The sequence below is a fragment of the Paracoccus jeotgali genome, assembly GCF_002865605.1.
Classification (GTDB): Bacteria; Pseudomonadota; Alphaproteobacteria; order Rhodobacterales; family Rhodobacteraceae; genus Paracoccus; species Paracoccus jeotgali.
Map to the genome: position 1 here is coordinate 1,164,354 of NZ_CP025583.1, position 229,090 is coordinate 1,393,443.

Sequence of the window (229,090 nt, forward strand, 5' to 3'; positions counted from 1 at the left end):
CGCTGCTCGCGGCCAAGGCGGCCGGGCGGAATATCGTGATGCTGGCGCGAGAGCGACGCGCGGCGTGATATCAGGGGCACCGGCCCTAGGCCAGCCGCTCGCGCCGATGCGGGAAATCGGCATTGGAAACGCGGGCGGGGGTCACTATCTTTGGACCAAATGCGCGAGTTCGGGAATCATGACATGCAAGAAGCGGTTAGCGACAACCGGCCCACCGGGTCTGCGGTGCGGCGCGGTCTGATGAGGAAATGCCCCGCCTGTGGCGCGGGGCCGATGTTCGACGGCTATCTGAAGGTGCGCGACGAGTGCGGACATTGTCATGAGGCGCTGCATCATCAGCGCGCCGATGACGGGCCGGCCTATCTGACGATCTTGCTGGTCTCGCACCTCGGAGCGCCGTTGCTGCTGTTCGTGTTCCTGAAATGGCAGCCCACGGCGCTGTCGATGCTGATCGGGTTTTCTCTGGGCGCGATCGTGCTTTGCCTCGCCTTGCTGCCGCTGATCAAGGGCGGGATGATCGGGATGCAATGGGCGCGGCGGATGCACGGCTTCGGGATCGAGCCTGCAGGCCCGAACGCGGCATGACCGAGGCCGCAGATCGTCATATCGGCGCGGATCGGCTGCAGGTAACGCCCGGTGAGCCGGATCGCAGCGCGTTGCGCGATGCCTCGACGGTCGTGCTGGTGCGGCGGGATGCGGATCAGCCTGCGGTGCTGATGGGGATGCGTGGCGCCAAGGCGGCGTTCATGCCTTCCAAATATGTCTTTCCGGGCGGTGCCGTCGATCCCGAGGACCGCGAGGTCTCGCTGGCCGGAGGGATCTCGGATCTGACGCAGGCGCGGTTGACGCTTGAGCCGCGCACCGATTCCGCGTCCAGCCCGGCCCAGCTTGTCGCGGCCGGGCTGCGTGAGCTGGCGGAGGAGACCGGCTTGCTGATCGGCCGGCCGGGCCGCAGCGAGGTCGTTGGCTATGCCGAGGCTGGGCTGATGCCGGATGCCTCGGCGCTGCATTATGTCTTTCGCGCGATCACCCCGCCGGGTCGGCCGCGCCGCTTCGATGCACGCTTCTTCATGGCCGATGCCGCGACCGTGGCCTGCGATCTCGACGACTTTTCGCGCGCCTGCGATGAGCTGTCGCATCTGCATTGGGTGCCGATGTCGAGGGCTCGGGCGCTGCAGCTGCCCTTCATCACCGAGGTCGTGCTGGCCGAATGTGCGGCGATGGTCGCGGCGGCGCAGGGCGGTCCGCTGATGCCGCCGCCCTCGGTGCCGTTCTTCGACAATCGCGACGCGCGCTCTCGCTTCATCCAGTTGGGTGCCGGGGCTTGAGGCCCGTGGGGCTGCAGCGTCGCCAGCTTCTGGCCGGGCTTCTGGCCTCGGCCGCGCTTGGTCCCAGGGCGGTTTCGGCGCTGTCGCCGGGCGGGCTCGACCTTGCGCCGCCGCCGAAACCGGCGCCGCGTTCGGGGCAGGTGATCGAGGCGGCGGGTCTGCGGGCCGAGATCGATTATGCGGTGTTTTCCGCCGATGGCACGCTACTCGAGGCGCGCGGCGCGGATCGCCCGGTCGCGCCCGCGAGCACGCTGAAGGCGCTGACCGCGCTTTATGCGCTCGACCGTCTGGGCGGGTCGCACCGCTTCAAGACGCGCGTGCTGCGGCATGGCGACCTGCTGATCCTCTCCGGGGGTGGCGATCCGGTGCTGGACACGGACCATCTTGCGGAACTGGCCGATCTGCTGGTGGCGAGCGGCGTCTCCACGCCTTCTCGCTTTGCTGTCTGGGGCGGGGCGCTGCCCTCGGTGCAAGAGATAGCACCCGAGCAGGCGCCGCATCTGGCTTATAATCCGGCGATTTCAGGGATCTGTCTGAACTTCAACCGCGTGCATCTGGGCTGGCGCGCGGGCGGCGACGGCATCGCATTGCAGGCGAGGGCGCGGCGGCACAGCCCCACCGCCTATACCGTTCGCGCCGAGAAGGTGGGGCAGGGCCCGATGTTCGCCTGGCGTGCGGATGAGCGGAGCGAAATCTGGTCGGTGAACGGCGCGGGGATGCGCCGTGCAGGCAGTCGCTGGCTGCCGGTGCGCCGGCCCGGGCTTTATGCCGGTGACGTCTTCCAGACCCTGTGCCGGGCGCGAGGGCTGGTGCTGCCCACACCCGAAATTGTCGATGCGCTGCCCGCCGACTCCGTCGAACTGGCGCTTATCGACAGCCCGCCGCTGGCCGCGATCCTGCGCGACATGATGGAATATTCGACCAACCTGACGGCCGAGGTGGTGGGCCTGCATGCCAGCGGCGCGGGCGATCTGCGCGCCTCGGCGCAGGCGATGCAGGACTGGGCGCATGCGCGGGGGATCGACGGGCTGACGCTTCACGATCATTCCGGGATCTCGCCGCTGACCCGGGTGACGGCGCGGTCCATGGCACATATCATCGCCGATCTGGGGCAGTCCTCGGGCCTGCGGGGCATGATGCGTGTGGTGCCGGTGCGGGCCGCGACGGATGGTGAGCCCGCCGCCGATCTGGAGTTGCTGGCCAAGACGGGCACGCTGAACTTCGTGTCGAACCTTGCCGGTTATGGCCGCCTGCCGGGGCATGAGGAGGTGATTTTCGCCATCTTCATCAGCGACATGGACCGCCGCGCCCAGACCGAGGGGCAGGAACTGCCGGCGGGTGTCTCGACCTGGACGCAGCGCGCCAAGGCGCTGCAGCAAAATCTGATCGCCGGCTGGATCGGCCGCTACGCCTGATTCTATTCCTGCAGCGTGCGGTGGCGCAGTCGGGCGGACAGCTCGATCGCGGCGGCGTTCAGGCGCGGGATGTCCAGTTCGTGCCGGATCTCGTGCAGCATCTCGGCCTCGTTATCCGTCAGATTGCCGTCGGCGGCGGCCACGTCGCAGGCCAGCGCATAGGCGGTCTCGAACAGCCGTTCGGGCAGGGAATCGCGGATCAGGCCGAACAGCGCGTCGATGCCGTCCTCTTCCTCGAACAGGCTCATCACCGTCTGCGACACGGCGCGGATGCGGCCGACATCGTAATCGGCGAACAGCGGCATGTGGTTGACCATCCGCTCGATCGCGACCAGCTCGGCGATCCGCATGTTTTCGTCGGAGGCCGACACCGCGACCATGAGGGCGACGAGCGCATCGCAGGCCGAGAAGGAAGGAAGCTCGATCATGACGGTTCTGGTCCTGTGAATCTGGCCGCAATTTCCCTGTAATATTGACCATTCGTGGGGGTTTCAATAAGCCCACTGCAACCCCTTCAGGAGTAAGCGATATGACAACCCTGCGCGATGCCGCGATGACTTCCAAGGCCTGGCCCTTCGAAGAGGCGCGCCGGGTTCTGAAACGCTATGAAAAGAAGGACCCGGAAAAGGGTTATGTGCTGTTCGAGACCGGCTATGGCCCCTCGGGTCTGCCGCATATCGGCACCTTCGGCGAGGTGGCGCGCACGACGATGATCCGCCGCGCTTTCGAGCTGATCTCGGATATTCCGACCCGGCTGCTGTGCTTTTCCGACGATATGGACGGGATGCGCAAGGTGCCCGAAAACGTGCCGCAGCAAGAGCTTTTGCAGGCCAATCTGCAGCGCCCGCTGACTTCGGTGCCGGACCCGTTCGGGGAGTATCCCAGTTTTGGCGAACATAACAACGCCATGCTGCGGCGGTTTCTGGACACCTTCGGGTTCGAGTATGACTTCATGTCGGCGACCGAGTTCTATAAATCCGGTCAGTTCGACGCGACGCTGCTGCTCGCCGCCGAGCGCTATGATGCGATCATGGACATCATGCTGGCCAGCCTGCGCGAAGAGCGCCAGCAGAGCTATAGCTGCTTCCTTCCGATTCACCCCGAGACCGGGCGTGTGCTGTATGTGCCGATCAAGCATGTCGATGCAGGCGCGGGCACGATCACCTTTGACGACGAGACCGGGCGGGAATGGACGCTGCCGGTCACCGGCGGGCAGGTCAAGCTGCAGTGGAAGCCGGACTTCGGCGCCCGTTGGGCCGCGCTGGATGTCGATTTCGAGATGTATGGCAAGGACCACAGCACCAACACCCCGATCTATGACGGCATCTGCGAGGTTCTGGGCGGCCGCAAGCCCGAGCATTTCACTTATGAGCTGTTTCTGGACGATCAGGGGCAGAAGATCAGCAAGTCCAAAGGCAACGGGCTGTCCATCGACGAATGGCTGACCTATGCAGCTACGGAAAGCCTGTCCTATTTCATGTATCAGAAGCCCAAGACCGCCAAGCGGCTGTGGTGGGACGTGATCCCCAAGGCGGTGGACGAATATCACCAGCAGCTGCGGGCATTTCCTGACCAGACGCCCGAGCAGAAACTGGCTAACCCTGTCTGGCATATCCATCAGGGCGAGGTGCCGCAGTCGGACATGGTGGTGCCGTTTGCGATGCTGCTGAACCTCGCTTCGGTCGCGGGGGCCACGGACAAGGCGGGGCTGTGGGGCTTTATCCGCCGCTATGCGCCTGACGCAACGCCCGAGACGCATCCGCAGCTGGATCAGGCGGCGGGCCATGCGGTGCGCTATTTCCAGGACTTCGTTGCGCCGACCCGGCAATTCCGTGCCCCGACCGAGACCGAGCGCGCGGCGCTTGCCGATCTGTCGGGCCGACTGGCCGAATGGCAGGGGCCGGCCGATCCGGAAGCGCTGCAGAGCATGGTCTTTGCGGTCGGCAAGGAGCATGGCTTCGAGCCGCTGCGCCACTGGTTCCAGGCGCTGTATCAGGTGCTGCTGGGCGCCGATCAGGGGCCGCGCTTTGGCGGGTTCATCGCGCTTTACGGCGTGGACGAGACCCGCGCCCTGATCGAGCGTGCGCTGGAGGGCGAGCTAGTCAGTTGATCCCGCGCAACGCACAACGCGCGTCGGGTTAACAGAAGATTAACCCGGCGCAGCGAGATTTCCCCGATGCAGACGGGTCGCGCGACGCGACCGTATCAGGGGAGATCGCGCATGAACATCGCCATTACCGACGGGCTGCAACTGACGCCGCCCTCTTTCGCAGCCGGGCTGGCCGCCTGGTCGCGAGAGTTCGGCACACCCGGCAGCGCCACCTGGGCCAACCAGCCGAACGCCGCGATCGTGACCGCCGATCAGGATTTCGGCGCCTGTCTGGAGTTGAACAAGGTCGCCGACACGACCCGCATCCGCTTCATGGGCGAGACGCCGATCCTGCCCGGCACCTATCTGCGGATCTCGGCGCGGATCAAGGCGATTGCGGGGGCGCGGCCCTCGGTCCGGGTCGCGGGCTGGGCGGGCGATGGCGCGCGCAACCATGTCGGCGGGCTGGTCGAGGCGGGTGCGCCGGTGACGCTGCCGGGCTTTGGGCAGGTGGTCGAGGTTTCGGCCATCGTCGGCACCGGCAACCGCAGCGGCGTCGACATGATCTGGGGCGCCAAGCCCATCTATGGGCATTTCGGCATCGACCTGACCGGCAGCAATGGCGGTGTCGTCCGCATCGAGTCGATCCGGATCGAGGATGTGACGGGCGCCTTTCTGCGGCAGATGATGGACATCGTCGATGTCCGCGATTTCGGCGCCAAGGGCGACGGCGTGACCGACGACCGGGCCGCCTTCGCGGCCGCCGACAGCGCCGCCAATGGCCGCGTCATGGTGGTGCCCGCGGGCGTCTATCGCATCGGCGCCGATCTGACGATCACCGCGCCGGTGCGCTTTACTGGCACGCTGACCATGCCGCGCGCGGCACGGCTGACTCTGATGGGCAGCTTTGACTATCCGACCTATGCCGAGGCGTTCGGCGACGAGACCGAGGCGCTGAAGCGGGCCATTCAGGCGCTGTTCGGCTATACCGATCATGGCGAGCTGAACCTGCGCGGGCGTCGGATCGAGTTGACCGAACCGCTGGTGATGACCGAGATCGCGCCCGGCCTCAGCGATTTTTCCTCGCGCCGGCTGATCTGCAACGGCCAGATCAAGCTGGTCGACGGGCCAGCCTGGAACACCGGCGTCGCGCAGTCGCAGGCGAGCTATAACCCCGTCCGCCCCACGACGCTGAGCGAGGTCGCCAATGTCGCCAATATCGAGATCGGAAGCCTGATCACCGGCCCCGGCGTCGGGCGCGAGGTCTATGTGCAGGCCAAGAATATCGGTGCGCGCACGCTGACCCTCTCGCAGCCGCTTTATGGCGGGGCGGGAACGCGCAGCTATCAGTTCAAGCGCTTCCGCTACATGTTCGATTTCCTCGGCATGGACGAATGTTCGCGGGTCAACTTCTCGGAGATCGAGTTCATGGGCGGCGGCCGGGCCAGCTTTCTGATGCTGCCCGCCAACGGCCAGATGTTCCACATCCGCGACTGCTATATCAGCGGGCCGGGCGATCGCGGCATCACCTCGGTCGGGCGCGGCTGTCAGGATCTGCTGGTCGATCGCTGCCAGTTCCTGTCGTCTGAGATGTCGGTCAAGGCGCAGGACCGGACCTCGATCGCGATGAACCTGAATGCCAATGACGCCAAGATCCGCGACAACCGCTTTGTCCGCTTCGGCACCTTTCTGGTCGCGGCCGGCAGCGGGCATCTGATCTCGGGCAATCACTGGTTTCAGGGGGATGATACACAGGCGGGCAAGCGCGTGCCGGGCCTCGTGATCGCGGAAAAGAACTGCAAGATGGCGATCACGGCGAACTATATCGACAACAACGTCATCGAGTGGACGAATGAATACGACGCCTATCCGAACTTTACCAATGACGAGTATTCCTTTGGCGGGCTGTCGATCACCGGCAACCACTTCACAGTCAAGCAGGTGCTGAGCGATTTCGCCTGGATCTCGGTGCGGCCTTACGGGACCAACCAGCATATCCACGGGCTGACGGTGTCGAACAACGTGTTCCGCGTGATCGGGCCGAAGATCCAGCGGGTGGACAAGGTCGATACCACCTTCGCGGATCTGAACTATTCGCGGATGCGCAACATCCTGTTCGACGGCAATACCTTCAACGGCGTCATCGACTATGTCGCGAACCCGATCCAGATCACCCACACGCAGGGCACGGCGCAGGCGACATGGGTGGTGCCGCTGACGACCTGTCTGCCGTTCAAGGCTTGGGCCAAGAATGTCGACTCGATCCTGGCGGTGTCGATGATCCAGAATGCGGGGACGGGGCGGGTGACCGAGATGCCCTGGGTCCGCAGCGAGCAGGGGCCGGCGCGCAAGAACATCCATATCGAGTGGTCGACGCCGGCCCGCGGCAGCATCACCCTGCGCGCCCGGATGGACGAGCCGGGCTGAGTTCACGCCCGCCTTACGACATCAATCCGACCCCCGGTCCATCGCGGCCGGGGGTTTTTGCATGTCGGCACGGGTGAAGCGGAAGGCTTTGCCGAAACCGGCGTTCAGTGTGCAGCTTTCGGAATGCATCTGCCAGAAGGCGAAATCCGGCAGGCTGGCATAGACGGTGGATTTGGGATGCGCGGCCAGCCAGCGGTCCAGCCGTGCCTGATGGTCCGGCGTGTTGCGGGGCAGGCGCGTCGCGCGCCCTTGCAGGCTGGCGCGGGGCTGGGTCATCGCGTCGCCCCGCGGCTGGGGCCGGGGCGCGATCAGCAGCGAGGCGCGGGGGTCGCGGGCCAGCAGGCGCGTGTGGGTGGCCATGTCCGAGATCAGCAGCAGCGGCATCCCATCTGCCCCCAGTTGCGCTGCCACGCGCGCGAGATATGGAGAGCCGGTTTCCGGATCGTTCACGGCGAGCACGGCGTGGCGCATGTCGGACAGCATCCCGCGCAGCAGGTTCTGGGCGGGCTCGTCCGGGTCATGGAAGGGCAGCGATCTCATCCCCCGATCATCGCCGAAGGCCGTCACATCAGGCAAGCCCGCCCGTCTCGATAACGGCGATGTGAAGTGTTTACAAAGCCAGCACCGAATTAGTGAACAGATTTACAGAAAAATCATTTGAAAAAAATGGTTTGCGTTAAGGCAATGTCGTGTTTTACTCGGCGGCAGCATCAAAAGGGTGAAGGCGTCGCCTGTCGCGTCGCCATGCCGCCCGAAAGGCCATGAGGGGGAAATATTTCATGTCCGCAACCAACGTCGCCAAGCATCCGTTTCCATCGGGCTTCGACAGGGCCCATGCCGGTCCCGAAGACTATCAGCGCCTCTATGACGAATCGATCTCGGACCCGGACGGGTTCTGGGGACGCGAGGGGCAGCGGCTGGACTGGATGACCCCTTACACCAGGGTCAAGAACACCGATTTCACCTATGGCGACGTCTCGATCCGCTGGTTCGAGGATGGGGTGCTGAACGCCTGCGTCAACTGCGTGGACCGGCATCTGGAGAAGCGCGGCAACAAGACCGCGATCATCTTTGAACCCGACGATCCCGAAACGCCGGCCCGCCACATCACCTATAACGAGCTGTCCGACAAGGTGAACCGGATGGCCAACGTCCTGCTGAGCCAGGGCGTGATGCGCGGCGACCGGGTGGTGATCTATCTGCCGATGATCCCAGAGGCGGCCTATGCCATGCTCGCCTGCGCACGGATCGGGGCGATCCATTCCATCGTCTTCGCGGGCTTCTCGCCGGATGCGCTGGCGAACCGGATCAACGATTCCGGCGCCAAGCTGGTCATCACCGCCGACACCGCCCCGCGCGGCGGGCGGCGCACGGCGCTGAAATCCAATGCCGATGCGTCCCTGTTGCATTGCTCGGACAAGGTGCGCTGCCTTGTCGTCAAGCATACCGGCGACCAGACCACCTGGGTGCAGGGCCGCGACGTCGACGTGCTGGCGATGATGGATCAGGTCAGCCCAGACTGCCCGCCGCGCCCGATGAACGCCGAAGACCCGCTGTTCATCCTGTATACCTCCGGCTCGACCGGCAAGCCCAAGGGAGTGGTCCACACCACCGGCGGGTATCTTGTCTTTGCCTCGATGACGCATCAATACGTCTTTGATTATCAGGATGAGGACGTGTTCTGGTGCACCGCCGATGTCGGCTGGGTCACGGGGCACAGCTATATCGTCTATGGCCCGCTGGCCAATGGCGCGACCACCATCATGTTCGAGGGCGTGCCGACCTGGCCCGATGCCGGGCGGTTCTGGCAGGTCTGCGAAAAGCACAAGGTGACGCAGTTCTACACCGCGCCGACCGCGATCCGGGCCTTGATGGGCAAGGGCACGGAGTGGGTGGACAAGTACGATCTGTCCAGCCTGCGGGTGCTGGGCACGGTGGGCGAGCCGATCAACCCCGAGGCGTGGGTCTGGTATGACAAGCATGTCGGCAAGGGCAAATGCCCCATCGTCGACACCTGGTGGCAGACCGAGACCGGCGGCCACATGATCACCAGCCTTCCCTATGCCATCGAGACCAAGCCCGGCTCGGCGACGCTGCCCTTCTTCGGCGTCAAGCCCGCCATCCTCGCCGCCGAATCCGCCGAGGTGATCGAGGGCAACCCGGCCGAGGGCGTGCTGTGCATCAGCGACAGCTGGCCCGGGCAGATGCGGACCATCTGGGGCGATCACCAGCGCTTCATGGAGACCTATTTCCAGCAATATCCCGGCTATTACTTCTCGGGCGATGGCTGCACGCGGGACGAGGACGGCTATTATTGGATCACCGGCCGGGTCGATGACGTGATCAACGTCTCGGGCCACCGCATGGGCACGGCCGAGGTCGAGTCGGCGCTGGTGGCGCATCCCAAGGTCGCCGAGGCGGCGGTGGTGGGCTATCCGCACCAGCTCAAGGGGCAGGGCATCTATGCCTATGTCACGCTGATGAACGACATCGAACCCACCGAAGAGCTGCGCAAGGAGCTTGAGGCCTGGGTCCGGACCGAGATCGGCCCCATCGCCAAGCCCGACCTGATCCAGTGGGCGCCGGGCCTGCCGAAAACCCGCTCGGGCAAGATCATGCGCCGCATCCTGCGCAAGATCGCTGAAAACGACTATGGCAGCCTGGGCGACATCTCGACCCTGGCCGAACCCGAGGTGGTCGAGACGCTGATCGACAATCGCATGAACCGGGACTGACACAGCCCCGCACACGACCCCCGCGCGGCCCAAGCCGCCGGCCGCGCGGGGTAGAAAAGGCGGCGCATGTCACAAGGGAGGGACCGTCAGGGACATGAGTGACAAGCATTCAACCAACGCCTATTGGAGCGCGAATTTGCGGATCATCTGGGTCTGCATCGCGATATGGGCCTTTGTGTCCTATGGCTGCGCGATCATCTTTCGCCCGCTGCTGTCCGGCATCAGGCTGGGCGGCACCGATCTGGGATTCTGGTTCGCGCAGCAAGGCTCGATCCTCGTCTTCATCGTGCTGATCTTCTGGTATGCGTGGCGCATGAACCGGCTGGATCGCGAATTCGGAGTGGAGGAGTGATATGAGCCAGTTTACCCTTAACCTGATCTTCATCGGGATCTCGTTCGCGATCTATATCGGCATCGCGATCTGGGCCCGCGCCGGGTCCACGGCCGAATTCTATGCCGCGAACCGGGGCGTGCATCCGGTGATGAACGGCATGGCCACCGCCGCCGACTGGATGTCGGCCGCCAGCTTCATCTCGATGGCAGGTCTGATCGCCTTCACCGGCTATGACAACTCGACCTATCTGATGGGCTGGACCGGCGGCTATGTGCTGCTGGCGCTGCTGCTGGCGCCCTATCTGCGCAAGTTCGGCAAGTTCACCGTGCCCGAATTCATCGGCGACCGTTTCTATAGCCAGACCGCCCGCGTCATCGGCGTGGTCTGCCTGCTGATCATCTCGATCACCTATGTCATCGGGCAGATGACCGGGGTGGGCGTGACCTTCTCGCGCTATCTCGAAGTGTCGAACTCGACCGGGCTCTGGATTGGGGCGGCGCTGGTCTTCGCCTATGCGGTGCTGGGCGGCATGAAGGGCATCACCTATACGCAGGTGGCGCAATATGTCGTGCTGATCATCGCCTATACCATTCCCGCGGTCTTCATCTCGCTGAAGCTGACCGGGCATGTGCTGCCGCAGACGGGCCTGTTCGGGACGCATGACCCCTCGGGCGTCAAGTTCCTGGCCAAGCTGGATCAGATCGTCACAGATCTGGGCTTCCGGTCCTATACCGGACACCACCAGTCGACGCTGGACATGGTGCTGTTCACCATGGCGCTGATGATCGGCACCGCGGGTCTGCCGCATGTCATCATCCGCTTCTTCACCGTGCCCAAGGTGTCGGACGCGCGGACCTCGGCCGGTTGGGCGCTGGTGTTCATCGCCCTGCTTTACACCGTGGCTCCGGCCGTGGGGGCGATGTCGCGTCTGAACCTGACGAAGACCATGTGGCCCGGTGCGGCGACCTCGCAGACCTTCAGCGCGCCCGCGGTGTCGCTGGCCGAGATCGAGACCCGCGAGGATCTGCAATGGATGCGGAACTGGCAGATCACCGGCCTGCTGAACTGGGAGGACAAGAACGGCGACGGCCTGATCCAGTACTATAACGACAAGGTCGAGCCGAACGAGACGCTGGCGCAGGCGATCACCGACCAGAACCTGCAGGGCAACGAACTGACCACCGTCAACAACGACATCATGGTTCTGGCCAACCCCGAGATCGCGAACCTGCCCGGCTGGGTCATTGCCATCGTGGCGGCGGGCGGTCTGGCGGCGGCGCTGTCGACGGCGGCGGGTCTGCTGCTGGCGATTTCCGGCGCGGTGTCGCATGACCTCGTCAAGGGCTGGTGGGCGCCGAATATCAGCGAAAAGGGCGAGCTGATGGCGGCGCGCGTGTCGATGGGGATCTCGATCCTGGTCGCCACCATCCTGGGCCTGAACCCGCCCGGCTTTGCCGCGCAGACCGTGGCGCTGGCCTTTGGTCTGGCCGCGTCCTCGATCTTCCCGGTGCTGATGATGGGCATCTTCTCGCGCCGCGTGAACCGGCAAGGGGCGATCTGGGGCATGATCGCGGGCATCACCTCGACGCTGATCTACATCTTCACCTACAAGGGCTGGTTCTTCATCTCGGGGACCAACATGCTGGACGACGTGTCGGCCAACTGGCTGTTCGGGATCTCGCCGGCCAGCTTCGGGACCATCGGTGCGCTGATCAACTTCGGCGTCGCCTATCTGGTGTCGAACGCGACCGAGGCCCCACCCGAGCATGTGGTCGAACTGGTCGAATCGATCCGCGTTCCGCGCGGTGCCGGTGTGGCCGTCGATCACTGACAAACCCGCCGCGTCCCCGATCCAAAGGGGGCGCGGCATCCGGGGGCGGCACCGATCTGCCGCCACCGGACCTTGGCCTGGCAGGCAGGAATGCGACCCCGCGGGGCACATCGAAAAGGCAGGACATGCTGGCGATCAAGGACTTCATCTCGGGGATCCACCCCTACGACTCGCTGCCGGAGGACGAGCTGACCCGCGTGGCCGGCTTCTTCGCCCGCAGCCGCCGCCGCGAAGGCGAGGTGATCTATCGGCAGGGCCAGCAGCTCGACGGGCTGTTCCTGATCGAAAGCGGCTCGGTCGAGATTTCCGACAGCGAAGGCGAACTGGTCTCGGTGCTGGATCGCGGCAACAGCTTTGGCGAGCGCGGGCTGATCGCCGACGGGCGCGCGCAGGCCACGGCGCGGATGATGCGGGCGGGCACGCTGCTGCTGCTGCCAGCGCAGCACTTCGACCGGCTGCGGCGGGAAAGCCCGGCCTTCGGGCGCTATTTCGACCGCGGGCAAAGCCGGCTGGACGCCCGCGCCATCCGCCGCGATTCCGGGCTGGCGACGCTGAAGGTCGCGCAGATGCTGAACCGGGAACCGATCGCCGCCCGCCCCGACACCCCGATTGCCCAGGCCGCGATGCTGATGCGCGATGCGGGGGTGTCATCGCTGGGCATCACGACCGAGGACGGGCATCTGCTGGGCGTCGTCACCATCCGCGACATGTCGGGCCGCGTGGTGGCCGAGGGGCTGGACCGGCAGGCGCCGGTCAGCACCATCATGACCGCCGATCCCGTCACCCTGCCGCCCGATGCCCTGGGCATCGACGTGCTGCACGGCATGATGGAGCGTCATGTCGGCCACCTGCCCATCGTCGATGGCGGGCGCTTCGTCGGCATGCTGACCCAAACCGACCTGACGCGGCTGCAATCGGTGTCCAGCTCGGTCCTGATCCATGACGTGGCGGCCGCCGGAACCATCGCCGAGATGGCCGAGGTGACGGCGCGCATCCCGGAACTGCTGGTCAACCTGACCGCCGCCCATCAGCGTCACGAGGTGGTGACGCGGCTGATCACCGACATCGCCGACGCCGTCACCCGCCGCCTGCTGACCCTGGCCGAGGCGCAGTTCGGCCCGGCCCCGGCGGCCTGGCTGTGGGCCGCCTGCGGCAGTCAGGGGCGGCAGGAACAGACCGGCGTCAGCGATCAGGACAATGTGCTGATCCTGGCCGACGACGCCGATCCGGACCATCCGTGGTTCGCGCAGGTGGCCCGTTTCGTCAGCGATGGGCTGAATGCCTGCGGCTATGTCTATTGCCCCGGCGACATGATGGCGACCAACCCGCGCTGGCGTCAGCCGCGCGGGGTCTGGCGCAGCTATTTCGACGGCTGGATCAACCGGCCCAGCCCCGAGGCGCAGATGCTGGCCTCGGTGATGTTCGACCTGCGCGCCATCGGCGGCGACGCCTCGCTGCTGGGGGGCTTGCAGACCCAGACGCTCGAGGCGGCGGCGCGGAACTCGATCTTTGTCGCGCATATGATCTCGAACTCGCTGAAGCATCAGCCGCCTCTGGGGATGATCCGGGGGTTCGCGACCATCCGCTCGGGGCCGCATCAGGGGCATATCGACATGAAGATGAACGGCGTTGTGCCGGTCGCCGATCTGGCGCGGGTCTATGCGCTGCGCGGGCGGCTGCCGGCGGTCAACACCCGCGCCCGGCTGGTCGCGGCCGAGGCGGCGGGCGTGATCTCGGGCAGCGGGGCGCGCGACCTGACGGCGGCCTATGACCTGATCCAGACCCTGCGGCTGCGCAATCAGGCGGCGCTGGTGCGGGCGGGGCGCAAGCCGGACAATCTGCTCGCGCCCTCGGACCTGCCGGATTTCGAACGCGGCCATCTGCGGGACGCCTTTGTCGTCGTCCGCACCATGCAATCGGCCCTGGGCCACGGGAAAGGAGCGCTCGGATGACCGGTTTCAGCGGAATTGGCAGCGACATGATCGGCACTTTGATTGTGGGCGCGGGCGCGGCGGCGCTGATGTATGCGCTGCTGCACCTGACCCGCAAGCTGGGCTATCCGCTGCCGAAATGGGCGCTGCCGGCGGGGATCGGGCTGGCCATGATCGGCTATGCGACCTGGAACGAATACAGCTGGGCCAGCCGCGTCAAGGCGCAGCTTCCCGACCGCGCGCAGGTGATCGCCGAGGGGCAGGCCCGCAGCGCGTTGCGGCCATGGACCTATCTGCACGCGCCGGTCGCGCGCATCGCGGTGATCGACCGCGCCGCGACCCGGCCCGACGGTCAGGGCCACCGCATCGCCCGCGTGCTGCTGGTCGAACGCTGGCGCAACACCGTGGCTGTGGAACAGGGCGTCGATTGCGAGGCGGGCCGGCTGCGCCCGCCCGAGGGGGAATGGCAGCGCGTGGCGGCCGACGATCCGGTCCTGACCACGATCTGCCGGGAAGGAGGCTGAGACATGGCTCGTGTCATGGTGATCGAGGACGAGGACAATATCGCCATCGCGCTGGATTTCCTGCTGACCCGCGACGGGCATGACCATTCGCGCATGTCCACCGGCGCGGGCGCGGTCGAGGCGCTGCGCGCGGCGCGGCCCGATCTGGTGCTGCTGGATGTGATGCTGCCCGAGGTGTCGGGCTATCAGATCGTGCAGGAGTTGCGCGCCGACCCCGAGATGAAGGACGTCCGCATCCTGCTGATGACGGCGCGCGGTTCCGTAGTCGAGCGGCGCAAGGGGCTGGCGCTCGGCGCGGACGGTTTCATCGCCAAGCCCTTCGATCTGGCCGAATTGCGCGCAGAAATGGCGCGGGTTCTGGACCAGGGCGGGTCATGAGGAGCTGGCCGCTTCGACTGCGCGTGTTCCTGATCTTCGTCGGGCTGACCGGCGGGATTCTGGCCGCCATCGGGGCGGCGCTGTGGGTGCTGCATGACCGGCTGATGGGCGCCGAGGCCCCGACCGAGGCAGTGGTGACCGAGGCGGTGGTGACCGATGCGCTGGCGCTGGCCGGGCTGATCGCGGGCATGGCCACGCTGGGGCTGTGCGCGATGGTCTGGTATCTTTTCGACATCAATATGGCCCGCCCGATCGAGACCTTGGCCGGCGGGCTGCTGACCGGCGCCCCCCCGGACGAGGATGAGGGCCGCTATCTGGCCGATCTCGCCCCCGCCGCGCGGGCCGCCGCGCAGGCGCGGATCGCTGCGCAGCAGGAATTGCAGGCCGCCGTCGCCAGCCATGCCGAAGGTATGACGCATGAGAAATCCATGCTGGAAAACATCCTGTCGGATATCGGCGCGGGCGCGATCCTGACCGACAGCGACGGGCGGGTGATGTTCTATAACGCCGCCGCCTCGCAGCTTTTGCCGGGTCTGGGGCTGGACCGGCCGGTGTCGCGCTTTCTGCGCGGCGACAGTCTGGCGGCGGCGCAGGCGCGCATCCGGGCGGGGGCGGGGGCCAGCGACATCTCGGTCACCGGGACCGAGGGGCAGCGGCTGACCGGGCGTATCCGTCCGCTGTCCGAAGAGTTCGGCGGCACCATCCTGATCCTGCGCCCGGCGCGGCGTGAGCTGGTCCCGCCGCGTCTGGCCATTCAGGCGCTGCGCAGCCATTCGGCGGCGCTGACGGCGCTGCTCGATCAGCTGTCGGACCCGGTCGCGCCGCGCATGATCGCGGCGCTGCGGGCCGCGGGCGCGGGGCTGAAACAGGCGATGCGCGATCTGGACGCCGGCCTCGACCCCGGTGCTCCGCGTCAGCGCCGGGTCGCGGCCGAGGAACTGGCGCGCGGGCTGAACCTGCCGCTTGGCCGGGTCGAGCCGGTGACGCTGGCCGCCGATGGGTGGCAGATCGGCGGGCTGCTGGTGATGCTGGCGCAGCGGCTGGCGGGCACCGGGCGCAGCGTGACCGCGACCATCACCCGCGAACAGGACGGCAGCCCGGACGAGGCGATGGTGACGCTGGTCTGGCAGGGCGCACCCCTGCCCATGGACATGCTGGACGACTGGCTGAAGATCGCGCCCGATCCCGACATGCCCGACCTGACCGGCGCCGACATTCTGGACGCCCACGCCACCGGCATGTGGTCGGATGCCGACCCCGATGATGCCGCGCGCGCCCGGCTGGTGCTGCCGCTGCGGATCTCGGCCGTGGCGCGGGCGGCGCGGGCCTCGGTCACTTACGATTTCGCGCTGTCGGGGCATGGGGCGGCGGATCTGCGGCCGCTCTCGACGCTGAATTGCGTGGTCTTCGACACCGAAACCACCGGGCTGTCGCTGTCCGACCGGATCGTGCAGATCGCGGGGCTGCGCATCGCCGGCGGCAAGCTGACCGGCGAGCGGTTCGAGACGCTGGTCAATCCCGGCCGCGCCATCCCGCCCTCGTCCACCCGCATCCACGGCGTCACCGACGAGATGGTGCGCGACGCCCCCGACATGGCGACCGCCCTGCGCCAGTTCCACGGCTTTGCCGAGGATGCCGTGCTGATCGCCCATAACGCGCCCTTCGACATGGGCCTGCTGCGCGCGGCCGAGCCGGAAAGCGGGCTGCATTTCCCCAACCGGGTGATGGATACGGTGCTGCTGTCGGCGATGATCTGGGGGCAGGGCGCGGTCCACAGCCTTGACGCGCTGTGCGAACGCTTGGGGATCGAGCTGCCGCCCGATCTGCGCCACACCGCCATGGGCGACGCCGCCGCGACGGCCGAGGCCTATCTGCGGATGCTGCCGGCGCTGAAGGCCAAGGGCATCACCCGGTTCGAGGATGTGCTGACCCAGGCCCAGAAATACCGCCGCCTGCTGAGCGACGCGAACCTCGCCGCCGCCCATGGGAACTAGGCGCGGCCCTTAGCGGCCCAGCTTGGCGTGAACCTCGTCTAGATCGACCTCGCCCTTGGGCAGCTTGTTGTCGGGGTCGTCGAAATCGTAGCGGAACAGCTGGAAATCCTTTTTATAGATCTCCCAGATCAGATGCCGTGACAGATCGTCGAAATACTCGCTGACCTTGTGGGCGCGCTTAGGGCCGTGGCCTTCGGATTCGTTGAAGCGCGGCACCTGCGACACGTCGATCCGGTGCGGCGTCTCGGCCGCGTCCAGCACCCGCTGCATGCCTTCGTTGAACTTCTCGGTAAAGAAGATCTGGTCGTAGCGCCCGCCATTGACGATGAAGGTCGAGATATGGCCCGACATGGCCGACCAGTGGATGTCCGGCTCCATCGGGCGGCGCCAGCGGATGGTGTCGCGGGCGAACAGCAGAAAGCGGCGAAAGCTGCGGATCTGGTCAAAGTCGAAATCATCCTCGGGGCTGCCGACCTCGACGCCGTAGCGCTGCGCGAGCTGCGGCACCAGATTGCCGCGATAGCGTTTGCCGTTGCGCTGGATGCCGGCGATCTTGTCGAAAAACGACGACAGGATGCGGGCGTAAGGGTTGCGCACGCAAGTAAAGGTGACGCCGCGCCGGTCGCGCACCGCCGATTCGATCAGCGGCTGGCTGTCATCCTGCGCCCATTTGTGCAGCCCTTCGCGCGAATCGTGGATATCGCCGTCGTAATAGCGCCCGTGATCCGAATGAAACATGATCTGCCCGATCGTCGAGCAGGCGCATTTCGGCACCACCCGATAGACGAGGCTCTCGCTTTCCGTCATCCAAGTTCCCGGAAATCCCATCATCGCCCTCGTCTGAAAAGCCCGCCCGCTTGCGGCACCCATTAAAATCGTTACAGACAAAAGCAGATCGGCGCGGCGGATTCAATCGGTTGCGCCAGCGGAAATGAGTATCGAGGGCGGCAAGACGACATGGCCAGGATCGCCTTTATCCTTCTTGCGCACAAGGACCCGAAAAGCGTGATCGCTCAGGCCAAGCGCATGGGGGCGGGCGGCGATTGCGTGGCGATCCATTACGATGCCAGCGCGCCGCAGGCGGAATACGACCAGATCCAGCAGGCGCTGAAGGACGACCCCGCCGTCGCGCTGGCCAGCCGGCGGCACCGCTGCGGCTGGGGCGAATGGTCGCTGGTCGCCGCCACGCTGGAGGCCGTGCGCGCCGCCGTCCGCGCCTTTCCGGCCGCCACGCATTTCTACATGCTGTCGGGCGATTGCCGGCCGGTGAAATCGGCGGAATACGCGCATGCGTTTCTGGATGCCGAGGATGTCGATTACATCGAAAGTTTCGACTATTTCGCCTCGGACTGGATCAAGACCGGGATGAAAGAGGACCGGCTGATCTATCGTTTCTGGTTCAACGAACGCAGCCAGCCCCGGCGATTCTATGCGCTTTACGATTTTCAGCGCCGCTTCGGGCTGACGCGCCGGATTCCCGCCGATCTGGAAATGATGATCGGCAGCCAGTGGTGGTGCCTGCGCCGCGACACGATCGAAAAGCTGCTGGAATTCTGCGACAGCCGCCCCGACGTCATGCGCTTTTTCCGCACCACATGGATCCCCGACGAGACGTTTTTTCAGACCCTCGTCCGCCACCTTGTCCCGCGCAGCCAGATCCGGTCGCGCACGCTGACCTTCCTGATCTTCACCGATTACGGGATGCCGGTCGTTTTCTGCAACGATCACCACGACATGCTGCTGCGTCAGGATTACCTGTTCGCCCGCAAGATCAGCCCCGAGGCCCGCGAGCTGAAGGAGCGGCTGGACGCGCTGTGGATGGCGCGCGATCAGCATTTCTCGATCTCGGACGAGGGCAAGTCCCTGTTCCGCTTCCAGACCGGGCGCGGGCGGGTCGGGCGGCGGTTCGCGCCGCGCTTCTGGGAGGCCGATGGTTCGGTCGGGCGGCACCGCAACCTGCTGATCGTGGTGGCGAAGAAATGGCACATCGCCAAGCGCCTGACGCAGGCGATCCGCGAACAGACCGACATTCCGGCGGTCGATTACCTGTTCAACGAGATGGACGCCAAGCTGCCCGATCTGGGCGGGGTGGAAAACACCGTGGCCAAGCGCGAGCGGCACCGGCGGGCGCTGATCCGCCTGCTGATGGACGAGTTCGGCGACGAGCGTATGGTGATCTGCATCGACCCCTCGGCGCTCGACCTGATCCGCGACTTCGTCAGCGACAAGAACCAGACCCGCATCCTGTTCATCGATTCGCGGTTCGACGATGACTACCTGCGCGGCCATGCGCTGCGGGTCGGGCTGGCCGATTCCTCGACGCCGGAAAACGTGCTGCGCCGCCTGTTGCCCGCGCTGCGCGGCGATCTGCTGCACGAGGCCGAGCGTTTGCGCGACATGGAGTTCGATGATTACTTCGAGATCGCCCAGACCGCCGCCCCCGACCGGATCGGCACCGTGCTCGGCCGGTTTCTGGACGTCGAACCCGCCCGCGCCCGCGCCATTGCGACCGCCGCCGATCTTTTTGCAGACTGACCTGCACCCCCGAAGATGGAGACCGAGATGAGCTTTGAGTATGACGACAGCAACATCTTTGCCCGCATCCTGCGCGGCGAGATCCCCAACGACACCGTGGCCGAGACCGAGCACACGCTGGCCTTTCGCGACATCGACCCCAAGGCGCCAAGCCATGTGCTGGTGATCCCCAAGGGCAAATACGTCACCTTCGACGATTTCGCCGCCAATGCGAGCGAGGCCGAGATCGTCGATTTCATGCGCGTCACCGCCCGCATAGCGCGGGACGAGGGGCTGTCGACCGGCCATGGCGGCAACGGCTTCCGGGCGATCACCAATGCCGGCAATGACGGCGTGCAAGAGGTGCCGCATTTCCACCTGCACATCCTGGGCGGGCGGGTGATCGGGCCGATGGTGGTGCTGCGCGACTGAGGCCCGACCGGGCGGCGGGCCAACCTGCCGCCGACCCCTGCCGCCCCTGCTGCGGCGATCAGCGTCGGGTCAGATCGACGAACACATCCTCCAGCCGGGGCTGTTCGATGGTCAGGTCGCGGATCGGCATCCGCGCCTCGCGCAGTGCGTCGATGATCCGGTCGGGCTGCATCTGCGAGGGGCGATAGGCCATCGCAAGCTGATGCGGCGCGCGCCATTCGGCGGTGACGCCATCGGGCAAAGCGGGCATCGCGGTCTCGTCGGTGTCGATGATCAGCGTCTTGCGGTCGGCGCGGGCCAGCAGGGCTGCGGTGGTGTCCTCGATCAGCACCAGCCCCTCGTCGATGATGGCGATGCGGTCGCACATCGCCTCGGCCTCTTCCAGATAATGCGTGGTCAGGATGATGGTCATGCCCTGTTCGTTCAGCCGCCGGACATTGGCCCACAGCATGTCGCGCAGCCCGATATCGACGCCGGCGGTCGGCTCGTCCAGAACCAGCACCTGCGGGCGATGGACCAGCGCCTTGGCCAGCAGCAGCCGCCGCTTCATCCCGCCGGACAGATGGCGGGTATAGCTTTCCGCCTGATCGGTCAGCCCCACCAGCGCCAGCAGGTCGTCCGTCCAGCGGTCGTGGGCGGGCACGCCATACAGCCCCGCCTGGATCTCGAGACTGGCGCGCGGCGACAGGAAGGGGTCGATGTTCAGCTCTTGCGGCATCACCCCGATGGCGGCCCGCGAGTTGCGCGGGTTCACGTCCTGATCGAAGCCCCAGATCATCACCTTGCCGGCGGTCTTGTTGACCAGCCCAGCCAGAATGTTGATCGTGGTCGACTTTCCCGCCCCGTTCGGCCCGAGCAGCCCATAGATAGAGCCGGCGCGGATCTGCAGGTCGATGCCCTTCAGCGCCTCTTTCGGGGGGGCATTGCCGGCGGCGCGATAGGTCTTTCGCAGGCCGGTGATGCTGATCGCGTCGCGCTGTGCTGTGTCCATGTCACCCTGTCCCCTGAAGCTGCCGCGCCGATCCGGTCCCTGCGCCCGGTCGGGAACCGAGCTTGGCCTTGCCCTGCGGCGCACCGGCAGGCTATCTGTCATCCCATCCCCCGGGGGTTAACCCGATCCCGCACCGCGCGACAAGAAGGCCCGCCCATGTCCGACGTTCTTTTCCAGCCGACCGAGAATCCGAAATCGACCAATCAGGACCATGATACCGCGCTGCCTCCGCCCGAGACAGAGATCGTGACGACGTGGAAGGTCGCCTGTCAGGGCGACGAATTCCGCGGTCTGGGGCATCCGCGGGTGTGGATGGTCATCTCGCCCCTCACCGGCTTTGTCGATTGCGGCTATTGCGACAAGCGCTTCATCGTCGACCGCGACAATGTGCATGACGATCACTAAGCGGCGCTGATCGCTCGGGTCCGATACGACCTGCGCTGGTGGGGCTTTGCACCGCGCCTGACCCTGTGTCAGAACCGGCGGCCCGTGACCGTTGTCTGTGGCGGGCCGCCCCGTCTCAGACCGCGCCGATGAAAAGGAACCTCGCATGTCCGAAAACGCCTTTGGCAAGGGTCATCACCTGCATCTGATCGACGGCTCGGCCTTCATCTTCCGCGCCTATCACGCGCTGCCGCCGCTGACGCGGAAATCGGACGGGCTGCCTATCGGGGCGGTGGCGGGGTTTTCCAACATGCTGTGGAAATACGCGCAGGACGCCAAGGGCAGCGATGCGCCGACCCATGTGGCGGTGATCTTCGACCACTCGGCCAAGACCTTCCGCAACGAGATCTATGCCGACTACAAGGCCAACCGCCCGCCCCTGCCCGAAGAGCTGGTGCCGCAGTTCCCGCTGACCCGCGACGCCACCCGCGCCTTCAACATCGCCTGTATCGAGCTTGAGCATTACGAGGCCGACGACATCATCGCCACCCTCGCCTGTCAGGCCCGCGACGCGGGCGGGCGGGTCACGATCATCAGCTCCGACAAGGATCTGATGCAGCTTGTCGGCGGCGGCGTGGTGATGCTGGACCCGATCAAGGGCAAGGAGATCGGCCCCGACGAGGTGCATGACAAGTTCGGCGTCGGCCCCGACCGCGTCGTCGACATTCAGGCGCTGGCCGGCGACAGCGTCGACAACGTGCCCGGTGCGCCCGGCATCGGGATCAAGACGGCGGCGCTGCTGATCAACGAATATGGCGATCTGGAAAACCTGCTCGCCAATGCCGAGCAGATCAAGCAGCCCAAGCGGCGCCAGACCCTGCTGGACTATGCCGACCAGATCCGCGTGTCGAAACGGCTGGTGCAGCTTGATTGCGAGACGCCGCTGGATTTCGGCCTTGAGACGCTGGAAATCCGCGACCCCGAGCCCGACACGCTGCTGGATTTCCTGACCCGGATGGAGTTTCGGACCCTCACCAACCGCGTGGCCGAGAAATTCGCGCTCGAGGCGCCGGCCATTCCCGACACCCCGGCATCGCCTGCGGGCGGGGCGCCGGTGGCCGCGCCGGACTGGCCGCCGATCGACCACGAGCTTTATCGCCGGATCGGCACCATGGCCGAGCTGGACGAGGTCATCGCCACCATCCGCGAGGCGGGCGCCGTCGCCATCGACACCGAAACCACCGGGCTGAACGAGATGACCGCCGATCTCGTCGGCATCTCGCTGTGCACCGGGCCGGGCGTCGCCTGCTATATTCCCATGGCCCATGTCGCGGGCGGCGGCGATCTGTTCGACAGCGGCGCGCGGGTCGAGGGGCAGCTGGACCTTGAACCGGTGCTGGCGGCGCTCAAGCCGGTGCTGGAAGACGACGCGATCCTGAAGGTCGGGCAGAACATCAAATACGACTGGAAGATGCTGGCCCGCCACGGCATCCGCATGAAGCCGCTCGAGGACACGATGCTGATGTCCTATGCCCTGGGGTCCGAGCTGTTCAACCACGGCATGGACGGTCTGGCCGAGCGGGTGCTGGGCCATAAATGCCTGTCGATCAAGGATCTGATCGGCAGCGGCAAGTCGCAGATCACCTTTGACCGGGTGCCGCTGGACAAGGCCACGCCCTATGCCGCCGAGGATGCCGAGGTGACCTGGCGGCTGTGGCAGATGCTGCGTCCGCGCCTGCCCGGCCACGCCGCGACCACCGCCTACGAGACGCTGGAACGCCCGATGATCCCGGTGCTGGCCGATATGGAAATGGCCGGCATCAAGCTGGACCCGGAACACCTGTCGCGGATGTCCAACGTCTTCGCGCAGCGCATGGCCGGGCTCGAGGACGAGATCCACGGCCTTGTCGGCACACGCTTCAACATCGGCAGCCCCAAGCAGCTGGGCGAGATCCTGTTCGACCAGATGGGGCTGGCGGGCGGCAAGCAGGGCAAGACCGGCGCCTATTCGACCAGCGCCGACGTGCTGGAAGACCTTGCCGCCGAAGGCCACGAACTGCCGGCGCGGGTGCTGGACTGGCGCCAGATCTCGAAGCTGAAATCGACCTATACCGACGCGCTGCAGACCCATGTGAACCCCGATACCGGCCGCGTCCACACCTGCTATGCCATCGCCGGGGCGGCGACCGGTCGTCTGGCCTCGACCGAGCCGAACTTGCAGAACATCCCGATCCGCAGCGATGAGGGCCGCCGCATCCGCGAGGCGTTCATCGCCGCACCCGGCCACAAGCTGATCAGCCTCGATTACAGCCAGATCGAGCTGCGCGTGCTGGCCCATGTCGCCGACATCCCGGCGCTGAAACAGGCGTTTCGCGACGGCATCGACATTCACGCCATGACCGCCAGCCAGATGTTCGGCGTGCCCGTCGAAGGCATGGACCCGATGATCCGCCGTCAGGCCAAGGCGATCAATTTCGGCGTGATCTATGGCATCTCGGGTTTTGGGCTGGCGCGCAATCTGCGCATCCCGCGGGCCGAGGCGCAGGCCTTCATCGACACCTATTTCCAGCGTTTCCCGGAAATCCGTGCCTATATGGACCGCACCGTTGCCAACGCCCGGCGCGACGGCTTTGTGCGCACGATCTTCGGCCGCCGCATCCCGACGCCCGGCATCGACACCAAGGGTCCGGCCGCGGGCGGGGCGCGCCGCGCCGCGATCAACGCGCCGATCCAGGGGGCGGCGGCCGACATCATCCGCCGCGCCATGATCCGCATGCCGCAGGCGATCCGCGACCTGCCGGCGCGGATGCTGCTGCAGGTCCATGACGAGCTGGTCTTCGAGGTGCGCGAGGACGCCTGCACTCCGCTGATCGGCGCCGCCCGCAAGGTGATGGAGGGCGCCGCCGAACCCGCCGTCAAGCTGTCGGTCCCCATCGTCGTGGATGCCGGCACCGGCGACAACTGGGCCGAGGCGCACTGATCCGCAGGGGGTGATAACCTCGCGGCTGACGCACGGGTTTGCGACGAGGCGTTTTCACTCGATCAGCGTCGGGCGGGTCGATCTGTCGGCTTCGGGCGGCAGCGGTTACGGCCGCAGTCGCGGCGCCGCGCCGATGGGGACGGGACCAAGCCGCATCTGCCCGTCGGACAGCGTCAGCAGCAGCCGGATCTCGCCCTCTGCCGGGGGCGGCATGGGGTCGCGGGGCAGGATGGCCGGTGATGCCGGGGTCGCGGCGGGGGTTCCGACGGTGGTTCCGGCAGCCTCGCTGGCCGAGGCTTCCGTCAGTTCCGCATGGGTATCCGAAAGCCCGATCAGCAGGGTCCGCACCAGCACCGCGCTTTGCGGCGGGATCATCCCGGTCTGGACCGCAAGGTCGATGAACGCCTGCGCGTGCGCGGTATAAAGCGCCGCCTGACCGCTGGCGAAACCGTCGCTGTCGGCCTCGATCCGGCCGATGATCCGGGCCGTCGCGTCGTCGCCCAACGTGATCCGCAGCCCCGGCGTCTGCGTGCCGGTCAGTGCCGGGGGCGGCCCCTCCTGCTGCGCCAGCGACCGGTCGGGCAGCCGGTCGAGCCAGATCTGCCCCGGCCCCTCGACCCGCAGCGTCTCGGCCACGTTCCGCAGATGCAGCCCGTCCAGCAGCAGCGTCAGCGCATAGCTCGCCTGCGACCCCGCCGGCGCGCCGCCGCCCATATGGGACAGGGTCGCGGTCGCCTGCAGCGTCTGGAACAGCGGCGCGCCATCCACGGTCATACCCTGGGCCGCCACGCCCACCTCGCGCAGCGCCATGCCGCGCAGGGGCGAGACGGCGGCATGGACCTGCCCGCTGCCAAAGCCCAGATCGACGGTCCGCTCTGGCGCCTCGATCCGCAGGCTTTCGGGCAGATCGACGGTCAGCCGGTCCGGCGCTGACAGCGACGTATAGACCACCAGCCCCGGCGCGGTCAGGGTCTGGCCCTCATCGCTCATCTCGATCGGCCCCAGCCGCAGCCCGAACCGCCCGGCCGATCGCAGCGGCTGCACGCTTTGCGCGGCAAGGGGCGCGTCGGCGGTCAGGCGGTCGCGCAGGGCGCCGGCCAGCAGCGCCTCGCCCCCGAACCACGCGCCGCCCAGCAGCAGGGCAAGGACGGCCAGTGCGATCATCAGATATTTCAACGCGCTCTCCGTCCGGGGATGTGTGGTCGGGGTTGATCGGCTGTCATCTAAGCCTAGAATGTCCGCGTGGAAAAGGGGGCGCCGTTGCAGAACCAGAACTGGCTGTTCGCATATGGATCACTGATGTGGGATCCGGGCTTTGCCCCGCCCGAACGGGTGGTCGGGACCTTGTGGGGCTGGCATCGCAGCTTCTGCCTGCGCTCGATCCAGTATCGCGGCACCGTGCATCAGCCGGGGCTGGTCCTGGGCCTCGACGCGGCCGAGGGCGCGGTCTGTCGCGGCGTCGCCTTGCGCGTCGACGACCACCACTGGCCCGACGTCATCGCCGCCGTCCGCGCAAGGGAACTGACCACCGAAGCCTATCGCGAGGCCCGCCTGCCGGTCGATCTGTCCGACGGTCGCCGGGTCGAGGCGATCACCTATGTCATGATCCGCGAGCACGCGCATTACGCGGGCGGGCTGTGCGCGCAGGAACAGGCCCGCATCATCGCGCAGGCGGCGGGCTGGCGCGGGCCGAACCGGGATTATTTGTTCAACACTGCCTCGCATCTGGCCGAGTTGGGCCTGCCCGATCCCGAAATGGACGCGCTGTCGGACGAGGTCCGCAAGCTGTGCGGCCAGCCACCCTAATTGGCCGGTTGGCAGCCGCGTTGAGACTGCTAGACTTGCCCCCGATCCACCCCGACCGACCCCTTGCCGGAGACGCGACATGAGCCAGGACCCGCCGCCCGGTAACGACACGCCCGAAGGCCCCAAACCAACGGACGAGGCGAGGTCGAAGGCGGCTGCGGGCGAGACAGGGGATGCGGCGGGTGAGGCAGAGACCACCGCGCCCCGGTCGCTGCTTGCGCCAAAGCCCGCCAGCGACCGGGGCGCCGAGACACCGCGCCCCTCGCGCCGGTTGACGGCAAGGCGGGCGCAGGAACGCCGCGTCAGCCAGCCGCATTTCAGCCAGCCGCTGCGCCAGATCGCGCTGATGGTGATCGTGCTGGTGCTGGTCGCGGCGGGCGGATGGTTCGCCTATGGGCGCATCCTGCCGATTTTCGCGGCGAATCCGTGGCTGAACGGGCTGATCCTTGGCGTGTTCGTCACCGGGGTTCTGGCCTGCTTCTGGCAGGTCGCGCAGCTGATCCATTCGGTCAGCTGGATCGAGCGGTTCGCCGAACGCCGCCGCAACGCGACCGCCAAGGGTGTGTCGGCCATCGGCGCGGATCAGGACAGCGCGCCGCGTCTGCTGGCGCCGCTGGCGGCCCTGCTGGGGGTGCGCGGGCCGATCGGGGGGGTGATCTCGACCGGATCGGCGCGCTCGATCCTCGAATCGGTGGCGACGCGCATCGACGAGGCCCGCGACATCACCCGCTACCTGGCGAATCTGCTGATCTTTCTGGGGCTTCTGGGCACATTCTACGGCCTCGCCACGACCGTTCCGGCGGTCGTCAACACCATCCGCGCGCTCGCCCCGCAAGAGGGGCAGACGGCGGTCGAGGTCTTCGACAAGCTGATGCAGGGGCTTGAGGCGCAGCTTGGCGGCATGGCGGTGGCGTTTTCCTCGTCGCTGCTGGGGCTGGCGGGGTCGCTGGTCGTCGGGCTGCTGGAGCTGTTTGCGACCCACGGCCAGAACCGCTTTTACCGCGAGCTGGAAGAGTGGCTGTCGGGCTTTACCCGGCTTGGCATCGCCGGCGATGACGGCGAGCGGTTGGATCAGGCCAGCATCGTGGGCTTTCTGGACCAGATCGCCAGCCAGATGTCCGACCTGCAATCCTTCTATGCCGAACGCGACGAGATCCGCGAGCAAGAGGCCATCGAGGCCGACGAGCGCGTGCTGCTGATGGCGCGCAATGTCGAACGCCTGGGCCAGTTCATGCTGGACGATTCCGAGGCCAATGTCGGCCGCATGGGCGAGATGGCGCAGTCGATGTCGCGGCTGGCGGCGGGGCAGGACAAGCTGGTGCGCGCCACCGAAACCCGCCCCGACCACATGATCGAGATCGGCCGTGCGTTAAGCCGTCTGGCCGAGACGCAGGACCGGCTGGCGCGGGTGGCAGCCACACCGCCGGGCAGCGACGAGGCGCGGATGCATCTGCGATCCATCGACGAGGCGATGGCGCGGCTGGTCGAGGAAACCGCGACGGCGCGGCAGGCCTCGAACAATGAACTGCGCCGCGAGATCGTCGAACTGACAGAGGCGCTGCGGGCGTTGGGGCGGTCCTGATGGCCCTGTCGCGCAGCCGGGGCGGCAACCGCTTCTCCTCGACCATCTGGCCGGGCTTCGTGGATGCCATGACGGCGCTGCTGATGGTGCTGACGTTTGTCATCACCATCTTCATGATCGTGCAATCGGTGCTGCGCGACACGGTCGACCGGCAGGAAAGCCAGCTTGACCGGCTGACCGATCAGGTGGCCGGGCTGACCGGGACGCTGGCGATCACCCAGGACGAACGCGACACCGCGCAGGCGGAACTGGACAGCGCGCAGGCGCAGATCGTCGATTTCGAGTCGCAGGTGGCGCAGCTGATTGCGTCCCGCGACGCCGAGACCGCCCGCGCCGGCACCGCCGAACAGGCGCTGAGTGCGGCGCGCGCCGAAATCGACGCCCAGGCCGAGGCCGCGCGTCTGGCCGCCGCCCGCCGCGAGGCGCTGGAGGCTCTGGTTCGCGATCTGGAGGCCAGCGATCAGGCAAAGGCCGACGCGCTGGCCGAGACCCGCGCGACGCTGGCGGAAACCGACGCGACCCTGTCCGAAACCCAGACCGCGCTGGCCGAGACCCGCACCGAACTGTCGGCGCGGGGCGAGGCGCTGGACGAGGCCGAGGCCGCCCGACTGGCCGAGGCCGCCGCCGCCGAGGCGTTGCGGGCGCGGCTGAAGAACTCGGAAGCGGAACTGACCGCGATGACGCTGTCGCTGGAACAGGCCCGGAAAGAGGCCGAGGACACGCTGACCCTGCTCGCCGCCGCCGACGCCGCCCGCGCCGATCTGGAAACGCAGGTTCAGCAGACGACAACCGAAGCCGAGCGGCAGGCGGCCCTGCTGGCGCAGGCGCGGGACCGGCTGGCCGATCAGGAAGAAAGCTCGACCGAGGCGCAGCGCCGCGTGGCGCTGCTGAACCAGCAGGTGGCGACGCTGAACCGGCAGCTTTCCTCGATCCAGCAGGCGCTGAACCTGACCGAAGAGGACCGCGACGCCACTGCCACCCGGCTGGAGGATCTGGGCCAGCAGCTGAACGCGGCGCTGCTGAAGGCCAGCGAAGAACAGCGGCGGCGGCTGGCGCTGGAAGAGGCCGAGCGCGCGCGGCTAGAAGCCGAAACCGCCGATCTAGCGCGCTATCGCAGCGAATTCTTTGGCCGACTCAGCCAGATCCTGCAGGGCCGCGAGGGGGTCGAGGTGGTCGGCGACCGCTTCGTGCTGCAATCCGAGGTGCTGTTCGACCCCGGCGAGGCCACGCTCTCGCCCGAGGGGCAGCGCAGCATCGCCGGCGTGACCGAGATGCTGCAAGAGATCGCCGACACCATCCCGCCCGAGATCGACTGGGTGATCCGCGTCGACGGCCACACCGACCGCACGCCGCTATCCGGCCTTGGCCGCTACCGCGACAATTGGGAGCTGAGCCAGGCCCGCGCCCTTGCGGTGGTGCGCTATATGGTGGACGAGTTGGGCTTTGCCGCCGACCGTCTGGCGCCGACCGGATTCTCGGATACAAGGCCGGTGGCGCCCGACGACTCGCCCGAAAACCGCGCCCGGAACCGCCGGATCGAACTGAAACTGACGGAACGCTGAGCATGACCGAATTTATGGACGGGCCGCAGGGCCGCCGCATCGCCTATGACCTGATCCCCGGCCGGGAGGATGTGCCAGGCGTGGTGTTTCTGGGCGGCTTCCGGTCCGACATGCGCGGCACCAAGGCCGAGCATCTGGCGGGCTGGGCGCGGGCGCAGGGGTATCGGTTTCTGCGTCTGGATTATTCGGGCCACGGCGAATCCGCGGGCCGGTTCGAGGATGGCAGCATCGGGGACTGGGCGGCGGACGCGATGGCTGCGGTCAGCGGCCTGACCACGGGGCCGCAGGTGCTGGTCGGCTCGAGCATGGGCGGCTGGATCGCGCTGTTGCTGGCGCGTGCCATGCCCGAACGCGTGGCCGGTCTGGTCGGCATCGCGGCGGCGCCCGATTTCACCGAAAACGGCTTTTGGGCCAACGCCGATGAGGCGCAGCGCGAGGCGCTGCTGCGCGACGGGCAATGGCAGCTGCCCTCGGACTATTCCGACGAGCCCGATGTGATCACACGCCGGTTGATCGAGGACGGCCGCGATCACCTGGTGCTGGACCGCCCCTTGCCGCTGCCCTTCAAGGTCCGGCTGCTGCAAGGCACGGCGGATGCCGAGGTGCCGGTCGAATGGGCGCTGCGCCTGCTGGATCACGCCGATTGCCCGGACATGCGCCTGCTGCTGGTCAAGGGCGCCGATCACCGTTTCTCGGACCCCGACTGCCTGACGATGATCGAGGATGCGGTGGCCGAGGTCATGCGTGGCTAAACGCAATGCCGCATCGGGCCGCTCTGCCCCGAAAAAGGGCTCACGCGCTGCGGGAAAGCCGGCGCGTGGCAAGCCTGCCGCGCCGCCGCGCCGGCGGGGGCGGGTGGTGGCGGTGATGCTGTCGCTGCTGGCGGTGCTGCTGCTGGTGCTGGGCCTGATCTGGGCCTTTGCCCCGCGCGAAAACGGCAGTTTCGATCCGCCGCCCGTCGCGGACCTGCCCGAAAACCTCGATAGCTGGCTTTATGCCGAGGAAAGCGGCATCCGCCCGGATGTCGCGCGCCGCATCGTCTGGGGCGGGCGGCCGGGGGTGAAGACCCCGATTGCGCTGATCTATCTGCACGGGTTTTCCGCGACCTCGCAAGAGCTGCGCCCGGTGCCGGACCTGATCGCGGCATGGCGGGGGGCGAACCTTTATTTCGCCCGGCTGACCGGGCATGGCATGGATGGCGGCTCGCTGGACAACGCCCGCGTCGATGACTGGGCGCGTGACGTGGCCGAGGCCATCGCCATCGGTCAGCGCCTGGGCGAGAAGGTGGTGGTGATCGGCACCTCGACCGGCGGCACCCTGGCGGCGCTGGCGGCGCGCGACCCGGAACTGGGGCCGGCGATCGACGCGGTGGTGCTGGTCTCGCCCAATTTCGCGATGCAGGCGCGCGGGCTGTTCCTGCTGCGCCAGCCGCTGGCCCGGCACTGGCTGCCGCTGATCGCGGGGCGCGAACGCTGTTTCGAGCCGCGCAACGACGCCCATCGCGACTATTGGACGAGCTGTTACCCACCCACCGCCGCGCTGTCGATGGCGGCCATGGTGGCCGAGGCGCGGCGGGCCGATTACAGCACCGCCACCCAACCCCTGCTGGCGCTTTTTTCCGATGCCGACCGCATCGTGGACCCAAAGGCGACCGAGGCGGTGCTGCAAGGCTGGGGCGGGCAGGTGACGCGGGTGTCGGTCACGCTGGGACCCGGCGACGACCCGGACTCTCATGTCATTGCCGGGGATATCCTGTCGCCCGGCCAGACCGCGCCGCTGGCCACGCGCATCAATGGCTGGATCACGCAGATCTTCGGCGAGTGAGCGACGAAAAAGGCCGCCCCCGAAGGGACGGCCGGGATGGTCGTGGACCTGTCTGGCTTACTCTGCCCGCGCCTGACGCTTGCGCTCATGCGGGTCCAGATGGCGCTTGCGCAGCCGGATGTTCTTGGGCGTGACCTCGACCAGCTCATCATCGGCGATATAGGCGATGGCCTCTTCCAGCGACATGCGGATGGGCGGGGTCAGCCGAACCGCCTCGTCCGTGCCCGAGGCGCGGACGTTGGTCAGCTTTTTCCCCTTCAGCGGGTTCACCTCGAGGTCATTGTCGCGGCTGTGCTCGCCGATGATCATGCCGGTATAGACCTGCTCTTGCGCGCCGATGAACAGGCGACCACGCTCTTCAAGGTTCCACAGCGCATAGGCGACCGAAACGCCGTTCTCCATGCTGATCAGCACGCCCTGACGGCGGCCCTGGATGGCGCCCTTGTAGGGGGTCCAGCCGTGGAACAGCCGGTTCAGCACGCCATTGCCGCGCGTATCGGTCATGAATTCGCCGTGATAGCCGATCAGCCCGCGCGAGGGAACATGGGCGACGATGCGGGTCTTGCCGTGGCCGGCGGGGCGCATGTCGATCATCTCGCCCTTGCGGTCGCCGGTCAGCTTTTCGATGACGACGCCGGTGTAATCGTCATCGACGTCGACGATGACCTCTTCGACCGGTTCCATCCGCTGACCGTTTTCCTCGCGATAGATGACGCGGGGGCGGCTGATCGACAGCTCGAACCCCTCGCGGCGCATGTTCTCGATCAGCACGCCCATCTGCAATTCGCCGCGGCCCGAGACGACGAAGGCCTCGCCGCCGGGGGTGTCGTCGACGCGGATGGCGACGTTGGATTCCGCCTCTTTCATCAGGCGCTCGCGGATGACGCGGGATTGCACCTTCTTGCCGTCCTGTCCGGCCAGCGGAGAGTCGTTGATGCCAAAGGTCACGCTGATCGTCGGCGGGTCGATGGGCTGCGCGGGCAGGGCGGCTTCGACCTCGAGCGCGCAGATCGTGTCGGCGACGGTGCCCTTGGACATGCCGGCGAGGCTGACGATATCGCCCGCCTCGGCGTGGTCGATGGCCTGCTGGCTCAGCCCGCGGAAGGCCAGAACTTTCGAGATGCGGAACTGCTCGACCCGTTCATTCTTGCGGTTCAGCACCTTGACGGTGTCGCCGGCGCGGGCCTGCCCGGCCTCGACCCGGCCGGTCAGGATGCGGCCCAGGAACGGATCCGCCCCCAGCGTCACGGCCAGCATTCGGAACGGATCGTCGCGCTGCTCGATCTGATTGGGCGAGGGCACATGCTTGAGGATCAGGTCGAACAGCGGCGCCATATCCTTGCGCTCGTCATCAAGGTTCTCGACCGCCCAACCGCCAATGCCCGAGGCATAGAGATGCGGGAAATCAAGCTGTTCGTCGGTGGCGCCCAGATTGGCGAACAGGTCGAACACCTCGTTCAGCGCATGTTCAGGTTCGGCCGCGGGCTTGTCCACCTTGTTCAGCAGCACGATGGGACGCAGCCCCAGGGCCAGCGCCTTGGAGGTCACGAACTTGGTCTGCGGCATCGGCCCTTCGGCGGCATCGACCAGCAGGCAGACGCCATCGACCATGGACAGGATGCGTTCGACCTCGCCGCCGAAATCGGCGTGGCCGGGCGTGTCGACGATATTGACCCGCGTGCCGCGCCATTCGACCGAGGTCGCCTTGGCAAGGATGGTGATGCCACGTTCGCGCTCGATGTCATTGCTGTCCATCACCCGCTCGGCCACGGCCTGATTTTCGCGGAAGCTGCCCGACTGCCGCAGCAGTTGGTCGACGAGGGTCGTCTTGCCGTGATCGACGTGAGCGATAATGGCGATATTGCGGATATCCATGGAACAGCCTGTTGGAAAAAACTTGCGTTGCCCTAACGCAGCGGCGCCACGATGGCGAGTCGATAGTCTGGCGGACAGTCGGGGCGGGGCGAATGCAGCAAGGGCGCGGATGCCTGTCCTGGCCACCGCGCCCCCGTCTGTCTGTCGTGTCCGGTGTCGTTCGTGTCGCCTTTGGCGGACCTAGCGCAGGCCCAGCAGCGACAGGATGATCAACACCACGACCACCAGGCCGACGATATAGATGATCGAGTTCATGTCAGTCCCTTTCCTGCAACTTTCAAGGACGTAACGTCGCGGTGATCCAGCAGGTTCCCGAACATTTCCAAAGCGATCAGACGATATAGCGGTCGCGGCGGTGATTGATCGCGATGGTCAGGTTGGCCACGACCGCGCCCAGAAACGACCAGCCGACCGCGACGGGGTCGAGCAGGAACAGCGCCGCGCCAAAGATCGCCGCATCGACCAGCATCTGCACCCAGCCCGCCCGGAAGCCGGTGGCGTCCTGGATATACAGGCCCACGATGCCGATGCCGCCAAGGCTCGCGCCGTGGCGGAACAGCGCAATCAGCCCGGCCCCGGTCAACGCCCCGATCAGGATCGCGCCAAGCGCCGGCGACAGCGTCGAAAAGGCAATATAGTGCGGCAGCACCGCCGCCAGCGCCGAGGTGAGCGTGACCGCGAACAGGCTTTTCGCCACGAATAGCGGGCCAAAGCGTTTCCAGCCGACCCAGTAAAAGGGCAGGTTCACGACAAAGAACACCGGCGCCCAGTCCCAGCCGGTGGTATAGGAAATCAGCAGCGCGATCCCCGCCGTCTGCCCGGTGACAAAGCCCAGATGCGTCAGCACCACGATGCTGAGCGCGGCCATCAGGCTGCCATAGGCGATCCCCTGCGCGTCATCGAGCGCGGAATGGGCGTTTTGCGGCGGCGCGGTCGGGGGCGAAATCTCTGGCATGAGGGGCTTTTGCCGCCGCTTTCCCGCCCGCGCAAGTGGGGGGCTTCAGGGGCGCGGGGAAATGCCGCGCCCCACGGGCTGACGCGCCCGGTCTTGCGTCAGTCGGTGGCCTTCAGGATCTCGGCCAGCTTGCCGGTCAGTTCCTCGATCTGCTCCTTGCTGACGATCAGGGGCGGCGAGAGCGCGATGATGTCGCCGGTCACGCGCACCAAAATCCCGGCATCGAAGGCGCGCAGGAAGACGTCGAAGGCGCGTTTGCCCGGTGCGCCCTCGATCGGGGCCAGTTCGACCGCGCCGACAAGGCCAAGATTGCGGATGTCGATGACATGGGGCAGGCCCTGCAGCCCGTGCAGCGCGTTTTGCCACACATCGGCCAGATCGGCGGCGCGGGTCAGCAGCCCTTCCTCGGCATAGGTGTCCAGCGTAGCCAGACCGGCGGCGCAGGCGACCGGGTTGCCGGAATAGGTATAGCCGTGGAACAGCTCGATCGCGTGTTCCGGCCCCTTCATGAAGGCGTCGTGGATCTCGGCGGAGACGATGACGCCCCCCATAGGAATGACGCCGTTCGTCAGCCCCTTGGCGCAGGTGATCATGTCCGGCTCGACGCCGAAATACTGCGCCGCAAAGGCGGTGCCCAGACGGCCGAAGCCGGTGATGACCTCGTCGAAGATCAGCAGGATGCCGTGCTTGCGGGTGATCTCGCGCAGCTTTTGCAGATAGCCCTTGGGCGGCAGCAGCACGCCGGTCGATCCGGCCATCGGCTCGACGATGAGGGCGGCGATATTCTCGGCCCCGTGCAGCGTCACCAGCCGTTCCAGCTCGTCCGCCAGATGCGCGCCATGTTCGGGCTGGCCCTTGCTATAGGCGTTTTCCGGCAGATGCGTATGTGCCAGATGGTCGGTCCCAGCCAGCGCATTGCCGAAGAAGCGGCGGTTGTTGACGATCCCGCCCACCGAGATGCCGCCGAAGCCGACGCCGTGATAGCCCCGCTCGCGCCCGATCAGGCGCGACCGCGTCCCCTCGCCCTTCATCCGGTGATAGGCGAGCGCGATCTTCAGCGCCGTATCCACGGCCTCGGACCCGGAGTTGGTGAAAAACACATGCGCCATGTTGTCCGGCGCCAGCGCGATCACCCGGTTGGCCAACTCGAACGCCGAGGGATGCCCGATCTGGAAGGCGGGCGCGTAGTCCAGCCGTCCGGCCATGTCGGCAATGGCGGCGGTGATCCGCGGCCGGCCGTGGCCCGCGTTCGAGCACCACATCCCCGACGTGCCGTCCAGCACCTGCCGCCCGTCGGCGGCGGTATAGTGCATGTCCTGCGCCGCAACCACCATCCGCGGGTTCGCCTTGAAGAACCGGTTGGCGGTAAAGGGCATCCAATAGGCCGACAGATCGTTCGGCGCGGGTTTCTGGTCCAGGGCCATGCGCGTATTCCTTGTTTGCTGAACCGAGACGCTATCATGCGGCAGGGTTTGGTCAAGCGCTCGCGGCGTCTTGCGGGGGTGGCCCGACCAGCCGCCTGACGCCTGCGGGGCGAAACTGCTTTGCCATGTCCGCCGGGTCGGGTTAGAACGGCGCGACAACGCATCAAGAGGCACGCTATGTCCGACGACCTGGAAATCGACACAGACGATCTGGAACGCCGCATGAATGGCGCGATGGACTCGCTGCGGCAAGAATTTGCCAGCCTTCGCACGGGGCGGGCCTCGGCCTCGATGGTGGAACCGATCATGGTGGACGCCTACGGCTCAATGACGCCGCTGAACCAGATCGGCACGGTGAACGTGCCCGAACCGCGCATGGTCACCATCAACGTCTGGGACAAGGCGCTGGTCGGGCGGGCCGAAAAGGCGATCCGCGAATCGGGTCTGGGCATCAATCCGCAGTTGAACGGCACCATCATCATGCTGCCGATCCCAGAACTGAACGAGGAACGCCGCCGCGAACTGACCAAGGTCGCGGCGCAATATGCCGAAAACGCCCGCGTCGCCATCCGCAACGTGCGCCGCGACGGCATGGACAAGATCAAGAAGGCCAAGGCCGCCGGCATGTCCGAGGATGACCAGAAGCTGTGGGAAGACGAGGTCCAGTCCCTGACCAACCGGATGATCGCCCGCGTAGATCAGTCGCTGGAAACGAAACAGGCCGAAATCATGCAGGTCTGACCATGGCGCTGAACGCAGCCGCCAGCATGGACGGACAGCCCGTCCCGCGTCACGTCGCCATCATCATGGACGGCAATGGCCGTTGGGCCGTGGAACGCGGCTGGCCGCGCCTGGTCGGCCACCGCCGCGGGGCCGAGCGCGTCAAGCAGATTGTCCGCGCCTGCCCCGACATGGGGGTGAACTGGCTGACCGTCTATGCCTTCTCGACCGAGAACTGGAAGCGCTCGACCGAAGAGGTGCTGGGTCTGATGAAGATCTTCCGCCGCTATATCGAGCGCGAGGCCGACGGGCTGTCGGCCGAAGGCGTGCGGCTGCGCTTCATCGGCGCGCGCGAACGGCTCGACCCCAAGCTGCAGGCCCTGATGGCGGGGATCGAGGCGCGGACGGCGGGCAACATGCGGCTGAACCTGACGGTCGCGATCAATTACGGCGGCCGCGACGAGATGCTGCGCGCGGCGCAGCGTCTGGCGCAGCGCATCGCCTCGGGTGCGGTCGCGACCCCGACCGAGGCCGATCTGTCCGACTGCCTCGACACCGCCGGCTGTCCCGATCCCGATCTGGTGATCCGCACCTCGGGCGAGACGCGGGTGTCGAACTTCCTGCCCTGGCAGGCGGCCTATGCGGAATATGAATTCACGCCGACCTTGTGGCCGGATTTCACGCCGGCGCATCTGGCCGAGATCCTAGACCGCTTCGGCCTGCGCGACCGCCGCTTTGGCGGCACCTAGGGCGGCTGCTCAATCGACAACGGGGGCTGCGCGCGATGGCGGATGCAGGCAAATGGGGTGATCTGACGCGGCGCGTAGTCTCGGCCGCGGTGCTGATCGCGATCGGTGTCGCGCTGGCGTTGGCGCAGGGGGTTTATCTGTGGGGCGGGGTGGCGCTGTTCATGGCGCTGACCTTCTGGGAACTGGCCCGAATGACCGGCTGGCGCGGTCCGGCGCGGCTCACGACGCCGGCCGGACGCCTGCGTCCGGTGGTGCTGGCGGTGATCGCGGGGCTGTCGCTGTTCGCCGCACTTGGCCTTCCGCCCGTCTTCGCGCTGCCGGTGCTGCTGATCCCGGTCGGCGCGGGTGTGCCGGGCGCCATCCCCCGCGACCGGCTGACCTATGCGCTGTTCGGCACCGCGATCATGGCGGTGGGGTTCGAACTGGTCCATCTGCGGCAGGAATACGGGCTGCCCTTTATCCTGTGGCTGATGGGGGTGGTGATCCTGTCCGATGTGCTGGGCTATTTCGCCGGACGCATCATCGGCGGGCCGAAATTTTGGCCGCGCATCAGCCCGAAAAAGACATGGTCAGGCACGGTGGCGGGCTGGATCGGCGCGGTCCTGTTTGCCACGCTGCTCTGGGCGCTTGGCATGGCCGAGGTCGGGCTGATCATCATCTCGCCCTTTGTCGCGCTGGCGGGTCAGCTGGGCGACATCGCGGAAAGCTGGCTGAAGCGGCGGGCCGGGGTCAAGGACAGCTCGAACCTGATCCCCGGCCATGGCGGCTTCATGGACCGCTTCGACGCGGTGTCGGGAGCGGTGCTGGCGGTGATGGTGGCAAGCTGGCTGCTGAGGCTGCCGCAGGTCGGGCTGTGAGGTCGGTCTCGATCTTCGGCGCGACGGGGTCCATCGGCGAAAGCGCCTTTGACCTGTTGATGCATGACGGCGGGCCGGACCGCTGGCGCGTCGTCGCGTTGAGCGGGGGCGCCAATATCGCCCGGCTGGCGCAGATGGCCCGCGCCTTGCGGGCCGAGATCGCCGTCACCGCCTATCCCGAGCGGCTGAACGACCTGCGCGAGGCGCTGGCGGGCAGCGGGATCGACGCCGCCGCCGGGCCCGCAGCCCTGGTCGAGGCCGCCGACCGGCCCGCCGACTGGACGCTGTCCGCGATTATCGGCGCGGCCGGGCTGGCGCCGGGGCTGCGCGTGCTGGAACGGGGCGGAACGCTGGCGCTGGCCAACAAGGAATCGCTGGTCACGGCGGGGCGGCTGGTCATGGCCACGGCGCAGCGCAGCGGCGCGCGCATCCTGCCGGTTGATTCCGAACATTCCGCGATCTTTCAAGCACTTGGCGGCGATAACCTCGACTCTGTCGAGGCTGTGACCATCACCGCATCCGGGGGCGCCTTCCGCGACTGGCCGCTGGAGCGGCTGGCCGATGCCACCGTGGCCGAGGCCTCGACCCATCCGAACTGGGCGATGGGGCAGCGGATCACCATCGACAGCGCGTCGATGTTCAACAAGGCGCTGGAACTGATTGAGGCGCAAGAGTTTTTCGGCATTGACCCGGCGCGGATCAAGGTGCTGGTCCACCCGGAATCCATCGTGCACGCGTTGGTCAGCCACAAGGATGGCGGCACGCTCGCGCATCTCGGCCCGCCCGACATGCGCCACGCCATCGGTTATGCGCTGCACTGGCCGGACCGCGCCGATCTGCCGGTCGCGCGGCTGGACCTTGCGGCGATCGGCTCGCTCAGCTTTCGCGCCCCGGACGAGGAGCGCTGGCCGGCGCTGCGGCTGGCGCGGCAGGTGATGCAGACGGGCGGCGCGTCGGGTGCGGTGCTGAACGCCGCGAAAGAGCAGGCGCTAGACGATTTTCTGGCCGGGCGCATCCGCTTCACCGACATGGCCTCGGCGGTTGAGGCCACGCTGGATGCCTTGACGGCACGCCCAGGCTTCGCCACATCCCCTATGGACCTGGCGTCGGTGCTGGATTGGGACCAGCAGGCGCGGCAATTCGCGGCGGCATGGGCCGTGCGCGAGGCAAGGCGGTAAGGATGGCGGACATGGGCGGTTTGTTGGCGGGTCTGGGCGGCGGGATCTGGACGCTGGCGGCGTTCGTGATCGCGCTGTCGGTGATCGTCGCGGTCCATGAATTCGGCCATTACATCGTCGGGCGCTGGTCCGGCATCCGCGCCGAGGTGTTTTCCATCGGCTTCGGCCCGCGCCTGTTCTCGCGCCGCGACCGGCGCGGGACGGAATGGCAGGTCGCGGCGCTGCCCCTTGGCGGCTATGTCCGCTTTCTGGGCGACAGCAACGCGGCCAGCGCGGGCGAGGGCGTGGCCGTCGATCCAGCCCTGCGCCGCCAGACGCTGGACGGCGCCCCGCTTTGGGCGCGCAGCGCCACCGTGGCGGCCGGGCCGGTCTTCAACTTCATCCTGTCCACGCTGATCTTTGCCGGCTTCCTGCTGGTGCAGGGCGTGCCGGTCGAGGCGCCCACCGTGGGCGCGGTCCTGCCCGCCCCGGCCGAGGTCCAGAACCAGCTGCGCCCCGGTGACGAGATCATCGGCGTGGGCGGCCGGCCGGTCGGGGAATGGCGCGATCTGCTGACCGTGACCGAGACGCTGCCTGCCGCGCCCTCGCAGGATTGGCGCGTGCGCCGCGACGGGGTCGAGACGACCGTGCGCGGCCCCGACCCGCTGCCCAACCGCATCGGCGGCGTGGCGCCGGGCAGTGCTGCGGCGCAGGCCGGGCTGCGCGCGGGCGACGTGATCCTGCGCATCGACGAGACGCCGATCCATCGTTTCGACCAGATCCGCCCGCTGGTCGAGGCCGCGGCCGGCGCGCCCCTGTCGCTGCTGATCTGGCGCGACGGCACCGAAATCGACGTGACGCTGGAGCCGCGCCAGCAGGATCTGCCGCTGGCGGATGGCGGCTACGAAAAGCGCTGGCTGATCGGCATTTCCGGCGGCAGCTATTTCGAGCCCGCGACGACCTCGGTCGGGCCGCTGACCGCCTTGTGGCAGGGCGTGGGGCAGGTGGGCAGCATCATCATGTCCAGCCTGACCGGGCTGTGGGCGATGATCAGCGGCCAGATCGGCGCCTGCAATCTGTCCGGCGCGCTGACCATCGCCGAGACGACCGGGCAGGCCGCAGATGCCGGCATCGGCAACTTCATCTGGTGGATCGCGATCCTGTCGGTGGCCATCGGGTTTCTGAACCTGCTGCCGATCCCGGTGCTGGATGGCGGGCATCTGGCCTTTTACGCCTATGAGTCGATCACCGGGCGACCGCCCTCGCCGCGGATCATGGGGCTGTTGACCAGCATCGGGCTGGCGCTGGTGCTGGGGCTGATGATTTTCGGCCTCAGCAACGACCTAAGGTGCTGAAACGGCAATTCGGGTTTTGACTTTGCCCCCCGCGCGCCTGTAGTTTTGCAGGCAAAATTGGCGCGAAGCTGCGCCTCAGCCGACATAAAGGGGCAGGCAGGATGAAACTGAAACGCAGCAGCTGCGCGATGGCGCTGATCGCGGGACTGGCCGGGGCTGTTCCGGCGCTGACCGTGCCGGGGCAGGCTTGGGCCTATGTGTTCAACCAGATCCGGATCGAGGGCAATGAACGCATCGAGCCCGAGACCATCATCTCGTTCGCCAACATCATGCGCGGCACGAATGTCTCGGCGGGCGAGGTCAACGACGCGTTGCAACGCATCCAGAACTCCGGCCTGTTCGAAAGCGTCTCGGTGACGCCGCAGGGCGGCACGCTGGTCATTCAGGTCAAGGAATGGCCGACGATCAACCGAATCACCTTCGAGGGCAACCGCCGGATCAAGGATGACGAGCTGGCGACCATCACCTCGTCGCAGGCGCGGCGGGTCTATTCGCCGGCGCAGGCGGAACGCGATGCGTCCAACATCGCGCAGGCCTATTCGGCGCAGGGCCGGCTGGCGGCGCGCGTCTCGCCCAAGGTCATCCCGCGCTCGGGCAACCGGGTCGATCTGGTGTTCGAGGTCCGCGAGGGCGACGTGACCGAGATCGAGCGCATCGGCTTCACCGGCAATCGCAGCTTTTCCGACCGCCGCCTGCGCAACGTGCTGCAGACCAAGCAGGCGGGCATCCTGCGGACCTTCATCCGCAGCGACACCTTCAACCCCGACCGGCTGACGCTGGACCAGAAGCTGCTGACCGATTTCTATCGCTCGCAGGGCTTTGCCGACTTCAAAGTGCAGGGCGTGGCGCCGGAAATCGCGCGCGAACGCGACGCCTTCTACGTCACCTACCAGATCGAGGAAGGCCCGCGTTACCGCTTCGGCCAGATCGACACCGTGTCCGAGATCCCCGGCGTCGATGCGACCCCCTTCCGCGCCCAGAACCGGGTCAAGAGCGGCAGCTATTACTCGCCCGAGATCATCGACGTCAGCATCCGCCGGATGGAGACCATCGCCCTGGAAGCCGGGCTCGATTTCGTCAATATCGAGCCGCGCGTGACGCGCAACCCGCGCAACCAGACGCTGGACCTGACGTTCGCGCTGACCCGCGGCCCGCGCGTCTTTGTCGAGCGCATCGACATCGAGGGCAACACCACCACGCTGGACGAGGTCATCCGCCGTCAGTTCGGCACCGTCGAAGGCGACCCCTTCAACCCGCGCGAAATCCGCAACTCGGCCGAACGCATCCGCGCGCTTGGCTATTTCGCCGATGCCAGCGTGGACACGCGCGAGGGGTCCAGCCCCGAGCAGGTGATCGTCGATGTCAACGTCGAGGAGCAGCCGACCGGGACGCTGGAATTCGGCGCCAGCTATGGCCGCAGCTCGGGCGTCGGCCTGAACCTCGGCCTCAGCGAGCGCAACTTTCTGGGTCGCGGACAGGAACTCGCGCTTGGGCTGTCGACCACGAAAGGCTCGCGATCGGGCACCTTCACCTTTGCCGAGCCGTTCTTCCTGTCGCGCGACCTGCGCTTCCGCTTCTCGGGTTATTACCGCGAGACGGATCAGGACAACGCGAAATACAACACCCGCGCGGTGGGCTTCTCGACCGGCTTGCAGTTCCCGATCTCGAAATCCGGCCGGCTCGAGGTGCAGTATCGCCTGTCCAAGGATACGCTGTTCGACGTGACCGAGGACTCCTCGCCCATCCTGCAAGAGGAAGAGGGCGGGCTGTGGAGCTCGGTTCTGGGCTACAGCTACAGCTATGACAGCCGCCGTTTCGGTCTGAACCCGCGCACGGCGACCAAGCTGGGCTTCACGCAGGACTTCGCCGGGCTGGGCGGCGACGTCAAATCGGTGACCTCGATCCTGACCGCCGGGGTGGAATCGACCGCCTGGCGTCCGAATGTCACCATGCGCGCGCAGCTCGAGGCCGGCGCCGTCCATATGCTGGACGATCAGACCAGCCGGGTGCTGGACCGGTTCAACGGGCAGCGCATCCGTGGCTTTGAATCGAACGGCATCGGCCCGCGCGATCTGGAAGCCGAAAACCAGGACGCTCTGGGCGGCAACTATTACTGGGTCGCCCGCGCCGAAGCGCAGTTCCCGCTGGGCCTGCCCGAGGAATACGGGCTGACCGGCGGCCTGTTCGCCGATGTCGGCTCGATCTGGGGTCTGGACGAGACCTATGGCCGCGACGTGGACGATTCGATGAATGTCCGCGCGGCGGTCGGGGTGTCGCTGTTCTGGACCACGCCCATCGGGCCGCTGCGGATGAACTTCTCGAAAGCGGTGAAAAAGGAAGATTACGACGAGACGCAGAACTTCGACCTGACGCTGTCGACGCGCTTCTGATGCGGGTTCGGGCCGGGGTCTGGCTGGGGGCGGCGCTGCTGGCGCTGTCCCTTGGCGCGCCTGTGGCCGCGCAAGAGGTGACAGAGGGCGCAGCGCTTGCGCCCGTCACGGACGCGGTGGTGCCCCTGCCGGAACCGGCGGAAGATGCGGTGGTCGAGGAACCGGACGACCCCGCCGAGCCGCCGCCGATGCCGGTGGCGGTGCTGGTTCTGGATGTCGAGCAGGCCTATGACGCCTCGGCCTGGGGCAAGAGGTCGCAAGAGCAGCTGAAGACCGCCGCCCGCGAGATCGAGGCCGAGAACAAGCGGCTGGAAGCCCAGTTGACGGCCGAGGAACAGGCGTTGAGCGCGGAGCGCCCGACCCTAGATCCCGCCGCATTCCGCAAGAAGGCCGAGGCTTTCGATGCCCGCGCCCAGCAGGTCCGGCGCGACCGGGCCGAAGCGGTGCGGGCGCTGAACGCCCGCGCTGATGCGGACCGCTCGGCCTTTCTCGAGGCGTCGCTGCCGGTGGTGACCGCGCTGATGCAGGAACGCGACGCGGCCATCGTGCTGGACCGGCGGCAGACATTGCTGGCGATCTCGACCGCCGACATCACCGCCGAACTGGTGCGGCGCATGGACGAGACCCTGGGCGAGGGCGGGCCGCTGCCCGAATTGCCGGGCGATGCGGCGACAGCGACGGGCGCGGCGGCGGAGACGCCTGCGCCGGTCAGAGATGCGAGTCCTTCCGAACCCGAGGATCAGGCCCGCACGACCCCCTGACGCCGGGTCACGGCAGCGTCGAAATCCGTTCCGTCAGCAGCGCAAAGAACCCGTCGCGGTCGATCTGGTTCATGAACAGCGCGTTGGCGGGGCGACCGCTGACGCCCCACCAGTCGGCGACGGTCATGCCCGTCGTATAACGTCCCTGCAACTCTATCTCGACATTGATGCGGCGGCCCGAGAAGAGTTCCGGGCGCAGCAGATAGGCGATGGTGCAGGGGTCATGCAGCGGCGCCCCTTCCGAGCCGTATTTGACGCGGTCGTAACGCTCGAAAAAGCCGGTCCAGCTTGCCACCGCCTCGCCGGTCCGCGTCCCAAGCGCGCGCATCCCCGCCACCCAATCGGGCGAGGTCAGCGCCTTGTGGGTGACGTCCAGCCCCATCACCACCAGATCGACGCCCGCGGCAAAGACATGGGCCGCCGCCTCGGGATCGACATAGATGTTGAACTCGGCCGTGGGGGTGACGTTGCCGACCTCGAAATAGGCGCCGCCCATCAGCACGATCTGCGCGATGCGCGGCACGATGTCGGGCGCGCGCATCATCGCCTGCGCGATATTGGTCAGCGGACCGATGGGGACCAGGGTGACGCTGCCGGCCGGCTCTCGCCGCAGCGTCTCGATGATGAAATCGACCCCGTCGCCCGGCGTCAGCGGATAGTCCGGCTCGCCCAGATCGATCCCGTCCAGCCCGGTCTGGCCGTGCACGTTTTCCGCCGTCACCAGCTTGCGCGACAGGGGCGCGTCGCAGCCGGCAAGGATCGGCACATCATTGCGGCCCGACAGCCCCACGATCAGCCGCGCGTTCCGGGTGGTCAGCGGCAGCGGCACATTGCCCGCAACCGTCGTGATCCCCAGCACCTGCAATTCGGGCGAGGCGAGCGCCAGCAGGATCGCCACCGCGTCATCCTGCCCCGGATCGGTGTCGATGATGATCTTCTGCGCCATGCCTGCCCCTGTTGTCCGCTCGTGCCGACGCAGATCAGCCGAAATCGCGGCCGGCTGCAAGGCGCGGTGTCCCCAGGCGCGATTGACGCGGGCGGGGTGGGGCGGTAACTGCCGGGGCATGGCACGCGCTCCCCTCCTGCAACTGACCGACATCTCGCTTGGCTTCGGCGGCGATCCCGTCTTCAACGAGCTGAACCTGACCCTGCAACCGGGCGACCGGGTGGCGTTGGTCGGGCGCAACGGTTCGGGGAAATCGACGCTGATGAAGGTCATGGCGGGGCTGGTCGAACCCGACCGGGGCGAGGTCGTGACCCCCGCAGGCGTCCGCGTCGGCTATATGGAGCAGGACCCGGACCTGTCCGCCTTTCAAACGCTTGGCGATTTCGCCGGGGCGGGGCTGGCGCCATCGGAAAGTTACCGCGTCGAGATGGCCGCCGAGGGGCTGAAATTCGACGCCGACCGCCCGGTCGCCACCGCATCGGGGGGCGAGCGTCGGCGCGCCGCGCTCGCCCGGCTGCTGGCCGAGGCGCCGGAACTGATGTTGCTGGACGAGCCGACCAACCATCTGGATATCGAGGCGATCACCTGGCTGGAAGATCAGCTGTCGCGCAGCCGCGCCGCATTTGTGCTGATCAGCCATGACCGCGCCTTTCTGCGCGCCCTGACCCGCGCGACGCTGTGGATCGACCGGGGCGAGATCCGGCGTCAGGACAAGGGCTTTTCCGCCTTCGAGGACTGGCGCGAAGAGATCTGGGCCGCCGAGGACGACGCCCGCCACAAGCTGGACCGCAAGATCAAAGCCGAGGCGCGTTGGGCCGTCGAAGGCATCAGCGCCCGGCGCAAGCGCAATATGGGCCGGGTGCGGGCGCTGCAGGCGCTGCGCGCCGAACGCGCCGCCCAGATCCGCCGTCAGGGCACCGCGGCCATGGCATTCGACGCCGGGTCGCAATCGGGCAAGCGCGTGATCGAGGCGCAGGGCATCGCGAAATCCTTTGGCGAGCGGATCATCCTGCGCCCCTTCGATCTGCGCATCCTGCGCGGCGACCGGGTGGCATTTGTCGGCCCCAACGGGATCGGCAAGACGACGCTGATCAAGATGCTGACCGGCGAGATCGCGCCCGATCAGGGGCAGGTGATCCACGGCACCAATCTGGATATCGCGGTCTTCGATCAGGCCCGCAGCGCGCTGAACCCGGATCTTAGCCTGTGGGACGCGATGGTGGCGGACCCGTCGATGTCGGTCTCGGGCCGGTCGGATCAGGTGATGGTGCGCGGCACGCCGCGTCATGTGGTGGGGTATCTCAAGGACTTCCTGTTCGACGATTCCCAAGTCCACGCCCCGGTCGGCAGCCTGTCGGGCGGGGAAAAGGCCCGCCTGCTGCTGGCCCGGATCATGGCCCGGCCGTCCAACCTGCTGGTGCTGGACGAGCCGACCAACGATCTGGACGTGGAAACGCTGGACCTGCTGCAGGATATTCTGGGCGAATATGACGGCACGGTGCTGCTGGTCAGCCACGACCGCGACTTCATCGACCGGGTCGCCACAACGACCGTGGCGATGGAGGGCGATGGTCGCGCGGTGATCTATGCCGGCGGCTACAGCGATTACCTCGTCCAGCGCACCGATACCGCGCTGCCCGAGCCGGAACCCGCCGCCCGCCCCGCCGCGACGCCAGCGCGCGCCGAACCCGCGCCATCGCGGGCGCAAAAGCCGGGGCTGAGCTTTACCGAAAAGCACCGCCTCGACGCGCTGCCCGCGATCATCGCCCGGCTTGAGGCCGAGATCGCGAAGCTGTCCGACTTCCTGTCTGACGCGGCGATCTATGCCGACGCGCCCGCCAAGGCGCAAAAGGCCACCGACGCCCTGTCGGAACGCCAGCAGGCGCTGGACGCAGCCGAAGAGGAATGGCTGACGCTGGCCGAAAAATCCGCCGACTGACGCGGCGGAGCGCGTTGTAACACTGGCATTTTTCGCCGCGCCCCGGCATGAAGCGCCATCGCTTCATATCCGGAGATTCGTGATGGGCTATTTCCCCGCCTGGCGACCTGCCACGGGCGCCACCGTCATGCCTGACGAAAGACTGCCGACCGCCGCCGCCATTCCGATGAGCATCCAGCACCTGTTGGCGATGGCCGGCTCGACCATCCTCGCGCCGCTGCTGATGGGGTTCGACCCCAATGTCGCGGTATTCTTTTCGGGGATCGGGACGCTGATCTTCTTTGTCGTGACCGGCGGGCGGGTGCCGTCCTATCTGGGCTCGTCCTTCGCCTTCATCGCGGTGGTGATCGCGGCGACCGGCTATGCGGGCGGCGGGCCGAACCCGAACCTCGCGACCGCGCTTGGCGGGATCGTGGTGGCAGGCGCGGTCTATGCAGCCATCGGGCTTGCGGTCATGGCCATCGGCTCGGGCTGGGTCGAAAAGCTGATGCCGCCGGCGGTGACGGGGGCCATCGGGGTGGCGATCGGGCTGAACCTCGCGCCCGTGGCCATCGGGCAGTTGAAGGGGTCGAGCCCGCATATGATCATCGCGCTGGCGACGGTGCTGTGCATGGCGCTGGTGTCGGCTTACGGGCAGAACGCGACGCGGCGGCTGGCGGTGCTGATCGCGCTCGGCTTCGGTTATGTGCTGGTGCTGGTGTTCGGCAATGGGCTGGGGCTGCTGCCGGGGGTGGATTTCTCGCGCATCGCTGCGGCCAGGTGGTTCGGCTGGCCGGATTTCGTGGCCCCGCGGTTCGAGTGGACCGCGATCAGCCTGATCGCCCCGGTGGCGGTGGTGCTGGTGGCCGAGAATCTGGGCCATATCAAGGCATTGGGTGCGATCACCGGCAAGAACATGGACCCTTATATCGGCCGCGGCTTTCTGGGCGACGGGCTGGCGACCATGCTGGCCGGGTCAGGCGGCGGGACCGGGGTCACGACCTATGCCGAGAATATCGGCGTCATGGCGATGACGCGGGTCTATTCGACACTGATCTTTCCGATGGCGGCGGTGGTCGCGATCCTGCTGGGGCTGTCGCCCAAATTCGGCGCCATCCTGCAGACCATTCCGGCCCCGGTGCTGGCCGGGCTGGCGGTGTCGGTGTTCGGCCTGATCGCCTCGGCCATGGCGCGGATCTGGGTCGATCACGGGGGTCGATTTCTCGGACCCGCGCAACCTGTTCACGGTCGGCGTGGCGCTGATCTTCGGGGCAGGGGGACTTCACCGTCAGCTTCGGCGGCTTCGCGCTTGGCGGGATCGGCACCTCGACGCTGGCGGCGCTGGTGCTGTATCAACTGCTGGGCATCGGGCGGCGCGGCCGCCGCTTCGGGCAGCCGGACATCCGTCACTAGGCGGCTGCGGAGGTTTCCACGGCGCCGGCGGGTTCGTCCTCGCCGGGGCCGTTTTGTATTTCAGACGGGGTCGATCACGCCGTCGATGATGACCGCCGCCACATCCAGATCGCCGGTCAGGCAGGTGAAGGTGGCGTCGCTGCCCGGCCGCAGCGTGCCCAGCCGCTCGCCAAGGCCAAGGGCGCGGGCGGGGTTCGCGCTGGTCATCTTCAGCGCAGCGGGCAGGTCGAGATCGGTGTGCGCCAGCAGGTTGCGCAGGCTTTCAATCATGCTGACATGGGCACCGGCCAACCGCCCCTCGGCATTGGTCAGGCGCCCGTCGCAGAGCGTGATCTCGACTCCGTGCAGCTCAAACCCGGTCCGCTCTCCGGCCAGCGTCAGCATCGCATCCGTGACCAGACACAGCCGGTCGGGCATCAGCCGCGTGGCGATTCCGACATTGCGCCAGTCGACATGGTGCCCGTCCGCGATGATCCCCGCGAACAGCCCGCGCGAGGCGAGCGTCGCGCCGACGACACCCGGCTCTCGCCCCGTCAGCTGCGACATGGCGTTGAAGAGATGCGTGACCCCCACCAGCCCCTGCGCCTCGGCCTGCGCGATCTGATCGGCATCGGCGGCGGTGTGGCCGGCAAAGACGCGGATGCCGGCTTCCGAAAGCTGCGGCAGCACCCCGTCGGGCAGTTCCTCGGGCGCCAGCGTCAGCAGCATGACGCCCACCTGCGCGCGGGCCAATCGCTCGATGTCGTCTGGGTCGAGCCTGCGGATCGCGGTCGCGTCATGGATCCCGGGGCGGGCGGGCGACAGGAACGGGCCTTCCAGATGCAGGCCCAGGATGCCGGGCAGGTGCTGCGCGCGGGCGGCCTCGACCGCTTCGATGGCGGCGGCATAGTCGCGGTTCGGGGCGGTGATGAAGGTCGGCATGATATGCGCCGTGCCGCCCTGCCGCGCGCCGGCGGCCATGCGGCGCAGCGCCTCGACACTGGGATCGAAGTTGAACTGCGCGTCGCCCGCGCCGTTGATCTGGATGTCGATGAAGCCCGGCGCGATCAGCTCGTATTCCGGCACTCCGTCCCGCGCGTCGGCGGCGGTGGCGGGGCGCAGGCGGGCGATGCGGCCGCCGTCGATTTCGATCACCTGATCGGCGGCCAGATCGGCGCTGAAACCGTCGTAAAGCTGCCGCGCATAGAGCCTGGTCGGGTCAGTCGAAGACACTCTCGCCCCCTTGCGGATGCACATGGTGATAATAATCGGTCAACTCCAGCGCACTCGCCGCCGCCTCGTCCAGCACCACGGTCGCGCGCGGATGCAGTTGCAGCGCCGAGGCCGGGCAGACGGCGCTGAGCGGCCCCTCGACCATGCCGAAGACCGCCTTGGCCTTGGCCTCGCCCGTGGCCAGCAGCACACATTTCCGCGCCTCGAGGATCGTGGCGACGCCGACGGTGATCGCGTAGCGCGGCGTCTCGTCGAAAGAGGCGAAATAGCGCTGATTGGCGCGGCGGGTGTCGGTGGTCAGCGTCTTGATCCGTGTTCGCGAGCCGAGGCTGGCGGTCGGTTCGTTGAAGCCGATATGGCCGTTCTGCCCGATCCCCAGCAGTTGCAGGTCGATTCCGCCCGCCGCCGTGATCAGCGCGTCATATTCCAGCGAAGCGGCGCGCGGGTCAGGCGCGTCGCCCTGCGGCAGATGGGTGCGGGCGGGGTCGATATCGACACGGTCGAAGAACGTCTCGCGCATATAGTGGTGATAGGAACACGGATGGTCGGGCGCGAGGCCGATATATTCGTCGAGGTTGAAGGTGGTGACGCCCGCAAAAGACAGCCCGTCGTCGCGGTGACGGCGGGCGAGGTCGTCGTAAAGCGGCAGCATGGTGCCGCCGGTCGCCAGCCCCAGCACGGCATCGGGCTTGGCGATGACGGTGCGGGCCACGATCTCGGCGGCGCGCTGCACGGCGGCCTGCTGGTCGGGAAGGATCAGGACTTTCATGAACGCTCCTTGTTCAGATGGGCGGCGAGCGCGCCGATCAGTGGCGCGTCATGCCCCAGCCTTGCGGCGACGACGCGGGGGCGGAACAGCTCGGGTTCCTCGGTCAGCGCCAAGCGGATGCGGTCGATATAGCCCGGCGCCAGTCCGATGCTGCCGCCGATCGCAACGGTGTCGAGGCCGAGGATGGTGGTCAGATCCCCGATCAGCGAGGCCATGGCATGGGCCGAGCTGTCGACGATGCGGCCGGCCCAATCCTGCCCTTCGGCTGCCGCGTCGAAGACGGCGCGGGCGTCGCGGCCCTCATATCCCGCTGCGGCCGCCGCGGCGGCGATGCCGCGCCCGCCGGCGATGCTTTCGACCGTCGCCATGCGGCCGCTGCCGCAGGGACCGCTGGCGAAGCGGCTGGAGACGAAGCCCACATGCCCGGCCAGCCCGTTGCCGCTGGACAGAAGCCGGTTGCCGATGACCAACCCGCCGCCGACGCCGGTCGAGACGGTGATGAAGGCAAAGCCCGCGCTGTCGGTCCCGGCCCCGAACAGCCCCTCGGCCAGCGCCGCGGCGGCGGCGTCGTTGAGGCTGGTCGCGGGGCCAAGGTGACGCGACAGCCCGTCGCGCAGCGAGAAATCCCCGATGGCGTGAAGCGTGCCGCGATTGACGGCGTGCCACATGCCCTCTGCATCCACCCGCCCGGCCACGGCGACGCCAAGCGGCGCGCCGCTGTCATGGCCGAGCAGGTCCAGCAGCCCCTTGATGACGACAAGCTGCGCGTCGGGGTCGGCGGCGGGATCGGTGGGGGCGATCAGGCGTTCGGCAACCTCGCCCGCATGGATGCGGGCGGCGGCGATCTTGGTGCCGCCCAGATCGGCGGCAAAGCCGGTCAGGGCGGTGCGGGGCAGCGGTGTCGTCATGCTGTGTCGCGGGCCTTGGCGATGGCGTCGCGGAACCAGCCGGTGACATGCTCCAACCGCGTCAGCGCCGTCCCGACCGTGACGGCATCCGCGCCCGCCGACATGGCGACGGCGGCGAGGTCGGGGGTGTTCACTCGCCCCTCGGCCATGACGAACCCGCCCAATTCGTGGAAGGCGGCGATCAGCGCGGTGTCGGGGCCGCGGGCGTCGCTGGCGGTCTCGGCGGTATAGCCCGACAATGTGGTGCCGAGGATCGCCGCACCCTCGGCCCGGGCGCGCTGCCCGTCCGCCAGCGTGGCGCAATCGGCCATTGCCAGCGCACCCGCCGCATGGATCGCGGAAAGCAGGCGGGCCGTCGTCTCGGGTCGGGGCCGGTCGGTCGCGTCGTAGGCGATGATATCAGCGCCGGCGCTGGCCAGCGCCTGCACGTCGTCGAGAAAGGGTGTGATGCGCACAGGGCTGTCGTCCAGATCGCGCTTGATGATGCCGATGATCGGCACCGAAACCCGCGTGCGCACGGCGGCCAAGTTCGCCGCGCCTTCGATCCGCAAGCCCGCCGCGCCGCCGGCAACCGCCGCTGCCGCCATCGCGGCCACGATGTCAGGCGCGTCCATCGGCCCGTCATCGACCGGCTGGCAGGACACCACCAGCCCGCCGCGCAATCTGTCGGGAACATCCATGTTAACGCTCCATCAGGCTCGGCAGGCCGGTGGACAGGATCGGAAAGGCGCAGACGAGGATCAGCACCACGAAAGGCGGGATCAGCCAGGGCAGGATCGCGCGCGCCAGCCGCTGATAGGGGATGCCGCCGACCTGCGCCACCACGAACAGCGCCATGCCCATCGGCGGCGTCAGGATCGAGATCATCAGGTTCAGCACGGTGATGATCCCGAAATGCACCGGATCGATACCAAAGCCCATCGCCACCGGCACCAGGATCGGGACCACGACCAGCAGGATGACCAGCGCCTCGATGAAGCAGCCGAGGAAAAAGATCATCACGTTGACGGCGATCAGGAAGGTGATCGGGCTGTCGGCGATGGACAGGAAGAACGAGGCGATCTGCTGCGGCGCCTGTTCGCGCGACATGATGAAGCTGAGCAGCGCCACCCCCGCCACGATGGTCGCGATCGAGGCCGAGGTGACGGTGGTCTCGTAAATCGAATCCCACAGCTTGCGGAAGGTCAGCTCGCGATAGAAGACGAGGTCGATCAGGATCGCATAAAGGACCGTGATCGCGGCGGCTTCGGTCGGCGAGAACAGGCCCGAGAAGATGCCGCCGACGATCACCAGCGGGGTCAGCAGCGCCGGCAGCGACTTGATGAACAGCGTGCCGATCTGCGCCGGCGTGCTGCGGACGTCGCGCGGATAGCCGCGCTTGCGGGCGATGAACCAGACCATGACCATCAGCGCCACGGCGCAAAGCACGCCGGGGATGATGCCGCCCAGAAACAGCTTGCCGATCGAGACGTTGGCGATGACGCCGTAAAGGACCATGGTGATCGACGGCGGCACCAGCGGCCCGATCATCGACGAGGCGGCCGTGACCGCGCCCGAGAAATCGTCGTCATAGCCGGCCTCGCGCATGGCCTCGATCTCCATCTTGCCCAGGCCCCCGGCATCGGCCAGCGCCGAGCCGGACATGCCGGAAAAGAACAGCGAGGCCAGCACGTTCACATGCCCCAGCCCGCCGGTGATATGGCCGACCAGGCTACGGGCGAAGCCGAACAGATGGTTCGTGATCCCGGCCGAGTTCAGCACCCCGGCGGCCAGGATGAACAGCGGCACGGCCAGCAGCGGAAAGCTGTTGAGCCCGTCCACCATGCGCTGCATGGCAAAGCTGATGCCCATGCCGGTGTAATAGAAATAGCCCATTGAAACGAAGATCATGGCGACCCCGATGGGCACGCCGATCAGCACGAACAGCAGCCACAGGATGCCGACGACGGCAAGGATCATAGCGTAGGCTCCCGCGTGACGGTGACGTCGCGGCGGCCCAGCAGGCGACGGACGATGCGGTGAAGGATCAGCACCGAAGCCACCAGCCCCGAGGCGTAAAGCAGCGCGTCGGTGGTGGGCAGGGTGACGGTGGTGTTGTTGGCGGTCCGCAGCACGGTCTTGTAGGAAATCCAGATCAGGTGCCCGACGATGCCCAGATAGACCAAGTCGATCACGGTATACAGGATGCGGCGCGCGCCGGCGGGCAGCAGTTCGGCCAGAAACGCCATCTTCAGCTGGCCGTCCTGCCGCTCGACCTCGGCGATGCCGATGAAGGCCATCCAGACCCACAGCCAGCGGGCGGCTTCCTCGGTCCAGACCGGGCCGCGAAACAGCGGCGTGCGGCCGAAGACCTGCACCAGCACCACCCCGATCAGGACGATGAAGATGATCGAGGCGATGCTGCCCTCGATGCTGTATTTGCGTGGATTGCCCAACGGCTTGCCCCCTGCCTTGCGGTGGATGGCCTTTGCGGGCGCGGCTGCGCCCGCAAAGGGGTCAGGTCATTCGCCGCGCACGCGGGCGATGGCGCCTTCGCCGAATTCCTTTTCCAGCGTGTCGTAATAGGGCTGCATCGCGGCGCGGAAGGGGGCCAGATCGGGACGGGTGATGGTCAGCCCGCGCTCTTCAAAGGTGCCGATCAGGTCTTCTTCGGACTTGGTGGTCAGGCTGTCGTTCAGATCGCCGCCGGCCTTCACGGCCTCGGTGATCCAGCCCTGCTCCTGCTCGCTCAGCCCGTCCCACAGTTCTTTCGAGATCTGCACCGCGGCCGAGGCGACGAAGTGGTTGGTCATCGCGACATAGTCCTGCACTTCGTAGAACTTCATCGAATCGATGGTCGGCAGCGGGTTTTCCTGCGCGTCGACCTGGTTGGTCTGCAGCGCCAGATAGACCTCGGCAAAGGCCACGGGCGCGGGCGTCGCACCGACGTTTTCGGCATAGGCGATCAGGAACGGCACGTTCGGGGTGCGCAGGCGCAGGCCCTTCATGTCGTCGATGGATTCGATGGCCCGGTTGGCGGTGGTCTGGCGGGTGCCGTAATACCACACGTCCAGCAGCTCGACCCGGTTCTCGGCGAATTTCTGGGCCATTTCCTGACCCCAATCGCCGGCGATGATCTTTTCCAGATGGGCGAAATCATCGGCCACATAGGGCGCGCCGATCAGGTTCAGTTCCGGGATGATATAGCTCATGTCCGGATAGCCGGTGATGACCATGTCCAGTTCGCCCGCCTGAAGCTGGGCCACCATCGCCTTGAAATCGCCGAGCGTCGAGGACGGGAACAGGTTCACCGTCAGCTCGCCGCCCGACAGCTCTTCCAGCTTGCTCGCGAATTCCTGCGCGCCCTGATAGACGTTCGAGCTTTCATTGTCCTGCATCCCCAGCGTCAATTCGCGCTCGGCAAGGGCAGGGGCGGCAAGGGCCAATGTCGCTGCGCAGGCGAGAAGGGTGGTCCTGAGTTTCATCATATCCTCCTTGATGTTCGATGAATGGCGGCGAGCCCGCCGGTGGTCAGTCCGCAGGGCGATCCGAGGTCGGACGCGCCTGTTGCGGGGCCTTGAGGCGGGCGCGATAGGACCGCGCCAGATGGCGGTCCATCACATCCGTTGCCGTCACCACATCGCCGTCGAGCACCGCGTGATAGATCTCGCGGTGTTCGTCATAGGCGATGCGGTCATAGCGGGCGGCATCGTCGGTCGGCGGGCGGTGGGCGATCATGGTGCTGACGAACATGTCGTGCAGCGTCAGGATCAGCGGGTTGCCCACGACCGACACCAGCGCCCGGTGAAAGGCGATGTCGGTGGGCGCGAAATCCGCGGTCCCGATGGCGTTGAAATTCTGTTCCAGCGCGGTCTGCAGCTTGGCCAGATGGATCTGGTCGGCGCGGTTCGCGGCCTCGCGCGCGGCGCCGCTCTCGATGAACTGGCGCATCTGTTCCAGATGGGCGCCGCTTTCCGCGTCGCCCAGAACCTCGCGGATCAGATCGCCGGTGCCGCGCAAGACAGTGGCGATCGAGGGCAGGGCGGCGCGCGGTCGCTTGCCCACACCCGCCGTCGCATAGCCGCGCATCTGGATCTGCGCCAGCGCCTCGCGGACGGTGGGGCGCGAGGCGGCAAAGCGCTCGCACAGCTCGCGTTCGGTAGGCAGGGGGGTGTCAGGCGGGAAGTCGCCGCCGCGGATCTGGGCGATCAGCTCGTCGGCGATCAGGTCCGGCGCGCGGCGCAGTTCCTCTGGTTCGGCGGCAAGCATGGACATGCGTTTTTCTCCCTCTGTCGGATTTGGTATTACCAAAGAAAAATCTTGTCAAACAAAAATGGCGGAATATGCTGCAAGGGTGAATTTTCCGGCAGCCCTGCACGCTGCACGCGGATGTGCAGCAGGGGCGGCCCAGGCCGAAATTTAAGGAACCCATCGCGATGACTGAACGACTGACCGGCATGTTCGCCGCCCTGATGACCGGCCTCGACGACAGCGGCCAGTTCGACGCGGGCCGGCAGCGCAATCTGACCGCGCATGTGCTGAAGCAGGGGCTGGCGGGACTGTATGTCGGCGGCAGCAGCGGCGAATCGGGGCTGCTGGACGCGGCGGAACTGGCCGAACAGCAAGAGGTCGTGGCCGACTGCGCCAAGGACAGCGGGGCCGTCCTGATCGCCCATGTCGGCATGCCGAACCTGCGCGATTCGATCCGTCTGGCCAAGCGCGCGGCCGAGCTTGGCTATCACGCGCTGTCGGCACTGCCGCCCCATTCCTATCCCTTCAGTGACGCCGATATCGAGGCCTATTACCGCGATCTGGCCGCCGCCACCGACCTGCCGATGATCGTCTACGAGGTGCCGGTGCGGACCGGGCGTCCGATCGCCCTCGACGCGCTGGAACGGATTCTGGATCTGCCCAATGTCGGGGGCATCAAGTTCTCCTCGATGGACCTGTTCAAGCTGTCGATGCTGCGCCGCCGCCGCCCCGACAGTCGCTATTTCTTCGGCTATGACGAGGTGTATCTCTCCGGCGCCGTGCTGGGCGCGGATGGGGGCATCGGCTCGACCTACAACATTCTGGGCCGGCTTTATGTTGCGCTGGATCAGGCGGTGCGCGCGGGCGATCTGGCGCGCGCGCAGGAATTGCAGGATGTCAGCCAGATATTCGTCGAGGCGCTGCTGAAAACCGGCGTGCTGCCCGGCCTCAAGGCCGCCTTCCGCATCCAGGGCGTCGAGGTCGGCCGGACCCGCGCGCCCATGGCCCTGCAGATGCCCGACGACGCGGCCGAGGCGCATATGCACGCCGTGATGGACCGCCCCGAGGTCGCGGCCTGGCTCGCCTAGCCCCGCGTCTCGCAGACCCGGGCGGCCCGCGCCGCCCGCCACATCACCAAAGGAGGAGAGACCACATGACATTGCGCACGCAAATTATGGTCGGCGCCGCCGCGCTGGCCCTGATCGCCACCGCCGGCACCGCCATGGCCGAGGATTGGCCGGACCTGCCGGTGGGCGTCAAGAACGGCATCGCCACCCGGATCGACGACCGGCTGATCGTGGGCCTCGGCAGCGCCGGGACCGAGCTTTACGCGCTCGACCTGAACGACCGCGCCGCCGGCTGGCAGCCCATCGCGGCCTTCGACGGCCCGGCGCCCTCGCAGCCCGCCGCCGCCGTCGCGGGCGGCAAGCTCTATGTCTTCAGCGGCTCCGGGAACGCCACCGAAGACGCGACCTCGCCCATCATCTTCGACACCGTCAGCCGCTATGACCCGCAGGCCGACGCCTGGGAAAAGCTCGAGACGACGACCCCGGCCGGGCTGCTCGGCGCCAGCGCCGTCACGCTCCAGGACGGGCGGATCGCCATTTTCGGCGGCTACAACAAGGAGCTGTTCGACAAATATCTTGCCGACGTGACGGCCATCGACAAGGAGGCCGATCCCGACGCCTGGAACGAGGTCGTGAACAGCTATATGGGCATGAAACCCGAGGATTATCGCTGGAACGACATGGTTCTGGTCTATGATCCGGAAAGCAACAGCTGGGACGATCTGGGGCAGGACCCGGCGCTGCCCAACACCGGCGCCGCCGTGGTCGAGACCGCGCCCGGCAGCTTCCTGATCGTCAATGGCGAGATCAAGCCGGGCCTGCGCACCGATACGGTCAAGGCCGTGACCATCGGCGCCGACGGCGCCAGCTGGACCGAGATCCCCGCGATCCAGGCCCCGGACGGCGCCGAAGTGCAGGAAGGCCTCGCCGGCGCCTATGCCGCCCAAGTCGGCGACACCGTACTGGTCGCCGGCGGCGCCAACTTCCAGGGCGCCCGCGCCGCTGCCGAAGCCGGCAACTGGTACGCGCATGACGGGTTGAACAAGCACTGGGCCGCTGAGATCTTCGCGCTTACGGACGGCAGTTGGAGCCAGATCGGCGAACTGCCCGAAGGCCTGGCCTATGGCGGCGCCTTCGCGGTCGACGGCGGCATGCTGATCGTCGGCGGCGAAGACAGCGAAAAGGCCGCCCGCAGCGACGTGTTCCTGGTCCAGTGGGACGGCAACGAGCTGACCATCACCGAGTGAAGCATCAGCAGCCGACGCATTGAGACGTCGGCTGCCTGAGCATGTCCGAGCCGCCTGTGTGAACCGATTGGCGGGCAGCGGGTCAGTCGCAGCCTGAGCAGGTGAGGGGCAGAGTGACGGGCGTCGCGTGTCGATCGAACAGCAACTGTCGTGCCTCTCAAATACCGTCCTTCTTCAGTGAAATTGAATTCTTAAACCGCTGAAAATAAATAGATTTATTTTGCACGTTTTCTGAGTTTGTCCATATTACCCGCAATTTCTGACCATCGAAATATCATGGATCGGCCAACAAAAAAGCCGCCCGAAGGCGGCTTGTTGCGTTTTCTGACTCGCCTATGTGAGGCAGCTTGAAGCGCGCTCGCTAGCCAGGCGCGGCCAGATCAGTGATGTGCTCCTGCAGCAAGCGGGCGAGCGGGGCAGATGCAGCCAGAGGATGCGTTCCGTTCATCAGGATGCCGAACGTCTCGATAAGATGTGCCCGCTTCGTTCGTTTCGGCCCGGCCTGATCCTGAAGGATCTGGAGAGCATCGCGGAGGCCGTTCTCGCCCTGAGCAACGTAATCCCAGCCGATGGTCTCCGCAGCCGCGCGTTCCTGGTGCGTCAGGTCTCGAAGAAAAGTGTGCGGTCCGAACCCCAGCGCGGCACCGAGCAGTTGGGTGCTCAGGATGGCTTGCTCGAGGGGTTGGCGGTCTAGCCAGTTCGGTCCCGTTTGGCCGGCAATCCTCCCGGCGATGTATTCCTGGAGCGGGGATGTCATGTGGGACTTAGTTTGGCACTCCGCTTCCCGCGACACCCGGCCCGCCTCGGGGACGCTGTCACCGAAGACGCCACGTTCGCGCTTTCCGTGGGGCCGCGGCAGGCACAGAAGCGGTTTTCCATGGGTGGCGCAGCAACTGACGGGTGTCAGCCGCCAGACCAGCCGCTCATGGCGATGGACCGAGTTGTGCTGGCCCATCCTGTCAGCTTCGGCATCATCCTCGGAAAGGCACGTCGGGCAGAACCTCACGTTTTCGACCGGGCAAAGGCTCTTGTTTAGAAGCTCTTCACCCAGCCGATGAACGTTTCCCTTTTGCCGCGACAGAGTGCTCTGAAGAACCGGCTCGGGATCTTGTCCTGCAATCCCACAAAGCCGAGCTACCTCATCGTGGTCGCCGACGAAAAAGGTGGAAGGCTCCAGACCGAGGTCGCGTAAGAACGTCGCGACGGGACCACGGATATGAAATGCAGCGAGACGAGCCGCCCAAGACCAGTGCGTCTCCTCCGCCAGAAACGGGAGCGACGGAAAAAGCTGGACCATGGTCACGCCCGCTTACGTTTTTTGCGCTTCGTCACCGGAATTGGCGCATCCGGATCCTCGTTAGGATCGAGGTCCGCCCAGTGGGGAGCCAAAAAGATGTTGCTCTCAAACGAGTAGCCTTCCTGCATTCCCCAGAACTCCGCGAAATGGCTGATGTCGAGCCGAGCCGCGTTGCCCGCCAGCGCGAACTCGATCGCCCCGATGATCGTCTCGACGCATCGTCCGAAGCGATAACGGGCTGCGTGAAACAGCCGCGCGATCAGATCTGACTCCAGGGGCGGCTCCAACCCGGCGATCTGGCAGTATTGCCGCACGACATCTGCGAAGCTGGCGCCTTCGACCGCCTCATTTACCGGCGGCAGGATCAGAGTTGAGAACCGGCGCTGGACCTGCGGATCAGACCTGACGATCTCGCGCAGCATCTCCGTCCCTGAGAGAATGGGAATGACCGCTTCGTCACCCTGCATGAGCGCCTTGAGGGCGCGCAGGATCAGGTTGCGGTCAGCGCAGAACAGGTCATGCGCCTCGTCGATCCAGAGGACGGTGATGTTCTGGTCCTTCAGGCGAGCGCGCAAGATCTCCCACATGCTCCATGCCTCCCGCTTTCCAGCTACAATCGGAAAACCGCTCCTCTGCAGCAGTGTCGCCCCCATGCTTTTGAAGGTGGCGGGGCTCGGGACACTGGCTTCAAGGTAGTGCCGCCGGTCGACACCGCTGAGGACCGGGTGCCGCTCCAACGCCCGAGCGATCAAGGTGGTTTTGCCGCCGCCCGGGCCATCGATCACCAAGACGCCGCGGGTTTCACGCCCCGCGGAAAAACGCTGCGGGTCAGGGATCATGTTTCCTGCCTCGTCCCTGGACAGAAGGCGGTTGAGATGCGCCAGGAAGGCGCCATCGCGGGGCGTGTCGATGCGGAGCTTCCGCAGTTTGGCGAGGATGCAGCCGGCGTCGATGGGACGGGGCATGGGTCTACTCCGTGATCTTCCAAGTGCTCGCCACAGATGTAGGCGAGGTATCGCTGGTATAGTGGGCATGGTCTTTTTCGCCGTGAGGCAGGGCGGGCCGCGTCGAGGCAAACTTGGTCGGGGAGATGTCCTCCCGATCTCCTGCCGTCCCGACGTCAGCATCTGGCACCGTCCGCCCGATGCCGTCGCCGGCGACAGGCTGCATCGGTCGGTCTGCCACAACGCCGAAGCCGATGAAGAGACGTTCCTCTTCCCGCAGGATCCGCTCCGGCGACCAATCGTCGACAAGCAGCCCGGCCAGCCGGGTCGCTGCGGTGCTACGCGCCTCGATCGCTGCGTTTGCGTCGACGACCACCTGGCGCTCGCAGTATCTCTGTCGTGGATCCGACGCGCGCGCGGCGCGGATACCGGCGATCCATTGTCGAGCAGAAACGCCATCAAAACCCGGATGGACGGCGCCCACTGTGAACTTTCGGGAGCCGACATGCACGGTGACTGCGCCAATGTTGTCTTGATGCCAGCGAACCTCGACGTCGCGCTCCTCCTTATGCAGCAGCCACTGTGCGAGTTCCTCGGAGTGATAACGCATCCCCAGCACCAGGACGCCCTCACGGGAGAGCCTGCGCTTGAGTCGTTCGCCGAAGATCGCCCGTTGTGTATCCCGATCCGGTGGGGGCTGAATTCCCCATTCCTTGGTCAACCGCCGCCAGCAGTTGAGCGGCGTCTCACCGCCGAGACCGATATGCGGTGTATTATGATAGATATCCACGATCCAGCGGACCAAGCAGAAGGCCAGATCGCCGAAACTCAGTGCGGCTCGCGCCTCTGGGTCGGAACCCCTTCTCTCGCGAATGCTCCCGAAGGTCTGGCCGGGCATGCGGGAGAGAAGGCCGGTCTTGAGGCTATGGAAGAACCGCTCGTTGCGAGCGCGCATCTGCGGCAATCCTGCCGGGGCCCGGATCGCGCTGATGCCCAGATCCGCGCAGGCGACACGAAAACGCTGAGACTTGAAGGCCGTCCCGTTGTCGGTGACGATGAGCACTGGCGTTCCAAGCATGTCCCAGGATCCGTTCGAGCGGGCGGCACCCGCCCACTCTCCCTTATCGTGCAGGATCATCTGCAGGACCTGCAACGACGCTTGCTCCCGTGCCGAACGGGAGAAGGACATGCCGAGAATGCATCGGGTCGTTGCACAGATTGCGACTGTCAGGAACCAGCGAACCTTCTCCTTGTTCAAGCCGAGGCGCATTCTGTCTTCCTCGGTGAGAAGGCCCATCAGCGCCGCGGCGCTCGCAAGGGAGATGATGTCGATGGTGTTTTCGTCGATCTCGACCCGTTCAAGCGGACGCGTCAGCCGAAGGCCTCCGCCGGTTGGCATGAACTTCTTGCGCGCCTCCTCGGCCCCTTCACGGGCCACGGTGACAGCAAAAGGCTCAAGCATGTGGATCGTCCGGCGGACAGTCTCATAGCTCGGGACCCGATAGGGCGGCTCCCCTCGTGCCTCGCGATCCTCGTTGCGGGATTCGAAAGCCCGCTGCACATTGTGGTGGATGTTCTTCACGGTCGGCCGGTTTGCGTCTGCATATCGATGCACCTCCTCCATCATAAGGGCCAGTTCTTCAGGCCCCATGAGGCGATTGCGGTTTCCGCGACGGCTCATGGTATCTACCAGCCCAGACATGCCCAGTGAGCGATGCTGGCCGAGCCAGCGTCGCAAGGTGCGCGCGGAGGGCGTCTCGTTCAGATCCTGGGAATGCGCGACGCTCAGTCCGCCGATCAATCTGTCGACATAGGCCATTGCGCGGCCTCTCAACTCGTGGCGACTGGCGTCGATGCTGGCATCTGTGCGCTTGATCTTGCCTTCGCATTCCATCTCCAGAAAGGCTTCGACATACGCACTTTTCTTGGTGACACGCGCGGCAGCGTTCTCCGGAAGTTCAGAGAGGAGCACCCCGCCGTCAGCAAGACGCCGTTTTGCAGTCTCGGGCGCGTAGTGGTTCGCTTCGACCCGGATCTTGCCCATTGAGCCAAGGCGGCTTAGTTCTTGGTGGGTGAAGGCTCGGCAGCGACCCGAGCCGTCATCCATCGTCAGCACCAGCCCCCTCTCATTTCGGCTGTGGCCATCGACGGTATACGGCACCCCGTCGACGGTCACACGGTCATGGACGCCAAAGGCATAGTGGTGCCTGGAAGGATCGAAGGTGAGGTTGAACATCTTCATGAGAGGTCGCTCTCCTTGTAGAGGACGGTGGCAGAGGTGATCCGCTCGTGATGGAGGGGGCGCAGATGGCCACTGCGGACCAGCCGAAGCAGGGCCTGACATCCTGCCGCCCCACAGTCGGTCCGGTCGGCAAGGTCAGCCAACGACACTGTTCCAGACATTGCAGCGAGCACATCAGCGGCGGCGGCATCAGCGTCTGGGTCGTCTGCCCGAACACCATGGAGCAGCCACGCATTGTGCAGTTCGACGGGATCGAGATCCTCGTCCGTCAATAGACGGACATCGGATGCAAAACCACTGGCGCGCGCCTGAGCTGCGATCAAAGGGAGCTCTCGGCCCAAGCGGCCTCCGGTCCGACGAGCAGGGCGGACTGCACAGGCGATCCGACTGCCATCAGTTCTTGTCACGAACAGATCAAAGAAATGGGTGCGAGACTCGCCCGCCTGGTCCCACCAAGTGAAAGCGACTTGCTCACGCAGGTCAGCGATATCCCGGCGCAGCGCAAGGCAAAGACACCAGCAGACTTCCAGGTGGCTTTCCACTTGGATGACCCGGGCCGGTGCGCCGGCAATCGCGCCGCGGCCACTGCTGTCGCCAATGACAACATGGCCGCAGAACTGCCCCCGCGAGGTGAGGGCAACATTGCGCTGCGCAGTGCTTCCCAGCGGCGGTGTAAAGCCTGCGGAAGGCGGAAAAACAGCTTGTGACATCGTTCGTGTCTCCTCATTGGGGTTTAGTTTCCCCGCCGGAGGTCAAGAGGGCGTGGCATGCTGCATCGGTCCGGCACGAGGCCGGCCGGTTTGAGGCGCCATGCGATGAAGCGGGACACGACGGATCCGCACGGTCCCGCCGAAGTCACGGCAACACCGGGTAGATCGAGGTCACGCTTGATGCGCGGCTTTGGCGAGGTGAGGAGCGCCCGTGCCGCGAGCAAATCCTTGCGCGAAGGCGCAGGATCGGCTAGCTAGGCAACATTATGCAGTAGTGGGCTCAGGCTCGCCTCGAGACGATCGCACCGGGATGTTGACGCATCCTGGTGTTTTCGTTTGGGCTCAGTGCTGGGTCTACATCTTCCTCTCCTCTCAGTTTTCTGCGTCCCCTAATGGTTCAAACCATAGAGCAGGTCGTGGGACGCCTAAAGAAAAACATCTATATATCATTCACTTGCGAAAAATGGACGCGGAGGCCGAAATTCGCAAAGCGGATCCCCATATCTTGCGGGCCCATGTCTGCAGAGCCACGACAAGGGGTCGGATGGCGCACAGGCCTGCCAAAGCGAACCCGATGCGAAGAGGTCTGCTGACCTCAGAGCAGGCTCAACATTTTTTGCATTGGCAGGATCGGACAGAACCCTCTCGACGTCATCCGCTGCCCTCGGCCACCTGCCAGCTGGCTCGCTGATTCGATGAACAGCGCGAAGGTTGGGAGGAGGATGTCGCGGGGCGAGACCTCAGACCTGAGACCTGATCCTTGGGGATCAGGCTATCAGCCGTGCTGCGGCAAGCGGGGTGATATGCTGGTTCTGCGTCATGGAGCAAGATTAGCTGCTGGAGGGGCGCCACCACAACCAGAGCGACTTTGAATCGATGTTCGACCACCGTCAGAGTGGATTCCGCGCAACACCTTCCAAAAATCTGAATCGCCGGCAGCGGACAGAGGCTTGCTTGGCCCCTTCCTTATATCTACCTATGGTATCTAGTAAGGAAGGGGTTTCGGCCCAGTCAGTCGCTCCTTTGCGAGCTGCGAACCGATAGCGTTTGCGACTCCCCGCGCAAAAAGCACTTCAGCCGCCGAAATTCCCTTGATTTATCACTCTTGATCTTGCAGCGCTGGCTTTTGAGGGACCACTGAACCATCTCTCAGCTTAGGTCAGGGCAAGAGTGCGCGACGCGGCTGACTTGCCCTTCAGCGAATAGACCAAAACCTTCGGCACCGAACGACTGACTGGCGCGTTGCTCAACAGGCTGACACACCACGTCAACATCCCCTAGATGAACTGCGACAGCGATCAGCTTTGCCAACCCCTCAACCTGATCAACCGTTACAGGATTGGCCCGGGGGGCCAACGCGCTATGACACACGCCAGCTGTCTAGGGAGCGCGCGCGACGTGGCGCTTGGCGCCCGCCAGTGACCCTGTTTTGAGCCGCTACCTGGCAGGCTTTTACTTCGCCGTTGACACCAGAAGTGGGCCGGCGACATCACCTATATCTGGACGCGCGAAGGCTGGGTCTATCTGGCGGTCATCATCGACCTGTTTTCACGGCGCGTGATCGGCTGGGCCATCAGCAATCGCATGAAACAGGATCTGACGATCCGGGCGCTGAACATGGCAATATCCCTGCGCAAACCGCCACCGGATTGCATCCACTACACCGATCGCGGCGCGCAATACGGTGCTCACGACCACCAGAAGACCCTGCGCAGGCATGGGTTCAGGATGTCGATGAGCGGGAAGGGCAATTGTTACGATAACTCGGCCTTTGAAAGCTTCTTCAAGTCCCTGAAATCCGAGCTGGTCTGGCGCCGACACTGGCACACGCGGCGTGACGCCGAGATCGCCCTCTTTGATTACATCAACGGCTTCTACAACCCACGCCGCAAACACTCAGCCCTGAGCTGGAAATCACCCGTAGCCTTCGAACACAGGGCCGCCTAACATAAGCACCCGACCGGAACGGAACCGGGGCAGGTCCAATCAGGAGTTCCCTCTAGCAACTGTGTTTATTTGTCGGGCTGAGGCTGCCAAGGTGCGCCGGTTTTGATGATCGCGTTTGCGATTGTGACCAGCCTTCGTGCGATTGCGATAATGGTTAGTTTGTGTGGCTTCCCGCGCTCTTTGAGGCGCTTGGCGACTGGCCTGAGAATTGGGTTGTGGCAGGCCGCGGCGAGCGCAGCTTGGAACAGCACGTGTCGTAAAGACCGTCGTCCGCCCGCGATTGTTCTCCTTCCTCGCATCGCACCGCTGTCATGAGGAACCGGCGCCAGGCCGGTCATGGCAGCGGCTTCGCCTGATGTCATCCGGCCTAGCTCGGGCAATTCGGCAATCAGCATCGCAGCCGAGACCGGACCAATTCCCGGAATTGATCGCAGAAGGTTCGCCTTGGCGGCAAGGGTTTCCACTTGTGCGATGACGTTTTCGATCCGCCGTTCGATGTCATCGATCTGAGTATCGAGCACCTCTTTCAGTTCGTCATCCAAGGTCTCGACGTCGGCAGAAACCCCCTGCTTCCTGCGCGCGCTGATCTGGGCTCTGAGCCGCTTGCGCATCTCGACAATCTGTCCCCTCCGCGTCGTCAAGGTTCTGAGGATACGTAGATTTTCATCTGGCAGTTCTCGCCCTGCCTCCGGTCTGAATGCCATAAACCGGGCGATGAGCTCGGCATCGATCCGGTCAGTCTTCGCCAGCGTGCCCCGAGAAAGCGCGAACGCCTTGATCTGTGCCGGAGACAGCTGGACCGCAATAATCCCTGCATCGACAAGTTCCGTCCAAAGCACCCATTCATGGCCACCCGTAGCCTCAAATCCCACTTTCACGGGACCGGATAGCTGCTGGATCATCGCTGACGTTGCCCCCAACTTTTATCCAGCGTGAGCGAGACTCCGGGACTGAGTTTTGCCCATTTGGGCGGGTTGGGCAACGGGGGCTGGCGCGGAGCTTTGCGGATTGCGCAGCGTCAGGCCCCGTTGCGGGGTGAAGGTTTCGGCAAACTCGGCTGGGGTCTGCCAGCTGAGGCGGGAGTGGGGGCGTTCGGTGTTGTAGTCCGTGCGCCAGGCGACCAGCGTTGCGCGGGCATGGTGCAGGGACGGGAACAGCGTTTCGTTCAAGAGTTCGTCTCGCAGGCGACCGTTGAAGCTTTCGATGAAGGCATTCTGGGTCGGCTTTCCGGGCGCGATGTAATGCCAGTCAAACTTGCGGTCATCCACGAATTTGAGGATCGCATTCGAGGTGAACTCGGTTCCATTGTCACTGACCACCGTCTGAGGCTTGCCGCGGGTGTCGAACAGCGTCGCCAGTTCCCGCGCCACCCTTGCCCCCGAGAGCGACGTGTCCGCGATCAGCGCCAAGCATTCCCGCGTGCAGTCATCGACCACGGTCATGATCCGGAACCGGCGGCCATCGGTCAGCTGGTCTGACACGAAGTCCAGCGACCAGCGCTGGTTTGGCAGCAAAGGCAGCACCATCGGGGCCCGTGTGCCCATGGCCCGCTTGCGCCCGCCCCGGCGACGGACATGCAACTGCTCTTCGCGGTAGATGCGAAACAGGCGCTTGTGGTTGACCTCGTGGCCCTCGCGCCGCAGGAAGACATGCAACCGACGATACCCGAACCGGCGCCGGACCTTTGCCAATTCTTTCAGCCGCTCGCGCAGCACAGGGTCGTCTTGGCGGACCACCTCATACCGCATGGTCATCCGGCAACAGCCGATCACCCGGCACGCCCGCCGTTCGCTCATCTCGTGACTTGCCACTAGATGCGCGACCGCTTGCCGCTTCGCGGCGGGCGTCACCACTTTTTTCCGAGCAGATCCTTCAAGGCCGAATTGTCGAGCATGGAGTCGGCCAGCAGCTTCTTCAGCCTGCCGTTCTCATCCTCAAGCGCCTTCAGACGCTTCGCCTCGCTGACATCCATGCCGCCATACTTGGCTTTCCACTTGTAAACGGTCGCATCGCTGACGCCGTGCTTACGGCAAAGATCGGCAACGGAAATCCCCGCCTCGTGCTCCTTCAGAATGCCGATGATCTGATCCTCGGTGAACCTGCTGCGCTTCATCTCTGGTCCTTTCGGTTAGGCCAGAGTCTACCTCAAACTGGATTAGGCAGAGGGGGCAACGTCACCTCAAGTGCCACCTTGGCCTTAAATGCAGGCGCATGCTGCTTTCGTTTCGTCATCATCGATCTCCTTCGTGGCGAAGATCAGCAGACAGAAAACTCGAGCTTACGTCAGTGTCCAGTTTCCGGGGAGCACCTCAATCACCGTCCTTAAGACGAGATCCTAAATCCCAAGCGGAAGGCCCGAACATTATCTACGAGGTCAGGAACCTGCCTCCACGGCTCTACAGAGAGGGGTCCTTCCGCCTGGGCTCGTCCCCTCGAAGAAGGGACGATAGGGTTCGCCGGATTTGATCATGGCGTGAATGGTGCGGGCCATCTTTGCGGCGATGGCGGTGTAGGCCTTGCGGCGCAAATCCGGGTTGTGACGATCTTGCGCGATGTAACGCTCGAACTTGTCGCGGAAGCTATTTGCCTTCTTCAGAACGGCAGTCTGCCCTGCAATCCACAAAGTGCGGCGCAAGCGGGCGTTGCCATATTTGGAGATCTTGCTTCGGCCTCGGAACATGCCGGACTGGACGGTGGCCAGATCCATGCCGCAAAACTTCAGAAACTGTCGGTGATGATGGAAACGGCGCAGGTCGCCGGTCTCGGCCAGGATCGTCAGCGCATTGATGGGTCCGATCCCCGGAATTTTGCGCAGCAGCTGATAATCCGGGCGGTCGCCCAGCAGTTCGACCGCCCGATCTTCGATGGCATTGCGCTGTCGGATCAGGCTTCGCCCTTCGGCCAGCATCATGCGGAACATGCGGATGGCGTCGGAGTCCGGCGACACGGGCAATCCTGCCGACACTTTTGCCGTCTCGTAAATATCTGACAACAGGAGAGACTTCTCCACTTTCCGCCCGACCACCTCCCAGGCGGCCGTGGTAAATTCCTCCTTGGTCATGGCCGAGATCATGTGCGGAGAGGGAAACATCTCGAGGAAGGCTAGGAACCAGTCGGTGCGCGAGCTGCGATGGAAACGATCGGCTTCTGGAAAGTAGAGCGGCAGGTAGTGGGTCAGGATGCGGTGCCACAACTCGGTCTTGGACCGCGAGACGGCATCATGGGTCTTGGACAATCCCTGAATGTCATTCGTGCCGGCCACCATCGGGTCCTGAAAGATCTGCACCGCGCCGATCTGCAGCATGTGCAGGATGACTTGCGCATCCTTCGGATCATTCTTGTCCCAGCTGTTGTGCAGCGCCTCGCGTGTGCGGGCGAGGGCGACCGAAGACACCAGCTTCAGGTCGAACCCGGCGACGCCGAGATGATACATCAGCACACGGTGATAGTTGCCGGTAGCCTCGAACCCGATCCGGACCGGCAGGCCATATTGTCGTAAGATCGCGATCAGACGCATGAAGTCGTCGGTGGAATTGGTGATCGTCATGCGCCGCCGCCGCGTCTTGCCCGGGACGGCAATCAGCACCTCGTGCCGGTGTTTGGAAATGTCGATGCCTACCAGAACGCGGGCATCCGAAGTATGTTCAACCTTGGCCATCGCCGGTCTCCTCTGTGGTGTGGTTCGCAAAACCACCATAGAGACCCGAGACCCGGTTATGGCCGCCTGCTGCGCAATTTTGGAGGCTGCGCAGGCGGCCATAACCTTGAACGGCACTTCATTCCCAACATGCTACGGCATTCCATTAACCGACGTCGGCAGATGCATCAGACACGACGGCCGACTGATTGATGTTCCGGATTCGCGCCAGAAACCGATCCACGTCTTGCTCGTCAAAGACACTATCGGGGCCATCGGGCATGAGGTCCGAGAATGGGCTATCGTATAACAGGCCGGGATCGATCACACCATTCCGGGTCAGGTGCTCAATGACCATGCCGACGAATTCGATTTGATCAGCCGAGGCACCGTCAGCGATGAACTCGGCGAAACACTCCTGCGCCGCCGCGCGATCGAGACCGACAATCGACCTTAGAAAGACCCCGAACCCGCCGACCTGTGCCGTCTCCGTTTTTCTTGCCACCTCGATATCGGCGTGCGATCCCACGCCCGCCTCGAGCAACATCCGCTCGAGTTCTTGGATGTCGAGGCGGGTAAGCGGCCGTCCCGATCTCAGGCGGCGAAGAGCGACGTGGTCGCCGTGCCCTGAGAGAAACTCACGGGCCTTCTTCTTGAATGCGGAAAAATCTGCCGCTGGATTGAGGGGGACGGGGGTTGCAGCCCCGAGATCATCATCGAAATCTGTATAGAGGATGCTGCGGGACGACTGGTCAATGAGATGCACGATATTGCGCAGTCTCAAGCGGGCGCGCTCGACGACAGGCACTGTCAAGCCTTCCCACCAGGTTTGGGTTAGAATTTCCTCGATGAGTTCTGCGTGTCTGGCGACGGCGGGGATGTCGACCTTTGTAGATAGCGCGACCGCGATCTCCATTACCTTCCGGCGGCAGGCCTCCATCTTCGTCGACTTACCCATAAGGCTGAGTTGAAGCTCGAACATCACGAGATCGAACCTTTTGGCCTCTTCCCCGCCGAAATCAGCTTTACTCGGCAACGCCGCCAAGCCTATCAGCTCTTCGGTGGCCTCCTCCGACAATGTGGACCATGGCGCATTTTCGGCCTGCCAGCTCTCGACAGCGCGAAGGTGACCGCGGACGACGAAGGACGAGATGTCGAGGCCCAGGACGAAGCGGCGCACGTCCGCGACAACCTCTGCGCGAACATCTTTGAGGTCTTCCAGCTCACTATCTTGCGGCTCGTCACGTGTCGAGGAAAGCGTGTCGTCGATGCCATGCGCCACCTTCAACCTTGCTTCGATCAGCCGCTCCGTCAGCGACTTCGGGACCGACGGGTCCTTGAGTTCCGGGTTCGACCCAAAGAACTCCAGGTTGCCACAGACATCAAAGATCCGGAAAGCGGTCTTGTCCGCGCCGGGGCCAAACAGATCCGGCCGCAACCGTGTTCCCCGGCCGACCATTTGCCAGAACTTGGTTTTCGACCGCACAAGCTTGAAGAAAACGAGGTTCACGACCTCGGGCACATCCACGCCTGTGTCCATCATGTCGACAGAGATGGCGATCTGTGGCTCCTTGCCCGCAACCTCAAAGGCCTCGATCAGGCTCTGGGCATAGCTCTCGCCGTGAACGATCCGCCGGGCGAAGGTCCCGCCGTAACTCGGCCAGCCCGCGTTGAAGCGCTCTTCGATGAACTTCGCATGGGGCTTGTTCGCGGCGAAGATGATCGTCTTTCCGATCTTGTCGCCGCCGGAGACGCGGATGCCGTTCTCCATGACATGGGCCACCACTTTGTCTACCGTGTCGGCGTTGAACAGATATTTGTTGATCTCGCCAGCCGTGACTTCCTTGCGCCGTCCGGTCTCACCCCAGTCAAGCTCGTCCCACTGGTCCTTTTCCTCGTCCGACAGGTCGTCGTAGCGGATGCCCTCGCGCATGAACTTGGTTGGCAGCGAAATCGGCTCGAAGGGCACGAGAAACCCGTCCTCGATCGCCTCCTCGAGGCCGTAGAAGTCCGTGGGATGCCCGGGGTCGAGATCGAAAAGCCGATAGGTATCCCGGTCAACCTCGTCCCGTGGCGTGGCTGTGAGGCCGACGAGGTAGCTGTCGAACCATTCGAAGATCGCGCGGTAACGCTTATAGACGGACCGGTGGGCCTCGTCGATGATCACCAGGTCGAAGTGGCCAGGGCCGAAACGCCGCCCGGAATGATCGGCCCGGTCGATCAGGTTCATCACCGTTGGATAGGTCGAGACGTAGACCCGACCCGTGCCAGAGGGATCGGTCACCAGGTTCACAGGCGAACTGTCGGGCATATGCGCGGCGAAAGCGTTTCGAGCCTGCCGAACAAGGCTGATACGGTCGCAAAGAAACAGGGCGCGTTTTACCAGCCCTGCGCGCACCATCATGTCTACCAGGGCGATCACCGTCCGGGTCTTGCCGGTGCCGGTTGCCATCACCAGCAAGGCCTTGCGCGAGCCTTTGTCGAAGTGCTCGGCGATGCGGGTCAGGGCGCGGGTCTGATAGGGACGCCCAGCGATCGCGGCCTTTGGTTGCTGCGAGGTCAGGGGCTTGGCGTCCTTGCGCCGGGCAATCATCTCGCCCAGCTCCTGAGCCGTCTTGAAGCCACCGAGGCGGCGGGGCGGAATGGTGCGGGCGTCGTCCCAGATCCAGTGCTCGTAGCCGTTGGTGTAGAAGATGACCGGGCGACGGCCGTGCATCTGCTCCAAGGCGTCGGCGTAGAGCTTCGCCTGCTGCTGCCCTTCGGACGGCGAGCGGCGGGTGCGCTTCGCCTCCACCACCGCCAGAGGCAGCCCGTCGGCGCCCCAGAGGACGTAGTCGGCGAAGCCGTGGCCCTGCTCGTTCGGCATCGGCTCCACCCGGTATTCCAGATCCCGGCCTTCCTTCAGATTGGTCCACCCGGACTCGGCCAGCAGAAGGTCGATCAGGCGGAGGCGAGTGGTTGCCTCGTTGTAGTCGTGCGGGTCCGCCTTCAGTTCGAGGCGTCCCTTTGCCACCTCGGCGCGCTTTGCCTTCAGCTCCTCGTCGAGGCTCGCGTATCCCGCCCGCAGGTCCTCCAGTTCCTCGTTGCGCTCTTCCAAGGCTTTCTCGGTGCTCTGGATGCGGCCGCGAGCTTCGCGGATCAGGTCGAGCCGGGCGGTCAGCGGGGCCGGGTCGAAGTTATTCGGCTCGGGCGGCTTCTGGTGGCGGGCGTAGGTGCGGCCGAACCAGTGCAGGACGTGGTGCAGTTCCTCGACCACCTGGCGCGCGCCATCGGGCTTCAGGGTCGCGCCCTCGTGGGCGGACTTGTTGCGGACGAGGTTAATGAAGCGGGCCTTGGCGTGGACCTTCTGGTCCATGATGCCGCGCAGGTCGGGGTCGTTGATCATCCGGCTCGCGCCGGTTTGGGCGAGGGGCGTCAGGCCCGCGTCGTGGGCGAAGGCCCAGCCGAGCGCCAGCTCCACCGCCTTGCCCGCCAGGATCGCCGCCGCCTCTGGCTCGGTCATCGCCAGCCGTTCGGCCGAGATCGCCGCGGCGTGGACGGCGGGAAAGTCGGGTTCGAGATGGGCGAAGTTGCTGGCAGTCATTGCGGGGTTCCGGGGTCAGAGCTCTCCGGCGAAGGCGCGGGATTGGAGGGAAGCGAAGAGGGCTTCAATTTCTTGTAATTGATCCTGCAATAGAACGCGCTGCTCCTCAATTCCATTGAGAGACCGCTCGAAAATCAGCTGCTTTGATTTGTCGGGAACCTTGATGCTTACCGCCGTCAAAGATTGTCGGGTTATCTGAGGTTGAGCTGTGCCCGTGATTGCATCATTCACTCCGCGGACACGAAGAGCGTGCGCCAGAAACTGAAGGCCGATCCGGCTTCCATCAGGATCATCGAGCGCCATCGCGTTGCCGGTGACATACGATTTTGGTTCGCAAATATTGATCGTTCCGCAGGTCGCGCCCCTGCACGTGATCAGAACAGTCGGGTTCTCGTGATTGTAGGTCGAGTAGAAACCGATTTTTCCATTCGCCCCATAGACAGGATAGCCGGACGCTGTAAGTTCCGTTCCCTTGATCGTCTTCCACTGCTTGGGTCGACACAGGTCGTGGAGTGGGACTTCGGGTATATCCTCGGAATCCCCGAACATCTTCGCGAAGATTGCGCCCGGGAGGGTGTCGAGCAGGGCGAGGGCCTCGCGGCGGCGGCGGCGCAGGGCGTCGGCCGCATCCAGTATCCCCGCAATCCGCCGTTGCTCCTCGAGGGGCGGGAGGGGGATCTGGTATTCATCGATGTCCTCATTGCGGAGGTTGTTGATGTTTGCCCCTGCCGCCCGTCTCTCCACATGGCGACGGTAGTCCGCTGTGCGGAATGCGTGGGAGAAATATCTGGGATCGACCTTGGATGTGTCGGGGCGAATTGCCTTGCAGAAAGCGCCGAACGTTACACGAAGCCCACCACCGAAAGGAGCGGACTTTCCGACGACCTTTAGACTGCCACTGGATGCGGCGATCACCACGTCATGCTCCAGAAGCATCTGCTTACGGCTTACCTTAGCAGATGGGACATAAACAACATCCTCGAGAACAATGCCGTCATCCGTGATGTTGTTGGCCCGCAGAAGCATTTCATAGTCATCGATCACCTCTGCACGCACATCAGCCTTACTGTAGGTCACGCCGCGGATTTGCTGACTGATCTCTCCGAGAGGCACCATCGCTGCGATCATTACGCCGACTCCTGCTTCGCTGCCTGCGCCTGCTGCCAGTCGTGGTAGGTCTGGCTCGCGCCCTTCACCTTCCACTCCAGCCGTCCGTTGCTGTTGCGGTCCAGCACGACCGCGGCCGCCGCCGAGGGGCTGGAGAAGGACCAGGGCTTTGCAAAGCGCAGCTTGCCCGTGCCGGCCGGCGTCTCCTGCGGCACCAGCACGCCGTCGGCGATCAGCTTCTCCTTCAGCCCGCCATAGCTCTGCTGAACGTATCCCATGTCGGTCAGCGCCTCGGATCCCTCCAGCACGACGAACTCGCCATCCTCTTCAACCGCCGTCGCCTTCACGCCGCTCTTGTGCCGGATCTCGAACTGCACCTCGTTCGAAACGCTGGGCGAGGTCGGGCTGGCCTTGGCGCTGATGGCCTTGGGTTGCGGCTTCAGCATGCCGAGCCCGATCACGGGCAAGATGATCCGCAGACTAGTGAGAAACTGCTCCATGTTGGCCACGTCGGCTTCAGGCAGGCGCCGACGGCCGATGTCCGGACTCGTCCCATTGTCGAGCGTCACCCGCCCGGCCTTCGCCGTCTGTTCGATCAGCCGCGCTTCGAGATACTCGGCGTGCCCTTTCGACAGGTCGTCATCGCTGGTCGTGACGGTGATTGCCGTCTCCCAAAAGTCGCGCTTGACCGCGCTCTGCTTGATCCGCTCGGCGACGGAATTGCCCGATCCGATGTAGACGCGCGTCGTGCCTGGCGTATCGGGATCGGGGCCGGAGAGGATGTAGACGCCGGTGCGGTCCACCTCCTCCCGTGCGGTGAGTTCGCCGAAGGCCGAAGCGCCCGAGACAAAGAGCAGCCCGGTCCAGCCGTGAATCGATGCCTTGCGCAGCCCTGCGGGTTTGCCGTCCACCAGGAAAAGCTGGATGGTGCGGCCAAAGACGTCGTCGGCGCTCATTCGGCGGCCACCTTCACGGCGCTGTTGCCAAGCATCTTCTCCAGCTCCTCGAGTCCGTCGAAGATGTCCCGCTCCATCTCGCGCAGGCGGGAAAGGATCTCGCCGGGCGGCTCGTGCTCCACCGCGTCATGCTCGATTTCGCGGTAGCGGTTGAGGCTGAGGTCGTAGCCGGCGGCGGCGATCTCGTCCTTCGGCACGACGAAGCTGCGGGCGGTGCGGGGGTTGTCCTTCTCCGCCCCCTCACGCAGGTGCCAACGGGCGCGCGCGTCGGGCAGATCGTTGAGCTTCGCCTCGTCTTCGGTCAGTTCGGCCCAAGGGCCGAGCTTGTCCTCGGACACCAGCAGGTTGCGCTTGTCATCGAGGCTGAGGCCGTCAGCGTGCAGGTCGTAGAACCACACACCCTCGGTGCCGCCGGAGTCGGTGCGCTGGAAGAGCAGGATCGCGGTGGAGACCCCGGCATAGGGGCGGAAAACGCCGGCCGGAAGCTTGACCACGCCCTGAAGCTGTTGTTCCTCAACCAGGATGCGCCGCACCTCCTTGAGCGCTTTGTTGGAGCCAAAGAGCACCCCGTCGGGCACGACGACTGCCGCCCGGCCGCCACGCTTCAACAGGCGCAGGAAGAGGGCGAGGAAAAGGAGTTCGGTCTTGCGGGTGTTCACGATGCGGATGAGGTCCTTGGCCACCGCTTCAGTGTCCAAGGAGCCTGCGAAGGGCGGGTTGGCGAGGATCAGGGAGTAAGCCTCGGCCTCGTCGCCATGCTCTTGACTGAGGCTGTCCCGGTAGACGATCGACGCGTCTTCGAACCGTGCAGGGCCATGTTCATCGCCCCGAGGCGAAGCATGGTGCCGTCGAAGTCGTGACCGTGGAACATACCCGTTTCGATGTGCAGACGCGCATCTGGATCAGTCCATGCATCGGCGTCAATCTTGCGCAAATATTCGGCAGCGGCCACCAGGAAGCCGGCCGTGCCGCAGGCAGGATCGCAGATGACGTCGTCCCGGCGAGGCTCGGTCATGGCGACCATAAGCTCGATAATGTGGCGAGGCGTGCGGAATTGGCCGTTCTGGCCGGCACTGGCGACCTTGGACAGCATGTATTCGTAGAGGTCGCCCTTGGTGTCGCGGCTCTTCATCGGCAGGTCCGAGACAAGATCGACCACCTTGGCGAGAAGGCGACCTGTAGGGATTTCGTAGCGGGCGCTGGCCATGTGCTTGCGCAGGGGGGCGCCGTCCGAGCCCAGGCGCCTCAGGAACGGGATCAGGTGGTTCTCGGCCGCCTCCTGCATTTCGGCCGGCGGCAGGGTCGTGAACCGAGGCCAGCGTAGATCGGCCAGTGAACGGCCGTCGGCGCGTTTGTTGCCCGTGTCGTCGATAACCGGGATGCCGTCCAGTTCATCCGGAAAGAGATTCCGCTCCACCTCTATGCCACGCGCCCGGGCCTGCCGCTCCGCCAGGGTCTGCGCGTCGTCAAGGCCCTTGAGAAAGAGCAGAAGGGTCAACTGCTCCATGACGGTCTGCGGGTTCGATAGCCCGCCCGTCCACATCGCGTTCCAGATCGCGTCGACCTTGGACTTCAGTTCACCGGTGATCATCTCTGTCCTCGTGGTTTTTTGCCATTCTGCCCGCAATGACGAAGTTCGTCCATCGGGCTACTGTTTCAGAGAAAGGACGCTGTCATGTTATCCAAAATTTGCTGTTTCCAGTTAAGCGACATAGACAGAGTTCACTAGATCTGCATGCTCAAAATCAGGGAGGGTTGGAGATGAGTGTTCGACTTAATCTGCTGTTGTCTGAGGATCTGAATAACGAGATCGAGCTGATGGCTGCCAGGGGCCAGACGAACAAAAGTGAGATTATCAGAAGGCTCTGCAGCTGTTCCTGGCCGCCCAAGAGGGCAAAAGCCGTGGCTTGAAGCTGGGCCTGGTTGAACCGGAGACCCGGATAATGCAGACCGAGATCATCGGCCTGTGAGCGTGATAGACCTTGGCACGCCTCCAGCTAATCATAATGACAGGACCTCGGTCAGACCTGATGAGAAGCAGGAGGAGGCCGCCGGCCGCATCTTCAAGGACCTGGTCAGAAGGCCTGGTCACGGTTCGGTGCGCGTTCGCAAGGCAGTCTGAGAGCACGGCTAGACCGGAGACAAGCAAATAGCTCCCGCTTCAGCGCACCGCACCCTTGGATATAAAGAGGTTGGTAGATCGCCTTCTGGTTGATGCGCATATTTGGGTCTTCGGGGAGGTCTACCTTCAGACTCTGCGCGACCCGCACCGGGCGCAAGGCTGTGGACCAAGGATCGGCTCTGCCAGTGAATGGCCCGCCGTCGTTTCCATACCATAGCACACCTGTTGAACGCGATGCCGTCCGGCGTGGCAATGACGCCGGAAAGCCGATCGTGCGCATTGTCACGCCGGGCAGGGTTCAGCGCGACCGAAAATTGAGCTTGGACGGTGCGCACGCCCGTTGACTTTTCGACAAGAACGTCAATCGTCGAAAGCTTTGAGCTGCCATGGACCCTGCTCGGCCAAAGGGCGCTAGGGTCAGGATTTACAACCAATAGATGACGGTTGCCGCGAGGGCGATGGCCGAGAGGAAGATGAATGCCAGGGGTTGGACCTCGTGAGTCATGCCTTCTCCGATGACGGCCCTTCCAGCCTATCAGTTTTTCACGGCCCTGTGGTCCAGCCTATGGGATTCACTCCAATGTTGGGGTCAGCTCTCCGTGACATCCAACACTACACGTGCCAAGGTAGCGAAGTAGCAATCATCACTGGAACGGCCGCATAGCCGAGATGGCATAGCGGTGCTGTGTCTGGCGCTTGATGCCGTGCAGGATACCTGCGTGGCGCCCGATTGCGCGATTGATTGACCCCAGGCGGCGATCGACGATGATATCGGTGAATCCGGCCGAACGCAGCAGCGCGGCGACCGCTTCCGCGCGCGCGCCGTTCTTGAAGTGGACCCGTTCGAGGATCGACCGGTGCTGCTCGGTCAGGTCGCGGCTTTGCGAGGGCGCAGACGATGGTGCCATCCATCCTGCGATCCAGTGCAGCAGTCTTGACGGCCATCCCGCAGCTACGAAGTCGCCATCAACGATCAGCAGCCGACCGCCGGGTCGCAGGATGCGTCGCCATTCTGAAAAGGCGGCAGCTGGATCGACCAAAGTCCACACCAGATGCCGCGCAAGCAGGACCTCGTGACTGGCGTCCGGCTCCATCGTCACCTCGGCATCCGCCTGACGAAAGGCGATCTCGCGCCCGCTTTTGATGGCCTTTGTGCAGGCGATATCAAGCATTGCTTCCGACCAATCGAGCGCCGTGACGTCGTAGCCAAGATCGCAAAGCACGCCGGCCATCTCACCCGTGCCGCAGGCCAGATCCATCGCCTTTCGGCTGTGGCCGATGCCGAGGTGGCGGGTGAGCAGGCGCTGCCACGCTACGCGCTCGGTCTGCGTGGCGATCCCGTGGCCGGGCGCGGCATCGAAGCTGGCGGCGCGCGCGGACCAGTAGTCCCGGATGTCGTCGCGCAGGGTAGCGTTTGGTCTCATTGTCTCTCCGAGAGCGCATAGTGTTCCACAGATTTAGTCAATTATTGATGTTGACCAATTTAGTAAAGCATGGGAACCCAACTCCACGAAATTTTAGGATCGTCCACATGAACACACCCCTTCCGACCGCCTTCGTCGCTCTCATGGCCGCATTCCCGGCATGGGCCGAACCGCTCACCGTCACCGATATCGCTGGCCGAACCGTCGAGGTAGAGGTGCCGGCGAAGCGTGTCATTCTCGGCGAAGGGCGCCAGCTTTATGTGGTCGCGGCGCTCGACAGTGACGCGCCGTTTCAACGCGTCGTGGGCTGGCGCGATGATCTGAAGAAGAACGATCCCGGGACCTGGGCGCTTTACAAGGACAAGTGGCCCGAGGCGGACGCGCTGCCCACCTTTGGCGGCATGAAGGACGGCACCTTCGACGTCGAACAGGCGGTCACGCTGAAGCCCGACGTGGTGATGATGAATCTGGAAGCCAAGGCCTCAACTGAAGAATCGGGCGCGGTTGAAAAGCTCGCGGCGGCGGGCATTCCGGTCGTCTATATCGATTTCCGTGAAAAGCCGATGCAGAACACCGAGCCGAGCCTGAGGCTGATGGGCCAGCTGTTCGACCGCGCACAGGTCGCCGACGAGATGATCGAATTTCGCGCCGATGTCCTCTCGGATGCCGAGGATCGGCTTGCAGATGTGACGGATAGGCCGACCGTCTTCATGGAGCGTGCGGCCGGCTACTCCGACGATTGCTGCATGTCGTTCGGCAATGAGAACTTCGGTCGCATGGTCGAATTGGCAGGCGGCACCAATATGGCCAAGGACATCATCCCCGGCACGTTCGGCACTGTGAACCCTGAACAGATCATCGCCGCCAATCCTGACCAGATCGTGGTGACGGGCGGCGAATGGGAAGCGTCATCGCCCGGTGGAGCTTGGGTGGGGATGGGGCCCGGGTCTGATCCTGCCTTGGCCCGCGAAAAGCTGGCGGCACTGATGCAGCGTCCCGCTTTCACCGGCGTAAAGGCGGTTGAGGACGGTGAGGTGCACGCGATCTGGCATCAGTTCTATAACAGCCCCTATCAGTTCGCGGCGGTTCAGCAGTTGGGCAAGTGGCTGCATCCCGAAGCCTTCGCAGATGTCGATCCCGACGCGACGATGAAGGCCTTCCACGAGCGTTTCCTGCCGGTCGCGTATGAGCCGGGCCTGTTCGTCTCGCTGAGCGACCAGTAATGGTGGCGGCGGACCAGATCGGCCGCGCCGTCCCAGCCGCGGGGGCTGCACGTTATCGCGCCCTCGCGGCGCGGCGCGCCGCACTTATCGGGATGATCGTGCTGGCTTTGTTGGTATCGATCGCTTTCGACATCGCGCTCGGACCAGCAAACTACCCGCTGTCGGAGGTGATCGCGACGCTGGTGGATGCCGGTGGCGCGGATGTCCAGCAGCGGGTCGTCGTCTGGGCCATCAGGATGCCCATCGCGTTGCTGGCAGTCGTGACTGGTGCGGCGCTGTCCGTCGCCGGGGCGCAGATGCAGACGATCCTGGGCAACCCGCTGGCCAGCCCCTTCACGCTGGGTATCTCGGCGGCGGCCAGTTTCGGTGCCGCTCTGGCGATCGTGCTGGGCATCGGCCTGCCGGGCGCGCTGGTCTGGGCGGTGCCATTGAACGCATTTGTCATGGCCATGGGGGCGGCGCTTGTGATCCACTTCGCATCGTCTCTTCGCGGCGTCGCGGTCGAGACGATCATCCTGCTGGGCATCGCGCTGGTGTTCACATTCAACGCCGCGCTGGCGCTGATGCAGTTCCTTGCATCGGAGCAGGCGCTGGGGGCGGTGGTGTTCTGGACCATGGGCAGCTTGACCAAGGCGACCTGGCCAAAGGTCGCGATCATCGCGGCGGTGCTGGTCATCGTGCTGCCCCTGATGATGCGTCAGGCATGGGCGCTGACGGCCCTGCGGCTGGGCGATGACAAGGCCGCGGCGATGGGCATCAACGTGCGCCGTCTGCGGCTGCAGGTGATGCTGCTGGTCGCGCTGCTGGCGGCCGTGCCGGTCGCGTTTGTCGGCACCATCGGCTTTGTCGGGCTGGTTGGTCCGCATATCGCCCGCATGCTGGTGGGCGAGGATCAGCGCTTTTTCCTGCCCGCATCCGCACTGGCCGGGGCGACCATGTTGTCGGCCACATCCGTGTTGTCCAAGATCCTGATCCCCGGAGCGATCCTGCCCGTGGGGGTGGTCACCGCGCTGGTCGGCGTCCCGTTCTTTATCGTTCTCATCTTCACGAGCAGGAGGCGCGCATGGTGACGCTGTCCCTTCAGAATGTCGGCGCCCGCTTCGGTGGACGGCAGATCCTTTCCGGCATTACCGTGCCACCCATCGCCGGCGGCGCGTTGACGGCCGTCGTCGGGCCCAACGCGGCTGGCAAATCCACGCTATTTCGTCGCATCGCCGGCACCCTGCGGGGAGCGGGAGAGGTTCAGGTCACGGGCGCGCATCGTGGTGGCGTCTGCTATATGCCGCAGGATTCGACGGCCAACGCGGTGCTGACCGTCTATGAGAGCATCCTGCTTGCCGCACGCGGCGGGCAGGGCGGCTGGCGCGTCAGCGACGTTGAACTCGGGCGTATCGATTCGATGATGGGGCTGCTGAACATCGCGCCGCTTGCCTTTCGCAATCTGGGCGAACTGTCGGGTGGGCAGCGCCAGTTGGTATCGTTGGCGCAGGTGTTGATCCGCGATCCCGACGTCCTGCTGATGGACGAGCCGACATCGGCGCTGGACCTGCACCGCCAGATCGAGGTGCTGGAGCTGGTCGCCCAAATCGCAGGTGATACGGGTATGGTCGCCCTGGTGGCGCTGCACGACCTGAATCAGGCGATGCGCTATTGCGCTCAGACCATCGTCATTGCGGATGGGCGAGTGCGCGACGCCGGCCCCACCCAGAGGTCATAACTGCCGCGATGCTTGCCGATGTCTATGCAGTTTGCGCGCGCATCGAGTGTTGCCGCTACGGTCGACCGCAACTTATCGTCGACGGTGCCCGGCATGACGAAAACGGCCGGGACATCCGGGCGGCGTAACCGGGGGGTCAGCAGTAAGCGGAGAGCGCTCTGCCTCATCCGCGTGGGCGGGTCGCCGTCGAAAAGCTTCATTCGGGGAACGCGCCTCGACCGAGACCGCCACGAGTTCCGCGGCGCTTTAACTCCGAAAAATTAACCGACAGGCAGCGCGAACAACGCTGCCGGTCGCACTTTTGCCGTCTTGCGGCTTAGCCGGATGTGCCGTGCTGCCCGGCACTTGCTGGCGTTATCCGCAGCAACCCGAACACGCTGCACCGGCCCGAGTCGATCTTGTCGTGGCTGACGATCAGGATAAGGTCCTCCGATATCTGCGTGATACCATCGAAATCAGCGTCCATGATCCCCGGCATGCGGATGCGGGCCAGTTCGGTCGCACACATGGGATCCGCACCGCGATTGGCCGGATCAAGAACCCGCAGGAATGGAATCAGGCTGCCATCAGTCGCGGACACATCGTGTTCGATCATGGCCATGCAACCGTCGGAAAATACCTCCAGTCCCTCGATGCTGGTTGTGCCGATGTCGGTGGTGTCGAACGCCAGGGTATCGCCGTTCGCGGCATAAATGGTGTGCGTGGTTCGCACTTCAGCGGCGAGCGGCTCTTCGGGCATGGTCAGCAGGCCCAGATCGGGGTGTATCGCCAGCGCTTCAGGACCGTCCTTTACGCTTCGCTGCGCGGCGGGATCGCTCAGGGGCGCAGGAACCTGCATGTCGTCAAGCCACTTTCCATCAATTGAAAAGCGCGCGATGCGCGGGCCATGTTCGCTGACGATAGCCAGCAGAGGTGGGTCAGGGCAGGCGGCCGACGTTCGGCTCAGCGGATGTGAGCGGGAATCCGGGCCGGGCAGGGCGGTGGTGATTGCGCCTGGGTCTCAGGGGCATCTTGTCCAGGGTCTGGATAGATTTCATATCGCAACGTCGTGTCGACCTTCGAGGCATGGCTCCGCCGTTCGGAAAGGCGGCACTTTCCGGCGGAAACGTCGTGGTCAGGAAACTCCGGAGATCCGGCGGCCCGCAGCCGTTCCCATCGCTCCAAATGAGATTGAGGCGACCTTGCCGATCAGCATCCGGATGGTCAACGGATCAGGTTCGAGGCCGGATGACGGATCACAACCGCAGGCGACGGTCGGCCGCATCCCGTTAATAAATTGAAATCAGATGATTTTGTCCAGATCAAGCCGCGGGAATGGCCACTAAATGGTTGCATAATGGTCAAAAAACACCCCAAAATGGACATTATTTCAGTTGTTCGACAGCAACGCACGCAGCGTTAACGGAATATTAATAATCGGTATTATGTAACCAAAGCGCCAACCCCGGTTGCCGGACCCAGCCCTGACGGCCTATCATCGCGCTCCAACAGCAATGGAGGCAAGACCATGGCCGTCAGCACACCCGTTTGCGATTTCGGGGCCAGGATGCCCGCGTTCGCTCTGCCGGACCCGGACGGCAACGTCCACAGCAGCGACGAGATCCGCGGCGCGAATGGGACGCTGGTGATGTTCATCTGCAACCATTGTCCCTATGTGCAGGCCGTCATCGACCGGATCGTGCGCGACGCCAGCGAGTTGGCGCGCGAGCATGGCATCGGCGTGGTCGCGATCTCCAGCAATGATGTCGAGGAATATCCGCAGGACGGTCCCGAGCATATGCGGCGCGAGGCCGAGCGGCACGGCTTCACCTTTCCTTATCTCTATGACGAAAGCCAGGCCGTGGCGCGGGCCTTTGGCGCAGAATGCACGCCGGATTTCTTCGGCTATAACGCGGCGGGCGAACTGCAGTATCGTGGCCGGCTCGACGCATCTGGCCGCCAACCGGGGCCGCCGGACGCCCCGCGCGAGCTGTTTCAGGCCATGGTGCAGATCGCCCGGACTGGTGAAGGGCCGCGCGATCAGGTGCCGTCGATGGGGTGTTCGATCAAGTGGAAGGACGAGACCCCCGGCGATTAGTCTGCGCCGAGGGCGCGTTTGACATTCGCGGTCCAGCCCAGGAAATGCTGGCCGTCCGCGATGATCGCCGGGCGCTTCATCAGCGCTGGCCGCGCGGCGAGCATCTGTTCGGGGGGTGCGGCGCGGTCCTCCTCGGACATGCCGCGCCAGGTCAGGCTGGCGCGATTGACCAGCTTGTCGCCGAACGCATCCAGCATACGGCTCCATTCCTCGGGCGACGGCGTGTCGGTCTTGACGTCGTGGAACTCGATCTGCCAGCCGGCCTCGGACAGCGCCTTGCGCGCCTTCTGCACCGTCGAACAGTAATCTAGGCCGAACATTTTCAGTGACTTGGACATCACGCCTCCTAGATGAAGGGGACCAGCGGGACGTTGCAGGCGGCCAGCGCCAGCAGCGCGGAGAGAGAGAGGATAAGGCGCATTTTGCGGCTTTCGTTAAGGGCGTCGGGCCGCAGTATCGCCGCCCTGCCCCGGCGCGTCCAGCCATGCCAAGCCAGGATCCGGTCCGTGACAGCCTAGCTGTCGTGACTGTGATCGATCCCTGCGCGCAGCCGGCGCAGACCGAACCAGACGAGGCCCACCACCAGCGGCGTCGCCATCGCCATGACCACCGCCTTGTCGACCCCTGCCCCCATGGCCAGCGGTGCGGCCAGATATCCCACTAGCCCGACCGCGTAATAGCTGATCGCGACGACGGACAGCCCCTCGACCGTGTGCTGTAGGCGCAGTTGCAGTTCGGACCGCCGGTCCATGCTGGCCAGCAGCAGCTGGTTCTGGCCGCTGCGGTCGACCTCGACCCGGGTGCGCAGCAATTCGCCGGCCCGGCCGGTGCGTTCCAGCATCTGCGACAGCCGCGCCTCGGCCGAGCGTGCGGTCCGCATGGCGGGATCGTAGCGGCGCGACATGAACTCGCCCAGCAATTGCCGATCCTTGTAGCGTTCCTCGCGCAGGGCGCGCACGCGGTCCATCACCAATGCCTCGTAAGCCCTTGTTGCGCCAAAGCGAAATGCTGACTGCGTGGCCAGCGCCTCGAGCCGCGCCGAGACCGCCAGCAGACGGTCGAGCGTGGTGGCGGCGGCGCGGCTGTCCATGCCGTCGACCATCGCGCCCAGTTCCGGCTCGAGGCTGTTCAGATGCGCGGACAGCGCGCGCGCGCGTTCAAGGCCCAGCATCGACATGGCGCGATAGGTCTCGAGTTCGCAGAGCCGCTGGATGATGCGCCCGGTGCGCCCGGCGCCGGTATCGGGGCGCAGAAACACTGCGAAACGCATCCAGCCATTCGGGTCGATGCGGAAATCCGAGGCGACGAGCGCCGAGCGGTCCAGCACCCAGAACGCCGCCAGGCTGTCGCGGCTGAACCACTCGCCAAGGGCGGCGTCCACCTGCGACAGGTCGTCGGGCAGATGCTCGAGGCGGATCATCGCCGCCGTCACCCGCCGCCCCGGCGCCAGCGCCTGCCAGTCCTGCGAGAAGACCTCCGCCGAGGCCGGATCAAACGGCGTCTCGGGCAGTCCCTCGGCGATGGCGGTATAGCTGACGAACTCGGTATGGCTTTCCCAGATCAGATCGTGCCGACCGATCCGGGCGGTGTAATGGCCGCCATCGGCCGAGGGCTGCGGCGCGCCGTGGCGGTCGGTCAGGATCGCAAGATGGTCCAGATCGCGCGTGCGGTCGCGGCCGGCGGCGTCGCGGGGTTCCTTGAACGCCAGATAGACCGCGTGGCAGGGCGCCAGGATGCGGGGCGAGGGTCGGGCATGCAGCTCGTTCACAAGCGCATTGCGCAGCGGATGGTCGATGGTGCGGTCCATGGCCCGGACGCTAGCCCGCCCCGCGCGGCAGGGACAGCATCAGATTTCGCACTGGCTGACGCCGCTGTGATGCGTGGCCGCATTGCACCATCGACCCCATCGCGTCACATTGGCGCAAAGAAGAAATGAATGAGGGCAGGCATGAGACGCGATTTTCTGAAGCTGATGCTGGGCGGCGCGGGGCTGCTGGCGCTGGCCAGCTGTTCGACCCGCGACCCCAAGTTCAAGACCTATTCCGGCCCGCCGGTCACGCGCATCGACGTGTTCAAGTCGCGCCGGGTGATGACCTTCTATTCTGGCAGCCGCCCGATCAAGAGCTATAATTTCGGCCTCGGTTTCGCGCCGCAGGGGCACAAGGATTACGAAGGCGACGGCAAGACGCCCGAAGGACTGTATTACATCGACCGCCGCAACCCCAACAGCCGCTATCACCTCTCGGTCGGGATCTCGTATCCGAACGAGCAGGACAAGGCGCGCGCGCTGGCCGAGGGCGTGCAGGTCGGCAGCGACATCTTTATCCACGGCCAAGGCCCCGAGGGGCGCGCGGCGCGGGTGCGCGACTGGACGGTGGGCTGCATCGCCGTCACCGATGCGGAAATCGAGGATATCTATGCGATGGTCCCCGACGGCACGCCGATCATGATCTATCCCTGAGCCGGTCAACCCCGGCGAAACGAAAACGGCCCCGCCAGCGATTGGCAGGGCCGTGTCTTTTTGCGGTTGGGCCGATCAGTCGATCAGCGGCAGCAGCGCGTTGATCGAATCCTTGGCGTCGCCATAGAACATCCGGGTGTTGTCCTTGAAGAACAGCGGGTTCTCGATCCCCGAGTAACCGGTCCCCTGCCCCCGCTTGGACACGAACACCTGCTTGGCCTTCCACACTTCCAGCACCGGCATCCCGGCGATGGGGCTGTTCGGGTCGTCCTGCGCGGCCGGGTTCACGATGTCGTTCGAGCCGATGACAATGACGACGTCGGTGCTGGGGAAATCATCGTTGATCTCGTCCATCTCCATGACGATGTCATAGGGCACCTTGGCCTCGGCCAGCAACACGTTCATGTGGCCCGGCAGGCGACCGGCGACGGGGTGGATGGCAAAACGCACGTTCTTGCCCTGCGCACGCAGCTTGCGGGTCAACTCGCTGACGGCGCTCTGCGCTTGCGCGACGGCCATGCCATAGCCGGGAACGATGATGACCTCGTCGGCCTCGTTCAGCGCATTGGCCACGCCCTCGGCGTCGATGGCGATCTGCTCGCCCTCGATCTCCATCGCGGGGCCGGTCTCGCCGCCGAAGCCGCCCAGGATCACGCTGATGAAGTTGCGGTTCATCGCCTTGCACATGATGTAGGACAGGATCGCACCCGAAGAACCGACCAGCGCACCGACCACGATCAGCAGGTCGTTGCCGAGCGTAAAGCCGATCATCGCCGCCGCCCAGCCGGAATAGCTGTTCAGCATCGACACCACGACCGGCATGTCGGCGCCGCCGATGCCCATGATCAGGTGATAGCCGATGAAGAAGGCCGCGATGGCGATGATGATCAGCCACAGCACCGCCGGACCGATGGCCGCCGCGTAAAGAAGCGTCGCCAGCAGCGCGATGGCGGCGGCACCGGCGTTCAGCGCGTGACCACCGGGCAGCTTGCGCGGCTTGCCGTCGATGCGTCCGGCCAGCTTGCCATAGGCCACGACCGAGCCGGTGAAGGTCACCGCACCGATGAAGATGCCGAGCGCGACCTCGATCTTGAGCATGGCGATCTCGCCCGGGGTCTTGTGCGCCAGCACGGCGGCAAAGCCCTTAAGCTCGGACAGGCGCTGCACGACGCGCAGCATGGCGTCGGGATCGGTCACGCCGCGCAGGCTGGCATTGGCGCGCGCCAGCAGCTCCTGCAGGCGGCCCAGCTCGAACTGGGCGTTGAAGCCCACGAACACGGCCGCCAGACCGACCAGCGAGTGCATGGCCGCGACAAGCTGCGGCATCTCGGTCATCTGCACGCGCTTGGCGACGACCCAGCCGATGGCCCCGCCGACCGCCAGCAGGATCAGCGACAGCAGCCAGTTGCCGGAACCGGGACCGATCAGCGTCGCCAGCACCGCCAGCGTCATGCCGACGATGCCGTACCAGACCGCGCGCTTGGCGCTTTCCTGCCCGGACAGCCCGCCAAGCGCCAGAATGAACAGCACCGCCGCGACCACATAGGCGGCGCCGGTCAGACCATAGCCCGCGACCTGCGCCAGACCGTCGGCCGGGGCTGCGATAACCTGCTCCATCGGGTGAATATCTTCCTGCATCTTGTTGTTCCCCTCAGGATTTCTGGAACATGGCCAGCATCCGGCGCGTCACCAGAAAGCCGCCGAAAATGTTCACGCCGGCCATCAGCACCGACAGCGCCGCCAGCACCACGATCAGCCCGCCGCCCGAGCCGATCTGCATCAGCGCGCCCACGATGATGATCGAGGAGATGGCATTCGTGATCGCCATCAGCGGCGTGTGCAGCGAGTGGCTGACATTCCAGATGACCTGAAAGCCGATGAACACCGCCAGAACGAAGACGATGAAATGCTGCATGAAGCTGGCCGGGGCCAGCAGACCGACCAGCAGCATCAGCGCGCCGCCCACGGTCAGCAGCGTCACCTGACGCCGGGTCTGGTCGCGGAACAGCTGCATTTCCTGCTCGCGCCGCTCGGCCGGGGTCAGTTCGCGCTTCTTCTCGCGCGGCTTCTGCGCGGCGATGGCGGCGATCTTGGGCGGCGGCGGCGGATAGGTGATGTCGCCGTCATGGGTGACGGTCGCGCCCCGGATCACGTCGTCATCCATGTTGTGCTGGATCACGCCGTCCTTGCCGGGGGTCAGGTCGGTCATGAAATGGCGGACGTTGTTGCCATAGAGTTCCGAGGACTGCGCCGCCATGCGCGACGGGAAATCGGTATAGCCGACGATGGTGACGTCGTTTTCGGTGATGAACTTCTCGTCCGGGATGGTCAGCTCGCAGTTGCCGCCCTTTTCGGCCGCCAGATCAACGATGACGCTGCCGGGCTTCATCGCCTCGACCATGTCGCGGGTCCAGAGAACCGGCGCGTCGCGGCCGGGGATCAGCGCGGTGGTGATGACGATGTCCACCTGCGGCGCCAGTTCGCGGAACTTGGCAAGCTGCTTTTCGCGGAATTCCGGGCTGGATGGCGCGGCATAGCCGCCGGTGGCAGCGCCGTCCTGCGTCGGCTCGTCGAATTCGAGATAGACGAACTCGGCGCCCATGCTCTCGATCTGCTCGGCGACCTCGGGCCGGACGTCAAAGGCCAAAACCTGCGCGCCAAGGCTGACCGCGGTGCCGATGGCAGCAAGCCCCGCCACGCCCGCGCCGACCACCAGCACCCGCGCCGGCGGCACCTTGCCCGCCGCCGTGACCTGGCCGGTGAAGAAGCGGCCGAAATTGTTGGCGGCTTCGATCACCGCGCGATAGCCGGCGATATTGGCCATGGACGACAGCGCGTCCATTTTCTGCGCCCGGCTGATGCGCGGCACCATGTCCATGGCGATGGCGGTCACGCCCTGCGCCCGCGCCTTTTCCAGCAGTTCCGGGTTCTGCGCCGGATAGAAATGCGAGATCACCGTCTGCCCGTCGCGCATCCGCTCGATTTCCGCGTCGCTCGGCGGGCGCACCTTGGCCACCACATCGACCGCCGCCGTCAGCGAGGCGGCGTCGGGATGCACGGTCACGCCCGCAGCTTCATAGGCCGCGTCGGAAAAGCCCGCCCGCGCGCCGGCCCCGGATTCGATGTGAACCTCGTGGCCGAGCTTTTTCAGATGCGCGGTCGATGCGGGGGTGATCGCCACCCGCGCCTCGCCGTCATGGGTTTCCTTCAAGGCGCCGATCTTCATCGCCATCTCCCCTGTGATGTCGCTTGAGGCTGTCTAGCATTGCGAAATTGCGGTTCACAAGCCGCGCCCGGCCGGTTTTGCGTCGTGACAGGCGTTTCGCCGGTTATTTTGTTGCGGCGCAGCAGGATCGGCGGGCGAAACAGGCTCACGCAGCGGTCGCGACGACGTGATCGCCGCGCCGAGAGCAAAAAAAAATCCGCCGCACCCGGTTCGGGGTGCGGCGGCGAGTGGTGCGCGTCGGACCGGATCAGTTGGCCGGTGCGGGCGTCGTTTCTGCAGCCGTGTCGGCGGCGGCGTCTGCATCGGCGGCCGCGGCCTCGGCTTCGGCGGCGGCTTCGGCAGCCTCGTCCGCGCTTTCCTCGGCGCTTTCGGCGGCGGTGTCAGCCGTATCGGCGGCCGCATCGGTCGTGGCGGCGGTATCGTCCACGGCCGGCGTCGCGGGCACGGTCTCGACCGGCTCGACCGGGGTGTCGGTGTCCGGGATCACGACGGTGGTGTCGTTGGTGGTCGTCTCGGTGGTCACGTCGGCGGCAGGCGCATCGGCGGCCGGCTGTTCGACGGCGGGTTCCTCGACCACGACGGTGTCGTTGCTGCCCATCCAGCGGGTCAGAACGAAATAGGCAAGCGCCAGTGCCAGCAGGATCCCGATGATCAGCGGCAGCGGCGAGGAACGCTTTTCGACCGGCTCGACATAGGTCTCGCGCGGGGTGGTTTTGTTAGGATCGTTGGGATCATAGGCCATCGGGCACTCCTTGAAAATTCCGCCTGGGCGCCGTTCGCGAGGCATGAGGCCCCCTCGGGCGCCTTGCGGGACGGCTATCCTGCGCTTAACTCGGGCGCAACGGGTCAAGTTCCCCGAAACGCAGCATTTCCATGAAAGGCATCCGATGAACGCCTCGCACCCTGTCCCCGCACCGCAACGGCTGGAAGATTACCGGCCTTATCCTTTTGCGATCAAAGAGGTTCGGCTGGATGTCACGCTGGACCCGCAGGCCAGCCGCGTGCGGGCCGACCTGGACCTGACGCGGCAGCATGACGGCGATCTGGTGCTGGATATCGGCAAGGCCGTGACGCTGGACCGGCTTGCGGTGGACGGCAGCGATCTGGACGCCGCTGACTGGACGCGCAAGGGCGAGACGCTGACCATCCACCGCGCCCTGCCCCAGAGCTTTACCCTGTCGAGCGAGGTCACCATCGACCCCGCCGCCAACACCACCTGCGAGGGGCTGTATCTGTCCGGCGGCATCTTCTGCACCCAATGCGAGGCCGAAGGGTTCCGCCACATCACGCCTTATCCCGACCGCCCGGACGTCATGGCGCCCTTCAAGGTCACCATCCACTCGGACCTGCCGGTGCTGCTGTCGAACGGCAACCCGGTCGCGCAGGCGCCGGGGCGCGCCGAATGGTCGGACCCCTGGCCGAAACCCCCCTATCTTTTCGCGCTTGTCGCGGGCGATCTGCGCGCCATCAGCGACACCTTCACCACCATGTCGGGCCGCGAGGTCGATCTGAACGTCTGGGTGCGTCCGGGCGACGAAGATCGCGCGGGCTACGCCATGGACAGCCTGATCCGCGCGATGAGATGGGACGAGCGCGTCTATGGCCGCGAATATGATCTGGACGTGTTCAACATCGTCGCGGTCGATGATTTCAACATGGGGGCCATGGAAAACAAGGGGTTGAACATCTTCAACTCGAAACTGGTGCTGGCCTCGCCCGAGACGGCGACCGATGGCGATTACGAGCGCATCGAAAGCGTGATCGCGCATGAATATTTCCACAACTGGACCGGCAACCGCATCACCTGCCGCGACTGGTTCCAGCTTTGCCTCAAGGAAGGGCTGACGGTCTTTCGCGACCAGCAATTCACCTCGGACATGCGAAGCGCGGCGGTGAAGCGGATCGACGATGTGGTGACGCTGCGCGCGCGCCAGTTCCGCGAGGATCAGGGCCCGCTGGCCCATCCGGTGCGCCCCGACAGCTATGTCGAGATCAACAATTTCTACACCGCGACCGTCTATGAAAAAGGCGCCGAGGTGATCGGCATGTTGAAGCGTCTGGTCGGGGATGAGGGCTATGCCAAGGCGCTGGACCTGTATTTCGAACGGCACGACGGCGACGCGGCCACCATCGAGGACTGGCTGAAGGTGTTCGAGGACGCGACCGGCCGCGATCTGGCGCAGTTCAAGCGCTGGTATACCGACGCCGGCACCCCGATCGTCACGATGAAGGAGGACTGGGACGCGGAACACGGCGTGCTGACGCTGAGTTTCAGTCAGCAGACCCCGTCCACGCCGGGGCAGACCGACAAGCCGCCGCGCGTGATCCCGATGGCGGTAGGCCTGATCTCGCCCAATGGCGACGAGGTTCTGCCGACCCAGATGCTCGAGATCGATCAGGCCGAGCAGAGCTTCCGCTTTGACGGGCTGGCGACGCGGCCGATGGTCTCGGCGCTGCGCGATTTCTCGGCCCCGGTGGTGCTGCGGCGCGAGCTGACGGATGCCGACCGCGCCTTCCTGTTCGCCCATGACCGCGACCCCTTCGCGCGGTGGGAGGCCGGGCGCGATCTGGCCCGCGCGACCCTGCTGGCGATGCTGGACGGCGGCGCGCCGGGGCCGGAATATCTGGCCGCCATCGGGCGCGTGCTGGCGGATCGCGACGCCGATCCGGCCTTTCTGGCGCTCTGCCTGCGCCTGCCCTCGGCCGAGGAACTGGCCCAGGCCCGCAGCGAGGCCGGTCACACGCCCGACCCCGACGCCATCCATGCCGTGCGCGAGGAATTGGCATCCGTCATCGCCCGCACCCATCAGGCCGAGCTCGACCGCGTGCTGACCGACACCGTCCCGGCGGGGGATTATTCCCCCGATGCGGGTCAGGCGGGGCTGCGGGCACTGCGACTGGCGGCACTCGGGCTGGTGACGCGGATCGACGGCGGCGCACGCGCGCAGGCGATCTATGACGGCGCCACCAACATGACGGAACGCGCGGGCGCGCTGGCGGCGCTGATCGCCGCCGGTGCCGGGCAGGACGCCGTGGCTGATTTCCATGACCGCTTCAAGGATGTGCGGCTGGTGGTGGATATGTGGTTCATGCTGCAGGCGGCGAATGCGCGGCCCGACCGCGCGGTGCCGCTGGCGCGCGAGCTGGCGGCGCATCCCGATTTCGACTGGAAGAACCCGAACCGCTTCCGCGCCCTGATCGGCGGGCTGTCGGCGAACCATGCGGGCTTCCATGCCGCCGATGGCAGCGGTTACGACTTCCTCGCCGATTGGCTGCTGCGCGTCGATGCGGTGAACCCGCAGATCGCGGCCCGGATGTCGGGCGCCTTCGAGACCTGGGCCCGCTATGACGAGACCCGCAAGGCCCACGCCAAGGCCGCCCTCGACCGCATCCTGGCCACCCCGGATCTGTCGCGCAACCTGGCCGAGATGGCCGGCCGCATCCGCGGCGCGGCGTGAGCCACAGCCCGCGCGCGGCCCCTTGCGGTTGCGCGCGGGCAAGGTGATAAACTGACCCCATGACGCACCGGCTCGACCAGTCCCGTGACGAGATGCAGCGCCGTCTCGACCCGCTTATCGCCGAGCGCGCGCCCTGGCTCTATTCCGGCAAGCCCCATCACAATGCCGCGCGGCGGCTGCTGATGCGGATGCTGGGCTATCCGCGGACGCTGGATCTGGGTGCCGAGTTCCGCGACCAGCCCACCGCAGACATCTTCGCGCGCATGGACGAGATGATCATCCGTGATCTCGAGGTGGCGGGGCTTGACCATATCCCGACCTCGGGCCCGGCGCTGATCGTGGCCAATCACCCGACCGGGATCGCGGACGGGATCGTGCTTTATTCGCTGATCGGCCGGGTCCGGCCCGACCTGTTCATCTATACCAACCACGACATTCTGCGCGTGCTGCCACAGTTGCAGGACATGATCGTGCCGGTGGAATGGCGCGTCGAAAAGCGCAGCCACGCCAAGACCCGCGCCACGATGGAGCAGACCCGCGCCTGGCTGGAACAGGACCGGATCGGGCTGATCTTTCCGTCCGGCCGGCTGGCCAAGCGGCGCGGGTTGACCCTGCACGAGCGGCCGTGGATGGCTTCGGCCGCGATGATCGCGCGGCGGATGGATGTGCCGGTGATCCCGCTGCGGATCCGGGCGCGCAACTCGATCCTGTTCTACCTGTTCGACGCGATCCACCCGACGCTGCGCGATGTGACGCTGTTCCACGAGGTGCTGAACAAGGCCGGGCAGCAATATCAGGTGACGGTGGGGGCGCCGGTCGTGGCGCAATCCCTGCCCGGTCGCAGCGACGAGGCGATCGAGATGCTGCGCCGCATCGTGCTGGCCCTGCCCGAGCCGGTGGACACGCATCCGGTATCCACCTCGCGCCGGGTCAAGCGGCGCATCATCAGGCATGTCTGACGTGCGGGCCGGGGACCGCACAGGCCCCCGACCAGGATCGGTTTACTGCGCCGCGGGGGCGTCCGCTGCGGCGGGTGCCTCGGCCGGGGCAGCAGCCTCGCCACCGTTTTCGCGCATCTCGTCCACGGCTTTTTCCAGATCGGCATAGGCCGCGGTAAAGCCGGCCAGCGACAGGTTCAGGTTCACCACCTCGCTGTCGGGCGCGCCGTAAGGCAGCAGGCTGATCGTCGCCGCCTTGCCGCGCTTCATCGCGTTCAGCTCTTCCGCGGTGAAGCCAAGGCGCGAGACGCAGCCGACCGGTGCGCAGAAGTTGAAGGGATAGGCCCGGCCCTCGCCCGAATCGACGCGCAGGGCGATGCCCTTGGTCAGGTCGGTTTCCAGCGGCGCCACCACGGTCGCACCGGCGACGGCCTTGCCGTTCTCCAGCGGGATCAGCGTCATCTCGGCGACCGAGTTGCCCTCGCCATCCTTCATCAGCTGGTAAAGCTCGCAGGGATCGGCGTCGTTTTCGGTCTTGATGCAGCGCAGCATCCAGGAATCGAAGCTCGACCGCAGGTAATACGACCCCACCTGCGCCTCGTCCGGGCCGGGCGGTTCGGTCGCGGCGTCGCCTGCGGCTGCGGCGTCGGGGGCTGCGGCCTCGGCCGGGGCGGCGCTGTCGACGGGCGCATCGGCAGACGCGTCAGCGGCAGGGGCGTCAGCGGCAGGCGCGGTGTCGGCAGGGGCTTCGGCGGCGGGCGCCGGGGTGTCGGCGTTGGCGGGTGCGTCCTGCGCCATGGCCGGCGCGGCGGCCAGAAGCAGAATCGCTGCCAGCGCGGCCGAGGTGGTTTTCGGTGACATGGTGTCTCCCTTGTTTGCGAAATCGGTCGGCCTCAGCCCTAGCAGCCGCAGGCGGAAATGTCAGGGCTGAACATGGCGCGGAAGCTCACGCTTGCGTCACAGCCGGGCCGCCCGAGGTGGCAGGGTCAACCGACTGTTCGCAAAAGAAAAAGGCCGCGAAACGCGACCTTTTCCCTCCCCTGCCGGACTGGCCGGTCTTCCTCATTGCAGCGACGGTAGCCAGCGCGCCGAAACCCGTCAACTGTCCTTTCAGACAGGCGTCGGGCAGAAAAAAGCCGCGCCAAAATGGCGCGGCAGTCCAACAGGGAGGAAGTGTTCGGGATGGATCGACACGATCCGGCGAACACTGTCACTCTGGCACAAATTCGTTAACGAGGTATGTTCTTTTCGTGCGATTTCCGCGCAACATCCGCATCGGCGCAGCACAGAGGCAACACATGAAGGCTATCGATCTGGAAAACGGGCATATTCTGCTCGGTGGCGGCGGGCATGATCACGCCGATCCGACGCTGATGCTGCTGCGCTATGCCAACCGGCACGGGCTGATCGCGGGCGCGACCGGGACCGGAAAGACCGTCACCCTGCAGACGCTGGCCGAATCACTGTCGCTGGCCGGGGTGCCGGTGTTTCTGGCCGATGTGAAGGGCGATCTGGCCGGGATGGCCCGGTCCGGCTCTCCCGACGCGCCGCTGCAAGAGGCTTTTGCCGCACGGGCGGCGCAAATCGGGGTCGATCTGGACTATCAGGCGTTTCCGGTCACCTTCTGGGATATTTTCGGCCAGCAGGGGCACCCGGTCCGCACCACCCCGGCCGAGATGGGGCCGCTGCTGCTGTCGCGGCTGCTGGATCTGACGGCGGTCCAGGAAGGGGTGCTGAACATCGCCTTTCGTGTCGCGGATGAACAGGGCCTCGCGCTGCTCGACATGAAGGATCTGCAGGCGATGCTGGTCTGGGTCGGGCAGAACGCCGGCGATCTATCGCTGCAATACGGCAATGTCAGCGCCGCCTCGGTCGGCGCAATCCAGCGCGCGCTGCTGGTGCTGGAAGGCGAAGGCGGCGATCTGCTGTTCGGAGAGCCGGCGCTGCAACTGGCCGACATCATCCGGCAGGACGCCTCGGGCAAGGGCGTGGTCAACATCCTCGCCGCCGAGCAGCTGATGCGCGCGCCCCGGCTTTACGCGACCTTCCTGCTGTGGCTCTTGTCAGAGTTGTTCGAGCAACTGCCCGAGGTCGGCGACCCCGACCGCCCGGTCTGCGCCTTCTTCTTCGACGAGGCGCATCTGCTGTTCGACGACGCCCCCCGCGCGCTGATCGCCAAGATCGAGCAGGTCGCGCGGCTGATCCGATCCAAGGGCGTCAGCGTCTGGTTCATCAGCCAGAACCCGACCGACATTCCCGACGATGTGCTGAGCCAGCTGGGCAACCGCGTCCAGCACGCGCTGCGGGCGTTTACCGCCAAGGACCAGAAGGCGCTGCGGATGGCGGCGCAGAACTATCGGCCGAACCCGGCGTTCGATACCGCCGAGGCGATCCAGCATGTCGGGACGGGCGAGGCGGTCACGTCTTTCCTGCAGCCCAAGGGCGTGCCGGGCGTGGTCGAGCGCACGCTGATCCGCCCGCCCTTTTCGCAGCTGGGTCCCATCACGACGGCGGAACGCGCCGCCGTCATGGCGGCCTCGCCCATGGGGCTGAAATATGGCGAGACGCTGGACCGCGACTCCGCGCATGAGATCCTGCGTGCCCGCGCCGAGGCCGCGGCAGCCGAGGCCGAAGCCGCCCCGGATACTGATCTGTGGGCGATGCCGCAGCAAGAGGGCTTCACCCGCGCCCGGCGATACGACCCGGCGCTGACCCTGCCCGCCAGCGCGGGCCGCCCTGCCCCCCGCGCCGCCCGATCCTCGCGCGGGGACACGGTGCTCGAAGCCTTCGGCAAAAGCGTCGCGCGAGAGTTGGGGCGGTCCGGCACGCGCACCATCATGCGCGGGGTGCTGGGCGGGCTGTTCCGCGGCCGCTGAAGGCCAGCAGTTGCGCGCCGTCCTGCACCGCCATGGCCCCACCCTCGGCCAGCCGCATCTCGGCCAGCAGGGCGATCGCCAGCAGGACGTGGCGGCGGATGTCGTAATCCGCCCTGCCCTCGCGCCGGGCGTCGTCGGCCGCCTGTTCCATCCCGCGCAGCAGGCTCAGGGCGGCTGGGCCGGTGGGTAGCGTCTCGCGGCCCAGCAGGCGCGGCAGGTCGCGGTCGCGCTGCCAGCCCGCCTGACCGGCCCGGGCGGCGCGAATCAGGCAGGCAGGGCGGCGCAGCGGCAGCGGGCGTTGCGGCAGGGCGAAGACGTTGTGGCGGGTGACGAAGCTCATGGCGCAACCTCTTGCTATGATTGACTTCGAAACACTTACACAACTTTAACGTGCGTTGCCGAAAACCCGTTGCAACGCTCTGCGGGGCAGCAATTCTTTAAGAATTGTTAGCAAATATGCCGTTCTGCTTAACCATGACCTGCCGAAAAAGACAGGTGACATAGACAGGGCGAATCGCTGCCGACCAGCCCACCAAGGACAAGGGTATATTATGACGATTATGACGCCAGATTTCGGTATGGCTGACGCTGTCCGGGCTGCACGCGGTGGGGACCGTGCGCCCAGGGCCACCACCGGAACAGCCAATGCGGACGGAATTGCAGGCGATGCGCAGCTGTATCTGCGCCATGTCGAGGGGGGCGAATCGATCCGGGCCATCGCCCGCGACGCCGGCTGTCATGCCTCGACCATCCTGCGCCGCATCCGGCGGTTCGAGAACCGCCGCGACGATCCGCTGGTCGACACCGCCTTGCGCAATCTGGCCGCCGACGGCACCGCCCCGCGCGGCACCCGCAGCCCGGACCAGAGCCGCCGCGTGCTGCGCCGGCTGGCCGAACCGGGGGCAGAGCTGGTCGTGGCCCCCGGTCTGGCCAAGGCGATCGTCAGCCGTGACGAGATCCGCACCGCCATCCTCGACCGCGACCTGGCCGAGCGGATGGCGCTGGACCGTTGGGTCGAGCCGGTCAGCCAAAGCGCGCGGATCAGCCGCTATCGCCTGTCGGCCGCGGGCCGTGCCGAGTTGCGGCGCCTGTCCCATGGCGGCCCGCCCCGCCCCGCCGATTTCGCCGATGCCCGCCCGGTCGGTCAGGAACAGCCGGAACAGCCCGGCATGGCCGAGGCGGCCGCAGGTTTCGATCACGCCGATCAGCACCGCGTCTGGGGCGAGCGCAGCCTGCCCGATACCGAGGACGGCAAGCCGCGCCGGATGCGGGTCAATCTGGCCGAAAGCCCCCTGCAATTGCTGGCCCGGCGGCGCGACGCGCAGGGCAATGCCTTCCTGCCCCCCGACCTTGTCGCCGCCGGCGAGCAGCTGCGCGAGGATTTCGAGCTTGCCCAGATGGGGCCGCGTGTGGCGCAGAACTGGGACCGCTTCATGACCGCCGGCATCGACGAGGGCGGGCGGCGCGACCGGATGGGCGGCGGCTCGGACCGGGCGCGGGCGCGGGTCTCGGAGGCGCTGCGAGAGCTGGGACCGGGCATGGGCGATCTTGTTTTGCAGGTCTGCTGCTTTCTGGAAGGGCTGGAAATGACCGAGCGTCGGCTGGGCTGGGCCGCGCGCTCGGGCAAGGTGGTGCTCAAGCTGGCACTGGAACGGCTGGCGCGGCACTATCTGCAGCGCTACGGCGCGGGCGGGCCGCTGATCGGCTGACCCACTACCCATCACGGCTTGCAAGGCCGCCTTTCGGGGCGGCCTTTGGTCATTCCGGGTCAGGCGACAGGGTCCGCCTGCCGACCGTTGAAGCCGGAAGGAATCGGGGCTAGTTTGGGGCAACTCGGACAAGAGGCTTCCATGTCAGACCAGCCCCCTTCCCTGCGCGCCGCGGCGAATCGCACGCGCCACCCTGAAAAGGCGCATCGCCCCGACCAGGCGCAGCCCAAGAAACCGGACTGGATCCGGGTCAAGGCGCCGACCTCGCAGGGCTACAAGGACACCCGCGACATCCTGCGCGAGAACAAGCTGGCGACGGTCTGCGAAGAGGCCGGTTGCCCCAATGTCGGCGAGTGCTGGAGCCAGGGCCACGCCACCATGATGATCATGGGCGAGATCTGCACCCGCGGCTGTTCCTTCTGCAACATCATCACCGGCAAGCCCGAGCAGCTCGACCCGTTCGAGCCGGGCAGGGTCGCGCATGCCGTGGCCAAGCTGGGGCTGAAGCATGTCGTCATCACCTCGGTCGACCGCGACGATCTGGCCGATGGCGGCGCGGCGCATTTCGCGCAGGTGATCCGCGCGATCCGCCACCGCTCGCCCGACTCCACCATCGAGGTGCTGACCCCGGACTTTCTGAAATGCGGCCCGGAAGCCCTTGAAATGGTGGTCGAAGCGCGTCCCGACGTGTTCAACCACAACCTCGAGACGGTGCCGGGGCTTTACCCCTCGGTCCGGCCAGGCGCGCGCTATTTCCACAGCCTGCGGCTGCTACAGCGCGTCAAGGAGCTGGACCCGACCATGTTCACCAAATCCGGCATCATGGTCGGTCTGGGCGAGGATCGGCAGGGCGTGATGCAGGTCATGGACGACATGCGCGCGGCGGATGTCGATTTCATGACCATCGGGCAATATCTGCAGCCGACGCCCAAGCACCACCGCGTCGACCGCTTTGTCACCCCGGAAGAGTTCAAGGGCTATGAGAAATCGGCCTATGGCAAGGGGTTCCTGATGGTGTCCGCCACGCCGCTGACCCGGTCCAGCTATCACGCCGGTGACGATTTCGCGCGGCTGCGCGATGCCCGCCTGACCAAGCTGGGGCTCGCATAAATCGGTTGCGGGCGCCGCAACCTGCGGTTATTCCCTGACTGCCTGCAACGGGCCCGAGTGGCGGAATGGTAGACGCAGGGGATTCAAAATCCCCCGCCGCAAGGCTTGTCGGTTCGAGTCCGACCTCGGGTACCAGTCAGGGTTGCGCTGCGTGAACAGCGGACCCGCTGCGGCGCGCTTCGCTGGGGGTGAGAATGGGTTTGCATGATCCTCTGCGGCGACGGGCGGTGTTGCCGATCTCCGTGCTGGCCCTGTCCGCGCTGCTCTCGGCCTGCGGCGACGATACCGCCGATTATCCGACGCTGATGCCCACCGATGCCCTGCTGGCCGAGCCGGCGATTCCCGGCCATGCCGGGATTGCCGCGCAATCGCCCGATCAGGTGGTCTCGGACCTGCAAGCGGCAGGCGCGGCGCTGGCGATTTCCGCGACCGAAGTGACCGCCGCAGCCTCGGCCGATGATGCGGCGCTGCGCGGGCGCGCGGATGCCTTGGCGGAACGCGCGGCGCAGATGCGGGCAGAGGGCGATCCCTGCGACGACCCCACAGAGACCGGCTGCGAGCGGCGCTGACCGCGCGTCAGTTCGCCGGCCCCGACAGCCCCGGCGGCGGCCCACCGAGCGGGTTCAGGCCCGCAGGCGGCGCGGGGTCAGCCGCAGCGTCGGGCGCTGCCTCGGACGGCTGATCGCTAAAGACCGGCGGCCCGCCCAGCCCCCCGGCGGCGGGTTCCTGCGTGCTGCCAAAGGGGGTGCCGAACCCGCCAAGCGAGCCGAACCCCCCGGATTCGCCGCTGCCGCCCATCGGGATCTCGATCCGCATGTCGCTGACGTCGATCTTGGGCCCGGTGTGGACGCGCACAAGCTGCGGAAAGACGATGATGACGCCGATCATGATGACCTGCAGCACGATGAACTGCACGCCGCCGCGATAGATCTCGGCCGTGCGGATGGCGCGGATCTGCTGGCCGGTCACGCTGTCGGTATAGTCCCGCCGCGCCGCGACCGAGCGCAGATAGAACAGCGCAAACCCCACCGGCGGGGTCAGGAACGAGGTCTGCAGCACCATCGCCAGCAGCACCCCGAACCAGATCATGTCGACCTGCAGGACCACCGCCGCCGGCACCAGCAGCGGCACGATGACGAAGGCAATCTCGAAGAAATCGAGGAAGAAGCCCAGGACGAAGACCAGCAGCGACACGACGATCAGAAAGCCCAACTGCCCGCCCGGCAGCGAGACCAGCAGATCCTTGACCCAGACCTGCCCGTTGATCGCATAGAAGGTCAGCGAAAACACCGTGGCGCCGATCAGGATGAACATGACGAAGGCCGCAAGCCGCGTGGTCGAGATCAGCGCCCCGTTGACCACCTCATAGCTGAGCCGCCCCTTGATGCCCGCCAGGATCAGCGCGCCGACCGCGCCCATGGCGCCGCCTTCGGTGGGCGTGGCGATGCCCAGGAAGATCGTGCCCAGCACCAGAAACACCAGCCCCAGCGGCGGGATCAGCACGATGATCACCGTCCGCGCCAGCCGCGACAGCAGCCCCAGACCCAGCATCCGGTCAATCGTGGCAATCGCCATCAGCCCCACCACCGCCAGCACCGTGGCCCAGACCGCGGGCGATGAGACACCCATCGCCTGCAGCTGCATCCGGGTCAGCAGGAACGCCGCCACCGCCAGCACCAGCAGCACCAGCAGCGACCTGTAGCCGGTGCCCAGACGCCGCGCCTCGGGCGGCAGGGCGGGCATGGCGGCCGGGCGGATCACCGCGATCAGCGCGATATAGGCCAGATAGACCCCGGTCAGGATCAGCGCCGGATACAGCGCGCCGCGATACATGTCGCCGACCGAACGGCCCAGCTGGTCGGCCAGCACGATCAGCACGAGGCTGGGCGGCATGATCTGCGCCAGCGTCCCCGAGGCCGCGATGGCCCCGGTCGAGATGCGCGGATCATAGCCGTAACGCAGCATGATCGGCAGCGAGATCAGCCCCATCGCAATGACAGAGGCCGCGACCACGCCGGTCGTCGCGGCCAGCAGCGCGCCGACCAACACCACGGCATAGGACAGCCCGCCCCGCACCGGGCCGAACAGCTGGCCGATGGTGTCCAGCAGATCCTCGGCCATGCCGGATTTTTCCAGGATGATGCCCATGAAGGTGAAGAAGGGAATGGCGAGGAACAGATCGTTCTTCATGATCCCCCACAGCCGTTCCGGCAGGGCCAGCAGCAGGTTCCAGTTCAGGTTGATCTGCCCTGCGGCATAGGGCGTCAGCTCGACCCCGATGACGTAGAACAGCAGCCCGTTCGCGGCCAGCGCAAAGGCGATGGGATAACCCAGCAGCAGGAACAGCACCATCGACACGAACATGATCGGGGCGAGGTTATGCGCGATCAGTTCGATCATTCCGTGGTCTCCGACGAGGCGGCCTCGATCCGGTTCGCGGCCTCGGCCGAGACGCGTTCCTCGCTGCTTTGATAGCCGTCATCGGGCAGATCGCCGCGCATGACGGCCAGCGTCTTGATGATCTCGGATATCCCCTGGAAGGCCAGCAGCGAAAAGCCAACGCCCAGCATCATCTTGCCCGGCCACAGGATCAGCCCGCCGGAATTGGTCGAATACTCGCCGCTATGCAGGCTGCGCAGGATCCAGGGCCACAGCATCCAGTTCATCAGCGTGACAAAGGGCATCAGCAGCAGCAGATGCCCCAGCAGGTCGATGCGCAGCTGCGCGCGCCGCGACCATTGGCCGTAGAGGATGTCGATGCGGATATGCTCTTTCTCGCACAGCGTATAGGCGGCGGCGCCCAGAAACGCCGCGCCATACAGATACCACTGCAGTTCCAGCCACATGTTGGACGAGGCGTTGAACACCTTGCGGATGATCGCATTGCCGGCGCTGACCAGCACCGCGACAAGGATCAGCCAGGCCACCGACCTGCCGATGAATTTGCTTGTGCGGTCGATGCCGCGCGACAGCGCCAGAAGGCCACCCATGCTGTTCCTCCGTGATCGGGCGCGCGGGGTGCAGGCGGCCTGCAAGCCCTGCGGCCGTTGACGCCTTGTAACGCCCGCGGGCCGTCGATCAACCCCTTGGCCGCGGATCGCCCGCGACGGGGCGGCACCCGGTTGCGCCGGGGCTTGTCCGAAAACACGTTTTGCACGAACGTCGGTCTATTCAGACGCCCAGGGCGTCGTGACAATTGGGAGAAGACGATGAAGCATTTCCTGACCACATCGGCGCTGGCGCTGATGCTTTCGCTGCCGGCCGTGGCGGCGCAGGTGCCCGAAGGCACCAAGCTGGCCGATTCGCAGGAATACACCTGGTGGCTGCTGGACGCGATCAAGTCGCTGGACCCGGCCAAAAACACCGACGTCGAAGGCTCGGACGTGCTGCGCCAACTGTTCGAGGGGCTGTATAACGAGGACGAGACCGGCGCGATGGTGCCCGGCGTCGCGACCGAGCACAGCGTCTCGGATGACGGACTGGTCTATACCTTCAAGCTGCGCGACGACGCGAAATGGTCGAATGGCGATCCGGTCGTGGCGGGCGATTTCGTCTATGCCTGGCAGCGCGTCGCCAACCCCGAAACCGCGTCGGAATATGCGTGGTTCATCGAGCTGATGAACATCGCCAACTCCAAGGAGATCGTCGCCGGCGAGGCTGCGCCCGACACGCTGGGCGTCAAGGCCATCGACGATCAGACGCTGGAGGTGACGCTGCACACGCCCACCCCCTATTTCGTCAAGATGCTGGCCCATGCCACCACCTTCCCGGTCCCGCAAAAGGTGATCGAGGCCGAAGGCGACAACTGGACCCAGCCCGGCAAGCTGGTCGGCAACGGCGCCTATACGCTGGCCGGTCACAATCTGGGCGTCGATCTGACGGTCGAGAAGAACGACCAGTATTGGGATGCCGAAAACACCGTCATCACCAAGGGCAAGGCCGTCACCGTCAACGACGTCAATGTCGGCCTGACCCGCTATCAGGCGGGCGAGCTGGACCGCGTGGACATTCCCGCCGGCCAATATCCGCGGCTGGAACAGGAATATCCCGATCAGGCGATCTCGATCCCCTATGCCTGCTCTTACGCCTATATCTACAACGTCTCGGACAAGGGCCCGGAGGCGCTGAAGGATGTGCGCGTGCGCAAGGCGCTGTCGCTCGCCATCGACCGCGACATCATCGTGGAACAGGTGCTGCAGGGCGGCCAGCGTCCGGCCTGGACCTGGACCCATTGGGCGATCGAGGGCTTCCAGCCCCCCGCCACCCCCGAGGCCGACAAGGATCAGGCTGCGCGTCTGGAAGAGGCCAAGGCCCTGCTGGCCGAGGCAGGTTACGGCCCCGACAAGCCGCTGAACATCTCGATCCAGTACAACACCTCGGAAGATCACAAGAAGATCGCCGTCGCGGTGCAGCAGTTCTGGAAGCAGCTTGGCGTGAACGTGACGCTGAACAATGTCGAGTGGAAGGTCCACACCGACCGCCTGCAGAACCAGGATTTCGAGGTCGCGCGCTATGCGTGGTGCGGCGACTATAACGAGGCCTCGACCTTCCTCGACTGGTTCCGCACCGATGGCTATAACAGCGGCAAGTGGTCGAACGCAGAATTCGACAAGCTGATGGCCGATTCCAAGACCGCCGAGGATACGACGCCGCTCTATCAGCGCGCCGAAGAGATCCTGGCCGACGAAAAGCCCGCGGCTTTCGTCTATCACTATGCCAATGTCGACATGATCAAGCCCGACGTGAAGGGCATTCCCATGGAAAACGTCATGGGCACCTGGTATCTGAAGGACATCTATCGCACCGCCGAATAGACGTCGTTTTCAGAAAGTGACGCAGGGGCGCGGTGTCGCGCCCCTGTTTTTCTGGCCCCGACCCTTTGACGCCCGGTGCCATCGGGTGTAAGCGGGCCGCTTTCCGTCCGTCCCTTCAGAAAGACAGGCATGTTCGGTTACATCCTCAGACGTTTGGCAGTGGCGATCCCGACCCTGCTGGTGCTGATCGTCTTTTCCTTCCTGTTGATGCAGATGGCCCCTGGTGGGCCGTTCACGCAGGAACGCGCCCTGCCCCCGCAGGTCTTGGCGAATATCGAGGCGAAATACGGTCTGGATCAGCCCATGCTGGTGCAGCTCTGGACCTATCTGCGCAATGTCGTCTTTTCCTTCGATTTCGGCCCCAGCTTTCAATATCCCGACCGGACGGTGAATCAGGTCATCGCGCAGGGCTTTCCGATCACGCTGACCTATGGGCTGGTGTCCTTTGCGGTGGCGGTGCTGGTCGGCGTCAGCCTGGGCGTGACGGCGGCGATCCGGCACAACACCTGGCTGGATTATCTGGCCGTCGGCGTGTCCATCGGGGCGCAGGTGCTGCCGAACTTCGTCATGGCGCCGCTGCTGGTCATCATCTTCACGCTGTGGCTCGGCTGGCTGCCCGGCGGCGGGTGGAGCTTCAACGACCCGTCCTTCTGGATCATGCCGGTGATCGCGCTGGCGACATCCTACATGGCCTCGATCGCGCGGATCACGCGGGCCTCGATGCTCGAGGTGCTGGGCTCGAACCATATCCGCACCGCCCGCGCCAAGGGCCTGCCGGAACGTAAGGTGATCCTGCGCCACGCGCTGAAGCCGGCGATCCTGCCGGTGATTTCCTATCTGGGTCCGGCTTTCGTGTCGATGATCACCGGGTCGGTCGTGGTCGACATGTATTTTTCGACCGGGGGGATCGGCAAAAGCTTTGTCGATTCGGCGCTGAACCGCGACTATGCGGTGATGATGGGCGTCACCATCCTGATCGGGGCGCTGACCATCCTTTTCAACCTGCTGGTCGATATCCTCTACGCCTGGATCGACCCCAAGATCAGGTATTGATGCCATGACATTGCTCGAAAAAGACAAGGTCGAGGGCATGGCCGCGCGCATGGCCGAGGCCGAGGTCAAGGGCCGCAGCCCCTGGGCCGATGCCCGCAAGCGCTTCGTGCGCAACCGCGCCGCCCTGCTGGCGCTGATCGTGCTGATCCTGATCGCGCTGTTCGCCGCCTTCGGCGATTACTTCGCCGCCTGGGACAACGACACCATCGACTTTGCGGTGATGGGATCGGCCGCCAGCAAGGGGATGCCCTCGATCGCGTCGGGGCATTATTTCGGCACCGACGATCTGGGCCGCGACCTGTTCGCGCGGGTGGTGCAGGGCACGCAGATCTCGCTGATGGTGGGGCTGGTGGGTGCCAGCATCGCGGTGGTGGTGGGCACGCTGTACGGCGCGACCTCGGCCTATATCGGCGGGCGCACCGATCAGGTGATGATGCGGCTGGTCGATATCCTGATGTCGATTCCCTACATGTTCGTGCTGATCCTGCTGCTGGTGATGTTCGGGCGCTCGATCTCGATGCTGTTTCTGGGTATCGGGCTGATTTCGTGGCTCGAGATGTCGCGCATCGTGCGCGGTCAGACCCTGACCCTGAAGAACCGCGAATTCATCGAGGCCGCCCGCGCCACCGGCGTCCCCAGTTGGAAGATCATCCTGCGCCACATCGTCCCCAACCTGCTGGGCGTGGTCGCGGTCTATGCCACGCTGCTGGTGCCGCTGATGATCCTGACCGAAAGCTTCATCAGCTTTCTGGGCCTTGGCGTGCAGGAACCGCTGACCTCGTGGGGGGCGCTGATTTCCGAAGGCGCGCGGACCATGCGCTATGGCACGCCCTGGCAACTGGCCTTCCCGCTCGGCTTCTTTGTCGTGACGCTGTTCGCCTTCTTCTTTGTCGGCGACGGCCTGCGCGACGCCCTCGACCCGAAGGACCGCTGACATGCCGATACTGGAAATCGACGACCTCTCGGTCGCCTTCGACACCAATGACGGCACCGTGCATGCGGTGAACGGCGTCAGCCTGTCGCTGGACCGTCGCGAGACGCTTGGGATCGTGGGGGAATCGGGGTCGGGCAAGTCGCAGCTGGCGTTTTCGATCATGGGGCTGCTGGCGCGGAACGGCAAAGCCACCGGCAGCATCCGCTTTGACGGGACCGAGATCCTGAACGCGCCGCTGCGGGTGCTGAACCGGATCCGCGCGCAGCACATCGCGATGGTGTTTCAGGACCCGATGACCTCGCTGAACCCCTATATGCGCGTGGCCGACCAGATGGCCGAGGTGCTGATGCTGCATCACGGGCTGTCCAAATCCTCGGCCGTGGCGGAATCGGTGCGGATGCTGGACGCGGTCCGCATTCCCGACGCCAAGGGTCGGGCGCGGCTGTACCCGCACGAATTCTCGGGCGGGATGCGGCAGCGGGTGATGATCGCGATGGCGCTGCTGTGCAAGCCCGACGTGCTGATCGCGGACGAGCCGACCACGGCGCTGGACGTGACGGTGCAGGCGCAGATCATGCAGCTTCTGCGCGATCTGCGCGACGAATTCGGCATGGCGATGATCCTGATCACCCATGATCTGGGCGTCGTCGCCGGATCATGCGAGCGGGTGATGGTCATGTATGGCGGCCGGGTGATGGAACGTGCGCCGACCGATCCGCTGTTCGCCGACCCCGCGCATCCCTATACGCAAGGGCTGCTCTGGGCGATTCCACGCGTCGATCAGAAGGGCGACCAGCTGTCGGCCATTCCCGGCAGCCCGCCCAACATGACGCGCCCGCCCGCCGGATGCCCCTTTGCCCCGCGCTGCGACTATGTCCGCCCCATCTGCGAGACGGTCATGCCGCCGCTGGAAGCCTTCGACCCCGGCCGCAGCCGCGCCTGCCACGCGCCGCTGGCCGAGGTCCGCGCCGGCCCCGTCATCCGCGACCGCACCAAGATGGAGGCCGCCGCCGAAGATGACGAGACCGCCATCCCCGCCCCCGATTTCACCCAAGGCGTCGTCATAGGCCCCGCCTCTGCCGGCCCCCCGCAAGAGGTGTCCGATGACCGTGGCTGACCCCGGCGCCGCCGCGCCGCTGCTGGACGTGCAGGATCTGCGCGTCACCTTCCCGATCCGGCGCGAGGGCGACATGCCCTGGACCCGGCCGCGCCTGCTGCATGCGGTGGGCGGCGTCGATTTCACCCTGCAACCGGGCGAGACGCTGGGGATCGTGGGCGAATCCGGCTCGGGCAAATCGACGCTGGCGCGGGCGCTGATCGGGCTGGCGCCTTCGACCGGCCGCGCGATCTGGCAGGACGGGACCAACCTGATCGGCCTGTCGCCGCGCAAGATGCTGTCCTATCGCAGCGACATCCAGATGGTGTTTCAGGACCCGCTGGCCAGCCTGAACCCGCGCATGACGGTGGGACAGATCATCGCCGAGCCGCTGCGCACCCATCATCCGGGCCTGTCGCGCGACGAGGTGCGCGACCGCGTCAAGCAGATGATGGAGCGTGTGGGCCTGCTGCCGAACCAGATCAACCGCTATCCGCACGAGTTCTCGGGCGGGCAATGTCAGCGCATCGGCATCGCGCGGGCGCTGATCGTCGGGCCGAAGCTGGTGATCTGCGACGAGCCGGTCTCGGCGCTGGATGTGTCGATTCAGGCGCAGGTCATCAACCTGCTGGCCGATCTGCAGCGCGATCTGGGTCTGGCGCTGATCTTCATCGCCCATGATCTGTCGGTGGTGAAACACATCAGCGACCGCGTGCTGGTCATGTATCTGGGCCGGGTGATGGAAATTGCGCGTGCCGCCTCGCTTTATGATGCGCCGCAGCATCCCTATACGCAGGCGCTGCTGTCGGCCGTGCCGGTGCCGGACCCGGCGCTGGAACGCAGCAAGACCGTCATTCCGCTGGCGGGCGATCTGCCCTCGCCCATGAACCCGCCCTCGGGCTGCGTGTTCCGCACCCGCTGCCCGCGCGCGCAGCAGACATGCGCCGACGTCGTGCCGCCCTTGCTGGGGTCGCCCGACCATCTGACCGCCTGCCATTTCCCCGGCCCGCTGACGCGTGAAGAGATCGCGCTGGCCATCGCCCGCGAGGCCCAGCCCGATCTGATGGACGCGCCCGCCTGATGGCGGGCCCGACCGCGCAGGCGTCGGCGACGCCGCAGCGGCCACAGGGGCAAACGCCCGCGCCCCCCAGCTTTCGCGCCCGTTGGGCGGCGCTGAAGAACCTGCCGCCCTTTCTGCGGCTGGTCTGGCGGGCCTCGCCGGGGCTGATGCTGGCGACCATCTTCCTGCGGCTGATGCGGGCGCTGCTGCCGGTCACCTCGCTGTGGGTCGGCAAGCTGATCATCGACGAGGTGGTGCGCCTGACCCAGCTTGACGGGCCCGCCGACGCGCTTGGCTGGCTTGGCAGCGGGCGGGCCGATCACCTGATGCTGCTGCTGGTGATCGAGCTGGGCCTTGCCGTGCTGTCGGACCTGCTGGCGCGGCTGGTCTCGCTGATCGACGCGCTTCTGACCGAGCGGCTGACGATTTCGCTGACCATGGACCTGATGGCCCATGCCGCGACGCTGGATCTGGCCGATTTCGAAGATGCGGTGTTCCAGGACAAGCTGGACCGCGCGCGACGTCAGGCGGCCGGGCGCATGTCGCTGATGGGGCTGATCTTTGGCCAGTTGCAGGACGTGGTGACGGTGGTCAGCTTTGCCGGCGGGCTGATCGTCTATAATCCCTGGCTCATCGTGCTGCTGCTGGCGACGCTGATCCCGGCATTCCTTGGCGAATCGCATTTCAACGCCCGCAACTACACGCTGGATTACGGCCGCACGCCCGAGCGGCGCGAGCTGGATTACCTGCGTCAGGTCGGCGCCCGGTCGAGCACCGCGAAAGAGGTCAAGATCTTCGGCCTGCACCGCTTTCTGGCGGCGCGCTATCGCGAGCTGTCCGAGCGTTTCTATCGCGAGCGCCGCAAGATCGCCCGCGCCCGCGCCTTCTGGGGCGTGATCCTGACCGCCATCGGCACGCTGGGCTATTACGCCGCCTATCTGTGGATCGTCGGCTCGACGCTGGCGGGGGCGCTGTCGATCGGCGATCTGACCTTTCTGGCCGGGTCGTTCCAGCGGCTGCGCTCGCTGCTGGACGGGCTGCTGACGTCGTTTTCCAGCACCGCCGCGCAAGCCATGTATCTGGAAGACCTGTTCGAGTTCTTCGCCGTCCGGCCCAGCATCGCCTCGGCCCCCGATGCCATCGAGGTGCCGCAGCCGATCCGGCAGGGCTTCGTGTTCGAAAATGTCGGCTTCCGCTATCCCGGCTCGGACGCATGGGCGGTGCGGGGGCTGTCATTCCAGCTGCACGCCGGCGAGACGCTGGCGTTGGTCGGGGAAAACGGTGCTGGCAAGACCACGCTGGTCAAGCTGCTGGCCCGGCTTTACGACCCGGATGAGGGGCGCATCCTGCTGGATGGGCGCGACCTGCGCGACTACGACCTCGACTCGCTGCGTTCGGCGGTGGGCGTGATCTTTCAGGATTTCGTGCGCTACAACTGGACGGCGGCGGACAACATCGCCGTGGGCCGGATCGAGGCCCGCGACGACCGCGACCGCGTCCAGACCGCCGCCCGCCGCGCCATGGCCGATCAGCTGATCACCAAGCTGCCCGAGGGTTACGACCAGCGCGTCGGCAAGCTGTTTGCGGGCGGCGTCGATCTGTCGGGGGGCGAGTGGCAGAAGCTGGCCATCGCGCGCGCCTATATGCGTGACGCGCAGGTGCTGATCCTGGACGAACCGACCGCCGCGCTGGATGCCCGCGCCGAGTTCGAGGTCTTCAACCGCTTCCGCGAGCTGTCCGCGGGCAAGACCGCCGTGCTGATCTCGCACCGCTTCAGCTCGGTCCGCATGGCCGACCGGATTCTGGTGCTGGAACAGGGCCGCGTCGAGGCCGAGGGCACGCATGAGGCGCTGATGTCGCGCGGCGGGCGCTATCGCGAGTTGTTCGAACTGCAGGCCGCAGGCTACCGCTGAGGGTTGGCGGTCATTCCGCCGTCGCCTCGGCCCGGCTCTTGCCCGACACGTCCAGCGCCAGCGTGGCCGCCATGAACCCGTCGATATCGCCGTCCAGCACGCCCTGCGTATCGCTGGTCTCGTGGTTCGTGCGCAGATCCTTCACCATCTGGTAGGGGTGCAGAACATAGGACCGGATCTGGTTGCCCCAGCCGGCATCGCCCTTGGCATCGTGCTGGGCGTTGATCTGCGCGTTGCGGCGGTCCAGTTCCATCTGATACAGCCGCGCGCGCAAGGCGTTCATCGCCGCCTCGCGGTTCTGGTGCTGCGATTTCATGCTGCTGGTGACGACGATCCCGGTCGGCAGGTGGGTGATCCGCACCGCCGAGTCGGTGGTGTTCACGTGCTGTCCGCCCGCGCCGGACGACCGATAGGTGTCGATGCGGATCTCGTTGTCGGGAATGGTGATCTCGATATTGTCATCGACCACGGGATAGACCCAGACCGACGAAAACGAGGTATGCCGCCGCGCCGCGCTGTCATAGGGACTGATGCGGACAAGGCGATGCACGCCCGCCTCGGATTTCAGCCAGCCATAGGCGTTATGGCCCGAAATGCGATAGGTGGCGGACCGGATGCCCGCCTCGTCGCCCGAGGTTTCGGACACCAGCTCGACCTCGTAGCCCTGATTTTCGGCCCACCGCACATACATCCGCGCCAGCATCGAGGCCCAGTCGCAGCTTTCCGTGCCGCCCGCCCCGGCATGAACCTCAAGGAAGGTGTCGTTGCTGTCGGCCTCGCCGTTCAGCAGCGCCTCGAGCTCTTTCTGCGCGGCCTCTTGGGCCAGCGCCTTCAGGTTCGCCTCGGCCTCGCGGACCAGTTCCTCGTCGCCCTCATCCTCGGCCAGTTCGACCATCTCGGCATTGGCGGTCAGATCGGCTTCGATCCGGCGATAGCCTTCGACGGCGTCGGACAGGGCCTGCCGCTCGCGCATCAGCTTTTGCGCCCGCGCCGGGTCGGACCACAGATCGCCATCCTCGATCATGGCGTTCAGTTCCTCCAGCCGGTGGGGGGCGGTTTCCCAATCCATGCGCTGCGCCAGCAGCCGCAGGGATTTGCGGATGGCTTCGATGGTGGCAGCGGTTTCGGCGCGCATGGGTCGGTCCTTCGTCTGGGGTGCAAGGGAAGTAACGCGAGAACGCGCCGCTCACAAGGGTTGCCGCACCCGCGCCGCCCTGGCGGGAACCCCTTGGGGCCTCAGCCGCGTTGGGCCGGGGCAACACAAGGCGGATAACATTGGATCTCTCGACCCATTTCACCCAGCTTCAATCCATGTCCGAGCTGGACGCGCTGATCCGCATGGCCATGGCCCTGCTGCTGGGCGGGCTGATCGGCTGGGACCGCGAGGCGAACGCCAAATCCGCCGGGCTGCGGACGCATATGATGATCTCGCTTGCCGCCGCGCTGTTCACCGTGATCGCGCTGGAACTGACCCATATCGAGGGCGACCCGCAAGCCTCGATGAGCTATGACCCCGGCCGTCTGATCGAGGCCGTGACCTCGGGCGTGGCGTTTCTGGCGGCGGGGTCCATCGTCATCAGCGGGACGAATGTGCGCGGCATCACCACCGGCGCGTCGATGTGGCTGGTGGGCGCCATCGGGCTGTGCTGCGGCACCGGCGATCTGGTGCTGGCGGTGATGGCGACCGGCATGGCGCTGCTGGTCCTGTGGGTGATCCGCAAGGTCATCCCGCAGCCCGAGGCGCAGAAAGCCGACAGCGGCGACTAGGCCGCTAATACAGCCCGCCCGACGAGATCGTGCCGAAGTCGGCCTTTTGCGGGATCACCTTGCGCTTGCCGCTCGAGGTCGTGACCGCCTTGGCACCGCCGCCGCCCTGCGACGTCTGCGGCAGTTCCTTCAGCGTCAGCGGAATGCCCTCGACCCCCGGCATGACCTTGGGTTCGAACCCGCCATCGATGACCCGGATGCCGGTCCATTCCGAGCCGTCGCGGAAGAACTCGGCGATGACATTGTCGCCGGTCGCGTTCTCGGCCAGCCGCGCGCCCGAGAAGCGGTCGATCTTGACGAAATGTCCGCCCGGCGGGACGCGGAACTTGGTGCCGCCATATTCCTTGATCGCCTCGCGCATGAAGGCGTTGAAGACCGGGACGCACAGCGTGCCGCCGAAGGCGCCCTGCCCCAGCGGGCGCGGCTGGTCATAGCCCAGATAGCAGCCGGCGGCGATGTTCGACGAAAAGCCCACGAACCAGACGTCCTTGGCCTCGTTGGTGGTGCCGGTCTTGCCGGCGATCGGCACCGGCAGGTTCACGCCCTTGCCCGAGCCGCGCTTGACGACGCCTTCCATCATCGAGGTCAGCTGATAGGCGGTGACGGCGTCCATCACCCGCTCGCGGTTGCTCTGGATATCGGGCGAGGTGCCGGCGGGCAGCGCGTTGCGCGCACAGCCCACGCAGTCGCGCTGATCGTGGCGATAGATGGTCCGCCCGCGCCGGTCCTGCACGCGGTCGACCAGCGTCGGTTCCACCCGCTCGCCGCCATTGGCGAACATGGAATAGGCCGCGACCATGCGCAGCAGCGTGGTTTCCTGCGCCCCCAGCGAGTTGGCCAGAAAGCCGTTCATCCGGTCATAGACGCCGAAGCGTTCGGCATAGCGGCCGACCGTGTCCATGCCGATATCCTGCGCGATCCGGATGGTCATCAGGTTGCGCGACTGCTCGATCCCCGTCCGCAGCGGCGTCGGGCCATAGGTGCGGTTCGACGCGTTCTTGGGCCGCCACAGCCCGGCGGGGGTGTTGATGGCGATTTCCTCGTCCACGACGATAGTCGCGGGGGTATAGCCGTTATCCAGCGCCGCCGCATAGACGAAGGGCTTGAAGCTGGACCCCGGCTGCCGCATCGCCTGCGTCGCCCGGTTGAAGACCGAGGATTGATAGGAAAACCCGCCCTGCATGGCGATGACGCGGCCGGTGTTGACGTCCATGGCCATGAAGCCGCCCTGGATCTCGGGCACCTGGCGCAGCGTCCAGCGGATGAAGCTGCCATCGCGGTCGTCGGTCATGGCGCGGACCATGACGACATCGCCGGGCTGCACCAGATCGCCCGCATTGCCGGCGCGGGGGCCCAGCTTGCCGTCCGGCAGGCGCGGGCGTGCCCATTGCGCGTCCTTGGCCGGTATCCAGTGGCCGCGCGGGTCGGCGGCAATACCCTCGATCCCAATGCGGGCGTTGCCGTCCTCGATCGCCAGCACGACGGCGGGCATCCAGCCGGGCACATCGCGAGGCGGCTCGCGCATGTCCCAAAGGGCCGCGCGCCATGCGGCTTCGTCGGACAGAGCTTCCGCGTCGATCTGCCCGATCACGCCATGCCAGATGCCGCGGCCGCGGTCATATTGTTCCAGCGCCTGCTGCAAGGCGCGGGCGGCAACCGCCTGCATGTCGGGTTCCACCGTGGCGCGGATGGTCAGGCCACCGCCAAAGAACTCGTCCTCGCCGAATTCCTCGGACAGCTGGCGGCGGATTTCGTCAGTGAAGTAATCGCGCGGCGGCAGCCGTTCGGCAAAGGCGGTGAAGTCGCCATTCTGGACCGAGCGCAGCGGCAGCGCGGCCTCGGCCCGCATCACCTCTTCGTCCAGATAGCCGTTCTGCCACATCTCGCGCAGCACATAGTTGCGCCGCCCGGTCAGCGCCTCGCGGGCGCGGACGGGGTGATACCGCCCCGGCGCCTGCGGCATCGAGGCCAGCATCGCGGCCTCGTGCGGGGCCAGTTGCGACAGGGTCTTGTTGAAATAGGTCTGCGCGGCGGCGGCCACGCCATAGCTGTTCTGGCCCAGAAAGATCTCGTTCAGATACAGCTCAAGGATCTGGTCCTTGTTCAGCGTCTGTTCGAGCCGCGTGGCGAGGATCAGCTCCTTGACCTTGCGTTCGATGCTGCGGTCCGAGGACAGCAGAAAGTTCTTCATCACCTGCTGCGTGATGGTCGAGGCCCCGCGCACCGTCGCCCCGCGCGAGGCGAGCGCGTCATAGGCCGCCTTGCCGATCCCGCCGATGTCAAAGCCCTGATGGCGGTAGAAGTTCTTGTCCTCGGCCGACACGAAAGCCTGCTTGACCAGATCGGGGATCTCCTCGATCGGCACGAAGATGCGGCGTTCCTGCGCGAATTCGTCGATCAGCTGGCCTTCGCCGGAATAGATCCGGCTGATGGTTTTCGGCGCGTATTGGGCCAGTTGTTCATGGCTGGGCAGGTCGCGGCCATAAGCCCAGAACACCCCGCCGATGATCAGCATGGCGAAGATCAGGCCGGTCACCAGCATCGAGAAGATGCCGCCGAAAAAAGAAAGGATGAATCGGATCACGCGCCTGCCCCGTTGGGTCTTTCAGCGGCTTCTTAGACGCACCGGGCGGCGCAGTCAAAAGAACTTGCCCTGAGACGGCCCCAAGGAGGTGGCCGGCCGACGCTAATGGCGGCGCAGATCGGATTGCGCGCTATCATCCTGCGCCCAATGGGTGACGGCGGCGGCAATCGCGCCCGCCATCCGCGCCCGCCATTCGGTATCGGTCAGGTTCGCCCGGTCGCCGGGGTCGGTCAGAAACCCCAGCTCGACCAGAACCGAGGGGATGTCCGGCGATTTCAACACGCTGAAGGCCGCGCCCTTGACCGGGTTGCGATGCAGCGCCAGCCCGGCCTGCGCCAGTTGCGAGGACAAGTGCTTGGCGAAGGTCTCGGACCGCGGCTGGGTGTCGGCGCGGGCCATGTCCATCAGCGTGGCCGCGATCTGGTCGTCGGTCCCCGCCAGATCCAGCCCGGCCAGCAGATCGGCGCGGTCATGGCGGGCGGCGAGTTGCCGCGCGGCCCGGTCGTCGGCCTCACTGTTCCAGACAAAGACCGAGGCCCCCGCCGCCTGCCCCTCGGGCAGCGCATCGGCATGCAGCGAGATGAACAGATCCGCCCCCGCCCCCGCGCCTGCGTCATCCGCGATTCGAGGCCCAGAAACATGTCCTTGTGGCGGGTCATCACCACCTCGAACCCGGCCCGGATCAGCTTTTCGGTCAGCTCGCGCGCGAAATCGAGCATCAGATCGGCCTCGCGCAGGCCGGATTCCACCGCGCCCGCGTCGATGCCGCCATGTCCCGGATCGACCGCCACCCGCAGCGGCTGCGGGCGCGAGGGGTCCATGACCGGCGTCGTCGGCAGCGGCAGGTTCCACAGCGCGGACATGGCATTGGGCGCCGCATCAAAGGCATCCTCGGCCACCGGCGACAGGCGCAGATGCAGCCGCGCCGGACCAGCGCCGGGGTCGGTGTCGGTGTTGGTGTTGCTGTTGCTGTTGCTGTCGGCATCGGTGGCCGCTGCCTCGGCGCGCTGCACGGCCTCGGTCACGGCATAGGGCGCGCGCAGTTCCAGCACCACGCGACCCCAGCCATTGCCCAGCACCGCGCCGCGCAGGCCGGCCAGCGCCTCGGCCCCCGGCATGGCGTCCAGACGGGCGGCGTTGGGGTCGATGCCGTCCAGGTCGATGACCAGCCGCTTGGGATCGTCCAGCAGCGTCAGCCGGTAGGGCGCGCGCGCCCCAAGCGCCAGTTCGATCAGCAGTTCCTGCCCCTGCGCGGCGATGCTGGACCCTGCCACATCCACCTGCGGCCCGGTCGCCGCGACCCCGTCCTGCGCCACCGCCGCCAGGGGCCAGAGCAGGCAGACCAGCACCAGCCGCAGCAGCCGCATCAGCGGTCCGCCATGAAGCGGCGCAGGCGGTCCATCGCCTCGTGCATGTCGGCGGTGCTGCCGGCATAGGAAAAGCGGATGGTCTGCCGCCCGCGACGCGGATCGAAATCCAGCCCCGGCGTCACCGCGACCCCGGCCTTGTCCAGGATCTCGGCCGCGAAGCCCACGCTGTCATCGGTCAGATGCGCGACATCGGCATAGATATAGAACGCCCCGTCCGGCGGCGCGATGCGATCGAAGCCGATCTGGGGCAGCGCCTCAAGCAGCAGGGCGCGGTTTTCGGCATAGACCGCCAGATTGGCCTGACATTCCTCGCGCGCCGACAGGGCGGCAAGGGCCGCGACCTGGCTGGCATGGGGCGGGCAGATGAACATGCTTTGGGTGATCCGCTCGATGGTGCGGACATGGTCGGGCGGCACGATCATCCAGCCCACGCGCCAGCCGGTCATGGCGAAATACTTGGAAAACGAGTTGATCACATAAACGTCGTCGCTGACCTCGAGCGCGGTGTGGCAACGCTCGCCATAGCTCAGCCCGTGATAGATCTCGTCCGAGATGACGCTGATCCCCAACTCTGCCGCGCGGTTCAGCAGCCCGCGATAATCCTCCAGCCCCAGCATCGTCCCCGAGGGGTTGCCGGGCGAGGCGAGCATCAGCCCGGCCACGTCATCTGGCAGATCCTCGGGCCGGGGCTGGTAGCGGTGTTCGGGCGCGGTCGGCAGGCCGACCGGCTCCAGCGACATCGCCCGCAGGATCTGGCGATAGCTGGGATAGCCGGGCTCGCCCAGGGCCACGCGCTCGCCCGCATCGAACAGCGCCGAAAACGCCAGCAGGAAGGCGCCGGACGACCCCGGCGTGACGATCACCCGTTCGGGGTCGAGGTCCAGCCCATACCAGTCACGATACAGATCCGCGATCCCCTGCCGCAGGGCCGGCAGGCCAAGCGCGCCGGTATAGCCAAGCGGCTCGTCCAGACGCGCCTGCAGGGCCGCGCGGGCGGCGGCCGGGGCCGGGGTCGAGGGCTGGCCGATCTCGAGATGGATGATCGAGCGGCCGGCGGCCTCGGCACGCATCGCCGCCTCCATCACATCCATGACGATGAAGGGATCGACCTGACCCCGGCGTGACTGGCGCATCATAGCCTCGCTGCGAATGGCGTTTCGGGGTCTATGCCCGCATGGCCGCGTCGGGGTCAAGCGCAGGGGCCGCAGGCCAGCCTCGGGCGCACGACACTGTGCAGGCGGGGCGGCTTGTCAAAGCCCCGCTTTGCGTCCAGTCTTGCGCCAGATTTCACGGACCATCAGGATTTTCCCCGCATGAAACGACTGCTTGCCGCGCTTGTGCTGGCCGCCACGCCCGCCGCCGCCCTTGATCTGGGCGCGATGGATGCGACCGAACAGGAACAGTTCAACGCCGCCATCCGCGCCTATCTTCTGGACAATCCCGAGGTGCTGATCGAGGCGATGAACGTGCTGGAACAGCGCCGGCTGGACAATGAGGCCGAAAACGACAGCGCCGTCATCGCTCAGCTTCGCGACCAGATCCTGAATGACGGCCATAGCTGGCAGGGCGGCAATCCCGATGGCGATGTCACCGTGGTCGAGTTCATCGACTATCGCTGCGGGGTCTGCCGCCAGGCCTTCCCGCAGGTCGAGCAACTGCTGCAGGATGACAAGAACATCCGCATGATCTTCATCGAGCTGCCGATTCTGGGGCAGGAAAGCGACCTCGCCTCGCGCTTTGCGGTCGCCGTTCAGCAGGCCGAGGGGCCCGAGGCCTACAAGCGCGTGCATGACCATTTCTATACCATGCGCGGCAATGTGACGATCGAGACGCTGCGCGAGATCGCATCCGAGATGGGCTTTGACGCCGACCAGATCATCGGCGCGATGAACTCGGACGCAGTGACCGATGTGCTGCGCAAGAACGCGCAACTGGCGCAGGCTTTGCAGATTTCGGGCACGCCCAGCTTTGTCATCGGCGACCGCCTGCTGCGCGGCTTGCCGCAGGGCGGGATCGCGCCGGTGATCGAACAGACGCGGAAGGAAAACGGCTAACGCTGCCTGCGGGCGTTACAGCCCGAACCGCTGCGGATGGGCATAGATCTCGGCCCGGGCGCTGCTGCGCGCGCGACCGGCCAGCCCCAGCCCCGCCGCCTGCGCCGCCGTCACGGCGGCCTGGGTGGGCGCAGACAGCGCGATCAGTGCGGCCGCGCCCATCAGCACCGATTTCTGCACCAGATCGACCGAGATCCGGCTGGTCATCACCACCGCACCCTGCCCGATCCGGCCCGCATCCTCGCCCCGCAACATGGCGCCGGCCAGCTTGTCCAGCGCATTGTGCCGGCCCACATCCTCGCGCAGCGCCACCAGTCCGCGCCCCGGCAGCAGGAAGCCCGCCGCATGGCTCGCGCCGGTGGCGTCACGCAGGCGCTGCCCGCCCTCCATCGCCGCCAGCGCCATGTCCAGATCATCCGTGGTGATGACGCAGTCGCCGGTGACGTGCGGCAGGGGCCGCATCGCCGCCGCCAGCGTCTCGACCCCGCACAGCCCGCAGCCGACCGGTCCGACCATGCGCCGGCGGCGGCCGATGAACCGTTCCGAGGCGGTGCGCTTCAGCCAGATCCGAAGGTCGATGCCATGCTCGACCGTCTCGGGCGTCACCGCGTCGATCTCGGCCGGGTCGGCGATGCCCTCGGTCAGCGAAAACCCGTAAGCGAAATCGACCAGATCGGCGGGGCTTGCCATCAGTACCGCCTGGGTCGTGCCGTCATAGCTGATCGCGATGGCGGTTTCCTGCGCCAGTTCGACATTCAGCGCCGCCCCGTCGCCCAACCGCTGCACGGGCGTGGTGGCGGTGGGCGGGGCGTCGGGCAGGTCGATCTGGCGGACTTTGGTCATGGCCGGACTCAACCGGCTTCGGCGCCCATCGTCAAGCGCCGCCTGCCCCCGCGCCAACAGGAACCTTGGCAAAAGCGGCGGCGTTGGCCTAGCATCAAGGACGACAGGCTGAACAAGCGCTTGCGTAACGGCGGGCTGAAGGGTCTGATGCCAGCCATGCGCCTGATGATCGCAAAAGGAACCGCCATGCGTAAACTTCTTCTCTCGACCGTGCTGTCACTGGGCACGCTGACCCTTGCGGCGCAGGCCCAGACGACGCCCGCCGCCGACCCCGTGACCCTGCCCGCACCGCCCGAGGCCGGCGCGCCGGTCGTGACCGGGGATGCGGGGACTACGGATGCGGCCCCGGTAGAGGCGGCACCTGCTGATGCCGCCCCGGCTGACACGGCGCCTGCTGACGCTGGGGCCGAGACGACAGCCGAAGCCGAACCCACCCAGCCCGCCAGCGTCGAAACCGCCCCGGAAACGGCAGAGCCGCAGGCCGAGGCGCAGGACGGCACCCAAGCCTCGGTCGGGGATGAGGGCGCCGTAGCGACCCCCGCGACCGAGCCAGAGCCGGCAGAGGGCGGCACCGCGCCGGAAAACGCAGGCTCGACCGGCTGGACCGGCGGCACGGGCGGCGCCTTCATCGGCACCACGCCCGCCGGCGCCGTGCCGCAATCCAAGACCTGGCAGCCGCCGGTGACGACGGGCATCGACCTGCTGGGCGGCCCGAACGGCTAAGACCCCCGGTCGCGCCCGTCAGAACAGATGGGCGCGATGCGGATTGACGCGGCGCAGATCGCCCCGGCGCAGGGTCAGCCCTAGCCGGTCGAAGAAATCGAGGATCTCGATGGCGACCTTGCGCCCGTTCTGCGTGCGGTCGCGAAAGGCGGGCGCGGTGAACCAGCCCTCGCTGCCCGCATCCGACAGCTCACGGATCATCGCCGCCATTTCCGCCGTCGTTGCGCGCAGAAAGAAGTGGTCGCGCGCAATCTGATCGACCCGACCCAGCCGCGCGGCGAGTTTCAGCACGCGCCGCACCTCGCCCTCGGCCATGCCCAACCCCCCCGCCAGATCGCGCACGCGGGGCGGGCGGAACCGCGCCTCACCGGCCAGTTCCGGCGCGATCCGGGCATACAGCGCCTCATCCGCCGGCGCCATTTGGGGAGCGTGACCGGGCAGGCGCACAAAGCCTGCCTCGGCGTGGATACGACCAGCCGAAATCGCGTTGCGCAGCAGCGCCTCGAACACCGGCAGCGGCAGGCGCGGGCGCAGCGACAGCCGCAGCGCCTCGCGCCCCATGCCCTGCAAGTCCGGGTTGGCCTCGTGATAGGCCGCCAAAGTCTCCGTCAGCGCCTGCTGCATCTCGTCCGGCAGGCCCTTGCGGAAGGCCATGCGGTTGGTGGGCGGGCCGAGGATATCTGCGTAACCCGGCTCTGCCGCCGTCAGCCCCCGGTCGCGGTAGAAGGCGGCCAGATCGACATGCCCCGGCGGCACCTGCAACAGCGCCTGCAAGGCCCCGTCATGGTCCGGCAGCGCCCAGGCCCGCAGCGCGGCGTGGCGTTCGGGCGTGGCCCGGCGGCGGGCGGGCGGGCGCAGGTCCAGCAAGCGGCCGCCGCCCAGGGTCCGGCTGGCCGAGGGATCGCGCAGGATGAAGCCGTCGCCCCAACCGACCGCCAGCGGCCGGTCGAGCACCATCTGCACCAGTTCCGCCCCATCGGGCAGGCGCGCGCCCAAGGGCACCAGCCGCGCCTCGGCCTCGGCGCTGCCGACATGCAGCCGGGCGCGGGTGCCAGAGCGGAACGGGGTGGCATGGGTCCAGTGCAGCGCGACATCGACGCGGTCGGTCGGCGCGTGCAGTTCGGGCGCCAGCACCGCGTCGCCGCGCCCGACCTGATCGCGGGCGATACCGGCAAGGTTCAGCGCCACCCGCATCCCCGGCCCCGCCACATCGACCCGCCGGTTCTGCGCCCGCACGCCGCGCACCCGCACCGGCAGCCCGGCGGGCGAGACGGTCAGCTGGTCCCCCACCCGCACCTCGCCCGCGCGCAGGATGCCGGTGACGACCGTGCCCGCGCCCTCGATCGAAAACGACCGGTCGATGATGACGCGACACGGCTGCCCCGCCTCGCGCTGCGCGGTCTCCGCCGCCTGCCGGGCCAGCAGATCGCGCAGCGCGTCGATCCCCTGCCCGCTGCGGGCCGAGACGGCCAGCACCGGCGCCCCCGCCATCGGCGTCGCCTGCAGGCGCTGCGAGATCCGCGCGCGCAGCTCGTCCAGCGCCGGCGCCTCGGCCAGATCCGCCTTGGTGATCGCGACCACGGCGCGGGTAACCCCCAGCAGCGACAGGATCGCCAGATGCTCCTGAGTCTGAGGCATGATGCCGTCATCGGCGGCGACCACGATCAGCGCCAGATCGATGCCGCCCGCCCCCGCGACCATGGTGTGAACCAGCCGCTCATGCCCCGGCACGTCGACAAAGCCGGTGACGCTGCCATCGCCCAGATCGGTATAGGCAAAGCCCAGGTCGATGGTGATGCCACGCGCCTTTTCCTCGGCCAGCCGGTCGGTGTCGGTGCCGGTCAGCGCGGCGACCAGGGCGGTCTTGCCGTGGTCGATATGTCCCGCCGTCCCGATGATCACGGGGCCAGCCCCGTCAGCGCATGGATCAGCCGATCATCGCCGCGCAGTCCGCGCAGATCGAGGATCAGCGCCCCGCTTGCGATCCGGCCCAGAACCGGCACCGGCAGCGCCCGCAGCCGCGCGGCGAGCTGCTGCGGCGCCGCACCGCCCGGCCCGGTCAGCGCCAGACCCGCGCTTGGCAGCGTGTCCGTGGGCAGCGCGCCGGACCCGACCTGGCTCGCGCAATCGCAGACCGCGACCTGAAAACCAATGGCGCCGACCGCCTGCTGCACCCGTGGCTGCAGCCGTTCGGCCTGCGCGGCGATGTCGTCGCGGGGCCGGGCCAGCATGGCCAGCGTCGGCAGCGTCTCGATCAGCCGGTCGGGGTCGAGATACAGTTCCAGCACCGCCTTCAGCGCGGCGATGCGGATCTTGTCGAGACGCATGGCGCGCTTCATCGGGTTGCGGTTGATCCGCGCGATCAGATCGGCGCGGCCGCAGATGAAGCCGGCCTGCGGCCCGCCCAGCAGCTTGTCGCCGGAAAACGTCACCAGATCCGATTGCGCCACCGCCTCGGCCACGGTCGGCTCGCGCCGCAGCCCATAGCGCGACAGGTCGATCAGCGACCCGGAACCCAGGTCGTTCAGCACCGGCACCTCGCTGCCCTCGGCCGCGATCTCGCGCAGGGTCGCGGCGGGCACCTCGCTGGTGAAGCCCTCGATCCGGTAGTTCGAGGTGTGGACCTTCAGCATCACGCCGGTCTGCGGACCGAGAGCGGCGCGATAATCGCCGGGATGGGTGCGGTTGGTGGTGCCGACCTCGCGCAGGGTGGCGCCGGCGCGGGCCATGATATCGGGGATGCGGAAGGCGCCGCCGATCTCGATCAACTCGCCGCGCGAGACGATGGCCTCGCGCCCGCCCGCCAGCGTGTTCAGCGCCAGCAGCACGGCGGCGGCGTTGTTGTTGACCACGGTCGCGTCCTCGGCCCCGGTCAGGCGGCGCAGCAGGTCGCGCAGATGGTCGTCGCGCTCGCCCCGCCCGCCGCTGTCCAGATCGAACTCCAGCGCCACCGCGTCGCGCATGGCGTCGGTGGCGGCGCGGATCGCGGCCTCGGGCAGCAAGGCCCGGCCAAGATTGGTGTGCAGGATCGTGCCGGTCAGGTTCAGGCAGGGCCGCAGCGGATCGGGGCGGGTCAGCGCGGCGGCGGCGGCCGACAGCACCGCCCCGGCCGCGTCGGCGGGCAGCGCATCGCCGGCCAGCGCCTCGGCCCGCAGCGTCTCCAGCGCCAGCCGCAATTCCCGCGTCACCGGCCCGCGCCCATGCGCCGCAACCAGCGCCCGCCCGGCATCCGCGTTCAGCAGCCGGTCGATCGAGGGCAAGCCCCGCAGCGGCAAGGGTCTAGTAACCCGCCAGGAACGGGTTGAAGCCGCAGCGGCGCCACTCGGTATCGCGCATCAGCGCGTCAAGACCCAGGCTCGCCACGTCATCGGCCACCGCTTCCAGCCCGGAATCGAGGTTCTGATACAGCACCTTGAACCAGGAATGGCACTCGTCGCAGACCTCTGCCTTGATGACCGGGTTTTCGCTGCCATCGTCGACCACGCGGTAGCTGATGCCCTTGGTCGAGCCGCAGCACAGGCACTTGACCCGCACCTCGTTCCATTGCGTGGCGCAGGTGGCGCAGCAGGCATAGCGCGCGCCCTCTTGATGCTGGGTCGCGGTCACCAGTGACAGGCCGGGCTTGCCGCCGCAGCCGGGGCAGATACCTATGCGGATGGGGACAAGCTGATCGGCGTCGAGTGCGGCGGCGTGGCGTGCGGCCACGACCTGCAAGGCGGCGGCGGCAAAGGTGGCGGCAGCGGCGAAGCCGTCCGGCACCCGGTCGGCGGCCAGTTCGGCCAGCAGCGCGTGGCGGTCGCTTTCGGGTGCCGCCTGCAGCGCGTCCAGCGCCTCGCGCGCGGGGGCCGGCATCTCGATCAGCGCGGCCTCGGTCAGCATGGCCTGCAGGGCGTCCTGCATCTCGGGCGTGGCGATCAGCGCGGCGCGGTCGAGCGGCGGCATCCGATAGCTGCGGTTGCGGGCGATCATCTCGGCGTCGGGCGCGGCCGCGTCGCCCAGCTTTTCCGCGATGCGCCGCTGCGCGTCGCAGATGTCGGCCAGAAACCGCAGATAAGGCGCCAGATGTGAGCTGGCGGCCAGATGCCGCAGCCGCGTGGCCCGCCGCGTGAACAGCGCCTGCACATCGGGCAGACGCGCGAATTGCGGCGTCGCGACGCCGCCGATGACGGAGGGATCAGGCTTGAGGCTCATTATCAGGTCCGGGCGCCTATGGCGCAGTCTGGTGTTTCATCAGGCGCCCGGGTTGCGGGCCCGCCCGGTCCAATGCCGGGCCGGGCCGTTGTTCACTCACTCTGCCGGCGGAGTGTCCTGCCGGTTGGCGACTTCGCGCAGCCATTTGCGGTGGTGGCGCCATGCCCAGCCGCCGCTGACGCGTCCGCTTGTCATGGCATTGATCGTGCCGCGCGTCCAGATCGCGGCGTGCACATGCAGGATGATGACCAGCACCATCAGCACCGCCGAGACCGAATGGACCAGCACCGCCCACCGACGCACCTCGATCGAGATCATGTCCGCGAAGAACTGCTGCCAGATCATCACGCCAGAGATGATCATCGCCAGCAGCAGCCAGAACATGCCCCAGAAGACCATCTTCTGGCCGAGGTTGTACTTGCCCAGCTCGGGCAGGTTTTCCTCGTTCGCGGTCAACACGTCGCCGATATGGCGGGCCCAGACCAGATCCTCGCGCCGCATGATGTTCAGCCGCCAGAGCTGGACGAACAGCAACAGGAAGCTGAGGCAGGACACCACGCCGATGATCGGATGCAGGAAGCGCGTGCTTTGCCCGCCCCCGAACAGCGCCGTCAGGAAGAACAGCTGCGGCGTGAACAGCGCAAAGCCGGAGAGGATCAGCGCGATGATCAGCGCCGCGGTGAACCAGTGGTTGAAGCGGGTATAGCCGGCATAGCGGCGCACCTCGACCGGTTCGGTCGCGACGATGCGGTCAGAGCGTTCCGAGAACTCGCGACGGGCCATCAGACTTGCCTCCCATCGGTCAGATCGGTGACGTCGGGGCCGGTGGCGAGGGTATCCTCGACCAGCTCCTCGGCCTCGGCCTCGTCATGGGCGGTGACTTCATTCGGCTTGGTGAAGATCGAATGCAGCACCGCGCCCGCCGCGGCCAGACCGATGGCGGCCAGACCGGCGGTCTTGGTCGGGCCTTTCCAGCCCTGCACCACCGACGAGATATGCGGATCGTCCGGCAGGTCCGAGTAGCGGCTCGGCCGGTCGCCCAGAGGCAGCACATACATGACATGCGTGCCGCCGACGCCCGCGGGGTCATAGATCGCCGCATTGTCGTAACCGCGTGCGTTCAGATCGGCGATGCGATCGTTGGCATGGGCGGTCATGTCGTCCTTGGTGCCAAAGACGATGGCTTGCGTCGGGCAGGCCTTGGCGCAGGCCGGTCCCTGCCCCACTGCCACCCGGTCCGAACACAGCGTGCATTTCGACACGACGTGACGGGTCGGGGACATGCGCGGGATGTCGAAGGGACAGCCCTTGATGCAATAGCCGCAGCCGATGCATTTATCGTGAATGAAATCAACGATGCCGTTGGTATATTTCACGATGGCGCCAGGGGCCGGGCAGGCCTTGAGACAGCCCGGATCCTCGCAATGCATGCAGCCATCCTTGCGGATCAGCCATTCCAGATCGCCCGTATCGGGGTCCTCGTATTCCGTGAAACGCATCAGCGTATACATTTCCGGGGTGAGGTCGTGCGGGTTGTCGTAGCTGCCATTGTTGACGCCGATCTCGGGGTGGGTGTCATTCCACTCGACACAGGCGGACTGGCAGGCCTTGCAGCCGATGCATTTCGAGATGTCGATCAGCTTGGCGACGGGTTCCAACTGCCGCGTGGGCGGCGGCAGGTTGGGGGTGGCCGAGGCCAGGATGATGTCGCCGTCGCCCAGATTGGGCGGCAGCGCCTCGACCGGCGGGTTCGACACGGCCGTTGTCGGAGGGGACGCCGGAATTGTCATGCCACGGGCTCCTCTGAGGGTTCGATGTTGACCAGGAAGGCCTTGGATTCCGGCGTCTCGATGTTGGCGTCACCGATGAACACGGTCAGCGAGTTCGGACCGAAGCCCTTTTTCGCCGCGCCGGTAAAGCCCCAATGCAGCGGGATGCCGACAACATGGACCGGCTTGCCGTCGCAGATCAGCGGTTTGATCCGCTTGGTGACGACCGCCTTGGCCTTGATCGAGCCGCGCTTGTTCCAGACGCGCACCCAACCGCCATTGCCGATGCCTTTTTCTTCGGCCAGCTGAACCGAGATCTCCACGAAGAATTCCGGCTGCAGCACAGCATTCACATGGTTGTGCTTGGTCCAGTAGTGGAAATGTTCGGTCAGGCGATACGAGGTGCCCACAAAGGGGAACTCGTCCGAGGTGCCGAGATCGTCGAGGTCCGACTGGAACACCCGCGCCACCGGGTTGCCCCGCATATCGGCGTTGAAGACGTTCTTCATCGGGCTCTCGAAGGGCTCCATATGCGTCGGGAACGGCCCGTCACGCATCATCCCGCGCGAGAACAGGCGCGATGTGCCTTCGGGGTTCATGATGAACGGCCCCACCTCTTCGGGTTTCGCGGTCAGGCCGATATCCGGGACGTCATTGCCGACCCATCTTTCGCCATTCCACTCGATCACCGTCCGGGACGGGTCCCACGGCTTGCCGTTCAGGTCGCAGGACGCGCGGTTATACAGCGTCCGGCGGTTCAGCGGCCATGACCAGGTCCAGTTCGGATAGACGCCGAGGCCCGAGGGGTCCTCATTGTCGCGCCGGGCCATGTTGTTGCCGTCCTCGTTCCAGCAGCCGGAATAGATCCAGCAGCCGCAGGCGGTCGAGCCGTCATCGCGAAGCTGACCGAAGTTCAGCACCTGCTTGCCCGCTTCGACCACGACCTTGCTGGAATCCGCCGCGTCATAGACGGTGGTCAGCGCCCGGCCGTTGATTTCCCGGGCCAGTTCCTCGGCCGTGGGATCGCCTTCATCGGCATAGTCCCAGCTGAGGTTCAGGATCGGTTCCGGCACCGCACCGCCTTCCTGACGGTACAGCTCCCGCACGCGCAGGAAGATCTGCGCCATGATCCAGGTGTCCAGCTTGGCCTCGCCCGGCGGGGTCGATGCCGGCCAGTGCCACTGCAGCCAGCGGCCCGAGTTGGTCAGCGAGCCCTCATCCTCGGCAAAGCAGCTGGACGGCAGCTGCAGCACCTCGGTCTGGATCGAGGCCGTGTCCACGTCGTTGTATTCGCCGTGGTTTTCCCAGAAGCGGGCGGTCTCGGTCTCCAGCGGGTCGATGGTGACCAGCAGCTTCAGCTTGGACAGCGCCGAGGTCAGCTTGGCGCGGTTGGGGAAGGCCAGAAGCGGGTTGAAGCCCTGGCAGAAATACAGGTTCACATGGCCTTCGTTCATCAGCTCGAACATGCGCAGAATGTCGTAATTCGGCACGTCAAGCTTGGGCAGCCAGTGATAGCCCCAGTCATTCTCGGCTTGCGCCGCATCGCCCCACATGGATTTCATGAAGGAAACCATGAACTTGGGGTAGTTCTGCCAATAGCTGGTCTGGTTCGGCCGCAACGGCTTGAAGGTCCGGCTGGCCATATAGGTCTCGAAATCCGGCTCTGCCTCGGTCGGCATCGCAAGATAGCCGGTCAGCAGGTTGGACATCAGACCCATATCGGTCAGGCCCTGGATGTTCGAGTGGCCGCGCAGCGCGTTCATGCCGCCGCCCATCACGCCGATATTGCCCAGGATCAGCTGCAACATGGCCATGCCGCGGATGTTCTGGCTGCCCTTGGCGTGCTGAGTCCAGCCAAGCGCATACATCGAGGTCATGGTCTTGTCGGGCGCCGAGGTCTCGCCGATCATCTCGGCGATGTGCCGGAACCGGTCCGCGGGGGTGCCGCAGATGCGTTCGACCATTTCCGGGGTGTATTGCTCGACATGGGCGCGCAGCAACTGCCAGACGCAACGCGGGTCTTCCAGCGTCATGTCGACCTTGGCGAAACCGTCATCGCCGATGACATAATCCCAGCTCGACTTGTCATAGTCGCGCTTGACCGGGTCATAGCCCGAGAACAGCCCGTCCTGCCAGCCGAACTCGTCCTTCACGATGAAGGCCGCGTTGGTGAAGTTGCGGACATATTCCCACTGCACGCGATCGTTCTCGATCATCCAGCGGATCATGCCCATCAGGAAGGCAATATCCGTGCCGGGCCGGATCGGCGCATAGTAATCGCTGACCGCTGCCGTGCGGGTAAAGCGCGGATCGACCACGATCAGCTTGGCGCCGCGATGCGCCTTGGCCTCTGTCACCCATTTGAAGCCGCACGGATGCGCTTCTGCGGCGTTGCCGCCCATCACGATCACCAGATCGGCGTTCTTGATGTCCGTCCAGGAGTTGGTCATCGCACCGCGACCGAAACTTGGAGCCAAACTGGCCACCGTCGGTCCGTGTCAGACACGTGCCTGGTTGTCGAATCCTGCTATGCCCAGACCCTTGACGACCTTGAAGGTCGCCCATGCGGTCTCGTTGGTGGTGGCCGAGGCGGCCAGGAAGCCGGTCGTCGTCAGACGGTTGACCGGCACGCCGGCCTCGTTGAACTGGACCATGTTCTCGTCGCGGTCATCCTTGAGCGCGCGGGCGATCTTGTCGAGCGCCTGGTCCCACGAGATCGGCTCGAACTTGTCGCTGCCGGGGCGGCGGACCTTGGGTTCGGTCAGCCGGGTCTCGGACAGCACAAAGCTTTTCAGCGCCGCACCCTTGGGGCACAGCGTGCCGCGGTTGGTCGGGTGGTCGGCATCGCCTTCGACGTGGATCAGGTCGGCATGTCCGTCACGGACATCGCCCTTGGAATACATGATCACGCCGCAAGCGACGGAACAATATGGGCAGGTGCTGCGGGTTTCGGTCAGGGTCGCCAGCTTGTAAGGCCTGATCTGCGCCAATTCCTGCGCCTCGGCCTCGCCAAAGCCCATGGACCCTAACGACGTTGCCACCACACCCGCGCCCGCCAGCTTCAGAAAGCCGCGCCGCGAGAGGTCGATATTCATATTCGCCTCCTGATTACCTGGCCAAATGCTTGGTAGATCGAGGTTCCCCGTTTCGGCTGCACTTGTCAACGAGGGAAGGCCCGGCGACCGGGGATTTATAGCCATCTGGTCAGGGTCGGACCGATTGTTAGCGATGAATTGCGCTTGCCAGAGGCTGGGAAAGGGTCAATATGTCCGCTGGAACATATCGAAAGGACCGATCATGCGCGTCAGCCTTCCTGCCATCGTCGCAGCCAGCCTGCTTGCCCTTCCCGCGACCGCCGATCAGGTCCATGTCTTCGCCGCCGCCTCGATGCGGAATGCGCTGGACGCCGTTGCCGCCGATTACATGGCCAAAAGCGGCGATAAGGTGGTGATCAGCTATGCCGGCTCGAACGCGCTTGCGCGTCAGATCATCGACGGGGCGCCGGCGGATATCTTCATCTCGGCCAATGAGAGCTGGATGGACGAGGTCGAGGCCGCCGGGCTGATCGCCGACAACCTGCGCCGCGACCTGCTGCAGAACACGCTGGTGCTGGTGGCGGGGGATCCCTCGGTTCAGGGGCCGGTCGATGCGACGATGGATCTGGCCGGGATGCTGGATGGCGGCAAGCTGGCGATGGCGCTGGTCGAGTCGGTCCCCGCCGGCCAATATGGCAAGGCCGCGCTGGAACATCTGGGCCTGTGGCAGGTGGCCGAACCCTCGGTCGCGCAGGCCGACAATGTCCGCGCCGCCTTGGCGCTGGTCGCGACCGGCGAGGCGCCGCTCGGCATCGTCTATGCCACCGACGCCAAGGCCGAACCGCGCGTGCATGTCGTGGGCGAATTTCCCGATAACAGCTATCCGCCCGCCACCTATCCCGCCGCCCTGCTGACCGAATCCGAGGATGAGGGCGACCGCGCGTTTTTCGAGGCGCTGTCCGGCGAGGCGGCAGGCGCGATCTTTGCCGAACAGGGTTTCCGGGTCGTGAACTGAGCCGATGCCCGACTGGCTGACGCCCCAACAATGGCAGGCAGTGCTGCTGTCGCTGCAGGTCTCGGCCGTGGCGATCGCGGCCAGCCTGCCGCTTGGCATCCTGACCGCCCATGCCTTGGCCCGCTGGCGGTTTCCGGGCCACGCGCTGCTCAACGGCCTTGTCCATCTGCCGCTGATCCTGCCGCCGGTGGTGACGGGCTATCTGCTGCTGCTGGGCTTCGGCCGGCGCGGGATATTCGGCGCACCGCTGGACGAGTGGTTCGGCATCGTCTTCGCCTTTCGCTGGACGGGCGCTGCGCTGGCCGCCGCCGTCATGGCCTTTCCGCTGATGGTCCGCACCATCCGACTGTCGATCGAGGCCGTGGACCCGCGCCTTGAACAGGCCGCCGCCACGCTGGGGGCCAGCCGGGGCGCAGTCTTTCGGACGGTCACCCTGCCCCTGATCCTGCCCGGCATCATTGCCGGCAGCATCATCGGTTTCGCCAAGGCGATGGGCGAATTCGGCGCCACCATCACCTTCGTCTCGAACATCCCCGGCCAGACCCAGACCCTGCCCACCGCCATCTATACCGAGCTGCAGGTGCCGGGCACCGAGGCGCAGATCGCGCGGCTGGTCGCGGTCTCGGTCATCATCGCCATGGCGGCGCTGATCGCCTCGGAATGGCTGGGGCGGCGGCTGGCGCGACGACTGGCCGGGACATGACGCTGACTGCTGTCATCCGCCAGAACTGGCGCGGTTTCGCGATGGATGTGTCGTTTTCGGCGCGTCCAGGCGTCACCGCGCTGTTCGGCCGATCCGGCGCGGGCAAGACCACCGTGGTCAACGCCGTGGCGGGCCTGCTGCGCCCCGATTTCGCCCGCATCACCTTGGCCGATCTGGTGCTGAGCGACACGGCGACGCAGCGCTTTCTGCCGCCCCACCGGCGGCGCATCGGCTATGTCTTTCAGGACGCGCGGCTGTTCCCGCATCTCTCGGTCCGCGCCAATCTCGATTACGGCCGCCGCTTTGCGCCCCGCGCCGAACGCCCCCCCGCCGCCCGCTTTGACGAGGTCGTGTCGCTGCTGGGCATCGCCGCCTTGCTCGACCGCCGCCCCGGTGCGCTGTCGGGCGGCGAGAAGCAGCGGGTGGCGCTCGGTCGCGCGATCCTGTCGGCCCCGCGCCTGCTGCTGATGGACGAACCGCTCGCCGCGCTGGACGAGGCGCGCAAGGCGGCGATCCTGCCCTATCTCGAAAACCTCCGCGCGCTCGGGCTGCCGATCCTCTATGTCAGCCATTCGCTGGCCGAGATCACCCGCCTCGCCGATCACGTGGTCATGCTGGACGCGGGCCGTGTCGCGGCCGAAGGTCCGGCGGCGCGCGTGCTCTCCGACCCCGCCAGCGCCGCCGCGCTTGGCCGCGAGACCGGCGCGCTGCTGATCGGCCGCTTCGCCGGGATCGTCGAGGATGGGCTGGCGCTTCTGGACACGGCGGCGGGCGCGCTGCATGTGGCGCGCCACGACCTGCCGCCGGATCTCGCCTCCGGCGCGACGGTGCGGCTGCGGGTGCTGGCCAGCGATGTGATGCTTGCGCTGGACGTGCCGCAGGGCATCTCGGCGCTGAACGTGCTGGCGGGGCATGTCGACCGGATCGACACGGCCCCGGATGGCAGCGTCCTGGTGCGGCTGTTGCTGGCGACGGGTAATGGCACTGATCCGACCAACACCGCGCCGGCGCTGCTCTCGCGCATCACCGCGCGGTCGCTACGCCAGATGGGGCTGCGCCCGGGCCAGCCGGTCCATGCAATCCTGAAATCCGTCTCGATCACCGATATCGCGGCGCGCCCGTGGCCTGGCATGGCGTCCTGACGAAGGACATCCCAGCCGTCGCCGGTTGCCAAGCCGCGCCGCATCGGCGACCATGCCCGCTCTGACATCAACCAAAGGAGTGTCCCCGTGAATCTTCAGGTATACCTTGCCGGCGAGATCCATACCGACTGGCGCGACGCGATCATTTCGGCGTGCGAGGGGCTGGACATCGACTGGCTGGGGCCGGTGACCGATCACGCGGCGTCGGACGATTGCGGGGTCGAGATCTTCGGGGCCGAGGACGACAAGTTCTGGCATGACCGCAAGGGCGCGCTGCTGAACGCGATCCGCACGAAGACCGGGATCGAGCGCTGCGACGTGCTGGTGGTCTGTTTCGGCGAGAAATACAGGCAGTGGAACGCCGCCTTCGACGCCGGCTACGCCGCCGCGCTCGGCACACCGATCATCGTGCTGCACCCGCCCGAGCATGACCACGCGCTGAAGGAAATCGACGCCGCCGCCAACGCCGTCGCCCGAACCCCGGAAGAGGTCGCCCGCGCCCTGCGCTACGTTACCACTGGGCGACTGTAGCGGGTGGGGCTTGGCTTGGGTCTTCGCCTGAACCGTGACTGCTGCTGAAGGCGAGAGGCAGACCAGAGCGTTCCGAGCGGCCGTCCGCTTCAGAGCGGCCAGTGGCGAACCTCAGGGCGGTGAGGGGCAGAGATACATCGCGACGCGCCTTCTTCCGCTTTGCGACGAACGCTGATCCGTGCGTCTGGCGAAGCGATGACGTCTGCGGGCGGTCAGTTCGCAGGAACAAAAAACCCGGCGCTTCGGCTGATATCTTTGCCAGTTCTAAGCCCCGCGCATCCTTTGCTCCAGCGATACATTTCCGCCAGACGATCAGACAGCGCCGCAGCACATGACAATTCGAAAGAGTCACAAAATGAAAGGCCGCGGCTGTCGTCAGACAGCCGCGGCAAATCATTTCAGGTCGGGCGTTAGTCGCAGAGCCGGTAGCCTTCGGCACCCAGCCGCGCTATCTCCACCATCTCAACCCGCGGTCTTGGCCGAGTCCTTCTTCGTCTCCGCATGGATCAGCAGCGGCTTGGCCGAGGGGTTGTCGACCGCCTCTTCGTTCACCACCACCTCTTCGACGCTGTCCAGGCCCGGCAGGTCGAACATCGTGTCGAGCAGGATGTCCTCCATGATCGAGCGCAGGCCCCGCGCGCCGGTCTTGCGCTTGATGGCGCGCTTGGCGATGGCGGTCAGGGCGTCGTCGGTGAAGCTCAGCTTCACGCCCTCCAGATCGAACAGCCGCTGATACTGCTTCACAAGCGCGTTTTTGGGTTTAGTCAGGATGATGATCAGCGCGTCTTCATCCAGATCGGTCAGCGTCGCGATCACCGGCAGACGGCCGACGAATTCGGGGATCAGACCGAATTTCAGCAGATCCTCGGGCTCGAGTTCCTTGAACAGCTCGCCCACGCCGCGGTCGTCCTTTTCCTTGACCGAGGCGCCGAAGCCCATCGCCGTCCCCTTGTTACGCTGCGCGATGATGCGATCCAGCCCGGCAAAGGCGCCGCCGCAGACGAACAGGATGTTCGTCGTGTCGACCTGCAGGAATTCCTGCTGCGGATGCTTGCGCCCGCCCTGCGGGGGCACGCTGGCAACCGTGCCTTCCATGATCTTGAGCAGCGCCTGCTGCACGCCCTCGCCCGAGACGTCGCGGGTGATCGAGGGGTTGTCGGATTTGCGGGTGATCTTGTCGACCTCGTCGATATAGACGATGCCGCGCTGCGCGCGTTCGACGTTGTATTCGCTGGCCTGCAGCAGCTTGAGGATGATGTTTTCCACATCCTCGCCGACATAGCCCGCCTCGGTCAGGGTGGTCGCGTCGGCCATGGTGAACGGCACGTCGAGGATCCGCGCCAGCGTCTGGGCCAGCAGGGTCTTGCCGCAGCCGGTCGGGCCGATCAGCAGGATGTTCGACTTCGCCAGCTCGATATCGGATTTCGAGCCGTGGTTCAGGCGCTTGTAATGGTTGTGGACCGCGACCGAGAGGACGCGCTTGGCGCGTTCCTGCCCGATGACGTAATCATCGAGCACCGCGCAGATTTCCTGCGGGGTCGGCACGCCCTCGCCCGATTTCAGGCCCGAGGATTTAGTCTCTTCGCGGATGATGTCCATGCACAATTCGACGCATTCGTCGCAGATGAACACCGTCGGACCGGCAATGAGTTTGCGCACCTCGTGCTGGCTCTTGCCGCAAAAGCTGCAATAGAGCGTGTTCTTGCCGTCGGTTTCAGTCGCCATGCTACGTCCTTAAAGTCCTGCGCGGGCCGACCCGCCGGGCCTGATGCCCAAGGGTCGTCCCCATGTTAGGGGGGTGCGCCCCCGGTCTCAATCCCCAAACGGCGATCGAACGGGCGCGCTGCCGATCACTTCTGCTCGGCTTCGGCCTTGCCGCGCGGGGCCAGCACCTCGTCGATCAGGCCCCACGCCTTGGCTTCCTCGGGCGACATGAAGCGGTCACGCTCCAGCGCCTCCTCGACCTCGGACAGCGTCTGGCCGGTGTGGTGGACATAGATCTCGTTCAGCCGCCGCTTGAGCTTTTCGGTCTCGCGGGCGTGGATCATGATGTCGGTGGCCTGACCCTGGAACCCGCCCGAGGGCTGGTGGACCATCACCCGGCTGTTGGGCAGCGAATAGCGCTGGCCCTTCTGACCGGCGCAGAGCAGCAGCGACCCCATCGAGGCCGCCTGCCCGACCACCAGCGTCGAGACGCGCGGCCGGATATACTGCATGGTGTCATAGATCGACAGGCCCGCCGTCACCACGCCGCCGGGGCTGTTGATATACATCGAGATTTCCTTGGACGGGTTTTCCGCCTCGAGGAAGAGCAGCTGCGCGCTGATCAGGGTCGCCATGCCGTCATGGACCGGCCCCGAGACGAAGATGATGCGTTCCTTCAGCAGCCGCGAAAAGATGTCATAGGCCCGTTCCCCGCGCGAGGTCTGTTCGACCACCATCGGGACAAGCGTGTTCATGTAGAATTCTGCCGGATCGCTCATATTGTCTTTTGCCGCCTGTTTTCTGCGCGATGCTGTGCCGTGCGCGATTGCCTTGCCCTGTCGTTCCTGCCATCCGATTCGGACGGCGCGCCCCAGGGTGTCGTTCTACCCGTCAAAGGTTGACAGAGTCTTAGTAACGCCCGATCTCATTCGCAAGGGATGGGCTGAAATTGCACGCAGGACAGGGCAGGAAATCGGCATGAAACTGATCGTGGGGCTGGGCAATCCCGGCGCGAAATACGCCGCCAACAGGCACAATATCGGCTTCATGGCCGTCGACAGGATCGCCGAGGATTACGGTTTCGCGCCCTGGCGGTCGCGGTTTCAGGGGCTGATCGCCGAGGGGCGGCTGGGGGCGCAGCGGGTGACGCTGCTCAAGCCGCAGGGGTTCATGAACCTCTCTGGTCAGGCGGTGGGTCAGGCGATGCGCTATCTGAAACTGACGCCCGGCGATGTCATTGTTTTCCATGACGAACTGGACCTCGCGCCGGGCAAGTGCCGGGTCAAGACCGGCGGCGGGCATGCGGGCCATAACGGGCTGCGCTCGATCCACCAGCATATCGGCGCGGATTACGAACGCGTCCGGCTGGGCATCGGTCATCCCGGCCACAAGGACCGGGTGACGGGGCATGTGCTGTCGGATTTCGCCAAGGCAGACGGCGCCTGGCTGGACGATCTGCTGCGCGGCATCTCGAAGGGGGCCGAGGCGCTGGCCGCGGGCGATGCGGCGGGGTTCCAGAACAAGGTCGCGCAACAGGTGGTGCCGGCGCGAAATCAGGACCGGCCCCCCTCCGAGGGCCGCAAACCGATCGCAACCGACGCCAAGGCGCCACCTCCGCAGACCGCTTCCGAGCCCCCGCCCAAGACGCCCGCCAGCCTGCCCGACCGGCTGCGCGCGCTGGCCTCGCGGTTCCGTTGATGCGCGGCCTCTGGCCAAGCCCGGCCGGATGTGCGCCAATGCCCCCTCGCCTTACTGACCGGAGTTCACCATGGATGCAGCGCTGAACGTGCTTGATGGGCCGCTGGTGCCCTGTTCCACCGATCCCATGACCGGGTTCTACCGCGACGGCTGCTGCAACACGGGCCCCGAGGATGCGGGCAGCCATACCGTCTGCGTCATCGTCACGGCCGAGTTTCTGGCGCTGTCGAAATATCTGGGCAACGATCTTTCCACCCCGCGGCCCGAGTTCCGCTTTCCCGGCCTGAAGCCCGGCGACCGCTGGTGTCTCTGCGCCGCCAGATTCGTGCAGGCCGCGCAGGAATTCGCCGCGCCCAAGGTCGTGCTCGAGGCGACGCATGCCCGCGCGACCGAGATCGCGCCGCTGGAACTGCTGCGCGCCCATGCGGTCAAGGCGGACTAGCGGCCCTTACCGCGACTGCGACAGGACCGCGTGCAGATCGGCCGTCTTGACCGCGTCGCTGACGAATGCCTGACCGATCCCGCGAGCCAGAACGAAGCGCAGACGGTCGTCGACCACCTTCTTGTCCTGCCCCATCAACGCGATCAGCGTCTCGTCGTCGGGCAACTCGCCCGGCACGTCGCGCAAACCCGCAGGCATCTGCATCTGCGCCAGATGCGCGCCCACGCGCGACGGCGTCTCTTGCGGGCACAGACCCATCCGCGCCGACAGCTCGAAGGCCAGCGCGCAGCCGATGGAAACGCCCTCTCCATGCAGCAATCGCTGGGAATAGCCGGTCGCGGCCTCGAGCGCGTGACCGAAGGTGTGGCCGAGATTCAGCAGCGCGCGTTCGCCCTGTTCGGTCTCGTCACGCGACACGATCTCGGCCTTCATCGCGACGGAATGGGCGACGGCGTGATCGCGCGCCTCGATGTCGTCGCGCAGGCGGTGGGCGTTGGCTTCCAGCCAGTCGAAGAACTCGGCATCGCCGAGCAGCCCGTATTTCACCACCTCGCCATAGCCCGCGCGGAAATCCCGCTCGCTCAGCGTGTCCAGGACCGAGGTGTCGGCCAGCACCAGCGAGGGCTGGTGAAAGGCGCCGATCAGGTTCTTGCCCTGCCGCGCGTTGATCCCGGTCTTGCCGCCCACGCTGCTGTCGACCTGCGCCAGCAGCGTCGTCGGCATCTGCACGAACCGCACCCCACGCCGCAGAATCGCCGCCCCAAAGCCGACCAGATCGCCGATCACCCCGCCGCCAAGCGCGATCACGATGTCGCGACGCTCGACCCGCTGATCCAGCAGCCACTCGACGCTGCGGGTCAGATGCGGCCATGATTTCGTGGCCTCGCCGGGGGGCAGGATCAGCGCCTTGGACGCGATGCCCTCGGCCCGCAAGGCGGTCTGCAGCGTGCCCAGATGCAGCCCGGCCACCGTCTCGTCGGTGATGATGGCGGCGCGGGGACGGTGCAGCAGGGGCGCGATCTCGGCCCCGGCCCGCGCGATCAGATCGGCACCGATGCGGACATCATAGGCGCGCGCGCCCAGCGGAACGTGAACGGTGCGGGTCATCTTTCCTCCAGAAAACCGGGGCTGTGCTGCCTGATCGCGGTCAGGACGCGGCGGGCGGTGGTCTCGATATCGCTGGTCGCGTCGCTTTTGACGCGGATGGCGGCGGTGGCGTAGATGGGCGCACGCTCGGCCAGCAGCGCCTGCAGGGTGGCGCGGGGGTTTTCGGTCATCAGCAGCGGCCGCGTCGCGCGCAGCCGGACGCGCTGCCACAGCGTATCCAGATCGGCGTCGAGCCAGACCGACAGCCCCGCGCGGTCGATCAACTCGCGATTGCGAGGCTGGACCCATGCCCCGCCGCCGGTCGAGATCACGCTGCGCGGCCCGCCCAGCAGACGCTCGAGCACGCGCGATTCGCGGTCGCGGAAAAACGGCTCGCCGTCGCGGGCGAAGATCTCGGGGATGGTCATGGCGGCGGCGCGTTCGATCTCGGCATCGACATCGCGGAATTGCAGGCCGAGCTGGCGGGCGATTTCCTGCCCGACGGCGGTCTTTCCGACCCCCATCATCCCCACCAGAACGATCTGATCACCCATCTTCTTTCCTTCGCACGACATGCCGTGAATGACGTGATCTTTCGGAAATTGCCAGCTATAAGGCGGCAAAACCGGAGGCAAGACCGGGATAAGAGCAGCGGGCGAAAGGGCAGATGATGCGGTTGTTGAAGATTATCGTGGTGCTGGTGATTCTGGCGGTGCTGGGGCTGACGGCCTATGCCTATCTGGGCGATATGGGCCCGCGCCAGCAAGAGATGCGCAAATTTGTGCCGCTGAACATCACCGCGCCCACGCCCTCGACCCCGCCTGCCGGGCTGTCCCCGCCCGAAGCGGCGCAGGCGGAACCCGCGACCGAGGACGCAGCCGAAGCCGGGGCGGACGCGAATGATCTGGATTGATCGCCTGCGCCGGACCGCCACCCCTGCCCTGCTGCTGGCGGTTCTGGGGTTCGCCTCGCCGATGGCGGCGCAGTCCCCGCTGTCGGCCAATGACTGGCTGAAAAGCGGCACCGCCCGGCCCGCGCCCTCGACCGCGTGGCGGCCGGGCGATCCGGTGCCGCCCGATGCAGCACGGCTGCGCCCGACGCGCCCCATCGCCGCGCCCACGGATCGCGAGGGGCGACAGATCGCGCAGGACGCGCTGGCCGTGCCGGTCGGCACCAGCCGGTTGAAAGCCGCGGATTCCGACGGCGCGGGGGTGATCTCGGCCCGTCAGGCCGGGCTGGCCGAGGATTTCTGGGCCGGGACGGCGCTGGACACCGCCATCGGGATGCTGCGCGCCAGCCCCGCCCTGCCCGCCTCGCGCCAGCTTGCGCGCCGGGTGATCGAGGCGCAGCTTGCCCCGCCCGAGATCGACGACCCGACCCGGCAAGGCCAGTTCTTTGCCGCGCGGGTCGATCAGCTGTTCCGCGATGGTGCGTTGCCCTCTGCCCGGGTGCTTTTGCAGGGGGCGGGGCCGGACAATGCCGACAGCTTCCGCCGCCTGTTCGATCTGGCGCTGCTGCTGGGTGGCGAGGGGCAGCTTTGCACGCACATGGCGCGCGCGCCGGGGATCGTTCCCGATCAGGCGGCGCGGATCTATTGCCTCGCGCAGGTGGGCGACTGGCAGGCGGCGGCGCTGGTCCATCACGGCGCGGCCCGGCTGGGGCTGCTGCCCGAGGGGCTGGACGCGATCCTGACCCGCTATCTGGACGACGGCGCCGCCGACGGGGCCGAGCCGCTGCCGGTCACCCCCACCGACATGACGCCGCTGATGTTCCGCCTGCACGAGGCGATCGGCCAGCCTTTGCCGACCGGCGATCTGCCCCTGCCCTATGCCTGGGCCGATCTGGACCAACGCGCCGGTTGGAAGGCGCAGCTCGAGGCCGCCGAGCGGTTGGCGCGGGCCGGAGTCCTGCCCTCGGACGTGCTGCACCAGCTTTACGGCGCGCAAAGCCCCGCCGCCTCGGGCGGGGTCTGGGAACGCGCGGCGGCGGTGCAGGCGCTTGATGCGGCCATCGCCACCGGCGACGGCGCGCGGATCGGCCCGGCCCTGCGGCTGGCGTTCCAGCGGCTTGAGGCCGCCGGCCTGCGCGACGCCTTCGCCAGCATGGTGGCCCCCGATCTTGCACCCGAGACCCTGCCCCCCGACAGCGCCCGGCTGGCGCTGTGGCTGCGGCTGTGGGCCGGGCTGACCGAGGTGAGCGAAAGCCCGGATGAGCCGCTGGATGCCGCCCTGCTGGCGCTGGCCAGCGGCGGGCAGCCGCAGCCCTTGTCGCCGGCCTTGGGTGCGCTGGCCCCGGTCTTTGCCGGCGATCTGCCGCCGGCCCCGCAAAGCGGCGACGGGATGCCGCTGGCGCCGGCGCAGTATGGCTCGCTCGCCGATGCCGATGCCGGGTTGCAGGGCGATTTCACCCGCGCCGCGCGGGGCGTGCAGATGCTGCGCCAGCTTGGGCTGATTGCGGATGCGCGCCGGATCGCGACGCAAATCGCGCTCGACCCGCTGCTGAAGATGCCGCCGCAGACCGAGCCCGCCCCGTGACCGATCTGACCCGCATCGGCGCGTTCCTGGACGCACAGGCGGCCGAGGCGGGGGCCGCGCAGAACACGCTGCTGGCCTATGGCCGCGACCTTCGCGATCTGGCCGAGTGGCTGCCGGGGCGCGGGCTGGATCTGCTCAGCATGACCCGCGACGACATCACCGCCTATCTGGCGCATTGCGAGGCGCAGGGCCTGTCGGGTGCGACGCGGGCGCGGCGGCTGTCCTCGATCCGGCAGTTCACGCGGCTGGCGCTGGCCGAGGGCTGGCGGACGGATGATCCGGCACAACGCCTCTCGGGCCCCGGCCGCCGCCCGCGCCTGCCACGCGTGCTTAGCCAGGACGAGGTCTCGCGCCTGCTCGACGCGGTGTCCGCCACCGGCCGGAACGCCGATGACCGCGCCCGCAACCGCTGCCTGATCGAGCTGCTTTACGCCACCGGCATGCGCGTGACCGAGCTTGTCTCGCTGCCCGTCGCGGCGACGCGGGGCGATCCGCAACTGCTGCTGATCCGCGGCAAGGGCGGACGCGAGCGCATGGTGCCGCTGTCGCCGCCGGCGCAGCGCGCACTGCACGACTGGCTGAAGATCCGCGACCACGCCCCGCGCGACAGCCATCTGGGCCGCTTGGTCGCGGGCAAGGGCGCGCGCTTTCTGTTCCCGGCCGGCTCGCAGACCGGACACATGGCGCGGAAGTCGATGAACGATCTGATCCGCGATCTGGCGCTTGCCTGCGGGATCGACCCGGCCCGCGTCACGCCCCATGTCATCCGCCACGCCTTTGCCACCCATCTGCTGGAAGGCGGTGCCGATCTGCGGGCGATCCAGACCCTGCTGGGACATGCCGACCTGTCGACGACCGAAATCTATACCCATGTGCTGGATCTGCGAATGCGCGATCTGGTGCTGAACCATCACCCCCTGGCCCGCGTTTGAACCGATGCTGACAATGATCCTGCCCACCCTCGCCCAAGGCGCCGCCGTGTCGGCGGAAGCCGTCGCCCAGACCGCCACCACCCCCGGCGCCGTCGTCAGCGCCCAGGGCGGAGGCGTCAGCGGCGCCATGGTGCTGACCTTCGCGCTGGCCATTCTGGTGCTGCTGGTCTTCTCGGCCTTCTTCTCGGCATCTGAAACCGCGCTGACCGGCGCCAGCCGCGCCAAGCTGCGGAACCGCGCCGACCGGGGCGATCCCGGCGCCATCGCCGCGATCCGCGTCACCCGCGACAGCGACCGGCTGATCGGGGCGATCCTGCTGGGCAACAACGTCATGAACATCCTGTCGGCCTCGCTGGCGACGGCGCTGTTCACGGCGCTGTTCGGGGCCAGCGGCGTGGCGCTGGCGACCGCGGTGATGACGGTGCTGGTGCTGATCTTCGCCGAGGTGATGCCGAAATCCTATGCCATCGCCAATGCCGAAAGCTTGGCCGCCATGGTCGCGCGCCCGATGACCGTGGTCATGCGGCTGCTGTCGCCGATCGTGCTGGTGGTGCGCGCCATCGTCCGCGCGATCCTGCGGGTGTTCGGGCTGCAAAGCGACCCTGACGCCAACATGTTCTCGGTCCACGAAGAAATCGCCGGCGCGCTCAGCATCGGCGCGGCCTCGGGCACGGTGGAGAAAGAGGACCGCGACCGGCTGCTGGGGGCGCTCGATCTGGGGAACCGGACCGTGGACGAGATCATGAAGCACCGCTCCGAGATCCAGATGATCGACGGCGACCTGCCGCCCGCGACCATCCTCGACACCGTGCTGTCCAGCCCCCACACCCGCCTGCCGCTCTATCGTGGCGAGCGTGAGAACGTCATCGGCGTCATCCACGCCAAGGACGTGCTGCGCGCGGTCCATGCCTCGGCCTATGACGGCAAGGGCGAGCCCGCCGACGCGATGCGCGATTTCGACGTCATGGCGGTGGCGATGAAGCCTTATTTCGTTCCCGACACCACCGGTCTGGACGAGCAGATGCGCGAATTCCTCAAGCGGCGGACGCATTTCGCGCTGGTCGTGGACGAATACGGCGCGCTGCGCGGGCTGATCACGCTCGAGGATATCATCGAGGAGATCGTGGGCGAAATCGCCGACGAGCACGACACCGAGGCCGATCACGACCTGCGACCCGGCCCCTCGGGCGATTACCTGATCGACGGCGCCATGACGATCCGCGACCTGAACCGGGCGCTGGACTGGAACCTGCCCGATGACGAGGCGAACACGGTGGCCGGGCTGGTCATCCACATGGCCCAGTCGATCCCGGCGCAGGGTCAGGTGTTTTCGTTCCACGGCTATCGCTTCGAGGTCGTGACCCGCCGCGAAAACCGCATCACCAAGCTGCGGATACGGCCGCTGGCGGCGGTTTGAGGGGCGAAGGCGAGGATGCTGGGAGGCGAGGTAGTGTTGTCAGTCCGGGCGCAGACTGGGCTGAGCGTGTCGTGCGTCTGAAGGGCCGCGCATAGCAGGCTTCACCGCCCGCTGTCTAAAGCAGAAGCCGCATCGCCGTTCCCGCCGAAGGACACCCCCCAACTCTCTGCGCCCCTAAAACCCTACTCACTCCCCGGCGCGTTCAGCCGCCGCGACCAGTCTTCAACCTCACGGCGCTTCAGGCGGTTCTGCGCGAGGCTCTGCCAGCGTTCCGGCAACCCGGTCAGCGTTGCCAACTCACGCAGGACCGAGGTGTTCAACGTGTCGCGATAAAGCACGTCCCAGATGCGCGTCAGCGGCCAGTCCGGGTGGGGGCGCTCGATCAGCCGGGCCTCGGCCGGCGCGCGCAGCTCGCCGGGGGTCAGGACGCGGAAATACCAGCCGGTGCGGCCGCTGTCCTGCACGCGCCGGGCCATGTCCTTGGTCGCGAAACGCGTGTTCAGCTTCCAGCAGGGCTGACGGCTTTGCGACAGTTGCAGCGTGACCTCGCCCACCTGCCACAGATCGCCGAGGCAGAGATCGCCCTCGGTCACACCCTCGACCACAAGGTTCTCGCCGAAGGCGCCGGGCCGGAAGCGCGCGGCCACCCGTGGCAGTTCGCCCTGCCACCACGGATAATGCGCCACGCTATAGGCGTGCAGCGCCTTGTCGGGACCGCCGTGATGGCGAGGGTCGCCCTGCTCGTCGCCCTCCATCCCGGTCGCGCTGACCTGCACCGGGCCGGGCACCGGCTGCTTGTCGATGGCGGACAGCTCTCCGTTCGGCCCGAAGGGGCGCGCGGTGCCGCGGCGCAGTTCGACGATCCGAAAGCGGGTCACGCCGTCCCTCGGCGGATGGGGCCTCTAGCCCTTGCGCCAATAGTCGTTCGCCGCCGCGACGGTGGCGAAATGCGTCGCGACCACTTGGCTGACGGCGATCAGCGCATCGGCATCGCTGGCATATTCCGGCCGCAGCTTGTCGCGCATCTCGGCATCGGGTTGGGTCAGCTTGACGGCGACGCGCGCCATCTTGACGGCCAGATCATAGCCCTCTTCGGGGGTGTCGGTCTTGAGCGTGGGAAGCCAGCTTGCCATGGTAGTCCTTTCCGTCCGAACTGATCGAAGGTTAGACTTGGCGCGACGATCCTGCAAGACTCGGTGACAGGCACAGGAGAGGGCGATGGACAGAGGAACGCGCGGATGAGCGGGGCCGGCGATCGGCCAGGCCGTTTCGCCTCGCCGCCCTGTCTGGCGGGCGAGATCGCGCCCGATTATTTCGACCCGCTGGCCGTCGATCCGCAGCAGGAAAGCGATGTCAGCCGTTGGCGCCGGGCGCAGCGCGAAAACCTGCTGGCCGCGCGCACCGCCCTTGGCGCAGCCGGGCGCGAGGCCGCGGCGCAAGCGCTGATGCGGCATCTGACGGCGCTGCTGGCTATGGCGGGGATGGGCGGCGCCGGGTCGGTGGTCTCGCTCTATTGGCCGATAAGGAATGAGCCGGACCTGCGGCCCCTGCTGGCCGATCTGGCGCGGCAGGGCGTCCGCATCGCGCTGCCGGTGGTCGAGGCTGCCGGTTTGCCGCTGTCCTTCCGGCTCTGGCAGCCGGGGCTGAAGCTGCGGCCCGATCCCCGCGGCGTTCCCGCGCCCGACACGCAAGCGCCCTTTGTCCGCCCTGACTGCGCCATCATTCCGGCGCTCGGCTGGGACCGCGAGGGGCATCGGCTGGGCTATGGCGACGGGGCGTGGGACCGGACGCTGGCCGCGCTGTCGCCCCGGCCCCTGACCATCGGCGTGGCGCTGGCCGAGGGAGAGTTGCGGACGCTTTATCCCCAGCCCCATGACGTCGCGCTCGATCTGATCGTGACGCCGGACGGGGTTCAGCTCGACCGGCGGGGCTGACCGGCCATCAGCCGCCTCAGCCCGCAACCTGGCTGCGCCAGCCCGTCATCTGGTCCAGCAGCGCCACCGACAGCGCCGCGGTCAGCGCCCCGGCCAGCGTCAGCACGATCCGGGTCATCGTCGCATAGGCCGCGTCCTGCGTCGACAGCGCCCCCGCGACCAGCGCCAGCGTCACCGAGAACCCGTATTGATAGACCATGCTCTGACGCGGGCCGAACAGCATTTTCTGCCCGAACCACAGCCCGCCCAGAAAGATCAGCCCCAGCAGCACCAGCAGATGCTGCGAGAACAGGAACAGCATCAGGATCAGCATGGCCACCGCGCCACCATACACCGTGGCCCGGATGCGCTGCATCGCCTCGGAAAACACCTGCTTGCGCGACGGAAACACCAGCACCATCGCCGCCACCACCGCCATCATCATGTCCGAGGGCTGCATCACCGCATACAGCCAGAAGCTGAGCCCGATCAGCACCGTGGCCCGGATCGCCGCGCCCAGGGTGGCGTTGCCATGGCCTGGCGTGGGGGTGTCGACATGCCGCTCGCGCGTGCGGGGCGGCGCCAGCAGATAGACGATCGGCCCCACCACCAGCGTCACCAGCGCGGCTTGCATGAAGCCGTTGCGCAGCGTCTCGACGATGGCGGTGCCGTGCATCCCCATGACCGAGATCAGCACCGCGACGATGACGATCAGCATCCCCGCCTGCGCGCCCGAGACCAGGATCATCCGGAAGCCGATGAAATAGAACCACCACATGACCAGCACATAAACCAGCGGCATGGGCCGCATCTGCACCACCAGCCAGGTCATGATCCAGGGCAGGATCATCATCGCCAGCGCGCCGCCGATCAGCTTGCCCAGATCGAGCGTCCTGCGCTGCGCCGCGATCAGCCCGACCGGCAGGGCCGCGATGATCGGCGGCAGCAGCGGGTCGATGATGGGGATCGCCGCATAGGCCAGCGCCCCGGTCAGGCCCAGCCGGATGCCGTAAAGCGGGTCTTCGACCGCATCGGGACGGGGGGTGACATACATCGGGCGGTCAGTGCAGAAAGCTGGCCCAGGACCGCATCCGCTGCATCGCGCGGGCGGGCCAGGCCATGAGGCCGGTGGGGCTGCCATCGGCAAAGATCACGGCGTGGACCTTGCCGCCGACGCGGACGGTGCGCGGCCATGCCTCGATCCCGCCATCCAGCTCTATCCGCACCGGGATGCGCCGCGCCGGCTCGAACCAGCGGTTCGAGGGCTGGCTGACCACCAGCCCGCCCTGCACGGTCCGGCCGGGGTTGATGCCCCAGGCGATGCTTTGCACGCGGCCCGACAGAATGCGCCCCGGCACCGCGTCGAACAGCAGATGCGCGGGATCGCCCGGCGTCACTTTCTGCAGCTGGTTCTCGCGCAGATCGACGGTCACCCAGGCGGCCTCGGCATCGATAAAGGTCATGGCCGGGTTGCCGGCGCCAATGAACTGCCCGTCGGACAGGGTGACATTGGTCACGACGCCGCGATGCGGTGCGGTGACCGTGGTCGAGGCCAGATCGTAAAGCGCGGCGTCCAGACGCGCCTCGGCGGCTTGAATCGCGGGGTTTTCCTTGCCCTTGGGGCCAAGCTGGTTGCGGGCGCTTTCCAGATTGGCCTCGGCACTGGCAAGTTGCGCTTCGGCCTGGGTGACGCTGGCGCGAGCGTCATCGCCCCGCGCCTCGGCCACGACGCCGCGCGATTCGAGGCGGAACACCCGCTCGGCCTGGCTGCGCGCGCTGCGCGCCTGCGTCACCGCCGCCTGCGCCGCCACCAGCGAGGCGCTGGAGGCATCGACGCTTTGCAGCGCATTGGCGAGATCCGCGCGGGCCTGCCGGACGGCGAGTTCGTAAGGCCGGGGGTCGATCGAGAACAGCGGCGCCTGCGCCTCGACCACCGCATCGTCGGCCACATGCAGCGCCGTCACCTCGCCCGAGACACGCGGCGCGATCTGCGCCAGATTGGCCGAGACGATCCCGCGCGAGGTCGAGGGCGTGGCCCTGTCGGCCATCGCATAGAAGGCGACCAGCAGCACCAGCAGGATGATGACGATCAGCCCCACCCGGCGGGCGCTGCTTTTGGCGGCGCTCTGCGCCTCTGCGTCGGGCGCGGCCTCGGTCGCGTTCTGGTCGGTCATTGTCGCACCCATCCGGTCGCTTGCTTCGGACATGTTCACCCCGTTCGCCGCTGACAACAAGACGCCTGTCTTTAGACAGGTGCGGGCAGAGTGCAACCCTGCTTGCGCTGCGGAGATCCCGCGGCGCGGATTTCGCCAAAGGAGTCTTTATACATCAGAGGCGTGCGCCTAGAACTTCAACCCGATGCTGAAGGACGCGCCATCGGTGCCGATGCCGAAATCCGCCGCGCCAAGGCTGAAACCGACAAGCGCCCCCGCCCAGACCTGCGCCGGATCATGCTCGCCCGCGTGCAAGCGGCTCAGCCCGGTCAGCCCCGCGGCGCCATACATCGCCGCCCCGGCGGCTGGGTCCTCGGCGAGGCATTTCCTCGCCAGATCAGCCGCCCCGAAAAACGCCGAGGCGGTGTGGCCCGAGGGGAAGCCCCGTCCCTCGCCGCTCGGTCGCTGCCCGATGGGGCGATCGCCGAATAGCTGCTTCATGCCCAGCACCACGGCGACCTGCACCGCGCCACGCACCGCGAAATCCTCGCCCCGGCCCTGATCGACGGCACAGACCGCAGCGGCCAGCGGCAGGGCGTATTTCATCGCCGTGCCGAAATCCGCAAATGGATCGGCCTGCGCCGCAGCCCCGGCGCCAAGCGCGCCGGCCAAGGCAGCGGCGTGGCAGAAAGGCGCAAGAGGCAGGCGGCAGCGGGTCATAGTCGTCCTGATCCGGGGTTCACGGCTGATCTAGCGCGCAATTTGCGGCTGGTCGAGATCGAGATGGACAGGATGCATGAAACCAGCGAACGCGAAACGCAAAGGCGCCCATCCGCGAGCGCGTGGAATGGCGCCAGCCGCATGAATATCAGCCGGCATGTCAGCAGCCGACACGCCGCACGACATTGCCCAGCCCAAGCCCCGCCGCGCCCTGAATAACCGCCTTGCTTGAGTTTTATTTCTTGCCCCAGCACGACTTATCCTGCACCCTTGCCTCCGGGTCACGATTTTTACATTGGCACAAGCCAGGGGCCGACCGGTCGCATGCGGCCGGGGCGGCGTTAACAGACGGGGACGGAATGGGACATATCGGCATCAAGGGATTCATGGGCTCGGTGGCGTTCGCAGCCGCCGCATTCGCGGGTCAGGCGGGATTTGCAGACACCAACATGCCCTTTGCTTTGGACTGGAAGCTGGAAGGGCCGGCCGCGCCCTATTTCCTCGCCATCGAGAACGGCCACTTCGCCGATGAGGGGCTGACGGTCGAGATTTCCGAGGGTGCGGGCTCGCTGGACGCGATTCCGAAGGTGGCGACCGGGGCCTTTCCGGTGGGCTTTGCCGACATGGCCTCGCTGATGAAGTTCATCGACCAGAACCCCGGCGCGCCGGTGACGGCGGTGATGATGGTCTATGACAAGCCGTCCTTCTCGATCGTCGGGCGGAAATCGCTGGGCATCGAAACGCCCGCCGATCTGGAAGGCAAGATCCTGGGCGCGCCGCCCCCGGACGGGGCCTGGGCGCAATTCCCGATCTTTGCCGCCGCCAATGACATCGACATGGACAAGGTCACGGTCGAGCCGGTCGGCTTTCCGACCCGCGAGCCGATGCTGGCCGAAGGCAAGGTCGCGGCGGTGACGGGGTTTTCCTTCACCTCGGCGCTGAACACCATGCGGCTGGGCGTGCCCGAGGAGGACATCACCGTCATGCTGATGGCCAATCACGGCCTTGCCCTTTACGGCAACGCGGTCATCGCCAACACCGATTTCGCCAAGGAAAACCCCGAAGCGATCACCGGCTTTGTCCGCGCCGTCGCCGCCGGCTGGAAGGACGCCATCGCCGATCCGGACGCCGCAGTCGACGTGCTGGCCGCGCATAACCCCGCCATGGACAAGGATCTTGAGACCCGGCGCCTGAAAATGTCCATCGACGACAACGTGCTGACCGATTACGTCAAGGAAAACGGCATGGGCGGCATCGATGCCGAGCGGATGGACAAGTCCATCGAGCAGATGCAGATGGTTTATAAATTCACCAACGCGCCCGATCCGTCGCTGTATTTCGACGACAGCTTCCTGCCCGAAGATCCTCTCAGGATTGACTGATCCCGACCGGCCCTGACCATCCGGTGTCAGGGCCACAGCCATCCTGAAAGTTGGTTCATGAATCTGATCGAGACACGGGGCGTCTACCACGCCTACAAGACCCCTTTGGGGCCGCTGCCGGTGCTGTCGGGGCTGGATCTCTCCATCCCCGAAAGCAGCTTTTGCGCCGTCGTCGGCCCGTCCGGCTGCGGCAAATCCACGCTGACGCGGCTGATCGCGGGGCTTCTGATCCCGGATCAGGGCGAGGTCTGGCTGGATGGCGAGCGGGTGAAATCGCCGCGCAAGACCGTCGGCATGGCCTTCCAGAACCCGGTCCTGCTGGAATGGCGCAACATCCTGGAAAACGTCATCCTGCCGCTGGAAATCGTCGCGCCCTCGATGCCGCGCAAGCAGCGCGTCGCCCGCGCGATGGAGCTGCTGGAGATGGTCGGCCTGCTGGGGTTCGAGCACAAGCGACCTAGCGAGCTGTCCGGCGGGATGCGGCAACGCGCCTCGCTGTGCCGCTCGATCGTGCACAAGCCGCGGGTGCTGATCATGGACGAGCCCTTTGGCGCGCTCGACGCCTTTACCCGCGAGGATCTGTGGCAGACCATGCGCGACCTGCGCGCGGCCGAGCCGTTCACCGGCGTCCTCATCACCCATGACCTGCGCGAAAGCGTTTATCTGGGCGATCAGGTGGTGGTGCTGTCGGACCGTCCGGCGCGGACGCAATATGTGCTGGACGTGAAGCTGCCCGACAAGCGCCCGCTGGATATCCTGTACACGCCCAAGGTCAGCGACATGCTGCACGATCTGCGCGACCAGATCAGCATCGCCCAGAACCGCGTCGAGGTCGCGTGATGAAGATGGTCCGCAAGATCCTGGTTCCCATCGCCTCCATCGTCATCTTCCTGCTGCTGTGGGAGGGGCTGGTCTGGATCAATGACTGGCCGAAATACAAGATGGCCGCGCCCTCGGACCTGCCGGCGGCGTTCTGGAAGTTCCGCTGGCTGTTCCTCGAGATGGGTTGGCAGACGCTGTGGCGGACGGTGGTGGGGCTGGTCCTCGCCGTGCTGCTGGGCGGCGCGCTTGGCATGATCATGGGGCTGTCGCAGATGACGCGCAGCGCGCTTTACCCGCTGCTGGTCGGCTTCAACGCGATCCCAAAGGCCACGCTGGTCCCGGTGATCGCGCTGATCTTCATCGGCCAGCATGATTTCAACACCGTGCTGATGGCGGTGATGATCTCGTTCTTTCCCATCGCCGTGTCGGTCAGCATCGGGCTGTCCACGCTAGAGCCGGAATACCGCGACATCCTGCGCGCGCTGGGGGCCTCGCGCTTCACCATCTTCCGCAAGATCGCCCTGCCGAAGACCCTGCCAGAGTTCTTCGGGGCGCTGAAGGTCTCGGTCACGCTGGCGTTTATCGGCACCAACCTGGTCGAGATCGTCTCGCCGCATGGGCGCGGGCTGGGGGCACTGTTCGATTCCGGCAAGACGAATGGCGACTATCCGCTGATGTTCGCGGTCCTCATCGCCTTGGCGCTGCTGGGGATCATGCTGTATTATATCGTGGTGATGCTCGAGCGGATCTTTGCCGGCTGGGCCGAGCGGCCGCAGACCTGAGCATGGACGCCGCTGCCGATTCGAAATCGGACCCCCGATGATGATCATCGCAATCCGGATTGGTGGGCGGTGAGGGGTTCGAACCCCCGACATCTTCGGTGTAAACGAAGCGCTCTACCAGCTGAGCTAACCGCCCCCGACGCCTGACATACCGAACCCGCAGGCGCAGATCAACTTGCGCCTGCGGGTTTTGCCGGGGCTTGGCGCCCTATTTCCCCTGGGCGTGCCGTCGAATTTCTTCTCAAGGCTTTGCCAGCAATCGGCATAGTCGTCTTGCAACGGCGCCTCGGTCGCGGCAAAGCGGGTGAGCTGCTGCGGGAAGCGGGTCTCGAACATGAACTGCATGGTGTTGTCCTGCTTGACCGGGACCATCGGCTCGGTCGAGCCATGCTCGAAGGCGTTGCGGTCGGGGCCGTGGGGCAGCATCATGTTGTGAAGGCTGGTCCCGCCCGGCACGAAACCTTGCGGTTTGGCGTCATAGATGCCGTGGATATTGCCCATCATCTCGGACATGATGTTTTTGTGATACCAGGGCGGGCGGAAGCTGTGCTCGGCCACCATCCAGCGTTCGCGGAACAGCACGAAGTCGATATTGGCCGTGCCTTCCTGCCCCGAGGGTGCGGTCAGCACGGTGAAGATCGACGGGTCCGGGTGGTCGAACAGGATCGCCCCGACAGGGGAATATGTCCGCAGATCATACTTGTAGGCGCAATAGTTGCCGTGCCACGCAACGACGTCCAGCGGGCTGTGGTCGATAAAGCTTTCGTGGAACTGGCCGCACCATTTGATCACCACGCGCGAGCGGGCGTCGCGGTCCTCGAAGGCGGCGACAGGGCATTTAAAGTCGCGCGGATTGGCGAGGCAGTTGGCGCCGATGGGGCCTCGGCCGGGCAGGTCGAACTTCTGGCCGTAATTCTCGCAGACGAAACCGCGCGCCGGGCCTTCCAGCACCTCGACGCGGTAGACGAGACCGCGGGGGAGGATGGCGATCTCGCGCGGTTCCAGGTCGATGACGCCCAGTTCGGTGCAGAAGCGCAGCCGGCCCTGTTGAGGAACGACCAGCAACTCACTGTCGGCGCTGAAGAAATATTCATCCACCATGGATTCCGTGACCAGATAGATATGCGCCGCCATGCCGACCTGCGTATTGACGTCGCCCGCCGTGGTCATGGTCCGCATCCCGGTCAACCAGGTCAGGCTTTCGCCGTCCTTGTGCGGCACCGGATCCCAGCGATACTGGCCCAGGCTGATGATGTCGGGATCGACATTCGGCGCCGATTCCCAATAGGGCAGTTTGATCTTGGTGAACCGCCCGACATGCTTGACGCTCGGCCGGATGCGATAGCACCAAGTCCGCTCGTTCTGGCCGCGCGGCGCGGTAAAGGCGGTGCCGGACAGCTGTTCCGCGTAAAGCCCATAGGGGCATTTCTGCGGGCTGTTCTGCCCTTGCGGCAGCGCGCCCGGCAGCGCCTCGGTTTCGAAATCATTGCCGAAGCCGGGCATATAGCCCTGATGCGCTTCGGTCCCGTTCAGCGTCGCGGCGCGGATCATTCCCTTTGGCAAGGCGTCGATCGTCATGGCTTCCCCCCATCATGTCTCGACGGGCAGGATAAGTTGCAGATGCAACCATGTCAACGCGGCTTAGCTGTTGGCACCATCCCCGCCGTCCGAGGCGCCGTCAGGCAGCGCGCCCGCACTGTGCACACCCGCCACCTCGCCCGAAGGCGCCTCTGCCGGCTCGGGCGGTTCTGGCGGGCCGGCGTGCTCGGCAGGTGCCGCGTCGCCGCGCAGCGTCTCGGGGTTGCGCAGCCACAAGTCGCGTTGCGGGAAGGGCAGTTCGATCCCCTCTTCGGCGAACCGCTTCAGGATCTGGTGACGGATTTCCGAACTGACCCCCAGCCCGCCGCCGATATCGGACAGGATCGCCCGGATCTCGAAATCGAGGCTGCTGGCGCCGAGGCCCATGAACAGCACCGCCGGGGCCGGGTCGAACAGCACCGTCGGCTGATCCTCGACGATCTCGCGCAGCAGACGCTCGACCTTGCGGGTGTCGGAATCATAGGCGACCCCGACCGGCACAATGATCCGCCCGCGCGAATTGCCGCGCGTCCAGTTGGTCACGGTCTGGGTGATCAGGTCGCTGTTCGGCACGATGACGTCGGTCTGGTCGAAGGTGCGGATGCGGGTTGAGCGGACCGAGATGTCGCTGACGATGCCCTGCTGTCCGCCCGCCTCGATCCAGTCGCCGACGCTGACCGGGCGTTCGATCAGCAGGATGATGCCCGAAACGAAGTTCTGCACGATGGTCTGCAGGCCGAAACCGATGCCGACCGACAGCGCGCCGGCGACGATGGCCAGGCTGGACAGATCGATCCCGGCCGAGGTGATGGCCAGCAGCGCGGCCAGGAAGATGCCCACATAACCCAGGCCCGAGACGGCCGCCGTCTGCGCGCCCTTGTCGAGATTGGTGCGCGGCAGGATCGAGTTGCGGAACGCGCTTTTGACCCAGCCGGTCGCCAGATAACCCAGCGAAAAGACGATCAGAAAGACCATCACCCCGCGCGGCGACAGGCGCACCCCGCCAAACGAGATGCCCTGCATGAAGCGGACCCGCCACTCGGCCAGTTCGGCCACGGAACTGCCCCAGATCAGCGCGAATACCGGGGCCGAGGCGAGGATCAGGATGAACCCGATCAGCATCGGCGCCAGCGAATCGCGGGCGTCCTTCTGGCTGCGGTTCAGCAGCGCGTAGAGGTCGGCGATGAAATCCTGCAGCAGGATCAGCAGCCCGATCATGCCCAGGCTTTTCGCCGCCGGCCACAGCATGGCATTGCCGAGGTTCACATAACCCAGCACCGCCGCGATCACCGCCAAAGGCGCCAGCAGCCGCAGGACCGTGCCCGCCACGGTCAGCGCGCGCGAGCGGTAGGGCGGCGAATCGCCGGCCTCGTAACGGTTCATCCGGCGCAGGATCGACGACAGGCGGAACAGGAAGAACGCGCCGCCGGTCAGCAGGAACAGGTGGAACACCCCTGCCCCGGCGGCGCTGATGTCATAGGGGATGCGCGGCAGCGCGTTTTCCGACCGGACATAGCCCGATTGCGGCAGCGCGGCGTGGCCCAGATAGCTGTGCAGCGCCATCATCACCACCAGCCCGCTGCCAAAGATGCGCGCCTTGGCCCGCGCCTCGGTCGGCAGGTTCAGCGTGGCATAGGCGACCGGAACCTCGGCGAACAGGGTGCGGACCAGCCAACGGCCCGACCAGAAGATCAGCGCCGCGACCGGCAGCGCCAGCAGGAAGGGCGTTCCCCAGCGGCCCACCAGCCCGGTTGCGTCCACGGCCCAGGCCAGCAGCGTGATCCCCGTCATCGGCACCACGATCTGCCCCAGCGAGACGACGAAGGCGATCACCGGCCGCCGCTCTTTATCCGAGCGGCTGCCCAGCTTGGCGGGCAGCGAATCGACGAAACGCGGGCCAAAGATCAGCAGCCCGAGCGCGCCCAGCAGATAGGCCAGCACCTCGGGCGCGCGGTTCATCAGGTTCTCGCGCCGGAACTCGCGGTCGGCTTCCGAGGCGAAGCCCTTGACCACCTCGATCACGTCGCGTCCGGCGGCGATCCAGCTTGACGGCAGCAGCGGCGAGGGGCTGAGCGTCAGGATCACCTCGGCGTCGCGCTTGCGTTCAAGCTGATCGACCTGCCCGACCAGCGAATTGGCGCGGCTCAGCGCCTCGGTCGCGGCGAGGCCGGGGGCCTGCAGCTCTGACAGCCGCGCGTTCAGCTCCTTGCGGCGGTTGGCGACGTCCTCCGCCTCGGTCTCGCCCTCGGCGGGCGGCGGGCCAAGGGCGGCCAGCTGGTCGCGCAGGGTCTGGATACGCGGCGCGTTGGCGTCCTTGGCCTGCGAGAAGCGGTCGCGCCATTTCACGGCGTTGTCGCGGATCGAGGACAGCACCTCGGAACTGGTCTCGCTATGGGCCAGCGCGTCCTCGGCCTGGGCGGCAAAGCCTTCCCAGCGGTCGTAATCGATCTCGGGCGTGTCCTGGGCGGCCAGCGGCCCTGCGACCAGCACGAGCGCCAGCAGCAGGGTCCGAAAGAGGCTAGAAAACTTGAAACTCATTCAAAGACTTCGGGCATTTTCCTCGACTGACCCTCCAGCCAGTCCGGCACCGGCAGCCCCTTCTGGCGCAGGAATTCCGGGTTATACAGCTTGGTCTGATAGCGGTTGCCGGCGTCGCAGAGGATGGTGACGATGCGGTGCCCCGGCCCCATGTCATGGGCCATGCGGATCGCACCGGCGAGGTTGATGCCGGACGAACCGCCCAGCACCAGCCCCTCATGCGCAGCCAGATCGAACAGCACCGTCAGCGCCTCGGCATCGGGGATGCGATAGCTGTAATCGGGCGTGAAGCCTTCCAGATTCGCGGTGATGCGCCCTTGCCCGATCCCTTCGGTGATGGACGAGCCGGGGCTGTCGAATTCGCCGGTGGTATAGAAGGAATGCAGCGCAGCGCCTTCGGGATCGGCGAGGCCGATCTTGACGCCCTTGGGCTGCAGCGCCATCGCCACCCCGGCCAGCGTCCCGCCCGAGCCCACGGCGCAGATGAAGCCGTCGACCTTGCCCTCGGTCTGGTCCCAGATCTCGGGGCCGGTGGTTTCCAGATGCGCCTGCCGGTTGGCGGTGTTGTCGAACTGGTTGGCCCAGATCGCGCCATTCGGCTCAGTCTTGGCCAGCGCATTCGCCAGCCGTTCCGAGTATCGGACATAGTTGTTCGGGTTGCGGTACGGGGCGGCGGGCACCTGCACCAGTTCCGCCCCGGCCAGCCGCAGCATGTCCTTTTTCTCCTGGCTCTGCGTCTCGGGGATGACGATGACCGAACGGAAGCCCATCGAGGCGCCGACTAGCGCCAGCCCGATGCCGGTATTGCCCGCCGTGCCCTCGACGATGGTGCCGCCCGGGCGCAGCGTGCCGCGCGCCACCGCGTCGCGGATGATATAAAGCGCGGCGCGGTCCTTGACCGACTGGCCCGGATTCATGAACTCGGCCTTGCCGAGGATCTCGCAGCCCGTCGCCTCAGAGGCGGAGCGCAGCCGGATCAAGGGGGTATTGCCGATCGCGGCGGCGAGGTCTTCGCAGATACGCATCACTGGCCCTTCCATGACGTCTCATCCGATGAATACCAGCCCGACCCCGGACAACAAGGCTTGGCGCGGCAAAATTGCGCGATCGGCGTCACGTTCCTGCCAGATCACCGCCTTGCCGGGCGTCGGGATGGGCCGGGTCCTGCCGGATCTGGTCGGCATGGCGGTCCAGCCACAGCGCCAGCAGCACCAGCGGCCCGCACTGGATCTGCCCGTTCAGCGCCAGCGTCACCAATTCGTCGCGCGGCAGGATATGGGTCGCGATATCCTCGCCCTCGCCCGCGACGCCGAAGCCATGGCCGGTGCGGTGGCCAGACAGATCGGCGGTGGCGACGAAGGGATAAAAGAACTCACTGTTCGCGCCGGGCGAGGGGTAATGTTCGGGCAAGGGGTAAAGCCGGCCGATCTGCAGCCCGGCCTCTTCCCCCGCCTCGCGGCGGGCGGTGGCCTCGGGCGGCTCGCCCGCATCGACGCGGCCGGCGATGGGCTCCAGCATCCAGACCTGCGCCTGACCGCGCGCCAGCGGCCCGATGCGGATCTGGCTGATCACCAGCACCTCGTCCCGCGCCGGGTCATAAGGCAGCAGAAGGGCCGCGTCGGCCGACATGAACGCCTCGCGCGAGAGGGTGTCGGACCAGCCGCCATCATGGCGGCGGTGGCGCAGCGAAAGCTGCTCGACCGAGAAATAGCCGCCCCAGACCTCGGCGCGCGACCGGATCTCGACCCGCGCCGGATCGGGCGGCGGCAGATGCGTCTGCGGCTGCGGACCGAAGGCGGCGCGCGGCACGGCGGCGGCAATCTCGGCGATGCGCGTCAAGCGGGCGCGGATGTGCTGCGGGGAGTCCCCCTTGTTGCGCGTCAGGATCGCCTGCGCCGTCAGCGCCATCAGGGCGGCTTTCTCCGGCTGCCAGTCCTGCCCCTCGCCGCCGCCAAAGCCCCAGACCTCGCCGGTCGCCAGCGGCAGGGGCGACAGCCCCATGACCTCAAGGTAGCGTAGAAGCTGTGGCGTCGACTCGACCGAGACCGCCGCGACGCGCCCCTCGCCCGGCTGATAGTCCGGCCAGTCGCCGCCGATCCCGGCACCGGCCCCGCCGTGCATCTGCCCCGGCAGATCAACGGGATCACCGGCGCACCCCAGCACCGCCAGCATTTCAGGCGCCGCGAGCGGCCCGGCAAGGATCATCTGCGTCACAATGGCTGTCCTTCGTCACGTTTCGCGGCAGCACGCCCCGATTCGCGGGCAAGTTGGTCCAGGACATCGCTTTCGGCAAGCGCCATCAGATCCTGCCGCGCCCGCCCTGCCCCGGCGTTGCGCGCCGCCCCGATCCGCGCAATCGCCGCCACCCCCAGCGGCGCATAGGCGGCAAAGGCGGTGATCTCGGCCTCGGCAAGGATCTCGCGGCGCTGCTCCTCGATCTGCAGCGACAGGTCCGCCGCGACATCGTCGAGATCGGCCGGAAAGCCGAAGCCGTCGGCCTCGTGAAACCCTTCCGCAAAGGCGATCTGACGGTTGAGATGGGCGGCCAGCATGGCGTCGATTTCGGCCTCGGGCAGCAGATCCTGCCGGATCGCATCAAGCACCGGACTGTCCGCCCGGCGCGCCGTCTCGAGCCGCTCCGCCGCCGCCTCGAGCGCCCCCGGCCGCGCCAGTTCCAGCCGCGCCGCCAGCGCCAGCCCGCGTCCGTCCTTGGCCAGCGCGACCCCGGTGGCACCGCCGGTCGGCAACAGATCGTTCGCATCCCGCGCCGCCAGCCGAGCCTGCAAGGCCGCCAGCAGTAGCCCGGAGACGCGGGCGCGGTCATGGATGCGCCGCAGCTGCGCCCGCCAATCGGCGCTGCTGCCATCGCCCAGATAGACCGCCGCCATCAGCTCGGCAAAGCGCCCGGCCTCTGCCTCGATCACCGCCGCGCGCCGCTCGGCCAGCTGCTCGCGAAAGATGTCATCGGCCAGCCCCTGCAGCGCCTCGGGCGGCAGAACCGAGACCGTCCCGGCGGCAAAAGCGCCATCCATCGCCGCCGGCCCCGCCGCCAGAAGGGCGCAGATCGCATAGGGTAACCCTGCTCGCGCCACGTCACGCCCCCTGTTGCGGCCCCGGAAACGTTTTTCGCCCCAAACCCCCTTGCGCTTCAACCCCCCGCCCGCTAAATGCGCCCCACCACACCAGAAAAGCGCGGAGAGGTGCCGGAGTGGTCGAACGGGGCGGTCTCGAAAACCGTTGAGCCTGCAAGGGTTCCGTGGGTTCGAATCCCACCCTCTCCGCCATTGGCCAGCGTTTTAATAGAGCCTCTTTCTGACTTTCGTCTTACCTGCCCTCGGAGAGACGGTTGCTTACGCCGTGACGCGACAGGTGCGTCTAGGGTAGAGATGCTAATTTTACCAGTCGCTAAGCCGCGAAAACCACGTTTCAGTCGGGTCCGTGGCTAAGCGAGCGGCAGACTCGTCATAGACTCCGATCTTTCTCGCCCCGCCGCCAGAGCCGTACCTTCACATAAGCCTTCAGGCTGCGGCATAGACCCATCAGAACCAAGTCCCACTCAACCACCCATCGCCTGACGGCGCGACGAGATCTGCTCGCGCGCCCTGATCAGGTTGTAAATCAGCGCGTGTGTTGGCGTCGGGATGGCGAGACGCGCGCCCTCCCTCAGGATCGCGCCGTTCAGGCATTCGATTTCGGTCTGGCGTCCCGCGCGCAGGTCGATTGCCATGGACGGAACATGGGATGCGGCGTCTCGTCCGACTTCCTCAAGGTAGCTGCGGGCGGCAGCCGGGGTGATGCCGATTCCCTTGGCTGCCGCGACAGCGGAAAGTTCGGCGATCAGCGCGTCAAAGATACGGGCGGTTTCAGGATCATGCATGGTCTCACCAACGGTGCAGTCCAGCAATCCGCAGATCGTGTTGAAACAGCAGTTGATGACCAGCTTCTTCCATATCCGCAGGTCGATGTCCGGATCGAGTTCGGCTGCATAATCACCGGCGTTGAGAAGGTCTTTCAGATACTCCTCGCGGCTGTCAGGCTGCCCGCCGCGCCTCCAGAAATACGTCTCGCCTTTTCCGGCAAAGCTCGCCTCGATCCGTCCCGGGCCAAGCATTTCGCTGGTCAGGGTGGTCAAGCCGTAGGCGATGGCATTGTCTGGATGGACTTCGGCAATCCGATCTGCGTTGCCGACCCCGTTCTGCAGGGTCACGAGCAGGGTCTCTGGCCCCACCAGCGGCGCGATCCATTGGGCGGCATCTGTCGTCTGTCCATATTTCACGAAGAACAGGATAATGTCACAGGTGCCAATCTCCTTCGGTGAGTTTGTGGCGGTCAGGGGCACGTGCAGATCATGTCCGGCGCATTCGACGATCAGCCCGTCACGCTGCATCGCCTGAACATGTTCCGCCCACTGGTCCAGCGCAACGACCTCTGCCCCGGTCTTCACCAGCTGCCATGCGAAAAGGCTGCCCATGGCGCCGGCCCCAATGATCGCAATCTTCATCGACAATTCCGCCTGTCCGACTTTCGGGGTGACTGCGGCAAAGCGCTCCGGCTTTGCCGCGGCCGGTTCACTTCACCAGCAATTCGCGCAGCTTTGCGCCGTTTTCGGGACTGGCTGCGATGACGGGCTTCCAGCCTTCCTCGTTGGACTCCGCGATGAAGGTCTCGCGGGCTTCGCCTTCAAGCTCGTAGGTCTTGATTCCGGCCTCCGCCTGACGCGCCGCTTCCTCGTCGGCCAAGGTGCTGTAGCGATCTGCATCGCCTTCAAAGGCGATCATCTGCTCGGTCAGGAAATCCTGCTGCGCTTCCGTCAGCTTTTCCCACGCGGCCTGGCTGAAATAGACGCCCGTCTCAACCTGATAGAAGCCCGGATCGACACGCGCCGCCGTCTTCTCTTGCCAGCCGAGATCGAACACTCCGATGGATGGCCACGCATAGCCGTCGATCGTGCCACGCTCCAGTGCCGTGAACACCTCGCCCGCCGCGGTCTGAACGGGGGTGATCCCCAGCGCGCTGAAGAAGGCCTGATAGGTGGGGGCCGAGCGGATCTTCAGCCCGTCGAAATCCAGCTCTTCCGGAACCTCGGACAGGTAGATGTGATACTGGATGTTCTGAAGGAGGCGGCCCAGCCAGTGGATCTTGGCCTTGTCCTTGTGGATCTGGTCGAGCAGATCGTAACCGCCGTTTTCGCGCAGCTCTTCCATGGACCGGTTGGTCAGTGTCATCGCCAGCCCCTCGGGGACGAGGTTGGCATGATAGACGGCTGTCGTATTGGCCAGATCGATGATGCCGCCGCGCAATGCGTTGCCGACCTCGAACGGGGGCATGGCATCCGGCCCGCCGATGACGTCGATCTGGACGATGCCCTTGCCGTTCTCGTTGACCTGTTCCACGAAACGCTCGAACGGTTCATAGATCGTGGTTCCCACCTGGAAGGCAGAGACCGCGCGCAGCACTGCCTCATCCGCGCTCGCAGTGGTCGCCAGAAGGCAAGAGAGCGCCACCGCCGCCCCGCCAAGTCTGTTGAATCTGAAGTTCATCTCAATCCTCCTGTTGAATTTATTGGCTGGGGGTCAGTCGACCAGTGAGGGCAGGAACATGGTCAGTTCCGGCACCAGGAACATCAGAATGAGCACACCCAGCTCGATCAGAATGAACGGTATCGCCGCCTTGTAGATGTGCAGCAGGGGCGTCTCGCGGCTCGCACCCTGCATGACCATCAAAAGCAGGCCGAAGGGCGGTGTCAGAAGGCCAAGCTCAATCGCCACCAGCATCATCAGGCCCAGCCAGACCGGCTCGATCCCGGCGGAATGAGCAATCGGCATGAAGAACGGCAGGGTGATCATCATGATCGAAATCTGGTCGATCAGGCATCCCAGCACCAGAATGATGCCGAGCATGGCCAGAACCAGCATCATCGGCGACGCATCGACTTCTCGCACGACCGACATGAACCCCGAAGTCGCACCCGAAAAAGACAGGATCTGCGAAAACGTCACGGAAGCAACGATGATGAAAAGGATCGAGATCGAGACCTTCGCCGTTTCCATCAATGAGATCACAAGGTTCGAGAATGTGAGCTTTCGATAGACGATGGTCGCGATCAGCGATGCCGCGGAGCCCAAGGCCGCAGCCTCGGTCGGCGTCGCGAAACCGCCGAGCATGCCGCCAATGACGGCCACGAAGATACCCGACAGCGGCACCACGTCCCGGAAGAAGGGCACAAGCCGCTCTCTGGCGCTCAGAACCTCTGCCTTGTCTTCGCGCGGCGCGCTCGACGGCGATACGACGGCGGTCAGGATGACGAACAGCAGGAACCCCACCGCCATCAACATCCCGGGAAAGATGCCGCCGATCAGCAGTTGCGTGATGGAAATTCCCGAAAGCGATCCCAGCATGACGGCAAGCGCCGATGGGGGGATCAGCACCGCGATTCCCCCGACCGCCATGGCAGGGCCGAAGGTCAGCGTCGGCGAATAGCCGCGGCGCAGCATGTCCTGCGACAGGGTTCCGCCAAGCATCGCCGTATTGGCAATGGACGATCCCGAAAGCGCCGCAAAGGCGGTGCCGCCGACGACGGTGACGCAGGCCAGCCGTGCCGGCAGCCGCACCAGCAGCTTCTCGATCGCATCGATGGCCCGGTAGGCCAGGCCGGTGTGGAAAAGCAGTTCCCCCATCAGGATGAAGAGCGGGATCGGGGCGAGGGCGAACGAATTGACCGAGCCGGAGGCATTGCGAACCAGCTGGACCAACCCGGCCTCACCGCCCAGAAAGATCCATGCCCCGATCAGATTGGCACCAAGAAACGCGAATGCCACCGGCAGCCCGATCGCGAACTGCACAGCCAGCAGGGCGACCATCATCAAAAGCGTCTGCGACCAGATCATGACTTGATCCCGGACAAGGCACGCAACAGGAATTCGAGGCTGCAAAGGGCGAAGCACCAGATGACCGGCACCATCATCCACCACTCCGGGAACATGAGGTTCTTGAAGATGACCGACCCGGAGTTGAAGCTGTCAAGCGCAGCGGTCACCGCCAGCCATGTGACGATCACCGAAATCGCCAAGCCGAGAGCATAGGACAGCCGCATCAGCAGTGCGTTCGCCCAGGGCGGCACGATGCGCAGCATGATGTCGACATTGACATGCGCCGCCTGACGCAAAACCCACGGCGCACCTCCGAAGGTCGAGATCGTCAGCAGATATTCCGTCAGCTCATTCAGCCAGGGCCACTTCGCCAGACCGAGGTTTCGCACCAGGATATCAAGAACGACAAGAACGACGAGCAGCCCAAACCCGGTCGCGGCAATAGCGCCAGAGAGTGAAAAAAGGGTTCTGAAAATGCCTTTCGATGTCACCAGGTCCGCCCACCGTTCCCAAGGTCGAATATTATTTTAAGTTCAAACATTCAATACTCGCATCATGTGGTCGGGTCAAGAGATCAGAGGAGTTCGGCCGCGGTGAGAGAGATAGCCGGCGACGACAACCCGGCACATTTGGCTCCCGCGTTCAGCGATCCGACACCGATCCCTGTGGCAGTGCTATGCTCAGCAGTTGGTGACGCTCGATTTGAAAAGGTTGCGCTGAAATCCCTGACAGGTGAGCAGACGGTATCGGAAGCCGCGGGCCGGTTTGGTCTCCACGCCACTATTCTCCCAATCGGAGACGGACGCTGCGGAAACGTGCGCCTGGCGCTCTCAAGCAAGCCGTCAAAAAAGCCTCAGCGATCTGGTCAGCCATTCGCGACGGCCCGCAGTCTGCCGGGCGCGGCGCGCCGTCAATCGCTGCGAGTCCGATGAGAGACGGGAAGTTCGTATCGTGTCTGCCGCATCATATTGCGGTGGCGACCGCCTCCGCCCCCTTTCGCGTCAGGCGCGGCCTAAGCGACGGATTCTCTCCCCTGCCCCGCTGGCTGAACCCCTCTGATCGCTCGCTCTAGCCAGCCCCCACCGTCGCCCGACGCGAGCTTCGGCAACATCCCGCGCCTGCAGCTACGCCTCTCCCACGATCTCGCCCAGGGCAGCGCAAAGTCGATCGACTTGGTCCAGGGTATTGTAGTGGACCATGGACACCCGAACGGCGCCGCCGTTGTCGTTTTCCTGCAGATCCTCCATCAGGCGCCGCGAATGGAAATCCCCGAAACGGATCGCGATACCGTAGTCGTCCATCTGTTTCGCGATCTGCCCGGAATCTTGGCTGTCGAACTTGAACGCGATCGTCGGCACCCGCGTGGAATCGACGTTGATTGCCTTGCCGATCACACGACAATCGTTTCGCGCGTTCAGCCACGCCAACAGCCGTTCCGTCAGCGCGTCCTCTTGCCGGGTCATCGCGGCATATGCTGCCACGACCTTGTCGCGCCGGGAGCCGGTTGCGCCCACCGACTCGCCCAGAGCCACCAGATAATCCACGACACCGACGGTGCTGTAGGCCAGCTCGTAATTCGGATTGCCCGGCTCCAGCTTGCCGGGCACCTTATCCTTGCCGTAGAAGTAATGGTACAAGCCGTCCAGTTCGAGCAGAAGATCGTATTTGCCGTACATGATCGCGGTGTGCGGGCCGTAGCATTTGTACAAGCTGAAGACATAGTAATCCACATCCCAGGCCTGCACATCGATGGCGCGATGGGGGGCATAGGCCACGGCATCCACGCAGATGCTGGCACCCCTTTCATGCACGAACCGGGCAAATTCCGCGATGGGATTGATGCTGCCCAGGATGTTCGAGACGTGGTGAACACACACCAGCCGCGTCCGCTCGGTCATCAAGGGCTCGAGATCTTCAAGCCGCAATTCCAGCGTTTCGTGGTCCAGCGGCCAGAACTTCACGATGATGCCGAATTCGGTTAACCTCTCCCAAGGCCCGATATTGGATTCGTGGTCGGCAACGGTCACAATGATCTCGTCGCCTTCGTTAAGCTGGCTGCGCACCGACGTGGCCAAGGTTTGCAGAAGAGCGGTGGTGGACGGGCCAAAGACGATTTCCTCGGGGCGCGCGGCGTTGACAAGCGTCTGCGCGGCCTTGCGCCCATCCATCAGCGCATCGGATGCCGCTTGCGAGACCGCATAGCTGCCGCCGATCTGGACGTTCTTTTCGAACAGGAATTCGGTAATCTTGTCGACCGCTCCTTTGACGATCTGGGATCCGCCGGCGTTATCGAAGAACACCCAGTCCTTGTTCAGGGCGGGAAAATGCGCGTTGACGAATTGAGGGTCGATCACGTCTTTGGGGCTCATGCCACTCTCCTGTCAGATCACTGCCGCAGTTCCGGTTCAGTGACGAAGTATCGATTTGAGAAAATCCTGCGTCCGGGTCTCACGCGGGTTCGAGAAGATTTCGGTGGGCGTTCCGGTCTCGACGACCTCGCCGCCATCCATGAAGATCACCCGATCCGCCACCTGCCGCGCAAAGCCCATCTCGTGGGTCACGACGATCATGGTGACGCCGGTGCCTGCCAGTTTTTTCATGACGTCCAACACCTCGCCGACCATTTCCGGGTCCAGCGCCGATGTCGGCTCGTCAAAGAGCATCACCCGCGGCTCCATCGCCAGGGCGCGGGCGATCGCGACCCGCTGCTGCTGGCCGCCGGACAGCTGGCCCGGATACTTCTCTGCCTGTTCGTAGATGCCGACCCGCTTGAGAAGAGCGTCGGCACGGGCCGCCGCGTCGGCAGAGCTGATCTTTCGGACCCGCATCGGCGCCAACATCACGTTGCGCCGCACCGTCAGGTGCGGAAAAAGGTTGAACGACTGAAAGACCATGCCGACTTCTGCGCGCACCTTGGCCAAGGCCCGGCCAGGAACCACCGGGTTGCCGTCCACGACGATCTCGCTGCGATCGGAAAATCCTTCAAGGCGATTGATGCAGCGGATCAGTGTCGATTTGCCCGATCCGGACGGGCCCACGATGCAGACGACTTCGCCCTCTGCAATTTCGAGATCGATCCCGCGAAGAGCTTCGAAGGCGCCATAGGACTTGCGCAGATTGCGAATGCTGACGAACCCGGTCATGAACGTTTCTCCTGGCCGAAGCGGCGTTCAAGTTGACTGACGATCGAAACCAGGGGCCAAAGCAGCAGGATATAGATGATCGCCGCGCCGATCAGCGGCGAGGGATTGGCCGACAGCGCCTGCGCCTGCGTTGCCTGCTTGAGCAGGTCGGGCATCGCGACCACCGAGGCCAAGGCCGTATCCTTGATCACGTTGATCGAGTTGTTGGTCAGCGGCGGAATGACGATCTTGATCGCCTGCGGCAGGACCACATCGATCATCGACTGCCGATAGCTGAGACCAAGCGCTTCGGACGCCTCGAACTGGCCGCGCGGAACCGCTTCGATCCCGGCGCGGAAGACTTCGGCATTATAGGCAGCGGACACCATCGACAGCGCACACATGGCCGACCAGAACGGCGGCATGCGGATGCCGACGAACGGCAGCGCGTAATAGACGATGACCAGAAGCACAAGCAGCGGCAGCGACCGAAAGATGTCGATGTAGATGCGCGCCAGAATTCTGGCCGGACGGGGTGCATAGAGACGCAAAAGTGCCAGCACCAACCCGCCTGCCAGCCCCGCGACGATGCTGACGATGCCAAGCTTTATCGTCACCCCCAGCCCCTTGAGCAGAAGGGGAAGCGATCTTCGCAGCACGTCGATGTTGAAGAAAGTCTCGAAAAGATCCATCAGGCCGACCCCGATCCTGCCGGCGTCCGGCGACTGGCCGAACGCCGATATCGTCAGTTATTTTGCAGCGGGCATCGGCAGAACCTCTGCCGTCGAGGTGCCGGCTTCGGGCGCCGCACCAAACCATTTCTCGTGCAGGCTTGCCAAGGTGCCGTCTTCCTTGAGTTCGGTGATCGCATCGTTGACCTTGACCGCCAGGTCCGAGCCCTTGGCGAACATCATCGAATAATGTTCGTCCGACGTGATGCGGGCCGCGATTTCAAGGTTCGGCTTGTCCTTGATGTAATACAGCAGCGACGGGATATCAGAGATGTAACCGTCGATCCGACCGGCTGCGAGATCCAGCATGGCGGGCTGCAGCCCCTCATAGCGGCGGATATCGGCAAAGCCATATTGCTCGGCATGGGCGGCCGTCCAGCTGTCGCCCGTCGATCCGGTATCCACGCCGACGGTTTTGCCCTTCATCTCTTCCAGGCTTTGCGGACCCCCCTTGACGACGGTCAGCGACTGGTCGCTGTCATAATAGGGTTGCGCAAACGAAACCGACTGCAGCCGTTCGTCGGTGATCGTGACCGACGAGATGGCAATGTCGATGCGCCCCGACTGGACGGCCGAAAACAGCCCGTTGAAGGGGATGTTCGTGATCTCGACCTCGTCTCCCATCCGCGACGCCACTTCGGTGACCAGGTCGACCTCAAAGCCGACGATATCGCCTTTTTCGTCCTGAAACTCCCAAGGCACGTTGCCGATGTTGGCGCCGACTTGCAGCGTCTCGGCGCTGGCCAGCCCGGCACCCGAAAGTGTCAGGGCAAGCGCGGCCGCCAGTGTTACGATATTTCCGGTAAGCATTCTTCAACCTCCCTTTTCGGTAATAAGCTTGCGCAGCTTTACCAATTTGGTCAGACTGGTCTGACCAGTTTTTGTAACACGAGTCGGACGTGGATCAAGCAGGAATTTCGGGTTCTCGGGTGGAGCGCGCACGGGACGAGAGAGCATCGCGCGATGATTGATCGGACCCCTGTGTCACAAGCAGCGGCGCGAAAGCTTCAGCAGATGATCCACGACGACACCTTCGCCGCGGATGAAAAGCTGCCCTCACAACGGGTCCTTGCCGAACGTCTTGGCATCTCTCGCCCATCGCTGCGTGAGGCGCTTTTGACGCTGGAAACGCTGGGGCAGGTCAGGACTTTTCCGGGGCGTGGGACATTCGTCACCAAAAACGGCGCAAGGCGCGTGTCCGACAATCCGGACTGGCGATACGGCGAAGAGCACTCGATCCAGAGCGTGTTCGAGGTGCGCATCCTCCTGGAAGCACGGCTTGCGCGTCACGCCGCGGCACATGCGACCCTGGACGACATCCAAGCCCTCGCCGAATTCACCGACCGGATGGAGCGGGCCTGGGCGGTGCAGGACCTGATCGAGAACGTCGAGGCGGACCTCGCCTTTCACCGCCGCATCGCGGCAAAGACGCCGAACACCCTTCTCGCCCAGACCTACGACCATGTCGCAGCGCTGCTCAGCGAGACACAGCGCCAGCCTATCCCGTTCACGCGTGAGGAGCGTATGTCGGAATCGATTGCGGAACATCGCAGGATCATTGCTGCCCTGGACCAACGTGACCCCGAAGCCGCCGAACGGGCCATGGCCGATCATATCCGCAACACCGCAGCCTGCGCAGGGATCACCGTCTGATCTGCGCCAGTGAACAGTCGAGGACGAAAGAGCACGCGATGACCTATGACCTGCTGATCAAGAGTGGAACGGTCGCCACCGACGTCGACGTCTTCGAAGCTGACATCGGAATTCGCGATGGGCGCATCGTCGAGATCGGGGACTTGGGAAGCGACGCAAGTGAGGTCATCGATGCGACCGGCAAATACGTTCTGCCCGGCGGAATCGACAGTCACGTGCATATCTCGCAGCCGTCCGGCGAGGGAATCGTCATGGCAGACGATTTCGAGAGCGGAACCCGTTCGGCCCTGTTCGGCGGCAACACGACGATCCTGCCATTTTGCCTGCAGCAGCGCGGGCAAAGCATCCGACAGGCACTCGAATGGTACCATGGGCTGGCCGAGGGGAACTGCTATACAGACGTGAAATTTCACCTGATCATCACCGATCCGACCAGCCATGTCCTGGGGCAGGAGCTTCCGGCGGCCGTCGCCGACGGGTACGATTCATTCAAGGTGTTCATGACCTATGATGACCTGCGCCTGAATGACGCTGAACTTCTCGCCACCTTCGATGTGGCGCGCGAATTCGGTGCGACGGTTATGGTGCATTGTGAAAACGAAGATGCGATCAAATACCTGATGGGCAAGCACGAGGCAGCGGGACGGGTCGAGCCGTCGGCGCACGCCACCACACGCCCCATCGCGGTCGAACGCGAGGCCACCCACCGCGCAATGTCGCTGGCAGAGATCGTTGGGATCCCGATCGTGATCGTGCACGTCTCGAACGGCGCCGCGCTTGAAGAAATCCTTCGCGCTCGCCAGCGAGGCTTGTCAGTCACGGCCGAGACCTGCCCGCAATATCTCATGCTGACCGAGGATGATCTTGATGCGGCGAACTGGGAAGGCGCCAAATACGTCTGTTCTCCGCCGCCGCGTAATGTGACCGAACAGGCCGCCTGTTGGGAGGGGATCCAGAATGGATCATTCGAGCTTTTCTCTTCCGATCACTGCCCGTTCCGTTTTGACAGCCTGGATGGCAAGCTCAATCCCAAAGGCGCCCGCGGCTTCCGCCATATCCCCAACGGGATTCCGGGGGTTGAGACCAGACTGCCGATCCTCTTCTCCGAGGGCGTGGTGAAAGGACGGATCGACCTCAAACGGTTTGTCGCATTGAGTGCGACCAACCATGCGCGGACCTATGGCTTGTACCCCAGGAAAGGCACGATCGCCATCGGCTCCGACGCTGATCTGGCCATCTGGGACCCGAGCTGCGAAAGAACGATCCGCCATCGCGATCTGCACGACGGATCGGATTATACCCCTTATGAGGGGCTCGAGGTGACTGGCTGGCCCGTGACCGTGGTCCTGAGGGGCAAGATCGCGGTGCGTGACGGAGAGCTTGTCGGACGCAAGCAGGACGGGAGCTATCTGCAGATGAGATAGATGTTCAGTGCCCGCCGACAGCGGTAGCGCGCGTCTTGTCGCTCGCCTTCATGCGCCTCTCAACGGCGGCCTGATCGGTCCGCGATACCGCCGAAGCATCTGCCATATCAGCGTCAGGTCGGGTCGGTCCGGAACATCTCAAGGTTCAGAGGCATTGTTGAGATGACCTGTAGAGAGGAATCCCAGCCGTTGGCCAAAACACGCCCCCTGCCCCCTATTCCCTTCGATCCAGCACTAGAAGCGGTGGAAGAAAACGAGGCACGCCTCGCGGAAAAGATCGATGCGAAGCTGACCCGCCTGCAGGAGATCACATTTTCCGACTATGGCCATGCGCAGCGGAGTGTGCATGCGAAAAGCCATGGATTGATCGAAGCCACATTCGAAGTGCTTGACGATCTTCCAGCCGAACTCGCTCAGGGCCTGTATGCGAAGCCTGGCAAATATCCTGCCATCATGCGGTTCTCGACCATTCCGGGCGATGTTCTCGACGACAGCGTTGTCGTGCCCTACGGACTGGCGGTGAAGGTGATTGGGGCAAAGGGTCATTACCTGCCCGACACCAAGGGGGTGGCGATTCAGGACCTTCTCATGGTGAACTCACCGACATTTGCCTCGCCCAATCTCAAGTCGTTCTATGTTGGCCAGGTCGTCCTGACGGCTACCACGGATACCGGGCAGTTCTGGAAAAAGTGGTTTTCTGCGGTAATGAGGGGTCTGGCTCGGGCGGTTGACGCATTCGGTGGGGACAGCTCTGGCCTTCGCATGTTCGGCGGGCCTCCGCCACATCCTCTGGGAGAGACCTATTACTCGCAAACGCCCTATCGCTTCGGACGCTACGTCGCCAAGCTAGCCATTTTCCCCTCCTCACCCACGCTTCACGCGCTGACCGGAACGCCCATCGCAGTTAACGGGCGTCCAAATGCGCTGCGCGAGGAAGTCATCCAGGCTTTTCACCAATCCGGCGGAGAGTGGGAGGTTCGCGTTCAGCTTCGCAATGACCCGGCCATGCCGGTCGAGGATTCGACGGTTCGGTGGTCTGAGGAACAAAGCCCCTTCCGAACCGTCGCCCGCATCAAGGCAAAGCCGCAGCCGGCGTGGAGCGAGGCGCGCGCGCAACAGGTCGACGACGGCCTGTCCTTCGCCCCCTGGCACGCCATGGTCGAGCACCAGCCGCTGGGCTCGATCAACCGAGCGCGCCGCCCCGCCTACCCAAACGCAGCGCGTTTCCGTGAGGCGCATAACGACCACCCGATCGTGCAACCCCAAGATCGGGTCGAACTGTCTGATGCCCCGGCGTGCCCCTATGGCTTCGCTCCTGGCCGCGAAGGCCGGCGGCCCAACACGCCGGACGCCAGACCTTACGGGCTTGGACAGCCTCTCAACAAGACGGCGCGCAAGATTCTGTTCGCTACGGCAGGTGTGGGCATGATCGCCCTGGCTGTCTTTGCTCTGCGCAAGAAGGGTGACAATCGAGGTCGTGATCCTGGGCAGTCGCCGGTTGCTCACAGGGCGACTGGCGGCGGATCAAGCCCATCACCGTTTCAGGAATCAAGCTCGGCGAGACACGACGCCGGCGACCTCAGCTGCCCCACCTTCCCGGCTCGGCTAGCCTTGGCTCCGGCCCAGTAAATGGGCGCGCAGAGTTATCGTGCGCATCGCCCGAGCCGAGAGAGCGTGATGAAGAGCGACAGGTCAGAACTTCGCTGGGGCGTCGACCAGCGCCTCGAGTTCATAGAGTTCCGCCTGTTCTGGGAGGGACACGTGAACCGCAGCGATCTGATGGACCAGTTCAGGGTCTCGGTAAACCAGGCGTCCACCGACCTGAACCGCTACATCGGCTTCGCGCCGGACAAGATGGTCTACGACAAGAGTGCGCGGTCCTATGTCCGCAGTCCCGTATTCAAGCCGCAGTTCCTAGAGCCCGACGCCAGTCGCTACTTGGCCCAGTGCGCTCGGTCGCGGACGGGATCCTCGACCGCGAGGACTCGTGGATCGCCAACCTGCCGCTCTACGCTGCCGCCCCGACGCCGGTTCGCGGCGTCAATCTGGCAACGCTTCGTTCCGTCGTGGGCGCCATCCGCCGGTACCAAGCGATCGAAGTAACGTGCCAGTCGCTCTCCTCTCCGGGTCCACGCTGGCGCTGGATCGCACCGCACGCCATCGCGTTTGACGGATCCCGTTGGCACACGCGAGCGTTCTGCCTGACAGGTGTTTACTTCGAGGACTTCCTTCTATCGCGGATCCTTGAAATCCGCGGGTCGCGTGAGACCGAATCTTCGGCCGACGAAGATCGCGACTAGCATTCTGAGGTCACGCTGGAGGTCGCTCCTCACCCCGAACTGTCGGACACACAGGCCAACGTCATTGCTCTCGACTATGGCATGCGTGGAGGAAAGGCGAAGATCAGGGTGAAGCGAGCGTTGCTCTACTATGCACTGAAGCGCCTCGGCCTTGATACTGCTCCCGAAGCGCGCGAGCCCCAGGATCAGCAGATCGTGCTTCTTAATCGAGGCGAGTTGATCAACGGCGCAAATTCAAGCTTCGCAGGGTGTACAAAGGTATGAACGAGACGTTTTTCGAGCGGCCGATCCTGAACTCTCCTTACGAATACCCTGGTCGCCATTGGGAGTTGGATGACGATGGGCAACCGACGAACCGGATCATTGAGGCACGGCGACGTTCCGATCTGATCACCCCTGTCCCAAAGGCAAAGAAGCAGCGTCAGAACCAGAAGCAGGGCGCTCTCGTTCTTGGTGCAGACGACGACCTTTCAACGATTGACCAGGAATACAAACCTACCCCGATTGACGTTGCCCCCAACTTTTATCCAGCGTGAGCGAGACTCCGGGACTGAGTTTTGCCCATTTGGGCGGGTTGGGCAACGGGGGCTGGCGCGGAGCTTTGCGGATTGCGCAGCGTCAGGCCCCGTTGCGGGGTGAAGGTTTCGGCAAACTCGGCTGGGGTCTGCCAGCTGAGGCGGGAGTGGGGGCGTTCGGTGTTGTAGTCCGTGCGCCAGGCGACCAGCGTTGCGCGGGCATGGTGCAGGGACGGGAACAGCGTTTCGTTCAAGAGTTCGTCTCGCAGGCGACCGTTGAAGCTTTCGATGAAGGCATTCTGGGTCGGCTTTCCGGGCGCGATGTAATGCCAGTCAAACTTGCGGTCATCCACGAATTTGAGGATCGCATTCGAGGTGAACTCGGTTCCATTGTCACTGACCACCGTCTGAGGCTTGCCGCGGGTGTCGAACAGCGTCGCCAGTTCCCGCGCCACCCTTGCCCCCGAGAGCGACGTGTCCGCGATCAGCGCCAAGCATTCCCGCGTGCAGTCATCGACCACGGTCATGATCCGGAACCGGCGGCCATCGGTCAGCTGGTCTGACACGAAGTCCAGCGACCAGCGCTGGTTTGGCAGCAAAGGCAGCACCATCGGGCCCGTGTGCCCATGGCCCGCTTGCGCCCGCCCGGCGACGGACATGCAACTGCTCTTCGCGGTAGATGCGAAACAGGCGCTTGTGGTTGACCTCGTGGCCCTCGCGCCGCAGGAAGACATGCAACCGACGATACCCGAACCGGCGCCGGACCTTTGCCAATTCTTTCAGCCGCTCGCGCAGCACAGGGTCGTCTTGGCGGACCACCTCATACCGCATGGTCATCCGGCAACAGCCGATCACCCGGCACGCCCGCCGTTCGCTCATCTCGTGACTTGCCACTAGATGCGCGACCGCTTGCCGCTTCGCGGCGGGCGTCACCACTTTTTTCCGAGCAGATCCTTCAAGGCCGAATTGTCGAGCATGGAGTCGGCCAGCAGCTTCTTCAGCCTGCCGTTCTCATCCTCAAGCGCCTTCAGACGCTTCGCCTCGCTGACATCCATGCCGCCATACTTGGCTTTCCACTTGTAAACGGTCGCATCGCTGACGCCGTGCTTACGGCAAAGATCGGCAACGGAAATCCCCGCCTCGTGCTCCTTCAGAATGCCGATGATCTGATCCTCGGTGAACCTGCTGCGCTTCATCTCTGGTCCTTTCGGTTAGGCCAGAGTCTACCTCAAACTGGATTAGGCAGAGGGGGGCAACGTCACCAACACTCCTGCCTCGCCTCCTGGCAGGGGCAGCAAAAGGTCCCCCCGGAGCGGAGGCCTTCACAAGTTTCAAGCTTCAGGCTTCGAGTTCAGACCCTCGGGTCAGTGTCGTCCCGCTTGAGGGGGTCCAGCCGGTCGCGGTCAGCATCACTGCGGTCGTCGCGCTCGACCTCGACCTCGGTGTGGCGAACAGTGTCCGAGACGGTTTCCTGATGGGTGTCGCTGGTCTTGCGCAGCCCGATCTCTTCGACCACACGGGCTTCCTTCTCGACGACGGCCTCCTCGCGATATTCCTCCGCTTCGATCGTCCGATCCTGGAACGCCCTGTCAGCATCGCCAACGGCGCGATCGACGGGGCGACGCTCGATTTCGACATGCTCTTCGCGAAGATCTACCGTTTCACTGACAGGCTCTTCCACGACATAGGTGTGGACCCGCACCCGACCGTGATCGGTCTGCCGCTTGCCCACCCGCAGGCGTTCCTCGACCACCTGAACGGTGTCCTCCCCCTTCCAGGTCGTCTGACGCCCGCAGGCCGCTGGCACCGGCGCCGGTCGCCATTCCAGCCTGCCCGGTCGGCGCAGTGCTGGCGGCGGCGGCGGCATAAGGGCTGTCTTCGTAGCCACCCCAACCTTCCGAGCGCCAGCTTTCCACCCGTTCGTCCATGTTGACGCTGCCCTCGTCATCAAGAATGACGAGCGCGGTCTCGTAGCTCGCTTCGGAGAGGCCGCTGACCGTCACCAGGCTTCCGCCGCGCGACAGACCCTCGGCATAGGCATAGCGATCTTCGTCGGGGAAAAAGAAGTCGCCGAGGCTTTCCCAGAAGCCCTTCTCGCCATCAACGGCGATGGCACCGCTGGCAGCTGAATCCGCGTGAGCGACCTGACGGATATTGGTCATCGGGATGCCGGCGTCGACCAGTCGGTCCACGGCGCGCTGCGCTTCGGCGGCACTGTCGAACATGGCGGAGAGATAGGACGTCTGGCGGGTGCCAGTTTGGTTATCATAGGTCATCTTGGTCATCCTTTTCGGAAGTTGAATCGGCGGGGACGCGATCGATATGAGCGGTCTGGCGACGCGTCGTCGCCTTGACATCGACGTGCTGGGTCTGGGCGATGCGGCGAACATGGATCTCCTCTCGCAGATACAGTTCGCGCGTCACCACAATGCGTTCTTCAACGACGGGAATGATCGTCACATCTCCCTTGGTGACGATCTCCGGCACGGAGTCGACCTTGCGATCGACCGGCACGCGGTCAACCTGGACCTCGACAGAGGAAAGATCGACCGGCACGAGGTGGTCAATCATCTCGGTCCGGGTCGAGACCCGGACCGAGCCGCTCTCGACCTTTTGCGTCGAGATCGAAACGGATTCCTCCATGATGGGAAGAGATCCGGCTTCCCGGTCATCTGACATTGCGCTTCCCATCACTCAGCAATCCACTGCAGAAGAACGTGGAGCGCGGCAGATGCGTTCCGCACATTTCCCGGCAGTAGTCCCTCTGTCCCCTGCTCACGGCTCATTCCGGACAAAAACCTCGCCAGACGACTGCTCCTTGGGGCGGACCGCGTATTTTACTTTGATAATTCCTGGCCGGCGTGCTTCATCGGGCTGAGGTCCGCGGTTCGCACGCGGCTGGAAATTCAAACATCATGGAAAGAGCGCGAAGTGGGACTGGATCTTGGCGGCAGGGCGCCCGGCTTTCTTTCGGGTGGTGGAGACATGGGCGAGCGGATTCGGGCGCATGACTGGGCAGCCACGCCGCTGGGTGAGCCTGACACATGGCCCCAACCCTTGCGGGCAGCGATCTCGCTTTGTCTGAAGTCGAACTTTCCCACCGCGATCTACTGGGGAGAGGATTTTTGCCTTCTCTACAACGATGCTTGGTCACCCATACCGGGTGACCGCCATCCCGCTGCCCTGGGCCGCCCGGCAATCGAGGTGTGGTCTGACATCTGGGCGGTGGTGGGGCCGCAGCTTACCCGCGTCATGCAGTCCGGCGAGGGCTTTTCTGCGGTCGATCAAATGCTGCCGATGGTGCGGAACGGGGCGCCGCAGGAAACCTACTGGAATTACAGTTTCACCCCGATCTGCGCCAATGATGGCACCGTTCTCGGCGTCTTCAACCAGGGTCACGAGACAACCCAGGAGGTGCTGGCGCGCGCCCAGACACAGTCGGAGATCAAACGATTGGGCAGCATGTTCGCGCGCGCCCCAACCGCTGCCGCTATTCTGCGCGGACCATCACACAGGATCGAGGTCGTCAATCCGGCCTTCACCGAATTGGTCGGTAAAAGCGATCTCGAAGGACAGACGGTGGTCGAAGCATTCCCCGAACTGGTTGCGCAGGGGTTTCTGGACTTGCTGAACGAGGTATTCTCAACCGGTCGGGCGCATGTGGGCCGCGAGGTCGAGGTCATGTTTGGCGGGCCGTCAAACGGGCAGCGGCACCGTATCGTCGATTTTGTGTATCAGCCGCTTGCCGACCCGGGTGGAGTCAGAGAGGGCGTCTTCATCCAGGCAACGGATGTGACCGACGCTGTCCGGGTCGAAGCTGCCCTGCGCGAGAGCGAAGCGAAATACGAGGCCATCGTCAACTCGATTGACCAGATGATCTGGTCTGCGCTGCCCAATGGCGATCATGATTACTTCAACAGCCGCTGGTATGACTTCACCGGGGTCGCCCAGGGCGACACGGATGGCACGGGCTGGAAGGTGATGTTTCACCCAGACGATCAGGAACGCGCGCGCGAGACCTGGATGCACTCGGTCCGCACGGGTGAGCCGTATCACATTGAATACCGGCTGCGACATCATACCGGCCGGTATCGCTGGGTTGTCGGCCGCGCCCATTGTGTCCGCGGCAGCGATGGCAGCATCACGCGCTGGTTCGGCACCTGCACGGACATCAACGACCTGAAAGAGGCCGAAGCCAAGCGGCAACTTTTGCTGCGGGAAATGGATCATCGGATCAAGAACCTGTTCACCGTGGCAGGTGGGATGATTTCCATGACCGCGCAAACGGCGCCTTCGGTTCCCGCCATGGCAACGTCGCTGCGGGGACGCCTGCGCGCGCTGGCGAAGGCGCATGACCTGATCCGGTCCGCCGTAGGAGGCGAGGCAGGAAGCGGTCAGCCGACCTCGCTGCGCACGCTGATCCAGGACATTCTCCAGCCGCATCTGGGCGAGGGCAACGAGAAGCGCGTTTCTCTAAATGGCCCCCCGATCCCCCTCGGCGAAGATGCTGCTGTCGGACTTGCGCTGATCTTCCACGAACTTGCCACCAATGCGATGAAATACGGCGCACTGGGCAAAGCGGATGGCCTCCTCGCTGTCACCTGGACCTCGAACGGGGACAGGCTGGAACTATCCTGGGCGGAACAGTCCAGTGACCGGATGATTACGCCGCCCCTTCAGACCGGCTTTGGCAGTGAGCTCGCGCAGGCCACCGCGACTGACCAATTGGGAGGCACGATCAGCTTTGAGTGGCGGCCGACAGGCGTCGTTGTCGGGCTGACGGCACGTCTGGAAAATTTGCAGCAATGAGAACTTGAGCTGGCCCCTCCAGACCCCAGAAGGTCTTCCGCGCCTCCGGAGCTGGACTGACAAACCAGCATCAAAGCAAAGCGCGTACGCAGGCGCTGCCTTCCCGCGCAGCATCGTAGGGCGCCCGTGCCGTCTGCAGCCTGTTCCCCTCGCCGACAAGAATTGAGATACATTGTCGGAAGCGACACTTGTTTGCAGAGCAGGCGGGTCGTAAGCTAGGTGCCGTTCACACGTCTGCGGCACAGCTCCATGGTAGCAGGTCTTGGATCTCGCTCTGTTTGCGGCCTTTAACACTGGCGGTGAGCGTGGTTGGGACACGGTCGCCACGACCTCATCTTTTAAGCACGTCCTGCCATTCCGGATGCCTCTCGATCTGCGCCTTCGCGAATGGGCACAGCGGAATGATCTTGAGGCCCTTTGCCCTTGCGTCTTCGACGCCGCGCCGGACCAGGGCCTGACCCACGCCACGCCCGCGAAGCTCGTTCGGGACGCCGGTGTGGTCGATGATGATGGTGGTCGCACCGGCGCGGGAATAGGTCATCTCAGCCTCGTGGCCGTCGACGATGGCCCGATAGCGGCCTTTGGCGTCGGTTTCTTCAAGCGTTATCTCGATGTCGTTTTCCATCGGTCTCTCCGTTCGGTTTCGGTTAAGGGCAGGCCCCCGGCCTTAACGTCGGTAGGTCGGGCTGCGGAAACGACGCTGGTCCGCAGCGGCCGCAGGCCCCTGCCCCGTCGCAACACGGAAAGGCGGTCTCACGCCGCGGCGTTCATCGCTGCTCTGCAAGTTGGCTAGTGTGAGTTCAGACGGCCGAAGCTGACAGGCACCTCGGCGCCCGGAACATCATCAGCTTCGACCTTGCGATGCAAACCGGCAACCTCGGCGATTCCGCGTTCACGGCCACGGCTGCGCAGCAGCGTCTGGCTCAGCCCTCCTGCATCTCGGCGCTCGGCCCGGTCACAGAGATATAGGACGGATCAAGTTCGGCCACCGAGCGGGCGCCGGTCAGCAGCATGTCGGACCGCAGTTCTGCCGCCAGCGCCTCGAGCACGGATTTTACACCCGGCGCGCCGCCCACGCCCAGGCCATACATCACCGGGCGGCCGACGGCGACGCAGTCGGCGCCCATCGCCAGCGCGCGGATCACGTCGATGCCGCGCCTGATGCCGCTGTCCATGATGACCGGCACGCGCCCGTCCACCGCCCGCACGACGAGCGGCAGCACGCTGATCGCACCGGGAACGCCGTCGATCTGACGCCCGCCATGGTTCGAGACCTGGATCGCGTCGGCCCCGCCCGAGATGATCGGATCGACATCCTCGGCCCGCAGGATGCCCTTGACGATCACCGGCAGGCCGGTCTCGTCCTTGATCATCCGAATGTCGTCCGGGGTCAGATCGACCTTTTGCGCAAAGAAATCGCCGCTGCCGCCCTTGGCCGGATCGTGATTGCCGAAACTCATGTCGGACCGGAACGGCATCCCCATGGCGCGGAAGCGGTCGGGCGTCCCCGGCCCAAGCGCGTCGGCGGTCAGCACGATCGCGGAATAACCGGCATCCTTCGCCCGCCGCAGCAGAGACTTCGTCACCGCCTCGTCCTGGTTGAAGTAAAGCTGGAACCACTTGGGACCGGTCGTGGCCTGCGCGATCTCCTCGAGCGTCCGGTTCGAGGCCCCGGATGAGCAATACAGCGCCCCGGCCATGCCTGCGCCCCGGGCGGTGGCGACCTCGCCTTCCTCATGCGTCATCTGGTGCGCGCCCATCGGCGCGACAAAGAACGGGAACGGCATGCGCTGGCCGAGGATCTCGACCGAGAGGTCGAGCTGGTCCGCGCTCACACCGGTCAGGCGGTGGGTGACGATGCGAAAGTCCTCCATCGCGCGCCGGTTCTCGCGCAGGGTCCATTCGTCGCCCTTGGCCCCGGTGACGAAGACATAGCCCGCCTCGGGGACAGCCTCCTTGAACGGTTCCTTCAGCGCCGGCAGGCTGATGACGTTCAGTTCGGTGTTGGCGGTCGAGGCGCCATAGCTTGACGTGACCGGTGCGGCTGCGTCCGGCACGGGGGCAGCGATCTCTTCGGTCGAGGCTGAGGTCTGGGCCAAGGCGGCGCCGGCAAAGGGCATTGTGCCGATGGCGGTCGCAGCGGTTCCCAGGAAGGTTCTCCGAGTGGTCATCTCAACTCCTTCAGAGTTCACGCATTTGTGTCAAAACGGCTTCGATGATGCAGAGGGGATGCGGACGCGTCCCGACTGCGGCCCTCAGCATCTGATCCGGCGAGGCGGCGGCGTGTAAAACGACGGGTCCCTCTCCTGTTCGATCCCGATACCGCAACAAGATAACGCAGCTGACAGTTCACGATAAGTGCAACAATCTGAGAGAGTTCGTTGCAGTTACTGGCATGGTCTATGGCGCAGCAGCCGGCTCGGCTCGGCAGCAGACCAACACTTCCCCCACCTCCCCTGCCCTCAGACGAGACGTTTCCCCGCGATCTCCAGCCGTCCAATCACGGTTGCGGCTGCCTCGAAATCGAGATCCGGCACCGCGTCATCCTCGGCGACGGCGCGGCCGGCCACAGTCAGCGCCTCGCCCTCCGCTCCCGGCTTCAGACTCACGGCATGGGCCTTAAGACGAACCACCTTTCCGCGAACCAGGCTATCGCCCTCGCCCCCTGTGGTGCGGATCTCGCCGGTGACCGTGATGGTGCCGAAGGGCTTCGAAATCTGGACGCCAATGGCGCCATCGCCATGTGTGGTGATGCTCTGGAACGTGGCGGTTTCAAGAGAACCGTCATAGAGGTTGAACCCCCGCGCGCCGAGGCCGTTGGTCTCGATGGACGCATCCACCGCGAGATCGCCGATCCTGCCGAAGTTCACAAAGCCGATGCCACTGTTGCCATGCGAGGTGATCGGCGCTTTCGCCGTCCAGCGTTTCACCTCGCCCCAATTGTCCAGCACCATGTCATTGGCGCCATAGGTCGTCACCGGCCCCTCGTTCACCACCTCATCGGCGACAACGCCGGAGCCCACGAACACGCCGCCGGTTATCAGATTGCCGATACCCGCCGGTATGCCACCATCGGAATGAACCTCGCCCGTCGTCAGATGCTTGAGCAAAATGCCGCCTCCGGCCTGGGTCGGCGCGGGGGCTTGGGCCATGTCCGCATCGGTCGGGATGAAGGCGCCGCCAAAGATGAACACGCCGCTTCCCCGCAATGGCTGATCCTCGCTGCCGCCCGACAGGGTGCGGGCATCAAGGGTCCAGCGGCTTGATGGATCTTTCGATGCGTTGAGTATCGTCAGCCCGCCCAGCAGCACCTCGACCCCGAAGCCTGCAGGACGATGCGCGGCGATACGCGCGTCAGCCCGTTCGACATGGATGTCCCGCAGCTTGAGGTTCCCCTGCTGCGCCTGCGCCGCCTCAAGGTGAAAGCGGCCAACGGTTCGGATGTTGCAGAGCGTCAGCGTGCCAAGATTCGCAGTGTCGTCCGCCAGACCGATGGCGATCTGCGTCTCGTCGGTCACCAGCCTGACATCTGCGACCTGACTGTCCGAACTGAGCATCAATCCCGGCTGACCCTGCTTGAACCGCAACTCGGCGTTCTCGCTGACACCGCGAAGACGGGTGCCCGGCGATAAGCGGAAACCGTCGAGATTGCTGATGATCCCGTCGATTTCGATATTCTTGCGGTTCTGTTCAATGGCCTGACGCAGGCTCGCCGCGTCGGTCACGCGATCCGGTTGTTCGCTCACAATGAATTCCCTTCTCTCTGTCTCGGTCTGGAAGCAGTCACGAGCGGAGGGTGTGACTTGCTTTTGCGGCCCCCACCCACCCTGCTGGGCCTCATCCTTGGTCCGGCTTCTTGGACATGGGTCACAGCAACGATTGGCAGAGCCATTCGGTTCTGGTGGCGAAGCCAAAAACGATATGCAAGAATCGCCCATCGCTCTCGCAAAAGCCATGGTGGGTCATGATGGTTCGAATTCTGGGAATATCGGGAAGCCTGCGGCAGGCGTCCTTCAACACCGCGCTGCTGCGCGCAGCGCAGGAGTTGATGCCAGAGGGAACCGAACTGGTCTCGGGCAGCATCGCCGAGATTCCGCTTTACAACGGCGACGACGAGACGGCTTCCGGCATCCCGTCTGCGGTGCAAGAGCTGAAGGAGCAGATTGCAGGCGCTGCGGGCCTGCTTCTCTTTACCCCCGAATACAACAACTCGATGCCGGGCGTGTTCAAGAATGCAATCGACTGGGCAAGCCGGCCGGCCTCTGACATCGGCCGGGTCTTCGGAGGAAAACCGGTTGCCCTTCTCGGCGCCTCGCCCGGCGGCTTCGGCACGATCCTGTCTCAGGACGCGTGGCTGAGCGTGCTAAGAACCTTGGGCACGCGACCCTGGTTCGAAGGCCGCGTGATGGTGTCCCGGGCCGGCAGCGTCTTCGATGCCAAAGGCCGGCTGACAGACGAGCAGACGCGCATCCGCCTGGCCGCGTTCCTCGCTGGCTTTGCCGACTTCGCAGGCGCGCAGCGGGGCTGACGGCCGAGGGCCGGGTCATGGGATGAGGCTGGCCTTCCGAAGTAAACCGATTGCCGCCTCAAACCGTTGGATCGAACCGCTGGTCAGTAGTTGCCCGGTGGGTCACCGGCCGGAAAGGATTCGTCCGCGGCCTCGTCGACCGCGTCCCAGTGCTGGGAGAGTGTCAGATCTCCTGTGTATGAGTGATCCGGTCCATGCCTCTCCGAAAGGAAGCATGCATGACGATCTCCAAGGAACTGCTGGACGAACTGCTGAAAGGCGTGGAGCGTCCTGAGGACCTGCTCGGCGAAGCCGGGCTGATGAAAGAGCTGAAGATCAAGCTCATGGAACGGATGCTGGGTGCCGAGCTGACCGCGCATCTGGGCTGTGATGAGGGCAAGGAGGTTCCTCCGGGCCAGGGCAATCGCCGGAACGGCACCTCGACCAAGGTGCTGAAGGGGCAGGACCGAGAGATGCCGGTGGCGGTGCCCCCCGACCGCGACAGCAGCTTCGAGCCCGAACGGGTGAAGAAGGGCCAGACCCGGATCGACGGGCTGGATGACAAGAGTTCGCCATGGAAGCCGCCACTGGTGGCCCATAGACGATACATGCGGACGAGCTCATGGCTCGCCAGCGTGTAACCCCGGGCCGCTTCGGCATGCCATGATGTATGCGTGAAATCAATCCAGACGCGACCGAGATCGTCCTAATTGATCGGGACGCCATAGGGTGCGGCGTCGTAACCCCCCTTGGCTGCATAATGGCGCACCTTCGCGTGCAACATGCGCACACCGACCGTCGCGAGATAGCCGGGCGCGCCGATGCGCAGCGCGCCCGGCAGCATCGCCTCGCCCAGCCATTTCGCTGTCTCGCGCAGGCGCGCATCGGCCCGGTCAACAAGCCGCCCCGTGCCCGACAGGACCGCCGCAATGGACGGCGATTCATAGACACGGATAAGCGAACCGACGCTGAGGGATATGACATGAACGGCGGGCGCCATCGTCCAGAAGCCTTCCGCACCGTCCGCCAGAAGACCGTCATCCACCCCGGCGGCCGCCTGTTCGAGGTCCTCCAGCAAAGGCGCAAGGTCCGGGTCGGGCCGTTCCAGCGCCGCAAGACCATCGCGCAGCCCCCGCTCGAGGCCCGCGGCCAGTTCCCGGTCGCCCTCGGCGATGCGCCTTGCGACCGGATCGGCAAGCGGATCACCGGTGTTGAGCGACCATCCGATGAGGTCGGCTTGGGCGGCTCCGAACTGGATGGCGAGCGCGTCGCGGGACAGTCGCGCGGTGGGCCAGGACGGCGCACTCATGCTTTTGACCCTGTCAGTCCGGGCCGCGCCTTCGCGACCGTGGCGCGCAGTGCGGCCGAAAACGCGCCATCCTCGAACCGGCTGATCGCGGAATGGGCGGCGCAGAGCGTTCGTGTGTCCGACCATTCCGTGGCGATACGGCCCGCCCAGTCACAGAACCGCGCGCCGGCATCAGGTTCGTCCAGCAGCGCGTCTTTCAGCTTGGGATGGAACGCGATGCGCGGGATGCGCAGCAGCTTGCGGGCAATGTCCGGGAGCGGCAGGACATTGAAGGTGTCGTCGACATGCAGCGCCCCGCTGGCGGCATGGAACACCAGCAGAGATCCGGCGTGGACGCTCTCGTCGTCCGAGATGTAGTCGATCCCGTCCGGCAGCGAGAAGGCGAGTTCCGGATAGCGCGCCGTGACCGCATCGCTCTCCACCGTATCGGCGGCCCATGCGACCTGCGGAACCTGCTTGCGGTGACGGGTCGAGCCGTAGAAGGTCGCCGCCGGAAAGTCCTCGGCCATCTGCGCACAATGCAGCGTGTGGAAGGGGTGGACGTTCAGCACCGCTTCCACCGCGAGGCCGTCGTCGGTCAGGGCCATGATGCGCTCGCGGATGTCGCCCTTGAGCGTGTAGCTGTCGAGAAAGACGAAGCGCCCGTCGCCCAGTTTCACCAGAGAGCACTGGGTGCCGACGTTGAGCACGCCCCCGATCCGCAAATCGCCCCGGATATTCCAAAAAACATTTTCCAGTGCGACGATTTCTTCGGCCATGATACGGCTCCTCTGGTGTCGTAATGCTCGGGGTTCGGCGATGCCGCGCACCGTCGGGCGACGGAAAAGCCGAGAACGTGTTGTCAGCCACTCCATAAAACGTCTTGTGGCCCAGCTCGTTCCGCGCGGTGGCGCCTCGTGTCATGTGCCGCTGAAGACAGCATCGAGGCTTTGCAGCACCCCCACAAGTGTCAGCCGAAACGGTGGTTCTTGAAACGCCTGCGCCCTGCGTCAGGTTCGCCATTTTCTCGTCAAAAATCCAAACCCGTGCACCTGTGCGCTTTGTTTCTCAAAATTAACAACTGCATAGTCGGCTTTGAACGAGTGAATTCGCTATCGCTATAGGCTTAGAATGCGCGTCGACGCTCCAAACAGTCGCTGGTCGTTGGCGGGGCGGATAGACATAATAGTTGAGCACTCCCTGAGCGGCACCAACTCGTCAGGCGGGTCTGTTTGGGGCGCTTGCCGCCCGGGAGCGGATTCTGCGGGGTCAGTCCAACTCGCATCGGAAGTGAGGCAGACGCGGTTTCACCCACCTGCTTCCCGAGTGGCTCATATTTTCTATGTTTGTAATGATTTCTTTCTGCCGCTCCCGCCGTGCCCTTGACCCACATTTGCCGCGCAGATGCAGCGCCTCGAGTTGACCCGTTCCACCCTTGCCCGGCAGAGCGGCATCTCAACTCCCACGCTGTGCAGGATAATGCGCGGCGGCGGCATGAGGTGCTCCCCGGAAACTGGACACTGACGTAAGCTCGAATTTTCTGTCTGCTGATCTTCGCCACAAAGGAGATCGATGATGACGAAACGAAAGCAGCATGCGCCTGCATTTAAGGCCAAGGTGGCACTTGAGGCGCTGAAAGGCGAAGAAACCGTGTCGGAACTGGCGAGCCGGTTCGGCGTGCATCCGACAATGATCAATCAATGGAAGCGCGCGCTGTTGGATGGCGCGTCCGGTGTTTTCGAGCGCGGCAGCCGCAAGGCACCGGTAATTGATGAAGATCAGGTCCGGGACCTGCACGCCAAGATCGGGGAGCTGGCGGTGGCCAATTCTTTTTTGGAAAGAAAGCTCAAGCCCTGGGGCGGGACGTGAGGCGCGGCATGATCGAGCGCGACCATCCGGACCTGTCGATCGGTCAGCAATGCGCGCTGCTGTCGATTCCGCGGTCGTCGTTCTACTACGCACCCCAGGGTGAGACGGAGCAGAACTTGGCGCTGATGCGGTTGATCGATGGACAGTTCCTTGAAACGCCGTTCTTCGGCGTTCGCTAGATGACGTGGCACCTGCGCAATCAGGGTCATGCCGTGAACGAAAAGCGCATCCGCCGGCTCATGCGCCTGATGGGGCTGATGCCAATCTATCAGAAGCCCAGCACCAGCAGGCCGGCGAAGGGGGCACAAGACCTATCCTTATCTGCTGCGCGGGCTGCGTGTGGGCAGACCAAACCAGGTCTGGTGCGTGGATATCACCTACCTGCCAATGCGCCGCGGCTTTCTCTATCTGGTGGCGATCATGGACTGGCACACCCGGATGGTGCTGTCCTGGCGGATCTCGAACACGCTGGACGCCGACTTCTGCGTCGAGGCGCTGAACGAGGCTATCTATCGGTTCGGACCGCCGGACATCATGAACAGCGATCAAGGATCTCAGTTCACGTCGTTTGCTTGGATAGACCGCTTGCGCCGGTCGGGTATCCGCATCTCGATGGATGGCAAGGGGCGCTACCTGGACAACATCTTTATTGAACGCCTCTGGCGCACGCTAAAATACGAGTGCGTCTATCTGCATGCCTGGGAGACCGGGTCCCACGCCCGCGCCGGCGTCCGCAAATGGATCGAGTTTTACAATCACCGCCGCCCGCACAAAGCCCTTGGCGGCCGACCACCAGCAGTGGTCTACTCACTGCAAATCGAAGCAACCCAACCCGATCAGCAGGAGCAAATCAGAGCTTAAAAAGCGCCAGATACTGTCCAAGCAATGGGGAGCACCTCAGACCATGCGAACTCGATTTGCGGTTTTTATCACTCTCATGGCCCTCGCCGGATGCGCAGTCGGCTCGGGGGCGGTGGTCAAGGGCGTCGGATCAGACGATCTCTTGAAACTGCGGGAAGGGCCTGGTCTGAACCACAAGATTATCGTCGGCTTGCCAAATGACACGCGCCTGACGCGCGAGAACTGCGTCACAAACAACGGCAAAGTCTGGTGCAAAGTCTCGCTCGCCGGCAGGCCAAGTGTTTCAGGCTACGTTTCGGCAGACTATCTGGCGCATCGCTGACCGCAGCCCCGAGTCTTCTGCGCCAGTTCAACGCGCCGATTGTATGGTCGCGATTCCGGCCCGCCGTTCGGTGATGCCTTCCAGTCTGCGGGCATTTCTCATGTAGTTATATTTTCTCTGATGTGTGAACGAGGTGCATTGTTGACGCCGTGGTGGGGTGATCAGCTTCCAAATTTCGCCATAGAGGATGTCCCTGAACATAGGGCACAGTAAGCGTCCGGCCTGACCGCTACCCGCGCCATTTCCAAGGCAGCAGGTCATCGACCTTTGTGATCTTGTAATCAGGGATACGGGCCAGGGTGTCGGCGAGCCAGGCATGGGGATCGATGGCGTTGAGCTTGGCTGTTTCGATCAGGGTGTAGGCGATGGCGGCGGCCTTTCCACCTGCCTCGGAACCGACGAATAGGTAGTTTTTCCGCCCGAGGGCGATGGCGCGCATGCCGCGTTCGGCGGCGTTGTTGTCGAGCTCGAGGATGCCGTTGTCGAGGTAGGGGCGCAGGCGTTCCATCCTGGTGAGGGCGTATCGGATGGCGGCCGCTAGCGGGGATTTCCCCGAGATCGTGGTGAGTTGCATGGCCAGCCAGACTTCCAGGTCATCGAAGACCGGGGCGGCATGTGCCTTACGGAGTTCGGCGCGGCGGTCCGGTGGCGAACCTCGGGCTTCCTTCTCGACGGCATAGAGCCGGGCGATGCGGCCGATGGCCTCCTCAGCGATCGGCGAACCTTGCGATCGGTGGATGTCCACGAACTTGCGCCTGACATGGGCCATGCAGGCGACCTCGCGGATGGCGCCGGAACGGTAGAGATCCTCGAACCCGGCATAGCCGTCGGCATGCATCCAGCCGCGGAAACGGGCCAGATGATCCTTGGGGTGCTGACCCTTGCGGTCGCCCGAGAAGCGATACCATGCGGCAGGCGGAGCATCGCCATCCCATGGGCGCTCATCGCGGGCATAGGTCCAGAGCCGGGCCGTCTGGGTCTTGCCGGTGCCGGGCGCCAGCATCCGCACCGGCGTATCGTCGGCGAAGATCGCCTCGGCCGACAGGACATGGCGCCCGATGGCCTCGGCCAGTGGCTCCAGAAGGGTGGTGGTCTTGCCGACCCAGTCGGCCAGGGTCGATCGGTCGAGATCGAGCCCTTCGCGGCCGAAGATCTGGCTCTGGCGATAGAGGGGGAGATGGTCGGCATACTTGCTGACCAGCACATGGGCCAGCAGACCCGGCCCGGGGCGACCGCGCTCGATCGGGCGCGACGGCAGCGGGGCCTGGACGAAGCGTTCGCAGCAAGCGCAGGTCAGCCGGGGGCGGACAATCCGGTTCACGATGAAGCGCCCAGGAACATACTCCAGCTCTTCCGTGACGTCCTCGCCGATCCGGCGCAGGCGACCGCCGCAATCGGCACAGGCATCGGCGCCGGGCATCAGTTCCACCTCCATCCGGGGGATATGATCCGGGATCGGACGGCGCTTGGGTTTGCCCTTCTCCTCGATGTCCGGCAGACGCATCCGCGCCGTCATCGCGGCGGCCGCGATCTCGCTGGCCTCAAGAGCCAACTGAAGCTGTTCTGCCGTCTCCGAGGACGCGCCGAACCGGTGTGCCCGGTGCCCGGCCAGTTGGTGCCGCAGCTTCTCGATCAGGATCGCCTGCGCCTTCACCTCGGCCAGAAGCCGCGCGGTGAAGCTGCGCAACTCCTCGGGATCTTCCGGCAGGGTCAGGGTCTGATCGAGCATGCAAGGAGTTTATCCCACGGGATTCCTTATGGGAATCATTCTCTTGTGGCCCCCCCCTGATTATCCCGCTGCCAAGGGCCGCCACGTTCGCTCCGGGGCACGCCAGTCGATCCCTTCCAGGAGCATCGACAACTGCGCCGGTGTCAGCGCCACCTTCCCTCCTTGGCCGAGGGCCAGACGAACCGGCCCCGCTCCAGCCGCTTCATGAACATGCAGGCCCCCTGGCCATCCCACCAGATGACCTTCACCAGATCACCGCGACGGCCGCGGAAGACGAAGAGATGCCCGCCGAAAGGATCCTGCTTCAGCACCGCCTCGGCCTGCGCCGCCAAGGAAGCAAAGCCCTTGCGCATGTCGGTGACCCCGGCAGCCAGCCAGACCCGCGTGTTGGCCGGAACCGGGATCACGCCGAAAGTCCCCGGATCAGCCGCGCCAGCGCCTCAGGATCATAGCTGCCGCTGATCCGCATCCGGTGACCGCCCGCCAGCTCGATCTCGATGTGGTTCTCGGCGGCAGGTGCCGCCGGAGTAGACCTGGTCTCCGCGACGATCTCTACGGGCAGAAACCGCGCCTCCTCTGCTGGGGGCGCAACCGAGGTGGGGTCCGGCGCATAACGGGGATCGCGCAGCCACTTGAAGATCAGGTTCGCGTTCACCGCGTAGCGCCGCGCCACCTGAGCCACGGAAACGCCCGGCGCCGCCGTCTGGAAACAGATCGAACGCTTCTCCTCATCCGTCCAAAGTCGCTTCGTCCGACGCGCCACGCCATCACCATAGTGTCCACTATCAATGGTGGACACTATCCGCCTCTTTCACCACGCGGCAGGGCGGTCAGGCCGGACGCTTACAGGGCACAAGCCTTACCCTCAATCGCTGGTGTTCAACTGTGAGGGCGCAAGTATACGATCAAGAGCAACAGAGCTTCGACACCCCGTCCACATAAGGCCTTCCGTATGAACGCCGAGCCGTTCTTCAGCTTCTCCGGCTACCACCTAGCATTGGCAGCCGTAGGTGGTGCCATCATCCTTTCGTATTGGCTGCCGCGGTGGGTCAGTCGGCGGGAACCGGCGGCCTCGGGCCTGCTCATCCTGCTCGGCATGCTAGCCTTTGCCGTGGTGCCAGGTGTGCCGGACGTGCCGGACCCACGCATCATCCCTTACCCTTGGGAGATCCTGGCAGAGATCACTGTCATCATCGCCCTCTTCGGAACCGGCCTGAGGATCGACAACCTGTCAAGCTTCACGCGTTGGAAACCGACGATCCGCCTCCTCGCAATCGCCATGCCCCTGACGATCCTTTCCGTCGCTGCCATGGGTCATGTCATCGCCGGTATGACGGTGGCCGGCGCGATCCTGTTGGGCGCCGTGTTGGCCCCGACCGACCCTGTTCTGGCTGGCGACGTTCAGGTTGGCCCACCGCTTGAAGGCGGCGAGCATACGGTCCGCTTTGCACTGACAACCGAGGCTGCGTTGAATGATGGGCTTGCCTTTCCCTTCGTCTATCTCGGCCTCACGGTGGCCGCGCAGGGTCTGGCAGTGGGCAATTGGGGGCTCAGTTGGCTCGCGCAGGACGGTTTCTGGCGCATTACGGCAGGCGCCGCGATAGGAGCGGCGGGAGGCTGGGCACTGGGCCAGGTGCTGTTCGTGCTGCCTCGTGGCGCAACGCTGGCCGACACAGCGTCCGGGGTGGTGGCACTTGCCGGGGTCCTTTTGTGTTACGGCACCACCGAGCTGGCCGAGGGCTATGGCTTCATCGCGGTCGCGGTGATGGGCCTCGTGCTCCGTCGGGTTGAGCCCCGCCACACATTCCACCGGCGCCTGCACGACTTCACCCTGGCTCTGGAACATTCGCTGACGGCGGTGCTACTTGTGGCGTTGGGTGCAGTGCTGCCGACGTTGCTGACCGGTCTGACACTCGCTGGCGCAGCAATCGCTGTCGCACTGATTTTCGTGCTGCGGCCAGCGGTGGGATGGCTGTCTCTCGCGGGATCGCAGCTCCGGGGTCGCGACCGCTGGGTGGTGGCGATCTACGGCGTGCGCGGCGTGGGTTCGATTTACTATCTTGCCTATGCTTCTGGAAAAATCGAGTTTTGGGACGAAGAACCGCTCTGGGCTCTGGTGAGCTTTGCTATTCTTCTGTCGACCCTGCTCCATGGATTCACTGCAGGGATTGCGATGGAAGGCCTTTCGCGCGAACCCCGCTCATGACTGTCCCGCCCCGATGACGCCGATCCCTGAGAGGTGGGAGAGGCGAAGGCGGCACTTCTCAGATGTCAGCTTGCGAGTGGCGAATTGGCCCCGTGTGCGGCCACGGCGCCAGAGGCCTTCAGAATTGACCCCCACACCCGCAAAGGTGTCGTGAAGTTAAGGACCCCTATGGCGTTGCCATCGAGCGCTGAATAGTGAGGCGCCAGCAGTTGTCTGAAGGAAGATCATAAATTGACGCAGGAAATCTGGGCGACCATCGCAAGCGAATTTGCCGACATCCCCGGAGATTTCAACCCTGACGCGGATCATACTGCGCCTCGGGCTCGCTTCGATCCTCGGCGGAATTCTTGGCAACGAGCGTGAGTTGAAGGCCAAGAGTGCAGGAATGCGGACCGATATGCGCGTTGCGGTGGGCGCGGCGCTGTTCGTCATAGGCCCACACTGAGTGGAATGCCGCTTTCCGACATGTCCCGTGTGCTGCAGGGCATCGTCCAAGGGATCGGCTTTCTGGGCGCGGGCGCCATCATTGTCCGAGCCTCACAGCACCAGATCGAAGGCCTGACGACAGCGGCGAGGATCTTGGCAACAGCCGGGATCGGCGTGGTCGCAGGATTGGGTCTGGAAGCCACAGCGGCTCTTGCGACCTTGATGGTGCTGGTGATCCTCTCGGTGATCCCCTTGATCATGCCCTCGAGCTCCAAGTGGCGGATCGATCAACGCGATCCCGAGGCATGACCGGCAGGAGGTTCAAACTGTGCCTGCTGCGCTCCGTCAGATCCCGCGCATCAGGCTGGGTGTCTCGGCCGGCAGCTGCCGTGCCAGAAAGCCCATCGGGCCATGACGCTCGGCGAGCCTGCGGCCGGCCTCGCCGTGCAACCAGACGCCCCAGCAGGCGGCTTGCCAATTGTCCAATCCCCGCGCGCTAAGCCCGGCGATGATGCCGGTCAGCACGTCGCCGGAGCCGCCCGTGGCCAGCCCCACCCCGCCGCCACCGTAAACCGCCAGCTCGCCACCCGGGTTCGCCAGCATCGTCGTCTCGCCCTTGAGCATCACGACTGCGCCCAACTCCTCGGCCAGGCGCAGCAGCACATGAGCCCGGTTCTCCGTCAGACTTTCAGGGTCGCGGCCCGTCAGCGCGGCCATCTCTCCGGCATGGGGGGTCAGGATCAGGCGACCCCGCAACTCACGCAGCAAGTTCATCCGGTCGTGGCCTGCGGCCACGGCGGCCGCATCAAGAATGACGCTGCAGGCGGTCGCGCGGGGCAGTAGGTCGTCGAGTATGCGTCCTGCCGCAGCGACCGATCCCATCGCCGGACCAATGGCAAGGCAGTCGCAGCGCGAAATCAACTCCATGACCGGACCCGTTCCCGCGATCTCGCCGTCCTCATCGGCAGGAAGCGCAAGCATTCCCGCCTCGGGCAGCAGCACCCCCAGCGGGATGGCCAGCATCTCGGGCAGCGCCAGCTGCACCTTTCCGGCTCCGGACTGAAGTGCCGCCTCGGCCGTCAGGCGCAGCCCTCCGGGCACGAGCGTCGAACCCCCGACCAGAACCACCCGGCCGCGGCTGTTCTTGTCCACATCCGCATGGACCGGAAGCGGGTGATCGCGCAGCCATGCCGCGTCGAGCGTGGTCGGAGCATCGCTCATCCCCGGCTCCCCGCAATGGCGTCGGGGTTGGAGGTGACCGGGGTCTCATCGACATCCATAGGTGCAGTGACGTTATAGCGGACGAGGTGCATTTCACCGTCCCCTTCGTCGGTTTTGACGAAGCCATATTCGGTGATCGAACAATTCGCCACATCCTGCCGCGCGTCGATGGCCAGAATCTCCTCCTCGGTCAGGCCTTCGATGATATAGCGCAGGCACAGGACCACGACCTGATGGGCGACGATCATGACTCGGCATCCACCATGGTGAAGCCCGACCGTATCCAGCAGTGAGCGCAGGCGAAAGATCACATCGCACCAGCTTTCCCCACCGGGCGGGCGGTGATAGAACTTGCCGAGAATACGGCGCAGCTCCGCCTGCTGTGGCTCCTCGGTGCGCACACCGAGCGTCGTCAGGCCGTCGAGGATACCGAACTCCTTCTCGCGCAACCGCTCGTCCAGTCGCAGGGGCAGTGTGCTGCGGCAGCCGCCGGCGTCGCGGAACAGTTCGGCCGTCTGCCGCGCGCGAAGATAGGGCGAACACAACAGCACGTTGGGCCGGGCACCTTCTTCGCCTTGCGCGAACCACCGCCCTAGCGCCTGCGACTGCGCGCGCCCGAGATCCGAGAGCGGAATATCCACGTCCCGGGCGCTAAGGTCGATACGTCCCTGCCCCGCCTCATGGGCCGCGTCGCGGGCAACATTGCCCGCGCTTTGCCCGTGCCGCACCAGCCAGAGCCGCTCGGGCCAACGTGGCGTCATGGTCATAGCTGTCCCTTTCACATGAACTCGAGGACCAACGATCGAACCGCCGCCGGGTTTCTGGTGCAGGGCAGATCGTCAGAAAGACCCGGTAACTCATGGACGATCCGCCCCCGGACCGACGAACGGAAATGCGGCTGCAATGGGCGTCAGCCCCGTTCCCTCGCCGCGCGACTTTCGGCGAACCCTCGTTCCACGATGTTGGCGGCGTGGCTGACCCTCGCGATTGCCGACACCACCGAGTTGGTCTCTGTCTGGTGGATCATGTGGCCGGCGCCCGGGAGCCGCTCGAAGCTACTTTGCCTGATCTGGGTGTGCAGCCGCGCGGACTGCTGATCAATGTCGACGATGCGGTCGTCGCTGCCGGCAATGATCGCGACCGGCATCTTCAGCCGGGCATAAGTGTTACGCGCGGCAAGGGCGCCGGGTATCATGAGGCCGCTTTCCGCGGCGCTGGCCCGGATCTGCGAAGGGCGGATCGCCATGCCCCGCGGGAAGGCGGCGAACTTCCCGGGGACCTTCTGCGGACCGAAGATCTTTTTCAGCAGAAGCGGCCAGATCAGCCGACTCAGTGGCGGGGCTACGGCATACCGAACGATATCCCCGACCATCGGAACGGCAGGCGTCGCCATTGCGACCACATCCACGCGGGCCATGGGAAAGAAGCGTCCCGACGCGAGCACCAGCCCCCGCACCAGATCCGGGTGCCGATCGGCCAGCGCGACGGCCACTAGACACCCCCAGGAGTGTCCCATGATGATGGCACGCCTTACCCCCATTTCAGAGAGCGCGGCTTTGATCAGGTCCGCTTGCGCACCGGGGCTCAGATCTTGTTGCGCGGTCGACTGGTATGCCCATAGCCGGGGCGATCAAAGACGATGACGCGCCGGTTGCGCGCCACCATGTCAATTAATCCGCTGAACTCGAAGTCCTGGATCATACTGCCGTTGCCGTGGAGCATCACAACAACATCCCCATCACTGGGACCTTGATCGACAAAATGCAGCGGCACTCCGGCAATCTCAAGAAAGCGTCCGGTCGGTGGATTCTCGCGCTCGGCCTTGCGCGCCAGGCGCTGGTTGACGAGAGCCGAGACCCCTAGCGCGGCGACCGCGACAAAAATGGCCCCCCGCCGCGCGCTTTGCGGTCGGTGACGCGAAGGCACGCCTCGCGCTGAACTGTCTCGCGGATGTTGTCATCATTCTGATCTCCGGTGCCATGCACGGCTACCGGGACCATCCCGCCGCCCATACCGCGCTGCAGCATCTACGCGGGGACAGCCAGAATGTTCCGTCCTGGGCGGCCCTCCCCGACAGGGAAGGGGTCAATCTTCCAAAGTCGCTCTGTGTCTTAGCCATATTAGTGCCGGCCCGCTCAGAGTGTTGTGACGCGAGTGGGGCAAGAGCTTCGACTGGGACGATTCTGGCCGAGCTCCTTAAGCGGCAATGCGACCACCGGGTGCCATTTAGCCGGCCGGACCTGATCGACTAATCCTGACTAAGAAAGAGCACGAGCTCAGCGACCTCGTCCCCGGTCATGTCGCGTCGATGCTCGACCATGATCGTGGTGGCCCTGCAGAGCAGTTCGTAGATCTTTCCCGCTCTGCCACAAATGCCTTGGGTCTGGGTCAACTCAGAAAAACTCATTGGCTCTCGTCCTTCCTTGAAAACAGTTAGCTTGGATCTGCATGATTGGATTAATGACTGCAGGTGCTCTCGCCTCATGCCGAGACGGAGAGGCCCTTCACTCGTCGGCTCTAAGTCTTTGAGCTCCGGCGCTCCGGCCGCAGTGGCAGACCTCTTTCGAAGTCAATACACCCACCGCCTCTGCAGCCGCCTCACCATCCGGGACAGCAGGAACCGCGAAATCCGCCCCGGCCGGTTGCGCGGCGTGAACCAGCGGGCGAGTTTGGGGCCGATCCACCAGTAGAAGGCGATGAAGGCGCGCCCTGACCTGTAGTTGCGCAGCGTGTTGTCGCGAAAGGCGCGCAGGTAGCAGACGTCGGGGTGCATCGGGTCGCCGTAAGTGGCGGTGGCGACGAAGCACGAGCCGCCGCTGTCGGGGGTGGAGGCGGGGTCGTCCTCGGGCGGGACGCGGTCGGGGTCGGCGGGAGCCTCGCCGTCCATGACGTCGCGGGTGAAGTCCTCGACGCTCATGTGGCCGAGACCCTTGAACAGCGTCGTGGTGCCGTCGCTGTAGGTGACCTTCATGTCCATGCGGTCGCTGCCGTCGGAGGCGGGTTCGGGCTCGCAGGCGTATTCGGACCCGGCCGAGAAGGCGCGCGCACCGGTGGTCATGTTGAACTCGTAGAAATCCACGCCGACCTGGAAATCGGTGATGGTGGTCACCGAATTGCTGACGATGACAAAGGTGTCGCTGCCGGCGCCGCCGGTCATGATCACCTCGCCGCCATCGGCGCCGATCAGCGTGTCGTTGCCATTGCCGCCGATCAGGATGTCGACGTCGCCCTCGTCGGCGCGGCCGTATTCGTCGCCCGCCTGCAGCCGGTCATCGCCGTCGCCGCCGATCAGCGTGTCACTGCCCTTGCCGCCGATCAGAACGTCGTTGCCCGCGCCGCCGTCGAGCTTGTCGTGGCCCTCCCGCCAAGCAGCCGGTCCGCGCCCTCCCGCCTTCCAGCAGGTCATTCCGGCGCCGCCGTTCAGGATGTCATTGCCCGGCCCGCCCTTGATGGTGTCGTTGCCGGCGCCGCCGAGCAGCGTGTCATTGCCGCGCCCGCCCGAGATCAAATCGTCGCCGAAGCCGCCCTCGATCCGGTCATCGCCGCCGTTGCCGTAAAGCGTGTCATTGCCGGCGCCGCCATAGATCGTGTCGTTGCCGCTGCCGCCATAGATGATGTCATCGCCCTCGCCGCCGTCGATCCAGTCGTCGTCGAGCCCGCCGGCGATGCTGTCATCGCCCTTGCCGCCATGGATCACGTCGGTCGATTTGCCGCCATCGATCCAGTCGCCGCCATCGCCGCCATAGATGGTGTCGGCACCCATTCCGCCGTCGATATGCACGCCGTCGTCATTGTCGGCGTGGATTTCCTCGGCGTCGCGGCCGCCGCGCTGGTGGTGAAACTCGCTCTCGTCGCGGTCCAGATCGAAGGCGGGGAAGGTGTCGACATAATCCTCGTATGCGATGTCGGCGCTGGCCGGGACGCCGTGCGCCCAGTCCTTCGGCCATTCGATGAAATGCGGTTCCTGATTGCCCCGGATCGCCTCTTCGGGCGGCACCTCGCGCGCGCCTTCCAACGCATAGAGGATGTTCCCGTTGATCAAGATCCAAGGCTGCTCGTTATGTTCGACAATGCGGACATGCGAGGGCAGGTTGGCGAAGTCGATCTCTTTGCCGTCCACCGCAATCTTGTCGCGCGAGGCGTCGAAATCATCGAGCCGGCCGACGATCTTCTTCGTCGAGCCTTCGGTGATGAAGTTGAAGGTGTCGCTGCCCTCGCCGCCAAAGACGTGCGAGCCATGCGGGGCGATCTTGTCGCCGCTGTGGATGTGGATGACGTCGTCGCCGTCAAGCGCGTAGACATGAGCTTGCGAGGCACCGATCGGCGCGGAATAGATGACATCGTCGCCATGAGTGCCGACCACCATGCCGCCATCGCTGGAATGGCTGGGCGCGTGGATGGTGCCACCCGCGGTGCCGGCGTTGTGAAGGAGATGATCGGGGAGCCCAGCTGGGTCATGATGCTGACTCGGTTCTACGTTGCCTGCGGTCTTCATGGTCGCCTTCGCCCTGCCTAAGTTGAATCTGCGCACGAACAATCTGACCCAATTACAATCATACGTTGATTAAGTCGGAGTTAATGAGCCGCTCGCTAACAGGCAGAGATTGAGCGGATCGCGAATTTGACCGAAGGGACGGAGGTCGATGCAAAACCGAGTAGAGGCCGCTCCACAGCGCTTTTCCTCGGCGCGGCGGCGCGGGTGCTCGAGTCGATGCGTGGCACACAGGCAGAAATTCGGTGTGGGTGGTAGCGGAGCTAAAATAACCTCGCGAGCATCGACACCGCGGCGCACGTCGGCCTGGCCCCACCGCCTATAACGGCGACGGCTGCCAAGTCTCGGGACAGCAAGACCTCCATCTGGACCACGCCGGGCGAACTGATGCTCCTGCACTTGCCGCGCATGGACGGGCACGGACAAGAAAATCCGTCAACAACGGACCAGCTCTCGCCGGTCACCGTGCCGAAGCCGACCGGAATGCCGTCGCGGGGACTGTGCGCAGCTTGCCTGGCAACTGGGAACGGTCACAGACGTGGAACGATGAGCCGCGATGGCACAAGGCGCCCAGCTTCGGAACGACACTGGTCCCGAGATCTATTTTTGCGATGCTCAGAACCCTTGGCAGCGCGGCAGCAACGAGAACACCAACGGCCTGCTCCGCCAATACTTTGCGAAAGTGATGGACCTCAGCCAACACGGCGTCGAGGAGCTGAGCGCCGTTGCCTATGCGCTCAACACGCGACGGCGAAAGACCTTGGGTTGGCAGATACGGGCAGAGGCTCTCGTCCGGATGCTCAAACAGGATATGATCAAAGGTGTTGCGAAGACCGGTGGAATCCGCCTTGCGACCCGCAACCAGCGTGGTGGATGCAATCCGGTGGCCGTTTGGGCAAGGCTCATGGCATGTTCATCGCCCTGCTCGCCAGATCCTTTTTCACGCAATTACCGATGTCCTGTCTGATCGCACGCCGTGAAAGGAGGTCGAGGACAACCGCCAGGTAGAGCTCGCCGAACTTCACCGTTACCGCTTAAGTCTGAACGCGGAGAGAGGTGTCGTCGCTATTGACGCGAAAAGGAATAAGACCATGTCCTTGACGATGCGGCCGGCCCCCCCCCCCGCTTCTGATCAGGTCTGACCGTGGCCGTGTAATTATGATTAGCTGGAGAAGTGCTGAGCTTGATGACGCTCAAAGGCCGATGATTTCCGTCTGCATTATCCGGGTCTCCGGCTCAACCAGGCCAAGCGTCAAGCCACGGCTCTTGCCCTCTTGGGCGGCCAGGAACAGCTGCAGGGCCTTCCTGATAATCTCACTTTTGCTCGTATGACCCCTAGAAGCCATCTGCTCGATCTCATTATTCAGATCCTCAGACAACAGCAGATTAAGTCGAACAGTCATCTCCAGCGCTCCCTGATTTTGAGCATGCCGATTTAATGAACTCTGTTTATGTCGCTCAGCTGGAAACAGCAAATTTTGGATAGCATGGCAGCGTCCTGTTTCTGAAACAGTAGCCCGATGGACGAACTTCGTCACTGCGGGCAGAATGGCAAAAAGTCACGAGGGCAGAGATGATCACCGGTGAACTGAAGTCCAAGGTCGACGCGATCTGGAACGCGATGTGGACGGGCGGGCTATCGAACCCGCAGACGGTCAAGGAGCAGTTGACCCTTCTGCTCTTTCTCTAGGGCCTTGACGACGCGCAGACTCTGGCGGAGCGGCAGGCCCGGGCGCGAAGCCTAGCGTCAGGACTCGTTCTCGCGTCATAGCCAGAACACGACGGTTGCGGCGAGGGCTACGGCCGAAAGAAAGGCCTTTGGGCACCTGTCGTAGCGGGTGGCGATCCTGCGCCAGTCTTTCAAGCGACCGAACATGATTTCGATCCTGTTGCGTCGTTTGGAGCGGCGCTTGTTATGCTTGATGGTTTTGCCGCGCGACTTCTGACCTGGGATACAGGGCTTTCTCCCCTTGTCTTTCAACGCTTCTCTGAACCAGTCGGCGTCATAGCCCCGGCCGGCCAGCAACCACTCCGCCGCGGGCAGACTGCCCAGCAGGCTGCCGCGCCGGTGTAGTCGCTGACCTGGCCTGCGGTGATGAAGAACCGTATCGGGCGGCCATCGGCGTCGGTGACGGCATGTAGCTAGGTATTCATGCCACCCTTGGTTCGACCAGTCAGACGGCCCCTCTGGTCGCCCGACCCCCTTTTTTGACCGGAGACTGGTGCCGTGCGGTGCGCCTTGAGATAGGTCGCGTCGATCATCACCGTCTTCGGAACGGCGGCTTCGGCAGCCAGACCATCCATCATCCGGGCGAAGACACCTTTGTCGCTCCACCGCTTCCATCGATTGTAGAGGGTCTTCGGCGGGCCGTATTCCTTCGGCGCATCGCACCACCGCAACCCATTGCGATTGATGAAGATAATGCCGCTCAGCACACGCCTGTCATCGACGCGCGGCTTACCGTGGCTCTTGGGAAAGAAGGGCTGCAAACGGGCCATCTGCGCCTCGGTCAGCCAGAAAAGGTTGCTCATGATCCGGTCTCCTTGCGGAGCTTGAACCAGGCCGCGTCAGCAAGATCAATGGGTCCTGACCCTAGTTTATTTGTAAGCGTCCGGCCTGACCGCCCTGCCGCGTGGTGAAAGAGGCGGATAGTGTCCACCATTGATAGTGGACACTATGGTGATGGCGTGGCGCGTCGGACGAAGCGACTTTGGACGGATGAGGAGAAGCGTTCGATCTGTTTCCAGACGGCGGCGCCGGGCGTTTCCGTGGCTCAGGTGGCGCGGCGCTACGCGGTGAACGCGAACCTGATCTTCAAGTGGCTGCGCGATCCCCGTTATGCGCCGGACCCCACCTCGGTTGCGCCCCCAGCAGAGGAGGCGCGGTTTCTGCCCGTAGAGATCGTCGCGGAGACCAGGTCTACTCCGGCGGCACCTGCCGCCGAGAACCACATCGAGATCGAGCTGGCGGGCGGTCACCGGATGCGGATCAGCGGCAGCTATGATCCTGAGGCGCTGGCGCGGCTGATCCGGGGACTTTCGGCGTGATCCCGGTTCCGGCCAACACGCGGGTCTGGCTGGCTGCCGGGGTCACCGACATGCGCAAGGGCTTTGCTTCCTTGGCGGCGCAGGCCGAGGCGGTGCTGAAGCAGGATCCTTTCGGCGGGCATCTCTTCGTCTTCCGCGGCCGTCGCGGTGATCTGGTGAAGGTCATCTGGTGGGATGGCCAGGGGCCTGCATGTTCATGAAGCGGCTGGAGCGGGGCCGGTTCGTCTGGCCCTCGGCCAAGGAGGGGAAGGTGGCGCTGACACCGGCGCAGTTGTCGATGCTCCTGGAAGGGATCGACTGGCGTGCCCCGGAGCGAACGTGGCGGCCCTTGGCAGCGGGATAATCAGGGGGGGGCCACAAGAGAATGATTCCCATAAGGAATCCCGTGGGATAAACTCCTTGCATGCTCGATCAGACCCTGACCCTGCCGGAAGATCCCGAGGAGTTGCGCAGCTTCACCGCGCGGCTTCTGGCCGAGGTGAAGGCGCAGGCGATCCTGATCGAGAAGCTGCGGCACCAACTGGCCGGGCACCGGGCACACCGGTTCGGCGCGTCCTCGGAGACGGCAGAACAGCTTCAGTTGGCTCTTGAGGCCAGCGAGATCGCGGCCGCCGCGATGACGGCGCGGATGCGTCTGCCGGACATCGAGGAGAAGGGCAAACCCAAGCGCCGTCCGATCCCGGATCATATCCCCCGGATGGAGGTGGAACTGATGCCCGGCGCCGATGCCTGTGCCGATTGCGGCGGTCGCCTGCGCCGGATCGGCGAGGACGTCACGGAAGAGCTGGAGTATGTTCCTGGGCGCTTCATCGTGAACCGGATTGTCCGCCCCGGCTGACCTGCGCTTGCTGCGAACGCTTCGTCCAGGCCCCGCTGCCGTCGCGCCCGATCGAGCGCGGTCGCCCCGGGCCGGGTCTGCTGGCCCATGTGCTGGTCAGCAAGTATGCCGACCATCTCCCCTCTATCGCCAGAGCCAGATCTTCGGCCGCGAAGGGCTCGATCTCGACCGATCGACCCTGGCCGACTGGGTCGGCAAGACCACCACCCTTCTGGAGCCACTGGCCGAGGCCATCGGGCGCCATGTCCTGTCGGCCGAGGCGATCTTCGCCGACGATACGCCGGTGCGGATGCTGGCGCCCGGCACCGGCAAGACCCAGACGGCCCGGCTCTGGACCTATGCCCGCGATGAGCGCCCATGGGATGGCGATGCTCCGCCTGCCGCATGGTATCGCTTCTCGGGCGACCGCAAGGGTCAGCACCCCAAGGATCATCTGGCCCGTTTCCGCGGCTGGATGCATGCCGACGGCTATGCCGGGTTCGAGGATCTCTACCGTTCCGGCGCCATCCGCGAGGTCGCCTGCATGGCCCATGTCAGGCGCAAGTTCGTGGACATCCACCGATCGCAAGGTTCGCCGATCGCTGAGGAGGCCATCGGCCGCATCGCCCGGCTCTATGCCGTCGAGAAGGAAGCCCGAGGTTCGCCACCGGACCGCCGCGCCGAACTCCGTAAGGCACATGCCGCCCCGGTCTTCGATGACCTGGAAGTCTGGCTGGCCATGCAACTCACCACGATCTCGGGGAAATCCCCCGCTAGCGGCCGCCATCCGATACGCCCTCACCAGGATGGAACGCCTGCGCCCCTACCTCGACAACGGCATCCTCGAGCTCGACAACAACGCCGCCGAACGCGGCATGCGCGCCATCGCCCTCGGGCGGAAAAACTACCTATTCGTCGGTTCCGAGGCAGGTGGAAAGGCCGCCGCCATCGCCTACACCCTGATCGAAACAGCCAAGCTCAACGCCATCGATCCCCATGCCTGGCTCGCCGACACCCTGGCCCGTATCCCTGATTACAAGATCACAAAGGTCGATGACCTGCTGCCTTGGAAATGGCGCGGGTAGCGGTCAGGCCGGACGCTTACGTTTATTTTGAAGTAGAGAAACACGCGAAAGTTGGTGATCTCGCCATTCTCGTTCAGGATCATCTGCCCGTCCTCCTTGTAGAGCGGGCCGGCGGGCATGCGCGAACCTCCGGCAAACGAGCGTGGGTGCGATTGGCGAAGGAGGGGAGTGACAGCATCACCGGGACCTCGACCAGCACAACGACCACGGTGGCCAGCGCGGCGCCCGAATTCAGGCCAACGAGGCTGATCGCGACCGCGACGGCCCCTTCGAAGACGTTCGAGGTGCCGATCATCGTGCAGGGCGCCGCGATCCAGTGGGTCACGGCAGCACCCGGGGGGTTGAGGGCACCCCGGCGGCGGGTTATTTCGAGCGTCCTGCGGCGCAACCCGCGTGCGGCCCGAAGATCCTTACTAGAATTCCAAACCCAGCAGCAAAAGCCGAAACTATGACTCCAGAACAATGCAGAGCCGCCCGGACCGTGGCCGGGCTCTCGAAGTATGGCCTAGCCATGGCAGCCAAGCTCGCACCCGCAACTATAGCCCTCTTCGAGCTGGGGAAGCGGCAACCTTACCCACGCACTCTGGCAAGACTGCAAGCTGCTCTGGAAGCCCGAGGCGTAGAAGTCACCCCGGAGGGGGTGCGTAAAGTCGCTGACGCCAGGTGGGATCGGCGACCGACGCTGACACCTGACCTAAAAGTTTGGAACCGATGTCCTCGAACGCCGATAGATACATCGAAAAGGCCTGCCCGAGAAACGCGCGAAAGTCGGTAAAGCTTTGAGGGGCGGCGGTGTTCAGCCGCCGTCAACTCTCTGCCGAGAAAGGGATGTGTCACATGTCAGAGTTGCCATGACCCAGCTGCCCGATCCATCGAGATTTGGTCGTGTCCGCCTTGTGTCCCCAGAGACGGAAGTTGCTGAAACAAGACACGTTTCGCGCTAGGATGGGCCCGCAGTTTGTCCGGAGGTGCAGCGACCAAGAAAGCTAATCTTGCCAAGGCAGAAGCCAAGCTGCCTTAACTCCTGACGGCAGTCGTTGCGGGGCAGGAAGTGGTCATTGCATAATACGGCGTTCCGGTGGTCCGCCTTGTCTCTTTTGCAGGTTTCACCCTCCGTTCGGGCACCCTGGACGGCGTTATGGACGCAGAAACTGTCCCCGACCTCCTGGAGCCGATTAGCATGAGCTAAACGAATGAGCCGCCTGACCTTATGCGTCCATCGGGCCTGACTGCTTCTCAGCACACTCCACCTGCGGCTTGATGGATAATTGTCGGGCATTGACCCGCCTCCTATATCCAGCAAGCATATCCCCATGAACCTGAACCTCACGATACGCGCGATACGCTGACCTGCCGCCCGTTTGGGCGGGCACGGGATGCTGCGCGGAGTGAGGTGGAACTTCCTCTGACATTGGTGATGCTTCTTCGCGCCTGGCGCGAAGGTATCTGCGGCCTCCCGGCACCTTCACACCTGTCGCACATCGGGAGACCCCAGATGGACCTGTTCCAGATCATGCATGTCAAATCGCCGGCGCTGAGCCCGGACCAGATCGCCGACCGGCTGTCGGCGTTTCTGCTCAGGCTGCGCCAGCAGAAGGCGCGGGCGAAAGCCGCCGCCGCAGACCTAGCTTCGCCTCAACATCATGGCGACGGGTTCTTCGGTCAGGAGGACGGGGATGACCCCGAGCTTTCCTGGCGCGACGGGCGCCGGATCCAGCGGCGGGCGAAAAGCCTTTACGACCGACAGCTGGCGCGTTCCGGGCTCGCCCATCTGAAGCGGGAGGACCGGGACCGGTTGAAGCCGCTCGAGCCGGGGGTCCGTCTGGCGCGGATCCCCCACGAACATCGGGCGGATGAATGGGCGGCGGCGCTGCATGCCGAGATGCCGTGGATGGCGCCGGCGACGGATTTTGCCTGGAGGGCGATGCGCCGCTCGGCGCGGGCGGGCGACCGGGCGTTCCGGCTGCCGCCGGTGATCCTTGATGGCCCGCCCGGCATCGGCAAGACGCATTGGGCGGCCCGGCTGGGGCAGCTGACCGGAACCGAAAGCACCGTCGTCGATGCGACCGGCGAGGCGGCAAGCTTTTCCGTGGTGGGCTGTCAGCGGGGCTGGTCGAACGCCCAACCGGGTCGGCTGCTGGAGCTGGTGCTTGCAAAGCGGGTCGGCAATCCGGTCATGGTCATCGATGAACTGGACAAGGTGGGCACCCCGACGTCCAACCGCGGCGTCGCCTTTTCGCTGGCCGAGGCACTGTTGCCGCTGTTCGAGACGGCCACGGCCGCGGTCTGGACCTGCCCGTTCTATCGGGTCCGCTTCGACATGTCCTTCGTCTCCTGGGTGCTGCTGACCAACGATGTTGCCCGGCTACCGGCGCCCCTGCTCAGCCGCTGCAGCGTGATCCGCCTGCAGGAGGTCGGGCTCGAGGACCTGCTGGGCTTTGCGGAGCGTCAGGGCGTGGCGGCGGGGTTGAGCGAGATCTCCATCGCCGCGATCCTCGAGGCGCTGACCAGGTCGGGGGCCAAGGGCGGCGCCAGACCGAGCCTGCGCACGGTGCAGCGCATGCTGCTGCTGGCTGCGGATCTGGAGGCCCGGCCGCAGGCCATGTGAGCGCGGCGGGGCGGAATGAACACAGGGACCGAGTGGCTAAATGTTTCGCTGCAATGAGCGGATAGGGCATGGCCTTGGGGGCGCGAAGCTGCGCCATCGCTGTCGGCAAACAGCCAGACCCCGCGCCGCCCGGTGGGGTCTGGTTACCTTTGGATCGCTCTTCAGCCCGGGTCTGCCGGCTCGTCCACCTGGACCAATGCCTCATCCGGCAGCGGCCGCTGCAGCTGGCTGGCGATCTCGATGGGTGCCGACAGCCAGGTCTCCCAGTCGCGGGGATCGGTGAGGATGACCGGCATCGCCTTGGGATGCACCGCCTTCACCTCGGCGTTGGGGGCGCAGGTCAGGAAGGCATAGAGGTCATCCGTGGTTTCGCCATCCTTCACCTTGCGCAGCGAGGTCCAGTTCCGCAGTTCGATCCCGGCGAAGAACATCGACACGCCCGTCCCGGCTGCTGCGAACCACTGGTTGCCCCGGCCGCCGCCCCGCGGTTCGGCGAAAGCCGTGACCGGCACCAGGCAGCGATGCGCCGGGCCGAGCCACCGGCGCCAATGGGGGGAGGTCAGGTTGCGGACATTGGTGACGCCGGGATCGCGGGCGGTCTTCAGGACCGAGGGCGGCGACGGCATCCCCCACCGCGCCATTGCCATCTCGATCGCTTCGCCGTCATGGCGGATGATCGGGGCCGTCTGGTCTGGATAGACCTTGCCCGGTGCCAAATTGCCGAGCCGATCGGTCACGCTCAGGCCCTGGAAGAGCTGCCGCATCGCTTCCTGCGTGGTGGTCTGGCTGTAAAGATTGCACATGTTGTCTTCGTCCTCGCAGCGGCCGAACGGCAGGTAAGGGGAGGTATAGCCTGGCAGGCAGGTGCCGTCTGCCAGTTCCAGCTCGGGGAAGGCGCTCAGACAGGCACGGGCTGCCTCAGCGGCCCGGAAATAAAGCGCCACCCGGTCCCGGGTTCCACTGCGCCCGCCGCCATGCTAGGCATACTGACCGCGACCGAGTTGTGCCTCCAGCCAACGGCGCAAATCATCGCCGAGGCTGCCGAAGCCCAGCTCGGGCACGCAGATGAGCACCCGAACCGGAAAGGCCTGATCGTCCAGGCGAGACTGAGGGATGCTCCGGCGTGTCATGACCCGGAACGAATACAGAACCGATCGCCTGTTTCAAGAGGCTTCTGGGGAGCGCTGCCGCCTCAAGCCATATTCCTGCCATGAGGCAGCTTGGGCTTCAGCAGCATGAGCCGGCTGAGTGGCCACCTCACGCCCACGCTGCACGAGGTCACGTAGCGACGGCACCTCGCCCCTTCACTCCAGCGCTGCCACGACCGCGTCGAAGAACACCATCGGATCGATGGGCTCCTTCCCCTCCGGCTTCGGCTGGGCCATGTGGGTGGCGATGACGACGTTTTGGGTCGGGTTGATGTAGATGTTCTGGCCCTCGATGCCGATGGCGGCGAAAGCCTTGTCGGCGATCGAGGCTTCTGTCCATCCCGGCCACCACATCAGGCCATAGTCGATCTCGGTCCCGTCGCTCAGCGTCTGCGGCCGGCCGGCCTCTTCGGTCCAGCCCTCGGGAAGGACGCGGTTGCCGTCGATCTCGCCGCCTTCCAGGAAGAACTGCCCGAACCGCGCGAAGTCCCGCAACGTGGCGGAAAGCCCGCTGCCGCCGATCTCGACCCCGTCCGGCGAGTCGAGCCACCAGTTGGCGTCGGCCTCCATGCCATAAGGCTTCCAGATCTTCTCAGAGAGATACTCGGCCAGGGGCTTGCCCACCGCACCGCGCACGATCTCGCCCAGCACCTGGGTTTCGCCGGTCGAGTAGGTGTGCGCCGATCCCGGCTCGCTGGCCCGCGGCAGGGCCGCCATCACCTTCATCGCCGCGCCCGGCTGTTGCGCGATCTGGGCGCGCAGCAGGTCGCGACGGTCCGACTGCGGGTCGGTGTAGGTCTCGTTCCATTGCACACCGGACGCCATCAGCAGGATGTCGTGGATGCTGACCCCGTCATAGGCGCTGCCCTTCAGGCTGGGGACGTAGTCGACGACCATGTCATCGAGACTGGCAATGTGGCCGTCCTGGACCGCGGCACCGACAAGCGTGGAGGTGATGGATTTCGCCACGGACATCGACATCCATCGGGTCTCGGGCCGGTTGCCGCGCTGGTAGGTCTCGTAGACGACCTCACCGTCCTTGAGCACGATCAGGCCGGCTACATTGTCGAGGGCGAGGAAGTCGTAAAGATCGTAGCCTTTGCCGTCGATCTCGAAGGAGACCATCGACGGCAGGTCCTGCGGCGCCTCGGGCAGCGGGCTCGGGTTGTCGCCCGCCTCGATGACGCGCACCGGAAACAGCCGGTCGATGTTGCGGAAGGTGCTGACCGCGAGATCCGGCGTCAGATGCCCATCATAGATCTGCTCGACCGTGCCGATCGGCTCGTCGGCATGCGGATAATCCTGCGCCCTCGCCAGCCCCGGCACCGTCAGCGCCAGCAGCGACACCGCCAGCAACTGCGCTTTTCCCGATTTCAGCATTCCGATCTCCCTCTCGCATTTCCTTGCCCCGCATGGTCGCCTTCACAGCGCCGATCTGCCGCGGAGATGACTTCCAAGGCAGGATAGCCCCCGTCGGTGAAAGTCGGAATAGCTACCGGTGCGAGAATTGTGGATAACCCGAGTTTCAATCGCATTCTTCACGGCTGTTACAGGCTGTTACGGGGGCTGTAACGTTTTTTACTAGTGAAATCAACGATGTTACAGGTGTTACGCCTGTTACGCGAAAATGAGTGTATATGTGTGCCTGCATGCCTGCATGTGCGCGCGCGTATACGTGCATGTGATATATGCGCAAATATGCGTAACAGCGTAACATCTGCAAAAATTATCATCTAGATCAGTGCATTAGACTGTTACAGCTCCTGTAACACCACTGTAACGCTGTAACAGCCCGAAAAGCCGTTGACAGACTAGGTCGCCGTCCCGCTGCGGCGCTTTCGGCGGTCTCTTTGGACTTCAATGAGAACCTCTCATGGGCAGGCGTGAGAGCCTCTCTCCAGCGCAAGATCCTCAAGAATAAGTTTCGCCGCCAAGATCTTGCAAAAACTTTGCGTAATACCCGAATCACCTCGGATCGGCGGTTGACAGTGGTTTTTAGGAATGTCAAGATGTCCACACTTTGGACGAGCCCGGCAGGAGTTTGCACCTCCCACCAGGCTCTGACCACAAATCGATCTGTTAGGAGACCGATCATGGCTGATGCCACGCTTACCACGCATTCTTGCGTGACGAAAACCCTGCCGTTTGCGCAGACCCCCATCACCTTTCTTTTTTCGCACATGCTTGCGGCGCTGACCACGCATCTGGTGGCCGAGCGCGGGTGCCCGACTGACCTGGAGGTTGGTGAGCAGCAGGCCTGGCAGCAGGAGGCCATCCTCGCCCACGCCCGCTTGCTCGGGCTGCTGGCCGAGATCGCGCGGACGGCGCCGGCCTCGGCCCACGAGATCCTGCTCCAGCGCATGGCGGCGGTTCTGGAGGGGCTGATCTCCTCGGAGGAGCCGGGCTGTGATGCGGAAGATGCCCTGTTGTTTTGTGTGCCTCCGTCCGGCGCGGGAATGGCGGGCGTGGCGGCACTGCCCCGTCGTGCCGCGCGCGGCATCGACCTGATGGCCGCACTGCCCTGCTACCGGCAGCGCGTCGCGCGCCTGCGGGCCGTGGCAAGCGCTGACATCGCCGCCGCGTCCGGCCCGGTGTCGGCGGAAGCCGCCTGATCCTCCCCTGACAGCATCGCCGATCTGCCCGGGCGCTTCCTCGGGCTGATCCCGCATGTCCCGTGCCCCGGTCTCCGCTCTGACCGGACGTCCAGTCCTGTGGGATCGGGGATCGGCACGGGACGCTGTCGCCTGTCCTGCGAGGGGGCGCCATGTTCTGCCACCATTCCAGCCGCACATCGCGGCCCGCATCTCGTCCGCGTGCCGGCGTTGCCGCACTTGGGCTCCTGCGCTGATGGGCCGCCAGTTGACCCTGCCGGGCTCTCACCTGTGGGACGGCGGTCCCGACACCGGGCATGACCCGCTCAGGGCCTATCCCGAGGTCGAGCCGAACGTGATATCCAAACGCGCAAGGGAGATCGGACTGTCCGGAGAACTCCTGGTCATGTCGAAGCTGATCCGCATCGGCTTCACCGTCCTGCAGCCGCCCGATCATCTGCACCATGATCTGATGATGGTCTGGCAGAACCGTTTGCTGCGCGTGCAGGTCAAGGCCACGACCCGGCCCTATAAGGGCGCCTATCGCTTCACCATGTCCAAGGGCTACCGCAACAACCCCCTGGGCACCCGCCCTTACGAGAGATGCGACTACGACCTCGCGGCTCTCGTCATCCTGCCCGAGGAATGCGTCTTCTTCACCGCAGAGCGCCGCGAGCGGCACTGTCTTCCTGTCAGTGTGATCGCGCAGCTGCGGGCGCATCCCACTCACAGCCTCTTCGAAGCACTCTCGGAGCTTCGCCAGACCCCGTCGTGAGGCAGACGGCCTGCCTCACGCCCGCCCGCACCAATCCTGCGGACCATCTGTGGGGACCGCAGGGGGGCCAGGAACGGCACCTGCCGGGCTCGGCGAAGGCCTGCGATGGGGCGGGCGCGATGGCTCTCCCGGTGGTATTGGTGATACCATCAATGCATCGGTAATTAATCGGGAATGCATCATCAATGCATCATCAATGCATCGTTAATATTTCACGTATCGTAAACAAATCAGATTTATTTACGATACCATCAATGCATCAAAAACGTATCGGCAATGTATCAGACGCCGGCCCTCCTCCACGCGCTCGTGCCGGCATCGGCAGGCGCGAATGACCCGCTCATGGGGGGGGATCAGCCGGGCGTTGAGGAGACGATCTTAGGGCGGGATGGGGCCGCAAGGACCCTCAGTGGTCGCCTGATCCGGGCGGGGACTGCCCCCAAGAAGCGGCTCCGGTCCGCCTTCCGACAGGAGGCGAGGATGCTGGTCACCCTTCCGAGACGCTTGCTCAGGGAGACTGGCGGGACCTCAGAGATGCGGTCGTCATCGCCACGATGGCGGCCGGCCCACACGTTCTTTCTGCGGCAAGAACCCCGACGTTCAGGAGCCTCCCCCGCCGCTTGAACCGGTGCCGCGGGCGGGACGCAGAGGCACTATACCTTCATCGGAAATCGCTCCGCTGCAACTTGAGATTCAGCGGATTTTTCTCGGGTTTCTTCCCCGAGCTTAAAACAGTTGCCGCAAAATTTCCGGAACAACTACTATCCTTCTATCGGAATGGACGGCTCCATCTCCAGGGTCGGCGCGGTCGAGAGGCACGGCGACCGGCGGAGCCCGACGCCCTCGAGCCGTCTGCGGCGGGCCGGTCCGAGAAGGAAAAAAGCGCATAGTCGGACGTCAGGGGCGCGGCTGGCGCGGCCCGGTGAAAGCCGCCCTCCAGTGGCACGGCCATCATGTCTTGCCTCCCGCGGACAACTGGTCAAGACTTGCCGCATGCCGGAGACCAAGCCGGCGCGTTCGACCATGCCACCGACTTTACGGCGGCGGCCGCCATGTCCACACCAACCGTGAGGTTCATCAACGTGACACGCACCATTTCCGCCGCCCTCATCGCTCTGTTGTCATCGGGCGTTAGCGTCAGCGCTCTGACCGTCTACACCAGCGTGGACGAGGAGAACGCCAAGCACATCCTCGACGCCTTTACCGGCGAGACCGGTGTCAAAGTGGATATGGTCTTCCTTTCTTCCGGGCCGGCGCTGTCGCGGATCGAGGCGGAGGCTGGGAACCCGCAGGCCGATGTCTGGTTCGGCGCCCCGAGCGAGAACCATGTCCTCGCGCATGAGCGCGACCTGACGCAGGCTTATACGCCCGAGGGCGCGGCGGCGCTGCCCGAGGCGTTCAAAAGCGCCGACGGGTTCTGGCATGCGATCTATACCAATCCGCTGGCTGTGGGAGTTCGGACCGACCTGCTGAATGAGCGCGGCGCCCCTCTGCCAGCGTCCTGGGAGGACCTGAAGGATCCGGCCTACAAAGGTCTCATCCAGATGCCCTCGCCCCAGTCTTCGGGCACTGGCTATGCCTTCGTTCTGACCATGCGCGAAATTCTGGGCGAGGACAGTGCGATAGATTATCTCAAGGCGCTGAACCCGAATGTGCAAACCTACACTCAGTCGGGCACCGCCCCAAGCGGCGCGCTGGGCCTTGGCGAGACCCCGGTTGCCATCCAGTTCAGCCCTGGCTTTCTCAAGCTGAAGGACGAGGGTTACCCGGTCGATGTCGTGTTCCCGTCCGAAGGCGGGGGCTATGAAGTTGCGGCAATGTCGATCCTCAAAGGAGCATCCAACCTAGACGATGCCAAGAAGCTTGCGGACTGGATCACCTCGAAGCAGGGGCAGGAGGCGCTGACCACCGCCAAGACGTATTTCCTGCCAGTGCGTAGCGATGTGAGCGCCGGCGAGGGTGTTCCGTCGCTGGACAGTATCGAACTGATCTCCTACGACCCGGCATTCGCCTCCGAGAATCGCGAGCGCTTGGTCGATCGCTGGGCGGAGGAGGTTCTGGGCCAGTAATCGGACGGAGTAGCAAGGATGGCCTTGGCGCGGACAAGGGGCGCGGCCCGCCGCGACATCGGGAGGCTGGCGCGTGACCCCGTGTTGGCCGTTCTGGTGTTGGCCATCTTCGCCGCAATCGCGATATTCGTCGTTTATCCGCTGGCGATGGTCTTCGTTGCCAGCCTCCAGTCCCGCACCGGCTGGACCGCGGAAAACTATGAGCTTTTCCTGACCCGCCGTGCCTATCGAGCGGCGCTGGTGAACTCACTGACGGTCGCCACGGTCGTGGGAATTGCCAGCACAGCCATCGGTTACCTTGCTGCATTCGTCATGACGCGGCTGCGCGTCCCGGCCAAAGGGCCCTTGCATTACCTGATGATGCTGCCCATCATCTCGCCACCTTTCGTGTCGGCCGTCGCGATCCTGTTCTTGTTCGGCTTTAACGGGCTCGTCACGAAAAAGCTGCTCGGCCTGCAGGATTTCAGCATCTACGGCTTTAGGGGCGTTGTGCTGTCGCAGATCTTCACCTTCGCGCCTATTGCCTACCTATCCCTGCGCGGTGTTCTGGCGGGCATCAGCCCCGTGTTGGAGGATGCGGCGCTGAACGTGGGCGCGTCGCGATGGCAGGCATTTCGAAAGGTCACGCTGCCCTTGTCCATGCCAGGGATACTCGGCGCGTTCCTCGTCGTCTTCATCGAGAGCATGGCAGACTTCGGCAACCCGCTGGTGCTCGCCGGGGCGGCCTTTCCAATGCTGGCGCCGCAAGCCTATCTGGAGATCACTGGCTCGTTCAACCTTGGACGGGGCGCGGCGCTGGCGGTGGTCCTGCTCATCCCGTCGATGACTGCATTCGCGATACAGCGCTACTGGTTGTCCCGGCGCAACTATGTCACCGTCACGGGCAAGCCCTCGTCCTCGACCTCGAAGATCGTCTCGCCCGGCGCAAAGTGGACGCTCTACGGCGTTCTTCTGGCGTTCGCCGCGCTTGTTCTGGCCTTCTATACCATCATCGTGCTGGGCGCGCTGACCGTGGTCTGGGGCTTTGACTACACCCCAACTCTGCGTCATTTCGCCTATGTCTTCGACGTCGGTGCCAAGACCGTCATGGATACGTTGACGGTCGCGCTTATCACGACGCCCGTATCCGGCATCCTGGGCATGTTGATCGCTTTTCTCGTGGTGCGGCGTCGCTTTCCGGGCAAGGGCTTGATGGAGTTCGGCGCGATCCTTAACTTTGCCGTGCCAGGCACAGTCGTCGGTATTGGCTATATCCTCGCCTTCAACGGACAGCCTTTGCCCTTGACCGGGACACTGACCATCCTCGTGCTGTGCTTTGTCTTCCGTTACATGCCTGTGGGCATCCAATCAGGCATCGCGGTGCTGCGCCAGATCGATCCTTCAATCGAGGAGGCGGCGCAAAACCTCGGCGCGTCCAGCCTTACAACCTTCCGCAAGGTCACGCTTCCGCTGATCGCGCCAGCCTTTTTCACCGCGTTGGTCTATGCCGTCGTGCGCGCCATGACTGCCATCAGCGCAGCAATTTTCCTGGTGTCGGCCAAGTGGAACCTGATGACGGTTCAGATCCTCAATCAGGTCGGCTCGGGCCGGTTGGGGGTGGCTGCGGCTTATTCGGTGGTCGTCATCCTCATCGTTCTGATCGCCACCGGGGTCATCAGCCTTATCGTCGCGCGCATGTCGCGCCACAACAAGATGGTCCGTTTCTAATGCCCGTTTCCGTCCGCACTGACCACCTGCGCAAAAGCTTTGCTAGCCCAGACGATACAGCCCGCACGATCGATGCGGTCCGCGGCGCCACGCTGGACATCGCGCCGGGAGAACTGGTGACGCTGCTTGGCCCTTCGGGCTGCGGGAAGACCACGCTGCTGCGCCTGATCGCGGGCTTCGAGGAGGCGACCTCGGGCGACATCTTCTTTGGGAACCGCCGCATGAACGACGTGCCGCCAAACAAGCGCGGCGCCACCATGGTATTCCAGTCCTATGCAATCTTTCCACATCTCAACGTGACCGAAAACGTAGCCTTTGGTCTGAGACTGGCAAAGCTACCCCGTGCCGCTGTCGAGGAGCGCGTCGCGGCCGCTCTCGCGCAGGCCGGCCTGACACCCATGGCTCGGCGCGCGCCAAGTCAACTGTCTGGCGGGCAACAGCAGCGCGTGGCCCTTGCGCGCGCCTTGGTGATGGAGCCCGCGGTGCTGCTGTTCGACGAGCCACTGTCTAACCTCGATGCCAAGCTGCGCGACCAGATGCGCATCGAGATCCGCGATCTGCAGAAGCGCGCCGGCATCACCGCCCTCTACGTGACGCACGACCAGATCGAGGCGATGAGCATCTCCGACCGGATCGTGGTCATGAATGGCGGCGCGATCGAGCAGATCGGCACCCCGTCAGAGATCTACGCCCGCCCCGCGACACGGTTTGTCGCGGACTTCGTCGGCAAAGCGAATTTCTTGCCCGCGCAGGTCGTGGGCGACCTGGTCATGATCGGAGAGCACGCGATCGCGGGCGTTGAACCCGAACCGACGCTAGAAGGGCAACTAACAGCCATGATCCGCCCTGAAGCGGTCGAGGTCATCTCCCCACAGGCGGACGCCTCTGCTTACCGGCAAGTATTTCAGGCGCAACTGCGGCGGATCGTGTTCATGGGCAGCACTGCCGAATGCCTGCTGGACGTGCCTGGGATGGGGGAATTGACGGTGGATGTTCCAAACCCGGCGGCTCGCTTGGCCGAGGGTGTCGGTGACGCCGTCCAGATCGGTTTTGCACCCGATGCGGTCCGGCTGCTGAAAAGGTGATCGAGCCGGCCGGAGTGACAATCAGGCTGGTGCGCAAGCTGTCGAGGGGCGCACCAAGACTTCCGCCAACCCATCTCTTCCTCGCTCCCCAGAAGCGGGGAGCTCGAAACTGCCGTCGAAGTCGCACTCTCCCGCCGCTCGATCTTCCGGCGCTGCAACAGGCTGCCAAAGCTGCTAATTTCCTGGCTAGCCAGGGGTTATCCACATAAACGATGCGGATCTGACCAAATAGGTCTAGGCGAGGCGAGGCGACACCGGATAATCTGTGTTTGCCGCTAAAGCCCACGCGGCAGCCCGGAAGGCGCCGCGCAGGAAGTAGTCTGACATCTCTTCTCTGCACGTCGGATGGGCGGAAGTCAACGGCAGAACGAAGAGAAAGGGACAGTGTCCATGACGAAGCAGACGACGGCTGCGGCCGATCTCTGCCTGATGGTGAAGCGCGATGTCTGCAAGGTCTTCGCGGTCAGCGAGGCGACGATCGACCGCTGGCTGCGGTCGGACCCGGACTTCCCGCAGCCGCGCAGGCTCGGGCCGAATTCCATCAGGTGGATCAAGAGCGAGGTGATGGCCTACATGTTGAGCCTGCCCCGCGTCGCCTATGACGACCATGCCTTCGATCCGAACGCGGCCGAGGCGGCGGATGAGGACGCAGGGGCTGGCCTCTGCGGCAGTGGGAACCACTAGCCATGAAGATGGAGCGTTTCGACGTCCGCCTGTCGGCGGAGGATGCCGCGCGCGTCGGCGCCGACATGCGCCGCCGCGGCATCACCAGCAAGGCCGAGCAGCTGCGCGACAGCTTGCGCGGGGGCTGGGCCGAGATGGCCGACGGCATCGCCACCGGCATCGGTGAACTTGTCCTGCTGCTGAACGACCTCGTGATCCTCGTCGATGACACCGCCGCAGTCGCGCCGGAGACGCTGGCGGCACTGATCGACCAGGTTATGAAGATGCTGCGCGCACTGCTGAGGATGATCAACGAAAGGGGGCGCGCATGACGCGCCCCTTTCTGTCCTTCATGTCGGACCTCGAGGCGATCCTGCGCTACCTGGCGCGGTTGCGGAGCCTCGACGCATCCCCACCTCAGGCCGATCTTGTTGCCGGCACGGTCCCCTGGCTCGGGCTGCGGCCCACCATGTCCTTCATCCGGACGCTGCAGAAGCCGGCCGACGTGAAGAAGAACCTGATCCTCATCACCGTCTCGCTGCCCGACGGCCGGACGCTGCCGCGCCGGCAGTGGCGGCAGGCGCTGAAGACGGTCTTCCTCAGCCTCGGCCTGCCAGAGCATCAGGTTCCGTGGCTGGCCTTCCGCCACCACGACAGCCGCTGCGAGCACGTCCACATCATGGCCATTGCCATGACCTTCGCCGGCCGACGCCTGCCTCTGACCGCACTCAAGCAGCGATGCGACGCCGCCGATCTCTGGCTCTGCCGCGATCTCGGGATCGTGCCGCCGGATTATCACCTTGCGGGAATGGGGCCACGGATGGGCATCTTCGTGCCCGCGCGCCGCATCGCCGCCTCGGATGCCCTGGAAAAGGACAGGTTCCGCAAGACCGCCGCAGAGATGACGGCGCAGCGCGCCGCCGCGACCGCCCTCAATGCCCCCATTGCGAAGGCAGTCCGCGAGGTGCTGCTGACCTGCCAGCCGGAGAACCCGGAGAGCCTGGCCGCCGCGCTTCGGCAGCGCGATCCGGCCACCACAGTTACCCGCGAGCCGGTGCCAGGCCAGCCGGATGACTGGATCTTCGCCCAAGCCGGTCACCGCATCAAGGGTTGGCAGTTGAGCCCGGAGCTCATCGACAGCCCGATGCAGCAGCGCTTCATCCGGGCCGGCCAGCTGCGCCGCCTGCGCAAGGTCCTGGACCTGCACCGTCTGCTGGTCGCGCTCGAGACTGGCCGCACCTCCCTCACCACAACCTGCAAGGAGATGATTCATGGCAAAAGCACCCCGGACCTCGACCGCTGGCGAGACGGAGCGCAGACCGCAGATGACGCCGAACGGCAGCCCGGCACCCGACACGGCGATCCCCAGCACCGCGACGCTCGCCCAGACCCGGGCGCTGCAGCTGCTCGACCGGTTGATCGACCAGCAACTGGAGACCCGGGAGATCTCGTCCGAGACCCTCGCGACATTGCGGCCGCTGACGTCCCTGTTGGATCTGCTGGCGCGCCCGCAGGACCAGTCGACGGAACTGGGCCGGCAGCTGGCCGAGTCGCTGAGCCAGCTGGCCTTCAGCGCGAGCGAGACCGCGCATCAGGTGAAGGACCTGCGCGCGGAGATCAGGAGCATGACGGCCGTGCTGGACGGGCTGACAAAGGCCGTCACCCAGCTGCAGGATGGGCAGAAGAAATTGGCCGCCAAGCTGGGCCGCCTGGACCAGAAGCTGGACCAGCTCACCCGCGACCTGTTCGAGGACCCGCCAGCCTCGGACAACAGCTGAGCCAAGTCCGTGCGGTGCTGCGCCGGACCGGCCTGCAGGCGCGGCCGCTCCTGCGCCGCCGCGACCGCAGCATCGCTGTCCGCTTCGCCGACGGCAGCGCCGCGCGGGTGAGGACGGATGAGGTCATTATCGAGCAGGCAGCAGCTGCCCAGAGTGGCATGGCCCGTCTGTTTGCGAAGGTGTGGGCCAAGATCTGCAACTGGCTCGACAACACCGATGGCAGCGCCTGGCCGTTCCCGGCGCCGCAGCGCCCCGGCATGCCGCTGGCGGCGACTAGGGCCGCCCTGCGCCGACAGATTGCCGCGCGCCTCCGGAAGGCGGAGCTGATCTGTCTTCACGATAAAACGGAACATCGCCAAGCGATGCAGAACATGCTGCGCGCGGAGTTCGGCCTGCCAGAGCCGCTTGCCCGCAAGGCGCCGCAACAGTCGCGTGTTCTCGTTCTCACGCCGCACTGCGTGGCCGATCTTGCCAGCGAGCCGGTGTGGTATCTGGACAGGCTGATGGCCATGCAGGCTGCGCATCCGGATCTGGGTGTGATCACGCTTGCGCCCGATCCCGGGGCGCCGCAGTTCAGCAACATCGCGGGTCTCGTGGAAGAGATCGAGGCGGCCGGACGGCATGCGGAGGCGGAGCCAGAAGATCCGGAGGAGGCACCGGCACCAAATTGGTAGAAGGAGATATCGGCCGTGGCCCGTCAGACATGGCCGTTAGCACATCTGAACACGACACGCCCCACATCGCCCCGAGCGGTGCCTCGGCTCTTCCCTTCGGCGGGGGCGATTCCTATGTTGCCACTGAGGCGCTCCCAAAGGGGTGCCTCCGGCGGAGTGCTACCTCGTTTGCTACCCGCCGAAGAACGAGAGCAACAATAGCGAAAGAAATCAACCTGATGTAGGTAGGTCGTGGCGGACGGTGAGGGATTCGAACCCTCGAGACGGTTCCCCGCCTACACACTTTCCAGGCGTGCGCCTTCGACCACTCGGCCAACCGTCCTTGGCGGGCTAGTTAGCCGGTGTCGCGGGGGATCGCAAGATCACAAGCGGGAAATCCGCTTCTGCAATTCGGCCAGTTCGCGGCGGATCTCAGCCATGTCGTTCTCCGAGCCTTTGGCGGGTTTTTCCTCGGCCGGTTCGCTTCCGGGGACGTTGGTCCAGCCGCCCATCATCGCCTTCAGGAAGGCCTGTTGCTGGCGCTGAAGCTGCTCGAAGCCCGGCATGCGCGACATCGGGCTGGGGATGACGGCCATCTTTTCCATGATCTTCGACTGGCCCTCGCGCAGCATCTCGAAGCTGGCGGCGAGGAATTGCGGCACCACGCTTTGCGCCTGGGTGGTGTAGCTGCGCACGAGGTCGGTCAGCACGTCGACGGGCAGCACGTTCTCGCCCCGGCTTTCATGTTCGGCGATGATCTGCAGCAGATATTGACGGGTCAGATCGTCACCGGATTTCAGGTCCACGATCCGCACCTCGCGCCCGTCGCGGATGAAGGACGAGATGTCGTCGAGCGTGACATAATCGCTGGTTTCGGTGTTATACAGCCGCCGGCTGGCATAGCGTTTGATCAGAAGCGGTGACGCGGCATCTGGCTGAACCATCGGCTGACCTCATTTGTGCATTTGCAGCATATTGCGGTCCGGCACCGCGAAATGCAAAGGGAAAAGGGGCCGCCCGATGGGCCGCCCCTTGCAGATCACGTCCAAAAGAGGGTGATCAGACTTTCGGGTTCATGCTCGAGGTCGACGACTTCATCACCGCGTCCTGGGCCTGACGGCCGGCTTTCTCGGTGGCTTTCTGCGCGTCGTCAGCCATGTCCTTGCCAGCGGCCATCAGCAGGTCGACGGTTTCCATCTGCAGCTTCTTGGCGACTTCGGCAAAGGCCGACATGTGCTCGGCAGCGGTCTCGGCCGACTGGTTGGCGAAATCGGTGAACGCTTTGGCATAGGCGCCGGCGTCGTCTTTTTTCGCGGTCAGTTCACCAACGCGGGCGATGGTGTCCTTGGCCCACTGGGCGGAAATCTCGGTCGAACGCTCGGCAGCCGACAGCGCAACGCGCGACAGCTTTTCATTCAGCGCCGACTGGCTTTTGAAGGCGTCCTGCATCGACGAGGTGTCGACGGGGAAATTCGCCATCATGTCTTGCATGGTTTTGGTAAAATCGGGGGTCTTGGCCATTTCAATCTCCTGTCTGGGCGGGCTCTCGATGCTGCCGCCTGTCTTAATTCGGTAAACACAAGATAGATGCTGCAGCGCAGCATTTCAAGCCTTATTTCTGCGCTGCAGCGTGAATCGGCGAATTCCACGCCGGATCAAGCCCTTTCATGGACATAGGTGCCCGGCGCGGGGCCAAGACCGTCCTCGGGCTCTCGGGCGGGGACCATCTGGCCCGAATGCTTCGACAGCCATTCCTGCCATGTGGGCCACCAGCTTCCGGGGGTCAAGCTGGCCGATTCGCGCCAAGCCTCGGGGCCGTGGTCGAAATCGGCGCCGCCGGTATAGTGGCCGTATTTCTTCTTGGAGGGCGGGTTCACGATGCCGGCGATATGGCCCGACTCGGACAGGATGAAGCGCTTGTCCTTTGTTCCCATCTGGGCCACGCCCTTCCAGCTATGCTTCCACGGCGCGATGTGGTCGGTCTCGCAGCCGATGGCGCAGACGGGCAAGGTGATGTCGCGCAGGTGCAGGGCGTGGCCATCCATCGGATAGCCGTCCCCGACCAGCAGGTTCTGCTGACACAGCCCGCGCAGGTAATCCAGCGCCATGCGCCCCGGCAGGTTCGTCCCGTCGCCGTTCCAGTAGAGCAGATCGAAGGCCGGCGGCGATTCCCCCATCAGATAGGACCGGATCGCCGGGCCCCAGACCAGATCGTTGGCGCGCAGAAAGCTCATCGTGCGGGTCATCAGATGCGAGGCGAGGATCCCTGCCCGCGCCACCTCGGCGGCGATGCCGTCGACGAAATCATCCTGCAGGAAGGGCGTGAACTCTCCCTGTTCGGCAAAATCGGTCAGCGTGGTGAAGAAGGTGGCCGAAGCCACGCGGTCGTCGCCCCGCTCTGCCATCAGCGCCAGCGCCAGCGACAGGGTGGTGCCGCCGATGCAATAGCCGACGGCGTTCAGGCGCGGTTGGGCGGTGATCTCCTCGATGGCGTCCATGACCGCCAGATAGGCGTGAACGTAATCCTCCAGCCCGATATCGGCAAAGCTGGGATCGGGGTTCTTCCAGGACACGACGAACAGGGTATAGCCCTGATCCACGATCCAGCGGATCAGGCTGTTTTCCGGCTTGAGGTCCAGAACGTAGTATTTGTTGATCCAGGGCGGAAAGAGCACCAGCGGCAGCGCGTGGACCTGTTCGGTCGAGGGGCTGAACTGGATCAGCTCATACATCTTCTCGCGCCGGACGACCTTGCCGGGGGCGGTGCCGATGTTCTCGCCCACCGAAAAGGCGTCGCGGTCGGCCAGCGAGACGATCATCTCGCCGCCATGCGCCTCGATGTCGCTGACCAGGTTCTCCAGCCCGCGCACCAGGCTTTCGCCCTCGGTTTCCAGCGCCCGCTGGATCGCGTCCGGGTTGGTCGGCAGAAAGTTCGTCGGCGCGAACATGTCGATGATCTGGTTGGTCAGCCAGTTCAGCCGGTGGCGGTCGGTCTCGCTCGGCATTTCCAGGTTCTCGGCGGCCTCGCGCATGGCGCGGGCGTTGATCTGGTACTGCGTCTTGACCGCGTTGAAATAGGGGTGCGACTGCCATAGCGGGTTACGAAAGCGCTTGTCGGTCTCGACCTCGTCGCCCTCGGGGACGGTCAGCTGACCGCGGGCGAACTGGCCCTGCAGATCGGCATAAAGCGACAGGGTCTGGCCCCAGTATTTCACCTGCTGCTCAAGCAGGCGGGCCGGCTGTTCGGACCACATCCGCGCCATGGCAAGGCCGGCATTGACCACCAGATCGGTGCCCGGCCGCTCGACGCCCGGATCGCGCATCGGGCGCTGCGACAGCGCGGCGGCCAGACGCTGGGTCAGCGCCTCGATCCGCTCCATGTTCTCGGCCAGCTGCGAGCCTGCGGGGGCGGCGGGGCGGTCGTCGGTGTCTGCGCTCTGCTGTGGGGCCGTGGCGGGGGGCTGGTTCGGGGGTTGTGGCGCGGCGGAAAAACCGGTGTCGGGCCGATCCCTGGTCGTGGTTTCGGCGCCCTGCCCGGCTTGGGTCGGCGTCTGATTGTCGCTGCGGCGGGTGTCATCCTGGCCGGATTTCGCCTCGGCGGGCTGGCGCGCGGGTTTCGCGGCGGGCTTCGACGCCTTGCTTGATGTCATTTTTGCCGATGTGTCGGATTGCTCGGCGGCACGCGCCCGGACCGGCTTGTCGTCTGTAGTTGCTGATTTTTCAACACCTTGACGCGGCGTCAACTTGCGCGTTTTTGACGCATTGCCCTGCCCGGAACCGCTATTTTTCCGCGTGTCGTTGCTTGCCATGACCTGCCATCCCCCCTAATCTGACACCAAGTCTAACCGGCCCGGCGTCAATGAAAAAGGGGCAAGGGTCGGTCAAGAGGCAGAAAGAGCGGCAACCAGCCAGGCCGAAACCCAAGGACAGACGCAACCATGCCCAAACAACCCCCCCAGGGTCTGATCTCTTATGATGTGATGGAGACGGTCCGAAATACCAATGAATGGCTCGGCGCTTCGGCCCGCGCCATGGCATCCTATCCCGCCTTCGCGATGATCCCGCACCCGTTCTTTCGGGTGATGAGCGCGTGGGGCCGGGTGACCGAGCGCAGTTTCGCGCGCATGGTCATCAAGCCCGACTGGAACATCCCGCCGATTCTCGGCCCGGACGGGCAGGACCACATCGTCTATGTCGACCGGGTGCTGAAACGCGACTTCGGCGACCTTCTGCATTTCCGCGTCGCCCGGCGCGAACCCATCGACCGCAAGATCCTGCTGATCGCGCCGATGTCGGGTCACTATGCGACTCTGCTGCGCTCGACCGTGAACTCGCTGCTGCCCGATGCCGAGGTCTATGTCACCGACTGGCACAATGCGCGCAACATCCCGGTATCCAAGGGCAAGTTCGATATCGAGGATTACACCCTCTATGTCATGGACTTCATGCGCCATCTGGGCCCCGATCTGAACGTGATCGCGGTCTGCCAGCCGGCGCCGCTGGCGCTGGCCGCGACCGCCCTGCTGGCCGAGGAAGAGCCAGAGGCGCAGCCGCGCACGCTGACCCTGATCGGCGGGCCGATCAACCCCGACGCCGCACCGACCGAGGTGACCGATTTCGGCCGCCGTCATACCATGGGCGAGCTGGAATATCTGGCCATCCAGCAGGTCGGGTTCAAATATGCGGGCGCCGGCCGGATGGTCTATCCGGGGCTGGCGCAGCTGACCTCGTTCATCTCGATGAACGCCGACACCCATACCCGCGCCTTTGTCGACAAGATCTTCGCCGAGGCGCGTGGCGAGGGGTCGGAACGTGACCGGCACTACAAGTTCTATGACGAATATCTGGCGGTCATGGACATGACGGCGGAGTTCTACCTCTCGACGGTGCAGCGCATCTTCAAGGGTCTGGAAATCGCCGAGAACCGCTTCGAAGTGGCCGGGCGCATGGCAGACATGACCAAGATCCGCGATGTCGCCGTCTTTACGGTCGAAGGCGCGAATGACGACATCTCGGCCCCCGGCCAATGCGTCGCGGCGCTGGATATCTGCTCCAACCTGGATGCGTCGAAGAAAAAGCAGCATCTCGAGGAAGGCGCGGGCCATTACGGCATCTTTGCCGGCAAAAGCTGGCGGCTGAACATCCGCCCGATCGTGCTCGACTTCATCGACGATCACTCGGGCAAGGGCCTGCCCGACCGCCGCCGCCGCGCCGTGGGCGACCGGGTGCCGGTGCAGCCGGGCAAGATCAACAGCAGCCGCATGGCCGTCTGACGCAGCTTGTGCCCCGCGCCACAAGGCGCGGGCTTGCAAATAAAACGCCCTGCCCGACGCGTGTCGTGGCAGGGCGTTTTCGTTTTGCCGATGGGGCGACGTCAGCCCATCCGTTCCGAGGCATAGCTGCCGGGCGAGGCCGGAAACACCACCGTCCGCGTCCCGTTCACGAACACCCGGTGGTGGATATGGGCGTGGATCGCACGGGCCAGCACCTGCGCCTCGACATCGCGGCCAAGGCTGACGTAGTCGGCGGGCGACTGGGCGTGGGTGACGCGCACCGTCTCTTGCTCGATGATCGGACCCTCATCCAGATCCTTGGTGACGTAATGCGCGGTCGCCCCGATCAGCTTCACCCCGCGCTCATAAGCCTGCTTGTAGGGATTCGCCCCTTTGAAGCTGGGCAGGAACGAGTGGTGGATGTTGATGATCCGGCCCGACATCGTCTCGCACAGCCGGTCCGACAGAATCTGCATATAGCGCGCCAGCACCACCAGTTCGGTCTGCGTCTCGGCCATCAGATCGCTCAGCCGGGCCTCGGCCTCAGCGCGGGTCTCGCGCGTGATGCGGATGTGGTGAAAGGGGATGTCATGGTTCACCACCAGCTTCTGATAGGTCAGATGGTTCGAGACCACGCCGACGATGTCGATGGGCAGCGCCCCGATCCGCCAGCGATAGAGGATGTCGTTCAGGCAATGCCCAAAGCTCGACACCATCAGCAGCACGCGCATCCGGTGGCTGGCATCATGGATCGCGGCCTGCATCTGCAGATCCTCGGCAATCGGGCGCAGCGCCGATTGCAGCGCGGCGATGCCGTGGCCGTCGAGGTCGGAAAAGCTGATCCGCATGAAGAACCGGCCCGCTTCCAGATCGTCGAACTGCGCCGAGTCGGTGATGTTGCAGCCATGCTGCGCCAGAAAGCTCGAGATCGCGGCGACGATGCCGCGCCGTGTCGGGCAGGTGACGGTCAGGACCAGATCGGACATGCGGGGAATTTCCTGTCAGAACGCATCAGGCCCCGACCGGCACCGGCCGGGGTACAGGCGGGACGGCGCGGATTTTCTAGATCTGCTTTTCGGGCATGTTCACCACCAGCCCGTCCAGCTCTGGCGTGACCCGGATCTGGCAGGTCAGGCGCGAACGGACCGGATCGGGCTCATAGGCGAAATCCAGCATATCCTCTTCCATCGGGTCGCGCGGCGGCAGGCGGTCCACCCATTCCGGCGCCACATAGACGTGGCAGGTCGAACAGGCGCAGGCGCCGCCGCAATCCGCCTCGATCCCCGGCACGCCATTGTCGCGCGCGCCTTCCATCACCGTCATGCCCGGCTTGACCTCGACCTCATGCGGGGTGCCGTCATGTTCGATATAGGTAATTCTGGCCATCGGTCTTCCTTCAACTTTGCCGCTCGACATAAGCCATGCGCCTTGCAAAGAAAAGGCGGGACCGGTTGGCCCCGCCCTGGGTGGTTGCGGCGTGTCGACGCGGCCGGTCAGGGCTCGATCGACAGCGCGACAAAGCGCGGCTCGCCGCCGCGGCGGATCAGAAGCAGCAGCGATTTGCGCCCCGCCTCGCGTGCCTCGGCGATCCGCGCCGACAGATCCTCGACCGAGGTGACAGGCTGCTGCCCGGCTTCGGTGATGACGTCGCCCGGCGACAGCCCCTTGCCGGCCGCGTCCGAGGCCGGATCGACCTCGCGGATGACCAGACCCTGCTGGCCCTCGCCCATGCCAAGCTCGGCCGCGATTTCGGGCGTCAGCACCTGGACCGACATGCCCAGCGTTTCCTCGGCCCCCGGGGCGGCGTCGCTTTCGCTGTCGCTGGCGGTGCCTTCGGCGATCTCGCGGCGGCCAAGCGTCACGTCAAGCTGCTCGGTCTTGCCGTTGCGCAGCACCGTGACCGAGACCTTTTCCCCGATCGGCGCCTGCGCCACGCGGGCGACCAGATCGCGGTCGTCCGCGATGTCCTTGCCGTCGAATTTCGTGATCACATCGCCGGCCTGCACGCCCGCATCCGCCGCCGGCCCGTCCGGCACATCGGTGACCATCGCGCCGCTTTCGGTGTCGAGCCCCAACGATTCCGCGATTTCCGGCGTGACGCGCTGGATTTTGACGCCCAGCCAGCCGCGCCGGGTTTCCCCGAACTCGCGCAGCTGATCGACGACCGTGGTCACGACGTTCGAGGCCATCGAAAAGCCGATCCCGATGGACCCGCCATTGGGCGACAGGATCGCGGTGTTCACGCCGACCACCTGCCCGTCCATGTTGAACAGCGGCCCGCCCGAGTTGCCGCGGTTGATCGAGGCATCGGTCTGGATGAAGTCGTCATAGGTGCCGGTCAGTGCCCGACCGCGGGCCGAGACGATCCCGGTCGAGGCCGAAAAGCCCTGCCCCAGCGGGTTGCCAAGCGCCAGCACCCAGTCGCCCACGCGGGCCGCGTCGCTGTCGCCAAAGCTGACATAGGGCAGATCGGTGGCGTTCACCTTGAGCAGCGCGATGTCCGTCTGCTTGTCGGTGCCGACCACCTCGGCCTTGCGGCGGGCGCCGTCGCGGAACTCGATCTCGATCTCGTCGGCGCCGTCGATGACGTGATTATTGGTGACGATATAGCCATCCTCGGAAATCACGAAGCCAGAGCCGAGCGCGCTGGCCCGCTGCGGCTGGCGGCGGTTGTTGAAGCGCGGATCGCCGCCCGGTCCCTGATTGGGCATCGGAAAGCCGAAATCCCGGAACAGGTCGGAAAACGGGCTGCCCTCGGGGAACATCGGGCTGGTCGGCTGTTCGATCACCGAGGTGGTGTTGATGTTCACCACCGCCGGCGAGACCTGCTCGACCAGATCGGCAAAGCTGTCGGGCATCACCTGCTGACGGCGGGCCGGCGAATCCGGCGCGGTCAGGGGCGGATCGGCCGAATTCGCGGCAGCCTGCGGCGTGGCCGCGCTGTCCTGCGCCAGGCTCGGCACGCCGCCCAGGCAGAGTGCCGCGACCGAGGCCGTGGCCAGAATTCGAGAGAGACGGTTTCGCATCGAAAGTCCTTTCCATCTTGGCGCCGGACGGAACCCGGCGCCCGGCCTTCGGGGCCGGTTGTGCGAAGCAGCAAACGGCAGATGGGCAGCCGTTGCAAATAAATCACGCTCCGCCCCGATGAACTCATTGTGACGAATCCGATACTGGCCCGTCAGCCGCGCAAAGAAAAGGGCGGCCAAGGCCGCCCGTTTTCCCGGATTTTGTCGCCGCCTCAGTTCAGCGGCACCACGACATCACCCTCGGTCGGCGCGGTCGCGGCCGGGTCGGCGGAAGCGGTTTCGTCGGGTTCCGGCGCGGCCGGCGCATCCTGCGGTGCGGCATCCTGCGACGTGCTGTCCAGCGCATCGACATCCGGCAGCGGCGCGTCATCGACCGGCGGGACCGGCGATTGCTGGTCGGGCAAGGCGGAATCGCCCATGGCCGCGCCCGGCTCCTCGTCCCACGGCATTTCCAGCGGCTGCGGCGTCACCGCGCTGCCGGCCCGGATCGGGGCCTTGCCGTCATCCTGACCGTTGTCCTTGTCGGGCAAGGTGGACAGGTTCTCCTCCTCGGGCAGCGCCTCGGCCGGGGTGGCGGGGCGGGCATTGGCCGCGCCGTCGCTGCGCAGATAGCTGAAGAAATCCCCATCCGGCTGCAGCACAAGCTGCGAGTTGCCGCCTTGCAGCGCGCGTTCATATGCCGTCATCGAGCGGGTGAAGGCGAAGAATTCCGGATCGCGGCCAAAGGCGTCGGCATAGATCGCGTTCCGCGAGGCGTCGGCCTCACCCCGAATGATCTCGGCGTTCCGGCGCGCTTCCGAGGTGAGTTCGACCACGGTCCGGTCGGCGGCGGCGCGAACCCGGCGGGCGGCTTCGTTACCGCGCGCGATCTCGTCGGCGGCCTCGCGTTCCCGCTCAGCCCGCATCCGCTCGTAGGTGGCGGAGAGGTTCTGCTCGGGCAGGTCGGTGCGGGTCAGGCGGACGTCGATGATCTCGACCCCCAGCCCGGCCGAGTTCCGGCGCGCCTCGTCGCGGATCTGGTTCATCATCGCGGTCCGGTCGTCCGACAGCACCGTGGTCGAGGGAACCGAGCCCAGCACCTCGCGGATGGCGGTCCGCACGATGGGGTCGAGACGACCCAGCGCGGCCTCGATCCCGCCGGTGCCGACGGCCTGACGGAAGCGGACGACATCGGTGATCCGCCAGCGCGCGAAGGCGTCGACGATCAGGCGGCGGTCATCCAGCGGGGTGATTTCCAACGGCGTCGTGGACAGCCCCAGAATGCGGTCGTCATACTGCACGACCTCGTCCAGAAACGGGATCTTCATCCCCAGACCGGGGCTTTCCTTGACGTTCACCACCCGGCCCAGCCGCAGGACCAGCGCCTTTTCACGCTCGTCCACGATGAACAGCGCCGAGGCGGCGACGATGGCCACGACGATCAGCGCCGGGATCGCCAGTGTGCCCAGCAGTCTTGTGCGTGCCTTGGCCATCAGTTGCCCCCCTGCTGCGTGTTGCCGGGCCCGGCGGTCGTGCTTGCGCCCGCGCCAGAGCCGGTGTTGCTGATCGTGGCGGTCCCGCTGCCGGGCGCGCGGCCCTGATCGGTGCCGCGCAACCGGTCGAGCGGCAGATAGGGCACGACCCCTTGGGCGGCATCTTCGCCCAGCAGGATCTTGTCCACGTTACCCAATACTTTTTCCATCGTTTCCAGATACATCCGCTTGCGCGTGACCTCGGGCGCCTTGGCATATTCGGCATAGACCGAGTTGAACCGCGCCGATTCACCCTGCGCGTCGTTGACGGCCTGGGCGCGGTAGGCCTCGGCCTCTTCGACCAGCGCTGCGGCCTCACCCCGTGCGGCGGCGAGGACGCGGTTGGCATAGGCGTCGGCTTCCTTTTCCAGCGCGTCGCGGCGCTGCTGCGCGGCCTGCACTTCGCGGAAGCTGTCGATGACCTCGTTCGGCGGGTCGGCGCGGTCAAGGTTGACCCGGACCACGTTGATCCCGGACTGATAGCTGTCCAGCGTCTGCTGCACGGCCAGTTTCAGATCCTCGGCAATGGCGCCACGGTCGCGGTTCAGGATCGGCGCCAGTTCCGACCGCGCGATGATGTCGCGCATGGCGGATTCGGCGACGGCCCGGATGGTGCCAGAGGCATCGGCGAGGTTGAACAGGAATTTTTCGGGGTCCGAGATGTTCCAGACCACCTGATATTCCATGTCCACGATGTTCTGGTCGCGGGTCAGCATCAGCCCGCTATCGGGCGTGCTGATCGTGCCGGGGCGCGAGCGCGCCTCGACCTGACCGGTGCCGATCTCGGTCACGCGTTCGCCGGTGACCTGCACCACCTCGCGGGTCACGACCGGCCAGGGCGCAAAGTTCAGACCCGGCTCGCCGGTGCCGATGGCGCGGCCGAACAGGAACTCGACGGCGCGTTCTTCGGGCTTGACGGTATAAAAACTCGCCGCGGCCCACAGGCCCACGACCAGCAGCGCACCCAGACCCAAGGTCCGGCGGTCAAAGCTGAAATTCGGCGTGCGCGGCCCCTTGGGACCGCCCGTGCCGCCGGACCCGCCGCGCCCGCCCATCAGGACGCGCAGCCGGTCCTGGCCCTTGCGCATCAATTCCTCGATCTCGGGGGCGCCCGGACGCTCGCCGGGGCGACGGGGCGGTTCGGGGCGTTGTCCGCCCTGCCCGCCCGGCTGTCCCCATGGCCGCTGAGGCCCGCGCGGCGGCTGCTTGCCGTCCCCGTTGCCGCCCTTGTCGTCCGATCCGCCGCTACCGCCGCCCCAAGGGCCCTGTGCCATATGTCTGCCTCGTTGTTCTTCGGTTGTGCCTGAACTAGGGGTGAGACCCAGAAATTCAAGGCTTAAGCGCCGATTGCCCTATCCTTGACAGCGTCGATCACGCGCGCCGGCTGGCGCAGAGTGACCAGTTCCTCGGCCATTGTCGGGTGAACGGCGACGGTGCGGTCGAAATCCCGCTTGGTCGCGCCCATGGTCACGGCGATGGCGGCAAGCTGAATCATCTCGCCCGCGTCGGGGCCGAAGATGTGGCAGCCCAGCACGCGGTCGCTTTGCCGGTCCACCACCAGCTTCATCATCACCCGCGCGTCGGAGCCCGCGAACATGCTGCGCATCGGCCGGAAACGGGTTTCATAGATCAGCACATCGCCGCGAAGTTCCGCCTCGTCCTCGGTCATGCCGATGGTCGCGGCCTCGTGGGGACGGGTATAGACGGCGCTGGCGACCAGGCTGTGATCCAGCTTGTCGGGCTTGTTGCCGAAGACGGTGTCGGCAAAGGCATGGCCCTCGCGGATGGCGACCGGGGTCAGGTTGATGCGGTCGGTCACGTCGCCCACGGCGAAGATCGAGGGGATGTTGGTCTGCGACCATTCATCGACCAGGATCTCGCCCCATTTGCCGGTCTTGACCCCGGCCTCTTCCAGTCCCAGACCCTTGGTATAGGGCACGCGACCCGTCGCGAACATGACCGCGTCGTAATATTCGGTCGTCCCGTCATTCATGCTGACCCGGATGCGCTCGCCATCCGCTTCCAGTTTTTCGGGCGAGGCGTTCAGCCGCAGGCTGACCCCGGATTCGGCGATCTGTTCGGTCATCAGATCGCGCAGGCCGGAATCGAAGCCGCGCAGCACCTTGTCGCCGCGATAGACCTGCACGGTGGGCACGCCCAGCCCGTTCAGGATGCCGGCGAATTCGCAGGCGATGAAGCCGCCGCCCACGACCAGCGCACGGGTCGGCAGACGCTTCATCAGGAACAGATCGTCCGAGATCATGCCCAGTTCCGCCCCCGGCAGGTCGGGCAGATAGGGCCGCCCGCCGGCGGCGATCAGGATATGCTTGGCGGTGAACACCTCGCCGCCGGCCAGTTCGACCTCATGCGGGCCGCGCAGCCGGGCGCGCTGCTTGTGGATCGTCACCCCCGCGGCTTCCAGACCCGCGGAATAGGCGCGTTCAAGCCGGTCCAGCTCCTCGTCCAGCTTGGGCCGGAAGGCGGGCCAGGAAAAATCGCCGGCCTCGGCGTCAAGCCAGCCATAGCCGCGCGATTCGGCGGCCGCTTCGGGCGCGCCCGAGGCATAGACCATCAGCTTTTTCGGCACGCAGCCCCGGATGACGCAGGTGCCGCCCATGCGGCTTTCCTCTGCCAGCGCCACACGCGCGCCGTAGCCGGCCGAGATGCGCGCCGCGCGGACTCCGCCAGAGCCGCCGCCGATGACGAAAAGATCATAGTCAAAGCTCATTCCAAGCCCTCCTGGATGGCTTCAAGCTCGGTCACATTGCCATCCGGCTGCCCGATCAGGGCCAGATCGCACAGGTTCAGGAACAGGCCGTTTTCGACCACACCCGGGATCTCGTTCAGCGCCTGCGACAGGGCGTGGGGGTCGGGGATCGCCTCCAGCGCGAGATCGAGGATATAGTTCCCCTCATCGGTCAGCAGCGGCTGGTCGTCATGCTTGCGCAGCAGGATCGGCCGTTCCGTCAGGTCGAGCCGCGCCAGCGCCCGGCAGATCAGCTCGCGCGTGGTCTGCCAGCCAAAGGCGATCACCTCGACCGGCAGGTGGAACGCGCCAAGCCGGTCCACGACCTTGGTCCCGTCAGCCATCACCACCATGCGATCCGACGCGCAGGCGACGATCTTTTCGCGCAGCAGCGCCGCGCCGCCGCCCTTGATCAGGTTCAGATCCGGGTCCAGCTCGTCCGCGCCGTCCAGCGTCAGGTCCAGCCAGCCGATCTCGTCCAGCCCCTCGATTCTGATGCCCAGCCGGGTCGCCAGATCGGCGGTCGCCTGCGAGGTCGCGGCGCAGCGCAGTTGCAGCCCCTCGGCCTCGACCCGCTCGGCCAGGCGCCGGACCATGAAGGCGGCGGTCGAGCCGCTGCCCAACCCCAGCCGCATCCCGTCGCGCACCAGCGCGACAGCGGCGATGGCGGCGGCGTTCTTGGCCGTGTCGGCGGGCGAAAGCTGGGTCATGACGGGTTCCTTTGCGCTGACGCTGGCTTATTAGCCCGATGCGGCGGCAAGAGACAATGCACCCCGGTCCGGTTGCGATTGCGCGCGCCCGGCCTCTGGCCTAGACCCGCGCCATGCAGGATCTGGACCAGTTCGCCGTCATCATCACCGCCGCCGGGCGCGGCACCCGTCTGGGGGGCGAGCCGAAGCAGTGGCGCGACCTGGGCGGCGACAGCGTGTTGGCGCGCAGCATCGCGGCATTTGACGGCTTTTCGCGCATCATCGTGGTGCTGCACCCGGACGACATCGCGCGCGGCGTGGCCGAGCTTTCGGGGCGGGTGACGCTGATCGCCGGGGGGGCCACGCGGTCCGACAGCGTGCGCGCGGGGCTGCTGGCGCTGTCGGGCAGCGGCGTGCGCCATGTGCTGATCCATGACGGGGCGCGACCATTGGTCTCGGCCGCGGTCATTGCGGGCGTGGTCTCGGCGCTGCAGGCGGGCGCGCAGGCCGCCGCCCCTGCCCTTGCCGTCACCGATGCGCTGTGGCGCGGCGAAGATGCCCGCGTCACCGGCACCCAGGCGCGCGAGGGGCTGTTTCGCGCCCAGACCCCGCAGGGTTTCGCGCTGGACGCCATCCTCGCCGCCCATCGCGCCTTCCCCGAGGGCGCGGCCGATGACGTGGAACTCGCCTTGCGCGCCGGGATCGAGGTTGCGATCACCCCGGGCGACGAGGACAATCTGAAACTGACCTATGGGCCGGATTTCGACCGCGCCCGGCGTATTCTGGGGGATGCGATGGATATTCGCTTGGGAAACGGCTTTGACGTCCACGCCTTTGCCGAGGGCGACCATGTCGTGCTGTGCGGCGTCCGCCTGCCGCATGAGCGCGGGCTGGCCGGCCATTCCGACGCCGATGTCGGCATGCACGCCCTGACCGACGCCATCTATGGTGCGCTGGCCGAAGGCGATATCGGCCGCCATTTCCCGCCCTCGGACCCGCAATGGCGCGGCGCCGACAGCGCGGTGTTCCTGCGTCACGCCGTGGCGCTGGCGGGCGAGCGCGGCTTTCGGATCAACAATGCCGATGTCACGCTGATCTGCGAATTTCCCAAGATCGGCCCCCATGCCCGCGCCATGCAGGACCGGCTGGCCGAGATCACCGGGACGGATGCCGACCGCATCTCGGTCAAGGCCACCACGTCCGAGCGGCTGGGCTTCACCGGCCGGGGCGAGGGGATCGCCTGCATCGCCACCGTCACCTTGCTGAAGGATTAACCCATGCTGCGACTGATCGTCACATGGTTCGGGGCCGGCGACATGCGGCCCGCGCCGGGGACATGGGCCTCGGCCGTGGCGGTGGCGCTGGGGGTCGTGATCCACTGGCTGGGGCATTTCCCGGCGCTGCTGGCGGCGACCATCGCCGTGACCCTCCTCGGCTTCTGGTCGGTTGCGCGGTTTACCCGCGGCATGGCCGACCCGGACCGCTCGGAAATCGTCATCGACGAAATCGCCGGGCAATGGCTGGCGCTGTGCTTTCCGTCCTTCGGCTTCTGGAATGCGGGGCTGGAGGCCACGAACTTCCCCTGGCCCGGCTGGGTCGCAGCGCTGCTGTTCTTCCGCCTGTTCGACATCTGGAAGCCTTGGCTTGTCGGTCGCGCCGACCGTCGCGGCGATGCGGCGGGGGTGATGATCGACGATCTGTGGGCGGGGCTATTCGCGGGGATCGCGGTGGTGATCGGCGCGGGGCTGTATCACGGGGTGCTGCAGTGAGCCACGCCGATCGGGCCGCGCGGCTGCTGGATCTGGCGCGGTCGCAGGGCGCGACCATCGCCACGGCGGAAAGCTGCACCGGCGGGATGCTCGCGGCGGCGCTGACCGATCTGGCGGGGTCGTCGGCGGTGTTCGACCGGGGCTTCGTGACCTATTCCAACGCCGCCAAGCAGCAGATGCTGGGCGTCAGCGCCGCCACTCTGGCCCGCTTCGGCGCGGTCAGTGAAGAGGTCGCGGCGGAAATGGCCAGCGGCGCGCGCGCGCAGTCGGGCGTCAACCTGGCCGTTTCGGTCACCGGCATCGCAGGGCCGGGCGGGTCCGAGCACAAGCCCGAGGGGCGGGTCTGCTTTGGCCTCGCCACCGCAGACGGCGTGCACACCGAAACCGTCGATTTCGGCGCCATTGGCCGCGCCCGCGTCCGCGAAGCGACCACCGCCCATGCGCTCGACCTGATGATCGGGGCGCTGGCGGGAACCGGCTAACCCGCCTGCCCGCCCGCCGGCCCGTGGCTTTCCACCCAGTCGATCAGCCGGGGCAGGCTATGCCCGTGCAGATCATATCCGTTCAGGATCGTCTGCCGCGCCGCCCGGCGCAGATCATCCGCGCGGTCGTCCTGCAGCGCCAGACCCCGGATCAGCGCCGAAGACAGCGCGCCGGTGTCGAAGAACGGCACCAAGCGGCCATTCTCGCCATCGCGGATCACCTCGCGCACCGGCTCGGTGTCCGAGGCGACGATATAGGCGCCGGCGGACATCGCCTCGGTCAGCGACCATGACAGCACGAAGGGATAGGTCAGATAGCAATGCACCCGCCCGACCTGGATTACGCGGCGATAATCGGCATAGCTGGTCCGGCCCAGAAAATGGAGGCGGGACAGATCCAGCTGCCCGTCAAGCTCGGCCAGCATCTTGGCCTTCCAGCTTTCGGCGTCGGGCGGCTTGCCGCCATAGCTGACGCCGTCGCCGCCGATGATCAGCACCTGCGCGTCGGGCCGCGCCGCCAGCACCGCCGGCAGCGCGCGCATGAAAACGTGAAAACCGCGATAGGGCTCCAGCGAGCGGGCGACATAGGTCAGCACCTCGTCCCCCGCCGACAGCACGCCGCCATTTGGCAGGGTGACGCGCGCCTGCGGGTTTGGGCGCATGATCCGGCTGTCGATGCCGTCATGGATGGTGGTGATCCGCGATTGCAGTTCCGGCGGGAAGCTGGCGGCCTGATAGCGCGTGGGCGCCAGCGCCGCGTCGCAATCGAGGATTCCCAGCGCCAGATGCGCGTTTCGGGCCACCGTCGCAAAGCGCGACAGATCGGCGTCGCGCGTCATCTCGGGGTCGAAACCCACATCCTGCCCGCGCGGCCGATACAGAAGCTCGGCATAGATCAGCAGCCGGGCCTGCGGCCAGATCTCGCGCAGAAACAGCGTCTCGCCCCAGCCGGAATGGCCGAAGATCACATCGGGGGTGAAGCCATGCCGGTCACGCAAGGCGCGGGCGGCGCGGGCGGCCAGATAGCCGCGCTCGACATGTTCGGCATAGGGCCGCGCGAGGGGCTGGCTGCAGTTGACCTCGGCCGGGTCGGGATAGCGGACAAACTTGACCGGGCCGGGGCGGTCGTTCGATTGCGTCGTCAGCG

The 229,090-nt window shown here is 65.5% G+C and carries 189 protein-coding genes, 4 tRNA genes and 18 pseudogenes (2 of these 211 only partly in view); 103 read left to right on the forward strand and 108 right to left on the reverse strand.

Annotated features, from left to right (window positions below):
• The 4 genes from CYR75_RS05805 to dacB all read left to right on the forward strand — a co-directional run.
• Positions 1–68, forward strand: the final stretch of a protein-coding gene (locus CYR75_RS05805; protein ID WP_158644591.1) for a GGDEF domain-containing protein. 1,231 nt of this gene lie to the left of the window's left edge; the window shows 68 of its 1,299 coding nt (coding positions 1,232–1,299); its start codon lies beyond the left edge, outside the window; its stop codon occupies positions 66–68.
• 172 nt (positions 69–240) lie between these two features.
• Positions 241–585 carry a DUF983 domain-containing protein gene (locus CYR75_RS05810; protein ID WP_318778999.1) on the forward strand — a complete coding sequence of 115 codons (345 nt, stop codon included), beginning with the start codon at positions 241–243 and terminating at the stop codon, positions 583–585.
• The gene (locus CYR75_RS05815) at positions 582–1,328 is read left to right on the forward strand and encodes an NUDIX hydrolase (RefSeq protein ID WP_225972856.1); all 747 of its coding nucleotides are present in this window, start codon (positions 582–584) and stop codon (positions 1,326–1,328) included. Before CYR75_RS05810 ends, CYR75_RS05815 begins: the two co-directional genes overlap by 4 nt.
• 5 nt (positions 1,329–1,333) lie before the next feature.
• Positions 1,334–2,743: a D-alanyl-D-alanine carboxypeptidase/D-alanyl-D-alanine endopeptidase gene (gene dacB, locus CYR75_RS05820; RefSeq protein WP_225972857.1), complete on the forward strand. Its 1,410-nt coding sequence runs from the start codon at positions 1,334–1,336 to the stop codon at positions 2,741–2,743.
• A gap of 2 nt (positions 2,744–2,745) precedes the next feature.
• Here dacB and CYR75_RS05825 read toward each other — a convergent pair whose 3' ends face one another.
• On the reverse strand, positions 2,746–3,171 hold the full coding sequence (locus CYR75_RS05825; protein WP_101499221.1) for a tellurite resistance TerB family protein: 426 nt from the start codon (positions 3,169–3,171) through the stop codon (positions 2,746–2,748).
• Positions 3,172–3,272: 101 nt separating this feature from the next.
• Here CYR75_RS05825 and CYR75_RS05830 point away from each other — a divergent pair, with 101 nt between their 5' ends.
• Positions 3,273–4,853 (forward strand): lysine--tRNA ligase, encoded by a 1,581-nt coding sequence (locus CYR75_RS05830; protein ID WP_101499222.1) that lies wholly within the window; start codon positions 3,273–3,275, stop codon positions 4,851–4,853.
• A 111-nt stretch (positions 4,854–4,964) separates the two neighbouring features.
• On the forward strand, positions 4,965–7,259 hold the full coding sequence (locus CYR75_RS05835; protein ID WP_101499223.1) for a glycosyl hydrolase family 28-related protein: 2,295 nt from the start codon (positions 4,965–4,967) through the stop codon (positions 7,257–7,259).
• A 21-nt stretch (positions 7,260–7,280) separates the two neighbouring features.
• On the opposite strand, the gene CYR75_RS05840 is transcribed toward CYR75_RS05835, so the two are convergent.
• A complete protein-coding gene (locus CYR75_RS05840) occupies positions 7,281–7,799 on the reverse strand; it encodes a pyridoxamine 5'-phosphate oxidase family protein (RefSeq protein WP_101499224.1) in 519 nt (172 codons plus the stop codon).
• A 239-nt stretch (positions 7,800–8,038) separates the two neighbouring features.
• Here CYR75_RS05840 and acs point away from each other — a divergent pair, with 239 nt between their 5' ends.
• The 7 genes from acs (at position 8,039) to CYR75_RS05875 (ending at position 16,986) form a co-directional block, all read left to right on the forward strand.
• Positions 8,039–9,994: an acetate--CoA ligase gene (acs, locus tag CYR75_RS05845; protein ID WP_101500895.1), complete on the forward strand. Its 1,956-nt coding sequence runs from the start codon at positions 8,039–8,041 to the stop codon at positions 9,992–9,994.
• Between the two features lie 94 nt (positions 9,995–10,088).
• Positions 10,089–10,346: a DUF4212 domain-containing protein gene (locus tag CYR75_RS05850; RefSeq protein WP_101499225.1), complete on the forward strand. Its 258-nt coding sequence runs from the start codon at positions 10,089–10,091 to the stop codon at positions 10,344–10,346.
• Position 10,347: 1 nt separating this feature from the next.
• Entirely contained in the window at positions 10,348–12,159 is a 1,812-nt protein-coding gene (locus CYR75_RS05855) for a sodium:solute symporter family protein (protein ID WP_101499226.1), read from the forward strand.
• Between the two features lie 125 nt (positions 12,160–12,284).
• Complete coding sequence (locus CYR75_RS05860) at positions 12,285–14,111, forward strand: DUF294 nucleotidyltransferase-like domain-containing protein (protein WP_101499227.1); 1,827 nt, start codon at positions 12,285–12,287, stop codon at positions 14,109–14,111.
• Positions 14,108–14,614 (forward strand): hypothetical protein, encoded by a 507-nt coding sequence (locus tag CYR75_RS05865; protein WP_101499228.1) that lies wholly within the window; start codon positions 14,108–14,110, stop codon positions 14,612–14,614. The genes CYR75_RS05860 and CYR75_RS05865 overlap by 4 nt, the downstream gene beginning before the upstream one ends.
• Positions 14,615–14,617: 3 nt before the next feature.
• Positions 14,618–14,992, forward strand: coding sequence for a response regulator transcription factor (locus tag CYR75_RS05870; RefSeq protein ID WP_101499229.1), 375 nt, complete (start codon positions 14,618–14,620; stop codon positions 14,990–14,992).
• Positions 14,989–16,986 carry a 3'-5' exonuclease gene (locus CYR75_RS05875; RefSeq protein WP_101499230.1) on the forward strand — a complete coding sequence of 666 codons (1,998 nt, stop codon included), beginning with the start codon at positions 14,989–14,991 and terminating at the stop codon, positions 16,984–16,986. Before CYR75_RS05870 ends, CYR75_RS05875 begins: the two co-directional genes overlap by 4 nt.
• Positions 16,987–16,995: 9 nt before the next feature.
• Here CYR75_RS05875 and CYR75_RS05880 read toward each other — a convergent pair whose 3' ends face one another.
• Complete coding sequence (locus tag CYR75_RS05880; protein WP_101500896.1) at positions 16,996–17,814, reverse strand: sulfotransferase family protein; 819 nt, start codon at positions 17,812–17,814, stop codon at positions 16,996–16,998.
• 129 nt (positions 17,815–17,943) lie between these two features.
• Here CYR75_RS05880 and CYR75_RS05885 point away from each other — a divergent pair, with 129 nt between their 5' ends.
• On the forward strand, positions 17,944–19,521 hold the full coding sequence (locus tag CYR75_RS05885) for a DUF5928 domain-containing protein (RefSeq protein WP_101499231.1): 1,578 nt from the start codon (positions 17,944–17,946) through the stop codon (positions 19,519–19,521).
• 27 nt (positions 19,522–19,548) lie between these two features.
• Positions 19,549–19,932, forward strand: coding sequence for an HIT domain-containing protein (locus CYR75_RS05890; RefSeq protein ID WP_101500897.1), 384 nt, complete (start codon positions 19,549–19,551; stop codon positions 19,930–19,932).
• A gap of 58 nt (positions 19,933–19,990) precedes the next feature.
• Here the strand turns inward: CYR75_RS05890 and CYR75_RS05895 are convergent, their stop codons facing one another.
• Positions 19,991–20,923 (reverse strand): ABC transporter ATP-binding protein, encoded by a 933-nt coding sequence (locus CYR75_RS05895; RefSeq protein ID WP_101499232.1) that lies wholly within the window; start codon positions 20,921–20,923, stop codon positions 19,991–19,993.
• 222 nt (positions 20,924–21,145) lie between these two features.
• On the opposite strand from CYR75_RS05895, the gene CYR75_RS05900 reads away from it, so the two are divergent.
• Together CYR75_RS05900 and polA are read left to right on the forward strand one after the other, a co-directional pair.
• Positions 21,146–21,328, forward strand: a complete 183-nt coding sequence (locus tag CYR75_RS05900; RefSeq protein WP_225972911.1) for a zinc-finger domain-containing protein — start codon at positions 21,146–21,148, stop codon at positions 21,326–21,328.
• 145 nt (positions 21,329–21,473) lie between these two features.
• Positions 21,474–24,287: a DNA polymerase I gene (gene polA / locus CYR75_RS05905; RefSeq protein WP_101499234.1), complete on the forward strand. Its 2,814-nt coding sequence runs from the start codon at positions 21,474–21,476 to the stop codon at positions 24,285–24,287.
• Between the two features lie 105 nt (positions 24,288–24,392).
• Here polA and CYR75_RS05910 read toward each other — a convergent pair whose 3' ends face one another.
• Positions 24,393–25,463, reverse strand: a complete 1,071-nt coding sequence (locus CYR75_RS05910) for a DUF2125 domain-containing protein (protein ID WP_101499235.1) — start codon at positions 25,461–25,463, stop codon at positions 24,393–24,395.
• 123 nt (positions 25,464–25,586) lie between these two features.
• Between CYR75_RS05910 and CYR75_RS05915 the strand changes: the two genes are divergently transcribed.
• The 5 genes from CYR75_RS05915 (at position 25,587) to CYR75_RS05935 (ending at position 31,061) form a co-directional block, all read left to right on the forward strand.
• Entirely contained in the window at positions 25,587–26,093 is a 507-nt protein-coding gene (locus CYR75_RS05915; protein ID WP_264080905.1) for a gamma-glutamylcyclotransferase, read from the forward strand.
• 79 nt (positions 26,094–26,172) lie between these two features.
• The gene (locus tag CYR75_RS05920; RefSeq protein ID WP_225972858.1) at positions 26,173–27,675 is read left to right on the forward strand and encodes a hypothetical protein; all 1,503 of its coding nucleotides are present in this window, start codon (positions 26,173–26,175) and stop codon (positions 27,673–27,675) included.
• Positions 27,675–29,237, forward strand: coding sequence for a peptidoglycan -binding protein (locus tag CYR75_RS05925; RefSeq protein ID WP_101499237.1), 1,563 nt, complete (start codon positions 27,675–27,677; stop codon positions 29,235–29,237). Before CYR75_RS05920 ends, CYR75_RS05925 begins: the two co-directional genes overlap by 1 nt.
• Before the next feature lie 2 nt (positions 29,238–29,239).
• Positions 29,240–29,989, forward strand: coding sequence for an alpha/beta fold hydrolase (locus CYR75_RS05930; protein ID WP_101499238.1), 750 nt, complete (start codon positions 29,240–29,242; stop codon positions 29,987–29,989).
• Positions 29,982–31,061 (forward strand): alpha/beta hydrolase, encoded by a 1,080-nt coding sequence (locus CYR75_RS05935; protein ID WP_158644592.1) that lies wholly within the window; start codon positions 29,982–29,984, stop codon positions 31,059–31,061. Before CYR75_RS05930 ends, CYR75_RS05935 begins: the two co-directional genes overlap by 8 nt.
• Before the next feature lie 57 nt (positions 31,062–31,118).
• On the opposite strand, the gene typA is transcribed toward CYR75_RS05935, so the two are convergent.
• From typA to CYR75_RS05950, 3 genes are all read right to left on the reverse strand, one after another.
• The gene (gene typA, locus CYR75_RS05940) at positions 31,119–32,936 is read right to left on the reverse strand and encodes a translational GTPase TypA (RefSeq protein WP_101499240.1); all 1,818 of its coding nucleotides are present in this window, start codon (positions 32,934–32,936) and stop codon (positions 31,119–31,121) included.
• A gap of 331 nt (positions 32,937–33,267) precedes the next feature.
• Entirely contained in the window at positions 33,268–33,891 is a 624-nt protein-coding gene (locus tag CYR75_RS05945) for a YitT family protein (protein WP_101499241.1), read from the reverse strand.
• 98 nt (positions 33,892–33,989) lie between these two features.
• Entirely contained in the window at positions 33,990–35,315 is a 1,326-nt protein-coding gene (locus CYR75_RS05950) for an aspartate aminotransferase family protein (protein ID WP_101499242.1), read from the reverse strand.
• A 177-nt stretch (positions 35,316–35,492) separates the two neighbouring features.
• Between CYR75_RS05950 and frr the strand changes: the two genes are divergently transcribed.
• From frr to CYR75_RS05985, 7 genes are all read left to right on the forward strand, one after another.
• Entirely contained in the window at positions 35,493–36,056 is a 564-nt protein-coding gene (gene frr / locus CYR75_RS05955; protein WP_101499243.1) for a ribosome recycling factor, read from the forward strand.
• Between the two features lie 2 nt (positions 36,057–36,058).
• Entirely contained in the window at positions 36,059–36,784 is a 726-nt protein-coding gene (uppS, locus tag CYR75_RS05960; RefSeq protein WP_101499244.1) for a polyprenyl diphosphate synthase, read from the forward strand.
• 35 nt (positions 36,785–36,819) lie between these two features.
• The gene (locus CYR75_RS05965; protein ID WP_101499245.1) at positions 36,820–37,641 is read left to right on the forward strand and encodes a phosphatidate cytidylyltransferase; all 822 of its coding nucleotides are present in this window, start codon (positions 36,820–36,822) and stop codon (positions 37,639–37,641) included.
• Complete coding sequence (dxr, locus tag CYR75_RS05970; protein ID WP_101499246.1) at positions 37,638–38,819, forward strand: 1-deoxy-D-xylulose-5-phosphate reductoisomerase; 1,182 nt, start codon at positions 37,638–37,640, stop codon at positions 38,817–38,819. Before CYR75_RS05965 ends, dxr begins: the two co-directional genes overlap by 4 nt.
• An 11-nt stretch (positions 38,820–38,830) precedes the next feature.
• Positions 38,831–40,153, forward strand: coding sequence for an RIP metalloprotease RseP (rseP, locus tag CYR75_RS05975; RefSeq protein ID WP_101500899.1), 1,323 nt, complete (start codon positions 38,831–38,833; stop codon positions 40,151–40,153).
• Between the two features lie 101 nt (positions 40,154–40,254).
• Positions 40,255–42,543 carry an outer membrane protein assembly factor BamA gene (gene bamA / locus CYR75_RS05980; protein WP_101499247.1) on the forward strand — a complete coding sequence of 763 codons (2,289 nt, stop codon included), beginning with the start codon at positions 40,255–40,257 and terminating at the stop codon, positions 42,541–42,543.
• A complete protein-coding gene (locus CYR75_RS05985) occupies positions 42,543–43,304 on the forward strand; it encodes an OmpH family outer membrane protein (RefSeq protein ID WP_101499248.1) in 762 nt (253 codons plus the stop codon). Before bamA ends, CYR75_RS05985 begins: the two co-directional genes overlap by 1 nt.
• A gap of 7 nt (positions 43,305–43,311) precedes the next feature.
• Here the strand turns inward: CYR75_RS05985 and CYR75_RS05990 are convergent, their stop codons facing one another.
• Positions 43,312–44,250, reverse strand: a complete 939-nt coding sequence (locus CYR75_RS05990; RefSeq protein WP_101499249.1) for a nucleoside hydrolase — start codon at positions 44,248–44,250, stop codon at positions 43,312–43,314.
• Between the two features lie 118 nt (positions 44,251–44,368).
• Between CYR75_RS05990 and CYR75_RS05995 the strand changes: the two genes are divergently transcribed.
• Positions 44,369–46,189: an ABC-F family ATP-binding cassette domain-containing protein gene (locus tag CYR75_RS05995; RefSeq protein ID WP_101499250.1), complete on the forward strand. Its 1,821-nt coding sequence runs from the start codon at positions 44,369–44,371 to the stop codon at positions 46,187–46,189.
• Between the two features lie 190 nt (positions 46,190–46,379).
• Positions 46,380–47,309 (forward strand): annotated as a pseudogene (locus CYR75_RS06000) (solute carrier family 23 protein); the annotation flags it as partial.
• 332 nt (positions 47,310–47,641) lie between these two features.
• Here the strand turns inward: CYR75_RS06000 and nagA are convergent.
• The 8 genes from nagA to CYR75_RS06040 form a co-directional block, all read right to left on the reverse strand.
• On the reverse strand, positions 47,642–48,793 hold the full coding sequence (nagA, locus tag CYR75_RS06005) for an N-acetylglucosamine-6-phosphate deacetylase (protein ID WP_158644593.1): 1,152 nt from the start codon (positions 48,791–48,793) through the stop codon (positions 47,642–47,644).
• Entirely contained in the window at positions 48,780–49,562 is a 783-nt protein-coding gene (gene nagB, locus CYR75_RS06010) for a glucosamine-6-phosphate deaminase (RefSeq protein WP_101499252.1), read from the reverse strand. The genes nagA and nagB overlap by 14 nt, the downstream gene beginning before the upstream one ends.
• Entirely contained in the window at positions 49,559–50,470 is a 912-nt protein-coding gene (locus tag CYR75_RS06015; protein WP_101499253.1) for an ROK family protein, read from the reverse strand. Before CYR75_RS06015 ends, nagB begins: the two co-directional genes overlap by 4 nt.
• Complete coding sequence (locus tag CYR75_RS06020; RefSeq protein WP_101499254.1) at positions 50,467–51,150, reverse strand: N-acetylmannosamine-6-phosphate 2-epimerase; 684 nt, start codon at positions 51,148–51,150, stop codon at positions 50,467–50,469. The genes CYR75_RS06015 and CYR75_RS06020 overlap by 4 nt, the downstream gene beginning before the upstream one ends.
• Before the next feature lies 1 nt (position 51,151).
• A complete protein-coding gene (locus CYR75_RS06025; RefSeq protein ID WP_101499255.1) occupies positions 51,152–52,429 on the reverse strand; it encodes a TRAP transporter large permease in 1,278 nt (425 codons plus the stop codon).
• Entirely contained in the window at positions 52,426–52,905 is a 480-nt protein-coding gene (locus CYR75_RS06030; protein WP_101499256.1) for a TRAP transporter small permease, read from the reverse strand. Before CYR75_RS06030 ends, CYR75_RS06025 begins: the two co-directional genes overlap by 4 nt.
• A gap of 66 nt (positions 52,906–52,971) precedes the next feature.
• Positions 52,972–53,934, reverse strand: a complete 963-nt coding sequence (locus CYR75_RS06035; protein ID WP_101500900.1) for a sialic acid TRAP transporter substrate-binding protein SiaP — start codon at positions 53,932–53,934, stop codon at positions 52,972–52,974.
• A 46-nt stretch (positions 53,935–53,980) separates the two neighbouring features.
• Complete coding sequence (locus tag CYR75_RS06040; RefSeq protein ID WP_225972859.1) at positions 53,981–54,724, reverse strand: FCD domain-containing protein; 744 nt, start codon at positions 54,722–54,724, stop codon at positions 53,981–53,983.
• Here CYR75_RS06040 and CYR75_RS16015 point away from each other — a divergent pair.
• The 3 genes from CYR75_RS16015 (at position 54,717) to CYR75_RS06050 (ending at position 57,014) form a co-directional block, all read left to right on the forward strand.
• Positions 54,717–54,872, forward strand: a complete 156-nt coding sequence (locus tag CYR75_RS16015; RefSeq protein WP_158644594.1) for a hypothetical protein — start codon at positions 54,717–54,719, stop codon at positions 54,870–54,872. The two genes, CYR75_RS06040 and CYR75_RS16015, sit on opposite strands and share 8 nt — an antisense overlap.
• Positions 54,873–54,885: 13 nt before the next feature.
• Entirely contained in the window at positions 54,886–55,788 is a 903-nt protein-coding gene (locus CYR75_RS06045) for a dihydrodipicolinate synthase family protein (protein ID WP_101499257.1), read from the forward strand.
• A 65-nt stretch (positions 55,789–55,853) separates the two neighbouring features.
• Entirely contained in the window at positions 55,854–57,014 is a 1,161-nt protein-coding gene (locus CYR75_RS06050) for an N-acetylneuraminate epimerase (protein ID WP_101499258.1), read from the forward strand.
• A gap of 361 nt (positions 57,015–57,375) precedes the next feature.
• Here the strand turns inward: CYR75_RS06050 and CYR75_RS06055 are convergent, their stop codons facing one another.
• The 4 genes from CYR75_RS06055 to CYR75_RS16020 are packed head-to-tail and all read right to left on the reverse strand — an operon-like array spanning position 57,376 to position 62,207.
• Positions 57,376–58,311 (reverse strand): TniQ family protein, encoded by a 936-nt coding sequence (locus CYR75_RS06055; RefSeq protein ID WP_101499259.1) that lies wholly within the window; start codon positions 58,309–58,311, stop codon positions 57,376–57,378.
• 2 nt (positions 58,312–58,313) lie between these two features.
• A complete protein-coding gene (locus CYR75_RS06060; RefSeq protein ID WP_158644596.1) occupies positions 58,314–59,276 on the reverse strand; it encodes a TniB family NTP-binding protein in 963 nt (320 codons plus the stop codon).
• Between the two features lie 4 nt (positions 59,277–59,280).
• Complete coding sequence (locus CYR75_RS06065; RefSeq protein ID WP_158644597.1) at positions 59,281–61,497, reverse strand: Mu transposase C-terminal domain-containing protein; 2,217 nt, start codon at positions 61,495–61,497, stop codon at positions 59,281–59,283.
• Positions 61,494–62,207 carry a hypothetical protein gene (locus tag CYR75_RS16020; RefSeq protein ID WP_158644598.1) on the reverse strand — a complete coding sequence of 238 codons (714 nt, stop codon included), beginning with the start codon at positions 62,205–62,207 and terminating at the stop codon, positions 61,494–61,496. Before CYR75_RS16020 ends, CYR75_RS06065 begins: the two co-directional genes overlap by 4 nt.
• 1,182 nt (positions 62,208–63,389) lie before the next feature.
• On the opposite strand from CYR75_RS16020, the pseudogene CYR75_RS16370 reads away from it, so the two are divergent.
• Positions 63,390–63,488, forward strand: a pseudogene (locus CYR75_RS16370) (ATP-binding protein); the annotation flags it as partial.
• Between the two features lie 186 nt (positions 63,489–63,674).
• Positions 63,675–64,154: pseudogene (locus CYR75_RS06070) on the forward strand (IS3 family transposase); the annotation flags it as partial.
• Between the two features lie 65 nt (positions 64,155–64,219).
• On the opposite strand, the gene CYR75_RS06075 reads toward CYR75_RS06070, so the two are convergent.
• The 9 genes and pseudogenes from CYR75_RS06075 to CYR75_RS06115 form a co-directional block, all read right to left on the reverse strand.
• Positions 64,220–65,056 carry an IS110 family RNA-guided transposase gene (locus CYR75_RS06075; RefSeq protein WP_101499261.1) on the reverse strand — a complete coding sequence of 279 codons (837 nt, stop codon included), beginning with the start codon at positions 65,054–65,056 and terminating at the stop codon, positions 64,220–64,222.
• Positions 65,057–65,077: 21 nt separating this feature from the next.
• A protein-coding gene (locus CYR75_RS06080; protein WP_101498417.1) for an IS3 family transposase occupies positions 65,078–66,267 on the reverse strand; the annotation gives its coding sequence in 2 pieces (ribosomal slippage) (positions 65,078–66,009 and positions 66,009–66,267; 1,191 coding nt in all).
• A gap of 261 nt (positions 66,268–66,528) precedes the next feature.
• Complete coding sequence (locus CYR75_RS06085) at positions 66,529–67,812, reverse strand: IS110 family RNA-guided transposase (protein WP_101499262.1); 1,284 nt, start codon at positions 67,810–67,812, stop codon at positions 66,529–66,531.
• A 145-nt stretch (positions 67,813–67,957) separates the two neighbouring features.
• Positions 67,958–71,374: a DEAD/DEAH box helicase family protein gene (locus CYR75_RS06090; RefSeq protein WP_101499263.1), complete on the reverse strand. Its 3,417-nt coding sequence runs from the start codon at positions 71,372–71,374 to the stop codon at positions 67,958–67,960.
• A 15-nt stretch (positions 71,375–71,389) separates the two neighbouring features.
• Entirely contained in the window at positions 71,390–72,502 is a 1,113-nt protein-coding gene (locus CYR75_RS06095; RefSeq protein WP_101499264.1) for a restriction endonuclease subunit S, read from the reverse strand.
• Positions 72,502–73,437: a GIY-YIG nuclease family protein gene (locus CYR75_RS06100; protein ID WP_101499265.1), complete on the reverse strand. Its 936-nt coding sequence runs from the start codon at positions 73,435–73,437 to the stop codon at positions 72,502–72,504. The genes CYR75_RS06095 and CYR75_RS06100 overlap by 1 nt, the downstream gene beginning before the upstream one ends.
• A pseudogene (locus CYR75_RS16735) lies at positions 73,434–75,028 on the reverse strand (HsdM family class I SAM-dependent methyltransferase). Before CYR75_RS16735 ends, CYR75_RS06100 begins: the two are co-directional and overlap by 4 nt.
• Positions 75,029–75,515: 487 nt before the next feature.
• Positions 75,516–75,867: pseudogene (locus CYR75_RS16795) on the reverse strand (IS30 family transposase); the annotation flags it as partial.
• Between the two features lie 336 nt (positions 75,868–76,203).
• Positions 76,204–76,983 carry a class I SAM-dependent methyltransferase gene (locus CYR75_RS06115; RefSeq protein ID WP_101499266.1) on the reverse strand — a complete coding sequence of 260 codons (780 nt, stop codon included), beginning with the start codon at positions 76,981–76,983 and terminating at the stop codon, positions 76,204–76,206.
• Between the two features lie 107 nt (positions 76,984–77,090).
• Here CYR75_RS06115 and CYR75_RS06120 point away from each other — a divergent pair, with 107 nt between their 5' ends.
• Genes CYR75_RS06120 through CYR75_RS06130 form a run of 3 tightly spaced genes read left to right on the forward strand, consistent with a single transcriptional unit; the run spans position 77,091 to position 79,923 of the window.
• Positions 77,091–78,206: an ABC transporter substrate-binding protein gene (locus tag CYR75_RS06120; RefSeq protein ID WP_101499267.1), complete on the forward strand. Its 1,116-nt coding sequence runs from the start codon at positions 77,091–77,093 to the stop codon at positions 78,204–78,206.
• Positions 78,206–79,276, forward strand: a complete 1,071-nt coding sequence (locus CYR75_RS06125) for a FecCD family ABC transporter permease (protein ID WP_101499268.1) — start codon at positions 78,206–78,208, stop codon at positions 79,274–79,276. Before CYR75_RS06120 ends, CYR75_RS06125 begins: the two co-directional genes overlap by 1 nt.
• Positions 79,270–79,923 (forward strand): ABC transporter ATP-binding protein, encoded by a 654-nt coding sequence (locus tag CYR75_RS06130; protein WP_225972860.1) that lies wholly within the window; start codon positions 79,270–79,272, stop codon positions 79,921–79,923. The genes CYR75_RS06125 and CYR75_RS06130 overlap by 7 nt, the downstream gene beginning before the upstream one ends.
• Positions 79,924–80,239: 316 nt before the next feature.
• Here CYR75_RS06130 and CYR75_RS06135 read toward each other — a convergent pair whose 3' ends face one another.
• Positions 80,240–80,911, reverse strand: a complete 672-nt coding sequence (locus CYR75_RS06135; protein ID WP_101499269.1) for an esterase-like activity of phytase family protein — start codon at positions 80,909–80,911, stop codon at positions 80,240–80,242.
• 519 nt (positions 80,912–81,430) lie between these two features.
• On the opposite strand from CYR75_RS06135, the gene CYR75_RS06140 reads away from it, so the two are divergent.
• On the forward strand, positions 81,431–82,000 hold the full coding sequence (locus CYR75_RS06140; protein WP_101499270.1) for a thioredoxin family protein: 570 nt from the start codon (positions 81,431–81,433) through the stop codon (positions 81,998–82,000).
• Here CYR75_RS06140 and CYR75_RS06145 read toward each other — a convergent pair.
• Both CYR75_RS06145 and CYR75_RS06150 read right to left on the reverse strand, forming a co-directional pair.
• Positions 81,997–82,338 (reverse strand): arsenate reductase family protein, encoded by a 342-nt coding sequence (locus CYR75_RS06145; RefSeq protein ID WP_225972861.1) that lies wholly within the window; start codon positions 82,336–82,338, stop codon positions 81,997–81,999. The genes CYR75_RS06140 and CYR75_RS06145 overlap by 4 nt on opposite strands.
• Positions 82,339–82,514: 176 nt before the next feature.
• Positions 82,515–83,807 carry a DUF3422 family protein gene (locus tag CYR75_RS06150; RefSeq protein ID WP_101499271.1) on the reverse strand — a complete coding sequence of 431 codons (1,293 nt, stop codon included), beginning with the start codon at positions 83,805–83,807 and terminating at the stop codon, positions 82,515–82,517.
• Positions 83,808–83,948: 141 nt separating this feature from the next.
• Here CYR75_RS06150 and CYR75_RS06155 point away from each other — a divergent pair, with 141 nt between their 5' ends.
• On the forward strand, positions 83,949–84,461 hold the full coding sequence (locus CYR75_RS06155; protein ID WP_101499272.1) for a L,D-transpeptidase family protein: 513 nt from the start codon (positions 83,949–83,951) through the stop codon (positions 84,459–84,461).
• 75 nt (positions 84,462–84,536) lie between these two features.
• Here CYR75_RS06155 and CYR75_RS06160 read toward each other — a convergent pair whose 3' ends face one another.
• From CYR75_RS06160 to CYR75_RS06170, 3 genes are all read right to left on the reverse strand, one after another.
• A complete protein-coding gene (locus CYR75_RS06160) occupies positions 84,537–86,078 on the reverse strand; it encodes an NAD(P)(+) transhydrogenase (Re/Si-specific) subunit beta (protein ID WP_101499273.1) in 1,542 nt (513 codons plus the stop codon).
• 34 nt (positions 86,079–86,112) lie between these two features.
• Positions 86,113–87,687, reverse strand: coding sequence for a Re/Si-specific NAD(P)(+) transhydrogenase subunit alpha (locus CYR75_RS06165; protein WP_101500904.1), 1,575 nt, complete (start codon positions 87,685–87,687; stop codon positions 86,113–86,115).
• A gap of 247 nt (positions 87,688–87,934) precedes the next feature.
• Entirely contained in the window at positions 87,935–88,429 is a 495-nt protein-coding gene (locus CYR75_RS06170; RefSeq protein ID WP_101499274.1) for a hypothetical protein, read from the reverse strand.
• Between the two features lie 145 nt (positions 88,430–88,574).
• Between CYR75_RS06170 and pepN the strand changes: the two genes are divergently transcribed.
• Together pepN and CYR75_RS06180 are read left to right on the forward strand one after the other, a co-directional pair.
• Positions 88,575–91,145 carry an aminopeptidase N gene (pepN, locus tag CYR75_RS06175; protein ID WP_101499275.1) on the forward strand — a complete coding sequence of 857 codons (2,571 nt, stop codon included), beginning with the start codon at positions 88,575–88,577 and terminating at the stop codon, positions 91,143–91,145.
• Positions 91,146–91,204: 59 nt separating this feature from the next.
• A complete protein-coding gene (locus tag CYR75_RS06180) occupies positions 91,205–92,104 on the forward strand; it encodes a lysophospholipid acyltransferase family protein (protein WP_225972862.1) in 900 nt (299 codons plus the stop codon).
• Between the two features lie 42 nt (positions 92,105–92,146).
• Here CYR75_RS06180 and CYR75_RS06185 read toward each other — a convergent pair whose 3' ends face one another.
• Positions 92,147–92,944, reverse strand: a complete 798-nt coding sequence (locus CYR75_RS06185) for an invasion associated locus B family protein (protein WP_101499276.1) — start codon at positions 92,942–92,944, stop codon at positions 92,147–92,149.
• 437 nt (positions 92,945–93,381) lie between these two features.
• Between CYR75_RS06185 and CYR75_RS06190 the strand changes: the two genes are divergently transcribed.
• The gene (locus tag CYR75_RS06190) at positions 93,382–94,959 is read left to right on the forward strand and encodes a helicase HerA-like domain-containing protein (protein WP_101499277.1); all 1,578 of its coding nucleotides are present in this window, start codon (positions 93,382–93,384) and stop codon (positions 94,957–94,959) included.
• On the opposite strand, the gene CYR75_RS06195 is transcribed toward CYR75_RS06190, so the two are convergent.
• Positions 94,919–95,299, reverse strand: coding sequence for a DUF6477 family protein (locus tag CYR75_RS06195; RefSeq protein WP_192876689.1), 381 nt, complete (start codon positions 95,297–95,299; stop codon positions 94,919–94,921). The genes CYR75_RS06190 and CYR75_RS06195 overlap by 41 nt on opposite strands.
• A 238-nt stretch (positions 95,300–95,537) precedes the next feature.
• Here CYR75_RS06195 and CYR75_RS06200 point away from each other — a divergent pair, with 238 nt between their 5' ends.
• The 4 genes from CYR75_RS06200 to CYR75_RS06215 all read left to right on the forward strand — a co-directional run bounded on the left by CYR75_RS06200 (position 95,538) and on the right by CYR75_RS06215 (position 98,347).
• Positions 95,538–96,668, forward strand: a complete 1,131-nt coding sequence (locus CYR75_RS06200) for a DUF6456 domain-containing protein (RefSeq protein ID WP_225972863.1) — start codon at positions 95,538–95,540, stop codon at positions 96,666–96,668.
• Between the two features lie 141 nt (positions 96,669–96,809).
• Positions 96,810–97,778, forward strand: coding sequence for a lipoyl synthase (lipA, locus tag CYR75_RS06205; RefSeq protein ID WP_101499278.1), 969 nt, complete (start codon positions 96,810–96,812; stop codon positions 97,776–97,778).
• Between the two features lie 51 nt (positions 97,779–97,829).
• Positions 97,830–97,913, forward strand: a tRNA-Leu gene (locus CYR75_RS06210).
• Between the two features lie 92 nt (positions 97,914–98,005).
• Positions 98,006–98,347 carry a hypothetical protein gene (locus CYR75_RS06215; protein WP_158644599.1) on the forward strand — a complete coding sequence of 114 codons (342 nt, stop codon included), beginning with the start codon at positions 98,006–98,008 and terminating at the stop codon, positions 98,345–98,347.
• Between the two features lie 7 nt (positions 98,348–98,354).
• Here CYR75_RS06215 and CYR75_RS06220 read toward each other — a convergent pair whose 3' ends face one another.
• The gene (locus CYR75_RS06220; protein WP_101499280.1) at positions 98,355–100,178 is read right to left on the reverse strand and encodes a TRAP transporter large permease; all 1,824 of its coding nucleotides are present in this window, start codon (positions 100,176–100,178) and stop codon (positions 98,355–98,357) included.
• A complete protein-coding gene (locus CYR75_RS06225) occupies positions 100,175–100,768 on the reverse strand; it encodes a TRAP transporter small permease subunit (RefSeq protein WP_101499281.1) in 594 nt (197 codons plus the stop codon). Before CYR75_RS06225 ends, CYR75_RS06220 begins: the two co-directional genes overlap by 4 nt.
• 219 nt (positions 100,769–100,987) lie before the next feature.
• Here CYR75_RS06225 and CYR75_RS06230 point away from each other — a divergent pair, with 219 nt between their 5' ends.
• From CYR75_RS06230 to CYR75_RS06255, 6 genes are all read left to right on the forward strand, one after another.
• Positions 100,988–102,592, forward strand: coding sequence for a peptide ABC transporter substrate-binding protein (locus CYR75_RS06230; protein WP_101499282.1), 1,605 nt, complete (start codon positions 100,988–100,990; stop codon positions 102,590–102,592).
• Positions 102,593–102,721: 129 nt separating this feature from the next.
• The gene (gene oppB, locus CYR75_RS06235) at positions 102,722–103,645 is read left to right on the forward strand and encodes an oligopeptide ABC transporter permease OppB (RefSeq protein ID WP_101499283.1); all 924 of its coding nucleotides are present in this window, start codon (positions 102,722–102,724) and stop codon (positions 103,643–103,645) included.
• A 37-nt stretch (positions 103,646–103,682) separates the two neighbouring features.
• Positions 103,683–104,579 (forward strand): ABC transporter permease subunit, encoded by an 897-nt coding sequence (locus CYR75_RS06240; protein ID WP_225972913.1) that lies wholly within the window; start codon positions 103,683–103,685, stop codon positions 104,577–104,579.
• Position 104,580: 1 nt separating this feature from the next.
• Positions 104,581–105,696, forward strand: a complete 1,116-nt coding sequence (locus CYR75_RS06245) for an oligopeptide/dipeptide ABC transporter ATP-binding protein (protein ID WP_101499285.1) — start codon at positions 104,581–104,583, stop codon at positions 105,694–105,696.
• Positions 105,683–106,756: an oligopeptide/dipeptide ABC transporter ATP-binding protein gene (locus CYR75_RS06250; protein WP_101499286.1), complete on the forward strand. Its 1,074-nt coding sequence runs from the start codon at positions 105,683–105,685 to the stop codon at positions 106,754–106,756. The genes CYR75_RS06245 and CYR75_RS06250 overlap by 14 nt, the downstream gene beginning before the upstream one ends.
• Positions 106,756–108,648: an ABC transporter ATP-binding protein gene (locus CYR75_RS06255; RefSeq protein WP_101499287.1), complete on the forward strand. Its 1,893-nt coding sequence runs from the start codon at positions 106,756–106,758 to the stop codon at positions 108,646–108,648. Before CYR75_RS06250 ends, CYR75_RS06255 begins: the two co-directional genes overlap by 1 nt.
• Before the next feature lie 10 nt (positions 108,649–108,658).
• Here CYR75_RS06255 and prfB read toward each other — a convergent pair whose 3' ends face one another.
• Entirely contained in the window at positions 108,659–109,783 is a 1,125-nt protein-coding gene (gene prfB, locus CYR75_RS06260) for a peptide chain release factor 2 (RefSeq protein ID WP_101499288.1), read from the reverse strand.
• A 176-nt stretch (positions 109,784–109,959) separates the two neighbouring features.
• Here prfB and CYR75_RS06265 point away from each other — a divergent pair, with 176 nt between their 5' ends.
• On the forward strand, positions 109,960–110,415 hold the full coding sequence (locus CYR75_RS06265) for an MgtC/SapB family protein (protein WP_101500907.1): 456 nt from the start codon (positions 109,960–109,962) through the stop codon (positions 110,413–110,415).
• 4 nt (positions 110,416–110,419) lie between these two features.
• Here the strand turns inward: CYR75_RS06265 and CYR75_RS06270 are convergent, their stop codons facing one another.
• The 3 genes and pseudogenes from CYR75_RS06270 to CYR75_RS06280 form a co-directional block, all read right to left on the reverse strand.
• Positions 110,420–112,999, reverse strand: coding sequence for a penicillin-binding protein 1A (locus tag CYR75_RS06270; RefSeq protein WP_101499289.1), 2,580 nt, complete (start codon positions 112,997–112,999; stop codon positions 110,420–110,422).
• Between the two features lie 102 nt (positions 113,000–113,101).
• A pseudogene (locus tag CYR75_RS06275) lies at positions 113,102–114,366 on the reverse strand (N-acetylmuramoyl-L-alanine amidase).
• Complete coding sequence (locus tag CYR75_RS06280; protein WP_101500908.1) at positions 114,366–115,502, reverse strand: pyridoxal phosphate-dependent aminotransferase; 1,137 nt, start codon at positions 115,500–115,502, stop codon at positions 114,366–114,368. The pseudogene CYR75_RS06275 and the gene CYR75_RS06280 overlap by 1 nt, the downstream one beginning before the upstream one ends.
• Positions 115,503–115,682: 180 nt before the next feature.
• Here CYR75_RS06280 and CYR75_RS06285 point away from each other — a divergent pair, with 180 nt between their 5' ends.
• On the forward strand, positions 115,683–116,423 hold the full coding sequence (locus tag CYR75_RS06285) for a DsbA family protein (RefSeq protein ID WP_101499290.1): 741 nt from the start codon (positions 115,683–115,685) through the stop codon (positions 116,421–116,423).
• 15 nt (positions 116,424–116,438) lie between these two features.
• On the opposite strand, the gene fdhD is transcribed toward CYR75_RS06285, so the two are convergent.
• On the reverse strand, positions 116,439–117,266 hold the full coding sequence (gene fdhD / locus CYR75_RS06290) for a formate dehydrogenase accessory sulfurtransferase FdhD (RefSeq protein ID WP_101499291.1): 828 nt from the start codon (positions 117,264–117,266) through the stop codon (positions 116,439–116,441).
• 186 nt (positions 117,267–117,452) lie between these two features.
• Here fdhD and CYR75_RS06295 point away from each other — a divergent pair, with 186 nt between their 5' ends.
• The gene (locus tag CYR75_RS06295) at positions 117,453–117,989 is read left to right on the forward strand and encodes a hypothetical protein (RefSeq protein ID WP_158644600.1); all 537 of its coding nucleotides are present in this window, start codon (positions 117,453–117,455) and stop codon (positions 117,987–117,989) included.
• 18 nt (positions 117,990–118,007) lie between these two features.
• Here CYR75_RS06295 and selB read toward each other — a convergent pair whose 3' ends face one another.
• The 6 genes from selB to fdnG form a co-directional block, all read right to left on the reverse strand.
• Positions 118,008–119,891: a selenocysteine-specific translation elongation factor gene (gene selB / locus CYR75_RS06300; RefSeq protein ID WP_101499293.1), complete on the reverse strand. Its 1,884-nt coding sequence runs from the start codon at positions 119,889–119,891 to the stop codon at positions 118,008–118,010.
• The gene (gene selA, locus CYR75_RS06305; RefSeq protein WP_264080907.1) at positions 119,888–121,249 is read right to left on the reverse strand and encodes an L-seryl-tRNA(Sec) selenium transferase; all 1,362 of its coding nucleotides are present in this window, start codon (positions 121,247–121,249) and stop codon (positions 119,888–119,890) included. Before selA ends, selB begins: the two co-directional genes overlap by 4 nt.
• A 19-nt stretch (positions 121,250–121,268) precedes the next feature.
• Positions 121,269–122,180, reverse strand: a complete 912-nt coding sequence (fdhE, locus tag CYR75_RS06310; RefSeq protein WP_101499295.1) for a formate dehydrogenase accessory protein FdhE — start codon at positions 122,178–122,180, stop codon at positions 121,269–121,271.
• Positions 122,181–122,276: 96 nt separating this feature from the next.
• The gene (locus tag CYR75_RS06315) at positions 122,277–122,963 is read right to left on the reverse strand and encodes a formate dehydrogenase subunit gamma (protein WP_101499296.1); all 687 of its coding nucleotides are present in this window, start codon (positions 122,961–122,963) and stop codon (positions 122,277–122,279) included.
• The gene (fdxH, locus tag CYR75_RS06320; protein ID WP_101499297.1) at positions 122,963–123,970 is read right to left on the reverse strand and encodes a formate dehydrogenase subunit beta; all 1,008 of its coding nucleotides are present in this window, start codon (positions 123,968–123,970) and stop codon (positions 122,963–122,965) included. Before fdxH ends, CYR75_RS06315 begins: the two co-directional genes overlap by 1 nt.
• The gene (fdnG, locus tag CYR75_RS06325) at positions 123,967–127,044 is read right to left on the reverse strand and encodes a formate dehydrogenase-N subunit alpha (RefSeq protein ID WP_101499298.1); all 3,078 of its coding nucleotides are present in this window, start codon (positions 127,042–127,044) and stop codon (positions 123,967–123,969) included. The genes fdxH and fdnG overlap by 4 nt, the downstream gene beginning before the upstream one ends.
• Positions 127,045–127,246: 202 nt before the next feature.
• Between fdnG and modA the strand changes: the two genes are divergently transcribed.
• The 4 genes from modA (at position 127,247) to CYR75_RS06345 (ending at position 130,375) form a co-directional block, all read left to right on the forward strand.
• Positions 127,247–127,999 carry a molybdate ABC transporter substrate-binding protein gene (gene modA, locus CYR75_RS06330; RefSeq protein WP_101499299.1) on the forward strand — a complete coding sequence of 251 codons (753 nt, stop codon included), beginning with the start codon at positions 127,247–127,249 and terminating at the stop codon, positions 127,997–127,999.
• A 4-nt stretch (positions 128,000–128,003) separates the two neighbouring features.
• On the forward strand, positions 128,004–128,702 hold the full coding sequence (modB, locus tag CYR75_RS06335) for a molybdate ABC transporter permease subunit (RefSeq protein WP_101499300.1): 699 nt from the start codon (positions 128,004–128,006) through the stop codon (positions 128,700–128,702).
• Complete coding sequence (gene modC, locus CYR75_RS06340) at positions 128,699–129,844, forward strand: molybdenum ABC transporter ATP-binding protein (protein WP_101499301.1); 1,146 nt, start codon at positions 128,699–128,701, stop codon at positions 129,842–129,844. Before modB ends, modC begins: the two co-directional genes overlap by 4 nt.
• Positions 129,845–129,931: 87 nt before the next feature.
• The gene (locus CYR75_RS06345) at positions 129,932–130,375 is read left to right on the forward strand and encodes a YtoQ family protein (protein WP_101499302.1); all 444 of its coding nucleotides are present in this window, start codon (positions 129,932–129,934) and stop codon (positions 130,373–130,375) included.
• A 462-nt stretch (positions 130,376–130,837) separates the two neighbouring features.
• Here CYR75_RS06345 and clpX read toward each other — a convergent pair whose 3' ends face one another.
• Both clpX and CYR75_RS06355 read right to left on the reverse strand, forming a co-directional pair.
• Positions 130,838–132,100, reverse strand: a complete 1,263-nt coding sequence (clpX, locus tag CYR75_RS06350) for an ATP-dependent Clp protease ATP-binding subunit ClpX (protein ID WP_101499303.1) — start codon at positions 132,098–132,100, stop codon at positions 130,838–130,840.
• Positions 132,101–132,225: 125 nt separating this feature from the next.
• Complete coding sequence (locus CYR75_RS06355) at positions 132,226–132,858, reverse strand: ATP-dependent Clp protease proteolytic subunit (protein ID WP_101499304.1); 633 nt, start codon at positions 132,856–132,858, stop codon at positions 132,226–132,228.
• Positions 132,859–133,057: 199 nt separating this feature from the next.
• Between CYR75_RS06355 and pth the strand changes: the two genes are divergently transcribed.
• Positions 133,058–133,777, forward strand: coding sequence for an aminoacyl-tRNA hydrolase (gene pth / locus CYR75_RS06360; protein ID WP_101499305.1), 720 nt, complete (start codon positions 133,058–133,060; stop codon positions 133,775–133,777).
• A 70-nt stretch (positions 133,778–133,847) separates the two neighbouring features.
• Positions 133,848–134,219: a DUF2237 family protein gene (locus CYR75_RS06365; RefSeq protein WP_101499306.1), complete on the forward strand. Its 372-nt coding sequence runs from the start codon at positions 133,848–133,850 to the stop codon at positions 134,217–134,219.
• 6 nt (positions 134,220–134,225) lie between these two features.
• Here CYR75_RS06365 and aroB read toward each other — a convergent pair whose 3' ends face one another.
• Positions 134,226–135,326, reverse strand: coding sequence for a 3-dehydroquinate synthase (gene aroB, locus CYR75_RS06370; RefSeq protein WP_101499307.1), 1,101 nt, complete (start codon positions 135,324–135,326; stop codon positions 134,226–134,228).
• The gene (locus CYR75_RS06375) at positions 135,323–135,859 is read right to left on the reverse strand and encodes a shikimate kinase (protein WP_101499308.1); all 537 of its coding nucleotides are present in this window, start codon (positions 135,857–135,859) and stop codon (positions 135,323–135,325) included. The genes aroB and CYR75_RS06375 overlap by 4 nt, the downstream gene beginning before the upstream one ends.
• Positions 135,860–135,972: 113 nt before the next feature.
• On the opposite strand from CYR75_RS06375, the gene CYR75_RS06380 reads away from it, so the two are divergent.
• The 4 genes from CYR75_RS06380 to CYR75_RS06395 all read left to right on the forward strand — a co-directional run bounded on the left by CYR75_RS06380 (position 135,973) and on the right by CYR75_RS06395 (position 140,188).
• On the forward strand, positions 135,973–136,218 hold the full coding sequence (locus tag CYR75_RS06380; RefSeq protein WP_225972866.1) for a hypothetical protein: 246 nt from the start codon (positions 135,973–135,975) through the stop codon (positions 136,216–136,218).
• On the forward strand, positions 136,205–137,839 hold the full coding sequence (locus CYR75_RS06385) for a hypothetical protein (RefSeq protein ID WP_101499309.1): 1,635 nt from the start codon (positions 136,205–136,207) through the stop codon (positions 137,837–137,839). The genes CYR75_RS06380 and CYR75_RS06385 overlap by 14 nt, the downstream gene beginning before the upstream one ends.
• Positions 137,836–138,771: a tyrosine recombinase gene (locus CYR75_RS06390; protein WP_192876690.1), complete on the forward strand. Its 936-nt coding sequence runs from the start codon at positions 137,836–137,838 to the stop codon at positions 138,769–138,771. The genes CYR75_RS06385 and CYR75_RS06390 overlap by 4 nt, the downstream gene beginning before the upstream one ends.
• Positions 138,772–138,898: 127 nt before the next feature.
• Positions 138,899–140,188, forward strand: a complete 1,290-nt coding sequence (locus CYR75_RS06395; protein WP_101500911.1) for an HlyC/CorC family transporter — start codon at positions 138,899–138,901, stop codon at positions 140,186–140,188.
• A gap of 182 nt (positions 140,189–140,370) precedes the next feature.
• On the opposite strand, the gene CYR75_RS06400 is transcribed toward CYR75_RS06395, so the two are convergent.
• Together CYR75_RS06400 and CYR75_RS06405 are read right to left on the reverse strand one after the other, a co-directional pair.
• A complete protein-coding gene (locus tag CYR75_RS06400) occupies positions 140,371–141,066 on the reverse strand; it encodes an MOSC domain-containing protein (RefSeq protein ID WP_101499310.1) in 696 nt (231 codons plus the stop codon).
• A gap of 24 nt (positions 141,067–141,090) precedes the next feature.
• Positions 141,091–141,321 (reverse strand): hexameric tyrosine-coordinated heme protein, encoded by a 231-nt coding sequence (locus CYR75_RS06405; protein ID WP_101499311.1) that lies wholly within the window; start codon positions 141,319–141,321, stop codon positions 141,091–141,093.
• Between the two features lie 105 nt (positions 141,322–141,426).
• Between CYR75_RS06405 and CYR75_RS06410 the strand changes: the two genes are divergently transcribed.
• The gene (locus tag CYR75_RS06410; RefSeq protein WP_101499312.1) at positions 141,427–142,122 is read left to right on the forward strand and encodes a 5-formyltetrahydrofolate cyclo-ligase; all 696 of its coding nucleotides are present in this window, start codon (positions 141,427–141,429) and stop codon (positions 142,120–142,122) included.
• A gap of 16 nt (positions 142,123–142,138) precedes the next feature.
• Here CYR75_RS06410 and CYR75_RS06415 read toward each other — a convergent pair whose 3' ends face one another.
• The 3 genes from CYR75_RS06415 to CYR75_RS06425 form a co-directional block, all read right to left on the reverse strand.
• Positions 142,139–143,155 (reverse strand): FUSC family protein, encoded by a 1,017-nt coding sequence (locus CYR75_RS06415; protein ID WP_101499313.1) that lies wholly within the window; start codon positions 143,153–143,155, stop codon positions 142,139–142,141.
• 7 nt (positions 143,156–143,162) lie between these two features.
• Entirely contained in the window at positions 143,163–144,308 is a 1,146-nt protein-coding gene (locus tag CYR75_RS06420) for an HlyD family secretion protein (protein ID WP_225972867.1), read from the reverse strand.
• A gap of 135 nt (positions 144,309–144,443) precedes the next feature.
• Positions 144,444–144,926, reverse strand: coding sequence for a phosphatase PAP2 family protein (locus CYR75_RS06425; protein WP_225972868.1), 483 nt, complete (start codon positions 144,924–144,926; stop codon positions 144,444–144,446).
• Positions 144,927–145,333: 407 nt separating this feature from the next.
• Between CYR75_RS06425 and CYR75_RS06430 the strand changes: the two genes are divergently transcribed.
• The 3 genes from CYR75_RS06430 to CYR75_RS06440 are packed head-to-tail and all read left to right on the forward strand — an operon-like array spanning position 145,334 to position 147,960.
• Entirely contained in the window at positions 145,334–146,356 is a 1,023-nt protein-coding gene (locus CYR75_RS06430; RefSeq protein WP_404825364.1) for an ABC transporter substrate-binding protein, read from the forward strand.
• A 57-nt stretch (positions 146,357–146,413) separates the two neighbouring features.
• A complete protein-coding gene (locus tag CYR75_RS06435; RefSeq protein ID WP_101499315.1) occupies positions 146,414–147,196 on the forward strand; it encodes an ABC transporter ATP-binding protein in 783 nt (260 codons plus the stop codon).
• Positions 147,196–147,960 carry an ABC transporter permease gene (locus CYR75_RS06440; RefSeq protein ID WP_101499316.1) on the forward strand — a complete coding sequence of 255 codons (765 nt, stop codon included), beginning with the start codon at positions 147,196–147,198 and terminating at the stop codon, positions 147,958–147,960. Before CYR75_RS06435 ends, CYR75_RS06440 begins: the two co-directional genes overlap by 1 nt.
• A gap of 60 nt (positions 147,961–148,020) precedes the next feature.
• Here CYR75_RS06440 and CYR75_RS06445 read toward each other — a convergent pair.
• The 6 genes from CYR75_RS06445 to CYR75_RS06470 all read right to left on the reverse strand — a co-directional run bounded on the left by CYR75_RS06445 (position 148,021) and on the right by CYR75_RS06470 (position 155,168).
• Positions 148,021–148,096: transfer RNA gene (locus CYR75_RS06445), tRNA-Val, on the reverse strand.
• Complete coding sequence (gene hmgA / locus CYR75_RS06450; RefSeq protein WP_101499317.1) at positions 148,087–149,538, reverse strand: homogentisate 1,2-dioxygenase; 1,452 nt, start codon at positions 149,536–149,538, stop codon at positions 148,087–148,089. The genes CYR75_RS06445 and hmgA overlap by 10 nt, the downstream gene beginning before the upstream one ends.
• A 63-nt stretch (positions 149,539–149,601) precedes the next feature.
• A complete protein-coding gene (locus CYR75_RS06455) occupies positions 149,602–152,076 on the reverse strand; it encodes a mechanosensitive ion channel family protein (RefSeq protein WP_101499318.1) in 2,475 nt (824 codons plus the stop codon).
• Complete coding sequence (locus tag CYR75_RS06460) at positions 152,073–153,101, reverse strand: cysteine synthase A (RefSeq protein ID WP_101499319.1); 1,029 nt, start codon at positions 153,099–153,101, stop codon at positions 152,073–152,075. Before CYR75_RS06460 ends, CYR75_RS06455 begins: the two co-directional genes overlap by 4 nt.
• A gap of 88 nt (positions 153,102–153,189) precedes the next feature.
• Positions 153,190–154,281 carry an NUDIX domain-containing protein gene (locus CYR75_RS06465; RefSeq protein WP_225972914.1) on the reverse strand — a complete coding sequence of 364 codons (1,092 nt, stop codon included), beginning with the start codon at positions 154,279–154,281 and terminating at the stop codon, positions 153,190–153,192.
• A gap of 5 nt (positions 154,282–154,286) precedes the next feature.
• Positions 154,287–155,168 carry a hypothetical protein gene (locus tag CYR75_RS06470; RefSeq protein WP_158644601.1) on the reverse strand — a complete coding sequence of 294 codons (882 nt, stop codon included), beginning with the start codon at positions 155,166–155,168 and terminating at the stop codon, positions 154,287–154,289.
• Positions 155,169–155,270: 102 nt separating this feature from the next.
• Here CYR75_RS06470 and CYR75_RS06475 point away from each other — a divergent pair.
• Positions 155,271–155,360 (forward strand) — tRNA-Ser (locus tag CYR75_RS06475).
• A gap of 272 nt (positions 155,361–155,632) precedes the next feature.
• Here the strand turns inward: CYR75_RS06475 and CYR75_RS06480 are convergent.
• From CYR75_RS06480 to CYR75_RS06515, 8 genes are all read right to left on the reverse strand, one after another.
• Positions 155,633–156,577 carry a ketopantoate reductase family protein gene (locus tag CYR75_RS06480; RefSeq protein ID WP_101499322.1) on the reverse strand — a complete coding sequence of 315 codons (945 nt, stop codon included), beginning with the start codon at positions 156,575–156,577 and terminating at the stop codon, positions 155,633–155,635.
• A 67-nt stretch (positions 156,578–156,644) separates the two neighbouring features.
• Positions 156,645–157,616 (reverse strand): TRAP transporter substrate-binding protein DctP, encoded by a 972-nt coding sequence (dctP, locus tag CYR75_RS06485; RefSeq protein WP_101499323.1) that lies wholly within the window; start codon positions 157,614–157,616, stop codon positions 156,645–156,647.
• Positions 157,617–157,649: 33 nt separating this feature from the next.
• A complete protein-coding gene (locus CYR75_RS06490; RefSeq protein WP_101499324.1) occupies positions 157,650–158,963 on the reverse strand; it encodes a TRAP transporter large permease in 1,314 nt (437 codons plus the stop codon).
• Positions 158,960–159,436, reverse strand: coding sequence for a TRAP transporter small permease (locus tag CYR75_RS06495; RefSeq protein WP_158644602.1), 477 nt, complete (start codon positions 159,434–159,436; stop codon positions 158,960–158,962). The genes CYR75_RS06490 and CYR75_RS06495 overlap by 4 nt, the downstream gene beginning before the upstream one ends.
• A gap of 633 nt (positions 159,437–160,069) precedes the next feature.
• Positions 160,070–161,314 carry a cysteine desulfurase-like protein gene (locus CYR75_RS06500; protein ID WP_101499326.1) on the reverse strand — a complete coding sequence of 415 codons (1,245 nt, stop codon included), beginning with the start codon at positions 161,312–161,314 and terminating at the stop codon, positions 160,070–160,072.
• Positions 161,315–161,350: 36 nt separating this feature from the next.
• Positions 161,351–162,088 carry an amino acid ABC transporter ATP-binding protein gene (locus CYR75_RS06505; RefSeq protein WP_101499327.1) on the reverse strand — a complete coding sequence of 246 codons (738 nt, stop codon included), beginning with the start codon at positions 162,086–162,088 and terminating at the stop codon, positions 161,351–161,353.
• Positions 162,085–162,759 carry an amino acid ABC transporter permease gene (locus CYR75_RS06510; protein WP_101499328.1) on the reverse strand — a complete coding sequence of 225 codons (675 nt, stop codon included), beginning with the start codon at positions 162,757–162,759 and terminating at the stop codon, positions 162,085–162,087. The genes CYR75_RS06505 and CYR75_RS06510 overlap by 4 nt, the downstream gene beginning before the upstream one ends.
• A gap of 57 nt (positions 162,760–162,816) precedes the next feature.
• On the reverse strand, positions 162,817–163,608 hold the full coding sequence (locus tag CYR75_RS06515; RefSeq protein WP_101499329.1) for a transporter substrate-binding domain-containing protein: 792 nt from the start codon (positions 163,606–163,608) through the stop codon (positions 162,817–162,819).
• 204 nt (positions 163,609–163,812) lie between these two features.
• Between CYR75_RS06515 and CYR75_RS06520 the strand changes: the two genes are divergently transcribed.
• The 5 genes and pseudogenes from CYR75_RS06520 to CYR75_RS06540 form a co-directional block, all read left to right on the forward strand.
• Positions 163,813–164,451, forward strand: coding sequence for a FadR/GntR family transcriptional regulator (locus tag CYR75_RS06520; protein WP_264080908.1), 639 nt, complete (start codon positions 163,813–163,815; stop codon positions 164,449–164,451).
• A gap of 38 nt (positions 164,452–164,489) precedes the next feature.
• On the forward strand, positions 164,490–165,875 hold the full coding sequence (gene hydA, locus CYR75_RS06525) for a dihydropyrimidinase (RefSeq protein ID WP_101499331.1): 1,386 nt from the start codon (positions 164,490–164,492) through the stop codon (positions 165,873–165,875).
• Between the two features lie 189 nt (positions 165,876–166,064).
• Positions 166,065–167,504 (forward strand): catalase family protein, encoded by a 1,440-nt coding sequence (locus CYR75_RS06530; RefSeq protein WP_225972869.1) that lies wholly within the window; start codon positions 166,065–166,067, stop codon positions 167,502–167,504.
• 48 nt (positions 167,505–167,552) lie between these two features.
• A pseudogene (locus CYR75_RS06535) lies at positions 167,553–168,439 on the forward strand (WYL domain-containing protein).
• Positions 168,436–168,681 (forward strand): annotated as a pseudogene (locus CYR75_RS06540) (hypothetical protein); the annotation flags it as partial. The pseudogenes CYR75_RS06535 and CYR75_RS06540, both read left to right, overlap by 4 nt.
• A gap of 17 nt (positions 168,682–168,698) precedes the next feature.
• On the opposite strand, the pseudogene CYR75_RS06545 reads toward CYR75_RS06540, so the two are convergent.
• From CYR75_RS06545 to CYR75_RS06555, 4 genes and pseudogenes are all read right to left on the reverse strand, one after another.
• Positions 168,699–169,886: pseudogene (locus CYR75_RS06545) on the reverse strand (IS3 family transposase).
• Positions 169,887–170,041: 155 nt separating this feature from the next.
• Positions 170,042–170,392: a YsnF/AvaK domain-containing protein gene (locus CYR75_RS16380; protein ID WP_264080909.1), complete on the reverse strand. Its 351-nt coding sequence runs from the start codon at positions 170,390–170,392 to the stop codon at positions 170,042–170,044.
• Complete coding sequence (locus CYR75_RS16385; protein WP_225972871.1) at positions 170,352–170,975, reverse strand: general stress protein; 624 nt, start codon at positions 170,973–170,975, stop codon at positions 170,352–170,354. The genes CYR75_RS16380 and CYR75_RS16385 overlap by 41 nt, the downstream gene beginning before the upstream one ends.
• Entirely contained in the window at positions 170,956–171,333 is a 378-nt protein-coding gene (locus CYR75_RS06555; RefSeq protein ID WP_158644603.1) for a YsnF/AvaK domain-containing protein, read from the reverse strand. The genes CYR75_RS16385 and CYR75_RS06555 overlap by 20 nt, the downstream gene beginning before the upstream one ends.
• 288 nt (positions 171,334–171,621) lie before the next feature.
• Between CYR75_RS06555 and CYR75_RS06560 the strand changes: the two genes are divergently transcribed.
• Complete coding sequence (locus tag CYR75_RS06560) at positions 171,622–173,499, forward strand: PAS domain-containing sensor histidine kinase (RefSeq protein WP_225972873.1); 1,878 nt, start codon at positions 171,622–171,624, stop codon at positions 173,497–173,499.
• Between the two features lie 331 nt (positions 173,500–173,830).
• Here CYR75_RS06560 and CYR75_RS06565 read toward each other — a convergent pair whose 3' ends face one another.
• From CYR75_RS06565 to CYR75_RS06575, 3 genes are all read right to left on the reverse strand, one after another.
• A complete protein-coding gene (locus tag CYR75_RS06565) occupies positions 173,831–174,124 on the reverse strand; it encodes a GNAT family N-acetyltransferase (protein ID WP_101499334.1) in 294 nt (97 codons plus the stop codon).
• A gap of 298 nt (positions 174,125–174,422) precedes the next feature.
• Positions 174,423–175,670 (reverse strand): alpha-hydroxy-acid oxidizing protein, encoded by a 1,248-nt coding sequence (locus CYR75_RS06570; protein ID WP_101499335.1) that lies wholly within the window; start codon positions 175,668–175,670, stop codon positions 174,423–174,425.
• Between the two features lie 291 nt (positions 175,671–175,961).
• Positions 175,962–177,245, reverse strand: coding sequence for a hypothetical protein (locus CYR75_RS06575; RefSeq protein WP_225972874.1), 1,284 nt, complete (start codon positions 177,243–177,245; stop codon positions 175,962–175,964).
• A 221-nt stretch (positions 177,246–177,466) separates the two neighbouring features.
• Here CYR75_RS06575 and CYR75_RS06580 point away from each other — a divergent pair, with 221 nt between their 5' ends.
• Together CYR75_RS06580 and CYR75_RS06585 are read left to right on the forward strand one after the other, a co-directional pair.
• Positions 177,467–178,027, forward strand: coding sequence for an NADPH-dependent FMN reductase (locus CYR75_RS06580; RefSeq protein ID WP_101500915.1), 561 nt, complete (start codon positions 177,467–177,469; stop codon positions 178,025–178,027).
• Between the two features lie 218 nt (positions 178,028–178,245).
• Positions 178,246–178,572, forward strand: a pseudogene (locus CYR75_RS06585) (transposase); the annotation flags it as partial.
• A gap of 140 nt (positions 178,573–178,712) precedes the next feature.
• On the opposite strand, the gene CYR75_RS06590 reads toward CYR75_RS06585, so the two are convergent.
• Together CYR75_RS06590 and CYR75_RS06595 are read right to left on the reverse strand one after the other, a co-directional pair.
• A complete protein-coding gene (locus CYR75_RS06590) occupies positions 178,713–179,315 on the reverse strand; it encodes a DUF2236 domain-containing protein (RefSeq protein ID WP_101499336.1) in 603 nt (200 codons plus the stop codon).
• The gene (locus CYR75_RS06595; RefSeq protein WP_225972876.1) at positions 179,312–180,124 is read right to left on the reverse strand and encodes a hypothetical protein; all 813 of its coding nucleotides are present in this window, start codon (positions 180,122–180,124) and stop codon (positions 179,312–179,314) included. Before CYR75_RS06595 ends, CYR75_RS06590 begins: the two co-directional genes overlap by 4 nt.
• A gap of 742 nt (positions 180,125–180,866) precedes the next feature.
• On the opposite strand from CYR75_RS06595, the pseudogene CYR75_RS06600 reads away from it, so the two are divergent.
• Positions 180,867–182,024: pseudogene (locus CYR75_RS06600) on the forward strand (IS3 family transposase).
• Between the two features lie 43 nt (positions 182,025–182,067).
• Complete coding sequence (locus CYR75_RS06605) at positions 182,068–182,346, forward strand: SH3 domain-containing protein (RefSeq protein WP_101499338.1); 279 nt, start codon at positions 182,068–182,070, stop codon at positions 182,344–182,346.
• 229 nt (positions 182,347–182,575) lie between these two features.
• Here the strand turns inward: CYR75_RS06605 and tnpC (CYR75_RS06610) are convergent, their stop codons facing one another.
• The 3 genes and pseudogenes from tnpC (CYR75_RS06610) to tnpA (CYR75_RS06620) form a co-directional block, all read right to left on the reverse strand.
• Entirely contained in the window at positions 182,576–184,075 is a 1,500-nt protein-coding gene (gene tnpC / locus CYR75_RS06610; RefSeq protein WP_101498327.1) for an IS66 family transposase, read from the reverse strand.
• A 60-nt stretch (positions 184,076–184,135) separates the two neighbouring features.
• Positions 184,136–184,482, reverse strand: a pseudogene (gene tnpB / locus CYR75_RS06615) (IS66 family insertion sequence element accessory protein TnpB).
• Positions 184,479–184,874, reverse strand: coding sequence for an IS66-like element accessory protein TnpA (tnpA, locus tag CYR75_RS06620; protein ID WP_101498326.1), 396 nt, complete (start codon positions 184,872–184,874; stop codon positions 184,479–184,481). The pseudogene tnpB (CYR75_RS06615) and the gene tnpA (CYR75_RS06620) overlap by 4 nt, the downstream one beginning before the upstream one ends.
• A 153-nt stretch (positions 184,875–185,027) precedes the next feature.
• On the opposite strand from tnpA (CYR75_RS06620), the gene CYR75_RS06625 reads away from it, so the two are divergent.
• From CYR75_RS06625 to CYR75_RS16615, 3 genes are all read left to right on the forward strand, one after another.
• A complete protein-coding gene (locus CYR75_RS06625; RefSeq protein ID WP_101499339.1) occupies positions 185,028–186,281 on the forward strand; it encodes a cation:proton antiporter in 1,254 nt (417 codons plus the stop codon).
• Between the two features lie 364 nt (positions 186,282–186,645).
• Positions 186,646–186,726, forward strand: coding sequence for a hypothetical protein (locus CYR75_RS16745; protein ID WP_404825371.1), 81 nt, complete (start codon positions 186,646–186,648; stop codon positions 186,724–186,726).
• Between the two features lie 5 nt (positions 186,727–186,731).
• Positions 186,732–187,016: an MgtC/SapB family protein gene (locus tag CYR75_RS16615; protein ID WP_264080910.1), complete on the forward strand. Its 285-nt coding sequence runs from the start codon at positions 186,732–186,734 to the stop codon at positions 187,014–187,016.
• Positions 187,017–187,052: 36 nt separating this feature from the next.
• Here CYR75_RS16615 and CYR75_RS06635 read toward each other — a convergent pair whose 3' ends face one another.
• The 5 genes from CYR75_RS06635 to CYR75_RS06650 all read right to left on the reverse strand — a co-directional run bounded on the left by CYR75_RS06635 (position 187,053) and on the right by CYR75_RS06650 (position 192,294).
• Entirely contained in the window at positions 187,053–187,928 is an 876-nt protein-coding gene (locus tag CYR75_RS06635) for an NAD(P)H-hydrate dehydratase (RefSeq protein WP_101499340.1), read from the reverse strand.
• On the reverse strand, positions 187,925–188,695 hold the full coding sequence (locus CYR75_RS06640) for a histidine phosphatase family protein (protein WP_225972877.1): 771 nt from the start codon (positions 188,693–188,695) through the stop codon (positions 187,925–187,927). The genes CYR75_RS06635 and CYR75_RS06640 overlap by 4 nt, the downstream gene beginning before the upstream one ends.
• Before the next feature lie 143 nt (positions 188,696–188,838).
• A complete protein-coding gene (locus CYR75_RS06645; RefSeq protein ID WP_264080911.1) occupies positions 188,839–189,468 on the reverse strand; it encodes an alpha/beta hydrolase in 630 nt (209 codons plus the stop codon).
• Positions 189,469–189,512: 44 nt separating this feature from the next.
• Positions 189,513–189,854: an alpha/beta fold hydrolase gene (locus CYR75_RS16390; RefSeq protein WP_225972878.1), complete on the reverse strand. Its 342-nt coding sequence runs from the start codon at positions 189,852–189,854 to the stop codon at positions 189,513–189,515.
• Positions 189,855–190,497: 643 nt separating this feature from the next.
• Positions 190,498–192,294: a calcium-binding protein gene (locus tag CYR75_RS06650; RefSeq protein WP_158644604.1), complete on the reverse strand. Its 1,797-nt coding sequence runs from the start codon at positions 192,292–192,294 to the stop codon at positions 190,498–190,500.
• A gap of 513 nt (positions 192,295–192,807) precedes the next feature.
• Between CYR75_RS06650 and CYR75_RS16800 the strand changes: the two are divergent.
• Positions 192,808–193,258 (forward strand): annotated as a pseudogene (locus CYR75_RS16800) (IS30 family transposase); the annotation flags it as partial.
• A 355-nt stretch (positions 193,259–193,613) separates the two neighbouring features.
• Here the strand turns inward: CYR75_RS16800 and CYR75_RS16400 are convergent.
• The gene (locus CYR75_RS16400) at positions 193,614–193,958 is read right to left on the reverse strand and encodes a ribbon-helix-helix domain-containing protein (protein ID WP_225972879.1); all 345 of its coding nucleotides are present in this window, start codon (positions 193,956–193,958) and stop codon (positions 193,614–193,616) included.
• Positions 193,959–193,993: 35 nt separating this feature from the next.
• On the opposite strand from CYR75_RS16400, the gene CYR75_RS16405 reads away from it, so the two are divergent.
• Complete coding sequence (locus CYR75_RS16405) at positions 193,994–194,110, forward strand: type I restriction-modification system subunit M N-terminal domain-containing protein (protein ID WP_225972880.1); 117 nt, start codon at positions 193,994–193,996, stop codon at positions 194,108–194,110.
• Positions 194,111–194,185: 75 nt separating this feature from the next.
• Here CYR75_RS16405 and CYR75_RS06660 read toward each other — a convergent pair.
• Positions 194,186–194,952 (reverse strand): annotated as a pseudogene (locus CYR75_RS06660) (IS5 family transposase).
• Positions 194,953–195,072: 120 nt separating this feature from the next.
• Here CYR75_RS06660 and tnpA (CYR75_RS06665) point away from each other — a divergent pair.
• The 3 genes and pseudogenes from tnpA (CYR75_RS06665) (at position 195,073) to tnpC (CYR75_RS06675) (ending at position 197,370) form a co-directional block, all read left to right on the forward strand.
• Positions 195,073–195,468 (forward strand): IS66-like element accessory protein TnpA, encoded by a 396-nt coding sequence (gene tnpA / locus CYR75_RS06665; RefSeq protein WP_101498326.1) that lies wholly within the window; start codon positions 195,073–195,075, stop codon positions 195,466–195,468.
• A pseudogene (gene tnpB / locus CYR75_RS06670) lies at positions 195,465–195,811 on the forward strand (IS66 family insertion sequence element accessory protein TnpB). The gene tnpA (CYR75_RS06665) and the pseudogene tnpB (CYR75_RS06670) overlap by 4 nt, the downstream one beginning before the upstream one ends.
• A gap of 60 nt (positions 195,812–195,871) precedes the next feature.
• Positions 195,872–197,370: pseudogene (gene tnpC / locus CYR75_RS06675) on the forward strand (IS66 family transposase).
• A gap of 79 nt (positions 197,371–197,449) precedes the next feature.
• Here the strand turns inward: tnpC (CYR75_RS06675) and CYR75_RS06680 are convergent.
• Positions 197,450–197,695 (reverse strand): annotated as a pseudogene (locus tag CYR75_RS06680) (hypothetical protein); the annotation flags it as partial.
• Positions 197,696–198,865: 1,170 nt separating this feature from the next.
• Here CYR75_RS06680 and CYR75_RS06690 point away from each other — a divergent pair.
• Positions 198,866–199,978, forward strand: a complete 1,113-nt coding sequence (locus tag CYR75_RS06690) for an AAA family ATPase (protein ID WP_101499343.1) — start codon at positions 198,866–198,868, stop codon at positions 199,976–199,978.
• 161 nt (positions 199,979–200,139) lie between these two features.
• Here the strand turns inward: CYR75_RS06690 and CYR75_RS06695 are convergent, their stop codons facing one another.
• Together CYR75_RS06695 and CYR75_RS06700 are read right to left on the reverse strand one after the other, a co-directional pair.
• Positions 200,140–200,922, reverse strand: coding sequence for an SOS response-associated peptidase (locus CYR75_RS06695; RefSeq protein ID WP_318779001.1), 783 nt, complete (start codon positions 200,920–200,922; stop codon positions 200,140–200,142).
• Between the two features lie 360 nt (positions 200,923–201,282).
• Positions 201,283–202,506 carry a serine hydrolase domain-containing protein gene (locus tag CYR75_RS06700; RefSeq protein ID WP_101499344.1) on the reverse strand — a complete coding sequence of 408 codons (1,224 nt, stop codon included), beginning with the start codon at positions 202,504–202,506 and terminating at the stop codon, positions 201,283–201,285.
• Positions 202,507–203,219: 713 nt separating this feature from the next.
• Here CYR75_RS06700 and CYR75_RS06705 point away from each other — a divergent pair.
• From CYR75_RS06705 to CYR75_RS16035, 8 genes are all read left to right on the forward strand, one after another.
• On the forward strand, positions 203,220–203,738 hold the full coding sequence (locus CYR75_RS06705) for a hypothetical protein (RefSeq protein ID WP_101499345.1): 519 nt from the start codon (positions 203,220–203,222) through the stop codon (positions 203,736–203,738).
• A gap of 235 nt (positions 203,739–203,973) precedes the next feature.
• Positions 203,974–204,492: a group I intron-associated PD-(D/E)XK endonuclease gene (locus CYR75_RS06710; RefSeq protein WP_101499346.1), complete on the forward strand. Its 519-nt coding sequence runs from the start codon at positions 203,974–203,976 to the stop codon at positions 204,490–204,492.
• Positions 204,493–205,544: 1,052 nt separating this feature from the next.
• Positions 205,545–206,561: an ABC transporter substrate-binding protein gene (locus CYR75_RS06720; protein ID WP_101500918.1), complete on the forward strand. Its 1,017-nt coding sequence runs from the start codon at positions 205,545–205,547 to the stop codon at positions 206,559–206,561.
• Positions 206,562–206,579: 18 nt separating this feature from the next.
• Positions 206,580–208,268 carry an ABC transporter permease gene (locus CYR75_RS06725; RefSeq protein ID WP_101499348.1) on the forward strand — a complete coding sequence of 563 codons (1,689 nt, stop codon included), beginning with the start codon at positions 206,580–206,582 and terminating at the stop codon, positions 208,266–208,268.
• A complete protein-coding gene (locus CYR75_RS06730) occupies positions 208,268–209,353 on the forward strand; it encodes an ABC transporter ATP-binding protein (protein ID WP_101499349.1) in 1,086 nt (361 codons plus the stop codon). Before CYR75_RS06725 ends, CYR75_RS06730 begins: the two co-directional genes overlap by 1 nt.
• 390 nt (positions 209,354–209,743) lie before the next feature.
• Positions 209,744–210,037 carry a helix-turn-helix transcriptional regulator gene (locus CYR75_RS06735; RefSeq protein WP_158644606.1) on the forward strand — a complete coding sequence of 98 codons (294 nt, stop codon included), beginning with the start codon at positions 209,744–209,746 and terminating at the stop codon, positions 210,035–210,037.
• A gap of 8 nt (positions 210,038–210,045) precedes the next feature.
• The gene (locus CYR75_RS06740) at positions 210,046–210,348 is read left to right on the forward strand and encodes a hypothetical protein (protein WP_158644607.1); all 303 of its coding nucleotides are present in this window, start codon (positions 210,046–210,048) and stop codon (positions 210,346–210,348) included.
• The gene (locus CYR75_RS16035; RefSeq protein WP_158644608.1) at positions 210,345–212,468 is read left to right on the forward strand and encodes a relaxase/mobilization nuclease domain-containing protein; all 2,124 of its coding nucleotides are present in this window, start codon (positions 210,345–210,347) and stop codon (positions 212,466–212,468) included. Before CYR75_RS06740 ends, CYR75_RS16035 begins: the two co-directional genes overlap by 4 nt.
• Positions 212,469–212,700: 232 nt before the next feature.
• Here the strand turns inward: CYR75_RS16035 and CYR75_RS06755 are convergent.
• From CYR75_RS06755 to phaC, 4 genes are all read right to left on the reverse strand, one after another.
• A tRNA-Ser gene (locus CYR75_RS06755) sits at positions 212,701–212,790 on the reverse strand.
• Between the two features lie 40 nt (positions 212,791–212,830).
• Positions 212,831–213,391: a polyhydroxyalkanoate synthesis repressor PhaR gene (phaR, locus tag CYR75_RS06760; RefSeq protein WP_101499354.1), complete on the reverse strand. Its 561-nt coding sequence runs from the start codon at positions 213,389–213,391 to the stop codon at positions 212,831–212,833.
• Positions 213,392–213,506: 115 nt separating this feature from the next.
• Positions 213,507–213,968, reverse strand: a complete 462-nt coding sequence (locus CYR75_RS06765; RefSeq protein ID WP_101499355.1) for a Phasin — start codon at positions 213,966–213,968, stop codon at positions 213,507–213,509.
• A gap of 134 nt (positions 213,969–214,102) precedes the next feature.
• A complete protein-coding gene (gene phaC, locus CYR75_RS06770; protein ID WP_225972881.1) occupies positions 214,103–216,097 on the reverse strand; it encodes a class I poly(R)-hydroxyalkanoic acid synthase in 1,995 nt (664 codons plus the stop codon).
• A 288-nt stretch (positions 216,098–216,385) separates the two neighbouring features.
• Between phaC and phaZ the strand changes: the two genes are divergently transcribed.
• Positions 216,386–217,720 carry a polyhydroxyalkanoate depolymerase gene (gene phaZ, locus CYR75_RS06775; protein WP_101499357.1) on the forward strand — a complete coding sequence of 445 codons (1,335 nt, stop codon included), beginning with the start codon at positions 216,386–216,388 and terminating at the stop codon, positions 217,718–217,720.
• A 101-nt stretch (positions 217,721–217,821) separates the two neighbouring features.
• On the opposite strand, the gene purU is transcribed toward phaZ, so the two are convergent.
• From purU to rpiA, 7 genes and pseudogenes are all read right to left on the reverse strand, one after another.
• The gene (purU, locus tag CYR75_RS06780) at positions 217,822–218,706 is read right to left on the reverse strand and encodes a formyltetrahydrofolate deformylase (RefSeq protein WP_101499358.1); all 885 of its coding nucleotides are present in this window, start codon (positions 218,704–218,706) and stop codon (positions 217,822–217,824) included.
• Between the two features lie 76 nt (positions 218,707–218,782).
• Entirely contained in the window at positions 218,783–219,106 is a 324-nt protein-coding gene (locus tag CYR75_RS06785) for a 2Fe-2S iron-sulfur cluster-binding protein (protein ID WP_101499359.1), read from the reverse strand.
• 107 nt (positions 219,107–219,213) lie between these two features.
• Positions 219,214–220,746: a DegQ family serine endoprotease gene (locus CYR75_RS06790; RefSeq protein ID WP_101499360.1), complete on the reverse strand. Its 1,533-nt coding sequence runs from the start codon at positions 220,744–220,746 to the stop codon at positions 219,214–219,216.
• Between the two features lie 455 nt (positions 220,747–221,201).
• Positions 221,202–222,218: pseudogene (gene hflC, locus CYR75_RS06795) on the reverse strand (protease modulator HflC); the annotation flags it as partial.
• On the reverse strand, positions 222,218–223,531 hold the full coding sequence (gene hflK, locus CYR75_RS06800) for an FtsH protease activity modulator HflK (protein ID WP_101499362.1): 1,314 nt from the start codon (positions 223,529–223,531) through the stop codon (positions 222,218–222,220). The pseudogene hflC and the gene hflK, both read right to left, overlap by 1 nt.
• Before the next feature lie 62 nt (positions 223,532–223,593).
• A complete protein-coding gene (gene gorA / locus CYR75_RS06805; protein ID WP_101499363.1) occupies positions 223,594–224,985 on the reverse strand; it encodes a glutathione-disulfide reductase in 1,392 nt (463 codons plus the stop codon).
• A complete protein-coding gene (gene rpiA / locus CYR75_RS06810; protein ID WP_101499364.1) occupies positions 224,982–225,713 on the reverse strand; it encodes a ribose-5-phosphate isomerase RpiA in 732 nt (243 codons plus the stop codon). Before rpiA ends, gorA begins: the two co-directional genes overlap by 4 nt.
• 113 nt (positions 225,714–225,826) lie before the next feature.
• On the opposite strand from rpiA, the gene CYR75_RS06815 reads away from it, so the two are divergent.
• Genes CYR75_RS06815 through CYR75_RS06825 form a run of 3 tightly spaced genes read left to right on the forward strand, consistent with a single transcriptional unit; the run spans position 225,827 to position 227,943 of the window.
• A complete protein-coding gene (locus tag CYR75_RS06815; RefSeq protein ID WP_101499365.1) occupies positions 225,827–226,966 on the forward strand; it encodes a bifunctional 2-C-methyl-D-erythritol 4-phosphate cytidylyltransferase/2-C-methyl-D-erythritol 2,4-cyclodiphosphate synthase in 1,140 nt (379 codons plus the stop codon).
• A gap of 3 nt (positions 226,967–226,969) precedes the next feature.
• Entirely contained in the window at positions 226,970–227,461 is a 492-nt protein-coding gene (locus CYR75_RS06820) for a phosphatidylglycerophosphatase A family protein (RefSeq protein WP_101499366.1), read from the forward strand.
• Entirely contained in the window at positions 227,458–227,943 is a 486-nt protein-coding gene (locus CYR75_RS06825; protein WP_101499367.1) for a CinA family protein, read from the forward strand. Before CYR75_RS06820 ends, CYR75_RS06825 begins: the two co-directional genes overlap by 4 nt.
• On the opposite strand, the gene CYR75_RS06830 is transcribed toward CYR75_RS06825, so the two are convergent.
• Positions 227,940–229,090, reverse strand: the 3' portion of a protein-coding gene (locus CYR75_RS06830) for a glycosyltransferase (protein ID WP_101499368.1). It continues 88 nt past the right edge of the window; the window shows 1,151 of its 1,239 coding nt (coding positions 89–1,239); its start codon lies off the right edge, out of view — the gene reads right to left on this strand; it ends in the stop codon at positions 227,940–227,942. The two genes, CYR75_RS06825 and CYR75_RS06830, sit on opposite strands and share 4 nt — an antisense overlap.

What these genes read in the sequence shown, in the direction of transcription:
- CYR75_RS05810 (WP_318778999.1), top strand. Translation starts at nt 241, where the DNA reads ATGAGGAAATGCCCCGCCTGTGGCGCGGGGCCGATGTTCGACGGCTAT.
- CYR75_RS05815 (WP_225972856.1), top strand. Translation starts at nt 582, where the DNA reads ATGACCGAGGCCGCAGATCGTCATATCGGCGCGGATCGGCTGCAGGTA.
- CYR75_RS05825 (WP_101499221.1), bottom strand. Translation starts at nt 3,171, where the DNA reads ATGATCGAGCTTCCTTCCTTCTCGGCCTGCGATGCGCTCGTCGCCCTC.
- CYR75_RS05830 (WP_101499222.1), top strand. Translation starts at nt 3,273, where the DNA reads ATGACAACCCTGCGCGATGCCGCGATGACTTCCAAGGCCTGGCCCTTC.
- CYR75_RS05835 (WP_101499223.1), top strand. Translation starts at nt 4,965, where the DNA reads ATGAACATCGCCATTACCGACGGGCTGCAACTGACGCCGCCCTCTTTC.
- CYR75_RS05840 (WP_101499224.1), bottom strand. Translation starts at nt 7,799, where the DNA reads ATGAGATCGCTGCCCTTCCATGACCCGGACGAGCCCGCCCAGAACCTG.
- acs (WP_101500895.1), top strand. Translation starts at nt 8,039, where the DNA reads ATGTCCGCAACCAACGTCGCCAAGCATCCGTTTCCATCGGGCTTCGAC.
- CYR75_RS05850 (WP_101499225.1), top strand. Translation starts at nt 10,089, where the DNA reads ATGAGTGACAAGCATTCAACCAACGCCTATTGGAGCGCGAATTTGCGG.
- CYR75_RS05855 (WP_101499226.1), top strand. Translation starts at nt 10,348, where the DNA reads ATGAGCCAGTTTACCCTTAACCTGATCTTCATCGGGATCTCGTTCGCG.
- CYR75_RS05860 (WP_101499227.1), top strand. Translation starts at nt 12,285, where the DNA reads ATGCTGGCGATCAAGGACTTCATCTCGGGGATCCACCCCTACGACTCG.
- CYR75_RS05865 (WP_101499228.1), top strand. Translation starts at nt 14,108, where the DNA reads ATGACCGGTTTCAGCGGAATTGGCAGCGACATGATCGGCACTTTGATT.
- CYR75_RS05870 (WP_101499229.1), top strand. Translation starts at nt 14,618, where the DNA reads ATGGCTCGTGTCATGGTGATCGAGGACGAGGACAATATCGCCATCGCG.
- CYR75_RS05875 (WP_101499230.1), top strand. Translation starts at nt 14,989, where the DNA reads ATGAGGAGCTGGCCGCTTCGACTGCGCGTGTTCCTGATCTTCGTCGGG.
- CYR75_RS05880 (WP_101500896.1), bottom strand. Translation starts at nt 17,814, where the DNA reads ATGGGATTTCCGGGAACTTGGATGACGGAAAGCGAGAGCCTCGTCTAT.
- CYR75_RS05885 (WP_101499231.1), top strand. Translation starts at nt 17,944, where the DNA reads ATGGCCAGGATCGCCTTTATCCTTCTTGCGCACAAGGACCCGAAAAGC.
- CYR75_RS05890 (WP_101500897.1), top strand. Translation starts at nt 19,549, where the DNA reads ATGAGCTTTGAGTATGACGACAGCAACATCTTTGCCCGCATCCTGCGC.
- CYR75_RS05895 (WP_101499232.1), bottom strand. Translation starts at nt 20,923, where the DNA reads ATGGACACAGCACAGCGCGACGCGATCAGCATCACCGGCCTGCGAAAG.
- polA (WP_101499234.1), top strand. Translation starts at nt 21,474, where the DNA reads ATGTCCGAAAACGCCTTTGGCAAGGGTCATCACCTGCATCTGATCGAC.
- CYR75_RS05915 (WP_264080905.1), top strand. Translation starts at nt 25,587, where the DNA reads ATGTGGGATCCGGGCTTTGCCCCGCCCGAACGGGTGGTCGGGACCTTG.
- CYR75_RS05920 (WP_225972858.1), top strand. Translation starts at nt 26,173, where the DNA reads ATGAGCCAGGACCCGCCGCCCGGTAACGACACGCCCGAAGGCCCCAAA.
- CYR75_RS05925 (WP_101499237.1), top strand. Translation starts at nt 27,675, where the DNA reads ATGGCCCTGTCGCGCAGCCGGGGCGGCAACCGCTTCTCCTCGACCATC.
- CYR75_RS05930 (WP_101499238.1), top strand. Translation starts at nt 29,240, where the DNA reads ATGACCGAATTTATGGACGGGCCGCAGGGCCGCCGCATCGCCTATGAC.
- typA (WP_101499240.1), bottom strand. Translation starts at nt 32,936, where the DNA reads ATGGATATCCGCAATATCGCCATTATCGCTCACGTCGATCACGGCAAG.
- CYR75_RS05945 (WP_101499241.1), bottom strand. Translation starts at nt 33,891, where the DNA reads ATGCCAGAGATTTCGCCCCCGACCGCGCCGCCGCAAAACGCCCATTCC.
- CYR75_RS05950 (WP_101499242.1), bottom strand. Translation starts at nt 35,315, where the DNA reads ATGGCCCTGGACCAGAAACCCGCGCCGAACGATCTGTCGGCCTATTGG.
- frr (WP_101499243.1), top strand. Translation starts at nt 35,493, where the DNA reads ATGTCCGACGACCTGGAAATCGACACAGACGATCTGGAACGCCGCATG.
- uppS (WP_101499244.1), top strand. Translation starts at nt 36,059, where the DNA reads ATGGCGCTGAACGCAGCCGCCAGCATGGACGGACAGCCCGTCCCGCGT.
- CYR75_RS05965 (WP_101499245.1), top strand. Translation starts at nt 36,820, where the DNA reads ATGGCGGATGCAGGCAAATGGGGTGATCTGACGCGGCGCGTAGTCTCG.
- rseP (WP_101500899.1), top strand. Translation starts at nt 38,831, where the DNA reads ATGGGCGGTTTGTTGGCGGGTCTGGGCGGCGGGATCTGGACGCTGGCG.
- bamA (WP_101499247.1), top strand. Translation starts at nt 40,255, where the DNA reads ATGAAACTGAAACGCAGCAGCTGCGCGATGGCGCTGATCGCGGGACTG.
- CYR75_RS05985 (WP_101499248.1), top strand. Translation starts at nt 42,543, where the DNA reads ATGCGGGTTCGGGCCGGGGTCTGGCTGGGGGCGGCGCTGCTGGCGCTG.
- CYR75_RS05990 (WP_101499249.1), bottom strand. Translation starts at nt 44,250, where the DNA reads ATGGCGCAGAAGATCATCATCGACACCGATCCGGGGCAGGATGACGCG.
- CYR75_RS05995 (WP_101499250.1), top strand. Translation starts at nt 44,369, where the DNA reads ATGGCACGCGCTCCCCTCCTGCAACTGACCGACATCTCGCTTGGCTTC.
- nagB (WP_101499252.1), bottom strand. Translation starts at nt 49,562, where the DNA reads ATGAAAGTCCTGATCCTTCCCGACCAGCAGGCCGCCGTGCAGCGCGCC.
- CYR75_RS06015 (WP_101499253.1), bottom strand. Translation starts at nt 50,470, where the DNA reads ATGACGACACCGCTGCCCCGCACCGCCCTGACCGGCTTTGCCGCCGAT.
- CYR75_RS06020 (WP_101499254.1), bottom strand. Translation starts at nt 51,150, where the DNA reads ATGGATGTTCCCGACAGATTGCGCGGCGGGCTGGTGGTGTCCTGCCAG.
- CYR75_RS06025 (WP_101499255.1), bottom strand. Translation starts at nt 52,429, where the DNA reads ATGATCCTTGCCGTCGTCGGCATCCTGTGGCTGCTGTTCGTGCTGATC.
- CYR75_RS06035 (WP_101500900.1), bottom strand. Translation starts at nt 53,934, where the DNA reads ATGAAACTCAGGACCACCCTTCTCGCCTGCGCAGCGACATTGGCCCTT.
- CYR75_RS16015 (WP_158644594.1), top strand. Translation starts at nt 54,717, where the DNA reads ATGGACATGCGTTTTTCTCCCTCTGTCGGATTTGGTATTACCAAAGAA.
- CYR75_RS06040 (WP_225972859.1), bottom strand. Translation starts at nt 54,724, where the DNA reads ATGTCCATGCTTGCCGCCGAACCAGAGGAACTGCGCCGCGCGCCGGAC.
- CYR75_RS06045 (WP_101499257.1), top strand. Translation starts at nt 54,886, where the DNA reads ATGACTGAACGACTGACCGGCATGTTCGCCGCCCTGATGACCGGCCTC.
- CYR75_RS06050 (WP_101499258.1), top strand. Translation starts at nt 55,854, where the DNA reads ATGACATTGCGCACGCAAATTATGGTCGGCGCCGCCGCGCTGGCCCTG.
- CYR75_RS06055 (WP_101499259.1), bottom strand. Translation starts at nt 58,311, where the DNA reads ATGGTCCAGCTTTTTCCGTCGCTCCCGTTTCTGGCGGAGGAGACGCAC.
- CYR75_RS06060 (WP_158644596.1), bottom strand. Translation starts at nt 59,276, where the DNA reads ATGCCCCGTCCCATCGACGCCGGCTGCATCCTCGCCAAACTGCGGAAG.
- CYR75_RS06065 (WP_158644597.1), bottom strand. Translation starts at nt 61,497, where the DNA reads ATGAAGATGTTCAACCTCACCTTCGATCCTTCCAGGCACCACTATGCC.
- CYR75_RS16020 (WP_158644598.1), bottom strand. Translation starts at nt 62,207, where the DNA reads ATGTCACAAGCTGTTTTTCCGCCTTCCGCAGGCTTTACACCGCCGCTG.
- CYR75_RS06075 (WP_101499261.1), bottom strand. Translation starts at nt 65,056, where the DNA reads ATGATCCAGCAGCTATCCGGTCCCGTGAAAGTGGGATTTGAGGCTACG.
- CYR75_RS06085 (WP_101499262.1), bottom strand. Translation starts at nt 67,812, where the DNA reads ATGGCCAAGGTTGAACATACTTCGGATGCCCGCGTTCTGGTAGGCATC.
- CYR75_RS06090 (WP_101499263.1), bottom strand. Translation starts at nt 71,374, where the DNA reads ATGACTGCCAGCAACTTCGCCCATCTCGAACCCGACTTTCCCGCCGTC.
- CYR75_RS06095 (WP_101499264.1), bottom strand. Translation starts at nt 72,502, where the DNA reads ATGATCGCAGCGATGGTGCCTCTCGGAGAGATCAGTCAGCAAATCCGC.
- CYR75_RS06100 (WP_101499265.1), bottom strand. Translation starts at nt 73,437, where the DNA reads ATGAGCGCCGACGACGTCTTTGGCCGCACCATCCAGCTTTTCCTGGTG.
- CYR75_RS06115 (WP_101499266.1), bottom strand. Translation starts at nt 76,983, where the DNA reads ATGAGACCAAACGCTACCCTGCGCGACGACATCCGGGACTACTGGTCC.
- CYR75_RS06120 (WP_101499267.1), top strand. Translation starts at nt 77,091, where the DNA reads ATGAACACACCCCTTCCGACCGCCTTCGTCGCTCTCATGGCCGCATTC.
- CYR75_RS06125 (WP_101499268.1), top strand. Translation starts at nt 78,206, where the DNA reads ATGGTGGCGGCGGACCAGATCGGCCGCGCCGTCCCAGCCGCGGGGGCT.
- CYR75_RS06130 (WP_225972860.1), top strand. Translation starts at nt 79,270, where the DNA reads ATGGTGACGCTGTCCCTTCAGAATGTCGGCGCCCGCTTCGGTGGACGG.
- CYR75_RS06140 (WP_101499270.1), top strand. Translation starts at nt 81,431, where the DNA reads ATGGCCGTCAGCACACCCGTTTGCGATTTCGGGGCCAGGATGCCCGCG.
- CYR75_RS06145 (WP_225972861.1), bottom strand. Translation starts at nt 82,338, where the DNA reads ATGTCCAAGTCACTGAAAATGTTCGGCCTAGATTACTGTTCGACGGTG.
- CYR75_RS06150 (WP_101499271.1), bottom strand. Translation starts at nt 83,807, where the DNA reads ATGGACCGCACCATCGACCATCCGCTGCGCAATGCGCTTGTGAACGAG.
- CYR75_RS06155 (WP_101499272.1), top strand. Translation starts at nt 83,949, where the DNA reads ATGAGACGCGATTTTCTGAAGCTGATGCTGGGCGGCGCGGGGCTGCTG.
- CYR75_RS06160 (WP_101499273.1), bottom strand. Translation starts at nt 86,078, where the DNA reads ATGGAGCAGGTTATCGCAGCCCCGGCCGACGGTCTGGCGCAGGTCGCG.
- CYR75_RS06165 (WP_101500904.1), bottom strand. Translation starts at nt 87,687, where the DNA reads ATGAAGATCGGCGCCTTGAAGGAAACCCATGACGGCGAGGCGCGGGTG.
- CYR75_RS06170 (WP_101499274.1), bottom strand. Translation starts at nt 88,429, where the DNA reads ATGGCCTATGATCCCAACGATCCTAACAAAACCACCCCGCGCGAGACC.
- pepN (WP_101499275.1), top strand. Translation starts at nt 88,575, where the DNA reads ATGAACGCCTCGCACCCTGTCCCCGCACCGCAACGGCTGGAAGATTAC.
- CYR75_RS06180 (WP_225972862.1), top strand. Translation starts at nt 91,205, where the DNA reads ATGACGCACCGGCTCGACCAGTCCCGTGACGAGATGCAGCGCCGTCTC.
- CYR75_RS06185 (WP_101499276.1), bottom strand. Translation starts at nt 92,944, where the DNA reads ATGTCACCGAAAACCACCTCGGCCGCGCTGGCAGCGATTCTGCTTCTG.
- CYR75_RS06190 (WP_101499277.1), top strand. Translation starts at nt 93,382, where the DNA reads ATGAAGGCTATCGATCTGGAAAACGGGCATATTCTGCTCGGTGGCGGC.
- CYR75_RS06195 (WP_192876689.1), bottom strand. Translation starts at nt 95,299, where the DNA reads ATGAGCTTCGTCACCCGCCACAACGTCTTCGCCCTGCCGCAACGCCCG.
- CYR75_RS06200 (WP_225972863.1), top strand. Translation starts at nt 95,538, where the DNA reads ATGGCTGACGCTGTCCGGGCTGCACGCGGTGGGGACCGTGCGCCCAGG.
- lipA (WP_101499278.1), top strand. Translation starts at nt 96,810, where the DNA reads ATGTCAGACCAGCCCCCTTCCCTGCGCGCCGCGGCGAATCGCACGCGC.
- CYR75_RS06220 (WP_101499280.1), bottom strand. Translation starts at nt 100,178, where the DNA reads ATGATCGAACTGATCGCGCATAACCTCGCCCCGATCATGTTCGTGTCG.
- CYR75_RS06225 (WP_101499281.1), bottom strand. Translation starts at nt 100,768, where the DNA reads ATGGGTGGCCTTCTGGCGCTGTCGCGCGGCATCGACCGCACAAGCAAA.
- CYR75_RS06230 (WP_101499282.1), top strand. Translation starts at nt 100,988, where the DNA reads ATGAAGCATTTCCTGACCACATCGGCGCTGGCGCTGATGCTTTCGCTG.
- oppB (WP_101499283.1), top strand. Translation starts at nt 102,722, where the DNA reads ATGTTCGGTTACATCCTCAGACGTTTGGCAGTGGCGATCCCGACCCTG.
- CYR75_RS06240 (WP_225972913.1), top strand. Translation starts at nt 103,683, where the DNA reads ATGGCCGCGCGCATGGCCGAGGCCGAGGTCAAGGGCCGCAGCCCCTGG.
- CYR75_RS06245 (WP_101499285.1), top strand. Translation starts at nt 104,581, where the DNA reads ATGCCGATACTGGAAATCGACGACCTCTCGGTCGCCTTCGACACCAAT.
- CYR75_RS06250 (WP_101499286.1), top strand. Translation starts at nt 105,683, where the DNA reads ATGACCGTGGCTGACCCCGGCGCCGCCGCGCCGCTGCTGGACGTGCAG.
- CYR75_RS06255 (WP_101499287.1), top strand. Translation starts at nt 106,756, where the DNA reads ATGGCGGGCCCGACCGCGCAGGCGTCGGCGACGCCGCAGCGGCCACAG.
- prfB (WP_101499288.1), bottom strand. Translation starts at nt 109,783, where the DNA reads ATGCGCGCCGAAACCGCTGCCACCATCGAAGCCATCCGCAAATCCCTG.
- CYR75_RS06265 (WP_101500907.1), top strand. Translation starts at nt 109,960, where the DNA reads ATGTCCGAGCTGGACGCGCTGATCCGCATGGCCATGGCCCTGCTGCTG.
- CYR75_RS06280 (WP_101500908.1), bottom strand. Translation starts at nt 115,502, where the DNA reads ATGCGCCAGTCACGCCGGGGTCAGGTCGATCCCTTCATCGTCATGGAT.
- CYR75_RS06285 (WP_101499290.1), top strand. Translation starts at nt 115,683, where the DNA reads ATGAAACGACTGCTTGCCGCGCTTGTGCTGGCCGCCACGCCCGCCGCC.
- fdhD (WP_101499291.1), bottom strand. Translation starts at nt 117,266, where the DNA reads ATGACCAAAGTCCGCCAGATCGACCTGCCCGACGCCCCGCCCACCGCC.
- CYR75_RS06295 (WP_158644600.1), top strand. Translation starts at nt 117,453, where the DNA reads ATGCGTAAACTTCTTCTCTCGACCGTGCTGTCACTGGGCACGCTGACC.
- fdhE (WP_101499295.1), bottom strand. Translation starts at nt 122,180, where the DNA reads ATGAGCCTCAAGCCTGATCCCTCCGTCATCGGCGGCGTCGCGACGCCG.
- CYR75_RS06315 (WP_101499296.1), bottom strand. Translation starts at nt 122,963, where the DNA reads ATGGCCCGTCGCGAGTTCTCGGAACGCTCTGACCGCATCGTCGCGACC.
- fdxH (WP_101499297.1), bottom strand. Translation starts at nt 123,970, where the DNA reads ATGACAATTCCGGCGTCCCCTCCGACAACGGCCGTGTCGAACCCGCCG.
- modA (WP_101499299.1), top strand. Translation starts at nt 127,247, where the DNA reads ATGCGCGTCAGCCTTCCTGCCATCGTCGCAGCCAGCCTGCTTGCCCTT.
- modB (WP_101499300.1), top strand. Translation starts at nt 128,004, where the DNA reads ATGCCCGACTGGCTGACGCCCCAACAATGGCAGGCAGTGCTGCTGTCG.
- modC (WP_101499301.1), top strand. Translation starts at nt 128,699, where the DNA reads ATGACGCTGACTGCTGTCATCCGCCAGAACTGGCGCGGTTTCGCGATG.
- clpX (WP_101499303.1), bottom strand. Translation starts at nt 132,100, where the DNA reads ATGGCGACTGAAACCGACGGCAAGAACACGCTCTATTGCAGCTTTTGC.
- CYR75_RS06355 (WP_101499304.1), bottom strand. Translation starts at nt 132,858, where the DNA reads ATGAGCGATCCGGCAGAATTCTACATGAACACGCTTGTCCCGATGGTG.
- pth (WP_101499305.1), top strand. Translation starts at nt 133,058, where the DNA reads ATGAAACTGATCGTGGGGCTGGGCAATCCCGGCGCGAAATACGCCGCC.
- CYR75_RS06365 (WP_101499306.1), top strand. Translation starts at nt 133,848, where the DNA reads ATGGATGCAGCGCTGAACGTGCTTGATGGGCCGCTGGTGCCCTGTTCC.
- aroB (WP_101499307.1), bottom strand. Translation starts at nt 135,326, where the DNA reads ATGACCCGCACCGTTCACGTTCCGCTGGGCGCGCGCGCCTATGATGTC.
- CYR75_RS06375 (WP_101499308.1), bottom strand. Translation starts at nt 135,859, where the DNA reads ATGGGTGATCAGATCGTTCTGGTGGGGATGATGGGGGTCGGAAAGACC.
- CYR75_RS06380 (WP_225972866.1), top strand. Translation starts at nt 135,973, where the DNA reads ATGATGCGGTTGTTGAAGATTATCGTGGTGCTGGTGATTCTGGCGGTG.
- CYR75_RS06385 (WP_101499309.1), top strand. Translation starts at nt 136,205, where the DNA reads ATGATCTGGATTGATCGCCTGCGCCGGACCGCCACCCCTGCCCTGCTG.
- CYR75_RS06395 (WP_101500911.1), top strand. Translation starts at nt 138,899, where the DNA reads ATGGTGCTGACCTTCGCGCTGGCCATTCTGGTGCTGCTGGTCTTCTCG.
- CYR75_RS06405 (WP_101499311.1), bottom strand. Translation starts at nt 141,321, where the DNA reads ATGGCAAGCTGGCTTCCCACGCTCAAGACCGACACCCCCGAAGAGGGC.
- CYR75_RS06410 (WP_101499312.1), top strand. Translation starts at nt 141,427, where the DNA reads ATGAGCGGGGCCGGCGATCGGCCAGGCCGTTTCGCCTCGCCGCCCTGT.
- CYR75_RS06415 (WP_101499313.1), bottom strand. Translation starts at nt 143,155, where the DNA reads ATGTATGTCACCCCCCGTCCCGATGCGGTCGAAGACCCGCTTTACGGC.
- CYR75_RS06420 (WP_225972867.1), bottom strand. Translation starts at nt 144,308, where the DNA reads ATGTCCGAAGCAAGCGACCGGATGGGTGCGACAATGACCGACCAGAAC.
- CYR75_RS06430 (WP_404825364.1), top strand. Translation starts at nt 145,334, where the DNA reads ATGGGACATATCGGCATCAAGGGATTCATGGGCTCGGTGGCGTTCGCA.
- CYR75_RS06435 (WP_101499315.1), top strand. Translation starts at nt 146,414, where the DNA reads ATGAATCTGATCGAGACACGGGGCGTCTACCACGCCTACAAGACCCCT.
- CYR75_RS06440 (WP_101499316.1), top strand. Translation starts at nt 147,196, where the DNA reads ATGAAGATGGTCCGCAAGATCCTGGTTCCCATCGCCTCCATCGTCATC.
- hmgA (WP_101499317.1), bottom strand. Translation starts at nt 149,538, where the DNA reads ATGACGATCGACGCCTTGCCAAAGGGAATGATCCGCGCCGCGACGCTG.
- CYR75_RS06455 (WP_101499318.1), bottom strand. Translation starts at nt 152,076, where the DNA reads ATGAGTTTCAAGTTTTCTAGCCTCTTTCGGACCCTGCTGCTGGCGCTC.
- CYR75_RS06460 (WP_101499319.1), bottom strand. Translation starts at nt 153,101, where the DNA reads ATGCGTATCTGCGAAGACCTCGCCGCCGCGATCGGCAATACCCCCTTG.
- CYR75_RS06465 (WP_225972914.1), bottom strand. Translation starts at nt 154,281, where the DNA reads ATGATCCTTGCCGGGCCGCTCGCGGCGCCTGAAATGCTGGCGGTGCTG.
- CYR75_RS06480 (WP_101499322.1), bottom strand. Translation starts at nt 156,577, where the DNA reads ATGAAGATTGCGATCATTGGGGCCGGCGCCATGGGCAGCCTTTTCGCA.
- dctP (WP_101499323.1), bottom strand. Translation starts at nt 157,616, where the DNA reads ATGAACTTCAGATTCAACAGACTTGGCGGGGCGGCGGTGGCGCTCTCT.
- CYR75_RS06490 (WP_101499324.1), bottom strand. Translation starts at nt 158,963, where the DNA reads ATGATCTGGTCGCAGACGCTTTTGATGATGGTCGCCCTGCTGGCTGTG.
- CYR75_RS06500 (WP_101499326.1), bottom strand. Translation starts at nt 161,314, where the DNA reads ATGAGCCCCAAAGACGTGATCGACCCTCAATTCGTCAACGCGCATTTT.
- CYR75_RS06505 (WP_101499327.1), bottom strand. Translation starts at nt 162,088, where the DNA reads ATGACCGGGTTCGTCAGCATTCGCAATCTGCGCAAGTCCTATGGCGCC.
- CYR75_RS06510 (WP_101499328.1), bottom strand. Translation starts at nt 162,759, where the DNA reads ATGGATCTTTTCGAGACTTTCTTCAACATCGACGTGCTGCGAAGATCG.
- CYR75_RS06515 (WP_101499329.1), bottom strand. Translation starts at nt 163,608, where the DNA reads ATGCTTACCGGAAATATCGTAACACTGGCGGCCGCGCTTGCCCTGACA.
- CYR75_RS06520 (WP_264080908.1), top strand. Translation starts at nt 163,813, where the DNA reads ATGATCCACGACGACACCTTCGCCGCGGATGAAAAGCTGCCCTCACAA.
- hydA (WP_101499331.1), top strand. Translation starts at nt 164,490, where the DNA reads ATGACCTATGACCTGCTGATCAAGAGTGGAACGGTCGCCACCGACGTC.
- CYR75_RS16385 (WP_225972871.1), bottom strand. Translation starts at nt 170,975, where the DNA reads ATGACCAAGATGACCTATGATAACCAAACTGGCACCCGCCAGACGTCC.
- CYR75_RS06555 (WP_158644603.1), bottom strand. Translation starts at nt 171,333, where the DNA reads ATGGAGGAATCCGTTTCGATCTCGACGCAAAAGGTCGAGAGCGGCTCG.
- CYR75_RS06565 (WP_101499334.1), bottom strand. Translation starts at nt 174,124, where the DNA reads ATGGAAAACGACATCGAGATAACGCTTGAAGAAACCGACGCCAAAGGC.
- CYR75_RS06570 (WP_101499335.1), bottom strand. Translation starts at nt 175,670, where the DNA reads ATGACCACTCGGAGAACCTTCCTGGGAACCGCTGCGACCGCCATCGGC.
- CYR75_RS06580 (WP_101500915.1), top strand. Translation starts at nt 177,467, where the DNA reads ATGGTTCGAATTCTGGGAATATCGGGAAGCCTGCGGCAGGCGTCCTTC.
- CYR75_RS06590 (WP_101499336.1), bottom strand. Translation starts at nt 179,315, where the DNA reads ATGAGTGCGCCGTCCTGGCCCACCGCGCGACTGTCCCGCGACGCGCTC.
- CYR75_RS06605 (WP_101499338.1), top strand. Translation starts at nt 182,068, where the DNA reads ATGCGAACTCGATTTGCGGTTTTTATCACTCTCATGGCCCTCGCCGGA.
- tnpC (WP_101498327.1), bottom strand. Translation starts at nt 184,075, where the DNA reads ATGCTCGATCAGACCCTGACCCTGCCGGAAGATCCCGAGGAGTTGCGC.
- CYR75_RS06625 (WP_101499339.1), top strand. Translation starts at nt 185,028, where the DNA reads ATGAACGCCGAGCCGTTCTTCAGCTTCTCCGGCTACCACCTAGCATTG.
- CYR75_RS16615 (WP_264080910.1), top strand. Translation starts at nt 186,732, where the DNA reads ATGCCGCTTTCCGACATGTCCCGTGTGCTGCAGGGCATCGTCCAAGGG.
- CYR75_RS06635 (WP_101499340.1), bottom strand. Translation starts at nt 187,928, where the DNA reads ATGAGCGATGCTCCGACCACGCTCGACGCGGCATGGCTGCGCGATCAC.
- CYR75_RS06640 (WP_225972877.1), bottom strand. Translation starts at nt 188,695, where the DNA reads ATGACCATGACGCCACGTTGGCCCGAGCGGCTCTGGCTGGTGCGGCAC.
- CYR75_RS06645 (WP_264080911.1), bottom strand. Translation starts at nt 189,468, where the DNA reads ATGGGGGTAAGGCGTGCCATCATCATGGGACACTCCTGGGGGTGTCTA.
- CYR75_RS06650 (WP_158644604.1), bottom strand. Translation starts at nt 192,294, where the DNA reads ATGGTGGTCGGCACTCATGGCGACGATGTCATCTATTCCGCGCCGATC.
- CYR75_RS16405 (WP_225972880.1), top strand. Translation starts at nt 193,994, where the DNA reads ATGATCACCGGTGAACTGAAGTCCAAGGTCGACGCGATCTGGAACGCG.
- CYR75_RS06690 (WP_101499343.1), top strand. Translation starts at nt 198,866, where the DNA reads ATGGACCTGTTCCAGATCATGCATGTCAAATCGCCGGCGCTGAGCCCG.
- CYR75_RS06700 (WP_101499344.1), bottom strand. Translation starts at nt 202,506, where the DNA reads ATGCTGAAATCGGGAAAAGCGCAGTTGCTGGCGGTGTCGCTGCTGGCG.
- CYR75_RS06705 (WP_101499345.1), top strand. Translation starts at nt 203,220, where the DNA reads ATGGCTGATGCCACGCTTACCACGCATTCTTGCGTGACGAAAACCCTG.
- CYR75_RS06710 (WP_101499346.1), top strand. Translation starts at nt 203,974, where the DNA reads ATGGGCCGCCAGTTGACCCTGCCGGGCTCTCACCTGTGGGACGGCGGT.
- CYR75_RS06720 (WP_101500918.1), top strand. Translation starts at nt 205,545, where the DNA reads ATGTCCACACCAACCGTGAGGTTCATCAACGTGACACGCACCATTTCC.
- CYR75_RS06725 (WP_101499348.1), top strand. Translation starts at nt 206,580, where the DNA reads ATGGCCTTGGCGCGGACAAGGGGCGCGGCCCGCCGCGACATCGGGAGG.
- CYR75_RS06730 (WP_101499349.1), top strand. Translation starts at nt 208,268, where the DNA reads ATGCCCGTTTCCGTCCGCACTGACCACCTGCGCAAAAGCTTTGCTAGC.
- CYR75_RS06735 (WP_158644606.1), top strand. Translation starts at nt 209,744, where the DNA reads ATGACGAAGCAGACGACGGCTGCGGCCGATCTCTGCCTGATGGTGAAG.
- CYR75_RS06740 (WP_158644607.1), top strand. Translation starts at nt 210,046, where the DNA reads ATGGAGCGTTTCGACGTCCGCCTGTCGGCGGAGGATGCCGCGCGCGTC.
- CYR75_RS16035 (WP_158644608.1), top strand. Translation starts at nt 210,345, where the DNA reads ATGACGCGCCCCTTTCTGTCCTTCATGTCGGACCTCGAGGCGATCCTG.
- phaR (WP_101499354.1), bottom strand. Translation starts at nt 213,391, where the DNA reads ATGGTTCAGCCAGATGCCGCGTCACCGCTTCTGATCAAACGCTATGCC.
- CYR75_RS06765 (WP_101499355.1), bottom strand. Translation starts at nt 213,968, where the DNA reads ATGGCCAAGACCCCCGATTTTACCAAAACCATGCAAGACATGATGGCG.
- phaC (WP_225972881.1), bottom strand. Translation starts at nt 216,097, where the DNA reads ATGACATCAAGCAAGGCGTCGAAGCCCGCCGCGAAACCCGCGCGCCAG.
- phaZ (WP_101499357.1), top strand. Translation starts at nt 216,386, where the DNA reads ATGCCCAAACAACCCCCCCAGGGTCTGATCTCTTATGATGTGATGGAG.
- purU (WP_101499358.1), bottom strand. Translation starts at nt 218,706, where the DNA reads ATGTCCGATCTGGTCCTGACCGTCACCTGCCCGACACGGCGCGGCATC.
- CYR75_RS06785 (WP_101499359.1), bottom strand. Translation starts at nt 219,106, where the DNA reads ATGGCCAGAATTACCTATATCGAACATGACGGCACCCCGCATGAGGTC.
- CYR75_RS06790 (WP_101499360.1), bottom strand. Translation starts at nt 220,746, where the DNA reads ATGCGAAACCGTCTCTCTCGAATTCTGGCCACGGCCTCGGTCGCGGCA.
- hflK (WP_101499362.1), bottom strand. Translation starts at nt 223,531, where the DNA reads ATGGCACAGGGCCCTTGGGGCGGCGGTAGCGGCGGATCGGACGACAAG.
- gorA (WP_101499363.1), bottom strand. Translation starts at nt 224,985, where the DNA reads ATGAGCTTTGACTATGATCTTTTCGTCATCGGCGGCGGCTCTGGCGGA.
- rpiA (WP_101499364.1), bottom strand. Translation starts at nt 225,713, where the DNA reads ATGACCCAGCTTTCGCCCGCCGACACGGCCAAGAACGCCGCCGCCATC.
- CYR75_RS06815 (WP_101499365.1), top strand. Translation starts at nt 225,827, where the DNA reads ATGCAGGATCTGGACCAGTTCGCCGTCATCATCACCGCCGCCGGGCGC.
- CYR75_RS06820 (WP_101499366.1), top strand. Translation starts at nt 226,970, where the DNA reads ATGCTGCGACTGATCGTCACATGGTTCGGGGCCGGCGACATGCGGCCC.